Here is a 220,289-nt window from a genome sequence, read left to right as displayed (position 1 = left end):
TCGATTGAGCCTCCGGTTGAAGGTTTCGTAGGTTGGAAGCTTAGGAAACCAGTCCTTGTAGTGCGAATCAATGCAATGGTGAATTTCTTTGATCCCATGACGACGCTCGTAAGTGATCGCGAAAAGGTAGCAGGTAATCACCTCTTTATCAGTGAATTGAGGCTCAGCCTTGTTCTTTGTATGTCTTTGTACATGATGTTCAATTTGATTGTCGTATACTTCGCAGACGTAGAAGTACAGTTGGATGAGTTTAAGAAGTCGCATTCCTAAAGCTAGGAAAACTTGCTTCTACGTGTTTTAGCCCATGATTCGCATAATAAGAGCATAGTGTCTATCGATATGTACCGTTTTGTGCTTTCCTACTCTTTTTGTGTTTTGTGTGTTGAAAAGCCAGTTACCTCGTTCTACGCTACACGTGAGGTCAATTATTAAATCACCGAGTAAATGGGCTCAGCGTATTACGTAACTGACCTTACGCAACCGGATTATGCCACATAGCACGAAGTACTGCGCAGCAAAACACAAAAACACACAAGAATAAGTAAACGGTGCTTCGGCGTAGTCATACACCGATTTTTGTGCTTATGTGTTTATGTGGCGAAATAATCTGCGTAACATTAGTTACGTAAATATCAGTCACCACTATGACAGCCGTCACCGGCGGCGATCTTTATTCCCATTAATTTAATGGTAAATAAAATAGAATACCCATGTTTAATATAATTGTCCCGATCGATTTTTCCGATACTTCCGTAACAGCTTTACGCTACGGCTGTTACCTCGCCGACGTCACCGGCTACGACCTGGAAGCCATCCACGTGCACGATGGCTACGACGGAGATGCGGGCCTCGTGATCAAGAAAGGAAGCGCCAGAATCCGGTCACGCGTTCGGGAGCGTCTGGAAGTATTCGTCGCCCAGCACGCCGACCAAGCGACCTTTGCCGGATCGCACGACAACAGCGACGTCTTACCATTCATCAAATGCAGGGAAGTAGTCGGTATGGCGGTCGACCAGCTAGTGAAACTCAGTAAATACGAAGACACGGCGCTAATGGTAATGGGGGGCGTGGATTCGGGTATTTCAAGCCCGGTAACGCCTTACTTCGCCAGTGTTGCCAAAGAGGTAGTTACGTTGGCGGGTTGTCCGGTATTGCTCATTCCCCCGCATACGGGGGCACCGGACATTAAGCACGCAGCTATTGCTTTCGACGAAGTGAGTACGCTGGTAGGGTTAAGTGAGCAATCCGAGTTTCTCCGTGAAGCACTGACACCGACGATGCACTTTACCCACGTTTTGTACCGGGAGGAAGAAAGCGAGGAACTGATGGAACTCGGCCTCCTGCGTAAGATGCTCAACAATGACTTCCCCGACTACGAAGTTGAATTCGACCTGCTTCCCAGTGGGAACGTCACGAAAGCACTGGTGAAATACTCGCGGGAAGGGAATATCGATCTGTTGATCCTGGGCCGTCGCCAGTCGAAAGGGTTTTTGACGAAGCTTTTGGTTAAGTCCGAAACACCCGATATCGTCGAATTATGCAACATTCCCACGCTGGTTATACCGCTCGGGGAATAACGAATCGTCACTGATTAGCATAATGGAATTGTTGAGGGAAGTTTACTGAACCGGGTGCGGCGTGGGCACCACCGGTTCGGACCGCCTTACCCTAAAAGCGTGTCGATACCGACAATTAAAATCAATAACAATGGACAGGCGCAAATTTTTGGGCGTAGCTACGGGCTCCGTCTTAACCGTAGGCGGGGCAGGGTATTTGTATAGCGACAAGCATAATGTTGTCAGAGGCGATGCCGCAACTACCGGTCCCAAAGTTTCACCTCCCGACCCCGTCGAATGGGAAATTCTGTATCTCGCTTCTCTTGCACCGAGTGGGCACAATACGCAACCTTGGTTCGTAAAATATAGCGAACCACATCACTGGATTATTTGCAACGACAAAAGCAGGTGGCTCCCCGCGGTCGACCCAAACCAAAGAGAAACGATGTTATCGGTTGGTGCATTCCTACAAAATCTTGAGTATGCAGCCAGTAATGCCGGATATACTTGCCAGTTTGATCTATTAGCTGCTACTAACCAGGACGAGGATGTCGTAGCGGTAAAGTTGATCGAGTCAGAAAGTGCGCCCGCCTTCGATATTGGCAAAATCAAGCATCGGAGAACAGTTCGCTCGGACTACCTCAATAGGTTACTTAGCAAAGAAGATACCGCTTACCTGTTTGAAGAGGAAAAAGACTTTTTCAGCTTTATACCGAGCGGAGCAAAAGAATGGCGTTACCTGAACGAGCAAACTATCGAAGCGAACAGGCTTCAGTCTTACAGAAATTCCGCGGAGAAGGAGCTCTCGGAATGGATCCGGTTTTCGAGTGAGGACGCGGAGAAGCATCGGGACGGGCTCACCGCCGCAAGTATGGAAATAAATGGATTGCCTGGTTGGATCGTTCGGAATTTTTACGAGGAGAGTAGTGTGATGAAAAAAGGGTTTAGGGACAGAAATATCGAAAATGTGATTGAGCAAGTTTCGCAATCGGCGGGGTGGTTGTTGATCACCAGTAAGGACGACTCGGTTGCCGCCCTATTGGAGACGGGTAAACGGATGCAGCGGCTGTTTTTGAAGGTGAGGGAGCGAGGCATTGCCATCCACCCGATGACGCAGATACTGGAAGAATCATTGACTAATCGCCTAGTGAACCAAGCAACGGGCATCAGTGACCGCATCCAGTTTATTTTGCGGGTGGGGTACGTGGATAATTATCCTCCACCAGTTTCCCTGAGGCGACCGGTTGATTGGTTTATTAGTGCTGAGCATTATAGCTGAGCTTGCAGTACGGAGAAAACATGGCGCGTACTGTATCAACTTTGCTCTTCAGTATTGTCTCTGCATCCTGCGTCCGCGCCCAAGAGGTAGAAGGGCTCTGTTTATGGCTTGCTTACTAAATTTCTTAACCATGAAGTATGTTGTTGCAGCCATTCATCATTCCTCCACCCGGTAACGCTCAATAACCCGTAACTGAACCGACCCAATCCGCTCCGCCGTAGCTTTAGCCTTTGCCGCCCGCTCCCCGACGAATAGTTCGTCTACCGTCTTGCGCCACAACGCCAGCCAACGATCGAAGTGTAAGGTCCCGATCGCGTGGTTCATATCCCGATCGAGTTCCACGTGCTTCTGCGTGGGGTTGCCCTTGAAGCGAGCTACCCCGAATAGGTTCGTTTCCCAGAAGTCGGTAAGCTTTACCAGGTGGTCCGGCCACTTGTCGTTCGGTATGCGGTTATTGAAAATTGGCCCGAGAATGTCATCCGTTCTTATTTTGCGATAGAAGGCGTGAACGAGCGTGCTGACTTCCTCCCGGGTTTTAATTTCTTGCATTGGTCGGTTCTTTTACGGTTGAAGCAATAACTTTTTCGACTCTTTCCACGCGGTCCGCCTTAGCGAGCGTGAGGCGGAGCATACAGTCTTTACGGGCTTCAAGATCATGCGGCACCCCACCGGCTAGCGTGATCGCATCGCCTTCCTTCAGGACTACTATAGTGCCGTCCACCCCAAAATTGACTTCTCCTTGGTACACGTGGACGATGATCGGCAGTGGTGATTTATGTTCTTTGATCACGTGGCCCTTTTTCATACATATCCTTACTTCTTTGGAGAAACCCGTTTCCAGCATGACGGAGGTTAGGATGGTGCGGCCCTTGAAATCTGGCTGCTCGTTGAATGATTTGATTTTCATTGATGGATGATTTTATTGATGAATATTAGGTTATTTCGAAGTATAATTACGGATCAACCTTGAATAATTGATAAAATACGAATTTCACAAGTCCTTGCGATTAAACTTCCGATAGGCCAACGACAACGGTACGAGCGCCCAGGTTGCCAATACGCAGCCCGAAATGACCGTGCCCTTCATCGCCCCGAAGAAGTCCTGAAAAACCGCCCCCGACAGCCCCAACAGCGCGGACGCCTCCGTTTTACTAATAACAAAGATGCGCGCAACGTCCACCGGATTAAAAAACAGCAGCCCGAGTACCGGACGCTCAATGGGATAATCCGCCAGCTGGTACATAAAAAGCAGCAGTAATCCGTCGTACACGAAAGCAAAAAAGGCCCAAAGCAGCAGCGCAAAGCCTAACCCCCTGGCTTTATCAGCGAAATAGACACTCACGAGCAAGGCAAGCGCGGTGAAGATGAAAATGAGCAGCGCACCGGCGAACAGCAAGGAAAGCCCTTCCACGTTCGGTGAAAATAGCAGGACCGGAAGCCCAATACTGAGTAGGAAAATAAGGGTAAATACCGCAGTCAAGCCCGCAAACACACCGAAGAATAGCGTATTCCTCCTCACTGGCTGCGCAGCTAGCAACAGAATAAATTCCTGTGAATTATAATAATACATCCCCGCAAAAAGCAACGTAACCAGCGGCTGAACGAAAAGAATGATCCGCAGCAAACTCAAAACGGCTTTCTCGGGCTGGTCTTCGATGGCAAAAACGCCCCAACCAATGGTCAGCATTAGGATGCCGTAAGCGATGACCGCTTTGTTTTTCCAAAGATCCCAAATGATGATTTTACTGATATTGAGCACGGGCCGGCTTATTTTTGATTAATGACACGACCATACGGTTGAGCCTGGTCTCGCCGGTGCGTTCCTGAAGTTCGTCGATGGAGCCGGCGAAATGCACTTTACCCTCCAGCAGGTAGATGACGTGGTTGCAGATCTCCTCCAGGTCGTTCAGGATATGAGAAGTAGTGATGACGAGCCGTTGCTCGCGAACGCACTTACGGATTTTCGCTTTAAGCACTTCGTTGGCCAGCGGGTCGAGGCCCGCCGTGGGTTCGTCCAGGATCAGCACCCGAGGGTTAAAATAAAAGGCGAGGGCGGCGCTCACCCTTTGCCGCATACCACCGGAGAGCGCACCGAGCGCTTTGTTCTTCATTCCGTCAATCTCCAACTCTTCGTAGAGTTCCGTATCGTATTCACCTTCACCGACGTCAGGACGAAGCCGCCGCATCAATTTGAAAAGCTGGTGGGTTTTCATGCGCACGGGAAAACGACTTACCTGCGGCATGTAGCCCAGTTCCCGCCGGTAATCCGGCCCCCGGTTAATATCAATACCATTCACCTCCACCCGGCCGCTACTCGCAATAACCTGACCCAGAATGATCTTACTGAGCGTAGTTTTCCCGGCACCGTTCGGACCGATCAGCGCAATACTCTGCCCGGCTTCGCAGCGCAAATTCAGGCCGGATAATACTTCCTGCCTACTGTATACCTTAGAAAGTTGGAACGTCTCAATCATAAGCGTAGGGCCGGATACGCGGCATTGAGTCGATGAGGTCGAGCGGAATGAGGCGGGGGAAGTTTTTCTCGCCGATTTCTAGTAGGTCGATGATGTTACTATGCAGCAGCATCGTCGCGGCGGGGATTTCGTGCGTTATTTTGGCAAACAGATCGACCGGTCGGTAAGGGACGTCTCCAATACCGTTACGATCCAGGTCGTAGCCGAGGTAGCCGCTCCAGTAGTTCGCTGCAAATTCGTTGTTGTTATGTTTTGAATTGGTCACCACCTCGAAAGTATTGGCCAGAAAGTTATTAGCTAAAACCTGGTTATCGAGGCAATTCCCTTTAATATCAATGGCCGTGCCGTTACGGGTAAACTGATTTTCGCTGATGACGAGCCGATTAGCCCCTTCGGCCAGGATACCGATGGTATTACGGAAAAAGCGGTTGTGGCTGATCCGCCCATCACTGATCTCCTTGAGTAGCAAACCGTAAGACGCCCCGCCCCAGTTGTGGAGGAACTCATTTTCGATCATTTCTATATCGTGAGAAAACATGACGGCTACTCCTGCCGCGTTATCCCGAAAAATATTACCCCGGTAAGCATCGCGGTTGGAAAACATGAAGTGCAGACCGTAGCGAATGTTGCCGTAACTATCGTTGCATTCGATGGTGCTGTCGTCGACGAATTCGAAATAAATACCGTCGCGGTGGCCCGTAACTACGTTATCGTGAATACGGAGCGCCTCACTTTTCCAGGCGTGAATGGCGTTTCCGGCGTTTACTTCGCGGACAAATTTGTTCTGAATGTAATTATTAATTACGTCCGTACGTCCGGCTGTCTCTAGATAGATTCCGAAATAGCAATTGATTATTCGGTTGTCCAGTATTTTAGCATTATTGACTTCTCGAAGTCGAATAGCCGAACATTCGTAGCGGTAGCTTACCCCCACATTTTGCAGGGTAAAACCACTGATCTCCACGCTGTCCGCAGTGACCAGAAAAATATCTTCCGCCCGGTTTTCCGCATCGATGATCACTCCCGGTTCGGCGGTCAGTCGTAAAGGTTTGTCGATCAACAATTCACGCTCCCGGTAATGTCCGGCCAGGACAATAATGTGATCGTGGGCGGCGGCGGCGGCGATGGCCGGGGCAAGTGCGGAAAACTCCGCCCCCGGGCCAACGTACCATGTTGCGGAAAGCAGTTGACAAGGCAGTCCACAAGCCAAACCGGTAAGTAGTATAATTATGATACTTTTCATTTCGTCAGCATTTGCGCAACGGTCGCCCAGTCGAGTGGAATGACATCCTTGGGCAAAGCGCCCTCCGAACTAAATGCCGCCAGATTAGCGCCCATGGGGCTACGCACAGAAGCATCGATCACGAAAAAGAGAGAATCCACCGGCCTTAGAGTAGCCGGTTGATCGTAAGGAACGGCGTACAATTTTTGTACGGCTATTTCTTCCTGCGCGAGGTGGTTCACCATGCATTCGGCGGCGTCGTATTTCATCACCCGCCCCTTTTCGGTGATCAATTCGGCACCATAATTCACCTCAACGATGGCCATTCTGCAAAATTCACACTGATCCATTCCGTAAGCGATGGATACAGGATGGGCGCGGTCGCAGGTGCAAAGAAATATGGTGAGAAGTAACGACATAAACCCCGAAAGAACTTGATTTTTCATACCAGCTTATTTTTTCCGAACCAACCCGCCACGAATGACAATACCATGGATACCGCCACCAGAATAGTTCCCAATCGCGGATAAGACTTCACGTAGAAATTAAGCAGATCCTTCTCCCCGAAGAGCGGCGGCATGTACACCATGCCCTCGATTTTGATGGGCGCCATCGGATCCAGGTTATGCCCGTAATCGTATAACCAGAGGTAGAAATCATACACCCCGAGTAAACAAAGCACAATCATTATCCCACTCCAGGTGAAGTACGCCCAGCGCCGATCAATCACCATACTCACCACCCCCAGTCCGAACATCGCCCAAATGACGTAGGGAAAGTATTGGAGCTCGGGAATAGAGTCCGGTTCGATGTACTGCATTCCAATATAGTGATTAAGAATATTGATGTTCTTAATAATATCCCCACCACCCTCATCCCCGGAGAAGCGATTGATCCAGATGTTCAGCCGCAACCCTCCCGGGAACTGGGCCGCTTCCAGCGTTATTTGCCAGATCGGGAACAGGAACACGCCCAGTAAAAGGAGCAGGCCGAGGCCCATGATCCAGCGGGAACGGGTAATGGTAGTTGGCAATGCCATATTTGAATATTATCACTCGCCCACCAGCGTAGACGCGAGAAGTGAATGATCAACTGATATTACGTAGGATTTTATCACAAAAAACAGAATGCACGAAGTATTACAAAGCAAATCACAAAGTTGATCTCTTTAGCGTAGCAGAAGATTCGCTTTTCTTTTTTTGTGCTTTATGTGTTTCTGTGGCGAAATCCGGCCACGTAAAGCCAGCAATTAATTACTTACCTCAGTATTTACCGCGACGTCTGCGCGCTCTTATTCTCATCATTTAAACCCCATACCAACTCAACGTCCGACCCCTTGGGCGATACCCGCACGTACCCCGACATCTCCTGATGAAGCGCACTACAGAAATCCGTACAGTAAAAAGCAAAAACACCGGGCCGGAAGGGTTCCCACTTCAGCGTTTTAGTCTGCCCCGGCATCACGAGCAACTCGGCATTATTCGCCCCCTGCACGGCAAATCCGTGGGGAACGTCCCAATCTTGTTCGAGATTCGTTAAGTGGAAATACACCTCGTCGCCCATCTGAATCCCTTCGATGTTATCCGGCGCCAGGTGACTGCGGATAGCCGTCATGTAAACGTGTACCTGGTTACCTTCCCGCGTGACCTTCGCTTGGCCCTCACCCAGGGAAGCGTAGGGGTGGGTGTTTTCCTCGATGGCGTAAAATTTCTTAGAATTTGGTTGGATCATGCTGGCCGGGATTGCCTGTGCGTAGTGCGGCTCTCCCTTGGTGGGAAAGTCCAGGATCAGCTTCATCTTATCCCCCGTGATGTCGAAGAGCTGGGCGCTGTGCGCCAGTTCGGGGCCGGTGGGTAGGTACCTGTCTTTCGTGATCTTATTCATTGCCACGAGGTATTTTCCGAACGGCTTTTTGGTCTCCCCGCCAGGAATCGTCAGGTGGCCTGGTGAGTAAAAGGTCGACTGGCGATCGAGGATCTCTAGTTTCTCCACGTCCCACTTCACCACTTCGGAGGAGATGAAGAAAGTCGTGTAAGCATTGCCCTTCCCGTCAAATTCGGTGTGCAGCGGACCAAGACCCGGCTTTTTGAGAATACCGTGCAAACCGGATTCGTAATTAAGAATGGGAATCCCATTAATGTCCCCATCAAAGTCTTTCGCCTCGATGGTGGCCATCAGTTTGTCGAAAGAATAAATCGACATATCCGCCGAAAGCTTTCCGTTGCCCACGATGTATTCTCCGGTGGGGTCGATATCACAACCGTGTGGCGATTTTGGCACCGGGATAAAATACACCATATCGGGTAGTTCAGCGGGGTCCAAGATCGTCGTCGTCGTCATTTCCGTGGAGGCCGCGATCCCTGAACTTTCGTCCAGTTGGTTGTGGTAGTAAGAGGTGGTACGCTCTGTACCGCGTCCAGCTTTAAAGTATTCTTCCGCCTTTTTCCAATCAATAATGGCCAGTAGATCCTTGTCCTTCTGCGAAGCATTCACCTCCAGCAGCGTGTGGGCCTGCTCGGAATTATAAGTCGTCAAAAAGCTCCAACCGTGTGACTTCCCTTTGCCGTTACGGGCGAGGTCATAGTTGAAACCCGGCATTTCAATTTGGAAAGCAAGGCTCATCTCGCCACTCTCCTGATCGACGGCCACGTAATTAATTAGCCCCTTAAAGTTCTCTTTAAACGAAGTAATCGGTACGTCTGCCTGCGGGATCGGCACGCTAAATCGGGTACCACTCACCAGGTATTCACTATTCTCGGTAATGAACGGAGCGCAGTGCAGACCGGCCACGTCGGGGATCTCAAGAATTTCCACCGTCTCGAATGTCGTCAGGTCCACCCGAGCGATCCGCGGGGTATTATTGCCGTTCACGAACAGCCACCGACCGTCGAATTCCCCGTCGGTCTGTGACAGCTCGATGTGGTGGGAATCATCCCACGGAACGAAGCCGTAAGAGGTGTTGAACATCGGCTTTGATTCTTCGCTAAAACCGTAGCCATTTTCCGGGTACACGGAGAACACGGGGATCTCCTTAAGCAGCCGGCCGGAGGGAAGCCCGTAGGCCGTGATTTGCCCGCTGTAGCCGCCGGACATAAAGGCGTAGAACTCATCGTATTCCCCGGGGGCGACGTAGGTCAGCTCGGCGGCATTACCTTCCAGCACCGTGGTGGCATTTTGCTGGGAACAACTCGTGAGGGAGACGGCCAGCGCTAACAGCAGGACCGAATAAACATGAAAGGGTGCTTTCATCATGACAGTATGATTTATTACGTTGGAGAAATTTAAGATGTTAATCATGGTAGAGACACTAGCTAACGTTACACAGATTTTTTTTTGCCACAAAAGCACGAAAACACGAAAGAATAAGCAAATGGTGCCTCGGCGTTACCGACCACAGCTTTTCTGTGCTTATATGGCATAACACGACTACGTAAGGTCACTAACTAATGAACACTTTCGACGGTCGCCCTCACCGCTTTTTGCGTAGTTTCGTTAATGCCTTTTTGAGCTTTATGCCGTTAATGTGCGTAACAACAAATCTTCGAATAAACATATACTTCGTTTTGTAATTATTTACGTCGATCTGCTTATCCTTAAATAAGATTCTTACTTCGCCGTTGTATTGCTGATAACCCCAGCAGGGTTCACACAGGGCTTCCGACGTTATACCCGTTATCTGTTTTTCCGGGTGCGAAAATAAATACGCTAGGCTATTGGTAATTTTCATTTTAGATCGATTTGTAGGTAAGTAGATTAGAGCGACGTTCGGCAACCAGCTTTAGGGTGGCAAGACCGCATCAATATCTAACAATTATCGAATCAAAATAATGCGGCGTATCATCGTACCCACTGACATTAGTCACCTCAGATGAATAGCGGGCTGGGAATAATCAATAATTTGATTCGGGTGTAATTCACATTGTCGTTTTTTCGCTACGAGTGTTCGGACAAAAAACCAGCTGGCTACGCTGGCTGATTTATTTATCCGACCACCTGCGCATGAACCTTGTTAATCCTTAAAGGAGATGGTCGGACCTCGAAGAAGCAGCGTAGCTCACACTCGACTGAGCGACAATTTGAATTACACCCTTCGATTCTGTCCGGTCAAATTGCAGCCTCATCCTTACTGCCCACCTGTTCCATGTCATTTTTGCGCATGAACTCCAGCAGGGCGCGGGCGTCCCCGATCGACACCCGTTGGTTGGGCATGCGGGTCAGACATTCCTCCAGCAGTTTCCGGGCTTGCGGATCTTCGTCGAGCATTACGTCCACGTTGGTGACCATATTCATCACCCATTCCGGTCGCCGCCGGTTAGTCACTCCCGCCCAGCCCGGTCCCACGACGCGCTGGTCGGTTAGTTTATGACAGGCCGAGCATTTCATGTCGTAGATGGCTTTTCCGCTGGCGAGCATACTCTCCTCAAACGGGTCGGTAAGGGTCACATTTTTCACTTCGCCAATGCCTTTCGGACTAGCGGGAGGTGGTGGAGGGGGCGCGGCCGCGGGTGCAGCGGGAGTTTGGGAAGAAGCAGCGTCGTTACCGGAACAACTCACCGCCAGCCAGCAGACCAGGGCCAGCATCGTCAGCGTAAGTAGAAAGAATTTAATGCGCATAATCAGTGTATTTGATGGTTATTTATGTTGAGACGGCAGTGACGTGCCGCAACCGCCAGAAAGCAATTAGGATAGTGCCTATTGCTACCGGAAATAGCAGGGAGAACCCAAAAATCAATTCATAGTAGAGTGGTGAATAACCCCACCCCGCCCACAGCAGGCAGCCTTGCCCGAATAGCAAGATTTCAGTAGTGACGAAGGCTAGCAGGAAAATGAGATAGCCGGTGTGTGCCACTTTACTACTGGGAAATAACTTCGCTTGCAGTAGTAAAGCGATTACCACCAGACTGATCGACCCGATCATCGTGAGGTGAATAAACCCGATGACGAAGTTGTGCACCGTATAAGAGATGGCCGCCATCGCGGGCACCGCCACGGCGCTCTGTACGATGATCTTCGCCGCCAGAGAGCCCAGCCCAGCCCAGAGTAGCACGGTAACCCATCGGCTATTTTTTGCAGCCGTTCGGAGAGCTGGAGCGATTTGTCGCCAAATCAGGGCAAATACGATCAGTTGAATGATCACCCCGGCCGAGTTTAAGTAGAATACGACCGATAATGGCGTACTCCAGCTAACACTGAGTGCGTAGGTCAAAACAAGGGAAGCCTGTAGACCATAAAAGACCAGGGAAGGAAGCTTCACCGGCTTATCCTCACTACTCAACCAGCGAAATAGTAAAGCCAGCATGCCAAACGTAAGCCAGCCGTTAAACTGGAAGTGCAGGAAGAACTGGATGCTGGCGTAATATAAAGGATGGAGTTTCCCCAGCATCGCACTAACCGGTCCCACTGCTAACAAACCCAGCGTAGACGTGAGTAGCCAGTACACGGCCCAGCGGGCCAGACGCCGGTAGCTGGTGTCATCCGTAGTTTTTAGGTCTTTCAAATATTGGAATCCGAAAAGGTAAGCCGCCGCTAAATGCACGGCACAAAAACCAATACTGATCACACCATACCCCTGGTAGACGAACCCAAAGCCCATTCCGATACCGGCAACGACACTGAGGCTGAACACCCAGCGGTACCGCCCAGAGCTACGCGCCGCCACGGGTAGCAGTAAGAAGAGCAAACCGCCGCTGACCAGCATGAAAGCCCAGCCCAGTAGCGCAAGGTGAGAATGCGCGTGGAGTAGGTTTTTGTACGAGAACCCGGGCAATTCGACAATCCACGAAAACCGCATCAGACAACCCAGGAGGGAAGCCGCCAAAAAGAACCCCAGGCTGGAAGCGAACCAGCGCCGACCAGGTGTTGCGGTTCCGGTCGTGGGCCACGAAGTTTTCTTGACCTTCCGACGCTCACCACTAAGTATGATGGGATAGTTTATCACCCCCTAAAGTTGCTTGTTTGCACATCTTAGCGCGGTGATTTATATCACCTCGGAGCATGATATAGCGCAGTTTAGGTATGGGCTTTATGACAGTTTGAATAACATTGCTCCTCTTCCCTTCTGCTTTGCACCCGCGACAGCGCCCACGTAAATTAACCCATTATTCTGCGAAGGTATTCGGACAAACCGACCTAACGGCTACCGTATATTTGTTGATTATCAGATACGCTCAACTACCATAAAGTAAATATGATAACATTCATTCAAAAGAATGATTTACGTCACCCTCTTTGCAGCAAGGAGCTTGAATCTTTGTTAAGCCTAGCTAATTTAATTAATACTATTTTTAAGACAGACCAGCACTAAATGAAACACCTCCTAGTCGGTATTGATTTCAGCGAATCCGCGGACCGTGCCCTGGCCTACGCCGAGGAAATTGCCCTGATCTTCTCGTCTAAAATAAGCCTCCTACACGTTCAAAAACCGTCCGAAGATGGTAACCAGCGAAGCCTCATCGACCAAAAAGAGTACCAGAAAGCCCGCGAACGCCTTACAGCATTAGCTGATGACGTCAGTAGCCGTGGCCTGAATACGGTAGCGATTATCCAGCGGGGAGAGATTACTTCAACGCTAAAACAGATAGTCGACGAGGGCGACTGCGACCTGGTGATTTTAGGCTGCCAGGGCGAGCACCCGCGACCGGACGGCAGTTGGGGCAGCACGAGCGCCGGCCTGATGGAACACACCAGAATTCCGATCCTCGCCGTGCCCATTTCGGCACCGGTGAAATACCCGAGGCGGTACGTGCTGGCCACGGATGAAGAATGCCCGGAAAGCCTTCATAAATTATCTCCCTTATTACGATTACTCGAAACGGATCGGACGCAACTACTACTATTTCATTACCTACAAGCCACCGAAAGAGCAACGCCGGACTTGGCCTACGGGCGGTTACTAGAAGGAATCAAATACCGCTTTTATTACCAGGTAGACGACCACCAGCCCAATGGCCAGGCCGTCGTCGACTTTGCCGACCTGACGTCCGCGGATATTTTGGTTGTCTTGCACCGCACGGGCCATTCGTCCACCGCAAAAGCTCGGGAATCAATAGCCCGAGGAATTACTTGCGTAACCACTTCCGTGCCGGTACTTATTTTACAGGATAGTTTTTAGCTGACCTTACGCAACCGGATTATGCCACATAGCACGAAGTCCTACACAGCAAAACACACAAACACAAGCAAATGGTGATTCAGCGTAGCCATATACCTCCTTTTTGTGCTTTTGTGGCAAAAAAATCTGCACAACATCAATTTTCAATTACGCACCTTCTCGCTTTAATTTTCATACCGCAGCAGTCGTAAAGCATTCAAAACCACCAATACCGTAGACCCCTCGTGGCCCACCACCGCCGGCCCAATGGCCACTACCCCGAATAAAGTCATTGGCACCAAAAAGGCCACCATACCCAGGCTGATCACCAGGTTCTGCTTGATGATTTGCCGCGCTTTCCGGCTCAGTCCGATCGCGAACGGCAGGGTGTCGAGCGCGTCCGCCATTAATGCCACGTCGGCGGTTTCCAGGGCGACGTCCGAGCCGGCGGCGCCCATTGCGATGCCGACGGTGCTTTTTGCCATGGCCGGCGCGTCGTTTACGCCGTCCCCCACCATCGCTACGCTACCTAACTCCGCCCGGAGGCGGTCGATGGCGGCTACCTTATCTTCCGGTAACAAACTACCCAGCGGGTCCGTAATACCAATTTCCTTGGCGATGGCGTCGGCGACTTGCTGGTTATCCCCCGTCAGCATGACCATTCTTTTGATTCCCATCGCCTTCAGCGCGGCTAGTGTTGCCACTACTTCTTTCCTTGCTACGTCCATTACCGCTACGATCCCGAGGTACTTTTCCCCGTGGTGGATGATCATGGCGGTATGCCCCCCGGCCTCCAGCTCGCTCATACGCCGGTCGATCTCTTGCGGCACGTCCGCGCCGGTTAGTTCTTCAAAAAGGAGTCGATTACCAATGTGAACCGGCTTGCCCCCGATCGTTGCCCGCACGCCACGGCCTACGAGCGCAGTCAGGTTTTCCGCCGGTAGTATTGCTACTTCGCTGAGTTCCGCCTGGCCGCCGGTAACGATGGCCGCCGCTAGCGGGTGGTCGCTTAAAGTCTCCACGGCAATCGCAGCTTTGAGTAATTCTTCGCGTGTTGTGTCGCCGAAAGGGATTACGTCCGTCAATTTTGGCCGGCCTTCGGTAAGGGTTCCCGTTTTGTCGAAAGCGATGGCGTTGACCTTGCCTAAGTCCTCCAACGGTCGGCCGCCTTTAATTAGGACACCCTGGCGAGCCGCCCGCGCAATTCCGGCCAGAACGGCGCTCGGCGTGGAAATCGCCAAGGCGCAGGGAGACGCGGCGATTAACACGGACATCGCCCGGTAGAAACTTTCCGCAAAGGCTTCCTCGATGACCAGAAACGCGCCCATCAGCAGCACGACGAATACCAATACAATCGGTACGTAGTATTTTTCGAATTTATCGGCCAGATGCTGCGTTGGTGATTTTTGCGTCTCTGCTTCCCGGACGAGGGTGATCAAGCGCGCCAGTGTGCTGTCCGCTGCTTTGCGCATGACCTTTATTTCGAGTGCGCCGGCACCGTTGATCGTGCCTGCGTATACGCGGTGTTCCGATAATAATTTATCGATATTTTCCTGGGTTTCCCACCGTTCATCCGCACGTTTATCGACTGGCATGCTTTCGCCGGTAATCGGCGCTTGATTGACCGCTGAGGAGCCACTTATCACTACCCCGTCCGCCGCGATGGTAGAATTTGGTTTTACGACGATCGTGTCTCCGACATTCAGTTCCTCGATCGGGACTTCAACCGTCGCCCCACCCCGTTTTACAAATGCCGTCGGTGGCGCCAGGTCGGAAAGCGCCGCGATTGACTTTCTTGCCTTTTTCATGGCGTAGTGCTCCAGCGCGTGACCGAGACTGAATAGAAACAATAACAGCGCGCCTTCTCCCCAGCGGCCCAGGAATGCAGCACCGACGGCCGCGAATAGCATTAAAAAGTCTATTTCGAACTTCCCCCGCAGCAGATCCCCACCCGCCATGATCACCGTAAAGAAGCCGCCGATAACGCCCGCTATTATGTAGAGCACCGTGCTTACGTAGTCGGGCACTCCGGTAATGTATGAAAACACCAATCCACCCACCCAGAATAGTCCACTGGTGATGGCAAAATACAGCTCCGTCCGGTCACCCAGGAACTGAAGGTTGGGGGGTATGCCGTCAGCTTTATTCTCTTGTGGTTTGGATTCGTCCGTCGCGTCGGCTACTCGCAGACCCGCGTTACGTACGGCCATCATTATGGAGGGGCGGTCGGTCCGTTTTTCGTCCCATTCTACTCGTAGCGCGCCCGGTGATGCGGCGGATACGCAAGTAACCCCGGGTACCTTTGCGAGCCGTTGTTCAACCCTCCGGGCATCCCGCGAATGCCGAATTTTGGTAATTTGCAGTATAGTTTTTTCCATAAAATTCTTGCTCCTTTTCCCCACTACTTTGCTCCCGTCCCGACTTAGTCGGGACGCATACTACGCTATTCCTGTATTTCATTGACCTAACATTATATTATGAAGCGAGATACACGTGATCACCGCCCATCAACAACAGGCAAACGCCACGGCGGATACCGCGTAAAGAATGGAGCACGTCAATTGGTATTGTTAATTCGTCATATTGAAATAATGGCACCGATTTATCCGCGTCTCGATACATAACGCTACCACTGAGCACCAGTAATTTTGCCGGCACCCTGGAAACGTGGTCGCGCATCATTACGTCAGCATTCAGGCCGATTACAATGACCTTAGAATGGTCGGTTTTATGCATAATTTCCGTTACTAAACCCCGCGCCGTCTTCATTCTCAGCATTACGCTACTAATGGACGAAGGTTGAAGGGTTACAATATTATTCATCATTAGATATTTTGTTCCTGGTAAAATTCGGAACTTCTCTATCCGGGATAAGTGCTGTAAGTCATTAGGCTTAATGATTTATCTCAGCATACCATAGCCGTGGGCGCGGTCGCAGGTGCAGCGGAAGTGAGAAATGCAAGCGGATCCGACTACCGAATGGCACACCTAGTGCGCAATATTGAGACTGACCGGTCGATTACCTCACGCAACTGATAACAATCATTACCTAAACCGACTTTCGTCACCTTTAAAATCAACCTTATCCACTAATTTTAGTTTTACATTCCTAAATACTTACCAGTAGATGGTTCGATCCTTAAGAGATCGCACGGCTGGAACAGGAGGTTTCAATTAAATACTCGATACACATTACTATAAGTAAATAAACCAATTCGACATGAGCGGAAATAGCAGTGAGAATGCCGGCAAGAAAAATTCGCCCGCGCCCCAAATGCCAGCGAGTCGTGTTACACCAGACCCATCACGAAAAAATGTCGATGGCAAGACCATCCCAGAGCAATGGGATGATCATCGTTCGAACCTCGTTCCCGAAATACTCTTTTCGACTCCCGCTCAAAAGAAGAACTTACCTTCATGCCCTGATGCAACCCAGCAGCCAATGACCTGCCCGAAGTTGCGCGCTTACGGGTACGTCCCCGGCCCCCTTGATGTCGGGTTACACAAGTAGTTTGCACGGACTTTACTCCCCCCCTACAGCGGTGCTTTTTTGCGTGAAGCATAACTGGTGGGTAATCCCACCTTACAAAATATGTTTTCGGAGATTCTTCTTACCCTACTATTTACGAATTGTTCAAGCTAGAACTCATGAGAATACTTATCAAGCACATGGTCAGCTTACGCTGTAAGCTGACCGTGGCGGCGGAATTAAAAAAACTAAGGCTACCCTACATATCCATCGAACTCGGCTCGGTAGCGCTCCTGGACGAACCTACCCCCGAACAGCGGGAACGACTAAAAATTGCTTTACTAAATTCTGGGCTAGAATTAATGGATGACCCTAAAGTGATCCTGATTGAGAAAATAAAAAGCGTAATCATCAAAATGATCCACTACGATAAGGATTTACCCAAGGTCAACTACTCGGACTACATTAGCGAAAAGTTGGGATACGATTATAACTACCTGTCCAATATGTTTTCGGAGGTCAGGGGTAATACCATTCAACAATTCATCATTCAGCATAAGATCGAGCGGGCAAAGGAACTTTTGACGTACGACGAGCATAGTCTCACGCAAATCTCCTACCTGTTACACTACAGCAGTGTCGCGCACCTGTCTAACCAGTTCAAGAAGGTGACCGGTCTTTGTCCTTCTCAATTCAAGAAAGTGGAGAATAAGCAGTTGAGAAATCTGGAAGATCTGTAGCCTTCAATTACGCGCTTAACCCTTACTTCTTGGTGTTGTGATAAAGTCAAGCGGCGCCATCAACCCCTATCTTCTTCCAAGTCCTTATGGTTGTCTCCGCCTAAACTGTAGTAGTTGTTCTCTTCATCCTCACTTCCAATTATCTCCTGTTGATCGTCTAGTTCTGACCCGGGGACATCTAAGTCGTCGCCGGACATATCGTCTCTGAAGTTTTTCTCATTCCAGGAGGCCGCTCGGTTGTTCGGAAATTTTCTTTGTGTGATGTTTTCAGGGTCCACGTTTATTTCTTCCCTGTCTTGCCGATAAATATCTTCTGAAGGAGCATACGTTGGGTACTCCGAAAACAATAGCTTGTCTACGTTTCTCCTGGTTATGGTGCGTTTATGCGTGTCGGCATAGTTATCTGCAAACTCAACTAAGGAATAGTAGTATTCTTCCAGACTTTCAGTATTTATATCGTCACTTGCTGAATTATTTTCTGGCATCTCAAGAATGTATTTAGATAGCTCGGGAAAATCGGTTTTGATTTTGGTGGTAACGCGTATAATTTTTTGCTCTAATTCTGGTATGGTTCTCATGGGCGATTGAATTTAGGGGTTAAGAACGAGCAGTCGGTAAATCGCTGTCGTCCAAAAAAGCGGCACACCAATTGAAGGAGATAAAATGAGTCACCCCGAAACTATTCAAACCGCCGTTTGAAGAATACGTACAACCTTATGATGGTAGCACATTAGTTTAGGAATGACTCATCTAAGCTAGGCAGCCATAGCGTAGTAGTGATTGACGGCTAACTCATTATTCAAGTGCCAGATACCGGGAGTATTCCAGGCAATCCGTCCGGCTTCCACTTTTTGTGCCCAGGACGTCGTACTACCGGAAAGGGTTACCGTAGTTCCGGAAACCTTTACGCGGATGTCTCGGTCATCTAGCCAACTTCTCGAGATGGCATCCTCAACGTCCTTGCGTTCGATCGCGTCGTGCGTGTTCGGTTTGATCTCGATGTTGTTGGTCACCCCCTTTACGCCGGGAAGGTGGTGTACGGCGCTATTCGCGGCATCTTTTTGGTAGTTCCACGGGAGATCTCCGCCAATCGTAACCCAGCCCTTCTCTACTTTCACGGTTACTTTGTCCTTAGGGACGGACCAGTTCGTCTTCAACGAATCCAGTGCTTCGTTTGCAATTTCAGCATCGGATTTTTTCATCGAGCTGGTAAATTTCACCTCAATGTTTTCAACCAAAGCTTTCACCCCGAGCACTCTTTTCGCCGCATTTTCCGCTTCGACTTTCTTCGCGTAGCTGTTCACGTTTCCGGTCAGTGAGACGACACCGTCTTTTGCCGTGACCCCAATTTCCGCCGCGTGTAAAAGGGGTTCCCACCTGATGGCTTCTTGAACGTCCGACTGTAATTCTGCATTACTTTTCATATTAAATTATTTAGTGCTGCAACTGTATTGTGGCAGCACTTACAATATCAGTATATATTGCCCCGCACGCGTTACATAACTCCTTAGCATAGTTGCATAAGTCACGTATTTGTGCGTCGTGAGCAGATAAGATGGTGGTTTTGCGAATTATCGTCGTAACTTAAATTATAGGTCTTGCGCTATAACCCTTTTTCTCCCATACAAGACCAGTTAACTTTAAAGCGATACCCCACCGCACGTCCGTAAAACACACCCAAATAACCAATGAACATCCAATTACAACGGCTGGGAATAATTATGCAGCCCGAAGCAGGTAACGACCACGAAATAGAAGGAGTATTAAACCCAGCCGCCGTGCGGGGCCCCGATGGTGCACTCTATCTATTTCCACGGCTGGTAGCGAGCGGGAACTATTCCCGCATCGGAATCGCTAAGGTTATTTTTGATGAGGCAGGCGACCCGATGGGTGTCGAGCGTTTGGGCGTTGCACTGGAACCGGAAGCGGAATACGAAAAACATCCGGACGGCGGCGGTTGTGAAGATGCACGGGTTACCTACGTAGTCCCCTTACAGCGGTACATTATGACTTACACCGCTTTTTCCGCCGCAGGACCGAGAATTGCTTTGGCGCAATCAACCGACCTGTTGCACTGGAGACGTCTCGGTTTAGCACAATTCGCGCCATACAAGCTCATCGATTTTAATGGCATCAATAACAAAGATGCCTGCATGTTTCCTTTGCCGGTCAGCAGTCCGCACGACCACGCGCCAGCCATGGCGATGTTACACCGCCCCCTGTTCTACGGCACCAGCCCGGAAGAAACCAAGTATAAGCCGGCGGACCGCAGGATCGGCGACCACCACGAGTGCATCTGGATCTCCTACTGCCACATCAACAAAGAAATACCCAAGCCTTATCACCTGCCAAAGTTTGTTTCCAACCAGCCACTGGCGGTCCCCGTCGCCCCCTGGGAAAAGCTAAAGATCGGTGCCGGCACACCCCCGGTGCTGACCAAACACGGCTGGCTCATCGTTTACCACGGAGTGAGCAATCTACAGCCCTTATCGGAAGATCCGCATCAATTAAGTTATTCCGCGGGCATCATGATTCTAGACAAGGAGAACCCGCAAAAAATCCTTTACCGGTCCAGTCACCCGGTATTATCTCCCGATCTGCCGGAGGAGCGGGTGGGCATCATCGACAACGTTGTTTTCCCCACCGGAATCGACCGCAGGGACGACCTGGGACAGCCGGATCGCTTTGATGTCTATTACGGAATGGCCGATAACCGCATTGGCGTTGCCAGACTCGATTTGCCGGATGAATTACCAGAAGACACGTAGCCACTTTCAGTTCATTTCCACCGTTCCGTTTCTACTTCCCGGTGGAAATCACCAAGCCGGGCAGCAGCGGCAGCTTTGGTCTGCTCATACAGTAGCCGCTGCGCCTTTTTTATGTTCACCGTATTTCCTTTCCAGGCAGCTAAAGCCGGTTGCTGTAGTGCCCTCCCGAAAGAAAACGTGACGACCCACGGCAAATGCCCCTTCGATTGAGTGTGCATAGCATTTAGGTGAGCATCCGCATCCATCGGGGACTGCCCGCCGGATAAAAAGGCGATGGCCGGCACCGCGGCGGGGACTGAATTTAGCAAACAACGCACGGTCGCTTCAGCAATCTCCTCACTGGTGTTTTGCTCGCCACTTTCCGCCCCGGCCATCACCATATTGGGCTTCAAGATGATGCCTTCTAAATCAATTCTGGAACGATATAATTGATAAAACAGCCGTTTTAGGACCATTTCCGTAACCTCCTCACAACGCCGTAAGGAATGATTACCACTCATTAATATTTCAGGCTCAACAATTGGCACGATATCCGCTTCCTGGCATAATGCCGCATAACGCGCTAGTGCGTGCACGTTAGCTTCAATACCCATTGAAGTTGGAACATTGTCGCCAATGCTTATTACTGCTCGCCACTTAGCAAAACGAGCACCCATTATTTTGTATTCCGCCAGTCGCTCCCGCAGTCCATCTAATCCTTCGGTGATCATTTCGTTGGGAAAGCCCGCCAGTGGCTTCGTACCCAGATCGACTTTTATTCCCGGGATGATTCCAGCGTTCATTAACACTTCAGCCATCGGCACGCCCGCTTTCGTTTGTTGCCTGATGGTTTCATCGTACAAAATAGCCCCGCCGATGTATTCCTTTAATCTCGGCGTCGTGACGATCAGTTCGCGATAATCACGACGCATTAGAAGTGTCTGAGGAATACCGGCCGCGGCGAAACGTCTATTGCAGGTTCCCGTGCTTTCATCCATGGCCAGCAGCCCTTTGTTGTTAGCAAAGAGTTGCTGCACGGTATCCCGTAATATTTCCCTATTCATCTGCTTTCCATTTCCAATTTCGCACCTCCGGCATATCTTCCCCGTGCTCATTAATGTAAGCCCGGTGTTCAATTAATTTCTCCTCCAGCCTATTTTTGAGCGCGGTCGCGGGTGCAGTGATATTTGGCAAGCGATTGATCACGTCGATGACCAGGTGAAAACGATCCAGGTCGTTAAGTACCAGATTATCAAAGAAGGTCGTGATCGTACCTTCTTCTTTGTACCCCCGTACGTGGAGGTTCCGGTGGTTCGTACGCCGGTAAGTCAGTTGGTGAATGAGACTTGGGTAGCCGTGAAAGGCAAAAACGACATGTTTATCTTTCGTAAACAAAGCATCGAACTCCGCATCGGTTAGCCCGTGCGGATGCTCTGAGCTGGATTCGAGTTTCATGAGGTCCACCACGTTCACCACTCTGACTTTCAATTCGGGTAGATATTCCCGGAGGATAGAAACGGCGGCCAGCGATTCGAGGGTCGGCACGTCGCCGCAGCTTGCCATAACCACGTCCGGCTCTCCCCCACCGTCGTTACTCGCCCAGTGCCAGGTGCTTACTCCCCGGGTACAGTGAGCAACGGCATCTTTCATGTTTAGCCACTGCGGAGCCAGGTATTTACCGGCAATGATCACGTTGACGTAGTGGCGGCTCCTCAAACAGTGATCCGTTACGGACAACAAGCAGTTAGCGTCCGGCGGCAAGTATACCCGCACGATCGAAGCTTTCTTGTTAACGACGTGGTCGATAAATCCAGGGTCCTGGTGCGTATCACCGTTGTGTGCCTGTTGCCAGACGTGGGAGGCGAGCAGATAATTAAGGGAAGCAATCTTCTTCCGCCACGGTAATTTAGCACTCACCTTTAACCACTTTGCGTGCTGGTTAAACATCGAATCGACAATGTGGATGAATGCTTCGTAGCTGGTAAACAGTCCGTGCCTTCCGGTGAGTAAATACCCTTCGAGCCAGCCTTCGCACTGGTGTTCGCTCAGCATTTCCATGGCCCGGCCTTCGAGTGCGAGAAAATCATCGTTCTCACGGGTCTCGGCTTCCCACTGCCGGTCGGTAACCTCAAAAATGGCATTTAACCGATTAGAAAGGATCTCGTCCGGACCAAAGATTCGGAAGTTTCTTTGTTTCCGGTTAAGCTTAATCACATCCCTGAGCAGTACCCCCATCACGTGCGTGGGAGAAGCCTCGACGGAACCTGGCGACGGAACGGGAAACTCGTAGTCCCGGAAATCAGGCATGATCAAATCTTTCAGCAGCAAACCACCATTGGCGTGCGGGTTAGCCCCCATCCTCCGGTCACCCTTGGGCGCGAGCTCTGCTACCTCAGGTAGCAATTGCCCCCCTTCGGTGAACAGTTCTTCCGGCTTGTAGCTTCTCATCCACTTCTCCAGCAAATTCAGGTGGTGAGGGTGCGCGGAATTTACCAGCAATGGAATTTGGTGCGATCGATAGGTGCCTTCAACCTGGAGCCCATCGACTTCCCTGGGCCCGGTCCAACCCTTGGGTGAATTGAAAACGATCATCGGCCAAAGCGGTCTTTTGGTATCTCCGTTGATGCGCGCATCTTCCTGAATATCGTGAATGTCTTCTACTGCTTCCTCCAAAACACTGGCCATGAGCTGGTGCATGTCTTCCGGATCGTCACCTTCGACGAAGTAAGGCGTCCACCCGTAACCCCGGAGTAATTGATCTAGCTCCTCCCGTGAAATTCGGGCCAGGATGGTAGGATTAGCAATTTTGTAGCCATTTAAATGCAAAATGGGCAGGACCGCACCGTCGGAAACCGGATTTAGAAACTTGTTGGAATGCCAGGCAGTAGCTAGTGGACCAGTCTCCGCCTCGCCATCACCTATAATGCAGGCCACAATTAGCTCCGGGTTATCAAATGCCGCACCGAAAGCATGGCTCAGAGAATACCCCAATTCTCCACCTTCGTGAATAGATCCCGGGCAGTCGGGAGAGACGTGACTTGGAATTCCACCCGGAAAGGAGAACTGCTTGAACAGCCTTTTCAACCCAGCTTCGTCCTGGCTGATCTTCGGGTAAACCTCGCTGTAAGTACCTTCCAAATAAGTATTGCCCACGAGTGCCGGACCGCCGTGGCCAGGACCGGCGATATAAAACATATCGAGATCAAACTGCTTGATCACCCGGTTCAGGTGCACGTAAATAAAATTTTGCCCGGGAGTGGTGCCCCAGTGGCCCAGCAGCATCTTCTTTACGTGAGAAAGTTTCAGCGGCTCCCGCAGTAATGGATTATCCCTGAGATATAGTTGCCCTACGGATAAATAATTGGCAGCCCGCCAGTAAGCATTCATCTGGTGAAGTAGTTTGGGCGATAAAACCTCTGCTATTGTATCGGTATTATTTGCGATCATTAGGGGATAAATTTTCAACTATTTTTACAGATTATTCAGATTAGCGGCTTCGCACAAATCCAGCATGATCGTTAAGCCCGAAGCGGCCAAGGCGTCACGGGTAAGTGAATACTCCGCGTGGCAAATACTTTTTATCCCCATCTCTTCGGCAACATCCACGAATTGCTGGATGTCATCAATATATATTACTTCGTCCGGCGCTGCGGCGGTGAGGTCGAGTGCTAATTCGAAGATCCTGGCATCCGGCTTCCTGAGGTGAACGTAGCAAGAGGAGACAAAGAAATCAATGACGCCCGTGAGTTCAAACGTCCGTATCCGGTACGCATTCAGCTCTCTCGCTTCGTTACTTACGGCAACTACTTTCAACCCATACTGCCGCTTTAGGCTTTTTATGAGGTTAATCATACCTGCGTGCGGGGTCGTCAACGAAAACATGTAATCTCGAAATTCTCGGATCGTAAAATCTCGCTTTTGATAAAAAACGACCTTTTTTAGGTATTCCTCCAGCGTTAATTCTCCTCTTTCGTAAGGCATGAAGACCGTGCTGTGACGCTCGTCCATCGCTTGTTTGTCCAGGTTAAATTTTCCCGCGGCCCGGTGTCTGAATTCGTGTCCCCAGCCATTGGAGAGCAGCACGCCTCCGATGTCAACGAATAGTGTGGTGATCGTTTTTTCAGACATATTGGTAGGTGTGTTTTATCTGGTCGTAATGGGTCTTAACCCCAAAGCGTCGATCATAAAGATCACTGCATGATGGGTCAGAAATGTTACACTTTACGGTAAAAAGCTTACACAAAACCCACATTGCCAACCTTAATACCATTGCACCCGCGACCGCGCCACAAAATCTTAATCTTCATGCGCGGACGCGGGTGCAGGGTGATTACTAGCTATTTACTTTTTTAGCGCCTCAAAGCCCGAAATCACGTCAAACAACTCCTCATCGATCAGCCCCTGACGAAGTTGATGAAATTGATGATTTAAATCATCCAGCAACTCACTGATATTCTTCTCCGCCCGTTGCATGGAGATCAGCCGACTGGCATTCTCACTCGCCAGGGATTCCGCGCAGGCCTTGAACAGGGAGGCAAATAAATATTCGTGGACGAGGGCTAACAAGGTCAGTTTCGCATCACCGGCTATTTGAGGAAGCAGTTTCGTGGGCCATTGCTGTTTTAAAAACCCTTGTTTCCACTGCCTATCCAGCGGCAGCAATTGTTGAACTACCGGCGTGTACCCGACTCCGGAATTTGGCTTATTATGAAATACATGAATTCTATCAAAACTACCGTTCTCAATAAGCTCCTCCCCGTTTACTAATAGTTGACTTATTAACGATGCTATTGATTCCACCACACTCGGCAAAGGAAAGCTCTTTGTCACCTCATAATCTATATCGACTAAATGCGACTTCATACGTTCGCCTACCACCCACACTACTTTTTCACCTGGCAAATCAGTCAAATACCGAGACATAAAAGTAGCCAGCGTATCATTGAACGGCCCGACAAGACCTTGATCCGATCCAAAAATAACGGCACATTCTTTCGGACTTTTCCCCGCTCCCGGTAACGCCTTGAAATCAAGTTGGGTACCCGGTTTATCCCTGAAATAGACAAAAAGACCTAGCGAAATAGTATGGTGATACTTACTCAGCGATTCAACGGCCAATTCGTACTGTCCGATCTTGGAAGCGGCCATGGCTTTCATGGTACGAACGACTGATTTCAAGTCCTCCGCGCCGACTAATTTATGCTGAATATGCGCTAGGGTGTCCATTATGATCGGTCACTTTTAGGTTCATTCGCTGCGGTTTCGAAAGGCAATAAGGCTTTTTTCGCCAGAGACAGCAGCGCATTTTTATCGTCCTCACTAAGTGGTTTATCCGAAACTAATCGACTTTTAATATCATCGGGAAGTTCCTTACTCGCAACCAGCAAACCAGCTTCCGCTTCGTCGAAGATCGTAATGGGGATCGTGTCGAAATACCCCTCGGTCAGGGCCAATAGTACCACGATTTGCTCCGCTACGGATAATGGATTAAATTGATGCTGGATCAGCCAGCGGCGGATTCTTTTCCCGTGTTCGATGGTCTTTCGGGTAGCTTCGTCCAGTCGGGTTCCAAAGCGGGCATAATTTTCTAACTCTTCGAACTGGGCATAGTCCAACTTCAGGCTGCCCGTTACGGACCGGTACCCCGGCAACTGCGCCTTGCCGCCCACCCGGGAGACCGATTTACCTACGTCCACCGCCGGCAAAATCCCGAGCTCAAACAACTTGGGTGATAAATATATCTGCCCGTCGGTAATGGAAATCAGGTTGGTTGGAATATAAGCTGATATGTTTTGTGCCTCGGTTTCGATGATCGGTAAGGCCGTCAGTGACCCGCCGCCTAAGTCTTTACTCAAATGCGTGGACCGTTCTAGTAAACGGGAATGAATATAAAAAATATCACCCGGAAAAGCCTCCCGCCCCGGCGGCCTTCTGAGCAACAGTGATAATTCCCGATAGGCGCGGGCGTGGTGCGTGAGATCGTCGTACACGATGAGCACGTCGCGCCCCTGCTCCATAAAATATTCGGCGATGCTGGTGGCCGCATAGGGGGCAATGTATTTCAACCCCGGCGGGTCATTCCCTTCCGTGACGACAACCACCGTATAATCCATTGCCCCTTTCTCTCTCAAATTCGCGACGACCTTAGCGACGGTCGAGGCCCGTTGGCCGATCGCGCAGTACACGCAAAGCACGTTTTTATCGCTTTGGTTAATAATGGTATCAATCGCGATTGCCGTTTTACCCGTTTGTCGATCCCCCAGAATTAATTCACGTTGCCCCCGACCGATGGGAATCAGCGCATCAATAACTTTTATACCGGTTTGTAGCGGCACGGCGACCGGCGCCCGATCCATAATGGCGGCTGCCCGGCGCTCAACGGGGAGTCGTTGAGTGGCAGCGATGGCCGCTCCCCCGTCTTCCGGCTCCCCCAGCGGATTGATGATGCGTCCAATCAATAAATCACCGACGGGAATATCCATCACCCGGTGCGTCCGTTCCACTTGGTCGCCAACGTTGAGGTCCGCATCTTCCCCGAGCAGAATGACACCGATTTCCGCTTCGTCGATATTGTAAGCAATCCCAAACAAGGTTTCCGAAAACTTCACCATTTCTTCAAACCCTACCCCCGGCAAACCAGATACCTTTGCGATACCGGCGGAGACGCTGGTTACGTAGCCCGCCTCACAAAGCGCGAAGGGAAAGATATATTTCCCCCGGGCTGCCGCCAACTGGTGGAAAGCATCGGGGCCGTAAAGATTACTGGCAAGCTCAGACATGGTATTCTTTTAATTCCTGATTGGTAGGTTGTTGGCCATTCAAAGCAGGAACGACTTTCTCAAATCCCCGTAGGTAAGCGGAAATGTTCCAGGCTATTTTGTAATCCTGGGTGCTCAACTCCATCCCCCCAATCAGCGCGGGAACTACCTCGAATGATAAGGATGTTTCGATAGCGAGTAACTCATCAAGCGACTGTTTGAGTGCTTGTCGTTGCGCTTCAGAAAGTGCGACGGCACTTCGTACCACCAAGGGTCTGGAGGACCCCGTAAAGGCGGTCTTCAGTTGTTTTACCTCAGCTTTCGTCAAGGCATTCAAGCGCTTGATAAAAGATTGGGTCAGTTGCTCTTCCAAACTCACCGTGGCCAGATCGAAGAGAGCTTTACGCGCTATGCCATAAACTTCTTGCTGGATCTTCTGCCGATGTGTTTTCTGTTCGCTATGTCGTTGCTCTTCCGCAGCCGTCGCTAGCTTTTTCGATAACTGCGCTGCTTCTGTCCGGGCGTTGTCAAACAGTTCCTGACGGTGATCGGCAGCATCCGATGTAGCATTGGCTAATAGTTCCTTCTTTTGCTCGTCGAAGGAAGTATTCTTTTGCTGAAATTCCTCCCGCTCCGCTTTTGCTTCGACCTTTTTCGCCTCCGCGTCCTCCAACTGCGCCACTATTTTGTTTTCCCGATCCTCTATTGCTTTTAAGATCGGTTTATACAGAAAGCGTTTCAGCAACCATACTAAAATGATGAAGTTGATAACTTGTGCGACAACGGTGAACCAGTTAATTTCCATGGCTTATTGGGCTATGATATAATTCCAAAATGGGTTAGCGAAAATGAGGATCATCGACACCACGAAACAGTAGATCGCGGTGGATTCGATCATGGCCAGCCCGACGAATAAAGTCCGTGTAATTGTGTCCGAAGCATCCGGTTGCTGCGCTAGTGATTCCAGCGCCCTGGCTACTGCCTTGCCTTCACTGATTGCGGGAAACATACACCCTACCCCGGTAGTAATGCCCGCCGTAATGATGGAAACCATTGCTATGACTGTGATACTATCCATGCTGATTTTATTTAGGTTGTGTTATTGGCATTTCCCTTCGTTCGCTTTCCCGTACGGCCGCGGCAATGTAGACGGTTGCCAGAATGCTAAAAATGTAGGCTTGCACCATCCCCGTTAGTAACCCCAAACCAGTCATGATAACGGGGAATAGCAACGGGGCAATAGTCAGCAGGATGGCGATGATCAGTCCGCCGCTCATAATGTTACCGAACAGGCGGATCGTCAGGGCGAGGGTTCGGGATACCTTTCCGATGATATTAAACGGGAGCATGAAAGCCGCGGGCTCGACGTAAGTCTTTAAATACGCTACGAAGCCATTTTTCTGGATTCCGAAAAAAGGAACGGCAAAGAGTACGCAGATCGACAGGGCGGCAGTGGTGGATAGGGAGCCGGTCGGGGGTTCGTACCAGGGCAGAATGATTAATAGATTAGCCGTGGCGATGAATAAGAATAAAGTGCCGATGAAGCCAATGTAATGCGCCGGTTGTTTTAGTCCGACTTCTTCAATTTGCTTGTTAATACCGGTCACCAAAATCTCAAGAAAGCTTTGCCAGCCGGAGATTTGTACATCCGTCCTTAGTTGCCGAGTGATGATTACGGCGGAAATTATTAATAACAGCATAATCCCCCACGTCGTAACCAGGGTCAGGTTAATGGTGAAAAAGCCATATTCCCAGAAAATCGTTTCGTCCGGACTAAGCTTCATGGGTAGCTTCTTTAATTTTGATGGTTGAGAGTTTTGTGCTTGTTTCAGGAGTCTGGGTTAGGCGAAAAATAATCACCCGCGCGGCAACAAACCCTAGCAGACAAACCAGGCCATTCAACCAGTTTGCTCCCTGCATAACTATGTAAAAACCAATGACCACTATGCCCACACGAAGAATCAGGCTACCCAAAAGCCAGCGTGCGGGCGACGTTGAAGCCACGGCTTTACGTACGGTTAACCACAGCCCTCCGAAGAAGAACACGCCCAACAAACCGCCTTTTACCAGTGCCGCCATCATCAATAGTATTTCATTCATCTTGGTCCCGATTTATGTCCTTGTGTTCCTCCTCCAACCACTGCCAGGCAAGGACGCAGCCCGTGAATAGCCCGAGGATCAACAGGGTCAAGGTCCAGGAAAAAGACTGTGGATAGTGTCGATCCAACCAAACCCCCAATCCGGCTCCCGCCAGTGCGGGAACGACGACGGACCAGCCGACCAAGCCAAACATGCCTAAGCCCGCCCAGACACTGCGTTGCCCACCACGCCGGGCGTACAGTTTTCTGCTAGCCTTATCGCTTATTTCCCTCAGTGTCTCCTGGTTTTTTGAATTCATTTTATTGTTGGCGAAATTTTTCCAGACTCAAAAGAAATCCACCTTCCATTCTGGCCATCACGGACCGTATGTTCTTTTCATCTTCATCCAGCTGCTTAAACTGCTTCTCCACCGAGTCCTGTAGTTCGTCAAGACTTGCGCCCTGAATGGCATTGCGGACGGAAACCAATACTTCCTGGCCCGCTTTTACCATCACGCCTTCGTCAACGGCGATGAAATATTCCCGGTCCGTTTCGTACGTGAAAATTCCGGGAACTAGCGCCGCTACGCAATCCAACCGTTGTGGTAAGAGTCCGAAAGCGCCCTTTCTTGTCTCCACGACAATCCGTTTGACGTTTTGAATATCGCCGAACACCCGAAAGGGGAGCAAAAGCGTGAGGTGCATCATCATTACTCGTTAGTTTATGCTTCAACGGGAGAAGCGGTCTTCTTTTTCAACTTTTCTTTAGCAGCCTGCTTTTTGTCAGAATTTTTCTTTAGAGCTTCCTCAATATTTCCAATCATGTAAAAAGCACTTTCCGGGACATCTTCGAATTCATCGGAAAGAATTCGTTCACAACCATCCAAAGCATCTTGCAAACTCACCACTTTCCCTTTAAAATCACTAAATTTTTCAGTGGCGTAGAACGGCTGGGTGAGGAAGCGTTCCAGGCGTCTGGCGCGGTTGACGATGAGGTGATCTGCGGGCGATAGCTGCTCTAAGCCGAGCATGGCGATGATGTCCTTCAGTTCTTCGTAGTGCGCCAGGGTTTTTCGAATTTCCTGAGCCATTTCGTAGTGCCTGTTACCGATTATTCCCGGTGTCGCCATCTTTGAATTAGACGCCAATAAATCAATAGCTGGATAAAGCCCTTCGCTAGCCTTCTCCCGGGAAAGAACGATGGTCGCGGACAAGTGCGAGAAGGTGTGGACGGCGGCGGGGTCGGTCAGATCATCGGCGGGCACGTAGACGGCTTGGATGGACGTGATGGCGCCCGCCTCGGTATTCGCAATGCGCTCCTCCAGCTTTGACAATTCCGTCTCCAACGTGGGTTGATAGCCCAGACGGGACGGCATTTGCCCCATCAGGCCGGAAACTTCCATTCCCGCCTGGATAAACCGGAATATGTTGTCAATTAGTAGAAGGACGTCCCGGTGTTCTTCATCCCGGAAGTACTCCGCCATCGTCAGCGCCGCGTGCCCCACCCGGAAGCGCGCACCGGGGGGTTCGTTCATTTGTCCGAATATTAATACCATATCCTTCAGGACGTCCGCGTCCTTCATATCGTGGTATAATTCGTGCCCTTCCCGGCACCGTTCGCCGATGCCACAGAACATACTTATTCCTTTTTCGTGCCCGACCATATTGTGGATCATCTCGGTAAGCAACACCGTTTTCCCGACGCCCGCGCCACCAAATAATCCCGCTTTACCGCCGCGTTCCAACGGAATCAAGACGTCTATGGCTTTAATGCCAGTAAGGAACACCTCCGATTTGGTCGCCCGTTCGGAAAGGGAGGGCGGCGAACGATGAATGGATTTCCACGTCACGTCGGACAGCGGCCCCTGATGGTCGATGGTGTTTCCGAAGACGTCAAACATTCTTCCCAGAATATTTTTCCCTACCGGAACGGCCAGTTCTTTTCCCGTCGACGTTACGTTCATTCCACGGGCCAAACCCTGGGTGGGCGTCAACGAAATGCCCCGGACGTGGTGCGCATTTAATTGAGCATAAACCTCTATTTTTATTTCCTGCTCGTGGCCGGTAAGTAATAAGGTATTAATCGCGGGTAGCCGATCATCGAACCGCACATCCACCACACTTCCGCGTATGCTTGTCACTTTGCCGGTATTTGCAGAACCATTTAGGGTGGAAGAATTCATTCGGGGCGTTTTAACCGTTTAGTCGTATTTGACCCAGCTGCTATGCCAATGCAACTTTGCTCCTCTGAATAATTACTGCATCCCGCGTCCGCGCCAAATTTTGAGCAGTTTAGGGCGCGGACGCAGGTGCAAAGAGATTTACCGAGAAGCAGTTGAACTAAGAATATCGCCGTGTCCTGAAGGGGCAAGGAATCACTTGGGTAAACTTGGCACCATTTAAGTACTCGGACAATATTAAACGTACATCTTGTAACCCTCTCCCCCGGCCCCTCTCCGAAGGTAGAGGGGCGACGAGGCAGCTCGCTACGCTCGTCAAAATGTTATAATAATATTGTCCAACTACTTATTAATCAATTTAATGACTTTGCTGGGTTTCAGTCAGCAGCAACCTATCTATCTACCATCCAGGGTTCACCGACAAGTCACTACAAAGGTGGCAGAATTATCCGGCCCCGCCAATGACGGAGGTCACTAATAAACTTGATAATCATCAGCCTGATAGTCAGCTTGTTTGCCGAATTTACATTAATGGCGAATAACATTAAAATAGGCCTCGTTCTCTCCGGCGGAGGCTTCAGGGGGATCGTACACGCTGGCGTAATCCGTGGGCTGGAAGAAATGGACATCAAACCCACGCACGTCGCCGGGGCCAGTATTGGATCCGTAGTGGGTGGCCTCTACGCCGCCGGAGTGGATGCGAACCGTATCCGCGACGTCATTACTAACATCCACCTGTTTACCCGCCACAACCTAGCTTTTAGCTGGTCCGGGCTACTTGACGCCGACAAGATCGAAGAACCCCTCCTACCCTACTTCCCGGACGATCGATTTAGTGCGCTCAAAAAGAAACTGTACATAAGTCGTACGAACCTGGAAACCGGCCGCGCCGAGATCGTCTCCAGCGGCTCGGTCCTGGATGCCATCAAATGCTCCGCGGCTTTGCCAATGCTCTTCGCTCCGGTAAAGTGCAACGGTCAGGTCTACGTTGACGGAGGGCTTACGGACAACTTTCCCGTGCAAACCCTTCGCGCCGAATGCGACGTGGTGATCGGCGTCTCGGCAAATCCAGCCTTATTCTGTGACCGCAAAGAGTTACAATCCTTATTCGCGCTGATGAACCAAATACTAGAAATTGGCATCAGCCAGGCGACGGCCGTGAAGTACGATCAGTGCGACGTGATGATCGTACCCAAGGGCCTAGATGCCTACTCGCTACTTGACGTCGAACACGCAAAAGCATTATTTGACCTCGGCTATGAAACCATCATGGCGCAGCGGGAAGAACTAGACTTGGCTTTAGTAAAAAACAGCACGGTCAAAACACCAAGCCACTTCACTAATTCCGAGGCTGCGTTGCAATTATAGCCCGCGTCCGATTCTGCGCCGCAATCGTCATGATCGGCGTAATGCGGTTGAAAGGAACCCCCGTCTCGGCAACAATGGTGACGGTCGTATTCTCATCGTCGTCCGACTGCGCAATGGCATTATTGACGGCCTGAGCGATGGCACCACCCCGAACTTCCAGACTATTCACGCTGGTCGTGCCATCCCGTTCGAGTTGTACGATGATGTTGGTGGGGGCAACGGTCTGACTATCCGACTCCGGCAGGTCAAAAGGCTTGATCTGAACGAAGTTGGAGGTAAGCATGAAAAAGATCAGCAACAGGAAGATGATGTCCGTCAGGGAGGACATGTTGAACTGTGCGTTTACTTTATTTGACCTTTTGAAACCCATAATTAGTTTGGTAGTCGGTAGTCGGTAGTCGGTAGTCGGTAGTCGGTAGTTTGGTGACTTAGTAGAGAATGGCATGGTGACAAAACACTATCATACTATCATACTGCGCGAAGCGCTACTATCATACTCCTACCCTGGTTCCTGAAGAAGATCCATAAACTCAGTCGTAGACCGTTCCATTTTGTACACCACCCGCTCGACGGAAGCCACGAGGTAATTATAGCCCACGAAGGCAAAAATACCGATGAACAAACCGGCAGCAGTTGTTAATAACGCCGAGTAGATACCACCCGCCAAGACGTCCGGCGTAATGTTCTCGGCAACTGACATCTCGTAAAACGCCGCGATCATACCCGTTACCGTACCAAAAAAACCGATCATGGGGGCGGCACCGGCGATGGAGGCTAGCGTACTCAGTCCTTTCTCCAAACGAAAAACTTCCAGGTTACCTACGTTCTCGATGGCGGCGTCAATGTCGCGCAAGGGGCGACCGACACGGGTCAGGCCTTTCTCGACCATGCGGGCAACGGGGCTGTCGATCGTCGTGCAGAGCGCACGGGCGTTGGACATGTTACCGGCAGACATTTCGAGACGGATACGCTCCATGAAACCCGTGTCCTCCGCACCGGCAGCCTTGATGACGGCGAGACGCTCCAAAAAGATGTAGCAGGCGATAACGAATAAAACCAGTAGGATACCGACGATGATCATCGTCAGCCAGCCGGATTCCAGCAAAACGCTGAGGAGATTGGCGGATTCGGTAACGGGTTCCGCCGTCGGGTCAAGCAAAGGAGTCGATTGGAGCAGCAGGTTCAAAAAGCGTGGGAACATCTGGGTAGGTTTAGCGGGTGCAAAACGTCGGTTAGCTGCGTTTCGTATGTTAGCGGACCAAGCAAGTGGTTTGCGTGGGTCCCAAAGGTAATTCGCGCAGCCGGTTATTTGCCGGTGGGTGGGTTTTTACCTTTCGTAGGTTTTTAGTAGTTCTTGGTCGTTCTGATTTTCGGAGCTTAGCCTTACTCTATCACCAGTAGGTACCGGCGTTTTTTACCGTTTTCAATCAGGATAAATCGGTCGTGGAGTAGGTCGCCGGTGTTTACCTCGGCTTCTACGTCCGTCATTTTCACCTTGTTGATTGAGATAGCGTTATTCTCAATCGCCCGCCTGGCTTCGCTCTTACTGGAGGTGACGGTTGTGTCGGACAATAGATCAATCAGCGTAGGGGATGCTGCCAGGGCTGCTCTATCGACTACGAAATCAGGAATTTCGCCGCGCAATCCTTCAATGGTTTTGGCAGTCAGGCTTTGCAGATCTTCCGGGGTAGTTCCGCGCCCGTAAAAGATGTCCGTGACGCGCTTGGCGGTGGTGATGCCCTCCGCGCCGTGGATGCGTTCGGTAAGCTCGGCGGCCAGCGCGTGCTTGATGGCGTTGACTTGCTTGAAGAGGTTGTTGTCCGGGCCGTGCGCTTCGACGGTGGCTACGTCGGCCAGGATTTCTTCTTTGGTGCGGAGGGAGAAGGTCTTGAGGTAAGTAGGAATGTCCGCGTCGTTGGAACGGACCCAGAATTGGTAGAAATCGTAGGGGCCGGTCATTTCCGGGTCGAGCCAGATGTTGCCTTTTTCGGACTTGCCGAATTTTGTCCCGTCCGCTTTCGTGAGCAGTGGCGTGGTGACGGCGTAGGCTTTTCCCTCGGCGTTGCGGCGGACGAATTCCGTACCGGCCGTAATGTTGCCCCACTGGTCGGAGCCACCCATCTGGACGGTCACGCCGTAGTCTTCGTAGAGCTTTTGGAAGTCGTAGCCCTGAAGGAGTTGGTAGGAGAATTCGGTGAAAGACATACCGGTATCGAGGCGGCTCTGGACGCTGTCTTTCGACATCATGTAGCTGATCGTCAGGGTTTTGCCGACGTTACGGAGGAAGTCGAGCACGTTCATGTGCTCGTAGAACTCGTAGTTGTTGACGACGGAAAAACTGTGCTCTTCTCCAACTTCCCTTGCACCAGTCCCGTACTTTGTCGGGACGCCCCGCAGTCCTACACCAATCAGTTCCATCATCTGCGCCTTCTGACTTTCGAGATTCGCGTCGAGCTCTTCGTACGTCTTCAACTGCCGCTCTTTATCCTTGCCCGACGGGTCGCCGATCCGCCCCGTAGCTCCGCCAAAAAGGATGACGGGGTGGTGGCCGGCGCGGGCCCAGAGCGTGAGGATCATGACCTGGACGTAGTTGCCAATCGTCAGCGAATTCGCCGTGGGGTCGAAGCCGATGTAGGCTTTGCGGGGGGCTGCGTTGAGGTGCTCGCGGATTCCGGGCGTGAGTTGGTGCAGCATGCCGCGCCATTCTAGTTCGGCGATAAAGTCCATGGGGTCGTCTCTTTTGGGAGGGCGAAGATAGGTCTTACGGGCCGGTGTTATCACCTAGAAAACTGGTAGCAGACACAACTGTTTATTTCTAATTGCGTGGTGCGTTGAACTCTGCCCCCCATTGTTGTTTAGTGGGATAATAAGTTTCTGCCATGACCCGAACGCTGCTCTTTATTTGCCTGTTTTCCGTCCCCTTTTTGGCGCGGGCGCAGGTGCAAGCCATGGACCGGGAGCAGTGTGTTGCTTACGCCCTCGCCAATGCCCCGGACCTCCGTAACGCCCGCCTCGAAGACAGCATCGCCGAACTCAACAACCAGATTTTACTATCCGCCTGGAAGCCGATAGTGGCCCTGACCGGTGCGGTCACCAACAACTGGAAGCAACAAGTCACGCTCTTCCCCGACTTTAATAACCCGGGAGAAACGAGCGAGGTCGTCCTCGGCCAAAAGTGGTTATCCAACGCCGGCGTCACCGTTAACCAACTGATCTACAGTCCGGAGGTCATCCGCGACCGCAACCTCCAACGCGCCAACCTCGAAGCCGCCCGGCTGGTCATCGAAGAACAGGAACTACAACTTAAAGCCCGCGTAAGCACCGCCTTCTACCAAACCCTCCTGTTCACCGAACGCATCACCCTTGCGCGCGCCGACATCGAGCGCCTCGAACGCAACCTCCGGGATGCCCGCTTACTGTACGAAAACGGTATCAACGATAAGGTGGATTACAAACGCGCCACCATCGCCCTCAACCAAGCGAAAGCGAACTTAGCCACCGGTTTGTTAGGTTTGGATAGCCGAATGGCCGAGCTAAAGTCCTTAATGGGCTATCCGGAAAATCAGCCACTAGATTTGACGTACGACTACGAACGCTACAGTCTCGACGTCACATCCGATAGTCTGCTGGACCTGGAAATTCGCGAAAGACCGGAGATACGGGCCTTGCGCATCAGGCAACAACAGCAAGACCTCAATACCACTTATCTCCGCCGCTCCTGGCAACCTACGGTAAGCGCCCAGGGCGGATACTTGTACAACTATCTCGCGAGTAATCTTGGTGACCTCTACGGCCAAAAGTACCCCGCCGGTGTTGCTTCCCTCAACGTCAATGTTCCGCTGTTCAACGGCGGGCGCAGGTTCCACCAGGTAGAGTTGGCAACCGTCCTGCGTCTGGGACTGGATTACGAACTGGAAGCCCTACGACAAGAAATCCAGCGAGAATTTGCCGTAGCTGACAACGACTATCGTTCCGGTCGCCTCAACTTCCTGATCGCCGAAGAGAACGTAGAACTCGCCCGGGAGATCTACGAAGTCATCGACCTACAGTACCGGGAGGGTATCAAACCGTTTCTGGAAGTCGTCATCGCCGAAAGCGACCTGCGCACCAGCCAGAACCGGGCCCTCAACGCCCTGATCGACGCCCTCATCGCCCGCGTGGAACTACAACGGGTCACCGCCACCCTCTAAACACAGCCCCGAATGAAACTGATTTACTCCCTGAGCTTTTGCCTGGGTCTGCTGCTCACCTGCGCTTCTTGCGGCGGTGGCAAAGACGAGGAAGCCCCGCAACAACGGCCGGCCCCGACCGTCCGCGTAGCGGAATCCAAACAAGAAGCCGTCACGTTCTACGATGAATTTCCGGCGACGGTCGTTGCCCTGGATGAAGTAGAAGTCCGGCCCCAGACCACCGGCTACATCACCCAAGTATATTTCCGGGAAGGGGATCTCGTCCGGAAAGGGCAACGCCTCTACACGGTGGACGTCCGCCGCTACGCCGCCGACGTGGACCAGGCGACCAGCACGGTAGCCAGCGCCCAGGCCAACCTAGACCTTGCCGAGAAGAACGTGGAGCGTTACCGCCGCCTGGCCGAAGCCGAAGCCATCGCCCTCCAGACGTTGGACCAAGCCGAAGCCGAGGTAGAAGCCCGTCGCCAAGCCCTCGAAAGCGCTAACGCCGGCGTCCGCAGCGCGCGCACCCAACTGGATTATACGGTCATCCGCGCACCCCTCAGCGGGGTAACGAGCCTGAATTCCGCTAAGTCAGGTACGCAGGTTTCGCCCGGGCAACCGCTACTGACCACCATCAGCAAAGAAGCGCCGATCGGCGTAGATTTCGCTTTGCCCCAGACTCAAATTCCGCGCCTCAGCCGAATGGAGAAAACGGGTATCGACCCGAGGGATAGCGTCTTTCGACTACGCTTACCCGACGGATCGCTTTACGCTGGAAAAGGCAAAATATACGCTAGCGACCGGGTGGTCGACCCGCGAACGGGCTCGCTGAACGTGCGGTTAGAATTTACCAATCAGGACAAAGTACTACGCCCCGGCATGACCCTGGAGATCGAGATGCTCAACGACCAGTCCGGTCGTCAGGTACTGATCCCCACCCAGGCCCTTTCCGAGCAAATGGGAGAGTTCTACGTGATGGAGGTGCGGGACAGCGTGACCTACCGGCAAAAAGTAACGACTGGAAAACAACTCGGTCAGCAAGTCGTAGTTACGGAAGGCCTGGATGCCGGAAAGATAGTGGTGATCGAAGGCTTAAAGAGCGTGAAGGATAGTACCAAAGTGCAAATTGCCCCACCCCGCCAGGAGGAAAACAAGTCCGCAAACCAAGCCCAAAACCAAGGCGAATGAAAGACTTTTTTGTCGACCACCCGAAAGCGGCGATGGTCGTGTCCTTGCTCCTAGTCATCCTGGGTGGCGTAAGTTTGAGCACGTTACCCATCACGCAGTACCCGAACATTACGCCCCCGACGGTTTCGGTTAGTGGTGCTTATACCGGTGCGGACGCCCAGACGGTCGAGGAATCCGTTACCACCCCGATCGAGTCCCAGATCAACGGTACGCCGGGGATGGATTACATCACGAGTAACAGCACGAACAGCGGTGCGGTGTCGATCAACGTCACCTTTGAATTGGGTACCGACATCGATATTGCCGCCCTCGACGTGCAGAACCGCGTGGGGGTTGCCGAGCCCACCATTCCCGAGGCCGTGCGCCGGTTGGGCCTGACCGTCCGGAAGCGGAACCCGAGTTTGTTCATGCTCATCGCGCTCCAGTCGCCCGAGGGCACCCACGACCGGGGCTTCATTGACAACTACATGAACATCTTCGTGCGGGATGCCCTATTGCGGGTCGACGGCGTCGGTGATGCCTTTGCGATCACGAAGGACTTTAGTATGCGCCTGTGGCTCAATCCGGAAAAGATGGCGGCATTGGGCCTTACTCCCGCCGAAATCACCGAAGCCCTCCGGGTGCAGAACGTACAGGTGGCGGCTGGATCGGTCGGTGCGCCACCGCAGAACAGCGATCAGGTATTCGAATACACCGTTTTCGTGGATAGCCGGTTAGAATCCACCAAGGAATTTGAAGACGTGATCATTCGCAACGACCCCGCTACCGGGGCGCTGATCCGCTTAAGCGACGTCGGCCGGGTAGAGCTCGGCACCTTTAGCTACGGCCGGGAGTCTCTCACTAACGGAACGCCGGCTGCGGTCCTGATCATTTACCAAGCACCGGGGAGTAATGCCCTGGCTACGGCTGACGGCATCGTCGCGGCGATGGAAGAGCTGAAGGAAGATTTTCCGCCCGACCTGGATTACCTCATTCCGTTCGAGGGCGTGTCCGTTATTCGAGCGTCCATTGAAGAAGTACTGATTACGCTGGCGATCGCGCTGGCGATTGTGGCACTGATCGTGTTTATTTTCCTACAGAAAGCGCGGGCTACTTTGCTTCCTTTGCTGGCCATTCCGGCTTCCATCGTGGGAGCTTTTATCCTGTTTACCCCACTCGGCTTTACGATCAACACGCTGACGCTCTTCGGACTGGTGCTGGCGATCGGAATCGTGGTGGACGACTCGATCGTGATGGTCGAAGGCATTCAGACGAATATGGACGAGAAGGGGATGTCTCCGGCCGAAGCCTCGAAAGAGGCTTTGCGGGAACTGACCACGCCGGTCATTACGACTTCCCTCATTCTCGTAGCGGTATTCTTACCGGTAGCCGCCATTCCCGGACTGACGGGACAGTTATACCAGCAGTTCGCGGTCACCATCTCTATCTCCGTCTTATTATCCTCGCTCGTTGCCCTTACCCTGGCACCCGCGTTAGCGACAACCCTTTTTAAAAAGCGGGAGGAGAATGCGGCGCCGACCCGGATGGAGAAGATCTTCAAGCCTTTCAACAACGGCCTGAATTGGATGAAGGATAAGTACGGTCGGATCGTGCAGTGGACCCTCGGAAAAGTCTGGGTCGTGGCCCTGGCCCTGATCGCCATCTTCGCAGTTACCTGGCTGCTGTTCAGCGTGGAGCCGAGCGGTTTCATCCCGGAGGAAGACAACGGGCGGATTTTCATCACCTACGAACTACCCGAAGCAGCCGCCAATAACAGGAGCCTCGAAGTGCTAAAATCGGTGATGAATACGCTCGATAGCATGCCGGAAGTATTTGCTTACACGGGCGTCAACAACCTCAATGCGCTGACTTTCACGACCCGTTCGAATACGGGTACGGTGTTCGTTCAACTGAAGGGTTGGGACGAGCGGAAGGGGGACGAACAAAGCGTGAATGCGCTGGTGGGTCAGCTCAATCAGAAATTAGGTGGAATTATTGATGCGCGCGTCGTGGTGATTGCCCCGCCGTCCATTCCGGGCCTGGGTAGTAGTTCCGGCTTCAGTTTCGTGCTGCAGGATCGTTCCGGCAACAGCACCGTCGAAGAATTCGAACAGACGATGGACCAGTTCCTCGGGGCCGTAAACGGTCGTCCGGAGATCGCCCGCGCCTTCAGCTTCTTCACTGCCCAGACGCCCGGTTACGAAATGATCGTGGACCGGGAGCGGGCCATGCAGCTCGGCGTTCCGCTGGCTAATGTGTACAGCACCGTCCAAACTTTTCTGGGTAGCTCCTACATCAACGACTTTACGCTGTACGGCCGGACCTTCCGCGTCGTCGCCCAGGCGGATACTATGTTCCGGACGAATATTCAAGATATTAACGATTATTACGTGAGTAATACGGAAGGGACACTGGTCCCGCTCAGCAACCTCGTTCGGTACGAGTTGAAGAAGGAAGCACCGTTGATCTCCCACTATAACCTCTTCCGGTCGGCCGACATATCGGGCGCAGCCGCCCCGGGTTACAGTAGCGGTCAGGCAATCACGGCATTGCAAGAAGAAGCCGCCAAGTTGCCGACGGGCTTCGGGTACGAATTCAGCGGCCTGAGCCGGGAGCAAGCGAACTCCGGAAACGAGACGATCTATATTTTTGGTTTCTCGATCCTGATGGCGTTTCTAATCCTAGTTGCCCTTTACGAAAGCTGGACGGTGCCCTTCTCCGTGCTGGTCGCCGCGCCGATCGGTATTTTTGGCTCCATGCTGACGCTCTGGCTCTTTCCGGGGATCGACAACAACGTTTACGCCCAAATTGGCCTCATCACGGTAATCGGACTGGCGGCGAAAAACGCCATCCTGATCGTAGAATTCGCCAAAAACAAGGTAGAAATTGACGGGATGGACGTGAAGGAAGCTACCGTGGAAGCTTCGCGGGAACGTCTCCGCCCTATTCTCATGACGAGTGCGACCTTCATTTTCGGGATGATCCCGTTGGCGCTGGCCGGCGGTGCCGGGGCTGCTTCACGCCAGACGATTGGCTGGGTCGTGATCGGCGGGATGGTGGCGGTTACCTTTTTGGCCGTTTTATTTGTTCCTGCGGTTTATGCGACCATCACCGGTTGGGCTTACTCGGAAGAGGAGTTGGCTTCTTACAAAAAGAAAGAAGAGGGGGAGGAGGGGATTACGAAAGAGGAAGAATAAGCTGACAATTAGATTCCTATTCGGTTCGCGACCATTGTTCAGTATATTCTCTACGGCTACCGGTCAAAAGCAGCTCGTTTAAACGAGCGGAGTGAGCAGTCACGTGCGGCAGCAAATCGAATATCACATATCGTTTATCGCATATCGCATATCATCCGCTATGAATCGCACATCAAGACCCAACCGTTAAACCAAAATCTCAACCTACCCACCAACGTTACCTTTACCACATGAACCTACCCCTCTACCTGGCCCGGGGCGTCGCCAGGGGCGGCACGAAGTCCGTTAGCCGTACCATCATCGGTATCGCGGCCGCCGCCGTGGCGATATCCATGATCACGATGATCCTCGCTTCGGCACTCATCGCCGGATTTAAATCGGAAATCTCCGAAAAGATTTTCGGGTTCTGGGGCCACATTCACATCACGGCGGACGCGGCGAGCTACGGCATCTTCGACACCTATAACTACCCCATTTCCAACCACCAGGACTTCTACCCCAGTTTGCAGGAACTCGGCCCGGTAACGCTGCAGAGTTTCGGAACGGGGCTGGGCCTCAACGAAAGTGAGCCGCAAACCTCCGTCGGCGGCGTGCGTCACATCCAGCAATTCGTCGTGCTACCCGGCGTCGTTTCCGTGTACCCCGAGGGGGAACGCCTACCGACCCAGGAAGCCCTGATCCTGAAGGGAATCGCGGCGGACTACGACTGGCCAACCTTCGGAAAGTACCTCGTGGCGGGCGAAGAACTGATCGTCGGGCCCGACTCCCTCAACCGCGGCATCGTTATCAGTAGCATTACCGCCACCCGGCTCGAACTCGACCTGGGCGACCGGATGGATTTCGCCTTCATCGGTCAGAACGGCCAGGACCGGACGCGGGCCTTCGAAGTGACCGGCATCTACAAAACCGGGCTGGAGGAGTTCGACCGGCAGTTCGCGCTCGTCGACATGCGCCACCCGCAGTCGTTACTCGGCTGGGAGGAAGACCAGATCGGCGGCTTCGAGGTCGTGCTCGACGACATCGGTGACCTGGACATTTTCACCGACTACATACACTACAACACCCTGCCGCAGGATCTTTACGCCGACAGCATCCGCAATAAAATCAGTGAGTTATTCAACTGGTTGGACATTCAGGATTACAACTGGGCGATCATCCTGATTCTGATGATCATCGTGGCGATCATCAACATGGTGACGGCGCTACTGATCCTCATTTTGGAGCGGACGAACATGATCGGTACCCTCAAGGCGCTGGGTCAGAGCAACTGGGGCATCCGCAAAATCTTTCTGTACTACGCCGGCTTCATCGTCTTCGTCGGGTTGCTGATCGGCAACGTCGTCGGGCTCTTCCTTTGCTGGGTCCAGGCTACTTTTGGCGTGGTCCACCTCGACGAAGAAAGCTACTACCTCTCGGTGGCGCCCATCCAGATCGACTGGACGACGCTCGCCTGGCTGAACGTAGGCACGTTCGTGGTTACGCTGCTGTTCCTAATTGTGCCGTCGATTCTCGTCACGCAGGTCGATCCGGTGAAGGCGATTCGCTTTAAGTAAGCTAGTTGGAAGCCGCGACGATCTTGGCTTCCAGTACCCCTTCGGCCTCGAGCATTTTAAATTCTTCCAGTTCCTCACACCTTAACAAGGCGTCAATATTTTTGTCGTAAAAAGCCATTACGTCCTTTACCGCCGCATAGTTTACCGCACCTTCGTTACCGTCTTCGTTGAGGATAGTGTGCTTCGCGTGGGCTGCCATGAACATGACAAAGCATTCGGTGCAATTCCTGAAAGGAACGATGTCCCGACCGATGGGAGTATTCAGCGTGAAAGTACCGGTGAGCCATTCCAACACGAACACCTGGGCCCTTAGTCGTTTTGGGGGAATCTGGTCCATAGATGTTTCCAGTAGGTAGTTAACCGCGGCGACCACATTATCGTGCTGGGCGCTGTAATCAGAGTCTTGCTCGTAGATGACGCCTTGTGGTACCTCGTATTCCTGAGCGTGCAGGATAACGGAGATTAGTGCGAGCAGTAGGATTGTGAGGAGACGCATAAGAGTCTTTGGTTAAGTGTGTTTATGATAACGCGGGCGCGGTCGCAGGTGAAAATAGGTGGGTGAAGAGCAAAAATTCGTTAAGGATATAGTAAATACCGTTGCCGATCGGACCGGTAGTCCGCCAGGTCGTCCGCCCACGTCGCGCGGATTTGGGCGGGGGTGGCACCGGCGGAGATGGCTTTACGCAGTTCGTCCGTCCCGGCTAGAAGGTCGAAGAAGTCCGGCCGGGTAAAGAAGGTAATGCCCTGGTCGGTTAGGTCCCGGTGAGCATTGGTTAGGTATTCCAGGTTGAGCTGGGTCAGGTTTTGTAGCTGCCCGATGGATAGCTGGGTCAGGTCTTCGCCCCGGCAGAGTTGTCCCTCTAACTTTGGGCTGCTGCTACCCGGGCCGGGCGTGGGGGTGAAGCGAATGTTGCCGTACGAAAGACTGGGGTGGCCGTAGAGTTGGAACTGTTTCATCGTCCCCCGGCCAACGCTGAGGGCGGTGCCTTCGAAGAAACACAGGTGCGGGTACAGGTAGATACTGCGCTGGTTCGGTAGATTGGGGCTCGGTGGGGTGGGTAATTCGTACACTTGGTCGTGCGCGTAGCCGAGCATGGGGATCACGGTTAGCTCAGTCTTTAACCCGTCGGCCAACCAATCTTCTCCGTTGGCCATCCGGGCGAACTCGCCAACCGTCAGTCCGTGCGCGACGGGGATGGGCGCAACCCCTACGAAGGAGGTAAAGGCTGACTTCAGTACCGGCCCGTCGATCAACTTTCCGTTCGGGTTGGGCCGGTCGAGGACCAACACTTCCTTCCCGTAGCGGGCGGCGGACTCCATCACGTACAGGAGGGTGGAGATGTAGGTGTAGAAACGCGCGCCGACGTCCTGCACGTCGAAGACGATCACGTCCACCCCCGCCAGGTCGGCGGCGGAAGGCTTCTTGTTTTTACCGTAGAGCGATTTGATGGGAAGGCCGGTGGCCACGTCGGTTCCGTTACTGATGGTAGCTCCGGCGTCCGCTTCGCCCCGGAAACCGTGCTCGGGGGCGAAAATGATTTTGACGTTTATTTCTTGATCGAGCAGGGCGTCCACCAGGTGCCGGTCACTTACGGTGGAGGTTTGGTTGACGACGAGGCCGACGCGTTTGCCGCGTAGCCCGGGCAGGTACCGGTTGAAATCGTACGCTGCCGGATGGGCAACTACCCGCGGCGCGAACGAGAGTTCGGGATTGCCCCCTACCCCAACGTTATTTTCCCCCACCCGGGGCGCGGATGGGGTTTGCGGTTCCTTTGCTGCTCCCGTATCTCTACTTTGCACCGGCGGCCGCGCCCCTTGCTCGGTTTCCACGGGAATGACGTTATTACTACAATTTGCGGTAAGTGAGAAAATTAAACTAAGAATAATTGCTACCTTGCCCATTGGGTGAAATATTGACTGAATCCGCGGTAAGTTCTGAATACTAAAGCTGCGGAATTGGATTTGCCACAAAAACACACAAAGTGCACAGCATAAGGCCACCATTTTTGTGTTTACGTGTTTTTGCGGCCCGATGAGCCCGTTTCAGTGATTCAGAAGTGCCATAAATGAAAAATAAAGAATACGCCATCATCGACGTCGAGACGACCGGTGGCCGCGCTAGCCGCGACCGCGTTACGGAAGTCGGAATTGTTATCTACGACGGCGAAAAGATCATCGACAGCTACCAAACGCTGGTCAACCCCGAAACACGCATCCCCGCCGGCATCATCCAGTTAACCGGCATCACGATGGAAATGGTCGCCGACGCACCGAAGTTCTGTGAGGTCGCCCGTAAGATCGTCGAGATAACCGAAGGCCGCATCTTCGTAGCGCACAACAGCCGGTTCGATTACGACTTCATCCGTGAGGAGTTCCGCCGGCTGGGCTTCACCTTCATGCGCAAACAACTCTGCACGGTCCGGTTGACGCGTAAGACGTACCCCGGCCTGCGGAGCTACAGCCTGGGCAACCTGACCAAGCACTTCGGCATCAAGCTCGACAACCACCACCGCGCTTTTGCCGACGCCATGGCTACCACCGAGCTCCTGAAGATGAACCTGATCGGCCCGGAGTGCAAACAGGAGATCAAGTCGATGGTCAATCAGGGCATCTCCGCTACGAAATTGCCCGATAACATTAAAATCGAGCAACTGCAAAGCTTACCGGAAGAATGTGGGGTGTACTACTTTCACGACACAACCGGTCGGGTGATTTACGTCGGCAAGAGCAAGAATATTCGCAGCCGCGCCGCCCAGCACTTTAACGACCGGACGGCAAAGGGCAAGATGATCGCCTCCCAGGTAGCTGACATTACCTTCGAACTGACCGGTTCCGAACTCGTCGCGCTACTCCACGAGAGTGAGGAAATCAAGCGGCTCCAGCCGCCCATCAACCGTACCTCCCGCCGGACAAAGTTCGCCTACGCCATCATCTCCAAAATAAGCCCGGGTGGCTATCGCTGCTTCGACATCGTAAAGAACACCGCCCAGATCAGGAAGGAGGAAGATATGATTAGCGAGTTCCCCACCCTTTCCCGCGCGAAGGGCCGGCTCAACTTCGTCCGTAAACACCTCAGCCTCTGCGGCATCCACACCAAACTAAGCAACGGCACGTCCGCTTGTTTCTATTTCCACCTCAAGCAGTGCCACGGCGCCTGCGTGGGCCAGGAAGCGCCGGAAGCGTACAACGAGCGCGCGGAAGCCGCTCGCCTGCACCTCCGGAACGTGTTTGATTACGATTTCCTCCTCTTCGACCGGGGGCGATCGCACGACGAAGAAGCGGCGATTCTGGTACAGGACGGTAAGTACCAGGGGTTCACGTACGTCAGCAAGGACGAAGCTCACGACATCGAGTCCATCGTGGACAGCGTGAAGTGTTTTGCCACGCACCCGGATACGGCACGCATCATTCAGTACCACGTGTCGCGCAACGGGGGGCGAATGGTCGATCTCGCCAGTGGGCGGCGGAAGAGTTTGGTTTGAATGGGGAACGTCAAGGTTTAGGCGTACCAACTACCGGGTCAGTACTTGGCAACGGCTTACCGAAATCCAACGGAGACCGACCAACAAAAAAGCCGGCCTCCCGCGTGGGAGACCGGCTTTCTGTTTGGACTGCACTAATATCACTTAGCGTTAGTCAATGCTTAGTTTTTCAGGAAACGGCGCGTAAGCTTGGTACGCTCACCGATTACCGTTACTTGGTAAACGCCACTAGCGAGGCTACCGAGGTCGAGGGTGCCGACATTGGCAACGTTACGTTCGATGACGCGACGGCCCATCTGGTCGGTTACTACCGCCTGGAAGGTACCCTCCGCATCACCAATGCGCAGATTGAGACTTTCGTTGGCGGGGTTGGGGAATACCTGAAGGGCTTCACCGGATACGTAATCAATACGAACGATCGGGCTGTAAGCGAATTGACCGTCGAAGTCTAGCTGCTTAAAGCGGTAAAAAGCCGCTCCCGTGAGGGGGGCCTCATCCCGAAAACCGTAGGTAGCGCCGCTTTGCTCTTTCGCCGTAGCGTTAACAAAACCGAGATCGACCCATTCGCTGGCGTCGCCGCTGCGCTCTATTTGAAAGCCTTCGTTACCACTTTCTGAAGCCGTCTCCCACTGAAGGTTGACACCCTTCTTCGTGGGCTCGCCCGTAAAGGACAGTAGCTCCACGGGAAGCTGACGACCCGCGATGGTACCAGTGAAATCTGGACTATTTCTTCTGGAGGTGTAGGAAAACTCGAAAGGCTGGTCGGTTACGGGGGTTCCAAACTCGATCACGATGGAAAACGGGGTATTTTGATCTAAATCGACCGGGGCGGAGCGATCAGTAGTTACTACTTGGTAAATCTCATAACCAGTAGGTGTAAGTTCGTAGATCACGACTCGGGACAGCGATCCATCGTTGAAACCGGAAAACCCGATTAAATTGGAGAGTGATCCAGTCGAATTACCGCATATCTCAAGGGTCGAGCCGGGTTGGTAAACTGGATTGGTCGCCGCAATGCTTCGAATCCGGTCGGGGAGAGTGTTGGTGAAGTCTGCCGTCGAGCAGGTTTGAGCGCGTAGGCTCGGGCTGCCCAGGCAGAATGCCAGGCAGATAAACAAGTAGAATTTGTTCAAAATAAAGTTGTTGTGTAAAAAAAAGTTGTTGTTGAAATGGCCGCAAATAAGGCTTTGAGGGCCGTCCGTACGGTTACCCATTAGATGATCTTAAGTTATCGATTGTTTGGTTTAAACCACACAATAATGTGTTAAAACTTTTAACAACACGGAGGTAGGGGATGATTTTCGGTAGGATTTTACCCGCGCGGGCGCTATCGCCAACCCGAACACGACTTACCTTCGCGCCCACTCAAAGTAAGCGCCCCATGATCCACCGTCGAGAAATCAGACCCCTCCTCCAACACCCCCCCACCGGCGAAACCGTTACCGTAATGGGCTGGGTCCGTGCCTGGCGGGGTAACCGGTTTATGGTGCTGGGTGATGGCTCGGGTCCGGAAACCCTGCAGATCGTCGTGAACGGAGAGGATTTTGACGAGGACACCATCCGCGCGATCGGCTTCCACGCCTGCGTTGGCGTGACGGGCGAACTCGTAGCTAGCCAGGGCAGCGGACAGTCGGTTGAGGTAATTGCAAAAGAAATTACCGTCTTCGGCGGGACTGACTTGAGCACCTACCCCCTCCAGGCGAAGAGCCAGACGATGGAGTTTTTGCGGGACAACGCTCAGTTCCGCATGCGGACGAACACGATGGCCGCCGTCTTCCGCCTGCGCCACGCACTTGCCTTCGCGGTCAATAAATATTTCAACGACCGAAATTTTTACTACCTCCACACGCCCATCATCACCGGTAACGACGCCGAAGGGGCCGGGGAGATGTTCCGGGTAACGACGCTCGACCCCCACGACCCGCCCCGCACGGAGGAAGGCACGGTTGATTACGGCCAGGACTTTTTCGGGAAGGGAACCCACCTCACCGTCTCCGGCCAGTTACAAGCGGAGATCGGTGCGCTAGCGATGGGAAAGGTTTATACGTTCGGCCCCACCTTCCGGGCCGAAAACAGCCACACGACGCGTCACTTGTCCGAATTCTGGATGATCGAGCCCGAAATCGCCTTCGCCGACATCGACAACGACATGGACCTGGCCGAGGACTTTTTGAAGTACCTCATCAACCACTGCCTGGACAACTACCGAGCGGACTTAGAGTTCCTCGACGAGCGCATTCAGCAGTCCGAAAAGAACCTGAAAGCGGACCTGCGCCGCCCCATGGGCCTGATCGAAATGCTGGAATTTACCGTCAAGGATGACTTCGCCCGCATCACTTACACCGAGGCCATCGACCTGATCCAGCGCTCCAAGCCCTACAAAAAGAAGAAATTTGAATTCCCCGTCGAGTGGGGCACCGATCTCCAGGCCGAGCACGAACGCTGGTTGGTGGAAAAGCACTTTAAAAAGCCGGTCATCGTACGCGATTACCCAAAAGACTTCAAGGCCTTTTACATGCGGCTGAACGACGACAACAAGACCGTGGCCGCCATGGATATTCTCTTTCCCTTCATCGGTGAAATGGTGGGCGGCTCGCAGCGGGAAGAGCGGGAGGACGTTCTACGCCAGCGTATGCAGGAGATGGACGTCCACGAAGATGCCCTGGCTTGGTACTTACAGTTGCGTACGTTCGGCGGTTGCCCGCACGCTGGCTTCGGGTTGGGCTTCGAACGGATGGTCATGTTCGTGACCGGCATGGGGAATATTCGCGACGTGATTCCTTTCCCACGGGCGCCTAAGTCGGCGGACTTCTAGTTTTTGCTTAGGTTTACCGCATGGACAAGCAGCCCGTGTTAACAATCGTCGCCGGTGCGAACGGGAGTGGGAAGACTACTTTTGCCGTTCCGTACACGAAGCAGTATGGAATACAGTTCATCAATGCGGACGCGCTTACCAAGCAATTCGAAAGCCGGGGCGAGCCGAACGCTATGATGAAGGGTGGGCGAGCGTTTTTTCGCCTGCTGGATCAAGCCTTAACGAAGCTGGAGGACGTATGCATCGAGACGACGTTATCCGGTACGTATACTACCAAAGTGGTTACTAGGGCACAGAAATCAGGTTACGAAGTCCAAATGATCTACATATTTCTCGACAACGCGCAAATGTGTGTGGATCGAGTAACGCTACGGGTAAAAAAAGGCGGACACCACGTTCCCATCGACGATATCACCCGACGTTATTATCGGAGCATCGCTAATTTTCGCGACAACTTTATCAAAGTCGCCGACGTATGGTTTTTATACTATAACGGACTTGAAAGGCACACCTTAATTGCCCAGAAAGGAGCGAATGGCATCGACATAATCGACGCTGCTAAATACGATTACTTACAAAATATAGAAACGGATGTCTCAAATTGAAGTAACACAGCAGGCGATGGAAATGCAAAAGATAGCGAATGAAGCCGCCGCTAACGCACGGGATGAAAATCGTCGTTTAGGCCTCGCCAGTCCTCTTTTCTTGGGTGGTAAAATACAATTCGAGTTACCGGACGGAACCATCACTGACCAGCGGCCAGCGAACCTGATTCCGCAAGACGAACCGGCTCATTCGGTCTAATTTAACAGCAGATTACCATCAATGATAATAGGAACCCGCGGCTCCCGCCTAGCCCTCTGGCAAGCCCACTACGTACAGGCCCAACTCAAAGAAATCGGCATCACTTCCGAGCTCAACGTCATCAAGACGCAGGGCGATAAAATCCAACACTTGACCTTTGACAAACTCGAGGGCAAAGGATTTTTCACTAAGGAAATTGAAGACAAACTACTGGCCGGCGAGATCGACATCGCCGTGCACAGCCTCAAGGACATGCCAACCGACCAGGTAGAAGGGCTCACTTTCGCCGCCCTCTCCTACCGCGCCTCGGTCAACGACGTGATCCTGATCCATAAAGAAAGAGCCGTAGCCGGTAAGCCCTTCCAACTGGCGGACGGCGCGACGATCGGTACTAGCTCCAACCGCCGGAAGGCGCAGCTCGTCGATTTACACCCGGGGCTGGTGCCCGTCGATATTCGCGGCAACGTACCGACGCGGCTGAACAAGGCGCGGACCGGTGAGATGGACGCCGTCATGCTCGCCGCCGCCGGCCTGGAACGCCTCGAACTAGATTTATCCGACCTGGTCGTCGTTCGCCCCAGCCCACGGGAGTTCGTGCCCGCACCGGGCCAGGGCGTCATGGCCATCCAGACGCGCAAAGACGATCTGGAAACCCGTAAGAAGCTAGCGCCCCTCCACAACGTCACCGTCGGCGAGTGCACCAACGTCGAACGCACCGTGCTCAACATGATGGATGGCGGTTGCTCCCTGCCACTCGGTGTTTACTGCGAGCAGGACCAGTTGGGCAACTACCACGTTTGGGCGGCCTACGCCAGCGCGGCGGATGCGCCCGTCAAACGCGTACAAATTAGCCGGAGCACGCGCGCGGGGCTCCCCGAGGCGATCGTGGAATCGTTACTGGGGTAGTTTTATTCCAGTGAAGGGAAAAAGATTTCGGCCAGTTCCCCCATCCTGCTCCTTGCCCGTATTACTTGGCACCCGCGACTACGCCCGACTGCTAAAATATACGCGCATTTTGCGCGGCCGTAGATGCCGTGAAATACGGAAGTGCGCTCATCCCAACGTCGCTACCTTGGCCTTAAACATTCTGGCCGCCGTCGTATAGCCGCCCTCCGTTCCGTCCACGAAATGAATGTGCTTGTCCTTCCGATCCTGCACGTAACAGGACATGACCGAGGCGTGCGTCACGTGGATGCCGTAGTGGATGGCCCCGGTCGCCTCTAACTCGTCGAGAAAGGCCACGAGCCGCTCGTTTTCCGAGGCCGTCCCGGAAATAACGCAATTGAACGTCCCGTCCATCATCAGGGTCGAGGATAGCTGGCTAACCTGCCGCAGATAGCGCTGGCCGGATTCGAAGTACTTAAAATACGACATCCCGGCCGCCGTGATCAACCAGTTTTTGAGCAGGTAGCCGAGTTTGAATTTTCCGGTGCGGGCGTACATTTCTTTCCTGATTTTCTGGATCGTCGCGTCCAGTTTCAACCGACGTGTGCTGATCGGCTGGCGTTGCTCGTAGCTGCCGTAGAGCTCGTTGATTTTCGCGAGTACTTTTTGGTACGTCAAGGCCTGGATCGCTTCGTCGTCGCATTCGGCGACGAGGCAAACGATGCGCTCCTCGTCCTCCGGCGGGCTGATTTCCTGCCAGCGGCATTCCACCCCGGTGAGGTCCACCAGCGGGCCGTTCGGGCGGGCGGTCGTCTCGTCGATAAAAAACCCTTTGATGATCCGCTCGGCGTCCTTCAGCCCCGTACCGAGGACGACTGGAATCACCAAGTGGGCGTTCACCCCGAACTTCATAATCCGAATCTGTCGTCCTCCGGCGTACACCTCCGCGACCTTACGCCGCCCGACGCGCAGGGTCAGGAACATGGTTTCCCGGACGTGGTGGCGGTAGTTTTCGAGGACCTCGATCACCCGGTCGACGTAGGGACCCGGCACAAGAAAAGTGGTACCATCCCCGCCAAAAAAATAGGGTATGTTTATCTTCTCGTCAATCTCCGTGAGCTTGTTCATGACGGCGGCGATGCTTCCGGTGGCCGCTAGGTTTACTTCGTGGTGCAGACCGTTTTTGACGGCCTGGGTAGATTTTTCAATGTCGACCAGCACCACGTACCAACTGGCGGGCACCGGTTGGAAGAGCGAGTCGATCGTGATGAGGTGCTGGAGCACGCCCGTGCGGACGGACAAATATTTGTAAAACCCCACGTTACCGACGGTACTAGCTTCTGGAGGCGAGTTGGCCTGCTGGTTATTCACGTCCGCCGTGTCGCGTTTGAGGTTATACAGGCTTTCGGCGATGTTGGCGTTTGCGCGTTCCAGGGCTGCTTTGGCGTCTTCCAGCTCGTTCACCAGCGGTTCGATGCGGGCCCGCAGACCGGCGAGGCTAATGATGAGCAGGATTACGGCAAGAAGAAGCAGGCCGACCAACGCGAATTTTCCAATGTCGTAGGCGCGCTTGCGCGTTAGTAGAAGTTCGTCTTCGGCACGCAGCACCTTGGCGGAGACAACCCTGATTTCCTGCATCAGTCGGTTGCCTTTATTTTCTCGAAGAATGGACAAGGCACGACTGGTCTGACCGGATGCAATCAAGGCAATTTTCTCTTCGATTTCGGCAAACTTCAGTCTCGCCAAGCTATCGATGTGGTTTACGCGGGCTACTTGCTGGTCGTTATCCGCAACCATTTGTCGCAAATCGGAGATAGCGTCGTCGTAAGCCAATCTGCTCGTGCGGTAGGGTTGGAGGAAGGCTTCATCTTCCGTTAGCAAATATCCCCGCTGGCCGGTTTCGGCGTTTTGCAGGCAGCCCAGGACTTCCTGAGTATCCACCTTCACGGCCAGCGTATGCGTGAGCCAATTCACGGACTGATTAGTCTTTACGTAAGCAAAAACAGCCAGCAGGGAGATCACGACCACGGCGGCAATGGCGTACTCGATCTTGCGAATTTCCTGGCTTTTGGGCATAAGGTTAAGTAATGGATGACTTCCGAACGGAACGGCTGGCTGGCACTCGTTGTGCGGGAGGCACTAACTACCGAAGAAACAAAGATGGGCTAACTATACCTTCATTTCATGCAATGATGATATAGCATCATTATCACAAGATGGGCACGTACGTAAATACCTGTAAGTCAACATTTTAAATACGTGGCACAGTTGTTGTAAGGTTACCCGGTACTGACGCACGTTAAAATCACCACCATGCTCTTCTCTCCTTACTCCGCTACGACCTCTTCCGCTTTTGCGCTCTTAATTAACGACGTTCGTGAAGCATTTACGAGAAAGTCACGCGTGGCGGTTGAGGCGGCAGTCACGACGAAGCAGCCTTCCGCATTCGACCTGCTCGACGAACTGCCCCAAACGCAAAGGGCCGCCTACTTGCTCTACCTGCAGGGTTATGAAATCAGTGAGATTTCCGACCGCCTGCGTTGCTCCGAAAAAATTGCCAAGCGCAGCGTTCACACCGCTCGCTTCCAACTGATTAAGCACGGCCACCGCGCCGCCGCTTAGACCACGTTCACACTGGCTGGCGAACGTTTCGCTCCGCCACTTCACTTACCTATCTTAAACTATACACCATGTTACGTTACGCACTTATTTTCTTCGTTGTTGCCCTCATCGCTGGCGTTCTTGGGTTCGGCGGATTCGCCGGTGCCATGGCCGGTATCGCGGAGATCTTGTTCTACATCTTCCTCGTCCTGCTCGTCATTAGCCTCGTCTCGGGCCTGCTGAAGAAAGCCTAAGCGATCCAGCAAGAAATTTAGGCAGCGCCGCCGTCAGACTTTGGTCCGGCGGCGGCGCTTGTCTTTTGGGAGAAGGAGCGTGGTCGCTCTGACTAAGCGTGGGATGGGTGCGGAGTTTACGGTAAAGCGCAAGGGGTTTTCGGTATTGTCCGGGAGGCAGGAAATTAGCCGAGCCGTCCCACCCACCCGCCGTACCTTCGCCGGTCACCAACACCTTTGCCCCATTCCCATTTTTGCCACCACGACTTTAGCCGGCCTCGAAGAATACCTCGTCGCCGAAATCGAACAGCTCGGCGGCACCCGCGTCGAAGCCGGCCGCCGGGTCGTGTACTGCGAAGGGGACAAAACGTTTCGCTACAAAGCCAACCTCCACCTGCGCACGGGCATCCGTGTCCTGGAAGAAGTAGGTTACTTTCAAGCGAACGACGAGCGGGAACTTTACGCGGGCCTGAAAAAAATCGACTGGTCCCCCTGGATGGAACCGACCGGCAACCTCTGGATCACCGCCGTTACTCAGTCTGATCGCTTCCGCAATGGCGTGTACCTCACCCAGCTGTTTAAGGATGCCGTCGTCGATCAGTTCCGGGAGCGGACGGGCGAGCGACCCAACGTCAATAAGGACGATGCGGACCTGTACCTGCACCTCCACGTGGACCGGGAGAACTACGTGTCCGCCTCCCTCAACTCCTCCGGCGATGGACTCCACCGCCGGGGCTACCGTAGGCGCACGGGCGGGGCGCCGCTCAACGAAGTCCTGGCCGCCGGGCTACTGACCATTGCCGGGTTCGACGGTGAGCGCCCCTTCGTGGACCCCATGTGCGGCTCGGGCACCATCGTCGCCGAAGCCGCCATGATCGCCGCCCACCAGGCGCCGGGCCTGAACCGGGAGTTTGCTTTTCAGCGCTGGCCCGACTTTGACGCCGACCTCTGGTCGTCCCTCCGCCAGGCAGCGCTCGACGCCATCCGGACACCCCCCTACCCCATCATCGGCTCCGACGTGGACGAACTAACCGTCAACCTAGCCGAAGTCACGCTCAGCCGCACGGGCCTCCGGCCGGACGTAGAACTCTGCGCATACCCCTTCGCCCTGCTCCCCCCGATAGCCATCGGGGCCGCGCCCATTTCCGAAGAAAACGGTGGCGTGATGATCATGAATCCGCCCTACGAAGAGCGGCTCAAAACGGGCGACATCGAGACGTTCTACAGCGAGATCGGCGACACCCTCAAGCAAAACTGGAAGGGCTATACGGCCTGGATTATTTCCGGCAACATGGATGCCATCAAATCCGTCGGCCTGAGGACGACCGTCAAAATTCCACTGATGAACGGCCCGATCGAGGTGCGCTACTGCCGCTATGACCTGTATAAAGGAAGCAAAGGCTAAACCGTGGTTTTCTCGTCGATCATCTTCCTGTTTTACTTTCTGCCCGTTTTCCTGGTGGTGTACACGTTGGCGCCAGAGCGCTGGAAAAATGCGGTGATTCTAACGTTTTCCGTGTTTTTCTACGCCTGGGGCGCGCCGGTGTTCGTGTTCGTCCTGCTGGCTTCCACGATCATTGATTTTTACTTGGTGCGCAGCCTGCACCGGGCGGCAACCAATCGTGGCCGCAAGGTGCGATTGTTACTAAGCCTAAGCTTGAATCTGGGCTTACTCGCTTACTTCAAATACGCTAACTTCTTCGTCGAGAACCTGAACGCAGCCCTACTTTCAGCGGGGGTAGATGCGGTGGGCTGGACGGCCGTAGCCCTCCCGATCGGCATCAGTTTCTACACCTTCCAGACGCTGACGTATTCCATCGACGTTTACCGCCGGCAACTCGAGCCCCTGGACCGGTTGGCGGATTATCTGTTGTTCATCATGTCCTTCCCGCAGATGATTGCCGGGCCGATCGTCCGGTTCCGGGAAGTGGCGGCACAGTTGCGGGAGCGGCAATCGACTTACGAGGACAAGCTGCTCGGTTTCCACCGTTTCTGCCTCGGTTTGGCCAAAAAAGTCTTCATCGCCAACGTGCTGGGTGCGAAGGCGGACGAGATTTACGCCCTCGACTTCACCACGCTCGACGCACCGACGGCGTGGCTCGGTGCGGTTGCTTACGCCGGGCAGATCTACTTTGACTTTGCCGGTTATTCGGACATGGCGATCGGCCTGGGCCGGATGATGGGCTTCCGGTTCCCTGAGAATTTTAACAGCCCCTACGTCGCCACGAGCATTAGTGATTTCTGGCGGCGCTGGCACATCACGCTCGGGCGTTGGATGCGGGACTATCTCTACATCCCACTGGGTGGAAACCGGGTGGGCTCCCGCTTTCGGCTTTATTTCAATTTGTGGGTCGTGTTTCTGCTGTCCGGCTTGTGGCACGGCGCATCGTGGAACTTCGTGATCTGGGGCGCTTTTCACGGCTTCTTCCTGGTGCTCGACCGGCTCTTTTTGTTGCGTTGGCTCGGTAAGGTCGGCCGCCTTCCCGCCGTCATATTCACCTGTTTCGTGGTCATCATCGGCTGGGTATTTTTTCGGTTGGAGACGCTGGGGGAGGCCACTGAATATTTATCGGCCATGTTCCGGTGGGATTTTGCCCTCCCGGTAGCAAGCCCTAAGCTGTGGTTAACACTCGCGGTTAGTTTACTAGCTTCGTGGGGTGTGCTCTCCGCCCCCGGGCGGTGGGTTGAGGCGCGATTGTACCCCACGGCGGTGAGTTCGACGGGTACCGCGGTGGTGTACTTGACTTTGGGCTTACTGGTCTACTTACTGTCCGCCGCGGTCATCACGAGCCAGGGGTTCAATCCATTCATCTATTTCCGGTTCTAGTTGCTGAACGCTGCGTTCTTCCGGTCTATCTTCAGCATGTATTTAGCGACGTCATCCAGGACGTAGTCGATAGTCTGCGCCTGCTGCGCAGCCATGTCCTTAATCAGGTTAAACCACTCTTCGTCCCCACGGATCTCTTCAATTTTAGCTAAGATATCGGCTTGCGCAAACGGCCCCTGACTGTTTTCCAGCAGTGCTTCCGCCGTCGCCCCGAAAAACAGGGAACCCATGCCGTGGTAATGGCTGTCCGTTTCGAAAATGACGATCATATCGTAACTCAGCAGATCGTCCGGGAGGGAAATTTGGCTGATGTTGCCGATATCCTTTAATCCGCGGTGAACGCTTTTAAAATAGTAGTAAAAGTCGCCGCCGCCGAAGAACCGTTCGCTGAAGTACTCGCCGTAGTAAAGATCCCAGTAGAAACTGTCGCCGATGACGAGCACTTTCGGCTGTTCTCTTTCCGCGTGGCCGACGTGCCAGACGGGATAGGCCAGTGGGTACCCAGAGGGTTCGAACGGGAGATTCATGCCCCGGAAAAGATCCGCCTCGCGGCCCCGTTGCTCGGCGCTGACTTCGATTGAATCGATCACGATTTCCGGAAGTTTACGGTCGAGCGCACCCTCGACGTAGTGCAGCAAACTGTCCACGGCCAGCAATTGTCCGTAGGTCGTCCAGTGAATGCCTTGCCGGGAGAAGAGGGGGTACGGGGTGGTGTCCTTCATTTCCCGGAACCAGGCGCTGAAGTTTAGGTGGGGGATGTTGCGCTGTCGCAGGATGCCGAGTAAAGCGGTTTCGGAAGCCAGGTTGGTGGGGCGGCTCGCGTAGGGCTCCGGATGGAACTCCGGGAAGTACGCGCCCTTGCCCGGGGCCATCACGAACAGCAACTCGATGCCACGAGCGTTCAGGCTGTCGTGCACGAACGAGAACTCCCGCCCCATCCGATCCCAATCTTCCGCCGGGCGTGCGTCGCCCCCGGTGGCGGCTTCCAGGTAAGTGTCCTCGTAGAGGTAGCCGTCTTTACCCCGCACAACGGCGCGGGCGGTGATTTCACCAAAGATCGCATAGTTCTTCCCGTTATTAACCCGCACCAGGTCGTTGCGGAACCCGACGTGCTCGCGCAGCCACGCAGACGCGCCAGACTGGTACGAACCCTCGAACCAGTTACTAATCGACCATTCCGGTCCACCGACGGGCGTATGACCAACGAGCACACCACCTACGCTCCCGGTGAACACCAGGGGAAGCATCAGCAAAACCAGCAAGATTATCCAGGAAGCGCGCACCCCGTAAAGATGCCAATATTAAACGAATCTACCGCTTGCGGGCTCCGTTGCCGATAAGGCCGAAATCCAGCAGCGCCGCCACGACTAAACCGACCGTCTGCACCGACCCCGGGAAGTAAGTTTCCGAGATACCGTACCACAGCACCGTGAGGGGCATGAACAGAAAGCCTAATACGGGCCAGAGCACGCCGTCGAAAGCCGTTTTCCACCATCCCGTAAACAAGTACAGCACGACGATGATCAAGCGGGGAAAGAAGTAACCGAGTAGCAGAGCGAGGAGCGGCATAGGAATAATATTTTTCTTCGAACGCCGACGTCGATTGAATGTGCGAATTAGCCGCAGTGGGTTCCGTCACACCCTCATACGACCGTGACCACCACATCGTTTGGCATGCGACCGGCACCTCAGTTTATTTACGATGGCTGAGGCGGACCGTTAACAAACTTTATCTTGTAAAAGATAATCTCGCAAAACATTTGATATTCCAGTATATGGTGATACCTTGCCGGCACGGAGGTTGCAAACCTTCACATTTAGTACGCCTTTCTTAGAGACCTATCGCCCTTAGAGGCCATTCAAACCAACATCCATACATCCCTATACATAGTTGGCCCGCGCGGTTCGCGGAATTAATTCGTACCGACGTCAAATGACGTAGGCGCTGAATTAGTGGCTCAGACCGCGGGGAATTCCAACGCACAAACAATTATAGCTCGGGGCAAACCGTGCTTGCAAAGGTCGAAAGTCCGCGTGGATTTCCCATCCGTCGACGGCGCTGACGACAGACCTTTAACGGTCACGGTTATGCGCCATAACCATCACTTTTTTTTACAACAAATCAATTATGCAAACCAAGTTATTCACCGCCGCCGTTTGCGGCCTATTCGCCTTCAGCAGTTGTGTTGAGGATACCCAAACACTCGCACCACAGGCCGAAGACTTCTCCGTTTCCTTCATCGAAGACGTTGATGAGACGGGGCACACCGATCTTACCGCTACTCCATTCGACGACGCCCTGAGTCAGCACGCCGCAGCGGCTTCCGAGAACTACCATGACGCCGAGCGCGTCACCGTCGAACGACCCGACGGTACCGTAGAGACGCTTTACCGAGTGGGCGGCGACATCGACCTCACCAAATCCCAGCTGGAAGAACTCCGGGGGATGGACGACGCGCTCCTCAAGCAGTACCGCACGAACAACCTCGTCACCAAGCAGACCATCAACGTAGTGGGCTACACTGGTGGCACCTTCGCGCTGACCTCCAAGATGCAAACCGCCCTCCAGTGGACCGTTAACAACTACAACGCCCTGAACATCAACAAGACGTTCAACCTCCGGTTTGCCGCTAGCACCAACGGCGACATTGTCGTCTACCGCCAGCCCAACAACGACGGTGCGGGTGGCATAGCGGGCTTCCCCTCCGGTGGCCGCCCCTTTAAGTACGTTCAGATTTACACCGGCATGGACCAGTACGATACGAACACCAACGAACACGTAATCACGCACGAGATCGGTCACTGCATGGGTCTGCGTCACACGGACTACGCTACCCGCCAGTCCTGCAACCAGAGCGGCGAGGGTGCCGGTCGTGACGGTGCCGTTTACATTCCCGGCACGCCACGGGGTTTTGACGCTAACTCCGTCATGCTGGCCTGTTTCAGCGCCAACGAAGACGGTGAGTTCGGTCAGTTCGACCGGGTTGCGCTGGAGACCATCTACTAAGCTGCCTCAGTAGTTAACTGATTTAGCGAGACGCTTGCCTGAGCCCACTTTCGGATTATCCCGGGGGTGGGCTTTTGCTTGCGTGCTGGTTCCGGTTTCGCTCCGCCCCGATCAAGTCGGGGAGGAAGGAAGGGAGGGAGGGGGGATTCACAAGACAGAAGAAGAATGACGAGGCTACCAACCGTCACGTGCTGGTCGCTTTGAGTTACGGGAGTGCGCGTGCTTTGATCCACTGAATTACGAAGTGCACACTACGCAACATGCCTGGAACCGCGGGTGAGCACAGGATGGCAAATACTTTGCTAAGCTTCAATCAATTCCCGCGCGTTCGTCAGCGCCGAATCACTCGGTGGGTTCTGACTCAGCATGACGGCGATCGAACGGACGCGTTCCTCCTGATTCAGTTCCCGCACCCTGGTGATTGTCCGGTCGACGCCAGCCTTATCTTGCTTATAGACGAAGTAGTGCCGATCCGCGCGGCTGGCGACTTGGGGGCTGTGGGTAATGACGACGACCTGGTGGTGCTTAGCCAGTTCGGTAAGAATGAGCCCCATCTTTTGGGCCACGTCGCCGGAGACGCCGGAGTCGATTTCGTCAAAGATCAGCGTGGGTAAATTCATGGCCGAGGCCACGAGTGACTTGGTCACCAACGCCAAACGCGACATCTCGCCACCCGAGGCGGCATCCTTGATGGTTTGTAGGCGGCTACCCTTGTTGGCACTGAACATAAACTGTACCTCATCAAGGCCATAAGGACCGGGCTCCTTGAGCTCGGAAAATTCAACAACCAGACGGGCATTCTCCATACTCAGATCGGCGAGTTGTGACTTGATGCGTTTGCTGAACCCAGGAGCTACTTTTTGGCGGCCCTTGCGGAGCGCAGCCCCCAATTTTTGCAGATCGGCCGTAACCTTTACTTGCTCTTTTTCGAGGCGCTTAATGTCACCGTCCAGGTTAGCGAAGTGCCCGAGCTTGCCGGAAAGGTCTTCGTAGATTTCCAGTAGCTCCTCAACTGTCTTGACAGCGTGTTTGCCCTGCAGGCGGTAGAGCATGTTGAGCCGCTCATCGATTTCCTCCAGGCGGGCGGGGTTGGCTTCGGTGTCTTCGCCGAAGGCTTCCAGATCGGCGGCAATTTCGTCGAGCTCGAGGCGGAGGGATTCGAAACGATCGTTAAGGGCGGTCAGGTGCTTATCGCCCGCGGCGAGGGCGGACAGCTTAATGCCAATGGTACCGAGTTGGTCCGAGACGGCGTTCTCGCCTTCGTTAAGGTAGTGGAAAATACCGGTGGTGAGTTGCTTGATCTCGTCGGCGTTGGCCAGGCGGTGTTGCTCGCTTTCGAGCTCGTCCTGCTCGCCGGCGACGAGGGCGGCTTCTTCGAATTCATTCACCTGGAACTCGAGAAACTCCTGCTCGCGGCGCGCCGTGGCTTGCTCCTCGTGCAGTCGCTTGAGATCGCGGCGGGCACGTTGTAGCTTTTGGTAGAGGACGCCGTACTGCTCCACCGCTTCCCGCTGGTCGGCCAGTGCGTCGAGCAGCTCGAGTTGGAAGGTGGGGTTGTTGATGTATAAGGTATCGAACTGTTGGTGGAGATCGATCAGGGTGTTGCCGAGCTCTTGAAGCAACTTGAGGTTAGCGGGAGTGTCGTTGACGAAGGCGCGGCTTTTTCCGGAAGGGGTGATCTCGCGGCGGATAATCAGTTCGTCGTCGTAATCGAGGTCGTTTTCTTCGAAGAAACCCTGGAGGTGGTAGTTACCAATCGAAAAACGCCCCTCGATGATGCACTTTTGGGAGGAGTCGAAAAGTGTTTTCGAGTTCGTGCGGCCGCCCAGGATGAGGCTGAGCGCACCGAGGACGATCGACTTACCCGCCCCCGTCTCGCCGGTGATAATGCTGAGCCCCTGGGCAAAATCCAGCTGCAATTCTTCGATGATCGCGTAGTTCTGGATCTGTAGCCGCTGTATCATAAGTTGTTTTGTTGGAACCGCGCAAATTTACAAACGATCCGCACCAAAATTGCTTTTTCCCGTCAAAATCCCCATTTACGCGGCGCGGCTACCTAGCTTTGCGGAAGCGACCGCTCGTCGCACCAGCCCAGTACCCCCGTGGGCACTTGTTTACCCCAACCCTAAGTTCTTTATCGTCCGCCAATGCGTTACCTAATTCTCCTTGCCCTTCCCCTTTTTCTCTGCACCTGCGACAGCGCCGAATCCGACAACTGGCCCGCACTGAACCTGGGAAAATACAACGTCCCCGTCACCATCATGGCCCCCGACAGCGCCAAAGTGACCTCCAAAACGATGGCCGGCGTCATGCACGACGTGACGATCAAAAGCCTGGCGGACGGTTACAACATCCAGGTGCTCGCCAGCCGCGCGGAGACCAACGACATGGCCCGCCTGAAGTCCGCGGAACTCGAGAACGTCCGCGAACACCGCTACTTCAGCCGCGTCGTGCGCGAAGAGCCCAACGGCTTCGTGTTCGAGAATAAAATCGACACCAGCGCCCTGTACGGTTTCCGCTACATCATTTACCAGGGCGACCAGGAATTCGTGTTTCAGAACGGTCTGAGCGGCCGATTTTCCGAAGCACAGGTCGAGGCCATGTACGCGGCGGTAAAGCAAGAAAAATAATGCAGATTTCCCTAATTCTCAAAGGCATGGCCATGGGCTTCGCCGAGGCCATCCCCGGCGTTAGTGGCGGCACGATTGCCTTCATTACCGGCATCTACGCGCGGTTGCTGTCCGCCATCGGTAACATCCTCGGGCCCAGCGTGATTGCAGCCTTTCGCAAGGAAGGGATCTCCGGCGCCTGGCGGGCGGCGGACGGGGGGTTTATCCTGCAACTCGGCGGCGGCATGGTGATTGGTTTGGGGCTGGCGATCGTCACGATTACGAAATTAATTGAGGCCTATCCACCGGTCGTATGGGCCTTCTTTTTCGGGCTCATTATCAGTTCGGCCATCTACGTGGCCAAACAAATTGACCGTTGGAACGCGGTGAACGTAGGGCTGCTGGTGGCCGGTAGCGTGATTGCTTTCATCCTTACGACCATCAATCCGTTGGGCGGCAGCACGAATTTATTCCTGGTTTTCCTGTCGGGTGCCATCGCCATTTCGGCCTTAATTCTACCGGGTATTTCCGGCTCGTTTATTCTGCTGATCCTGGGCATGTACACGGTGGTGTTTAGCGCGGTGAAAGAAGCCGCGAAGCTCGACCCGGACGCACTGGCCATTATGGCGACGTTTGCGCTCGGTTGCCTGGTTGGGCTCGCGCTATTCAGCCGAGTGCTGAGCTATACTTTCAAAACTTATCCGAACCAGACCCTGGCGATCCTTACCGGTTTTATGCTGGGCTCACTCAATAAATTATGGCCGTGGCGGAACGCCGTTTCTTACCGCACGAATAGCGCTGGCGAGCGAGTTCCCCTGATGGAGGAAGGTGTATTGCCGATCAATTACCTGGAGGGAGACACCTTCGTCGCGGGCGTAATCATTGCCTTTCTGCTGGGCCTAGCCGTGGTTTTCGCACTGGATTACTTTACGCCCGCGGAGGACGAGATCGACGTGATCGAGGAAGTCTTGTGAGATTACCAATTTAGCTCCGCGGGTACGCGGTCGTCCCGAATGAGTACGGGATTAGTTGCCGCGGTCGCGGGTGCAAGGTTGCTGGGTGAAGAGCGAGGCGGTGAACACCTACCACCAAGCCGGCCTTTGGTAATTACCGGTGGCTGATGTACACCCACCGGCCCGGTAAAAGCTCCGAACATGACACACACCTACGGCCTGATCGGCTACCCCCTTTCCAACACTTTTTCCCGCAAGTTCTTTAACGACTACTTCGCCGAGGAAAAATTAGATGCCACGCACCAGTACCTCAACTTCGAGATGAAGTCGGTCACCGAATACAACGACCTGAAAGACCGCTACCCCAATCTACGGGGCTGCAACGTGACCATCCCCCACAAACAAACGATCATGCCGTTGTTGACGCGCCTCGACGGAGCCGCCAAACGCATCGGCGCGGTGAACTGCGTTAAAATCGAAGCGGATGGCACGAGCACCGGCTACAACACGGATTACATCGGATTCCGGAACGACCTGCTGGAAAAGCTCGAAGCTGCCGACTGGACGCAAAAAGCCTTCGGCCTGGAAAGCAACGGAGCCAACTTGCTGGTCGCGCTCAAAAAGGCCAATGCCCTGGTGCTCGGTACCGGCGGTGCCTCCCTGGGCGTTGTCGAGGCATTGCGTAGCCTCGGCGTTCACGTCAGCCTGGCCAGCCGGACGGCGGGTGAGGGCAAGATGGCCTATTCGGAATTGATGGAACCGCACGTCCGCAAGAACCTACTGATCATCAACACGACGCCACTCGGGATGGCACCGCGGATCGAAACCCTGCCGGACATCCCCTACGACGGCATTACCGGACAGCACTTTTGCTACGACGTCGTGTACAACCCAGCCGAAACGGCTTTTCTACGGACGGCAAAGTCACGCGGCGCCGGCGTGGCTAACGGTATCGGAATGCTCCACAAACAGGCTATGGTGGGGTGGGAGATCTGGAACAGCGAAACACCGGCGGAGCAGTAACCGGCCGCCGTTAATTTCAGCCGGACAACTTCTTGTTTCCACTTACCGAAGGTGCAACAAATAGTTTGCCGCCGTGTATATTTGTCTAGCCATTTTACCCAGCACAGCAGCACACCAATGACCATCCGTAACGCCCGTAGCGCCGACTTCAACCACCTCGAAACTTTCGTCTGGCAAGCCATTTTCCCCGCCTTCGACGTAGATGGCTTGGCGGACGAGCAGCGTACCGAAAACGACCAGATGGTGGAAACGGCCCGCACCGAAGTCATCAGTGCTCTCGACCGGGAACAATTCGGAGTGTTCGTGGCCATCGACCCCAAATCACGGAGCCTGGTGGGTTACGTAATTGCGGACGGGCGAGCCCGTTCCTACGCCGAGATCACTACGCTGATCGTTAAGCGGACGTACTGGGGAAAGGGCGTCGCCGGAAAATTAGTCGACGCGGCCCTGGATCATATCGGGCGCCACCGCCCCGTCTCGATCGCGGTGCGTCACTACAACGAGCGGGCGAAAGCTTTTTTTGCCAAGTATGATTTCTTTGACACCGGAGAAATGGCCGGCGAATTTGCCATCCCACGCACGCTAATGTTACGGGAGGCGGAGGACGTCCCGGTGGTGCCCACGAAGGCCGCGGATACCGGAGCGACTTCATCCGCTACCGAGCCACTTTCTTCCGGAGAAGACAACTTCCCCACCGCCGCCGACGAGCCCGTCTACGAAGCACTGCCCAACTACAACCTTGCGGCGGAAGAAACAGCGTTTAGCTCCCTACCCGACTACAACCTCACCACCGACGAAGCCCCGCTCTTTTCGTCCGGCGACAACGCCCTGACCACCGCCGAGCCAGGCACGCCGCTGTTTGAAGAAACCAATCTGGATACCGATACGCTCAACGAGCTAGAAGCTTTCATCGCGCGGGCAAAAGCTCGTAAGGAAGGTAAACCGGTGGGTCCGCCACCGGTGGTGAAACTGAAACCCGCCCGCCCCGTCTCCAGCGTTCCCGTAGCCTCCGCCCGCGCGGCGGTGGATGCGCTGGCGGAGAAAATGGTTACGGAGGGTCAACGGCCAGCTCTTCCGCAAGAGGACAATCCCGCACCCACGGTAGGCGCTGAGGCAGCGCCCGAAAAGCCTGCCGGCGAGCCGAGTTTTGAGTTTGGTTTCGAAGACGTGCGGCGTGAAAATTCCAAGACTGACAAAAAGCAAGGCGGAGACCCCGTAAAGGCGGGTAGTGAAATCGAATTTGAAATAGTCGACACGACGGCGCCGAAAGCGGGAGCACCGAACCCCGCCGCCCAACCGACGCCGGTGACGGAAAAAGTACGAGACACGAAGGAACCCGATGGCGCCAAGGCAATGGATACGAGCCCCTGCCCGAATTGCAATACTTCCCTTCCCCGCTCCGCGCGTTTTTGCTTCAATTGCGGTACCCCGCAGCAAACCGAAGCCGAAACCAACGCCATCATCATTACCCATCCGGACCCTACTGACCTGAATACTGACGACCCGACCCCGTTGCGACTAACCGACCTACCGAAAGCGGACATGTCCGACGGACCAGCCGGTGAACAAGAACCGACGGATAAGAAGACTGAGAAAACACCCCCACCACGGTTCACGACCGCTGGCCTGAAGCAGGACTTTCGCAACCTTTTGACCAGGAAGGTGACTAATTACTTCGGCGTCAAGGCCGTGCCGCGTTACGTCAGCAAGCTCGAAATGGATGCGGAATTTCAGCAGGTTCGCGACAGTAGTCTGGCGAGTCTCAACAAGTGGTTACAAACTAGTCCGGAGACCCCGTTAGTCGCCGACCGCATCACCAACGTACAGGCCGACCTGGTGGAGTTTTTCCTGGTGGAGGCGGCCCGCGATCTGCACCGGGGCGTTTTCCCGCAAAAGCTACTTCGCTACCAGTCCGCCGACTGGGACAAAGTCGACATCTTTCGCATGACGATGGACTACCTTGACTTTGAAAATGAATCCGACCTCGTTTATACGGACTTCGTCACGATGCCCGCCCGGGCGCTGAAGAACGCGACCGAAACCTTCCTCACCGCCGCCAGGGACGAACGCATCCTGTTCATCTGCGACCAGAGCCTGGTCAGCCAGGCCAAGAACGGGTTTTCGATGACCGACTCGGCGATTTACTGGAAGAACATTTTCCAGCCGCCCGGCCAGGTCGTTTACAAGCTCATGAAGGAGCCTTCCGTTGACGGAGGCCACCTCATTCTGGATAAGCAGTATTTCGATGCGGGGGCTACGCTTAATTTGAAGATTGCGCTGTTGCTGGATAAGTTGCGGCGGCGGGGGTAGGTGGCTCGGTTAGCTACGAGACGAGAGTTCGGACCAAAAAATAGAAGGCTGCGCTGTCTATTTTGTTGTTCCGACCTCCTCCATTCATTTAGTTAGCGTGGTGAGGTGGTCGGATCAATAATTAGCTGAGTTCAGCGAAGCAGAAGTCAGCTAATTTTTGGTCCGATTACTCGTAGTGCCCCCCAGTCTCAACTACCTTCTCTACCTTAGCCCCCGCAATGCCCGCCCAACAGATCATCCACAACGCCGCCCGCTTCGCGCTCACCATCGAGCGCTTGTGCCGCCACCTCATCGAAGAGCACGGCGACTTTAGTGATACGTGCATTATTGGTATCCAGACGGGCGGGGTCCAATTGGCGGCACGCATTCGCCAGCGGCTGTTGGAAATGGGCATAAACTCCTTCCCCTACGGCAAACTGGATACCACCTTTTACCGGGATGATTTCCGTACCGCAAAGGGTCCGTTGACGCCCCATCAGACGGAAATCGACTTTTTAGTGGAAGACAAACGGGTCATCCTGGTGGACGACGTGCTCTACAGCGGCCGCACCACCCTGAGCGCACTCACCGCCCTTAACCACTACGGCCGCCCCGCCCAGGTCGAACTTTTGGTGATGGTCGACCGCCGTTTCCGTCGGACGCTACCCATCCGGGCGGATTACCGGGGTATTTCCGTGGATACCCTGCACGACGAATACGTCGACGTCCAGTGGGCCGAGCAGCAGGGCACCGACCAGATTCTCCTCACCAGCTCCGAAACCTAAGCGATGGCCGCCGATCAGCAATTGTCCGTTCAACACGTACTCGGGATCAAGTATCTCCTGGCCAGTGACGTTGAGCTTATTCTCGACACGGCGCTCCAGTTTAAAGAGGTGATCAACCGGCCGATCAAAAAAGTCCCTAGTCTGCGGGACACCACCGTTGCCAATCTATTCTTCGAAAACTCTACCCGGACGCGCATCAGTTTTGAGCTGGCGGAGAAACGGCTGAGCGCGGATACGGTTAATTTCAGCGCCGCCAGTTCTTCCGTCAAGAAGGGAGAAACCTTGCTCGATACCGTAAATAACATTCTGGCGATGAAAGTCGATATGGTCGTCATGCGCCACCCCGCGCCGGGGGCTCATCACTTTTTAGCTTCTAAAATCAACGCTAGCATCATCAATGCCGGTGACGGAACGCACGAACACCCAACGCAGGCATTACTCGATGCTTACTCGATGCGGGATGCACTCGGGGGTGATTTACGGGGTAAAAAAGTCTGTATTTTCGGTGACGTGACGCACTCCCGCGTGGCGCTATCCAACATTTTTTGCTTACAAAAACTTGGTGCGCACGTCCGGGTCTGTGGTCCGCCGACGCTGATCCCCAAACACATTTCCAGCCTGGGCGTAGAAGTCAGCTACGACGTGGACGATAGTCTCGCCTGGTGTGACGTGGCCAACGTGTTGCGCATCCAACTGGAGCGGCAGGACACAAAATTTATCCCTTCCCTGCGCGAGTACAATCGCTATTTCGGCATTACTCGCGAGCGCGTCGATCGACTGGACAAGCCGGTCATCATCATGCACCCGGGGCCGATCAACCGGGGGGTGGAGATCGACACGTCAGTGGCGGATTCGGAGCACAGTATTATTTTGGAGCAGGTGGAAAATGGCGTTGCGGTCCGGATGGCGGTGCTGTATTTACTTGCGGCACGGCGGAAAACGGAGTCCGGCGGGCTCGTCTAACGTTTATGCTTTATTTCATCGTCCGGCCGGTTGTGCGTTACGTCTTCAAGTATTATTTCCGGGATATTCAGCTTTCGGGCCTGGAGAATATTCCTAAGAATGGTGCCGTGATTCTGGCGGCTAATCACCCGACCGGTTTCCTAGAGCCGTGCATCATGGCTTGTTTTCAATCGCGGAATCTGCACTTTTTGGCGCGAGGAGATTTGTACAAAAATGCCCTGGCTACGGCAACCCTCCGGGCGTTGAATATCCTGCCGGTGTACCGGCTCAAGGATGGTGGCTTCGGGAAGTTGCGGAACAACTTCTCTACTTTCGACGATTGCTTTCGGGTGCTTAGCGATCGTAAGGCCGTCATGATCATGGCCGAGGGGTCGTGCATCCACGAGAAGGCACTGCGCCCGCTGGTCAAGGGAACGGCACGGATTGCGTTGGGTGCTTTGGAGGCGGATGCTACTCTGCCGGAGGTGTACGTCTTGCCGGTCGGAGTCAACTTTACGCGGGCGGAACGGGTCCGTTCGGACGTGATGATTCGGTGTGGGGAACCAATTTTAGCTTCTGACTACCTGCGTGGTTACCGGGCCTCCCCCAACGCCGCGCTCAGCGAATTTACCCGGCACCTGCGACAGCGCCTCCAACCCCTAATCGTGCAATTTCCCAGCCGGGGAGTGAGTGCGGCAGGGGAGATTTTGCTGGACGCGCACCGGCCTGCAACACTCGACCGAGAAATCGAGCTTGCGGCGAAGACGGACCAGCACGTGGAAACGGCAGGAAAATTAGCAACATTACTACAGCAAACAGGCGTAGAGATGGGCGCGGTCGCGGGTGCCACGGAAGGGGTAAAGAGCAAAGATATTTTGGCACGACCGATTTGGGAGCTGGCACTTTCGCTAGTTGCCGTACTTATCCAACTACCCATTTTTCCAATTTGGCTACTGGCTCAGTACATCGCCACCGCTAAAGTGAATACGATCGAATTTTATAACCCGGTCCGGTTCACCGTGGTGGCCGTTAGTACGCTCGTGCTTTTCCCAATCGGCCTGTTGGTACTTCCGTGGTTATTTAAGATTTGGATCGTGCTCGCCGTGCTGACGGTGAAGCCAGCTATTCGTCAGTGGGAAAAAATATATGAGTGGCACCAGCAGCGGAAATTCGAGCAGTTGGAGCCGCTGGACAAGTCCCAATTAATTAAGCATTACCAAGCCATCCAGATGAGCTCGGTGGAAGAGTCTCAAGTGCGAACCAGCACCTAGTAAGGCATCACGGTAGTGAAACCGTCGTCAGCGCGTGGCTAGTTTTATCCACTTTGCGCACGCTTTCGATGGATTCGACAATATGCTCACCAATGATCTGCTGTAATCCCTCACCTTTCCCACCACTAGGTCGAGGCCGCTCGGCTAATAGTAATACCAGCGTGCCACCAATGAAAAGCAGGAGCGGCGCAAAGCGGCGTAATTGTCCATAAATACTATTAATGCGGGTCATTTCCAGGGTTTCAGGTACTGGAAAGACGGTCGTTCCAACGGAAACGTTAGGGCGGGTGGACATATATTATTAACTGATATTACGCAGATCATTTCGCCACATAAACACAAAAGCACAAAAATCGGTATACGGCTACGCCGAAGCACCGTTTACTTATTCCTGTGTGTTTTTTGTGTTTTGCTGCGCAGTACTTCGTGCTATGTGGCATAATCCGGTTGTGTAAGATCAATTATCAATCACTTCAAACATCACTCCCGACAATTCGGCCACAGAATTTATCCACCAAACAAAAAAAGCCCGCCCTCCAGAGGAGAGCGGGCTAATTTATTGAGGAATAAAATCCAGGAATCTTCAGGAATTACTTCCCTTCAACTTCCTCGAACTCGACGTCCTGCACGTCTTCGGCACCTTTGGTGTCGTCACCTTCTCCGGCTCCTGCGTCAGCGCCTTCGGGTCCACCGGCACCGTCCTGCTGAGCGGCGTAGATGTCCTGGCTGGCGTCGTTCCAAGCGGCGGTCAGGGCTTCCGTAGCGGAAGTGATCTTGTCCAGATTTTCTGACTTGTGAGCGTCCTTCAGGTCGTTCAGCGTGGTGTCGATCACGGTACGCTTTTCAGCGGGGATCTTCTCACCGAATTCCTTGAGCTGCTTGTCCGTCTGGAAGATCAGCTGGTCGGCACCGTTGATCTTCTCAACGCGGTCTTTTGACTTCGCGTCCTCGTCGGCGTTGGCTTCGGCTTCGGCTTTCATCCGTTGGATGTCCGCGTCGCTCAAACCGGTACCGGCTTCGATCTTAATGGACTGTTCCTTACCGGTGCCCTTATCCTTAGCGGATACTTCGAGCATACCGTCGGCATTCAGGTTGAAGGTTACTTCTACCTGAGGTACACCGCGGGGTGCGGGTGGAATATCGCTGAGGACGAAACGGCCGATGGGGCGGTTATCCTTACTCATCGAACGCTCACCCTGAAGGACGTGGATTTCCACGCTCGGCTGATTGTCCGTTGCGGTCGAGTAGACTTTGGACTTCTTAGAAGGAATGGTCGTGTTGGCGTCGATGATCTTGTCGAACATACCACCCATTACTTCGATACCGAGGCTCAGCGGGGTTACGTCGAGGAGGAGAACATCCTTAACGTCACCGGAAAGTACACCACCCTGGATGGCGGCACCTACGGCTACTACTTCGTCGGGGTTCACACCTTTATTAGGCTTCTTGCCGAAGAACTTCTCGACGGCTTCCTGGATGGCTGGAATCCGGGTAGAACCACCTACGAGAATTACCTCGTCGATCTCTTCTTTGTCCAAACCAGCATCTTTCAGTGCTTCCTGGCAAGGCTTCAGCGTCCGCTGAACGAGTTCGTCAGCTAATTGCTCGAATTTCGCGCGGCTGATCTTTACGACCAGGTGCTTGGGCACGCCGTCGACGGCGGTGATGTAGGGAAGGTTTACTTCCGTTTCGGTGGAAGAACTCAGTTCGATCTTAGCTTTCTCCGCCGCTTCTTTGAGGCGCTGGAGGGCCATGGGGTCTTTCGTGAGGTCGATATTTTCCTGGCTCTTGAATTCTCCGGCGAGGAAGTCGATCAGGACGCGGTCGAAGTCGTCACCACCGAGGTGGGTGTCACCATTGGTGGACTTCACTTCGAAAACACCGTCACCGAGGTCGAGGACGGAAACGTCGAACGTACCACCACCGAGGTCATACACGGCGATCGTCATGTCTTTGCTCCGCTTATCCATACCGTAAGCGAGGGCGGCGGCGGTTGGCTCGTTGATGATCCGGCGAACTTTCAATCCGGCAATCTCACCGGCTTCCTTGGTTGCCTGGCGCTGACTATCGTTGAAGTAAGCGGGAACGGTAATAACCGCTTCAGTCACTTCGCTACCAATGAAATCTTCGGCGGTCTTCTTCATTTTCTGAAGAACCATCGCGCTAATTTCCTGCGGCGTGTAGAGGCGTCCGTCGATATCGACGCGGGCAACGCCGTTGTCGCCCTTGACGACCTTATAGGCTACGCGGCCAACGTCATTCGAGCTTTCGTCGAAGCGCATGCCCATGAATCGCTTGATGGAAGCGACCGTCCGGGTTGGGTTCGTGATGGCCTGGCGCTTGGCGGGTTCGCCGATCTTGCGCTCGCCACCGTCGAGAAAAGCGACGATGGAAGGGGTTGTGTTGCGGCCTTCTTCATTATAGATGACGGTCGGCTCGCTGCCTTCCATTACCGCTACACACGAGTTTGTTGTACCTAAGTCGATACCGATTATCTTGCTCATACTTATATATTTTAGGGTTGATTTTTATGCTTGTCGGTCCCTATTAAGCAAGGGTTGTGCCATGCCGCCGTGAAGAGCGTTGGGTGTCGAAAGGTCAGTAGCCGTCCCCGATTTAACTGGTCGTGTCATTCCCGTACACAAGCGTTTGCCAAAATGACAGATGGGAAACAAAGTGGGTAGGCAACGCGTGATAGAAGCGCGAAGCAACGATTAAGGCATCGGCATTTGTCTACCGTTCGAAATTGTACCTTCGCCCCGCCTAACAAAAAAGAAAGTATCATGTCCAACGCCATATTTAATATCGACATACCGGCCAACGAGCCCGTATTTAACTACGCCCCGGAAAGCGCGGAAACCAAAGAACTCAAGGAAGCGCTGCGTCAGGCCAAGTCAGAAACACGCGAGTTGCCCGCTTTCATTAACGGAAAGCGTATTCTCGAAGGAGAAAAAGTGAGCGTCCACCCGCCGCACGAGCGGTCACACACCCTCGGTCATTTTTACCGGGGCACCACGGAGCACGTCCACCAGGCCATTGAAGCGGCCGCGAACGCCAAGCAAGCCTGGGCGGATACGCCGTGGCACGAGCGGGCCGCCGTTTTCCTGCGCGCCGCCGACTTGCTATCCGGACCGTTCCGCGCGCGGATGAATGCCGCCACGATGCTGGGGCAATCCAAGAACGCTTACCAGGCTGATATCGACGCCGTCGCCGAATTGTGTGACTTCTTCCGTTTCAACGCCTACTTCTACCAGGAGATCATTAAGGATCAGCCCTTACATTCACCGAAGCCGACCTGGAACAAATTGGAGTACCGGCCACTGGAAGGTTTCGTTCTGGCCATTACGCCGTTCAACTTCACCTCCATTGCCGCTAACCTACCGGCAGCACCCGCGCTTTGCGGCAACACCGTCATCTGGAAGCCGGCCGAGACGCAGATTTACTCCGCCGTCGTGATCATGGAGCTGTTCGAAGCCGCCGGTCTGCCACCGGGGGTTATTAACTTGATTTACACGGACGGCCCGGAAGTAGGGAACATCGTGTTCAAGCACCGTGACTTCGCCGGCCTCCACTTTACCGGTTCGACGGGTGTTTTCCAGAATCTCTGGAAAGAGATCGGTAACAACATTACCAGCTACCGCAGCTACCCGCGCATCGTGGGCGAGACGGGCGGTAAAGACTTCATCGTCGCTCACCCTTCTTCGGACGCCGAACAGGTGGCCGTCGCTTGTTTGCGAGGCTCGTTTGAGTTCCAGGGGCAGAAGTGTTCCGCCGCCAGTCGCGCTTATTTGCCGGCTTCCTTATGGCCTTCGATAAAGGAGCGCTTGGTAGCTGACATGGATACCCTCAAGATGGGTACGGTTGAGGAGTTCGGTAATTTTGTCAACGCCGTCATCGACGAGCGGTCTTTCGACAAGATTGCTAAATACATCGATGGAGAGAAGGCTAAGTCTACCAGCGAGATCATCGCTGGTGGTGGCTACGATAAGTCAAAAGGCTTCTTCATCGAGCCGACGGTGATCGTGACAACTGATCCCCACTCCACGACGATGGAGGAGGAAATCTTCGGCCCCGTCCTGACGATCTACGTTTACGAAGACGACCAGTGGGAGGAGACGCTCAAACTCGTCGACACTACTTCACCCTACGCGCTGACCGGTGCCGTTTTCGCGCAGGACCGCCAGGTGATCAACCACGCCACGCGGGCGCTGGAGAACTCGGCCGGCAACTTTTACGTGAACGATAAGCCTACGGGTGCCGTCGTCGGGCAGCAACCCTTCGGTGGGGCGCGGGGCTCGGGCACGAACGACAAGGCTGGTTCGCCCTTGAATCTGCACCGCTGGATTTCCATGCGTTTGATCAAGGAGAACTTTGCCGCGCCGCGGGATTACCGGTACCCATTTTTGGGCGAGTAGTTTTAGCGTCGCTACTGTTGCCATTTGGCGCGGTCGCGGGTGCTGGGTTACGCTGAAATAAGCAAGGTTAGTGGGTCGGTCCGTTTAAATACGGGCTGGCCCACCGTTTTTGGTAGTTTAGGCATCTGTGCGAGAAACCTCAATCACTTGCGCCACTTTACCCTGCTCCTATCACTGGCCTTTCTTTGCACCTGCAACCGTGCCCAACCAACCGATGAAGTCCCCTGGAAGGGAGCTAGTTTCCTGCAACCGGTAACTACTAGTTTGACCGTCGTTAATGCTTCCGCTGATACGCTAGAATTAGACATATCAACCCGCGACGTGCCGGATTTCGTGGAGGGAGATTACCCCGGCAAGTTGCTACCGGGGGATTCAGCGACCGTATCGCTAGACATCTTCGTGGCGGCGGATTGCTTTGTTGGTCTGGGATTCAACCATTCTTTACGGCCACTTCTGCCGGGGCTGGACCGCAAACTCGTTCTCACCGATTCAATGCGCAACGCCGGACCGTGGGAAGCTCACTATACTTATCTCGACGGAAATTTACTGCCGATTCGCCCGGCAGGTCGTCAACCCGAAATGACGGATACTTTAGATCACCTACGCACCGAACTCACTGCCAGGTACGCAGCCTCCTGGTCGCAAACTAAGGCGGATGCTCCCGCAGTCTGGCTCGACAGTTTCGTCCGTCACGAGGTTGACTTGGCGGTACTGTCCGACGTATTTGACAAGAAGGGGTATATGCAGTTTTTCTACGGAGACACCTTGACTATTTCACCGCAGCTACTAAGCCGTGCGGATTTGATACTAAACAACCCAGATTACTACGATAACGTGCTGTACAATCGCTTGATCGGTAGCGTAGCGATGTATACTCACCAGGGGCCCGCCGATGCTTCGTCGTCAGCGGGCGCGCGTAACTACGGAAGGATTTCGGATTACCTAATTACTAAATTTCCACTGCCGCAGCAACGCTCAGAATCCTTGAGTGCCTTTGCTTTCAATCAGCAAGCCGACCAACGCATGTACGAGGGCAAGGATGAAAATCTCGCCCGCATCCGCAAGGAGTTATCACCTGCGTATCTGCGGCGACTCGACGAACAACAAGGCCGACTCATCGCCGCCCGTAGCAACGCGTCTGGAATTAAAATCTTACTCAATTCCGAATTGCTGACTACCACTGGCGACGTGGCGAAACCCAGCGACAAACGGACCAAACCGCTAACTCTCTACAAATTTTGGTTCGAGGGTTGTTACCCTTGTATCGTGCAGCAACCCGCAGAAGCAAAACTACTGGAGCGCTATCCGGAACTTGAACTGGTCTACGTAGCTTTTGAAACCGCCCGGAAAAACTGGCTTCCCTACATAGAGAAGCACCAACCGCCACCCGCCAAGCATTTCTACCTGAGCAAACAACAAAAACCAATCCTGATCGATGCGCTGGGTTCCGTAGGTGCGCCAACCTACGTACTGGTACATGAGGAGGAGGTTGTTTGCCGCCAGTGTCCCAAACCGGATGATCCCTTGCTCGAAAAAATGATTGTCGGTTTGCTCAATTGACCGACGATCATTGTAATGTCGGACCGGTGTGTCACCGAAAGCCCGTAACGTTAGGCGTTATTGACACAAATCACCCTACCCAGCAGCATCAGCCGCCACCTTCCAAATAATCCCCGCATCGTCATCACAAACGAGCAGGTAACCATCCGGATGCAGCGTTATGCCGACGGGCCGGCCGTAGACCTGGCTGCCGTCACCGTCCACAATAAACCCGGTAAGGAAATCTTCGGGTGCCTGTGGTTTCCCCTGCGCGTCGAAGGGTACGAATACTACTTTATACCCACTAAAATTCGACCGGTTCCAGGAGCCGTGCTGACCGATGAAGGCGCCGTTGCGGTAGCGGGCGGGGAATTGGTCGCCGGTGTAGAAAGCTAAACCGAGCGAAGCGGTGTGCGCGCCCAAAGGCACGTCGGGCATGATGGCCTCATCAACCATTTTTTGGTGCGGGTCCTCCGACCAGCGGGGGTCTTTAACCTGTCCGTAGTAGCTGTACGGCCAGCCGTAGAAACCACCTTTTTGTACGCTCGTCAAGTAATCGGGCACCAGTTCGTCGCCCAACTTATCCCGTTCGTTGACGGCCGTCCAGAGTTCACCCGTGACGGGGTTCCAGTCCATCCCGACCGGGTTGCGCAGGCCGGTGGCGTACAACTGTTTACCGGAGCCGTCGGGGTTAATCTCGATGATGGTAGCCCGGTCCTCTTCTACGTCCATCCCATTCTCACCGACGTTACTGCCGGAGCCGACCGAGACGTAGATTTTATCGTCGCCGGCCAGTAGGTTACGCGTCCAGTGATTGTTGTAACCCCGGGGTGGTGTCCGCAGAATGACTTCGCCAGTGCCGGTTAGCTTCTCCTGACCGGTTTGGTACGGGTAGCGCAGCGTTGCGTCCGTATTAGCTACGTAGAAGTAACCGTCCTTGATGAGCATGCCGAAAGGTTGGTTGAGGTTCTCGGCGAATACTTTACGCTGCGTTACGTTTCCCTCCGTGACGCCAAGCAGCGTGATTTGGTTAGCACTGGACTTGGTGTTACTCTCCACTATAAATACGTTCCCATCCGGTCCGACGTACGTAGACCGTGGGTGCTCCAGGTTGTCCGCAAAACGCGTAACGGTGAAACCCTCGGGGGCCTTCGGCGTCGCGCCTTCCGGCCAGTCCACCATTTTGCTGATTTTGACGGCGGACTTGGTGGTGTATGGGCTGGGAAGTTCCAACGGACCGATAGCGGTCTGTACGACGTCGGGGCCCTGCTCGCTCAGAGCCTGTTTGCGCTCGGCGGAAATTTTTGGATTACAAGCACTGAATAGCAGGGCGAGTGGAAGGGTGACATAGACAATAGCTTTCATCCCTGAAAAACACCGCCCGGGGTTTGGAGGTTCGGGGTGCGTAGCGTGCACCTTGCTCACGAAATATACCGAACACCGTAGGAAACCCTCGAGTTAAGAAGACAACGAAACCACGAGCTATGCCCCTCACGCGCGAGCTGACCGTTTCGAACTTTTCAGTGCATCCAGAATGGGTATTTACCCATTCGTAATACAATACATATTATGAGAATTTTTTCTTCCTGCCTCAGTCTCACGCTGCTCTTTATCTTTAGTTCTTGCAGCCCCCGGGTCACTACGTCCCGCCCCACGAGCGCCGACCTGAGTGCCTATCAAACATTCGCTTATTTACCCAACGCCGACGTAGAAACGAAACGGGCGGAAGACGCCGAGCGCGTTGGTGGTTTCGTGGTGGATAAAGTAAATAAAGAAATGGAAATGCAGGGTTATACGCTCGACCGCGACAACCCCGATCTACTCGTGCTGATCAGCCAGCGCAAAGAAACCGAAACCCGTTCCGACGTGGACCGGGTGTACACGCGCAATTACAACGCAGCGGGTACGGTGGGCACCGTTGGAACTTCAGCATACGGTGGTTATTACAACAATTATTCATACAATGGCTATAATAGCTACCGCGACTTTGTGGGCTACGACCGCGACTATTACAACGTGAAGGTGGGCACCGTAGTCGTCAGTCTAATCGACCGCGAAAATGGTAACACCGTATGGCGGGGCATGACCTCCGACCGCGTCTACGACCAGAGCACGGACGATATGCGAGCGATGGTGGACGATATTTTCCAGGCTTATCCGCTGGAGAACAAGTCTCGGTAATCAGTCTTTAAATCATTCTACTCAAGCCGGTACGTCAGCGACGTGCCGGCTTTTTTTTGCGACGGACGTACCCTTTATAGTTTGACAACCCGTAGCGGAAGTTCGCCGGCGTACTACGCGCCCCAAACCCGCCGTACCTTCTGGCCAATGAAAGACGAAGGAAAATACACCACCATCCACTACCAGAATTACCTGGAGATCGATGCGCTACTCTCGTTGCAGAAGAACCGGAGCGCGGCGCTCGGGGAAAATGCCCACGACGAAACGCTGTTCATCATCATGCACCAGGCGTATGAGTTGTGGTTCAAGCAAATACTGACCGAGCTTGCGTCCGTTTGCAAGCTGTTTCGGGAGGAGCGGGTGCACGAGGACAACATGAACACCGTCCTCCTCCGCCTCAAACGGGTGAGCACGATCATTGAACTGATGATCGAGCAGATCAAAGTGATGGAAACCATGACGCCGCTGGATTTTCTGGATTTCCGCGACTACCTCTTCCCGGCTTCCGGTTTCCAGAGCATGCAGTTTAGGATGATTGAAGCCCTGCTCGGCCTCCGGGAAGACGACCGCATGACCTACCACGGCAAGTCTTACAAGATTGCTTTTACCGAACAGCAACAGCAGCAACTGGATGAGATAGAGAAGGGCGGCAGCTTATTCGAGTTGGTGGAGGGTTGGCTGGAACGGACCCCTTTCCTTCAGTTCGAGGGCTTCGACTTCCTTTCCGCTTACCGCGCCGCCGTTGACCGGATGGTAGCCCGCGAGAAGGAAGCGATCAATAAAAGCGATTACCTCACGGACCGCATGAAAACCATGCGCACCAAGATGCTTGGTGACAGCAGCACCTACTTCAAGCACGTCCTTTCCCGGGAGTCACACGACGAGTTAGTGGGCAGCGGCCAGGGTCGCCTGAGTTACGACGCCACGGTTGCCGCCCTCCTCATCAACCTGTACCGCGATAAGCCAATTCTGAACATCCCCTTCAATTTACTGGCGGAACTCACCACCATCGACGCGCTCCTTACCACCTGGCGCTACCGCCACGCGCAGATGGTGATGCGCATGATCGGTAATAAGATCGGGACGGGGGGCTCCAGCGGCCACGAGTACCTTTCGCAAACGGCGGAAAAGCACAAGATTTTTCGGGATCTTCACAACATCAGTTCGCTGCTGATTCCCCGGTCGGAGTTGCCGGAATTACCGGAGGGGGTAGCTCGGAGCCTTGGGTTTTACTACTCTTCCGGGCGGGCATGAGCCCCCAGCGACGTTAGGAACGCAAGCGCATCCACGCCGTCGGCGTAATCACTGAGACCGGGACGCTGTGCTTCACCGAAGGCAAATGTTTTTAATTCCAGCAAACCGGGTTGGGCGACAACTAATTGAATTTCTTCCTCGTGCGTACGGAGTTCACTGGTTAGTGCCTCAATATCTTCGTAATAAGAAAAATGTAGGGTAGCAATCCGGGAGACGATCGCCTTCTCCTCGAATAACATGAGCGGGCCCGTCAGGTGAAAGGATACTTTATTTAAAGTCGTCAGCGCATAGTTGTAATCAAAATTATTCTTCCACTTGACGTGGTTTTGTAATTGTTTCCATTCATGCATGACCTCCAGGAGGGGTTGGAAATCGTAGCCGGCGGGGACGTACAGTTTACTTACGTTGCGGCAGCCGAGGCCGAAGTACTGGAATACATCATTGCATAGGTCACGCATTTGCTCCACGGATTCTTTCCCGGAGAGCACCGCCACGGCGTTGCGGTTTTTGCGGATGATGTGGGGGTATTTACTGAAATACTGTTCGAAGTACCGGGCGGAGTTGTTAGAGCCAGTGGCGATGACGGCGTCAATGTTTTTTAATTGGCCACTCAATTCGAAATAATCCGCGGCGCGGGCGTCGAACTTGGCGAGTAATTTCAATAAATAGGGTAGGACGAATTCATCTTTACTACTCAACTTGATCTGGGCCGTGTGCCCGGCTACGTACACGCAGAGGATATCGTGAAAGCCAACGAGTGGGATATTACCGGCGAGGACGAGCCCGACCGTCAGTTGTTTGTGGGGCGCGGACGCGGTATGCAGGGTTGGGTACTGAGTGAGCCAAGTCGCTAGGTTATCCTTGTCCAAAAACTGGTCGCGGATGGCGTCAATGGAAGCCCGTTGATTCTCCTGAGTGAACCAGCCGTTGTTGAACTCAGTGCGCTTTTGCAGCGCGGTGAGAAATTCATCCTCCGGTCCGGCGAGGTGGTTGGCTAGCTGGTGCAGGGTTTTAAGGCGGTCTTGGAGAGTCATGGGCGCGAAGGTAGGTCCTTGCGTCATCATCCGGCGTAGGGTACGGACGGCTAACCGCCGCCAAGGGGATTCAACCGTACCGATGGAGACGTCGCAAGACTTACCGATTAGCCGCGTTGGCGTGCGTCAGCGAGTCCACTGAAGTCGTAAACTTGATCTATCTCTCCCAAACCAGCCGCCGCGTGAAGTTAAAGTCGTTACCACTGATGCAGTCCGTTCCCGACCGCATACCGGTGAAACCAACGGTCGTACAAACTGTATCGCAGACGGAGTTTAGGGTAAAACCGCCGAAATCGCAGCATGCGTCCGTGCCAAACTCGTAATAACGCTCGTCGGCTACGCGCACTTCGTGGACTTGGGTCACTGCTGGATCCTGGCTCCCTCGGATGGCGGACTGTACGCATTCGGGGATGTCATCCGTAAGTAGGTTGAGATCGTCATCGTCATCACACGCGGCGCAGAAAAACACGAGCAGAAACAGCAGGAACAGCAATTTCATGGAATAAAGTTTATTTGCCTGACGGTGTTGGAGTATTAGACGTTGGTTGAATACGTACTTATTTTCTAAATAATTTTCGCAGGGTGCGGATATTGCGTTCGGGGATTTGCGCCACGTCCGGAAATTCAGCTACGGCGGAGGCGACGGTTGCTACCCGCAGCAACTGCACCACGGGGTGAGGCGCCTGATTAGTCAGGTTACCAGCATCATCCGCCGGTACGTCAGCAAATTGGTAGCCCGGATGGAAATGGGCTAGCTGCACTAACTCATTCGCGCCGGCTTCCGCCAGGACCTCTTCAAACGTTTCTACGAAATCTAGGAACTCACCAAAATCCGCCAGGGCATTCGGAAAAATTAAAAGGCTAGTTTCCACTTCCCCTGGCTCTTTTTCTAATAAACCTCGCACCCGCGACAGCGCCCAGTTAAAACACGTTTCTATGTCATCACTCGGCTGCTGCTCGAAGGTGACCCTACCCTCCCGAAACGGGCGGGCGGCGAAGGGACAAAGACCGTGTTTGATGACGAATTCCTCGACCCAGCGGCTGGTTTCTTCCACAGGATTCACGAGAGTGTGTCGTTCTGACGCTTGGATGTCGCGTAGTTCCGCCAGCGATCGAGCATGGTTTGCATGTCGTCGGGGAGGTCGCTGACGAAGGTCATGCGCTCGCCGGTTTCGGGGTGGGTGAAAGCGATGCTTTTGGCGTGGAGGGCTTGGCGCGGGCAGGCTTCGAAACAGCGCTCAGCGAAGATGCGGTACTTGCTGTAGATGGTGCCTTTGACGATCCGGTCGCCGCCGTAGCGCGAATCGCTGAACAGTGGGTGGCCGATGGACTGCATGTGGACGCGAATCTGATGCGTGCGGCCGGTCTCGAGTTTAAGTTGAAGAAGGCTGACGTAGTACAAACCTTCGAGCGTTTGGTAGTGCGTGATGGCGTGCTTGTGGTTGTCTTCCGGCTCTTCGAAGACGCGGTATTTCTGGCGGTTGTTCTGGTCGCGGCCGAGGTGGGCGTCGATGGTACCGGCCGGCGGATCGGGCTCGCCCCAGCAGACGGCTTGGTAGATACGGTCAATGGAGTGGTCGAAAAACTGCTTGGCCAGGTGGGTCATCGTGTTCTCCGTTTTGGCGACGAGCATGAGGCCGGAGGTATCCTTGTCGATGCGGTGCACGAGGCCGACGCGGTTCTCGTCGTTACCGGGTAGGGTGGGAATATCCTCGCGGTCGAGGTAGAATTTGAGGGCGTTGACGAGCGTGCCGTCGCGGTGGCCGGGCGCGGGGTGGACGACCATGCCGGCGGGCTTGTGGATGACCATGAGGTAGTCGTCCTCATAGCGGATGTCGAGGGGGATATCCTGCGGGATGACGTATTCTTCGCCTTCGGGGCGGTAGCGGGGGACCTCGATGGAGATCACCTCGCCGGGGTTGATGAGGTGGTTCACTTTTACCTGCTCGCCATCAACCAAGATCGTTCCCTTCTTGATACCATTCTGGAGGCGGTTGCGGGAGATCTTTCCTAGCCGGATGGACAAAAATTTGTCGATGCGGATGGGTTGTTGACCGGGGTCGACGGTGATGGTTTGGGTTTCTATGTGGTCTATTTGGGGCTTTGGCTTTAGCATTTGGCGAAGGTACGGCGGGGGATGACGGAAACGTGGGAATTGCGGAAATGTGAGGATGACGAAAATGTGGGAATCATTCAACTATGAAAATAATGTGATCGCAGGAATATTGTGAACGGGGGGACGTGGGAACAACGGAAACGAGAGGAATGGTGGAGACGTGGGAATAACAAAAACATAATAATAACGCAAACGTGGGGAAAACGAAAACCTGGGGAATGGCGGAGACGTGGGAATAACGAAAACGTGGGGAATGGCGGAAACGTGGGGATAACGAAAACGTGGGGATAATGGAGACGTGGGGATAACGGAAACGTGGGGATAACGAAAACGTGGGGAAATGGCAGGAACGTGGAAATGGCGGAAACGTGGGGATAACAGAAACGTGGGGAAATGGCGGAAAACATGGGATAACGAAAACGTGGGGAAATGGCAGAAACATGGGAATAACGAAAACGTGGGGAAATGGCGGAAACATGGGAATAACGAAAACGTGGGGAAATGGCGGAAACATGGGAATAACGAAAACGTGGGGAAATGGCAGAAACATGGGAATAACGAAAACGTGGGGAAATGGCAGAAACATGGAATAACGAAAACGTGGGGAAGCATCCCCACGCTACGATAGACGACCCTACCGGGCCTAAGAAAGATGAAAGAGTATTTAAGAAGCTCAACCGTCACTCCTTCACGAAGCGGTAAACGGCCGTAATGCCGACCCCCGCGGTGCTGATACCCGCTTGCAATCTCGCGGCAGCTATATCTCCAACAGTCAAAGCAAAATTGACGCTGGGAATAGCTTCTACCGCCACGTAAAAATTATCAGAAATGTTATACTGAAAGCCGAGCAGGTAACCAATCCCGGGCGTGACGCTGACGCAGGTAACCGATTCCGAAGCGGTAAGTCCAAGACCGATGGAAGGTTGCCAGCCAGTCACGAACTGAATGTCATTACCGATGTCCCGCCGCCGCTCCTTACCGATCGAAGCACTCACTTCGAACTGCGCGGCGCGGACGTCGTTTTCACCAACCAACAAATTCACATTAGCCAAAAGTAAGCCGTAACGTCGGTAGGTATTTTCGTCAATCTGCTTCTTGAGCAGCAAGTTGAAGTTGTCGAAGTTATTAAAACGCACGCCTACCTCCCGAATGTCGGACTGGGCGGTTAGGGGCGTGAGCATAAACAGGAGGGCAAAAGCGAAGTAGGTGCGCATATGTGGGGGTGGGTCTTTAAGTTTAGACCAACAATATTGCCCTTTCGCCGTCGACTTGCAAGCCCCTTAACACCCATTTAACCTGGCCCCCTGGTGTCGTAGTCTTCAGCAATCAGAATTGCTTGACAAAGAAAACCAGAAAGAATAACCAGCTACAAACTACCGCCTACCAGCCTACCGTCTAATCTTCCTACCGCCTAAAATCTAATACCCCCCAAAATACCGCCGCATAAACCACTCCGCCGCATAAAGCGTCAACAGTACAAAAAAGATCCACTTCAAGTGAATCACCGAGCGCGTATTCACCGTATCCAGCAAAATAGGTTTGACCGTTCCAGCTGCTTCTAGTCGCGCGGGTAGGTCGACCAACTGGGCCGGAAAGATCAATTCACCACCGTACCGCTCACTCAACTGCCGCAATAAGCCGTGATCCGCTTCCAGAGCATAACGCTCGACTTCCACCGCCTGCACGCTGAAGCGCCCGTCGTACGTCAGGTCCTCATTACCCGTGTTCGTCCGCGCGCGGAAGCGGTAATTACCAACTGGCAAGATGCCGGCGTCGAGCGTGTAGGCATTGGACGTGCGGGTGAAGGCAAATTCAAACTCCCGGCCGTCATCGCCCGTGATTGTTACCGTGGCTTCGGCGTCGTTGATGAGTTCGTAATTACTGTTGTACAGCTCGGCGTCGAGCCGGACCGGTTCGTTCTCGTCGAAGATATTTTCGGCAAGGTTGACGCGGAAGCGCCGCTTGTCTTCCTGCACGGTGAGGTACTGGCTGAGTTGGCTGATCAACTCGTCGAACCGTTCGTGGGTGCCGTTTTCGAGGAAGTCGAACAAGCGCCACTGCCAGAGTCCGCTGGCCGCAATTACGCCGGTCCGGACGCCCCGGCTTTCCCCGATCGTTACGAGGGGAAACTCGGTGTCGACGCGCCCGATCCGTTGCTGTAGTAGCTGCGTCGCGCCCGGGCCCGGGGTAAACTCACCGAACGGTGCGGTGAGCGGCGGGTAGCTGTTGATAGACTGTTTCAGTTCGTCGGAAAGCGTAAACAAGTTAAACCCAGCTACGAGCCGTCCACCCACCTCATTTCCGGATGCGCCGGCCGTTCCCCGGTAGGTGATCAAGTCCTGCGCGGCGTTGAAGGCGGCGGCGGGCGCACGCTCCCCCATCACGAATAGCGTGGGCGTCTTGTTCGTTCCGAGTTGCATCAATAATCCGGCAACGGGGTTTTTGGCGGAAGGCAATTGGTGCAGGATGACGAGGTCGTAATCACCTACTTTCCCGGAAAACTTTCCGGCGTACGCCACTTCGACTTCATTATTTTTACCCGTCGCCAGCGCTTGTTTGAAGGCACTCAAATCCGGATGCGGCGCATCGGCCAGGACGAGGATCTTTTGCCGCGCATCCAGCACGTCTACGAAAATATCCCGCCGGTTATTCGCCGTACTTACTTCGTCCGCAATCCCCGTCAGGGCGATCCGGTAGCGTTGCACGCCGGGGCGGTCGGCGGTGAGGACTACTTCTTTTGTGGTGAAAAAGTCGTCTCCCTGAATCGAAATATTTTCGGAGAACAGCACTTTACCACCCTCCCCCACCCTGCTTACCGTGAGGCGAGTGCTGGAGCCCGTGGCACCTCGCGCGGAAACGTCCACTTGAATCGAAAAACGGTCGTCGAGGTAAGCGATCTTGTTGTGGAAGACACGGCGGACGAGCAGGTCGCGCCGCTGGCTCGTATCGCCCAGCCCGACGGTATAAATCGGCGCTTTAATTTGTAAATCCCGGTAGGCGGGGTTGGTGCCTTCGTTGTAGATGCCGTCGGTGGCCAGCACGACCGCGCCGAGGTTTTGCGTCCCGTAAACATCGCTAATTTCGGTCAGGACGGCGTCCAGGTTGGTCCGCTTATCGGTAAACTGTAAGTCACCATCCGTCCGGAAGCTTTGCCCGAAGGTGTACTCAACGACTTGGTATTTTTCCGCAAGGGCATCCCGCAGCGCCGTCCACTGCGCGCGGTATTCCGTCGTATCGATTTCCATACCGACCGATTCGGATACGTCCTGCGCGAGCACGACTACCGGCTCCTGCTGGTCCCGATCGACGTAACGCAGCAACGGCGATAACAACAGCGCGGCCAGCAAACTGTACCCCAACCAACGTAAAATGCCCATCCCCCAGATCAGTCCGCGTGGCTGCTCCCGAAATTGCTGCTCGCGGAAGTACAGTACGAAGGCTACGACGAAACCCGCCGTGGCGCAAAGGATTAAGAACCAGGCGGGGTACTCGAAGGAGAGGTTATTCATTTAGGCGGTAGTGGGTAGGCGGTAGGCACGTAGGTGGTAGACCTCGGTTCAGTTGACCGCTTGCAAAGAGACAAACTTACGGTAGCGTTAGCCGGGTGGTGAGCTAATTGGCTTAAATAATAACGCTTCCAAGTATTTCATTCGGAGCGACCCTACCGCCTACCGCCTGAAAGCCTACCGCCTATTTATCAGCTAACAAACTTATAGCCAACGCCCCGCACGCTAAGAAAGTGCGTGGGCACCTTCGGTTCCGTCTCGAAATACTTCCGGAAGGAAAGGATAAAATTATCGATCGTGCGCGTGCTCGGGTAGACGTCGTAACCCCAGACGGACTGCAGGATTTGCTGGCGGCTAACGACTTCTCCCTGCCGGTCGGTAAGGAGTTTGAGGAGCATGGCTTCTTTTTTGGTCAGCGTAAAGTTACCCTGGTTACCGGTCGCTTCGTAAGTGGCGAAGTTGACTTGGTTCTTGCCAAAAACGTAGAGATCGGGCTTGACCTCCGGGTTCTTGCTGGTTCTTTCGATGAGGCGGCGAACGCGCAGCAGAAGTTCTTCGAAGACGAACGGTTTGGTGAGATAGTCATCGGCTCCTTTTTTGAGGCCCTGAATGCGGTCCTGCGCCTGGTCCTTGGCGGTCAGGAAAATGATCGGCGTTTCCCGGTCGCTCAGGCGAATCTGCTCCACCACCTGAAAACCGTTCACCTCGGGCAGCATCACGTCGACGATCATGATGTCGAAATGCTGCTCGGCGGCGTGCTTGAGGGCCTTGCGCCCGTCGGCGGCGGTGACGACCTCGTAGTCTTCCATTTCAAAATTGAGCTTGACCGTCTCGCGGATGTTTTCTTCGTCTTCGACCAGGAGGATTCGTAGCATGGGGCTTGCGTGGTTTTAAGAGCTTGTCGGGGGAATTAATTTTCTGGCCGAGAACAGCTTAATTTTAGTCTGATCAAGGTTAGAAAATCATCTCATAACGGGTTATTAGTTGATTTTCTAGACGACGAGCAGGCTAAAAGGAAGCGTTCGCAGGTCGAACATTAATTCCCCGACAAGTTCTCGGTTATCTGAACTACGTCTAAAGGCGGGGCGGGGTTGTTTGTTGCGAGGCTTTTGCGTCAGGTGCACCACATCTTTAGCTGAAGACCGGGGCGGCGGCGATAATTAATCCGTAGGGTCAGAAATCCTTTCCTGCCGGCTTGCGTTTAAGGTTGGGCGTGGTCGCAGGTGCAGAGATAATGGGACGAAGGAGCAATGTTAAGTGGCAAAACATCCATTCTCATTTAAACCGTACCTTGACGCCCGGATTTAACGACAACCAACAAACTATCCACTACCCCTCCCCCATGCCGCAAAGCTGGTCCTTCTTCCGCACGGCGGTCAAAAACTTCCGGTCCACCGGCGCGATCGCCAGCTCCAGCAAGGCCCTCGTCAAGAAGCTCATCGAGCCCCTCCCCGCCGACCGCCCCCTGCGCATCGTCGAGCTCGGCCCCGGTGACGGCTGCGTTACCCGCGCCATTCTCGACCGGGTTAATGCCGAGAGTCACGTGACCGCCTTTGAAATCAACACGACCTTTATCGATGTCCTCCACCAGATCGAAGACGAGCGACTTTCCGTCCTCCCCGTCGGCGCGGAACAGCTCCGGGAGTATTTTGAGGAGAATAGTGTTGACTACGTCGTTTCCAGCTTGCCCCTTTCCATGATTCCGAAGGAAGTGAAACTCGAAATTTTACGTCAAGCCCAGTGGGTTTTGAAACCTGGCGGGCAGTTCTTTCAGTACCAGTACGCACTTCAGGATTATAGCCTGCTGAAAGATTACTTCGGGCGGGTATCCGTCAGCTTTACCATGGCCAATCTACCGCCGGCGTTTATTTACTCCTGCATTGGATAAAACTTTGCTAATCGAAAGCAAGTTGAGTCTGCGCGTACTGCTACGGGCCGGATAAATTCGGTGATTTTGGTGACGTCTCTCGCTAAATAGAGTGAGCGAGAAAAACGCTGCTAATCGACTACTACGTAACCACTAAAGAGGCTTCAAAACAGTTTAGTAGTTCTGGCGAATATCGGGATGCCCTAACCGGTTTGCCCTCCGTACCGATACCCCGCACCCGCGACGCGATAGTTAGTCCCGTACTTAGTCGGGGCGTCCGCGCCATATCTTACAATACTAAAATAAGCGATCAATGAAGAACCTAACCAACCCACAAAATCTAGAATCCTGCCCCTTCCGCGGCACCCGCGTCAACGGCGCAATTGGCACCGCCCCCCAAATCGATGACTGGTGGCCCAACCGCCTGCAAGTGGAACTGCTGCACCAGGACCAACCCGCCGCCAACCCACTGAGTGGCGAGAGCTACGCGGAAGCTTTCAAAAGTATCGACTACGAACAGCTCAAGCAAGACACGCGCGAACTGCTCGTCGACAGCAAAGACTGGTGGCCGGCCGACTACGGCAATTACGGACCACAAATGATCCGCATGGCCTGGCACTCCGCCGGCACTTATCGGATCGCCGACGGACGGGGTGGCGCGGGGCAAGCCATGCAACGCTTCGCACCGGTCAGTTCGTGGTGGGACAACGGAAATACCGATAAATCCCGCCGCCTCCTCTGGCCCATCAAGCAGAAATACGGCGCGAAACTCAGCTGGGCCGACCTCATCGTCCTGGCCGGCACCGTCGCCCTCGAAATCATGAACTTCCCCACGCAAGGCTTTGCCGGCGGCCGCATCGACGCCTGGGAAGCCGACAAGAGCACCTACTGGGGGCCCGAATTCTGGAACGGCAAACCCTTCTCCGAATCTCCCGCAACCGGCGATTACCTCGGTCACCCCGACGAAATGGTCAGCCCGGACCTCCGCTGGGTCGGTGGCCTCAAGGAGGAATACCGCGATCTCGAAAATCCCCTCGCGGCTACCCACTCCAACCTCATTTACGTCAACCCCGAAGGACCCGGTGGCAACGGCGACCCCATGGATTCCGCCCGTAACATCCGCGAATCATTCGCGCGGATGGCCATGAAGGACGAGGAGACTGTCGCCCTCATCGCTGGCGGTCACGCCTTCGGCAAGAGCCACGGCGCCGTCCCCGCCGCCAAGATCGGCGCGGCGCCCGAGATCGCAAAGATTCAGGAACAAGGCTTCGGCTGGCACAATCCCGTCGGCACCGGAAACGCGGAATTCACTAGCACGAACGGTATCGAAGGCTCCTGGACGCCCGACCCGACGACCTGGGATAACGACTACCTCATTAACCTGTTCAAGTTCGAATGGGAAAAGACGAAGAGCCCCGCCGGTGCCCTGCAGTGGACACCCGTCGACAAGAGCGCACCAACAACGCCCGACGCCCACCGGCCCGGCATGGACCACGCGTTGATGATGATGACTTCCGATATTGCATTAAAAGTCGACCCGGCTTACCGGAAGATCTGTGAGAAGTTTCTCGGTGATTTCGACTACTTCACCGAAGCTTTTTCTAAGGCCTGGTACAAGCTTACTCACCGTGATATGGGCCCGAAGGATCGTTACGTTGGACCAGAAGTACCCGCCGAAGATTTTATCTGGCAAGATCCCATCCCCACACTCGATCACGAGGTCATTAACGCTGATGATATCGCCGATCTGAAACGCCGCATCCTCGGAACCGGGCTCACGGTTTCGGCCCTCGTTTCCGCCGCCTGGTCCGCCGCTTCGGTGTACCGCGACACGGATAAGCGCGGAGGAGCTAATGGTGCCCGCATTGCGCTGGACCCTCAGAATACCTGGGAAATCAATCGCCCGGAAGAGTTGACAAATGTTCTAACCGTACTGGGTGGGATGCGCGGTGACTTTAATCGCACGCAGGCGGACGGTAAGAAAGTCTCCCTGGCGGACCTTATCGTCCTCGGTGGTTGCGCTGCCGTCGAGCACGCCGCTAAGGCCGGTGGTGTCGAGATCGAAGTCCCCTTCACGCCCGGTCGGATGGACGCCAACGCCGAGCAGACCGACGCGGAAAGCTTCGACTGGCTCAAGCCCGTTGCGGACGGTTTTAAGAACTACTACAACGACAAAGTCGGCATCCAGATTCAACCGGAGCGCATCTTCCTCGACCGCGCTCAGCTACTGACGCTGAACGCTCCGGAGTGGGCCGTATTGGTTGGTGGTCTACGGGTTTTGGATCAGAACTGGGACTACTCCAAGCACGGTGTCTTTACCGACCGGCCCGGTCAGTTGACGAATGACTTCTTCCGCGTGCTCACGAGCATGGATTACGAGTGGTCGCCTACCGACGGCACCGAAATGTATTTCGACGTGAAGGACCGTAGTACCGGCGAGACTAAGTACACCGCTACCCGCTGTGACTTGATCTTTGGTTCCAATGCCCAGTTGCGTAATGTCGCCGAGGTTTACGGCGCGAACGACGGTCACGAGCGGTTAGTCAAGGACTTTGTTGCTGCCTGGGATAAGGTGATGATGCTAGATCGGTATGACGTGAAGGATAACTAGTTCTATCCGTGGAGTTAGCAATTTTCATCGGATGTACCTTTTGAGAACCGCAGCGAGGCGAGTATTCTCAAAAGTTCATCAGATGTATAATTGCGCTAACGCAGGTGCAACGCACGTAAGAAGGGGAGCAATATCACGTTGCTCCCCTTCCTAATTCACTGCACCCCCGATAGCTATCGGGGGTCCACTCCCAGTTGTTTAAAGCACCTTAAACAACCTCCAACTCCTTACCCACTTTCACGAACGCCGCAATCGCTTCGTCCAACTGCTCCCGGCTGTGAGCCGCGGACATTTGTACGCGAATCCGCGCCTTGCCTTTCGGTACGACCGGGTAAAAGAAGCCGATGACGTATATCCCTTCCTCCAGCAGGCGACTTGCGTAGGCCTGGGCCAGGGGTGCATCGTAGAGCATAACGGGGACGATGGGGTGATCACCGGGAAGGATATCGAAACCGGCGGCGGTCATTTTCTCGCGGAAATACTGGGTATTGTCCGCTAATTTGTCACGCAGCTCGGTGGATTCCGTCAGCATGTCGATCGCCTTGATCGAAGCGCCGACGATGCTCGGGGCGAGGGTGTTGGAAAACAAGTAGGGGCGGGAGCGCTGCCGGAGGATATCGACGATCTCCCTGCGGGAGGCCGTGAAACCGCCGCTGGCTCCGCCGAGTGCTTTTCCGTAGGTGCCGGTAATGATGTCTACCCGGTCCATCACGCCGCAGTATTCGTGCACGCCGCGCCCGGTCTTGCCGATGAAACCGGTGGAGTGGCATTCGTCGACCATTACCATCGCATCGTATTTGTCGGCGAGGTCGCAGATCTTATCGAGTTGGGCGATGGTGCCGTCCATCGAGAACGAGCCATCAGTGACAATGAGGCGGCGGCGAGCGCCGGAAGCCTTCTTGAGTTCTTCTTCCAGGGCGGCCATGTCGTTATGGTCGTACCGGTGGCGCTGGGCCTTACAGAGCCGGATGCCGTCGATGATGGAAGCGTGGTTGAGGGCGTCGGAAATGATGGCATCCTCAGCCGTCAGTAGGGGCTCGAAAAGACCACCGTTGGCGTCGAAAGCCGCGGCGTAGAGAATGCAGTCTTCGGTGCCGAGAAACTCGGCCGTTTTGCGTTCCAGTTCTTTGTGAATATCCTGGGTACCACAGATAAAACGTACGGAACTCAGGCCGAACCCGTGGCTGTCGATCGTGGCTTTTGCCGCTTTGAGGAGTTCGGGGTGAGAGGAAAGGCCGAGGTAATTATTGGCGCAAAAATTTAGCACGTCCGGCGTAGTGGCGGTGTCGATCTCAGCGCCCTGGGGCGTGGTGATGATACGTTCCTTTTTGTAAAGGCCGGCGGCTTTGATCTCTTCTATTTCGGTTTGGAGGCTATCCTGAATGCTGTACATACTATTGATTTAATTGTGGCGCGGGCGTTCCGACTAAGTACGGGACTCGCTTTGGCTTCGCGGGTGCGGGGTTTAGGGCATAAGTAGTCGCGTAGTTAAGCCGCGATCTGCCCCGATTGTTTAATTTTCAGTGCGCTCAACATCTCCTCCGTCATCCGTTCCAGGTTGAACTCCGGCTCCCAGCCCCAGTCGGTGCGGGCGGCGGAGTCGTCGATGCTGTCGGGCCAGCCGGCGGCAATGGCCTGGCGGTGGTCGGGGTTGTAATCGACGGTGAAGCCGGGGGCCTGCCGCTGAATCGAAGCAGCGACATCGGCGGGGCAAAAACTCAGCCCGGCCAGGTTGTAAGAAGTACGGATACGAATGGCGACCTTCGGTGCATCCATAATTTTGAGGGTGGCACGGATGGCGTCGTCCATGAAGATCATCGGGAGTTGTTCGTCCTTATCCAGGAAGCAACTAAAGGGCACGTTCTTGACGGCGGCGTGATAGATATCGACTGCGTAATCGGTCGTCCCGCCACCGGGCTGACTCTGATGGCCGATCACGCCGGGGTAGCGTAGGGAGCGCACGTCGAGCCCGTAACGGTTGAAGTAGTACTGCGCCCAGTTCTCACCTGCGGCCTTGCTGATGCCGTAGACGGTCACCGGATCGAGATGACAGTCGTTCGGCACGTCAGCCGCCGGGGCCGAGGGGCCGAACACGGCGATGGAGCTAGGGTAAAATACTTTATCGACGCCCTCCAGCCGCGCCGCTTCCAGCACGTTCAGCAGGGCGGTCATGTTGATTTCCCAGGTGCGCAGGGGCGCCGCTTCCCCGGTGGCCGAGAGGATGGCCGCCAGGTGGTAGATCTGCGTGACTTTGTTCTCCCGGACCATTTGTGTTAAGCCTTCGGCATCGGTTACGTCCAGTTGCTCGAACCGGCCAGAAAATTCTCTTTGCGGCGGGCGGATGTCGGTAACGATCACCCGCTCTCTGCCGAAGCGTTCCTGCAGGGCGGAGGTCAGTACCGTACCGAGCTGGCCATTGGCTCCGGTGATCAGAATGGTCTCGTTCATGATTATTGGTTTACTGTACAGGCATACTTACCTGGTAAATTTAAGCCTGTCGGTAATCTTTTGCTATCATTCTCACTTAATCAGTGATTATTCCCGCCAGACTGAATTTAGCCGGTATTTTTGTTTCTATGCCTTTCTCATAAGCCCCTTAACAGCAATTATTCGGCCCGTATGCAAGACCTCCTCGACGATACAGATTTGACCATCCTCCGCATCCTTCAGCAGGACTCGAAAAAAACCGCCAAAGAAATCGCGGCCCATCTCGATCTCACGCCCTCCCCCATCTACGAGCGCATCCGCCGCCTGGAGCGCGCGGGCTACATCGCTGCCTACGTCGCGCTGCTGGACAAAAAACTGTTCCCCCAACTCGCCGTCACCGCCTTTTGCCAGGTTTCGATGCGGTACCACGACAGCAACTACATTGAGAAATTCGAGGCGCAAGTCCGGGAGCTCGAAGAAGTCCAGGAATGCTTCCACATGGCCGGTAAGGTGGACTTCATCCTCAAAGTCAACAGCGCCAGCCTCGACGATTACCACGACTTCATCCGCTACAAACTCTCGGCGATCGAGAACATCGGGGAGCTGAACAGCTCGTTCGTTCTGAAGGAGATTAAGCGGACGACGGCGCTTAATGTGTAACTACGCGGGGTCAAGCATATCTGGTCGGCAAAGACATTAAAGCAGGGTTCCTTCTACTTTGCTTTTCCCAAAGCGAGTCCCGACTTAGTCGGGACGACCGCGCCTATTGTACGTATAATCACACGGGCGCGGTCACGGGTGCCGGGTGAAGTGGATAGCGAGGATTGACTCATCTCTTGCGTACTCGATAAACCTCAAATTCAGACACCGCATCGCTCGCCAGACTGATGGGCGTACCGATCAACGTCCCGACATAATTTGTCCACTCCCATACTGAACAATTCGTACGTATCAAATTATTTTAACGCTCATCAAAAGATCAATTAGCTTGGTGGACTAAACCGTAAGTTTCGTTACATTAAGTCGTCGGCGTTTTGTGCTTGGTCAAGGCGCTAAAACCGGAGTGCAGCCGTAGCTGCATGAGGATTTTGGCAACGCGGACCAGGTTCAAAAGGACTAGACTTGGGTGTAATAGAACTTGCGGGTTGGTCCACTAGTAAGTTGACACAAAAAAGGGGAGCAACACAACGTTGCTCCCCTCCCCTATTCCTGGCACCCGCGACCGCGCCAAAGAATACACTGCATTAGCAAAACCCTAGCCGCGTGCCTCATTCACCAACTCGATACACTTGCTAGCCAGCGCTTCCATACCTTTAAAATCACTATTGGCCAGTAAATCCTTACGCAATAAACCGGAGCCCATACCGACGGCAACGGCACCTTCGTCAAACCAACGTTTAAGGTTATCCGCATCCGGCGAAACGCCACCCGTGACCATCACGTTCGTGCGCGGTGACGGGGCGAGAAGGGAGCTAATGAAACCCTTGGCGACAGCGTTTCCGGGGAAAATCTTGACAATCTCCGCACCCAAGCTTTCCGCCCGGCCGATCTCGGAAGGTGTGAAACAACCCGGCATCCAGGCTATTTTGCGACGGTTACACAAAGGCGCAAGCTCTTCCACCAACATCGGGCTGACGATGAAATCCGCCCCTAACTGAATGTACAGAGCCGCCGTCGGCGCGTCCACCACCGAACCGATACCCAGCGCGAGGTCCGGATAGTTCGCTCGGCAATGCTCGGCCACTACGTCAAAAACCTTGTGCGCGCCAATGCCACGGTTGGTAAATTCAAAACTGCGCATGCCACCCGCGTAAACGGCGTCGATGACTTTTTTCGCCTTGTCAACGTCCGCTACGTAAGCGAGGGGGACGATGCCCTGGTTCATTACGGTGCTGTATACTTCTAATCTGGTCATTTTGTTGGTCTTTGGTTTGTAGTCTGTGGTCTAGAGTCTGTGGTCTGAAGTCTGTGATCTAGAGTCTATGGTATTCAAACCACAGACCCTAGACCACAGACCTTAGACTTCTTTCTACCGGCTGACCCGGCCAGATCCATCCCCTTCCATCAAGCTCATTACCTCATCCACGGTAGCCAAATTAGCATCACCGAAAATAGAGTGCTTGAGCGCGGAAGCGGCAACGGCGAAGCGGAGGGCTTTATCGTCGTCGTCGGGCCAGGTCTGGAGGCTGTAGATCAGGCCACCCATGAAACTGTCACCGCCACCTACGCGGTCGACGATGTGGCTGAGTTGGTAGGTGGGAGCGGTGTACATCTTCTCGCCGTCCCACATGACGCCGGACCACGTATTGTGGCTGGCGGAGATGGACCCACGGAGCGTGGTGATGACTTTTTTAGCCTTCGGGAACCGCTTCATCAGCGCTTTACAGACGGGGAGGTAAGCCTCCGGGTCCATCGTGTCCCCTTTAGTCACGTCGACGGAGTCGGGGTGGATGTCGAAGTGCTTTTCGGCGTCTTCTTCGTTACCGAGAATGATGTCGCAGTGCTCGACGAGGGCGGGCATGATCTCCTGGGGAGATTTGCCGTAGTTCCAGAGCTTTTTGCGGTAGTTGAGGTCGGTGGAGATAGTGATGCCCTTCGAAGCGGCAACTTTACAAGCTTCCAGGCAAGCGTCGGCGGCGGATTGGCTCAGGGCCGGCGTGATGCCCGTCCAGTGGAACCAGTCGACGTCCGTGAAGACAGCATCCCAGTCGATCTCACCGGGCTCGATGGTGGCCATGCCGGAGTGATCGCGATCGTAGACCACTTTCGAGCCACGCTGCATGGCACCGGTTTCGAGGAAGTAAATACCGAGGCGTTCCCCACCGCGGACGACGTGGCTAGTATCCACGTTTCGGCTACGCAGCGCGTTCATGGCGCAATCACCGATGTCGTTCTTGGGGATGCGCGTTACAAAACGGGCGTCCATGCCGTAGTTGGCTAGCGTGACGGCTACGTTACTTTCGCCGCCTCCGTAGATGACTTCGAAGGTGTCCGCTTGAGAAAAACGTTTCCAGCCAGGAGGGCTGAGGCGAAGCATAATCTCGCCAAAGGTTACGATGCGTGGCATAGTGTGGGTTGTATTAAGTTAATTAAATTTTGTGTTGCTGGTTACACATCTGATGAACTTTTTAAAATATTCGCTTCGCTTCAATTTTAAAAAGATGCATCCGATGAGAACCATCATAAATTATCGTTTTTAAGGACATGATAACCTATCTGCGCATTGATTCTTGCAATTATCATGTTCGCTCAGTTCCAGTCGTACGTATTATATATATATATATGGAATGTTCACCTACTTTTGGGCAGTCCTCATCGGATGCATCTTCCAAATATTATTGTTGCACAACAATATTTGGAAGTTCATCAGATGTGTGACTGCCCTCAAGACATATGCTCCTCCAATTTCACGTCGTCAACCCGGTAAAGCTCCGGACCACCCTTGACACCGGGCTTTTTCTCGGCCGTATTGATTAAAAAATCGTAGGAAAGTATTTTACGCCGGAAATTACGCCGGTCGAGTTCTTCTCCGAGGATAGCTTCGTAAACTTCCTGCGCTTCTTTCAGCGTGAAGCTTTCCGGAAGCAAGTGAAAAGCCAAGGGTTGGGAACGAAGTTCTTGTTTTAGTGCTTCGTAGGCGTCATCCAGAATAATGCGATGATCGAAGCCTAACTCGGGCAGTTCATTTAGTGCGCACCATCTTGCCTGGTCTAGGTGCTCGCGAGCGATGGGGTCGTGATCTTCCGGGCTGACGAGGGCAAAATAGGAAGAGGTGATCACTCGCCGTACGGGGTGGCGGTTTACCGCGCTGTAAGTAGCTACTTGGTGCATCGGAATGTCCTCAACGTTCACCAAGTCCCGAAGAACCCTGATCGCGGCATCTTCCAAAGTCTCATTCTGATACATCGCGCCGCCGGGCAGAACCCAGTCGCCACGGTAAGGCTCCACGGCCCGTCGGACGAGTAAGACCCGCAGCGAATCGTCCGCAAAACCAAAGATGGCGCAATCTACCGTCAGCGTTACTGCGTGGCTGTCCGTCGTTACCCTCGGTGAATACTCGGTTTTCATGGTTGTAGTCGCTTGAGCTGACGGTTGGTTGGCCAGGAGGTGAATTGATGGTTATTTATTAAAATGGAACATAGAGGTAAGATTAAAGACAATAGACATCAGACTAAAGACCTCAGACCCTAGACTACAGACCATTACCGTCCCATCCAACCGCCATCAACCAGCATCACGGCGCCGGTCACGTAATCGGAAGCGGCACTCGCCAAGAAAACGATCGGCCCTTTGAAATCTTGCGGCTGCCCCCAGCGCCCGGCCGGGATGCGACCGAGGATGGATTTACTTCGCTCTTCGTTGTCCTGTAGTGCCTGGGTATTGTCGGTCGCGATGTAGCCCGGCGCGATGGCGTTTACCTGCACGCCTTTGCTGGCCCATTCGTTGGATAGCGCCATGGTTAACTGACCAATCGCTCCCTTAGAGGCTGCGTAACCCGGAACGGTGATCCCACCCTGGAACGTGAGCAGCGAAGCGGTAAAGATGATCTTCCCTTTTCCGCGCTCGATCATGTCCCGTCCGAACTCACGAGCGAGAATAAACTGCGCCGTTTGGTTAACCTCAATTACTTTATCCCAGTATTCATCGGAGTGCGTAGCGGCCGGCTCCCGCAGGATTGTCCCGGCGTTATTCACCAGAATATCCGGCGTCCCGTGATCCGACTTTACTTGCTTGATGAAAGCGTGGAGTGCTTCCCGATTACTAAAATCACACTGATAGGCCGTGAATTTCCGACCTAAATTTTCAACGGCTTTACCGATGTCTGACCCGGCTGATTTTAGGCTTGCCGAGACACCGATGATGTCAGCCCCAGCTTCCGCCAGGCCGACGGCCATGGCGAAACCAATGCCGCGCTTACACCCGGTTACCAATGCGGTCTTGCCCGCTAAATTGAATTGCTCTAAGATCATGGTCGATATGATTGATTGGGTTGATTCGCTTTCGCAATGCAGCGTATTGTATCTATCTCAATTAAAGTACGGCTTCAACCGGTGATTCGAGGTGGCACATTAGCTACTTACCACCCCGAATCACGATTTAGCGCTTGAGTTAAGCAATTTACCGTACCGTAGATAAAGGCGCAGCGTCCATATCCGTGAATGCTTGGTTCTCACCGGCCATGCCCCAAACAAAACGGTAAGCGCTCGTGCCGGCACCGCTGTGAATACTCCACGGTGGGGAGATTACGGCTTCAAAGTTCCGGACCGCAATGTGCTTCGTTTCCGTGGGCTTACCCATGAAGTGCATCACCAGTTCCTCGCCAGGAATGTCGAAGTAGAGGTAGACTTCCATCCGCCGTTCGTGCGTGTGGGGCGGGAAGGTGTTCCAGATGTTTCCGGGGAGGAGTTCCGTCCAACCCATGACGAGCTGGCAACTCTGGACGCCGTTCTCGTGGATGTACTGATAAAGGACGCGGTTGTTAGCGTGCTCATCGTCGCCGAGCTCCAGCCGGTTGGCTTCGGCCTGGGTTGCCTTCGTCGTCGGGTATTCTTTGTGGGCGGGGGCGGAGTTGAGGTAGAATTTCGCCGGTTTGCCGCCGTCGTTGCTGGAAAAGGTGACGGATTTACTGCCGCGGCCGACGTAGAGGCAGTCGAAGCGGGCAAGTTGGTACGTCGTCCCGTCCACGTTTACGCTACCTGCGTCGCCGAGGTTTAAGACGCCGAGTTCGCGGCGTTCGAGGAAGTACTCCGCCTTCAGATCATCGTCGTTAGGTAGTTCGAGCGGGCCGGAAGTGGGCATCGCGCCGCCAAAAATAAAGCGGTCGTAATGAGAGTAGACGAGTTCGATCTTACCGGCCACCATCATATTTTGGGCGAGGAATTCGTCGCGCGTCTGGTCGGTGGTAAAGGTTCTGAAGTGTTCGGGGTGGACGCCGTAGCGGGTTTGCATGGTTGTATATTTTTTATTGTGTCAAATGTACACAGAAAAGAGGAAACTTTCTAAGTGGGGGGCAATTTACCTGGTTTACGGCACTTCATCACCTGATAAATTATGCGATTGGCCGATTAGCGATGCCTAGTGGCCCAAAACTACTTCTCCCCACCAAGCGTCACGAACCGTGAGCGCGCAGTGAGGAGAAACAATCAGTTGGGGTGTACTGATACGACGCTTACTTCATCTTCCGAACTTCCGACCCAGCCATCAAAAAAGCGCCGGTACCGAAGTTCTGCCAGCTATCGGCCGAGGCTGGCCTGGGGTCGTAACCGATGTTTTGTACCCAGCCGATCTTACCGTCGGAGAGCTGCACCGTTTCCAGCGCCGCCCAGGCTTTCTTGACGGCCGGTCCGTACTCTTTCTTATCGAGAACGCCATTGTTTATACCCCAAGCCAGTGCAAAAGTATAGAAACCGGAGCCGCTCGTTTCGCCGTGGTCGAACGCACCGGGGTCGAGCAAGCTTACGCGCCACAAGCCGTCTGCTGGCTGGATACTTTTGACCTTCGCCGCCATCTCCTTATAAAGGTCGAGGTACCAACCGTAGTGTTCCCAGTCCTTCGGCATTTCTTCGAGCATCATCGCCAAACCGCCCATCACCCAGCCATTACCACGGCTCCAAAATATTTTCTTACCGTTGGCACCCTTGCGGTCATCATCCGAGCCCGTCCAGAGAAAGCGGTTATCGCGGGCGAAAAGGTGCTCTTCCTGGTCGTAGAGCAGGTCGTAGGTTTCCGTGTAATACTTATGCATATCGTCGAGGTACTTCCGGTCGTTCTTCAGGTTCGACCAGCGTACGATAACGGGCGGGGCCATGAACAGGGCGTCGCACCACCACCACAGAATGGGCTCCATTTCTTCGGTGTTGCCCTCTTTCCATTTGTGGTCTTTGTACAGGTGGTCCTGCAGCCACTGGCCGGTGGGCTCCAGGTTGACAACCGCGGGGTTTTCCTCGTTGACCGTCAGGTAAGAGTAAGCAATGGCGACGTCATCCGCGTGAAAGTAGCGGTTGTAGGTTTTCCAGTCGGTGCGTCCTCCCATGTCCTCGAGGGCCTTGAGAAAAACGGGGTTGCCGGTCGATTCGTAGGAACGCGCGACACCAGTGTAGTAGGCGCCGTTCGTCCAGTCCGTCGGATCCTTACCGATGGGGTTGGCTTCCTGCCACTTCATGGCGTCGACCATCTTAGCTTCGATGACGGCCGGGCTGCTCAGTTTAGCCGTGGAAGATTTAGGGGCGCTGCCGCAGGATGCCAGGAAAAGACAAAGGAGCAGGGGAATGGTGGTTCGGATAAGCGTCATGATTTACTTTTAGTGTTTGATCGAATGCGAAAAGCACGGTACGCACTTTCCGGGTGCTAAGATAAACTGTGTTTGTTTAACATAGTTTGCCAACGTTCAACTATTTGAGGGCAGTCGACCAAGCAGGTATGCGTCCTGGTTTGATTTAGCCAGTCCATATGTCATTACGAAGGAACAATACTTCAGGCGTCCGCATCCCGTGACCCAAGGGGGATAGATCCAACTTCTTTCGTTAGCTTAGATGAGGTAGAAGGATCAATAAATTACCAACGGAAGCGAAGCTGAACTCGGTACGAGGTGATCGGATCAATAAATTACTAGCGGAAGCAAAGCTAATACCAGTTATTTTCGGTCCGAGAGCTCGAAGAACCAACACCACCCCGTAAATCATCAAAAAGAATTCACGTTAATCTCCAACAAGTTCTTCCCCGGCAAGAGCCGCACCGATCCGAAAGCCAGGTTAACTTTCTTTCCGTTCAAGCTCAGTGCCTGCCCGTCGTCAAGCGGCAGGGTAAATTCCCCCACCATGTTAGCGGGCAGCTCGATGGTATAAACTTGCTTCCGGTCGCTCACCCACTTAAAGTCCGCATTAATCGGCCCGCGCAGCGTAGGTACTTTAATACTGGACTCTTTTAAATTACCCAAACTCGGCCGGATCGTCGCCACCCCGTAACCCGGCGTCTTCGGCTGGATGCCCCAGAGTTGGCGGGGAATGATATTAGCCGGCGCGGCACCCCAGGCGTGGTTCCAGTCCAGGTTGGGTTTGTACTTGAACCCCCAGGCTTCCATCGAGACCGTAGAGCCCTCCCGAATCATATTGTACCAGTTGCGGTCACCGGTCGTATCGGCCAGCATTTCGAGTGCGTACTGGTCCATATCCGCTTCGTACAGGGCTTCCATCAGGTACTGAGAACCGTAGACGGAAGCCGCCATACCACGCGACTTGATGTATTCGCCAACCGACTTCTTATAATTATCCGGCACCATCCCGAAGGCCAGCGGGAACATGTTGGCGTGGACAGAACTGTGATCCGTCCCCTCACCATCCACGTAATAACCTTTCCCTCGGTCCAGCATCGTAGCGTTCACGGCCTGCTTCACTTTCAACGCGCGGAGCTCAAAGTCGAGCGCCTCGTCCGGCTTATCGAGCACGCGGGCGAACTCAGCCATGATGAGCATATTCTTATAAAACAGGGCATTAATGACCGTATTATTGGGCATAAACACGAAGCCGTCCCGCTCACCAGTCACCTCGGGGTTTCCCTGCCAGCCGGCGGGTGGCCAGTCGACGATGTCTTTCAGCACGTCCTTACGCTCCCCGAAGCCGAGCTTTTTCATGAACGCCGGCGTCACGCGGGTGGAGCTGACCATATTGTCTTCCCCCTGCAACTCGACCAGGGTCTTGTGCTTCAACTGGTCGTAGTATTTTTCGATTAGCTCGGTATTCCCCGTATACATGTAGTCGGCGTGAAACATCAGGGCAACGTGCTGCTGCCACTCCGTCGGCCAGGTCGGGTATTCCATGAAGTACTCGATGGTACGGCGGGCGATGGCGTATTCCCGGTCGGTGGTGTAGTGGCTCAACTGCTGTAAATAAGCGTCGGCTTCGTAGGGGATTCTTTCCCGGTCGCCGTCCACGTACAAGCCGGCGAAGGTGGTCATTTTGATGCTGTAGCGGCAGAAGTCCCAAATTTGGTTCAGAATGTCGTTGTCGGAGGTAAAAGAGCTGGCGTCATCATCCCAGTAGTTGGCATACATAAGTTGGGTGAAATCACTGCTTTTCATTCCGCTTACACCACTTGCGCCCAGTACTTCCGCATACCGAAAGGGCAGCAACACCGGAATACTATCCGGCAGGTGAATGGCCAGTGGCTTGGTATTCCGCTCGTCCGGCACGATGGGTAGTTGGTAGGTGTGGGTTCCCTTCATCACCGGCAGGGTGATTTCCTGGTAGCGGATGTGGCCACCCGGCACGGGATCGATGCGGCCGTTTTTAACGGACTCGCCGATCCGGATGGTCAGCGCGCCCTTTCGTTTTGCCGTGTGCTCAATTTCCATGTTGGCGTAAGCAGCTTTACCGAAATCGACGAAGAGCGCGTCCCCGCGCTGCTCCACCAAAACGGGTTTTATCCGCTCTAATTCGGTGATGTTTGTCGTCGTCAAGTAGTTTCCACCCGCATCACCTTTCGTTCCCGCGCCGTCGCTGGATAATGCGATGGAATTATTTGTCGTGGCATCCACCCCCCGAAATTGCTGTGATTCGGAATACCGGCTCAGACGGTTTACATCGTCCCATATTCTGACTTTCCAGAAATAGCTTTTATTCGGATCGAGCGCGAGGCCATCATACTCTATTCCAAAATTTTCCGGGTCCGCTACTTTTTTACTGTTCCAAACATCACCGTAATTAGCGTCGATATTAGTCCGGGACGAAGCCACCAACACCTGGTAAGCCGCCTGGAATTCAGCGCCCGACGGAACGACCCAGCCAAACTCCGGCGTCGGGTCGCGCAGCACGATCGTGGCCGGTTCGCGAATGTACTCGATAGATAGTTCCGCCGGCGCATCGGAGTAATTATCGCTGTATTCGGCGATTAATTGATTGCATTTCTTGCGCAGCGCCAGTAAGTTAGCGCGGTAATCCGGGTTTGAAGCCAGGTTGTTGATTTCCAGTGGGTCGTCATTTAAGTTGTACAATTCCTCCGCCCGCTGATCGTCGACGTAGCGGAAGTACTTCCAGTCTTTCGTGCGGACGCCCTCGCTGGGCGGGATTTTATCGAAATCCCAAATATGTTCGATGAGGACGGTATCGCGAACGGTGAGTTGTTTGGTCTGACCGTTGACGATGGGCAGCAAACTTTGTCCCTGGTAAGTAGCGGGTTGCCTAGCGCCGGCTAAATCGAGAATCGTAGCGGGCACGTCGATGTTGAGGGCCATAACGTCACTGTCGACGTGCCGCGGGCCGCGGGGGTCATACACGATCAGCGGAACGCGCACGGAGTTGTCGTACATCAGCCACTTGCCGGCCAGTTGTCGCTCGCCGAGGAAGTAGCCATTGTCGCCCATCACGATGATGACGGTATTATCGGCGATGCCTTTGCGTTCGAGTTCGGCGCGCAGTTTGCCAATTTCCAGGTCGATGCCGGAGAGCATACGGTAGTACCCTTTAACGCTGTGTTGGTATTTCTCCGGCGTGTCGTAGCGCCACGTCCAGCGGAGGCGATTGAAGCCGGCTTTGACGGGGCCGGGCAGGGCATCGAAGTATTTTTGGGCGCCAAGCGCGGGTGCCGGGATGGTAGTAGAAGCAAGAAGGTTGTCGGTTTCGGCCTGCCAGAAATACTGGTCTTCGGCGTTGTCGTGGGCGTGGGGGGCGGAGAAGTTGAGGGCTAAGCAGAAGGGCTCATCGGTACCGGCGTTCTTATCGAGAAAATCCAAGCCCTGCTGGCCCGTGTAGCGCGTTAGGTGGACGGTGTCGCCGTCGATGGTTTTGTAAAAGTAGCCCCGGCGGTCGGGGTAAGCACCGTTGCGGTCATAGGTTTCGTATTCGTCAAACATTTCGGCTTCGCCCTGATAACGGATGCCGTATTTTCCGTAGAAACCAGTGTGGTAACCGTTGCCCCGAAGCACCGTTGGGTAGGCGTTTTCCATGTATTCCTCGCGAATATCACCCGTCTGGAAATTAAACCGGTGCGTCCGTTCGTACACGCCCGAAAGGATGCTCGCCCGGCTGGCCGCGCAGATCGGCGTGGTGACCATGGCGTGATTAAAGTAACTCCCTTCCGCCGCCAGCTTGTCCATCTCCGGCGTGCTGATCAGTTCGTTGCCCGCGTAGCCGATGGCGTCGAAGCGCTGGTCATCGGTGAGGATAAAGATGATGTTGGGTCGGTCGGTCGTGGGTGTTTGAGCACGCAAGATCGGAGAAATAAGCCCGCACAGTAGACACAGAAGAAGGGCATTAGCACTGTTCATCGGGTAGCTAAGTTGTTGCATGGATCAAAATTGCTGCTTTCGCAGATGAAACTTGGATTGTTAAATCCGACATTTCCGACGGAAGGGTATCCTGTAGCGTCCTGACCGTAGTCTAACAACTTAGGATTTGTGAATTTATAGCGATGTTATTTTTTCTGTTGGCAAGGCGAAAAACGTAGGAGACGCCGTAGCGTCGGCGAGGCTTTTCAACGCAGCCAACAGGAAAAAGGACAAGCTAGGAATCACAAATCCTGGGTTGTTAGACTATAAAGGTTGAATCTCGAATTAAGAAGTGTTCCTTCGTAACCTTGCGTTACCAATTTACCCGGCACCCGCGACCGCGCCCCCATTGTCACTCCCTTAGTGGGTAGTAATCGCTCCTTCCAGCCAAAAAACCATCCTTAATTAACTGATGTTACGCAGGTTTTTTCAGCCACGCAGCACGAAGTACTGCGAATCACAACACAATGACACAGAAAAGCTCTTCTCGGCTACGCCAGAGCACTTTCTACCACGCTTTTGTGGTTCCGTGTTTTTGTGGCAAAATCCGGCTGTGTAAGGTCCATTAGTTGAGCACCACCCGCTTGCTCTTGCGCACGCCACCGGCCAGCATCAGGTGCACGAAATAAGCCCCCTTTGGCAAGCCCCCGAGGTTCGCCGACAACCGGTGTTCTCCGGCTAAGAATTGCCGGTCGGCAATCACCCGAACCTGCCGCCCGTAGGCATCGAACACGCTCAGGCGGACCCGCTCGTTCCCGGAGATAAAAGTCAGCGTTACCGCATCATTCGTCGGGTTGGGCACCACGCCGAGATCGATGCGGCGCAAGCCCGGCCGGCCATCACTCGTGGAAGTCACCCGACAATTATTTATAAGGGGAATGTGCGTGAACTCATCCATCAACAGATCTTTGACGGACTCCTTGCCCACGCCGAACCAATCCATCAGAATGGAGCCGTAGACGTTGCGAAAGTCGTACTGCATCGGCACGCCTTCTCCCCGCTCGATGCCGCCGGACAGCTCGACGTTATCACCCACTACCCCGCCACTGACACAACTCCCGAAGACAAACATCGGCGCGGCATCCCCGTGGTCAGTTCCCGAGCTACCGTTCGACTTGATCTGGCGGCCGAACTCGGAATAGGTCATGCCGATCACCCGATCTTCCAGGCCGAGCGCAGCCAGGTCCGACTGGAACGCGGCAATGGCATCGGAAAGCGTTTTGAGCAAGTTGGCGTGCGTGCCACGCGTGTTGTCGCCGACGACCTGGTCGGCGTGGGTATCGAACCCTCCTAAATCAACTACGTATATCTTGGTGTTTAACCCACCGGAAATGAGGCGCGCGACGTCCCTCAGATTGGCGGCAAGTTTATTACCGTTCGGGTATTCCGCCTCGGAATTTCCTTTCGCCGCGGCCGCCCCCACGACGGTGGCGTATTCGTTCGTCTGGGAAATGGTCGTGCGCAACCAAGCGAGCTCCCGGCCGTAGGGCGTATCGAGCGAAGCACCGCCCGCGAAGACGGGGAGCTGACCCACCCGGTTAATGTCCGTCAGTGCGATGCTGAAGTTGCCGCCCGCCCCCTGGCACGTTTCGGAGACCGAATCCCCCAGGACGATGGCGAAGGGGTCGGGATTATCCACGTTCGGGTAGGCGGTGGGGTAATTGGGAAATTCCTCGTCCAGAGCCCGGCCCAACCAACCGCGGTTGAGCACTTCGGTGCTCGCCGAACCGGTGTTCATGATGTCAGTCGACCGAAAATGAGACCGGTTTTGCTCCGGATAGCCAACCCCCTGGAGAATGGTCATTTTCCCCGCGTCGTACACCTCCCGAACGCCAGTGAGCGCGGGGTGTAGCCCAACGGCATCCTCAATCTTTAGCACTTTCTGATCGGGGACGACCACGTTGCTGCGCAGGGAGGTGAGCGCGGCGTACTGGTCCAGCGGCAGCACCGTATTGAGGCCGTCGTTACCACCGATCAACTGGATCAAGACGAGAACCTTGTCATTATCCGCCATTTCGCCCGCCAACCAGGGCTGGGTGAGCGCGGAGAGCTTTACCTGGTTGAACAGCAAGGGCAGCGGGAGAATGGAGGCGCGGCGGAGGAAGGAACGGCGTTTCATTTTTAGGTCTTTAGTCTAGGGTCTTTTGGTCTAAGGTCTTTGGTCTAGAGTCTGTGGTCTAGGGTCTTTGGTCTGTGGTCTTTGGTCTTCTAACTGAGTTGGAATTCGGGCATTTCGAGCATCGCTTTGACCATACGGCGTAGGTTGACTTCGAGGGCCGCGCTGAGGTTCGTGTCGTTTGGGTTAGCGCGGTGTTCGCTGTATTCTACGGCCCACTGGGTGTCGGGCAGGCCGGGGAGGAGGATGTTTTTTAGGAAGGTGATCTGGGTTTCCGGGAGTGGCCGGGGGAAGAGTAGACTGACCCACTCACCGATCATGGGCAAGAGTTCGGCTGGCTGCGGGAACTGACGGACCTGATCGAGCAGGCTGTACGTGACGGGGCCGAAATCTTCCAGTTTCGAGGTGGACGAAAACAAGTTGTCGACAATTTTTTGCCGCAGCGGTAGGGTCGTAGCGCTGATCCACTGGCGGTAGAAAAGGGGCTCTTGGTAGTAGGCCTTCCAACCGGCTACGGTGGGTGGGTTGAAGTCGGACATGCCGAGTTGCTCGGTTCGTTTCCAGGTAGCGAAATAGAAATCTTCGGCTTTCCCGCCGGCCACCGGTTGTACTTCCAGTTGGCGGAGGGTCCCGACTACGGATCGGATCGGGTTTTTGATCATCGGCCCCTGGCTGGCGACGTCGAAAAAGTGCTCGCTCGCAAACAAGGCCCGCAGGACGGGCTTCATCTCGTAATCCGCGGCGCGCAAGATCGCGGCTAACGGCTCGATCACGTTGGCCTCCACCTCGTCGGTGATCTCGTGGTAGACGAACCACCGGTAAAGCTTGCGGGTGATGTAGCGGGATACTTCGTCTTGCTCGAAAATCAGTTTGACCAGTGCTTTGTAGGTATTCCTTCCCGAGCTGGCCAGCTGCTGGTTACCGAAGCGTTCGCTGAGTTGGACGGTTCCGGAATCGTGGCGGGCCGGGATAAACAGGGGGGTGATGCTGTCATTACTCGACGAGCGGACGGCGCGGGTCCGCCACCCCGTGAGGGAGCGGGCGATGGCCCGGATGTCGTCTTCGGTGTAATTCGTGTAGTCGCCGGGGCCGACCTGCGGTCCCTTCCCGATCGTAAAGAGCTCCAGCAACTCCCGGGCGTAATTCTCGTTTGGAAATTCTTCCGTGCTGCGGTTTCCGTTCAGAAACACCAGCATCACGGCGTCGACCGTCATTACTTTGACCAGCTCCCGGAAGTTACCCGTGGCGTTTTCGCGCAGGCTGTTCATGTGTACGTAGTTCCAGCGAATGTCGTTGTAGAAACTGGTAGAAAAGTGGTTGTGCCAGAAGAGCACCATCGTCTCGCGGGTGCTGAGGCCTTCTTCGACCCGTAGTTGATTGAGCCAGCCCCGCAGGCTGTTGCGGCGGGCCCGGATGCTGCGCCCGTTGTCGTCGGCTTGGTACGGTCGGTCGACCCAGGTTTGGCCGTCCGGGGCAAAAATGTTCGGGTGGGAACTGACGGGCGGTGGTGGGAGGGGCAGGTCTTCCAGCAGCCGGTCGATCGTTCCGTCGAGGCCGAGGCTGGTCGCTTCCCGTTGCGTAGCGAACGTGGCTCCGAAAGTAGCGCGGCTGAGGAGATGGCCGGCTTCCTGGCTCGTCCACGGGCCAGCGTAGGGAGTGAGGCCGTTGCTTAAAGATTGAGAGGGCGCGGCCGCCCCGACTAAATGCGGGGCTAGCTGACGCGTCGCCGGTGCCAGGTTTGGACGTAAGAAAGCACGGCGGCTGAGGGTGGTCGATTTCGACATGATCGTTCGGAATTACAATAGGGGCACGATGGACTTCGGCAAACAAAATGCTACCGCCGTCGAATTTAGGTGGCTCTAAAATAGTGGTTTTAACGGCGATCCCGATTGCTAATTTTTTGATGTTAGTGTAAGGTACCGTCGAGACCAGCATTAGTAATGATCATTGTTTTCCGTTGACCGTGACCGGTATCCGCTACTGGGCTCTGCCTTTATTTAAAGTGCTACGCTTCACTTACCGTAGTTATTTAACCGTTCCTAGCGTACTGACTCGTCGTAACCCCAGCTCCTAATTGAGATCACATCGCACCCGCGACAGCGCCAAATAATTCTCCTCGAAAATTGGGCACCAGCCGAGCAACCGCGCCACGCGGAAAAGGTGCAAATCAGGGCAAATGAGTCAGCGCATTATGAACTTTACCGACCGGCACACCGACCGACGCGACAATCCCCTTCGATAATATGTGCGAATGACACAGTTCTAGCCTTATATTTGACAACAACTTAATCGCGCCCTTATGCACATCAGATTACTGCTAGTCCTCCAGCTATTTATGTTCGGCGTGGCCGACCTCGTTGGGCAATTTACCTTTGTTGAGGCGGATGGGATCGTCCGGGTCGACGCCGAATCGACTGGGGAACTGGGGGAGTGGGAGAAGCGCAGCGGGATCGAAGGATTCATCGGCGACGGCTACCTCGAATACACTGGAGGCAATAAGTTTAACAACCCGGGTACGTCACTCCTTTCTTACAAAGTCCGCATTACCACCACCGGCACCTACCGCATTCGCTGGAGAAGCCGGATTACGGCGCCCGGCGAGCGGACCGAATTCAACGATTCTTGGTTACGCGTACCCGACGCTACCCTCTTTTACGCCGAGAAAGCCGACGGCAGCCGGGTCTTCCCCAAAGGGAGTGGTCTGATGCCCGTTCCGGAGGGCTCCGGTAGCGGTGGCTGGTTCAAAGTGTACCAGAACCGGGCCGACCAGTGGACCTGGCAGACCTCCACGAACGATAACGACCCTTTCGATATTTACGCCACGTTCGACGCGCCGGGTGATTACACCGTAGAAATTTCCGGGCGGTCGAAGGGTCACGCGATCGACCGGTTTGTCTTGGCACGTTCCGGGGTCGCCAGCTCCCTGGCGGAAGATCTGACCCAACCGGAATCCGCACGGGCGACAACGTCGGTCATCAGCCGGGAAGCCCAGCCACTGCGCGTAGCCCCCAACCCCGCAACCGATCACCTCACTATTTCATTGCCGGATGACCTGACTGCGGGCAGTTACCAAATAGTGATCCACGACTTTTCCGGCCAGCAAGTTCACGCGGACACCCTCACCCTGCGGGCGGGAATGACCCACCGGATTAGGACCGAGCACCTGCCCCCGGGCGCTTACGCATTATCCGTGAGTAGCGCGGGAACGTTGTACCGTACTAAGTTTACGCGTTAAGTTGGGAGAAGTTGCCGCCCGGGATGACTTGCCACGGCATCCGCGCCGGGTGGAGTTGCCGCCAATCCGAATGCGTCCGGTGCCGGTACGTCCGTAGCCGGACCGATCGCCCGGTTTGTCGTATTTTATGAACCAACCAGGTTTGGTTCACCGGCTACGGGGCTTACTTTACTGACCTTACGCCAAATTAGTTAGCCACGTAGAACACGGGGGTCAACTGTGGCAGCTTTTCTTTGTGTTCGCCGAGTCCTTCGTGACGGGAAAATAGATGCTACCCAAGGACAGTTACGTTACTCGAACTTACCTCCGGTCGTCTACCAAATTTCATTCGACGATTCCACGTCCAGACCAGGGGCCACCCCGGAAAATTACCTTCTTTGAAGCTACCTTACTCCATTTGGTTGTTGTGCATTTACCTCGCGCTGTTGCCGCTCGCGCTCACGGGCCAGCAACCGGGTGAAGTTAATTTTCAGCACCTGGGGCGGAAGGACGGCCTCGCGCAATCGTCGGTATTCGCCATCGCGCAGGACAGCGTTGGTTACTTGTGGTTCGGCACGCGGGGCGGCATCAGCCGGTACGATGGCTACCGCTTTAGTAATTACCACGAAGGGTCAGCCGCAAAGAATGACGTGCGCACACTCTACGTGGACCCATTAACCCAGGACGTCTGGGCCGGCTCCATCGGTGGCCTCAGTCAGTACGACCCCGTCAAGGATAAATTTATTACCTACGAGCGCCAAGAAGGAGATGCGACCGGCCTGAGTAACCGCGTCGTGCGGTCGATTTTTCGGGACCGGGCCGGGCGTTTGTGGATCGGGACTTCCGCGGGCCTGAACCTGCTCGACGAAACGACTGGCTCGTTTCGACACTTCTACGTCAATCCCCGAGTCACCGATACGTTCGAAAACCACATCAACTTCGTTACCGCGGACGCCGACGATAACCTTTTACTCGGAACCCAGCGGGGGCTTCACCGCGTACATCTGGACAACTTCAGTGCGGGTAAGGTAAGAATGGAGAAAGTCACGGACCTCGGTGATCGGAGCCTGACTACCTATGCGTGGGACCGGGAAGAACTCTGGCTGGGCACCGCGACGGGAATCTTACGGTGGTCCCCCACGGCGGGCATTACCGGGATGTTTTACCACCGGGAGGACGACCCGACTTCCTTGCTCAACAACACGGTTCGAACCCTGAACATCAACGACGCCGGTGATCTTTGGGTGGGTACCTTCAAAGGTCTTGACCTCCTGCGGGCCGGGCAAAGTGCTTTCGAGCACCACGTGCAGTCCGATAAAGCGCGCGCCGGGCTGGAGGATAATTCCGTCATGTCGACCATGATCGACAAGGCGGGGGCACTGTGGGTGGGCACTTATTACGGCGGGGTACATCACCTTGACGAGCGGTACAACTCCTTCACTAATTACCGGCACCAGGACTTTAGTAATTCCCTGAGCAGCGACCGCGTCAGTTCTTTCGCCGAAGAAAGTGACGGCGACATCTGGATCGGTACCGAGGGCGGTGGCCTTAATTTTCTGGACGGGGCCACGGGTCGCTTCCGCCACTACACCCACGATCCGGAGAACCCCGGTAGCCTCAGTGGGAATAACGTCAAGAAAATTCTGCGGGACGGGAAAGACTTATGGATCGGTACGTACCTGAACGGGCTGAACCACTTCGATCCGCAGACTGAACGTTTTGTCCACTACAAGAACCGGCCCGGAGAGGCTAACTCACTAGCCAACGACAACGTCTACGGCCTGCTTCGGGAAGGTGACTTTCTCTGGATTTGCACTTTCGGCGGCGGGCTGGATTTACTGGACCTTACGTCCGGGCGGTTTCACCACTACACGCACGACCCGGCGGATAGCCACTCGCTGGTTGACAACTCCGTGCGAACCATCATCAAAGATCACGCCGGAGCCTTCTGGCTCGGGACGGAGGCGGGTATAAGCCGGGTTCAGACCAGCACCGATGGGCTACCGACCACTTTTGAAACTTACCTCCCAACCGAGCACGTGCTTTCCCTGCACGAAAGCACCGATCGACGGCTGTACGTGGGCTGCTTCAGTAGCGGGCTGTACCGCTACAACCCCGGCCGCGACGAAGTCGAGCATTTTACGACCGCGGACGGGTTGCCGGGCAACACGATCGTCGGGATGCTGGAAACCGACAACGGGATCCTCTGGCTCAGTACGGACAACGGCCTTTCCCGTTTCGACCCCGTATCCGCCACCTTCACCAATTACAATTACTCCAATGGGCTAGAGAACAGCGAATTTAGTTTCAACGCTTACTACCGGACGCGGGCGGGGGAGCTGCTCTTCGGCGGTTTCAACGGATTCACGCTCTTCGACCCCGCTACGCTTACGCCGAACACGTTCGTCCCGCCGGTCGTAATCACGAGTTTGTTGCAGAACGGAGAAGAAGTAGCCGTCAAGGGGGCGGATGGTTTGCTGACGCGCGACATCAACCGGACGGCGACCCTGATTTTCCCCTACAACGAGGCGTCGTTTACCCTTCGCTTTGCCGCCCTCGATTATTTCAGCCCAGAGAGTAACCACTATGCGTACAAGCTCGAAGGTCTTGATCGGGATTGGATTTACACGACCGGCAAGTCGGAGGCAACGTACACCATCCAGCGGGAGGGAGACTATACTTTTCTGCTGAAGGGCGGCAACAGCAATGGGGTTTGGAACGAACGAGTACGTCGGATCGAGATTCAAGTTCTGCCTCCGTTTTACCGCAGTTGGTGGGCCTACTTACTGTACGCCGGCCTAACTGCCCTGGCTTTTTACGCAATGGCCCGGCTCCTGCGCCTGCGCCACCAGGTTCAACTACAGACCATCGCCAAACAACAGCAGGCGGAACTGACGGAAGCGAAACTGCGATTTTTCACCAACATCACCCACGAATTACGCACGCCTTTGACGCTTATTCTTGGGCCTCTGCGGGACCTCGCCCGGGCAAAAGACCACGGGGAGGATACCAACCGGAAGCTGAGCCTGATCGAGCGCAATGCCCAGCGTTTACTCGATTTAGTGAATCAAGTGCTCTCTTTCCGCCGCCTAATGTCGGACCACCAACCGCTAGCCATCCGGGCGGCTTCCGTCCGGGAACTTTTCGGCGGTGTTTTTGAGTCGTTTACGGAATCGGCTAGGCTGCGCGGCATCGAATTTACGCGAAAGAGTAACGCGGACAATCAAGAATTGTGGGTGGACCGGGACAAAATGGAGTTGGTGTTTTACAACCTGCTCTCCAACGCCTTCAAGTTCACGCCCGACGGCGGGGCCATCCATTTTTCCATCGAGGATGGCGCGGAGGCGGTGACCTTTCGCATTCGGGACAGCGGAAAAGGTATTGCGGAAGATTTGGGAGAAAAGATATTCGACCGCTTCTACGAAAGGTCCGTCGGTCGGGAATCCGCCACCAAAAACTCGGGCATCGGCTTGGCGGTTTCCCGTCAGATGGTCGATCTCCACGGGGGCAAGATTTACGTAGGTAAAAAAGTTGGCGAGGACGCAGGTGCGGAGTTGGTGGTGGAGCTACGCAAGGGCAAGGGGCATTTTAGCGGCACGGACTTCAATACCGAGCTATTTCCTTTTGCCAGGCCCGAAGCGCAAGCGAGCAAGGTGAACGCGGTCAACTCACCCGAAGGACCGCCGTTGAAACGGACCCCGGCCGGAGAACGATTCAAAGTGCTCATCGTAGAAGACAATCCCGACATCCGCCGGTACGTAGCCGGAATTTTTGAGGGCGACTACGACGTGTGCACCGCCCAGAACGGAAAACTGGGACTTACCGAAGCGCGGAAAAACTACCCCGACGTGATCATCAGTGACGTAATGATGCCGGAGATGGACGGCCTGGAATTCTGCCACCGCATCAAAACGGACCTCGCGCTCAGCCACATCCCCGTGATCCTCCTGACGGCGCGCGCCGCCGAGCCCTTGCGCATCGAGGGCCTCCGCACGGGCGCCGACGATTACCTCACCAAGCCTTTCATCCCCGAGGAACTCCGGCTGCGCGTGCGTAACATCATTCAGGCCCGCAAACAAGCACGCGAAAAATTTGCCCGGGTGCTCTCCCTCGACCCCCAGGAAATCACCATCACGAACACCGACGAGGCCTTTCTCGAGGCGGCACTAACGGCAGTCGAGACCCACATCGGCGACCACCGTTTTAAACTGGAAGACTTGGCTAGCGAACTAGCCGTTAGTCGGTCCCTGCTTTTCACCAAGGTCAAAGCCCTGACCGGGCAGACGCCCAATAACTTTGTCAAGACCGTCCGCCTCAAGCGCGCCGCGCAGTTGCTGGAAAGTGGGCAATTGAACGTATCCGAAGTAGCCGACCGCGTAGGCTACCGGGACCCTAAGTACTTCCGCAAGGTCTTCAAAGCTCACTTCAACAGAGTACCTTCTGAGTATAAAAGTCCGACATAACTACTTGACGATGCGGCAATTGGACTTTTGCCCCCCCCGTCGTGGACGATCGTCACGAACGTTCTGCCTATGTTTGTGGGCCAACTACTTCTAGTATAGTTGGCGCTTCCGTTCTACTCATTAGTCGATTTTGAAATATGCATATTAAGCTTCCCGGGTATTCCCTTCTCATCTGTTGTGTACTCTTCTGTACGCTGGGTTCGCTGCAGGCCCAAGTTGGTATCCTCAAGGGGACAATCAGTGACGGAGAAGGAAGCGGTACACTTCCCGGCACGACCATCTATCTGCAAGCCAACTCGGGCAAGGGGGTGGTGAGCGACATCGATGGCAACTACACGATGACCGGCGTCCCGGTCGGTCGCCAAACCATTGTTTACTCCTTCCTGGGTTTCGAGGAGCAGACGATCGAGGTCGTGATTACCGAGAACGACGTCACCACGCAGGACGTGGCACTTTCCTTCGCTTCGGTTATGGGGCAAGAAGTGCTAGTCACCGCCCAGGCGTTGGGCCAGGCAAAGGCCATTAACCAACAGCTTAACTCCGAATCGATCGCCAACATCGTCAGCGCCGATCGGATTCAGGAGCTGCCCGACGTAAACGCGGCGGAAGCCGTGGCGCGCCTACCGGGCGTAAGCATCAACCGAAACGGCGGGGAAGGCCAGAAAGTGGTCATCCGTGGGTTGGAACCGAAGTTCAACGCTATCACGGTTAATGGCGTCCGGTTACCGGCTAACTCCGGTACGGATCGCTCCGTCGACCTTTCGCTGGTTTCTCCGGAATTGCTGGATGGCATCGAAGTTTACAAGTCGCCCCTTCCGGACATGGATGCGGAGGCCGTGGGCGGAACGGTCAATCTGCGGTTAAGAAAAGCGCCAAAAGAAGAGACGACGCTTTTGCGCGGTCTCGTCGGTGCCAATAATAATAATGACTACATCGGAGATTACAAAGGGGTTGTCCAGCACAGTCGCCGCATCCTGAACGACAAGGTCGGCGTCGTGGCGCAGGCCAACGTCGAGCGTTTCAATCGGGGTGGCGACATTCTGGGCTACGGCTGGTCACAGGGAAGCACCGACCCCGGGACCGGGGTTACGTCCATCCTCGGTACTAATTTGCGGTTGGAAGACCGATCAGAGCAGCGACGGCGCAACAACGCGAGCGTCAACTTGGATTATGGAACGGGGAAGTCCGAGTTCGGTTTCTTCGGGCTGCTCAGTAACACCAGCAGAAGTCAGTTCACCGTTGAAAACCGGTACGCACCCAACGGCGACGGCATTACGTACAACGCTACCGGCATTGATTCCGACCTGACCCTGTACATGGGCGCGCTGACCGGTACCCACACCCTTTCTAAGTACACCATCGACTGGGTAGCTTCTCTCTCCCGATCCAAAGCCGATAACCCCTACAACTTTAATCTAAACATCCTTGACGGACAGCGGCCCTTCGATGCCGGCCTGGATCGGAACAGTAACCCGGCTAATTTCTTGGCGGCGGCCAACCCCGACCTGTCGACTGCCTTCCTACGCAGTAGCGCTAACCGCATGAGTGAGACGACGGAGGACAACTCCGAATTTGGCATTAACGTGCAGCGTTCCTTTAATCTTCTGGAAGGCCTGAGTGGGTACGTTAAAACGGGCGTTCGTTACCGCACCATCGAGCGGGAACGTTCGGTATCGGGAAGGGGAGAAAATTTCTACTTCCTCGGCGGTCGCTACACCCAGACCGCCCGTGATGCCTTCAACGGTAATTTGATCGCGCTGGAGGCCAACCCAGAACTTATCAGCCTAGCAAACTTTGTCGAGCCGGGTGACGGCGTCGACTTCGAGGACCGCGACGGCGAAGCCGTAAATTTTGACGTCGCCCTTAACGAAGACTTGGTCCGCAACTGGTACGATCAGCAGCGCGACGTGCTACGCATAGACCGTAACACGGCGGTCGACAATTTTGGCGTGAGTGAAAGTGTTGCGGCGGCCTACCTAATGGCCAAGTTCGACATCGGCAAAAAACTATCCGTCACGCCGGGCTTTCGGTACGAGTATTCGGACAACAGCTACCGGGCCGGTATCTCGTCCTTTACGGACCCCTTCATCGGTCTGGCTGGATCTTTCCGGGATACGGCAACCGCCCAGACGTACGGAGAATTTATGCCGCACCTACACATTAAATATGAGCCAAAAGATTGGTTGGACGTTCGTTTAAGCTACGCCACCACGTTGGCCCGGCCGGACTACTCGTTCGTTTCACCCAGGACGCAAATTGACGACAATGCGCTCGTCATTGACGCGGGAAATCCTAACCTTCGCCACATGCGCGTCGTGAATTACGACCTTTCGATTAGTGCTTACAAGGGTGGTTTGGGTTTATTCTCCGTCGGCGCTTTTTACAAAGATATCGAGGACATCTTCGTGCCTCAATCTTTACAACTAGTGGATGGCCTAGCGGAAGAGCGTGGCTTTCCGCAGTACAATCAATACCTGCTCAACACTTTCTCGAACTTTCCGACCTCGAAGGTTTATGGCTTTGAGTTCGACGTTCAGACTAACCTCAGCTTTTTACCCGCCCCTTTCAATGGACTGGTCATCAACGCCAACTACGCACGACTTTTTTCGGAAACAACCACGTTCTTCTTAACCCGCAAGAATTTCTTTGTTCCCTTTCCACGCACGGAGTTCACGTCGAACTCCCGGACGGTTACCATGCCCAGTCAGGTACCTAATATAATCAACCTGTCAATTGGCTACGATTACAAAAGCTTTGCGGCCCGCATCTCGGGGGTTTATCAAGGAACCAAGGCAACTGAGTACGGTCAGAACAAGGACTTTGACCGATTCGTGCTGAGCTACTGGCGCTGGGATGCTTCGGTCAAGCAAAAGGTAGGCGATCACCTCAGCTTCTTCCTGAACGTCAACAACTTTACTAACCAAAAAGACATAACGTTCATTCGGGAAGAGCAATTCGTCTCCCGCGTAGAAACTTACGGTATGACTGGCACCATCGGTGCGCAGTACAAACTGTAACGGTGGTAAATCATCCAAACAATTTGGCGAAAGCGGGTAATTCATCATCTTCCGCCAACTAAGAATAAGGCTTCATTTGAGAGGCAGCCTATTAACAATGCTTCTCCAATTTTTCAATCATTTCAATACCTATTCACATGCAATTATTTTACCGCTTTTCATTAACCCTTCTTTGTCTGGCCTTTTTGGTTCCGGCTACGGGCCAGACCATTGTCCCCATCGCCGGTGGCTCCGACCCCAACGATCCAACCGACATCTTCCCGATCATCCAGGGCGACACCCTCGCTAATGGTGACCGTAAGGACAACAATACTATTTACACGCTTGAGAATGGCAAAACGTACATCATCAGCCAGGAGATCGTGAATAAGTTGGATTGGCCGCTACAGATTCAGGCTGCTGATCTATCGAACACCGAGATGAAGCCAAAGATCCGTCGAATTCCTAATGCAGCTGGCGATTACAGAAGAGTGTTCTGGCCGGAAGGCGATATGACTTTGCGTAATATATGGGTCGTTTCGGGCGAAAAAGACGGGGGTGCCCAGCACGACTGGGGTCTCATCCGCCTGTTCGGTGAAAACTCCCGTGTTGTCGTCGACAACTGTATCATCGAGAAAGACCGTGGCGGTTTCTTACAGGTCCGTGCTAACGGCATCCGCTGTTTCGTCACGAATTCTATTCTCCGCAACGGAGGTAACCGTAGAATCTTGCAGGGTAATGGTCGCGGCATTGACGCCCGTGATTTCTTCTTTGATTCTCTTGTCGTCAAGCAAACCATCATTCACAACATCCAGGATCGTGTTTTCAGAAGCCAGGGTGCCGTTTTTCCGCATAACTACATCGAGTTCGATCACAACACCGTATTCAACCAAGTCGGTCGCCACGGTACATTCCAATTCGGTCGCGCCAAAGAGGTCAAGGTAACCAACAATATGTTGAGCAACCCGCTGATGCTGGGCACCTCTCCTATCTATACGGACGAGCAGAGCCAGCCCGATGGCGACGAGCACAAGATCTTTACGATCGATACGCTATTTGCCGACTCGGAGCTCGAGTTTGCTGGCAACAATATCTTCTATACGCAAGATGTACTTGATTACTGGGCGTCCAATGATTCCGTTAGCCAACCTGATGTCTACAGCAAATTGATTCTTGACCGGCTCGGCGAAAGTGCTGATACCACTTATTCGCAGGAAGTTGTCGAGTTTGAAGCCGTACCAATGTCGATTCTACAGTACGTAAAGGACCTCTACGCAGATCCGACGTCGACTACCATGTTCGATTTCATCGTGGAGGACGTCTCACTAGCGGGTACGCCGTTCGACCGAGGTAATATCTTTGACTTTTCCACTTTCTCCCCGTGCTACGCCAACACGGCAGCTTCCGCTACGGGGGCGACCGACGGAGGTGCCATCGGTGCGACAAATTTCTGTGACAACTTGTCTACGGATACGTACGCGCCACAAATTGCGCTAGAGCTCGGTTTGAAAGCTACGCCCAACCCAACTAATGCCTCCACAATTATCTCTTACGAATTGATTAAGGGTGGCCGGGTAGCCATCGCTATCTACGACTTGAGTGGCAAGCTCGTCAGCACGCCTTTCGACGGCGTTCAGCAGGCGGGTATTCAGCAAGTTGAGTTTACCCAACTAGCTAATTTGCCTTCCGGTATGTACTTCGCCAACCTCCTCACGGAGGAAGGTCGGATGGTAACGCGCATCGTGAAAAACTAAATAGTCTCACGGTTTGGGGAGTAACGCAAGCGCGCGTTACTCCCTTTTTTATGCCCAACACCCTGGTTCTACCTATTTCCCCGGCACCCGCGAAGCCATGGCAAGCCCCGCACTCAGTCGGGACGACCGCGCCCTTATTCAAAATAATACCTAATGAAATTATTCGCCACGCTCGGTTTAGTCGTTACTTGCTTAGTGCTGCAGGCCGGAGAAAACAATTATGACCCCGCCCCGGGAACAATAGCTTCCCGCACCCTCATTAATTTGAATGATGGCTGGAAGTACTCAGAAAATAACACTGATAACTTAGTTGATTTAGACGGCACCACGGACTGGACCGAAATCGACCTCCCCCACACCTGGAACCAGTGGGACGCCATGGACCCCGTGCCCGGTTACCGCCGCGACGCGAGCTGGTACCAAAAAGAACTTACGATCGACGAGCAGGCAGACGCTCGCTATCACCTCTACTTTGAAGGCTCCAACATCACCACCGACGTCTACGTCAACGGCACGCGCGCCGGCGGCCACGTGGGTGGCTACGTGGGCTTCGAAGTGGACATTACCGACCAGGTCAAACCAGGTCAAAAGAATAGTATTAGCATTCGGGTCGACAATAGTTACAACCCGCACGTGATCCCCTCCCAGAAGGCGGATTTTTTCATCTACGGCGGCATTACGCGCGACCTCTGGCTGAAGGTTCTCCCCGCCACCTTCATCGCCAACGTTACGGTGAGTACCTCTTCGGTTAATAAGGATTTGGCGCGGACGCAGGTGAAAGTTAGTTTGAACCGCAAAGATTTGCTCGGTCGGAACCATACCGTGCGCTGTCAACTAAAAGATACCAACGGCCGCGTCGTTGGCGAGCTCGAGATCGATACCCGCGATTTGGATGACCAGGGGCTGATTGATTTACCGGAGCTGCAAAGCCCGGCGCTCTGGTCTCCCGAATCCCCCAATCTATATACCGTCGTCACCCAACTACTCGACGGCGACGAACTACTTGACAAGCAAACCAGCACCATCGGCTACCGCTGGTACCGCTTCGACCCCTACGGTGCTTTTTATCTGAACGACGAGCGCTTACTCCTCCGCGGCACCCACCGCCACGAGGAACACGCGGGCTACGGCGCCGCCATGCCCAACGAACTGCACGTGCGGGACGTGAGCATGATGAAGGAAATGGGCGTGAACTTCCTCCGCCTTGGCCACTATCCGCAGGACCCGGAGGTGTACCGCACTTGCGACGAACTAGGCATCATTGTTTGGGACGAACTACCCTGGTGCCGTGGTGGCCTCGGCGACGAAGAATGGCAAGCCAATACGCAACGCCTGTTGCGCGAGCAAATCACCCAGAATTACAACCACCCGAGTATCTTCTTCTGGTCGCTGGGTAATGAAATCTACTGGATGCCGGAATTCGAAGACGGTGGCAACGAACAGCGCATGAATACTTTTCTGACCAAACTTAATAACATCGCCCACGACCTGGACCCAGGGCGCCAGACGGCCATTCGGAAATACTACGCGGGGGCCGAGCTCGTGGATGTTTTCTCCCCTTCCATCTGGTCGGGCTGGTACGCCGGCGTCTACACGAATTACCGGAACACCCTCCAGGAAAATCAAAAAAAGTACAAGCAATTCCTCCACATGGAATACGGTGGTTCCAGCCACGTTGGCCGCCACACCGAAACACCGATTACGGGCACCGGCTCGGTTAGCGAGAATGACTGGGCGGAAGTGTCCAACCAGGTCAACGTGAAGAACATCGCTAAGGGTGGCGACTGGACGGAGAGCTACATTGTCGATCTCTTCGACTACCACCTCAGCGTGAGCGAAACCCTCCCCGGTTTTGCGGGCAATGCACAGTGGGCGTTCAAGGACTTCGGTACGCCGCTCCGGCCACAGAATGCAATTCCCTACATGAACCAGAAGGGCTTGGTCGACCGGGCCGGCAAGCCGAAGGACGCTTACTACGTTTATAAAAGCTACTGGGGCAAGGAGCCCTTTGCGTACATCGAGTCGCACACCTGGACGCACCGCCGTGGACCGGAAGGGAAGTTGCGCAATGTCCCCGTCTTTAGCAATTGCGACGAGGTAGAACTGGTCTATAACGGCCAGGCACTCGGTCGTAAGACCCGGGACATCGAGCAAGCACCGGCTTGCGGCCTCAACTGGGATATCGACTTCAAAGAAGGACCGAACAAGCTACTGGCCAACGCCTACGAAGACGGTCAACTCGTTTCCACCGACACCCTGACGGTATTTTACGATTACCAGCAACCGGCCGACCCCGAACGCGTCCACCTTGCGTACACCACCCTGGATAACGGCAATATGCTCGTCGAAGCTACCATGGTCGACGAGGCCGGTGTCCGCGTCTACGACTACCAGGAGGAGATGTACTTCTCCCTGGACGGCCACGGAGAATTAATGAAAAACTACGGCACCCCGACCGGGAGTCAAATCATTCAGATGGCTAATGGACGGGCGGCGATTGAGTTGATCCCGGCCACAGAAGGCCGTGCGATCATCGAAGCGCGCAACCAGGATTTCAAGGGTAGTTACCTCGTCATTGATTTTGCTAACGCGCGTAAGTAGTGCGTAGCGCTGTATTCGAAAAAGCCCCTACCGTTTCGTACTTCGACTTACAGCAATGCAAGTTACCGGACTAGCAGTCAGTGGGTAGCCGGCAAATGCAATCAGTTTTTTTTAATCTGGTCGGTGGCCGTGGCCGCCGCCAAATAACTTATCTACCGTATGCGGCTATTTCCGCTGGTTATCTTTCTTTGTTTAATGTGCGCCTGTGGCGACTCCCCCGACAAGAATGTCGACCGGCAACCGGTGGAAAGTGCCCTTGATCTGGACCGGGAAGCCATCGTAGCCGAAGCCGAAACAGCCTTGAACGAGGACATCGTAACGGTAACGGACTTTGTTGCCGAACGCAGCGCGGGTGGTCTACACGACTATTACTCCGAAGGCCGCTACTGGTGGCCGGATGATACGGACCCCGACGGACCGTACGTCCGCCGCGACGGTATCTCGAACCCGGAGAATTTTTCCGGCCACAAACAGGGCCTGGCTCGTTTCTCCGAAATAGTCACCACGCTGACGGCCGCCTACCAGATCACCGGTGACGATAAGTACGCTCACCGTGCCGTCGAGCACATCAAGGCCTGGTTCGTCGACACCGCTACCCTGATGAATCCAAACTTGCTTTACGGGCAGGCGATCAAAGGCATTAGCACCGGGCGGGGCATTGGCATCATCGACGCCATCCGCCTAATCGATGTCGCACTTAGCGTTGAGCTACTACGGGAAGTCGACTTGTTAACGGGTACTGATTTGACCGCCACGGAAAAGTGGTTCGGCGACTTCGGCGACTGGCTCACCACCCACCCCTACGGCGACGACGAGAAGAACAATAACAACAACCATAGCACTTGGTGGGGGGCGCAGGTGGCCGCTTACGCCCGTGTTGCGCAGCGGCCGGATTTGACGGAGATTGCCGAGGAACAATTCTACGCGCAGCTTCCCATCCAGGTGGCTACGGACGGTGGCCTGCCGGATGAGCTCGGCCGCACCAAGCCGTTCCATTACCTCAATTACACCCTCCGCGCCTGGGCAACCTACGCTGAGCTATTGACGACCGACGAGAAAGACTTTTGGCGCCATTCCTTCGAGGCTAATCTATCGCCATATACACTAGAGGGCGCGGACGTAGATGCAGAGATTGAACGGGAAGAGCAGCGTGAGTCTGGCGCAAGCAAAACCATGAGTCTGGTGGACGTAATGAACTACTCGCTACCCTACGTAGAAAACCCCACCGACTGGCCCTACCCTACCAAGCTAGAACCGAGTATCGACCCTCACCAAGATGACTTCCTGGTGCTCGCTTACTGGGGCCTAGAAGACGACCGCTACCTGAACATCTGGAAGGACATGAGCAAAGAAGCAGATGATAACCACGCCAACCTGATCGTATGGCAACAACTCAAGAAATAATGACCAAGCAACTCCACGCCATCTTTCTGTTCGGGCTGCTACTGCTATCGGCGTCCTGCAACTCCGACAAACCGAGCGCCACCACGTCCGAGCCGGATCCTTTTACAGTAACGGATGAAGAACTGGCCACGGACCAGCTTATCAGCCGCGCGGACGAATACCTCAACCAAGCCCCCTTCCCCCTTACCAGCGCGACGAGTGAACGCAGTGAAGGCGGCATACACGATTTCTATTCCGAGGGAGATTACTGGTGGCCCGACCCCGAGAATCCCGACGGACCCTACGCCCGCCGCGACGGTAAAACCAACCCGGATAACTTCGTAGACCACCGCCAGGCGATGCGCAAGCTCAACCAGTGGGTTTCTACGCTGGTGGCCGCTTACAAACTGACGGGAGAGGAAAAATACGCCGCGCACGCCCTGACGCACCTCAACGCTTTTTTCCTCGACCCGGCGACGTTGATGAACCCCAATCTCCTCTACGCCCAGGCGATTAAGGGGAAAGTTTCCGGCCGGGGCATCGGTATCATCGATACCATCCACCTCATCGAAGTAGCGCGCGCCATTGAAATTTTGGCCGAACAAGGTTACTTGGCGGGCGACCAACTAGTCGGCCTAAAAGATTGGTTCGACCACTACGCTACCTGGATGAACACCCACGAGTACGGCCTCGACGAAAAAGACCACGGTAATAACCACAGCACCTGGTGGGCCGCCCAGATGGCCGCCTTCGCTCACCTAACCAAAAACGAAGAATTGCTGGAGGTATCCCGTAGCCAGTTCAAAAAATTACTCTCCGCCCAAATGGATGATGCCGGTGGTTTCCCCGAAGAACTCGAACGGACCAAACCCTACAATTACACGCTGTTCAACCTGGAAGGCTACGCCGTCCTGGCACACCTTGCATCTACGCCCGCGCAAAATTTGTGGACTTACGAAGGGGAGCACGGAAGCCTGCGCAAAGCATGGGACTTCATGGTGCCTTTCATGGCCGATAAATCTAGTTGGAACCGCCCGCCGGATATTCAGTATTATGACCAGATACCGATTCAGACTACCGGGCTCCTCCTGGCGGCACGTGCTTACGATAGCCCCGAAATGATGGCCGTTTGGCGCGATCTGGATCCCGAACGAAAAGCCGAAGAGGTAGATCGAAACTTCCCGGTTCGGGAGCCGATCCTTTGGCTTCCTTAGACCCAGCGCGTTATGTTTCTTACTTCAATTGTATTAATCGCCATTTTATGAAATTCTGCTACCTACTCATCGGCTACCTGTGCTGCTTGGCTTCCCTGAACGCACAAGTGACTTCTACGGCTTCATCCGGCAGCGGAAGCGGTTACCCGGCCTTGCTGGCTAGTGGATTTCAGATCGAAGACCCGGATTGCGTGCATCAAGACTTTGGCCCTCACGTCACCCAAACCTTCGACGCGGAGCTGGATCGAAACGTATTTGTTTTTCACAGTCACATCGCAGAGGACAATGACCGTTGTCTGGTGTTCGACCGCGTGCGGATGGAGATCAAAGGGAGCGCGACGACCATTCCCGAATTACGCCACGCCGAAGGTGTCACTTCTTGGTACCGCTGGAAATTCCGGCTTGACGAGAATTTCGTCGGCGCTTCTTCTTTCAACCATTTATATCAGAACAAAGCCGTTGGTGGAGACGACACCAGTTTCCCCATTCTAACCATCACCGCGCGGGCCAACCGGGTAGAGTTGAAGCACGATGGCGGCGACACGGGTAGCGATCTCGGAACGCTCGCACAAGCGCCGATCGGGGAATTTCGCGGCCGGTGGGTAGAAGGCTACATCCGACAGGTGCATGCCGAAAACGGCGAGCTGGAAGTGACGATCAAGGACATGGCTACCGGGCAAACGATCCTGGAGTACACGAATACCGACATCGATCTCTGGCGCGCCGGGGCCACCCTAAACCGGCCGAAGTGGGGCGTCTACCGCAGCAAAAACAGCGTTTTACGTGACGAACAAGTTCGTTTCGCCAACTTCTGCGTATCCGAATCAGCCGAGTCTTTCTGCCCCGGGGAAGCAGTAGTCCAGGCCGACACAACGGCACCGACGGCACCCGCAAATTTGGTCGTTACGAACACTACTTTCACCACGATAAGCCTGTCCTGGGATGCCGCTACGGATGACTTTGGCGTAGTAAATTACCAGGTCTTTCGGGACGATGTCTTGACCGCTACGGTCGTCGTAACGGATACGGTGGTTACCGGCCTGGCTCCCTCCACGTCTTATGGCTTCTACGTCCGCGCCACCGATGCCGCCGGTAATGTTTCCGAAGTAAGTGAGTCCGTCGATGCCATGACGGACGATGGCAACGCCGTGCCCGACGTAGCTTCTGACCCGAGCCCCGCTGACGAAGCGGTGGACGTTAACCCTCAGTCAGATTTGGGCTGGACGGGCGGCGACAACACCGTCGATTATGAGATCTTTTTCGGCACCTCCACTACCCCACCTTCCGTCGCGACACAAACTGCTACTAATTACCAGCCAGAACTTGCTGAAAACACCACTTACTATTGGCGCATCGAATCTCGCAACCAAAACGGTAGCGTGTCGACGCCGACCTGGCGTTTTACGACGGGTTCATCGAATAATGACTTCCCGTGGCAAGTCTTCCGGGGCAATGCCCGGCTGGAGACGGAGACTAATTTCTGGTCATTAAACACCGCGCCCGATGATCCGCTAGTGGATGAGGTGGTAGCCGACCCGGTTGTTCCCGGCAATAATTTCTACGGCTTTCGCAGTACGGAAGAAGATAATTTCAAGTGGCGTTACGCGCTTAACGCTCAGGATTCAACGCTCACGATCGTGGCCCGGATCAAGGGCGTGCGGCCGGACGTGAATAGTATGACGCACATCGACGTACGGGCATTCGGGTACCGGCAGAAGGTGCGGATCAACAAAAATAGCATCAAACTCGAACGCTCTTCTCCCACGATTGAAGCGGACCTGCCCTTCAACTGGAATGTGGATTTTCACGTAATCCGCATTGTGGTCAATAAACAGGATATGGAGATTTACCTCGACGAGGCGGAGGCACCTTTTCTTACCGGCCGGACTGAAGAAGCAACCGGTAACACCTACGTCGAGTTCGGAAAATCAGGGGGTGCGGATTACGGCACGACGGTCGACTGGTTAGCGATCAATCCGACGGATGATCTGAAGCCCGGTGAAGGAGCGTCACTTCCGACCGACTTAATTATCAGTAGCGATGCTAGTTTGCTGTCAATTTCGGTGGACGGTAAGGAGATTGAATCTTTCTCGCCCGACAGCACGCAGTACGTGGTAAATGTCTCCGGCCCGGCCATTCCTACGCTCACTTTTAGTACTGGATCAACCCTGGCGACGGCGGAAGTTATCCTTCCCACTTCGCTTCCAGACACCGCCTTCGTTGTAGTAACCGCGCAGGATGGGTTCACAAGCCGAACCTATGCTGTATATTTCGGCGAAACGGTGAGAACGTTCAACGTGGAACTCCAGGCGGCGCTGGAATTGTACCCTAATCCGGCACAAGATTTAGTGACGCTTAAAACACCCGGGTTTGGCAGTTTTTCTACCCGGATTTATAGTTTGGATGGAAGAGCAATGACCGACAACATTCAGGTCGTGAGCGAGCGGAACTTGGACGTGAGTAAACTACCTAAAGGTATTTACTTCCTGGTCGTACAGTCGGAATCCGGCCGATCGGCGAGAATGAAATTAATGATTGACTAATCACTTCGGTTTCGGCTGAGTCTGATATTGAAATAATTACCTATGAAAAACAAAGTAGCCGTCATTACCGGCGGAAACGGAACATTGGGCCACGCCTTCGTACAGGCATTAGCTGGTGCGGGCGCGCGCGTATTTATTCTCGGTCGTAATGCGGAGAAATCTGCTAGAGTCGTCGAGGAATTTGCCAAGAAAAATCTGACTATTGAAGCCATTCAGTGCGACGTATTGGACGAGGGCGCGGTCGCGGGTGCAGTGGAAGAAGTGCTGAGCAAAGCGGGCCGGGTGGACATCCTGGTTAATGGCGCGGGCGGTAATCGCCCCGGCGCTACGGTCGGACCCGAGGGTAGTATTTTCGACCTGGGCATCGACGATTTTCGTCAGGTAAATGATTTGAACTTGCTGGGTACCGTGATTCCTTCGATCGCGTTCGCCAAGCCGATGGTGGAGCAGGGAAGCGGCTGTATCGTGAATATTTCCTCAATGGCTGCGCTCTTACCCATCACAAGAGTAGTCGGCTATTCCGCCGCAAAGGCTGCGGTGGACAACTTCACCCGTTGGCTGGCCGTCGAGTTAGCGCATAAATACGGCGAAGGCATCCGGGTTAATGCTATTGCACCGGGCTTTTTCATCGCCGAGCAGAACCGGAGTTTGCTACTTAATGAAGATGGAAGTTTAACTAAGCGGGGGGAAACGATCATCAGTCAGACGCCGGTGAAGCGGTTTGGCGAAGCGGAGGAATTAATGAGTACCCTACTCTGGCTGTGTGATGATGGGTCGAAGTTCGTGAACGGCATCGTGGTGCCGGTCGATGGTGGGTTTAGTGCTTTCTGTGGGGTTTAAGCACTTAAGAGCTCGTTAAGCCTTTAGCTTCCGGCCTTATTTTGACCACTTTTGCGTTGGTCTTCGTTAACAAAATCCTCATTTAGCTACGGCTAAACTCCGGTTTTGCTGCCTCAACCACCACAAAATTGTTTCAAAAATGACCAGGAACCCAAAGTCTCAGCAAGCTCTAAGGTTTTTTTGCCACATAAGCACAAAAACACCAAGCCGGCTGGAGAAGAAGAAAAGATTAAAATCTATTCTCCTAATGTACACTTTTTGTGGCTTTTCCTTTAAAAGAGTAAGAACAGTATGAAGAATTTAGAACAGACCTGGCGGTGGTACGGCCCCGATGACCCGGTTAGCTTAGCGGACGTCCGCCAGGCGGGGGCAACGGGCGTGGTGACTGCTCTGCACCAGATTCCTAACGGAGAAGTCTGGCCGGTAGCAGACATTCGGGAACGGATTGAGTTGATCGAAGCGGCGGGGCTCACCTGGTCCGTCGTAGAAAGTGTGCCGGTGCACGAGGACATCAAGCGTCAATCCGGTGAATACCAGAAATACATCAAAAATTACAAGACCTGCATTCGTAACCTAGCGGAGTGCGGCGTGAAGATCGTGACCTACAATTTCATGCCCGTCATGGACTGGACGCGAACCGAACTCGAACATAAATTACCGGACGGATCGGAGTCTCTATACTTCGAGGCAGCAGCCTTTGCGGCGTTCGACCTTCTTATCCTCAAGCGCCCGGGTGCCGAGAAGGATTACAGCAACGCCGAGCGCCAGGCAGCCGCTGATCGCTTTGCGGAAATGAGTGGTAAGGAGAAGAGACGGCTAACCGATTTTGTCATCGCGGGACTTCCCGGTGGGACGACGGAAGGAAAAGCCAGTTTGGTATCTTTTCAAGAGACGCTGGACACTTACCAGGGTATCGACGCTGCGCAACTCCGCGCGAACCTCGTGTCTTTCCTGCGGGAAATCGCCCCCGTCGCCGAAGAAGTCAGCGTTAAATTAGCCATCCATCCGGATGATCCGCCCTTCCCGCTGCTGGGCTTACCCCGGATTCTGAGTACGGAAGCGGATGCCCAGCACGTGCTCGACCAAGTTGACATTCCGGCAAACGGTTTGTGCTTCTGCACGGGCTCCTTCGGCGCGCGGCCGGATAACGACCTGCCGGCGATGGCGGAGAAGTTTGGTGAGCGGGTTCACTTCATCCACCTGCGCTCCACGAAGCGGGACGAGCACGGTAACTTCTTCGAAGCCGATCATTTGGATGGCGACGTGGATATGTACGCCGTCATGAAAAAGCTGCTGATCGCAGGTGGTAAGCAAGGGGTAAGTATCCCCGTGCGGCCCGACCACGGTCACCGGATGTTGGATGACCTGATCAAGCGTACGAACCCCGGTTACTCCGCGATTGGAAGATTGCGGGGATTGGCTGAACTGCGGGGGCTTGAGTTGGGTATCTTGCGGTCTCACGCTGATATCAGCTAGTTGAATATTACCATTTCTATTCAGTAGTTCACCGTGTTCGGCCATACCGAATCACCAACCGCTTATCTCTTGCGGGTTTTTGTGCTTATGTGGCAAAGCCGATTGTGCAAGGCCATTGAGTAAGCAGCGAACTAACTTTATTCCCAGGACCCATGAAGCCCTTCCTCGATCATAATTTTATCCTACAAACCCCCACCGCCGAACGGCTCTACCACGACTACGCGGCGGACCTGCCCATCATCGATTACCACAATCACCTCTCACCGGTAGAAGTAGCAACGAACCACCAGTTCGCTAACATTACCGAGGCTTGGTTAAAGGGTGATCACTACAAATGGCGGGCGATGCGGGCGGCCGGGATTGACGAGCGCTACATAACGGGCGATGCTTCCGATGAGGAGAAGTTCCGGATGTGGGGAAGGACGGTCCCCAAAACGCTACGCAACCCGCTCTATCACTGGACGCATCTGGAATTGCAGCGGTATTTTGGGGTCGATGAGTTGCTTTGTGAGGAGAACGCAGACGAGATTTTTAAGGTGACCTCCGCGCAGCTTGCGCAGCCCAGCCACTCCGCTCAGGGTTTACTGGCCCAGATGAAAGTCGAGGTAATTTGCACGACGGATAATCCTACGGACTCTCTGCTTCACCACAAGAAACATCGCACCGGCGACGCGCCAGCTAGTCCCGTAGTTAGTCAGGACGACAACGCCCTAAAAATGCTCCCGACCTTCCGACCCGACAAATTCCTGATGATTGGCGGCGGAGACTACCTGGAATTCCTAACCAGCCTCGAACAGCTCGTCGACCGCGAAATCCACACCTTCGAAGAACTAGTCACCGCCCTGGAGGAGCGCATTGATTTCTTCGATTCCCTCGGCTGCAAACTTTCCGACCATGGCCTGAACCGCCTCTACCCCACCGACTACACCCGGGCGGACCTGGACGGCATGATGAGCCGCCGGAGGAATCTCGGCCAACTCTCGAATACCGAGCAGGAGCAATTTCAGATGGCACTACTCCACGAACTGGGCCAGATGTACCACGCGCGCGACTGGACGATGCAGCTGCACCTGGGGCCGATCCGCAACAACAATTCCCGCCTGCTGAAGCTCGTAGGTGCCGACGTCGGCTGTGACAGCATTGGCGACTACGCCCAGGCCGAGGGACTTTCCGCCTTTTTCGATCGCCTGGACCTAGCCGGTAAACTACCCAAGACAATCCTCTACAACCTCAATCCACGCGACAACGAGCTATTCGCCACGATGGCCGGCAACTTCAACGACGGTAGCCTGGCCGGTAAGATCCAGTGGGGCTCGGCGTGGTGGTTCCTCGACCAGAAAGACGGGATGGAGAAACAGATCAACGCTTTGTCCAACATGGGCTTGTTGAGTCAATTCGTGGGTATGCTGACGGACAGCCGCAGTTTCTGCTCCTTCCCCCGCCACGAGTACTTCCGGCGCATTCTCTGTAACCAGATCGGTAAGGACGTCCACGAAGGGCTGCTACCGAACGACCTGAATTTACTGGGTGGATTGGTTAGCGACGTGTGCTACAACAATGCCCGTAATTACTTTAAATTTCACGAGCAAAAAGCCGCTACCGTATGATCGATTTGCAACAAGATTCCCCAACTACGGGCGGACAACCTCTGGTGGCTAGAGTATTGGTAATGGCAACGACGTGCCTACTCTTACTGCTCTTCACCTCCTGCCAAGACCTCGCCGGCAAAAAGGTGATTTACCTCGCCCACACGCTACCAACTTCCCACCCGGTTCACCAGGGGATGGAGGTTTTTGCCGAGTCCGTCCGTGCAAGCTCGCAGGGACAGCTCGACGTAAAGATTTTCCCCGACGGACAACTCGGTTCGGAGCGGGAAGTACTCGAGTTGCTCCAGATCGGCAGCATCGCGATGACGAAAGTGAGCGCGGCGACGATGGCCAACTTCGCACCCGAATACCAGGTGCTCGGCGTGCCTTATCTCTTCCGGGACAAGGACCACATGTTCGACGTCCTCGAAGGACCGACCGGGAAGGAGATTCTGGAAGCGGGGAGTGATTACCTCCTGAAAGGACTCTGTTTCTACGACGCCGGCAGCCGCAGTTTTTATACCGTCGACAAACCGATCAAAACGCCGGAAGACCTCAGTGGGATGAAAATCCGGGTAATGAGTGCGCAGATGTCGGTGGACATGGTCAACGCCATGGGCGGTTCGGCGACGCCGATGTCTTACGGAGAATTGTACTCCGCACTCGAACAGGGCGTCGTGGATGGCGCGGAGAATAATCCACCGAGTTTCGTGACTTCCCGACATTACGAAATTGCCAAATATTACACGCTGGACGAGCACAGTTCCGTCCCGGACGTCCTCGTAATGGGCACGGAATACTGGGGTACGCTGGACGACCAACAGCAGGCGTGGGTGATGACCGCAGCACGCGAATCCGCCGAGGCGCAAAAGCAATTTTGGAGCGACAACGTGGAGGCAAGTATGAAAATACTGGCTGAGGCAGGCGTGGAAGTATTTCGCCCGGAGAAATCGCTTTTTGCGGAAAGCTCAAAATCGGTCCTGATCGAATTTGGCAAAGACGAACGAATGAGAAAATTAGTAGAAAGTATCCAAGCGCAGTAAGAAGTCTGTAGTCTGTAGTCTGTAGTCTATGGTCTATGGTCTTGAGTACTAAAGACCACAGACCACAGACTTTCACTCCCCCCCGAAAATGAAAAAATGAAAAATCTCTACAAATCAATCAACCGGATCATCGAGATCTTCTTGATTGTCATCTTCGCCCTGCTGGTGGTGGACGTGCTCGGCCAGGTGCTGAGTCGGAAGGTCTTCGGGCAATCCTTTACGTTTACCGAAGAGCTGGCGCGCTATGCTTTGATCTGGTTGACGATCCTCGGGGCGGCTTACCTGAATGGCCAGCGCGAGCACTTGGCAATGGATTTCTGGCTGAATAAGCTTTCTCCGGAGAAGAAGATTCAACGCCTGCGCGTCATTGAACTGATCATGGCGGGTTTTGCGCTCGTCGTGATGGTGATCGGTGGGGGCAACCTTGTTTATACGACTTTGCGACTGGGCCAGTTATCGGCGGCGATGAGTATTCCGCTCGGCTTTATCTACGCCATCGTTCCGTTCAGCGGCTTGTTGATCATATTTTATAGCTTCTACAATTATTCGCGACATGAGTATTGAGATGATTAGCATTCTTATGCTCTTCGCGAGCTTTTTTGGCTTGTTGTGGTACGGCGTTCCGGTGGCTTACAGCATCGGTATTTCTACTACGGTGACGATTCTTTTGAATATCGCCCTGCTGCCCGGTATCACGACCGTTGCGCAGCGGATGACGACGGGTATCGACAGTTTTCCGCTGTTGGCCATCCCCTTCTTCGTGCTGGCGGGTGAGTTGATGAACCGGGGTGGCGTGGCGAATCGACTAATTAATCTGGCAAAATCGCTCGTCGGGAGTTTGCCGGGTGGACTGGCTTACGTGAATACGCTGGCAGCGATGCTTTTCGGAGCGATCTCCGGGTCGGCGGTGGCAGCGGCTTCGGCCATCGGTAGCGTAATGACGGACCGGATGGAGTCGGAGGGTTATCCCCGGCCATTCAGTGCGGCTTTGAACATTACGGCTTCGACTACGGGCTTGTTGATCCCGCCGAGTAACGTGCTTATTATTTACGCGCTGGCGAGTGGTGGGGCGGCTTCGGTGGAGGCACTGTTTATTGCCGGTTACGTGCCGGGTATTCTGGTTGGTTTGGCACTAATGGGCGTTGCGGCGGTAATCGCCTACAAGCGAAAATTCCAACGTGGGGAGCGAACCTCACTGGGGCAGATCTGGCTTGATTTCCGGCGGGCATTCTTTAGTCTCCTGATGCTGGTAGTCGTCGTGGGCGGTATCGTCCTGGGCTTCTTTACGGCCACGGAGGCGGCGGCGGTCGCGGTAGCTTACGCGCTCGTTTTGGGGGCGGCTTACCGGACGATCTCCTTCAAGGACTTGCCATCAATCATTCTCAATAGCGGCAAGACAACGGCGGTGGTAATGTTCCTGATCTGTACGAGCATGGCCATGTCGTGGTTGTTCTCCTTCGAGGGCATCCCGCAGTTGATGACGGACTTCTTGTTGAATACGGTCAGCAATCCGATCCTGATCTTTTTGCTGATCAACCTGACGCTGCTGGTCGTCGGTACGTTCATGGACATGACGCCGGCCGTGCTAATCTTCACGCCGATCTTTTTACCGGTGGTGGTTAGTCTGGGCATGGATCCGGTCCACTTCGGTATCGTGATGGTACTCAACCTTTGTATCGGACTCTGTACGCCGCCGGTGGGGACGATCTTGTTCGTCGGGGCGGGGATTGCGAAGATTTCCGTGGCGGAGGTCATCAAGCCACTGTTGCCTTTCTTAGCGGCGATGATTGCGGTTTTGATGTTGATTACTTTTTTCGAGGACATTACGCTTTGGCTGCCGCGGGTGTTTGGATTATAGGTCTTGCGGAATTCCTTTGATATTAGGGATTAACAAAGACCCGGGGTACGAATGGATGGTGTCCCGTTCGTACCCCGGGCTAGCTAGTGTAGCCTTTCAGGGCACGGAATTTTGCTTATTCTCTTGGTTCCTACCATGTTAACTATGCACCTGCGGCCGCGCCATTCAATTTTTAAAGTGACTTAAAAGATTTTGATCGTCTCAGCCATGACTATTGGTTGAAAGTAAAAGTCAGTCAGGGATAAATATATTGCTGATAAACGCTTTGGAGGCTGGATACCGAGGCTTAAGTGAAATAGCAAAAAAGGTGCTTAGCACGTACTCGTATTGCATTCATCCCGAAATGTGACGCATGGTGCATCAAAATATCTTCACTTAGCTACCGGATTTACTTGACATTATTAATAAGAAGCAATCTTCGCTCATATCAATACAATCATTTATACATAGAAAAAAGACCACTAACGAATTACGCCGCTACTGACACCACTTGGCAGTGGTAGTAATTGCTAGTATTCGTGCCGTCACTTCATATATCTCGTCGGAGCTAATAAGTGCTTCATCCGCATTGACCTACCTTCGCCGCTACTTCAATTAAATTATACAACCGTACTACAGCCTACCGGCTCGCGGCACACCTTCTAATTCCTCTCATGAACAGAATTCTACTCACTACCGTAGTCCTCCTTTTTCTCACTTTATTCAACACCCCCGCATCCGCTCAGCAGGTGCTCAGTCAGTTTAGTTGGGACAATTCAACCAACCCTCTGCAAGCCGACGTAGGACCAAATGGGGTAGAGATCAACCAGTTCGCTTCCGTGAAACCGCGGCAGGACGGTAAAGGCAACGGACTAGCCGCGGGGGCAGACCCAACGAAGGCCGATATTGACCTCCGGCTTGCCGACAGTTCGATCTGGGACGTGCCGGGCATCGAGGTCACTTTCGATTTCTTACGCAATGAAGATGTAGGTAACATTATGCGCCGAGGTCTATTCAGCTTCGGGCGAGCTGCCGGTGCTTTCGTCTCCTACGCCGTCAGAGACGGGGCGGGTGGTTTTACCCAGGTGAGTTCTGAAGTATATGAAATAACCCGGGGCGACAGTATTTACCACAATTATCTCTTTAGGTATGATTCAGAAACCGGCGATGGTCGTTTGTTTCTGGACGGGGCCCAAGTTTGGGAGAACCCCGTAAAAACACCCGGGCAAGTCCTATACTGGCAAGGGGCTGGTGATATCGTGATCGGTAACCAGATTGATGACAGCGGACTGGGCGATGCCGTGATCGACAACTTTAGCTTCACGCAGGTCGGGGCGACCAGCTTGCCAGTCGAGCTTACCTCTTTCGAAGCTAGGCCCGACAAAAACCAGGTAAATCTCGTCTGGCAAACCGCCTCCGAGACGGATAACGATTACTTTACCGTCGAGCGATCCGGGACAAATACGGAGTGGAAGGAGCTTACCCGCCTAAACGGCTACGGCAGTTCCGATGGCACTAAAGATTATCAGGCCACCGATGCCAACCCGCTACCGGGCGTCAATTATTACCGCCTCAAGCAGGTCGATTACGACGGCCAGTACGAATATTCGACCATTGAGTCCGTCCTTTTTGCAAACGAAACTAATGGCGAGCTAGTAATTTATCCGAACCCTACCGCTGGCGTAGTAAACATCGAGTTAGGACGCGCCGGTGATGCTGCCCAATTATTCGATAATTACGGACGGGAAGTGACTGCGCTGGCGGTACCAGTCATCACCTCCGACCGGCAATTACAATTAGACCTGACCACCCTCCCCGTGGGCGTTTACCACCTGCGCAGCGGCGACCGAATGGAACGCATCGTTAAGCACTAACTTATTTAGGCACTGGTTGCCATGCAAATTTTTGGGATTGTTAGCCCGGGTTACGAACTGGCTTTGCCCGGCTTCGTAACCCGGGCTTTTTGTTTTGGAGCGTACCTTATCGCACCTAATAAAAACCCACCACGCATGCGTTACCCACTTTTCCTCTCTTTAACCGTATGCTTCGCCTGCTCCTCCGACCCGGCACCCGGCACTGGCGATCCCGATAGCTATCGGGACAACAGCACAACCAGCGGCCTCGCCCCCACGGAAACCTCCCAACCCGCCCCCGGCGTCACGCCCGAATCCCCCATATCGGGCGACGCTAACGTGGAGTTCACCGGACTAACCGGCTACCCCAGCACCGATGTCATCAGAGATTGCGCGTGTGCGCTATCCATTGATGGCGCGTACGACGAGGCGGACGAAACGGCTTATTTGTTCGTGTATAATTTTGACGAAGGACCCGGGGTGCTGGGTATCAATGGGGAGGAAGTCGTTTTGGAATGGAATAAAAATCAGGGAACCACCGATTCAGCTGATGGGCTGGATATTTATATCCACGAAAATGACCAGTACCGAGTAACCTCTAAATTAGTGGACGAAGGCCCGGCGGGTGACGAAGGGCGCATGTATTCCGGGACGGTGCGCGTGGAGGACAAAGAAACCGGTAAATGGCGGGAAGCCCGCATCATGGGCGACTGCTCCTGTTAATAGGTTGAGGGCATCCTGCCCGAACGGCCATGCGGTAGCGCTGCCGCCGTGACGTTCGGGCAGGATGCCCTCAACCTTTAGCGACCATACTTTTCGATGAACTCCGCCTTTAATTTAATATATACCGGATCGAGCTTAGCCTCATCCCACTTAACCTTAAAAATTCGCGCCGCCTCCGCCTTCACCGGGTCTTCCGGCTGCCGGGGCAACTCTTTGCGGCCGTGCGCACCACTCACTCCTTTCTTGTCGTCCGGGACGGGGCCGTCATATTTCTTACCACCTTTGTGGTTGGCGTAGCGCCGTGCACGTGTATACCCCATCTGGATAAATTTCCGCGCCATATCGGCACCGACGAAATCACCCTGCTTCAGGTATTCCTGAAATTGCGCCCAGATCTTTTCCGAAGATTCCGTCGCAGTTTCCGGGTCCTTAAATCGCCAGTTTGGTAGTATCTCGGACTTGTAGGGTTCGACGGAAAGAACGCCCTGCTCTCCGCGGCCGATGGCGTAGAGATCAGGGCGTTCCCGAAAGTCGGTGGTTTTAAAATCGATATCGTAGTCGAAGGCACGCATCAGTTCACGGCAGATTTGGCGAATACTTCAATCATCTTCTCGTTGAAGGCGGGAATGTCATCCGGGTTGCGGCTGCTTATCAGGTTACCATCCACCACGACGGCTTCATCGACGACGTTCGCACCGGCGTTCATCAGGTCGGTCCGGATGGCCTTAAAGGCGGTCATTTTCTTACCCTTCACGAGGCCGGCCGTGATCATCGTCTGGCTACCGTGGCAGATGACGGCGATGGGCTTGTCCTCACGGGCGAAGTGGTCGACAAAAGCGAGGGCGCTGCCGTTGATGCGCAGTGCATCGGGGCTCATCAGTCCGCCGGGGAGGAGGAGGGCGTCGTAGTTGCCGCCGTCGGTTTCTTCGTCGAGCACGACGTCTACTTTGTATTCATCGCCCCACTTATCGGTGGCCCAGGCTTTGATTTTACCGGATTTAGGGCTTACTATGTGGACGGTCGCGCCGGCGTCCTGCAGGGCTTTACGAGGTTTGGTGAGTTCTACTTCTTCGAATCCGTCGGTGGCTAAAATGGCTACTTTTAAATTTGATAGTTTCATACTGATGGTATTTTAAAGTTGCTAATCACCCTACGCAACTGGGTTATGCCACAAAAGCACACAATCACAAAAGAATAAGTAAACGATGCTTCGGCATAGCGGTAAGCCGCTTTTTTTGCTTTTGTGTTTTTGTGGCCAAATAATTCGCGTTACACCAATTACTGATGCTGCTTCTGCAACGGGGTTTCGCGCGTTTGGGTTCAGTAAAAAGTGGCGTGGCCGCAGGTGCTAGGAAGTTTGAAATGAGCAAAGTAGCCGGGGCCGCGTTCTAGAGTAAACCCCAAATCTTGGAAATCTGGACCTGCCCCAAATGCCAACGCGAATTCTTCCGCAAGAACCAGCAACATTACTGTAGCGAGCACACCATCGAAGATATCTTCGAAGGCAAAGCCGCCGATGTCGTCCTGGCCTTCGACGCTTTACTGCTAGCCGTAGCTGAATGGGAGCCCCAGGTAATCGGCGCCGGCAAAGCGGCCATCATTTTTAATAATGGCAAAGCCTGGATGGTCGTCCGCGCCCTCAAGACCGAGCTGGATGTTTCTTTCTTTTACGAATCCATCCTCAAAAGCCCCGTCATCAAAACCGCGCGGCTGGATAACATGGGGAAGAACAAATACGTCCACCAAATTCGCTTGCGCGACGAGACGGACGTTACGCCGGAAGTTGTGGACCTGCTGCGAAAGGGGTTTGACTTTATGCTTTCTAAAAAGCCGATGAAGCGGAAGAAGGCGGTGGCTAAGAAAAAGAAAAAGCCTTCCAAAAAGAGTAGCTGAATTCTATCACCTAAGCCTTGTATCCTTACGCATCACTTGTAGAAAGATCGGAACACATAAAAACACAAAATAAAATATAAGCACATAGTGGTGGGAGGACGCTGATTTCACTAGCTTATGCTTTGTGCTTTTTCCATACTACTGGACATTTTCCCCGGACGCTTGGAGGACCTCAACAATTGCGCCTTCGGCTTCACGGCAGAGGACGCTCCAAGGTCCTCAAATAGGATTTTGGAACCTTGGAGCGTCTCGAAACTAAAGCGTAGCGAAGGGTTTCGAGTCCTCCAAGCGTCCGATTTGAAAATGTCCAGTAGCGTGGTTTTTTTCTTCCTTTTGTGCTTTATGTGTTAAAAACCAATCGTTCGTGCTTGGTAGTGATACCAAATACGCAAGTTCAATTATACAATCAAAGATTTCAAATAAGCTAAATCCTCTTTCTCAAGCAAAGGACTTAACTCATCAAAAACCCGGCTATTATAGTCCCCCAACCACTGCACCTGCGGCCGCGTCATCATATCTTCCACAACCAAGCTGCGGTCGATCGGATACAAAGTAATCGTTTCAAACTCCAACCAGCCGGCGCGATCAGCTTCCCGCACGACAACCAAGTTTTCCGTCCGAATACCGTACGTCCCTTCTTTGTAATACCCCGGCTCATTACTCAAAATCATCCCGGCCGCCAGGGGGACGCGACCGTTCGGGGCGTCCACGCGCGAATGAATCCCCATCGGCCCCTCGTGGACGTTGAGGAAGTAACCAACCCCGTGACCCGTGCCGTGGCCGTAATCCAACTGGGCTTGCCAGAGCGGCATCCGGGCCAGCACGTCGAGCTGAATACCGGTCGTCCCCACCGGAAACTTGGCCATGGCCAGGTCGATGTGCCCCTGGAGGACGCGGGTAAAGTTTTCCTTCATTTCCTGGCTTACTTCACCGAGCGCAACCGTGCGGGTAATATCGGTCGTCCCGGAAGTGTACTGTCCACCGGAATCCAATAACAATAAACCCTCCTTCTTAATCCGTGCCGAGCCCTCTTCCGGCGCGCGGTAGTGGATGATCGCGCCGTTCCCGGCGTAGCCGACGATGGCGGGGAAGCTGTCGGTCACGTAACCGGGCTGCTGGCTGCGTAATTCGGTCAATTTGTGGGCTACTTCAGCTTCGGTGACGTTATTTTTTTGTAGCCAGCTGAATAATTTTAATAGCGCAACGCCGTCCTGTTTCATTGTGCGACGGAGGTGACCGAGCGCGGCGTCGTTTTTGATGGCTTTCCACGCGGGGATGGGGCTGGCAAAGTGACTGCTACGTTCGTTTCCGGCGTAAGTGGCCAGCCGGGTGGAAATAGTGGCCCGATCGAAGCCGATGTCGGCGTCGGTGGCGTTGATGCGGCGGAGGAAAGAGCTAATCTTCTTATAGTCGTGTACTTCGAGGGTTTGACCATCCCCAACTTTATCGGTCCAGGCATCGAAATCTTTACGGGCGGCGGCGAAAAGCGTGTGATCGCCCTGCGTACCGACAATTAAATACGCGACGCAGAGCGGATTAAAATCAATATCGCTCCCCCGCATATTCAGCAGCCAGGCGACTTCGTCTAAAGCGGAAACGACGTAATAATCGAGGTCGTGCGCACCCTGCCAGGCCATCATTTTTTCGATACGGTCCTGCCAAGTTTCGCCGGCTAGATCGGCGTCGTGCTCGAACACGGGTTTGCTCGGCACGTCCGGGCGGTCGGGCCAGATGCCGCGGATCAAGTCTTCTTCAACGATCAAATTTAGTTCCTGTTCCTCCAGTTTTTTGCGCAGCCGACGGGCGATCGCCTCGCTAACTACGCGGCCGTCAACGCCAACGTTTTGGCCGGACATCAGCGTGCTACCGAGCCACGCTTCGATGCCGGGCGTCTCCGGTAATCGATCCTTCATGAGCCCGATTTCGGTATCCGCAAGTTGAGCATTCGCCTGAGAAAAATAGCGGCCGTCCGTCCACAATTTACTTTCGTGAAGGGTGACGACGAGCGTCCCGGCGCTGCCCGTGAAGCCACTGAGCCACTCGCGGGCCGCCCAGCGGGGGGCGGGGTATTCGGACTGGTGTGGGTCGGTGGAGGGGACGATGTAGGCGTCGATCTGGTGTTCCAGCATGGCGCGGCGGAGGGTGGAAAGTTTTTTGGCGGTGGTCATTTCTTGAGTTCTTGGCTGCATGATACGAAGTTGGCGCCTTTATTCCCATCCCCCTCGCTCAAATCCCCCTTACATGGCACCCGCGACCGCGCATGATAATCTGGCGCGGTCGCGGGTGCAATGAAATACGGTAGGAGCAAAAACGTACACGGCCCACCGAAAGCGAACGCCGTACCTTCACCGCATGAAGGCTCCCAGAACATTCCAGCGCTCCCAGGCACGTAACTCCCGTACTCCACCAGGTCTCGACCGACCAAAGGACGACATCATCGGAATGCGATTAAATAAATACCTCGCGCACAGTGGCGTGGCTAGCCGGCGGCAGGCGGCGGAGATCGTGAAATCCGGAAAAGTAAGTGTGAACGGGGAGGTACAAAAGAGCCCCGGCTACCAAATCGAAGCCGGCGATAAAGTTACCGTCGGCGGCAAAGAAGTGTCGGTGGACGACCAGTTTGTCTATATCCTTTTAAATAAACCGAAAAACGTCATCACGACCACCTCGGATGAATTAGACCGGACGACCGTCATGGACCTTCTCGGTGACCCTAACCTAGATAATTACCGCCTCTTCCCCGTCGGCCGCCTCGACAAGGACACCACCGGCTTATTAATAATCACCAACGACGGCGACACCGCCAAGCGCCTCACCCACCCCAGCCACGAAGTCGTCAAAACCTACCACGCTACCCTCGACCAGGAATTCAGCAAAATGGACCTCGCCAAATTAGAAATCGGCTACGACCTCGAAGACGGCCCCTTCAAAGTAGACTGGGCGCGCTTAGCCAACGAAGACGACCCGACGACGGTCGCCCTGCAAATACACATTGGCCGTAACCGGATCGTCCGCCGTGCTTTTGAGGAACTGGGGTATACCGTACAGAAACTCGACCGGGTTTATTTTGGGGGCTTGACCAAAAAAGATTTACCGCGGGGGTTTTGGCGGTTTTTGGGGGAGGAGGAGGTGCGGATGGTGCGGCACTTTAGTTAAGAGCGTGTCTAAAAATTGCAGGTTGTGATTTTGTCTAACGACGAAATTATCATCTGTAGAGCGATTGAAGTAATAGAGTACCGTTCGGTAAGGGGAAACTGATCTGGCAAATTCCTCCACTAATCCCCCGTACGAACTAGCCAAAGGATGGCATCGAAAACGTCCCGAAGGTCATACTTACGTTTGCGTTCAGTTGGTAGATATTGTTTGATTTTGTCCCACTGGCTGTCAGTTAACTGAGTCTACTGCTTGATCATATCTTATCTTTAATTTAGCGACTCACAAGATATGGCTGACAGCCTTTTGGCTTCCGTCTGAAAAAGTGTTCGCAAATTTAGACATGCCCTGAGAAATACTGATTAAACAGTCTCACGTTTTATGTGCTCTAGTAATTGATCATTTGATTCATAATCTCTTCTATAAAATACCCGAATAATCTCGCCGTTATGCAGTTGGTAAAATATATCACATAATTTTAAACAAATATCTAAATGGTGTGATGCTATAAGAAGTGAGCACTCAGATAAATATTTGGAAATGATTAATTCTAATGAAGTTACGGTAGTGGAGTCTAAATTAGCAAAAGGTTCATCCAAAAGTAGTACCTCAGGCTTACCCATCATGGACACTAAGAGGGCAACTTTTTTCTTATTCCCCGTGGAAAGACCTGAGATACGCTTATTTAAAAATTGATCAAGGGAGAGTGCGTCGGTCATAAAACCTAGAAATTCTTCATCTGCCACCAAATTCTTGATATCCCCAACTAACCGCAGATAATCTTGTACAGTATAGTTTTCCATGAATGAATATGGATTATTTAAATAACCCATTCGAAATCTATGTACTATTTGGTTGTAACGTATTTTTTTACCAAAAACAAAGATATCCCCTGTATCTGGCGACGCACTGTTATTAATAACGTTCAGGATCGTACTTTTCCCTGAACCATTAGCGCCAAATAATGCAACTTTTTCCCCTGAAGCAATTTTTAGATTCACTTTGTCTAGGGCCCTGACGTCAGAATAATGTTTACTTACATTAAGTAGAGAGATTACTTCCTTTTTTCTGCTGTATAGGTTAGCTGATTTCATTATCCGTATTGTTAAAATAAGTGAAGCTAGACTCACTAAGAGGTAGGCCTCTATGCTTGGAGGGATTAAGTAAAATGCATACGACGTAATCCAAAACGATACAACCATTCTAATAAGATTGTTATTCGCAGGAATAATTGATATTGACACGATTGAGCACAGTAATAACAAACACAAAAAATGAATGGTGCGAGCCATGTACTGTAACGCAGAAAAAGCGTAAAGTGTAACGAAGGAAAATAGCACCAAAAAAAGAAATGGTATGATTATTATTAATAATGACGATAATTTATCATCTATTCCAAAGTGTGTCAAAAACGCTTTGAAAATCAAATTCCGCTTATACAACTCCCTGATGAATATTACCGAAAACGATAGCGTGAACAAATCTACATAAAAATTAGATATGAATAAACTATTAATTACGGAAATAAGGAGCAACAATGGAATCGCCCAGAATGAGAACTCCTTAGTAGAATTATAACAGGTCCAATAAAGCATTCTTAGTATCATATCCTGTTGCTGAATAGTGAAAAACCAAGTAAAGAATACAACGCGCAACTCAGAATCAACTTTAACCATAAATAAGGACCAAGTGAATAAGCAAACAGCCCACTCCAGGGGCTCCACGTCACTACTGATAAGTTATCGTCATTTGCATTCAAATAATATAAAGAAATAAGCGATATTAAATTAAATATCTGCAGGTACAATGGTAGATCCATAGCAGAAACCGATTCACTTATACGATTTACCAACACCGTTTGAAAATATATAAAAATAGTTAAACCAAGTATTCCGACTAACAAAATTAAAATATCAAATAACGATTCTTTATACAAAGATAAAATTCCAATACTAAAAGTTATTACCATTAAATTGATGATTGGATTAGTTGCTATTCTTTTCACGTTAGCGATCATAATGTCTCTTCTCGTGACGGGTAACGTCTCGTAACTTGCCATTAAAAACTCTTGGCTGCGCTCTCCCGTTAGAAATATAGTGATCAAAACTGATAACAGAACGGCATAGAAAATCATTAACTTTACTACGTCAATCAATAAAAAGCTTACGTTATTAAAATGTAAAACACTGAATACTATTATCTGCACCAGAATAATAGTATAACCGAGTATTGGTAGTTTTAAAATTTTCATTAAAAATTTTTACTTTAAAAAATGTAGTCAGAAAATATAGAGCGTGTTTAAATCACCAAATCCTCTTTTTTGGGGCCACAAAAACACAAAAGCACGAAGCCGTTATTTCACATTACTGCCGTGACGCTCTTTTGTGTTTCTGTGTTTTTGTGGCAGAAAACCTTTTGCGCTGAGCTATTTTTCTACTCAAACCAAGCAGCATATTCCAAATAAGCCCCCGCAATCCGCTCAATAGTATCCTTCCGCTGCGCCGGGTCCAGATCTTTTATCTTCTTAGCCGGAATCCCCGCATAAATCGAATTCGCCTCACAAACCATCCCCGCCGGAACGACCGCCCCGGCACCGATGATGACGTTCGACTCCACTACGGCATTATCCATCACGATCGCCCCCATTCCGATCAGTACCGAATCGTGAATCGTACACCCGTGCACGCAAGCCCGGTGGCCGATGCTGACGTCGTTGCCAATCGTCGTCCCCGCCCGCTCGTAAGTACCGTGGATGATGGCGCCGTCCTGAATATTAACCCGGTCACCGCAGGTAATGTGATTAACGTCCCCACGCACGACGGCCGTAAACCAAACGGAGCAATTATTCCCCATAGTCACTTCACCGATCAAGGTAGCGTTCTCCGCCAGGAAAGTACCGGACCCATATTTGGGGCTAAAACCACGCACAGAAATTATTAAAGCCATATAAATTTTAATTTCTAGTCACCAATCCAATCTCTATCCTCTTTATTCTTTCCTCTATACTCCAAACACCCCAGACTAAAGACCAAAGACCCTAGACCAGCCTAAGCCACCTCCGCCCCCCGCGCCGCCTCCAAAATAACGAACCAGTCCTGCCGGTCCAAGTCAACCCCCAGCGCAGCCCTAGCCTCGACCAATCGTTCCGCCTTGGTGGTGCCAACGACGGGCAACATACCGGAAGGATGTTTAAGTAACCACGCCAACAAGATGACGTTCTCCGTAGTATCGTGCTTTTTGGCAATCATCCTCACGGCATCACGCAGGCGGAGCACGATCGTGCTCTCGCCATTAAAGTAGCGCTTGCCCCCCAGGGGGCTCCAGATCATCGGTTTGAGTTGGCGGCGGAGCAGCTGGTCGAAGGTGCCGTCGAAGAGGAGATCGGAGTGTAATGGATTGCACTCCACCTGGTTGGTAACGAGGGGGAAGTGATCATTAAGTAGCTCGAACTGGCTCGGCGTAAAGTTGGACACGCCGAAGTGTAGGACTTTACCACTGTCTTTAAGTTCCTGAAAGGCTTCGGCGACTTCGACCGGGTCCATGAGCGTATCGGGGCGGTGGATCAGGAAGACGTCGAGGTAGTCGGTGCGTAGGTTGCTCAAAGACCGTTCGGCGCTCTTGATAATGTATTCCTTACTGGTATCGTAGCTCTTCACGCGGTTTTCCGGGCGCCGGGCGGTGACCAAGCGGATACCACATTTACTGACCAGTTGGAGCGAGCCACGCACGGACGAGCCGAGGGCGGCGAGGGCTTCACCAAAGTCGGATTCGGTGGAATAGTGACCGTAGATGTCGGCGTGGTCGAAAGTGGTAATGCCGTTATCGAGGCAGGTGCCGATGAGTTCGGCCATCTCGTTGGTGGACAGCTTAGCACCCCATTCGCCCCAGGTCATCGTGCCGGCTACGATGCGGGAAAGGCTGGGGCCGTTGGGGGCGAGTTGTATTTGGTCTGGGAGCATGGGGGCAAAGATATGTGATGGGTGGTTTGTGGTAAGGAGTGGACATAAAAACCACAAAAAGAGAAAACCAAGCACAAAAAAATAGGCGGCTGTTCTTCCGTCTCGTAACACCTTTCCGTGCTTTTCTTTTGCTTCTGTGTTTTCTGTGTTAAAAACAATCCCGTGCCCCGGTAATAAACGGGACAAGCCACCGGTAGACGCTCCGATCCTATCATTCCGCCAAGAGTTCTTATTATAGCACTTGCTTTAAGCCCCTTTCAACCGGTATATGAACAACCCCCTCTCCCAAAAAGACCTGGACTGGAATGATTACCTCCGGGAAGCCTACGTGCGCGGCTGCGCGTTCGTGCCCGGCCCGGTGGACGAGCCGACGCCGCTGCTGATCGGCCGGGACGCGATTTACGCCCAGACGCAGATCATGCACCACTTTTTGCGCTCGTCGAAACAAGCGCCGCTGGACAGGATTACTAAACTGGTCCGGGGCCTGGACTGGCGCGGATTCTTGATTCCCGCGGATTGGTTAGCGGAAGACCTTACGTCGTTAACACCACGGTTGCGGAGGCTGGAGGACTGGGTACTGCATTTCCGGCTGGGTCATTATCTCGAAATGATTCACGAGAAACGTTTTTCGCCGGCTACAGAAGGTATTCCCCCGGAGTTGGTGGCAATTTTCAACTTCTTGCCAAATTACACGCACCTACTCCGCAATTCGTATAATCATTCGGTACTCGTGCCAACACTGAGCGGCCCGGCGATGAAGGAGCGACTGCGGGTGGAGCAATTACTCGAAATCATTTTCGCGGCGGCGCGGACGGTAACCGGGCGGCACGAGAGCCCGGAAGATTTGAATCGGTTGGTGGCCAGCGCCGACGATGCCGTCCAGGCTTATTTCCGGCTGCACCTCAAGCTGGTGATCGTGCCGGGGTTTCAAAAGGAGCACGATGCGGCCGACGGCACGGAGTTCCACAACGAGACCGCGCGGCTGGAGAAAGACTTTTATCAGTATTGCGGCGCGGACGCGGGTGCCATGCAGATTCGGGAAATGATTGCGGGCGACTACGCGAATAAGCTTCCTGACTGGACCACTCGAATCATCGAGTCAACCAGGCAAGCTACCGGAACGAAATCTATCTTCGACCGCATTGCTAATTATGTCATTAACCCTGCACCTGCCCCGATAGCTATCGGGGCGCAAAAGGTTAAGCAATCCGACCTCGATGCTAGAGTTAGTCGTCTAAACCCCAGGCAGTACAAGCGCTTACTGAATAAAACGGGCGTGCCCGAGATTGCAAACGCCGCCCACCGGGCTCACCAACGGCGCCTGGTCGGCATCCTCAACACCCTCACCGCGCCGGCCCTGCGCTGGAAGCTAACTAAGGGTGCGGCCGTCCCCGACTTCAACTACCGCTCGAAAATCAACCACGCCGACCGCTACCGGGAATTTGCCGGGCTCCGCGAGCAGGAAATCAAGGAAGGGGAACACCTCGCGCGCCTCCTCCCCCGCCTGCGGGACGCCCGTTCGACCACTACCCTCGCAAAGATGACGGAGGAGGCCAAATTCCGGAACCGTTACGTCCACGCCCACTGGCAAAAGGCCCACGACGAACGCCACGCGCAGTTGGAAGAAGTCGAGCGATTCCGCGACGCGAAAGCCGCGGAGTACGGCCTGGTCGACTTCCAGGGCAGAGACTTCGCCCGGGAGCTTTACCTCGACGAAATCGTCCGCATCGAGCAAGAAATTACGCCCTTCGTACCCTACGTTCGCCAGGCTTTCAAGGCCGCCCTGCCCGTACGGCGCACCGTCGAGTTTACGACCAACCGCCACGCAATCGACGGCCCGGAATTCGATCCCGAAATCCTCGTCCAGCCCGAGAAATACCTGCGCGGCGAGGTGATGAAAACTTTCCGCGAAAAACGCCGCGAAATTCCCATCGCCCAGGTCAATGCTTTCTGCCTCGACTATTCCAAGTCGATGACCCACGAGCCGATGCGCAACCTCTTTAAACTCGTCTTCCTACTCATCCTGGGTCTCGAAGACCGGAAGACGTTCGACGCGATCTATTTTTTCGGTAGCGACTTCATCAACGTGGTCGATTTTGGAAAAGGCTACACCGACCGCCAGCTCCTTTTTCCCATTCTGCGGTTCTTATCGACCGTTCAGGGCTACCAGGTCTATTACGCCGGCAAGGGCTACACCAACATCAGCGCCGGCATCGACGAGAGCCAGGGCCGGGTGGTCGACTTCGCCGCTTCCCTCGCCGGAGAAGACCCCGATCTCCGCCTGGTCCGCTCCGTATTTATGCTCACCGACGGGGAGCCAACCGGCGGGATTTTCGACCCCGATAAACTCCGCGATTTTATCGAGGAAAAGCGGGAGGGCGGCACCATCGCCATCAAGGGCATCTACCTCAACACCGGCGACAACGTCGGCAGCACCGTCACGCATATTTTCGGCGCGGAGCACACCGTGGAGACGGACAGTTTCGAGCACGCCGTGACGACTTTCGTGAACCTCATGACGGCCACTTACAAGGAGCAGCGAAGAGCCTACCGCCGGGCGTTGCGGAACGCCGATTTGCCCCCCGTACTAACCCCTGATACCGAAATCGTATGAACTTGCAGCAACTACAAAACATGGATGCCTCCGTGTGGGCCGACCACTTCGTCGAGCCGCACACCGAAGCGCTTTTTCGCCGCGACCTGCGGGGCAACTGGTACGACGTGGAGGGCGTCCGGCTCACCATCCCGATTTTCCTGCGCGGCGACGTGCTGGTCAACTTACCGGGTAAGGTCGCGCGGCGGTCCTACGGATTTCGGGGGCAGGAACTGCTGGTGAGCCCCGGCTACACGCTCATTCAGATCGGCCGGCAGGTGCTGAATGGTCAGTTGGAAGCCGTGCGGTACTTCGGTGAACGACTGGCGGGTCTGGGGCCGGGGTACGTTAAGTTTTCCGGGGGCGAAGCGTGGCAGGAAGTGCTGCTGGGGCTGAGCCGGCGAGCATTCATCAACGAAACCGATTACCGCCCGCTACTGATCAACGGGGAGGAAATCGTGCGCCACGCCGGTACGGAACTGCACGGGGGGCACCGGTACGAGGTTTTCCAGTCCGCCACCCGTTTCTACGTGCTGCGGGGCGGGAGTGACGAACTCGTCACGGTAAACGGTGCACCGGCGGACATCGGCTTCAATACTTACCTGCGCTTCGGCGAATACGAACTGGCCCGGGCGTTCCAACAACGCACAAGAACGGACGGTAAGTCCGTGGGCGACGAGCGGGACGAGCCCGTACCGAGTAACCAGGGCTTCTACGTCAACCTCCTCACCGGCGAACCCTTCCGGGTGGCCGCCCTCGGTGACGTCCCGATCCTCGGCCTCGCCGAGCTGGACGTGCCGGGGAAATCGTTGTACCAGATTCAGACGGCGGAAGGCGCCTTTGTCTTCGACGCCAAGACGGACGACCTGCTCACGATCGACAACGGGTTGCTACAACCCGAATCCCTGCACGTCCACCCCACTTTCCCCCACCTATTTTACACCATTACCGTTGCGGGCCAGGAAGTGATCTGTGACCAGCGGACGGGTACGTCGCTCGCCCTCGGGGAGGAAGGCTTACGGGTTAGTAAAATCACCGGCCAGCCCGAAGACCGGCTACTCAACGCGCGCACGAGCCGCGGGGCCGCCCTCGTTCTCGACACCATCGACGGGCTGGATGAATTACGCCCGGCCACCACCGACGGCCGCCGAATCGTCGAAACGCTCGGTAACCCACACCGCATCAGTGGCCTGACGCTGCAGCCCGCCCTCGTGCAACGGCTGGGTGGGCCCGTCCCCCGCGTGCTGGTGATCAGCGATTCAGAGCTACCGATCTTCACCCTTCCTACGGATTTACTGGCGTACGACGATCAAACTAAAGCATCCGCCCACGCGGGCGCGGAGATTGTTTCCGTAGACTTCACGACGAAGGTACTTGCCGGTAAGGAGGCTTATTACCGGGCCAAATTCCTGACTTACCAAGGTGCCGAAGAATCCGTGCTGCTGGACGCCAGCAACGGCCGGCCGCTCCACCTGGAAGGCGCCGGCCACCGCAACGAACTCGTCACCGGCCTCGTTGAAAGTAGCCTCACTAACGCGCACTTTCTCGGCGAACACCAGATGATCGGGGCCCATACCCTGACGGAAGACCAGAAGGAAAGTGAAGTGCTCTTCAGCCTCCGTAACAACCGCAGTTGGCTACCTTTCTACGACGGCTTCCTCCCGATCTTCCGCCGCACCGTCCAGCCAACCAACGCGGAGCAGGACTGGCACTACGACCTCTTCGAGCTACGTGAATCCTCCGGCTCGGGGGAATACGTGGCCGTGGAGAAAAAAGCGCCGCACCGGTTGCTGGCGCAGCGGGTTGACGGCAAGCTCGTGCCTAAGATTATTACCACCAAGGACCGCTCTTTAATTAACCCGGAAGAGGTTAGTCAGTGGCGGAAGATTTTTGCGGATGCGGGGGTTTTGGTGGAGGTTATTTGATTTGTCAGTTACACATCTGATGAACTCCTTAAAGTATACGCTCCGCGCACACTTTAAGGAGATGCATCCGATGACCGCCGTTGGCAGCAGCGCAGCTAGAACTGACTTCAAGCTATCCAGCATTACTCAAGTTTAGATTCTAATAATAAATGAAACAGGAGGTCAAATTTTAAAAAGCTCAATGAGCCTCATGACAGTTCTCATCGGATGCATCTTTTACAAATTGTTGCGCAGCAATAACTTGTAAAAGTTCATCAGATGCGTAACTGGCGCCCTAATCAAAACCCAAAAAATGAAACCAAACACCACCCTAAACCTATGCCCCCTCCCCAACCACTTCACCCCCGACACCCACACCAGCGTCGCCGGCGCCACCCCGGAAAGCATCCACGTGCTGCACGGTGAGACGGAACTGGAGGACATCACGGTCATTACTTACCACGGCATACCCGCGCTGAGTTTCTACGACGTTTACGGCCGGTTAATTGACGTGGATCACTACCTGCCGGACGACTACGTGCGCCACGACCGGGCGGGCAGGGACGCTTTTCTGGCTTCACTGAACTTAAAAAAACACGCGGGTTTGGACAAGGCCCACGCCTTTCCGGAAATCCTTACTACCGTAATGAACGCGGGGGCGGGTAGCCTGGCCGCCGGGTTGCAAAAGGAGTTTCATCTAGTGACGGATGAAGCAACGGAACGCGCTTTTTACGTGAAAAATGGCCTTCCCGAACGACCGACGGAAGCCGAACTGCTGCGCGGCCACGACAACTTCAAGGATTTTCTGCTCGATTACCTGGGCGTTCAAGTGGAGCAAATTAACCGCCACGTCTACTTTACCCCGGTCGGCAACATCGTCATCACGCCGCTGGAAAAACAGGTCGGCGTGGCCGTCATGATCGAGACGAAGGACGAGCGGGGGCGGCCATTGCGGGTGCGTGATTGGCGCATCACCCGCACCCACACGAAGCCGCAACTGGACAAAGCATTGGTCTTTCGCCCGGACGACATTCAGAAGTACTTCGACCTCGCCGCCGGGGCGCCTTCCGTCAAAACGACGCGGTACGAAATGCGCGTGCGGGGTAGCCAATTAATGTTCGACAGCCTGCTCGACGAAACGGATAACCTGCTGAGCATCACGGCCCACGGCGGCTGCTACCAGACCCTGGCCTCCGACCCCGAGGTCGTCGTCATCCTGAGCGGCCCGCGGGAGGTGACGATCGTGAACGCCCGCAAATCCATCGTGCCGCAGCGGTGGGTCGACACGGTCACGCTCCCCCAGCCGGCAACCTGGGTGCGGGCGGGGGAAAATTTGTCCGTCCTGTTCTGTTTGCTGGAATCCGGCAACGTCGTGGCCTACGACATTACCGGCGCGAAAACGACGGAGCTAGCTAGTCTGGCCGGGAATTACCGGCCGGGCTTCTGCATCGATCAGACGGGGGCGCTGTCGCTGGTGCAGGGTTCGGGGGGCGGGAGCGAGGGAAGTGAGGCGGGCGGCCAGCTCGTCCGGGTAGCCACCAATTTGACCGACCTGGAACTCCCCGGCCAGGAAGCCACCTTTACCGCCGTATTCGATAACCTGAGCCACCTCTTCCGGGGCGAAAGCCTTTTCACCAAGGCCGTCTACGCTAAACCGGCCGCTGAGGTAGCGCCCGTAGACGAAAAGGTCCTCCCCTCCGCCATTGAGATCGCCCGGTTCGACTTCGAAACCAACGTCGACCACCTGCTCGCCACCGCCGGTGAAGACTACGATAAACTACTGGAGACACGCGAGAAGATCGCCATCGCCCGCCGCAACATCACCGAAGAATTTACTTCCCTGGCCGAGAAAAACGGCATCCGGCTCGTCGGCCAGCGCCTGCAGCAGACCATCAACAACATCGTCCGGCCCGCCGAGCGGCGCGTTACCGGACTGGTAGAATCCATCCGTGCCCAACAACTCCTGACGGAGGCGCGGGATTTTAAAACCGATCTCCGGGATAACCCCGCCCCCGGTGCCTACCGCGACGTACTCAACGCCATCCGCGCCGCCGACGACGAACTGCGCCACATGGCCCCGGAAAGCACGAGCGGACTCATGACCGAGTTTCGCGCCATCCAGACCGAGCTGAACGAGCTGTTTAGCCGCCAGATCGCAGAAGACGGTAACGCGCTCCAAACCTTCATTACTAAAGAAATCGAGACGCTCGAATCCGCCATCGAGCACACCCACGATCCGAAGCAACTCGAAAGTCTGCTGGCCACCCACCCGGCCGCCCTGGAGCTGATGAGCCTGCTTAAGCAACCCTTCGTCCTCCAGAGCATCGCCCAGGAGCGTAGCTTCAGCCCGGCCGGCATCCAGACCCGTCTGTACACGGCCGTCGACGAGCGCCTGACCGTACTCAAAGAAGAGGAAAACCGCAAGAAGGCCAAGCGCAACGCCGCTAAACTCCAGCTCGCCGGCATGGTGCGGGAGGCGATCGACTTTTTCATCACCCACCACCGCGGCGGATTTAGTGACCTGGAACTCTCCAAGACGGCCAGCTACCAGACCATCCTTCAGGACATTACCAAGCTCGAACGGCAGTACGGTGATACCCGCCTGGGCAGCGAACTTCGCCTGCGACTTGAACGGGTCATCCTCGACAAGAACCGGAAGAACCTCGAACGAACCATCGCCCACGAGGGTAAGTACGCCTTCGTCCAGAACGATGCCAACCTGTTCGTGGATTTGGAAAGCACGGTGCGTACGTTCCCCAAATGGAGCCTGGAATTAATCGAGAAATCCGGACAGGCCAATCGCTACCTAGCTACTTTCATTCGGGATTCCGACCGGGAGGTATTCCGCCCCACCACGACCGAAAATTTACGGAGCGGCCGCTCCTTCGAGGTCGACGGGGAGGACGCCGGAGAATATCTGCGCCAGTACCAACACTACGAGACGGCGGAGTACGAACTACCCGTACTGGAGGCCGTCTGGTCGATCAGCCAGGGGAAGAACAAAGCGGGTGACTTTCCTCAGTTTACCGGCGAAACACTGAAGGGGCTCCTTCCGTCCGACGAAACCGCCCGCCGCGCCCTCGGCGCCGCCCGCGAAAAGAAACGCCGCGACCGGCTCGAACGGACACGCGACCGCAATGTACCCGAGATCAGTCCGGAATTTATCGACGAGACACCTTACTTTCAGGCGAAGCTGCGCGAGTTTTTCATTAAGGCCAAACTACAATTGGGCACGGGTTCGGGCGTGCTACTGCTATCCGGCCCGCCGAGCACGGGTAAATCCGCCTTCCTCAAGTTCGCCGCCGCGCTGATGAACCGGGAGTACTTCGAGCACGCCGCGGATAAATGGCAGACCAAGAATAGCCTCGTGACGGCGGTACGTTTCGGTGAAAACGGTCCCTACACTACTCCGGCCGGCTTTACCCGGGCGATCACTACGGCGCACAGCCTGATCAACATTGAAGAGATCAAGGAATGGCCGGAGGCACTGCGTAAATCGCTTAACCCGTTCTTCGCCGGCAGTAAAGACTTTACCGCGCCGGACGGGACGGTCTACAAAATCGGCGACAACATCTTGCTGTGCGCCGCGGCGAACCTCGGGGCCATGTACCGGCAGGAAGATGAAGCGTTTACGGCGGATTTCTGGTCACGCATCGAGGTGGTGGAATATGATTACGCGCCCCACCACATCGACCAAGCTTACTTCGCAGAACTTCACCAGCCCCTCAAGCACGAACACTTGACGATGGGGGACCTTGTCCGCGCGGAATTTAGCCTAGCGGAAACGACCGGCGAGGCCGACCAGCGCGCCCGGCAGATCGCGCGTCGGTTACTCACGTTCCTTCTACTTCCGAAAGCCGACGACCAGGTCAAGCGGGATCGGCTGCGGCAGGAGATGAATAATTTCTTTGAGCGGCCGACTAGTAATACCGGTGTTTACGGGCCGGAAGAAGCCGCAAAGGTGGCTTTACGCCGCATCAAGGACCTTCAGCAATTCAGCCCGGGTCAGTTTTTCGATCTGTACGATCACTACGTGAACGGCGCGGCGCTGCGTGACCCGGCTTTCGCCCGGTGGCAGACGACCGACCTTACGCGGTACAAGCACGTGCGGGTAATTTTCCTGACGCTCTGGTATCTGGAGGGTTGTTTGCGCCACGTCCGGGAGTTGTTCGTGCGGAGTGGTGGGCAGTCGGAGATCGAAGGGACGAATCGGGAGTTCATCAGCTCGGTTTATTTGTTGGGTTTAATGGGGCAGCTTGCGGACTGACCTATTTTTTAACCACACAGTTCACAAAGAACACAAAGCCGGTCATACTTCCCTTCGGCACATTCTCTACTGACATCTCTTTGTGACCTCTGTCCCCTTTGTGGTAAAATTCTTTTTGCACCGATATCTTGCCAGCAATTTCTGCTCCTTCCCGATTTTCATTGCACCCGCGACCTCGCCCGGAGCTCTACTAAACGATGAGGAAAACAAAACTACCTTAGCCACATGAAATACCTAAACCTACTGGTCGCCATCCTCTTCGCGCTCGCCGCCTACTGGCAACTGAACGACCCCGACCCGACCCAGTGGATCGCCATTTACGCCATGGTGGCCTACGTAGCCGTGCGTCATTTCTTTGGTGGTTTGCGGCCGATCGTGGCGCTGCTGCCGGCCGTGGCGATTTTTGTTTTTTGGTGCACTTACGTGCCCGCTTTCGCGAATTGGGTGAGCCTGGGGATGCCGAGCATTACCGGTTCCATGGCGGCGGAAAATGAGTACGTTGAACTAACGCGGGAGTTTTTGGGGCTTCTGCTGGCGTGGGTTACGCTGGGGGTTTACGCTTATCTCAGTAGTGGGGCAACCCGACGAAGTGCGGAGCTTACGCAGTAAAACAATTTGGTTGGCGCGCGAGCCCCGCTCGCACTATTTCACAGTAGCCTTGCACCCCACCAAACCCTTAAATAAATACCACTTACGAACACGAACGGTGGTTTACGGTCCTATTACCACACCTAAGACATTCTTATTTTGAAAACCACTTTCTTTCGGTTACTCCTCCTCTCCTTACTGTTCATCCCCACGCTAACTTTTGCCCAGGGCGAGGGTGAAGAACTGATTAAAGTAGGCGTGATGGACTCGCCCCCGTACTGCATCAAAGGCGCCGAAGGCAACTGGAGTGGTCTCAGCGTCGAACTCTGGCGCCACTTGGCCGACAAAGAGCATTTGAACTTCGAATGGGTAGAATTCGACGACTTGAAAGCGCTGAAGAAGGGCATAACTGACGGAAAGGTCAGCGTTTCCATCGCTAGTAATCTGGATGGCGAGCTCGTCGATAACGCCCGTTTTTTGCAACATCACTACATGACTACCCTGGGCGTGGGCCGGCCGATCTACAATAAGATGTGGAATACATTTCGCAACGTGTTCAGCATGCAGTTACTCTGGATTGTTCTCTCCCTGAGCGGACTGCTGTTAATTATTGGCACCGCCATCTACTTCATCGAACGGGGCGAGAACGAGGACCAATTCGGGGGGGACCGAAGCCTGTGGGAAGGCATCGGCAGTGGCTTCTGGTGGGCGGGCGTGACGATGACCACCATCGGCTACGGCGACAAAGCGCCGATGACGCTTGGCGGCCGGATCTTGGCTATGCTCTGGATGCTCGTCGCCCTCGGAGTTTCGGCTAGCCTTACGGCATCGATCGTGAGCGCCATCGGTGAGAACAACGTGATCAGTTTTCCGGATGATTTGACGGATATGCGCGTCGCCGTCCCGGAGAACTCTCCCGCGGCGGACTTCCTCACCGACGAGGATTATGAGTTTACTGAATTCAAGGGAATCAAAAAGTCGCTGAGATCTCTCAAAGAGCAGGACTTTGACATCGTAGTCGGCGATGCTACGGCACTCCGTTACGTCATCAACAATAACTCGAACATCAGCGCCTCCGTGACGGCCACGAACACCTCCCCGATCTCTTACGCGATCATGGTGCGGGAAGATAGTGGACTGTACGACCGGCTTGACCAGCACCTCGTAAAGTTTATCCTTAGCCCGACGTACCGGCGGATGATGCAGGAATACGGCAACGGAATCCATTAATCTCGTCGTAACCAGATTCAAGTGCAACTGGCGGTGTCGCATTACTTTAGCTTATCCTTCAGTACCCATATTAGATAACCATGACCGACCCGATTGAAGAGCTCAAACCCTTCCTGCGCACCGACGACCGGATGTTACTCCGGGTAATTTTGGGCCTGGCCATTCTTTACGCGCTGATTTCCGTATTCGTGCTAACCGTTGCTAACACTGACTTCGACCAGGGCATCACCTTGTTCCTGCAACGCGCGCAATCACCCGGGCTAGATGCGCTGATGGAGTTCGTCAGTTGGTGGGCTTCGGTGCCGGGGGCGTGCATCGTGATTCTGGGGATGAGCCTGATCTTTGCGCTGCGCAAGCGGTACGTCGAGGTGGCTTTTATGTTTGCGCCGCTGCTATCCATCCCGGTTATTTCGTTGATCAAGCGGGTCGTGGGGCGGTCGCGCCCGACGGCGGAACTAGTGCGGGTAGCGCGTGATTTTCACAACGAATCTTTTCCGAGCGGGCACGTCGTTTTTTACGCCGTGCTGTTCGGCTTCGTTACCTATTTAATGTACCGCCACTGGACGATCCCCAACTGGCTGCGCGTGCCCATCGCCGGGCTGAGCGTCTTTTTGATCGTTACGGTTCCCTTCAGCCGGATGTACCTCGGGGCGCACTGGTTTACGGACGTGACGGCGGGGCTTGCGCTGGGTTGTATGCTGTTGATTGGGTTGGTGATGTGGTATAACCGGGTGATTCGGGGGAAACGCAATAGCGGACGGGCCGCTGTTTAACTCAGAGCGCGATCGTCTTGGTTAAGTGCGGAATTCGCTTTGGCTTCGCGGGTATCCGGGAAATGACGTAAAAAGCAGGGATTAGACCATATCCAGATGCGCCCGGCGGAAAGTTAGTAAGATTGCGGAGGTGTCACCGGGCCGAATGCCCCAAAAGCTGTTCGCTACGGCCGTCGTGCTAGCCAATTCCCAGTCATCCTGGGCAGCTCCGTTGATGGTTTTATCTAGCCTGATCAGATCCGAATCACTTTTAAAATTGCCTTTTATTCGGACCGTTTTGTATTCGTAGTTGTGCATACTATTTCGTTTGGCCCGCAAGATCGCTTAGCGACGGGAAGTAGCGGGTAGCTTTCGACGTACTGGCGTCAGAAACCGACCAGTTTATCAATTCCTAAACCCCACATTGTAAATAGGTCATTGCAGCGCAGTACACATCGGCTACGATGGCGATTTTGCTAACTGCACTTTGAAGAGCTTGGGAACTCGTTTTCTCATCAGATGCATCTTTCTGTACGAACCGCGGAGCCGGTTCTTACTGAAAGTTCATCGGATGCGTAAAGCGAGCTTACTCCGCTCCTCCCCAAACAAACCCCGCATTCCACGACCGCGCCCCCTTTGTTACCTTTGCGGACTTTATCAGCCGGGTCACCCCCGCAGCCCGCCGTACCGGCAGTGACGTCATGACCGAACCAGCGAACTACGGGACCACCGAACCACTAGACCATGAAAACTTCCGCCCAAATACGCCAGGATTTCCTGGACTTTTTCCGCAGTAAAGAACACAAGATCGTCGCCTCCGCACCGATCGTGAACAAGGATGACCCGAGCCTGATGTTCACCAACGCGGGCATGAACCAGTTCAAAGACTACTTCCTCGGCAACAAGACGCCCGACCGCCGCCGGATCGCCGACACGCAGAAATGCATGCGCGTCTCCGGCAAGCACAACGACCTGGAAGACGTGGGCCGCGACGGTACCCACCACACCATGTTCGAGATGCTCGGTAACTGGTCGATCGGTGATTATTTTAAGCCGGAAGCGATTGCCTGGAGTTTTGAGTTTCTCACGGATAAGATGGGCATCGACCCCGACCGGCTTTACGCAACCGTCTTCGAAGGCGCACCGGACGAAGGCGTCCCCACCGACGAAGAATCCCGCACCGAATGGCTCAAAGTCCTGCCCGCCGAACGCATCCTCGAAGGCAACAAAAAGGATAATTTCTGGGAGATGGGCGAGACTGGTCCCTGCGGCCCCTGCACCGAAATTCATTACGACATGCGGCCGCAAGAAGAACGGCTGAAAGTGAGCGGCCGCGATCTGGTCAATATCGACGACTCCGGCGTCGTCGAGATTTGGAACAACGTCTTCATTCAGTTTAACCGCAAGGCGGATGGTAGTCTGGAGAATCTGCCCGAACGGCACGTCGATACCGGCATGGGTTTCGAACGCCTCTGCATGGTGATGCAGGACAAGGAAGCGACTTACGACACCGACGTTTTCACGCCGCTTATCGCTGAGATTGAACGATTGACGGGGCACAAATACGGCGGCTCCTACCGACCCGAAGCCAAAGCGGACATGGCTACGCGCGTGATCGCCGATCACGTCCGCGCCGTTGCCTTTACCATTGCCGACGGCCAGCTTCCCGGTTCGGGTGGTGCTGGCTACGTAGTGCGTCGGATTCTACGCCGTGCGGTGCGGTATGCTTATTCTTTTCTCGATCAGAAAGACCCGTTCATCAATAAGCTCATGCCGGTGCTGGTACGGGAGATGGGAGCGGCTTTCCCTGAATTGAAGCAGCAGGAAGGGCAGATTACCAAGATCATTGAATCGGAGGAGAAGTCGTTTTTGAATACGCTCGAAAACGGCCTGACCCGCTTCGCCAACCTGGACGCTCAGAGCGGTACGATCTCCGGTAAAGACGCTTTCGAACTCTACGACACGTTCGGCTTCCCCATCGACCTGACCGAGCTACTCGCTGCCGAGCAAGATTTAAAGGTAGACATTGAAGGCTTCGCCGCCGGACTCGCCGCTCAGAGGGCTCGGGGGCGCGCCGATGCAACCAAAGTAGTCGGCGACTGGACGGTTATCTCGAGCGAAGACTCTACTTTTATTGGTTTCGATTATTTGTCCGACGCAGGTGCCCAGATCACCAAATACCGCACGGTGGAAGTGAAAGGCAAACCACAATACCAAGTCGTCCTCGACCGCACTCCTTTTTACGGCGAAAGCGGTGGTCAGGCCGGTGACACCGGTAGTCTGCGGGTCGGCGAAGAGACCATTTACGTAGTCGATACCCAGAAAGAAAATGACCTGACCGTCCATACGGTCAATAAGCTACCCGAAGACCCTTCCGCCGACGTGATCTCCCAAGTTGACGAGCGCAAGCGCCAGGCAACTAGCAGCAACCACACCGCCGCTCACCTAATCCACGCCGCCCTCCACGAAATACTCGGCGACCACGCCATTCAAAAAGGACAAGACGTCCAAGCTAAGCGGATGCGCTTCGACTTCTCGCACTACGAAGCGATGACGGACGAGCAGGTAGCCCAGGTAGAAAAACTCGTCAACGAAAAGATTCGTCAAAACATCGCCCTCGACGAGCGCCGCGACGTACCGATTGCCGAGGCACGGACTTCCGGGGCGCTGATGCTTTTCGGGGAAAAATATGGAGACGCCGTACGCATCATCACTTTCGACCCGGAGTTCAGTTCAGAGCTCTGCGGTGGTACCCACGTCAAATATACCGGAGAATTAGGCCTGTGTAAGATCACCGGAGAATCCGGCGTGGCGGCGGGCGTCCGACGTATCGAGGCCGTGACGGGAGAAGGAGCCATGAATTACGTAAACGAACGCCTTGCTTCCTTGGAAGAGATTCGCGAACTGGTTAAAGGCTCCAGCAATCCGGTTAAATCCGTAGCGACTTTGCAGGATGACAACCGGGCGCTAAAGCGAGACATCGACAAGATGCAGGCCGCCGCCGCCGGTAACGTGAAGGGTGACCTTGAAAAAGCCTTCGAAGACATCAACGGGGTCAATTTCCTCGCGGCAAAAGTTCCGTTGACGGACGCCGCGGCAATTAAGACGCTGGCTTTTCAACTGACCGGAGAAAATGAGAATGCTTTCGTACTTCTTGGTAGTGAGAGCGACGGCAAAGCATTACTTACCCTAGCTATCTCTAAAGGTTTGGCGAGCGGAGAGATGAATGCGGGGTCAATGATTCGTGGACTGGCGAAGCACATCCGCGGCGGCGGTGGTGGGCAGCCGTTTTTTGCTACTGCCGGGGGGAAAGATCCTAACGGAATCGAGGCGGCGCTAGCAGAGGCTCGAGGACTGATTACCAAATGGTGATCAGATGTCAGTTCTAGCTGCGCTGCTGCCAACGGCGGTCATCGGATGCATCTTTCCTGGGCCGCCGCGTAGCGCCGGTCCGGGAAAGTTAGCTTCGCTGCTGCCAATGGCGGTCATCAGATGTGTAACTGCCCCCCCCCATCAGCGAATTTTCGCAAGCCCCCAGTGAACCAAACCACCGGCCCAGCCGCTACCATAAAAAACAATCCACCATGACTTTCGAAGAATTCAAAGAAGGCGTCACCAAAGCCGGCGCAAAAGCACCTAACCTCGGTAAATCACTCAAGCTTTCCCTCGACGAAGGCACTATCTTCATCGACATGACGAACGATGGCGGCGCCGTCGTGACCGAAGACGACAAAGAAGCCGACACCGTTGTCACCACCGACGTCGATACCCTCGACCAACTCCGCACCGGTAAACTAAACCCCATGATGGCGATGATGGGTGGTAAGGTGAAGATTAAGGGCGATATGGGCTTGGCGATGAAGTTGCAGAGCTTGCTTTCGTAGGTATGTAGCCTGGCAGACTGGTAGACTGGTAGGCGGTAGATATCAAGTCTACCGCCTACCGCCTAGTATCCTACCGCCTAAATCTTCCTACCGACTAAACCCGCTCAAACCGCGCCCGCACGAACATAAATAGGCCATAAGCCAGTAGTCCGAGACCGATTATAGCTAAGGCGACGTTCCCCCAGCCCTGGTTCAGGTACTCCAGTGATTCTTCAATACCCCGAAATTCACTGGCGTCTTCCGACTGCGCCGCTCGGTAGAGAAAATAGGCGATGATGGTGAACACGACGGCACGCGCGACGAGCCCCACGCGGCCCATAATACGGAACGTGTTTTCCTGGGTCTGGGAAAGTCCCTGACTCTTCACGTCCTTCATGTGCTTATCCTTGACGGCTCGGTAGACTTGGTAAGCGGCTACGCCCAGCACGATCAGGCCGATGAGCCCTACGGCCAGGTGGCCCCAGTTCTGCTCCAGAATGGTAGCGATCATGGTTTGTTTGCCGCCCTTGCTTCCACCGCCGGCGAACGCTTCTTTGAATGCAAATACACTCAGTATTCCGTAGGAAGTGCCGCTGACCGCCCAGCCGATGCGTTTGACCAGGGCGGTAGCATCTTCTCCTTCATTTTTGGTATCCATAATGGCCATGTACAAGCGGTAGCCGCAATAGCAGAGCAAGCCCAGGCCAATAGCAACCAGGGCAAAGTGCCCTAATGAACTGTTACCCAACCACTCGATGATTTCTTTGGGCCCGGTCGCTCCCCGTGATATACCAATCAGCGACCCCAGGGCAAAAAAGCCAATTAATGCATAGACAATACCTTTCGCCGTGTACCCGATTTGAAACAGCATTTGTTGCGTCTCCTTACTCAATCCCATATTCTTTTTAGTTTATGAGTATAGCGTAGTGGAAGTGATCAAGTTCGAGTTAGGGCGCGGTCGCCGGTGCCGGGTTTTTTGGGAAAGGCAAGTAATCATTGGGCAGTTACCCAAAGTGGGCCGGGGCGGCTGTTAAATTATCTGCCAGATACAAAAAACTTGTCCGCTCTGACGTGGCAAATCCTGACAAACTGCAACGGAATAGGTTAACGGAAAGAACAAAATGTAGCCGCAACTAATCCCATTTAGCTTACGTATAAATGACATGACTGCTACCCAGATTTTGTCCACCAGCGCGCCTTCCCGTACTTGCCAAATTAGCGCAAGCCTGGCAACCGCGTACGATTTGAGCAATGTAATGCGGGAACTAGCGGCGGCAACCTACGCCGATGGCGGTTTCCCCCACCGCGAGATGGATTTACTGCAGGAGGCCGGCTTCTTCGCCATTACCCTGCCCGGGGAAGCCCTGGACATGACTGGCCCGAATACCGCGACTCTGCTGCAATTACTGAAGTTAGTCGGCCGGGGGAACCTCTCGGTGGGGAGAATTTACGAGGGCCACGTCAATGCCCTGCTCCTCCTCCACCTCTACGGCACCCCGCGTCAGCGCCAAACCTACTACGCGGATGCGCGGGCGGGCCACCTGTTCGGCGTGTGGAATACGGAAATGCGCGATGGCGTTCATTTGCACCAGGATGAGGCGGGCGACGGCGCGCGGGTGCAGGGTTCAAAGAGCTTCTGCAGCGGATCGACGCAAGTGACGCGGCCCATCGTACCGGGGGTTCTGCACGGACCGGACGGGGAATCACGGGGCTGGCAAATGAGCATAGTTCACCTCGACGAGCACGAACTACCGGTCGACGAGAGCTTCTGGAGCCCCCTTGGCATGCGCAACAGCGTGAGCCACAAAATCGACTTTAGTGGTCAGCAACTCACCGGTCACCAGCTACTCGGCAAGCCGGACGAGTACGAGATTCAACCCCACTTCAGCGGTGGTGCCATCCGCTTCGCCGCCGTCCACCTGGGTGCCGCCGAAGCGCTGCTGGACGAAACAAGAAACTTCCTTCGCAAAGTCGGTCGCGAGGATGATCCCTACCAGCGTACCCGCGTTGGCCAGATGGCGATCGCCTGCGAGACCGGTAACCTCTGGCTGGACCGCTCCGGCCAGCTCAACGACAACTCCAAAGACAGCGACGCCATCGTTGCCTCCGCTAATATGACCAGAACGGCCATTGCCGAAATCTGTCTCGACTGTTTACAGTTGGCCGAACGCTCCGTGGGCGCGCGCGGCTTGCTGCACCCTTCGCCTTTTGCGAGACTACACACTGACCTGAGCATGTACCTCCGCCAGCCCGCCCCCGACGCGACGCTGGAGATGGTCGGCCAATATTACTTAAACCAACATGACGATTTCCACCAGCTCCGAACTCACGAAGCGTAAGCGCGCGCTTGCCTCCGAGCCCCCGTTGCACCCCCATTCCGACCTCCATTTTTGGAAGTCTACCTTACTTTTTGCGCCCCACCCCGACGATGAATCACTGGGTTGTGGGGGCCTCGTTGCCCTGCTGCGGGAGCGCGACCAGCACGTCCACGTCGTGTTCGTCAGTGACGGTGCGATGTCTCACCCCAACTCCCGGCGCTACGACCGGGCCGCGCGCGTGAGTTTGCGGGAGTCCGAAGCCCTGGCGGCTTGTCAGGAACTTGGCGTGGACGAGGCGAACGTTTCTTTCCTCCGTTACCCCGATACTGAAGTCCCCCGGCAACATTCCCCGGGTTTCGACGGGGCGGTGGACCACATCAGGCAACTAATCGACCGGCAAAAACCCAGTCACGTCCTCGTTCCCTGGCGGCGCGACCCCCACTGCGATCACCGCGGCACCTGGGAGATCTGCCGTGAAGCCGTTAGCCAACTCGCGGAAAAGCCCCGCTGGGTGGAGTATCCGATCTGGATGTGGAACAGCAGCCAGGAAGCGGAACTCCCCTACCCCGACGAAGTCATCGCCTGGCGGCTGGACATCACCGAACAGCAGCCCCACAAACAGCGTGCCATCGCCCACCACGTCTCACAGACAACCCGGCTGATCGATGACGATGCCGATGGGTTTATGCTCAGCCCAGAGATGCTCGCCAACTTCCGCCACGATACCGAACTGTATTTCGAAGACGCGGAAAAGCAACACCGCTCCCTGTCCGAAGCCTATTTCAACCAGGTTTACGACAACAACAACGACCCATGGTCCTTCGAAACTAGTCAGTACGAACAGGATAAGTACCGGCACACCGTAGCGGCGCTGCCGAAACAGCGGTACGCAAACGGTCTGGAGATTGGCTGCTCGATCGGCATTTTAACGAGCATGCTGGCGGACCGCTGCGATCATTTACTTGCGCTCGACACGTCGGCCAAGCCACTGGCGCGCGCACGGGCGCGACTCGGAGAAAACGGTTCTGTTGTATTCCGCCAAATGGACTTCCCGCACGAGCGACCCGAAGAATTATTCGACCTGATAATACTTTCCGAAGTCGGTTACTATTGGAGCCAGGAAGATTTGGGCGTGGCCGTTGCGGCCATCACGAAGCAACTACGGCCCGGTGGCGACCTGATGCTCGTCCATTACACTCCTTACGTGCCGGACTATCCACTGACCGGCGACGAGGTGCACGAAGCCTTCGCCACTAAGCTGCGGCGAAATTATGCTCATCTGCACGAAGATCGGCGGCAGCGTTACCGGATGGATGTTTACCGAAAGCCCGGTGGCGCATCGAATGCGTAAAGCTGCGGAGTTGCGCAATCGCCTCGGTGATGGGTTGGTCGCTGAAGGTAGGGTCGGCGTGTAGCTGACCGCCAACGTGCTGATAGAGTGCACCAAAACTCGCTGCCTGACGGATGAGTTGGTGCAGTTCCGCGACCGACCACTTCATTCTGGCCGCCAGTTTTTCCAGCTGCGGGCAGCCGAAACCGGAACGGCGTAGGTAGGCCCGGCGCAGGGCCACTTTCCATTTGAACAGTTGCACGCAGTTGCTAAAAGAAACCACCCGCTGTTCCCGGTTTTCCCGCTCCATGGTCGCCCATGCATCCAGTTGGTGGCTGAAGGCCGTGCCGACAACCCGGTCGCTCACGCGGGTGGAAGTTCTTACCCAAACTTGAGGATCGTGAGTAACGAACACGTCCGCACGCTCGAGGGCGAAGACGAAGTAGACATCTTCCAGACTATTCAGGGGCGGGATGCCACCGCATTTTTCGTAAGCTTCGGCGGTGACGGCCATGCTGGGGCCAAAGTGCTGAAAGTGGCGTGGCCAGGGGTCGGCTTCGGAGGGGTCGATAATGGATTCTAAACAGTAAAACAAGCTGCGGTAGGTGACGTCCAGCAGATGTTGCTTGCGGTAGTGGGTATCCCGGTCTTCTTCCTGGGGGACCAGAATACGACCGCCGATGGCGCGCGCACCCTGGCGGACGTTACGCAAGATGTGGTACGCCCAGTTTGGCCCGACCAGGGTGTCGGCGTCGGTGCTGCAAATGGCACCATCGAGCCGGCCCACCGCCCGGAACCTTTCGTAAGCGGTGTCCATCATCAGCCGGCGGGCGGTACCGACGCAGGCAATGCTGGCGGGTAGGCGGCGCTCACAGACGTACAGCCTGAATTCGGGGTACTGGCGTTGGTATGCTTCAATAATGGTGACCGTAGCGTCCTCACAGTTGTTAGCCAGCACCAAGACTTCGTACTGGTTGGCCGGCAGGGGTATTCCGTCTTCGTCGGTCTGTAGGCGAAGCGCATCGAGGGAAGGGATGATGAACTCCGCTTCATCCTTGGCGGGGATGGTCGCGCACAGGCGGCAGTCAGGGTGCTGCGGGGGTAGCGCGAGGGTTCCGAAAAGGAATTGGAATGGCATGCGGAGGATAGCTGTTTTCCTTACAACCGGTAATTACTTTCCTGCGTTGTGGGCGCACCTTGTTACTTTTTGCGATTTTTGCTGAACTGCTTCACCTGACCCGCTCTAGTTGTGCGGAGGATATTCACCGGACACTGCGATAGCCGCCGTGAGGCCGAGGTAGGGGCTTTGAAGGCTGAATGGTTGACCGCCGCCCGCCGTATCCATCGTAACGCTACCGCTCGCCCCGAGTACTTCTTGGCCGGCCTCCGGTCGGTAGACGCCCGGCAGGGACGACCCGTCCAAATAGTTGTCGTCCGCCGTAGGTAAAACATTCCTACCCCCACCGAGTAGCATCGTTCCCGCGTGAGAGTGGGCGGGGAGGTGATCCGCCGTCATGGTAAAGGTGGGTTGCCCTTCGCGGGAAGCCAACGGCCGACCTTTTGCCGCTTCCGTTCCGGAAGCTCCGAGCGGATAGCAGCCGCGGAGATCGGGCAGCGCGAAAGTATTCGGCCCGTCACTTCCGTAAAGCGTACCGATCAGTTGGAACAGCGTTTGGTAGTTACTGACGGCGAGCAATTGACCCGCGCAAGGTAAATAACCGCGCGGGACGAAATTATTCGCAAAGAACTGCACCGTACCAATGTAAGTAGTTACGTCGTCGAGCTTAATTTCACTGGTCTCCACGTCGGGCTCGGGTTCTGTTGTAGGGTGGGTCCCGGACAGTGCAATACAGTAATTCAGCGCTAGTGAAGGTTCCTGGCTACTGAATTGAAAGGGTTGCAAGTTCTCGACCCCGGTCCTGTCGGACCTGACGCTCGTGGCGTTGAGCCCCGCCCCTACGGTACTTTTGGTGTATAACTCACCCGCTGGTTTTGTGGACAGGTACGCATCTTTACCGCTACTGAGGTTAGCGGCCGGGCTACCGAGCACGACTTCACCTCCGTGGGTATGTTGGGGTAGCTGGCCATTCAGGCTGGCCGTGCCGGTACCGTAAGCATCACCTAGTTCGGTGGTCCGCCCCCCAAAGTTGCCGCCCCGGCTGACCGGCCCCCGTCCGCTCAGGTCCGGGAGTGCAAAAGTCGTTCTTCCGTCGCCCCCAAAAGTGGTGCCCAGGAGAGAAAAAAGTTGCGTGTTGCCGGAGATTGAAAGTAGCTGGCCCTGGCAAAGCGCGAAATCACGTGGAGCATAATTGAATGCGACGAGGAGGATCTCTCCGGTAGTAATGCTCATGTTTATGGGGGTTTTGAAGGTTAGCGGCGACTGGGAAAAATACCGGAGACGCAAATGGTGGCGACGAGCGTGAGGACGGGCGATTGAATATTAACGGGGTCGGTGTTGCCGACGATCTCTACCCGAAGCGCATCGGCGGCCAGCGTCGCGTCCGGAGCCGCCGTACCGCTAAACAAGAATGTACCGGGGGTCTGGCTTGCGATGAATCCGTTCTTCCCGACCTTGGTTTCCGGAGTACCCGACGACAACACCAGGGCGGGGTTCGTATGCGTGTGGGGCGGCAGGTTGCTTACTTCCAGAACCGCTTCGGACAACCCGCCCCGCTGCCCGAGCGCCACCGTGGTTCGCCCCGCTACGCTACCCGCCCCTACGGGTAAACGGCCGCGCAGATCGGGTAGGGCGAAGGTTTCGCGGCCATCACCGCCGTAGGTGGTGCCCAGCAAACTGAACAGGGAACTATTGTCCTTGACCCGCAGGAGCGAGCCGTCGCAAACTCGGTAATTACTGGGAATTCTTGAAAGGGGCCAAAAATCAATCTGGCCGAGGATACTGGTGGGCATAGTTCAGGGGAGAGTTAAAGGGTGAGAAAGGCGTAGTTATTTCTTGACGAAGCGCGTAAACTGACGACCATCGGTGAGCACGTAGAAGCCCGCTGGTAAGTCACCCGTCCGTATCTCAATTACGCGCTGACCGGCGGGCAGGTCGATTTGGCGCAAGGTCCGCCCCCGGGCATCCGTTAAGCGGAAACGCTCCGTTTTGTCGTTCGCCAGGGTGGTAACCGTGAGAAACGCATCGACTGGATTAGGAAATATCCGGAAGGTTTCCGCCGGTGTATCTCTCTGCACAAAAACGGACGGCCCCAGCTGCTCGTGGCCATCGTAATCGTAGCTGTGCAAGCGATAATAAGCCGATGGGACGGGTTTGGTGTCGTAAACGACGTATTCGTGGCCTCCGGAAGCATTAGCGGTGGCGCGGTCGCGGATGATTGTTGTCCAGTTGCCGGAGCCGTTCGGGCTACGTTCCACGTCGTGCCACTGCACATCGACCTCATTGGCGGTAGTCCAGCGTATAACATTGGTTTTAGCCGCTGCGAAAGCGTCGAAACTCACGAGCGCGTGGGGAAGTGCGCGGTCGAATACAAAGGCATCGTCAGTATCCTGGCAGTCTCCTTGCGGAAAACGATCGTCTCTAACCAGTACGACGTAATCACCCCCGGGCAGCCCGGCGAAGTCTCCGCTAGTGTTGGTACGCTGTACGGGGCCATCGATACTGAAGCGGTCGGAAGCACGCGGACTATCCGACCTGAGTGTAATCGTTCCGTCGCCGCCGTTACCGTTGCTAACGTCGGTGACCATTACCGATGCCAGACCTACCGAACAGCCGAGGTTGCCCTGCGCTTCCGACCCGCTTACGAGCGGCACGAAGGAGCATGAATTGCGGGATCCGATCTGCCACCCCCGTGCCGTGGAGGTAGGGGCGTTGGGTAGGCTGGCAAAATCATTGAAGTAGTACACAAACCCGGGTTCCAGCACGCTACGAATCTCCCAGCGCTCGGTCGCCGTATTGTAAAGGAGTTCGGCATCGCGGCGCGAGGTATTTGCGTTGCGGTAGGTTTTGCGGCCGGTAGCGTCGAGGCCATTGTCCACGAATAACAAGTCTTCCCCGGCGGTGGACGTGAGACAAGTTCCGTCATCGACCACGACCCCGTCGAAAACGGTCGGGTTGGGGTCGCAGCCGTCGGGCAAGTCGTCGCCGTCCTGGTTTTGGTTATCATCGGAACCCGGGCAGCTATCGCTGTCGTCGCAGACGCCGTCACCGTCGCTATCGCCACCGGACGCGTCGCAGGGGTCGCCGCCCAGTTCGGATTGCGTACCGGAGCCGGCCACGGTAATGTCGGCGGGGCAGCCGTCATCTATACCAGCCTGGGTAGTGACCCAATTAACTACGGAGCTATTCGGCGGGTTGGGGGTAGAGTTATAATCGGCGAAGTTGAAAATGAGTTCCTTACTCGGGTCGGGGTCGTCGTAGCCCAGTCGCCATTGACCATTCCGGTTATAGATTTCCAGGGTGCCGCTATTGGTACCGGATTGATACACGTTGTAGCCCGCCGTGTTGGTACCCGTTAGTAGAAAATCTATGCCATTACCGAAGCAGTTCGGGTCTCCGTCGGATACCGTGACGACTTGCGCACTAAGTGGACTGTGGTTGACGATCAACAAAATCATGACCAGGAGAAGAAGTGGTAGTTTGTATTTCAGCATAGTGGGAAAGGCAATTAGGTTATCGAAAGACTAAGACTTCCTTACTGAGTCGCTACGCACCGGTTGCGATAGGCTCGCAACCGGTCCCGGGCGTAGCCGTAGTGATGGACGGCCGGACCAGTGGAAAATAATTTTTCAGGTGCTTGCGAAGAATGTTACGCGGTAGAGGCGTAAGAATGACTCCAATTTATGTCGGCTTTAATCTGGCACCTCATTTTATCAGCCAATCGCCAATAATACCTATTTAACGGTTCGGTTTTATCAGTTAAGCAAATCGCGACCCGGCGGTCGCTACCTTACCCGGCGTGCGCGGATATCACTACGTGCTACCGGGCAGGCCGGATGGAACGGAAACCTCACTAGTTATCTACTCGTTCGTTCGCGTCTACTCGGTTTTGCCTCCCGAAACTTCCCCGGCACCCGCGGCCGCGCACCCTCCCAAATAAGCCTTCGGCAACAGTAAATCAACAAAATCACCGCCGGGCGACAACCACGGCAAAAGCAAAACCGTACTTTAGGCGTTAGTACGTCGAACGGTAGCGCTACACCAAGCCGTTCGCTCAACCGATGCGGCCCATGCGTAACTTTATCCTGCTATTTTCCCTATTGTTTTTACCCCTGCTCCTGCAGGCCACCCACAACCGTGCGGGTGAAATTATTGTGCGGTCGGCGGCGGACTGCAGTTTTGCCAACCAGAATACCGCCTGCGCCACCATTATCACCTACACGGAAATCGCGCAGGCGGAAGTCGACCGGGATAGCCTGAAGCTTTCCTGGGGAGACGGCGCGCCCCCCGAGTACATTACGCGGACCAACAAATTTTCCATCGGCAACGGCATCCAGCGGAACGAATACCGAATGTGCCACGTCTACCCCGGCGCGGGGAGCTACTTCATCAGCTTCCAGGACCAGAACCGGGTGGCCAACGTGCTGAACATAATCAATAGTCCATCGGTCGGCATCTCCTTCAGCGTCTACACGGTTTATACGGTGACTTCCCCCCTACAGGGCCCGTGTAACAATAGCCCGGAGCTCACCCAGATCCCCATCGAAAATGCCTGCGTCGGCTCCGTTTGGACGCACAACCCCGGCGCTTTCGACGTGGACGGTGACTCCCTAGCTTATGAGTTTACCAGCGCGCAGAGCGGACCCAACGTACCGATCCCCGACTACGTGCTGCCCAATGAATATCGCGGCCCGACGGGTAGCCTCATCATCAACGAGCGCACCGGCCAGATCACCTGGAACGCGCCGGCCGTGTCGGGCGAATACAACCTAGCCTTCCTCATAAAATCTTTCCGCAACGGCCAACCGCTCGACACGGTCGTGCGGGACATGCAGATCTTTGTCTCCGAATGCAACAACGACCCGCCGACGTTGGACATTCCGTTCGAAGAAATCTGTGTCGTCGCCGGAGATATACTCGAGTTCGACGTGATCGCGGGTGCGCCCGTTACGGACGTGGAGCAGCTCGTCCGCCTGGAAGCCAGTGGCCGACCGTTCGATTTGCTGGATAACCCGGCCGCTTTTCAACCCAATGACGCTACCTACAACGAGGACCCCTTCGTGCGCACGTTCCGTTGGCGGCCGGACTGCTCGCAAATCAGCGACCAGCCGTACATCGTCGTGTTCCGGGCGGAAGATGACTTTTTCCAGCGATTTTCGGTCGGTGATCAACTGGGCGGCCTGGCAACTCTGAAGGCGGTATCCATCAAGGTCGTCGCGCCGCCACCGCTCGGTCTGACCACCCTCGTGGAGGACGAGAGTATTACGCTGAGCTGGGACAAACCTTATTTCTGCGAGGGTCAGCCCGATCCGGAATTCGAAGGCTTCAACGTTTACCGCCGCATCGGTAGCAACCCTTTCGTAGTTGATACTTGCGTCACCGGTCTGGCCGGCGAGGGCTACACCCGCCTGACGGACCCGGTCACGATGGAAATGGTCGACGGCCGTTACGTGTTCCTGGACCAGGACATTCAACCGGGGCGCACCTATTGTTACCGCGTCGTGGCCCAGTTCGGCAAGGTCATTGCCAACACGAACTTCTTTTCGGGCCGGCTGGAGTCGCTTGCCTCCGAGGAAATTTGTGTGCAATTGGCCCGCAATATTCCGCTGCTCACTAAAGTCGACGTCATCACCACCGACCCGGGTAGTGGGGAAATCGACGTGTGCTGGATCCTACCCGACGCCAACGCCCTCGACACCCTGGTGAACGGAGGCCCTTACCGCTACGTGCTGAGCCGCGCGGAAGGACAAACCAACGATCTTTCCGCCTTCAGTGAAGTCATTACGTTCACCCGCGAGTTCTTTGCCCAGGAGGTTGACACTTGTTTTACGGACACCGGCTTGAATACGGATGGGGTTGCCTATTCCTACTTGATCGAGTTGTTCGTAGAGGATCGGGACACGCCCTTCGGGGAAGGCCAACCCGGCAGTAGCGTTCGCCTGGGTGGAGCACCAACCGACGATGCCAACGACCTGAACTGGACGGCGCTCGTCCCCTGGACGAACGTCAGTTATTTTGTGCTGCGCCGGGCACCGGGGGAAACGGACTTCACCGTGATCGACTCGACCGACCAGCAGAATTACCGGGATGATGGCCTACAGAACGGCGAGGAGTACTGTTACTTGATCGAGGCCGTCGGTACGTACAACGTGGACGGCCTACCCTCCCCGCTGCTCAACACCAGCCAGGAGATTTGCCTCACGCCGATAGATAACGTGCCGCCCTGCCCGCCAGTGCTGAGTATCATTAGCCCCTGCGAGCGGGGTGCGGACTGTACGGATCAGGGCAGTCTTTTCAATACCCTGACCTGGATGCCCGGTAGCGGATCGTGCGGTACGGATGACGTGGCTGGTTACCGGATTTACTTCAGCAAAACGCCGGATGGGTCGTTCGTGGAGATTGCGGAGGTCCAGCAGGCAGACCTACTCACCTACGATGACTTCCCCACGGATGGTATTACGGGATGCTACCGCATCACGGCCTTCGACCTTAATGGTAATGAAAGCGCGCCGAGCGAGGTAATTTGTGTTACCAACTGTCCCATCTACGAATTGCCAAACGCCTTCACGCCGAACGGTGACGGTCAGAACGAGGCGTTCGTGCCAATCAGCCGTTGCTTCATCGAGCGGGTAGAGTTTCAAATATTCAACCGCTGGGGTCAATTAGTTTTCGAAACGGAAGACCCAGCGCTGAACTGGGACGGTACTAACCCGGGTGGTGACGTGCTGGCTTCCGGGACTTACTACTACGTCGGTATCGTCTTCGAACAGCGTCTGGAAGGGGTTATGCCTTCCGCGGAACCGGTTTCGGGGTACATTGAGCTGGTGCGGGGGGAATAGACTTGGCAAGATTTTTGCGCGGTCGCAGGTGCGGAGTTTTTGGGAAACGCAAATCTCCCGGCAGCTCTGAACTGAATAGATCCCGGTCGATTCGTACCGCAACCGGGTTCGAACCTAAGGGCTCAACGTAAGCTAAGTACCGAGATGCTGCGTTGGGGGCTACACTGAGCTGATGGTGAACCCTCGCTGATTCTGATCGTTTGGCTTGGTACCGCCCGCCTGGTTGATGACGGTTCCGTGGTTATGCTATATTTTTCTCACATGAAGTCGTACTTGCTCTCTTTACTACTCCTTCCCATCCTTTTTGGTGGTGTAGTGCGTGCGCAAGTCGTTCTTTCCGGCCCTACGATCCAGCTTCCTAAAGTCAGGATCGTCCCCCACAATGAGTACCCGACTTACGGTGAGTACGTATCGCTCATGGAGCGCTTTGCCGATCTGTACCCGGACGTATGCGAACTGGAAGACTGGGGCACGCTGCCTTCCGGCCGCAGAATTCTTACCCTCCGCATCACCAAAGACATCGCTACCACGGCCGGAAAACCTAAGGTCCTGTGCACCGCCGCCATGCACGGCGATGAACTAGCCGGCTACTGGCTGATGCTCCAACTCGCCGAAGACTTGCTCCGCCACGACCGCACCCGCCTGCTGGACGATTTGGAAATCTACATCAACCCCCTCGCCAACCCCGACGGCGCCTACCACCACAACGACCGCAGCCTCGCCCGCTCCCGCCGCGGCAACGCCAACGGAGTCGACCTCAACCGCAACTATCCCGATCCGGACGACGGTGCCCACCCGGACGGGCAAACCTACCAGCCCGAAACCCAAATCTTTATGCGGGCCGCCCGCAGCCACGGTTTCGACCTGGCCCTGAACGTGCACGGTGGCGCCGAAGTCTTCAATTACCCCTGGGATACTTACCGTAACCGCCACCCGGACAACGTCTGGTGGCGGCGCGTCAGCCGCGAGTTCGCCCAGCGCGCGCAGATTGCCAGCGGCCGCGCGAACTACTTCGACGACCGGCAAAACGGCGTTACGAACGGCCACGACTGGTACCCCATCGCCGGCTCCCGCCAGGACTACATGAACTACTACCACCGCTGCCGCGAAGCGACCCTGGAAGTCAGCGACGTCAAACGCTTCCCCGCCGGTGGGCTTGCGGAGCTCTGGACCTTTGTTCGCACGCCGATCTACGGTTATTTAAACGAAGCCCGCAACGGCCTGCACGGCTTCGTCATCGACGACCTCACCGGGCAGCCCATTGCCGCCAACGTAATCATCCCGGACCACGACCACCAAAATTCCGACGTCATCGCTGACCGGGAGACGGGCGATTTCCACCGCTACCTCACCGCCGGTACTTACGAAGTCAAGTTCTCGGCCGCCGGCTACTTACCCCAGTTGCGTACCGTAGTGATCCACGACGATCGGCGGGTAGATATGAACGTGCGGTTGCGGCGGGCTAGCCCCGGGGGAATCGAGGCCCGACGGAAGTAGCGCGTAAGCTTGTTGGGTAGCCAGACATTTAAGCTGTGCATTCTACGGATTCTTACTTGAAATGATACGTCCGGTCGATAAGCCTTCCCGGTGCAAGCAACTAATCCGCGCGTTCTAGAGGTTCGTTCCCGAATATTAAGTCCGGTCGATGGGCCGTCCCGGCGCGAGTAGATTCTTCACAAGCATCCGGGACCTCCCGCGCGCCGAGACGGCGCACTGACCAAAGTATCACCTTTACTTCTCGCGCGCTACGGGACGGCGAATCGTCCAGATACACACAATCCTACCTACCGAATACAATGGCCAAATCCCGCCCGACCGAATAATCACGGGCGTAAAAGACGTTCAGGTGACGTAGCGTTTCCTCGTCCGTCACTAGCTGGTTAATCGCTGGATTCAGCACCCCGGGCTTGATCTTTGGTAAGTTGAGCTGTGGCTGCCCTACCGGGGCGTAGCCTACCCAACTTTTCTTACCCGTTAGCACGCCTAAAATATTTTTGAAACTGAGTTTTCCTCGCCAGGTAAAGAGTGCGTGAAGCGGCCAGGTTAGGAGTAGGAGAAGAGCCAGCCCCCGGTCCAGCAGCCATTTACCCCGCCGATTAACTGGCTCGTCGATTCGCCAACGAACGTCGATGGTGTACAGGGTACCAGTGCGGTTTTTTCCCTGGCTACCAATAATGGTGTGGCTATCCTCGGGCAGAATGCGGTAGCTGATGGCGGGCCCCAAGGCGCTCATCCAAGTTTGGATTTGGTGGTTACTAATGTCTTTTGAGCAAAAAAGGAGTTCTTCCGCGCGGTAGACTTCCGTAAAGTCAGCCAGTCGCTCCGCCCTACCGACCGCTTCGGAATCGTTGATTGCGGCGGGAACGGAGATGCGCCCGAGGTAATTGCGGCGGGCACCGACACGCTGGAGCAAACTCAAGGCTCGGTTCCCCTCGTCCACCGTACCGACGATGAGCATCTTCGGTAATTCATCGGTGGCGAAATTCAGGTGACCGAACGTGGCCAGGTGGGCTACGCCGCGCACGATCAGCATCCAGCTCGCCGCCCACGCCGCACCGAGCAGTAGCAGCGCCCGGCTCGGTCGGTACAGTTCCGGCAGCAATCCGTAAATCGAAAACAGCACGAGCGTACCGATGCCCAGGCTCTTAAACAGCCGCCCCAGGTCAAAAGGCTTCTCGTAGCCACCCCCCAGAAAAACACACGTAATCCAGAGCAGTGTGTAGGCCGGGAAATGAACGTAATTAATGGTTTCATTGAAGTAGCCGACATCGCCAAAGTGGTAACCCGCCCACAGCAACTTGATCACCAGCAATCCCAAATAAATGCCCGTAGCATCAAGTAACGGGAAACGGAAAGCGCGCCAGACGTTGGCGACGACCGTCATTAGGGCGCGCACGTAGATCGCCACCTGCATGAGCAGCACGAACAGATTACCTTGCCGCCCGGTAAAGTGCTTGCGCGCGAAAATGATCATCGCCTGGTAGAAAACGCGCACGTAGTTCAGGCTACCCCGCTTCGTGCTTTCTCCCTTGTAGTGAATGATGGTCGTCTCCGGGAAGTAGTAGTTTTTGTAGCCGCCCAACGTCATGCGGTACGACCAGTCGATGTCTTCGCCGTACATGAAAAATGCTTCGTCCAGCAGGCCGATCTTTTCTAAAGCACTGCTCCTCATCCACATGTAGGCTCCCGCGAGCGCGCCCACTTCGTGTGTTTCGTGCTCGTCTAGGTAACCGAGGTGGTAGCCGTTGAAGCGCGGCGATTTGGAGAACAGCCGCGCCAATCCGAAAGCCTTCGTAAAGGCTACCCACGGCGTTGGCAAACCCCGCTTACTTTCCGGCAAAAATTGGCCCGTTCCGTCGATCATTCTTACCCCCACGGCACCGGCCACCGGGTTAGCTTCCATGAAGGCGAAGCACTTTCGAAAAGTGTCTTCTTCAACGACCGTATCGGGGTTCAGGATCAGGACGTACTTGCCGCTACTCCGCACGATCGCCTGGTTGTTCGCCACCGCAAAACCCGGGTTGTGCTCGTTGGCGATCACCTCCACCCAAGGAAAACGCTCGCGGACCATCGTGACGGAGTTGTCGACCGAGTTATTGTCCACCACAAACACCTCCGCCTCCATCCCCCGCACGGCGCGCTCGACGCTCAGCAGCGCCTGCTCCAGAAAATACCGGACGTTGTAGTTAACGATGACAACGGATAGCTGCATGGCGCGAAGGTAAGGCGGGCGGGCGGTCTTAACGGGGCCGGGGGTGGGTACGAAAATATGGGTCTATTTTACGCCCCAGAATTCTTTATGTATGATACCCCTTACGCACTCCCCGCGGTCCGCCACCCGGGTTTTCCTGGCCACTTTGGCCGCCTTGTTGGTTATGTTCATCGTCGGTCAACTCATTCTGTTCGGCCTCGTGCAGTCGGGCGGGCTCGACCTCAGTGATCTCGGCAGCTTAGACCTCGACCAGGGCTTGCGGCAGCGGCTGCGCCTCGGCTTATTCCTGAACAATACGCTGATGTTTGCCGGCTCCGCCGCCGCCGGCCTCTGGTTCGTGTACCGCAACAACTGGCTGGCGTCCGTTTATCTCGACCGGGGGCCGCGCGACTATAGCCTCAGCTACGCGATCGGTTTCTTCGTGATCACCCTACCCATCGTGGCGTACTCCGCCTACCTGAATTTGCAAATCTCCCTCCCGGAATGGGCGGTGAATAGCGAGGAGAGTACGGACGCACTGCTCGCGCAAATCCTGCGCATGGAGTCGGTACCGGAATTCGTGCTGGCGTTTCTGACCATTGCGGTTTCCGCCGGACTGGGCGAAGAATTGTTGCTGCGCGGTGTGCTACAAAACCGCATTCTCGGTGGCTGGCTCGGCGGCAATCACCACGTCCGCATCTGGGTGGCGGCGGCGCTGTTCAGCGCGATGCACATCGAGTTCGCGGGCTTTCTACCACGGCTCCTGCTCGGTGCCTCGTTGGGGTACGCTTACTACTGGACACGCTCGTTGTGGGTACCGATTTTGCTGCACCTGGCGTTCAACGGCATTCAGGTCGTGATCGCTTACGTCACCGGCGAGTTCGACCCGACGGGGGTTGAGGCGGACGTCCCGGCGTGGTGGCTGGTGCTGATTTGTGTACCGCTGGCGGGGTACATTGCTTACGCGGCGGAACGGAAGTTCGCGGGGGCAGGGGAAGTTATGGGCGCGGACGCGGGTGCAAAGGTTTAGGGGCAAAAAGAGCGTTTCGTGGGCTCACCCCGGTAATTTTGCCCGTCGCGGACTTTGTTAGAGACCGCTGTTTATCACCCCAAAGCTTCACGCTGACGGATAGTTCCGGTGCTTACTTGCCAGCGTTTTCCCACTTTCGCCACTTACTGGTTTGCTCGAAAAGGGTGGTGAACAAGGCTCGGTCTGCTTCCGTCAATTCTTGGTGGCGGCGCGCCACGACCCGCTCGGCGGTCGCGATGGCCTTGTCCAGCCGGTAGGTGACCATACCGCCCGCCCCGCCCCACACGAAGCTGGGGATGAACGCCCGGGGAAAGCCCTCGCCGTACACGTTCGCGGAAAAGCCGATTACCGTACCGGTATTGAGCATGGTGTTGATGGCGAGTTTGGCGTGGTCCGCCATGATGAGGCCGTGGAATTGTAAGCCGGTGTCGGCAAATTTCTCCTCCACGTAGCTCCACACGCGCACTTCTCCGTAGTCGTTTTTCAGATTGCTGGCGTTCGTATCCGCACCGATGTTACACCACTGGCCGATGACGGCGTTGCCCAGGTAACCGTCGTGGCCCTTATTACTGTTACCGTGGAAGACTACGTTACTGACCTCGCCGCCCACCTTACAGTCCGGGCCGATGGTCGTCCCTCCGTAGATCTTCGCGCCCATCTTGATGGTGGATCGCTCCCCGAGGGCAATGGGCCCGCGCAGTAAAGCTCCTTCCAGTAAAGTACTGTTCTTACCGAGGTAGATCGGCCCCTCGGTCACGTTTAGGACGCAGGCTTCCATCGTTACGCCTTCCTCCAGAAATAAGTTTTCCGCCGGCCCAATGATTGTGTTGGTGGCAGACGGCGTACCGGAAGTTTTGTCTTTCGTCAATAAGTCGTAATCCGCCCGAATCTGCGCGGCGTTCTGGCCAAAAATATCGGCCGGGCGGAGAATTGTCTGCGGTGTGTAGTCGCTCAGTTCGAATGCCTTGATGTCGTTAAAAACGTCGTCGTTGACCAGTGCTTCCACCGCGGCTTTGTCCAGGCACGTAGCAATCAGCCGCCCGTCCTTGCGGTACGCCTGGCCAGGGTCCAGATCGAGCACCAGCGCGGCCAACTCCTCGTCCGGCAACACGCACCCGTTCACCAAGATGTTCCGGTCGCCGTAGCTCACGGGAAAGAGCGCCCGCAAACTATCGTCCGTCAAGAAACTCCCGGATAACCGTAAATGCTGTTCCCACTTTTCCCGGATGGTAAGGATGCCGATCCGTAAATCCCCCACGGGGCGGCTGTAGGTCAGGGGCAGTAGGTGGTTGCGGACGTCGGAGTCGAATAGGATTAGCTTGGTCATGAGGTCTGATTAAAATGCGGCGCCCGGTCGTGCAGCACGGCGGGCAAAAGTACAAACGGCAAAGCCCGAAGCAAACCAAGGTTCACTTCGGGCTTTACGGCGGAGTTGGACAACCCACGAACGGAGCGCTTTACTCAGCGGCCGGGGTCGCTTCCGTAGTGGAAGTAACCTCTTCCTTCTTGGCGGGAGTAGCTTCCGCGGTTACCTCAGCGGTAGCCGGGGTCGCCTCATCGGTAGCTTCCGTGCCTTCGTCTTCGCCTAATTTCTTGGCGAAACGCGACTTGCCGAACTTCTTGTTGAACTTGTCGATACGACCGGCGGTGTCCACGAACTGCATCTTACCCGTAAAGAAGGGGTGGGAAGCGCTGGAGATTTCCAACTTGATCAGTGGGTACTCCTCACCTTCAAAGGTGTCCGTTTCACGCGACTTGGCCGCGCTCCGGCTGAGCCAGCTTTCGTTGGCGTTGATGTCACGGAAGATGACGGTGCGGTAGTTCTCGGGGTGAAGATCTTTTTTCATTACCTTTTTATTTTCGGAGCGCGAAGGTACGGACTTCCGGTTGGTCGCGCAAATTTAGGGATTTATTTGTTTCTCTTCCGAGTTGAGGGCTTCCGGCCCGAATGACGGTACGGTAACGTCACCCGCTCCAATACTAAGCTAGGCTGAGTGCCTCCGGATCAAATATCAGTGCGGTAGCGTCTCCCGCCCTAAAGCTGGGTTAGGTTGAGGGCCTCCGGCCCGAACGTCAGTGCGGTAACGTCACCCGCCCCAACAATAGGTTAGGTTGAGGGCCTCTGGCCCGAATGTAATAGCGGTAGCTCTACCGAACTCCCGCTAGCTATCGGGGTCGTGGTGGACCAAAGAAGTCAGTAGCGTAACCAACCCCTCGACCTAATGAATTGTGATAGTATTAGACAGTGTTGCCGTACGTGCATTCGGGCCAGAGGCCCTCGACCTAATGAATCGCGATAGTATTAGACAGTGTTGCCGTACGTGCATTCGGGTCGGAGGCCCTCACCCTATAATAAACCCCGCACCCGCGGCGGCGACGGGTAAGTTAGTCCCGTACTTTATCGGGGCACCCGCAACTTCAACTCCACGTATGCCCCCTCCTCCCGGCCACAACTAATCCCGCGTTCACCAAGTTCTAGCAGGGCTAATCGGCCCCGGCCCCAACTATTAACTATGCGTTCTTTAGTACTTACTTTTTTCTCCTTTGTTTTCATCGTCAGCTGCTCCCCTAAAACGGGCACGGCGGTCAATGCGCAAGGAAGCGACGCCGCGGTGGCAGCCAAGACCGGAGCGCCGGGCGTGAACGATACCACCCTACTCTGGAAAATTACCACGCAGGGTATGCAGGAGCCGAGTTACCTTTTCGGCACGATCCACCTCATCCCCGAAGAAGATTATTTTATGCCCGACCGGGTCCTGAAAGCCCTAAAAAACAGCCAGGCCGTCGTCTTTGAGATCGACCCGCGCGACATGCAGGACCCCGGTAAGATGATGGGAATGCTCGGTAAGATCAACATGAATGATGGTAGTTCTCTCAAAGACCACCTCGACGCAGCGCAGTACGAAACCGTCAAGGGCTACTTTGACGATAGCGGCTTGCCGTTCATGTTTCTCGAACGCATGAAACCGATGTTTCTCTCCGCCATGGTTGGCCAGGATGCTAACCCAATGGGCGGCGGCATCCCCGGAATGGGGGGCATGGGCGGACTTACCGGCATCAAGAGTTACGAGATGGAACTGACGGAAATTGCGGAAACCGAAAACAAGTCAATTTCCGGTCTGGAATCCATGGATTTCCAGCTCTCCCTTTTCGATTCAATCCCCTACGACGAGCAGGCGACGATGCTTTACGATGCCGTCGTGGACGATGCGAAGGGTGAGGAATCGGACGAGCCTAACCAAATGGACCAGATGGTTGACATGTACAAACGGCAAGCCGTGGCGGAGATGGCCAACATTATGAAGGAAGAGGGTAAGGAGATGGCTCGATTCGAAGAACTGCTGCTTACCAAGCGCAACGAGAACTGGGCACCCACCATCAAAGCGGCCGTAGCGACTACCCCGACTTTCTACGCCGTCGGCGCCGGACACCTCGGGGGCGCTAAGGGCGTGATCGCTTTGCTGCGTGAAGCGGGCGTTACCGTTGAGCCCGTCTACTAGTCAGCCCGCCGGCTTTTGAGCCGGATCGCATTACCGATCACCACCACGTCGGAAAAGGCCATGAAAAGCGCCGCCCACATGGGGTTGAGGTACCCCAATGCAGCTAAGGGAATCGCCACAATGTTGTAGCTAAAGGCCCAGAAAAGGCTCTCCTTGATCGTGCGCAGCGTGAGCGCGGCGACTTTGCGGCCACTCGTCAATAAGCTCAAATCGTCGCGCATCAGTACGACTTGAGCCGCGTCGAGCGCGGCGGCGGAAGCGCCGCCGAGAGAGATGCCGACGTCCGCGCGGGAAAGAGCGGCCGAGTCGTTGATGCCGTCGCCCACCATCGCGGTTGGTTTTTCCAGGCTGAGGCGGCTGATCACGGCTAGTTTTTCCGCGGGTAGTTGCTCGGCGTAGACATCTACGATGCCAAGTTCGTCGGCTACGCGGTGAGCTTTCGTTGCGCTATCTCCGGTCAGTAATGCGGGCTCGATGTTGACGGATTTTAGGTCGTCGATCACTGCTTTCGCGCCGGGTCGGAGGTCGTCGGACAGGCTTAGCCAAGCCACTAATTTCTCGTCGCGCGTGAGTACGATGTCGGTTCCGGTGGGAGGTACGGATGTCGTGAGGTGCCGAGCTGCGCCCAGAAAGTAGGCGGTATTGTCACTACTCATCACCAAACCCTTACCGGGGACTTCAGTAATACTTTGCGCGGGCGCGGGCTGGCCATCAATTGGTCCCGTACTTTGTCGGGATGCAAAGTTGGTGGGTAGCAGACCTTTAGTGTAATCCCGAATGCTCTTAGCGATCGGGTGGCTAGACGCTTGTTCCATTCGGTAGATCAGGGAGAGCAAAGTTTGTGGGTCTTCGCCTTCCGCTACGCCGAAATTACCTACCCGCAACTCGCCGGTCGTCAACGTTCCGGTCTTGTCGAAGACCATCCGCTCGACGCCAGCGAACCGTTCCAGCGTGCTGCCGCCCCGGATCAGGACGCCCATGCGTGCCAACCGCCCTACCCCGACCATGACGGCCGTTGGCGTGGCCAGGCCCATCGCGCAGGGGCAGGAAATTAGCAGCACGGCGATGGCGTTCATAATCGCCTGGGTCAGGGTAGCGTAGCCGGTTAGCCACCCGAGCAGGAACGTCAGGACGGAGATGCCGATGACTACCGGGACGAAAACCGCGCTCACCCGATCGGCCAGTCGTTGGAGGGAAGGTTTGTCGGCCTGGGCGGTTTTAACTAATTCGATAATTTGCGCGAGGGTTCCGTCACGGTAGCCCGCCGTAACGGTGTAGGTCGCCTGGCCGGAAACGATGAGGGAACCGCCCAGGATAGCTTCGCCCGTTCGCTTGTCAACGGGTAAGCTTTCGCCGGTCAGCATGGCTTCGTTCACGCTTATGTTTCCGGTGGTGATGGTTCCATCGAGGGGGATTTTATCGCCGGTGTTGATCTGGAGTAAGTCACCTACTTCAACCTCTTCCACGGGCAAACTCACTAAAGTTCCACTTGCTGTTAGTCGGTTGGCTTTGGTTTCCTGGAGGTCGGACAGGGCACCGATGGCGGTGGTTGTCTTTTCGACCGCACGCGCTTCCAGCCAGTTACCGACCAGGACGAGCGTGATGATGGTCGCGGCCGTTTCGAAGAAATAATACTGCGGGTCGTTCCACACGAATCCGACAATCGAGTACACAAACGCCGCGGTGGCACCAAGGAAAATTAGCACATCCATGTTCAGCATCCGCTCCCGCAAGCCGGCAAAGGCGGAGCGACCGAAATAGAGCCCACCGACGGCGTAGACGGGGCCGGCCAGGGCCAATTGTAACCATTTATTATGCATTAAGCCTACTTCGACGCCAAAGGCCATCAGCAGGTGAGCGATGAGCAGCGGGGCGGTGAGTATTGCGCAGAAGAGCAGGCGGCGGCGGGCGGTCGTGGCGTGGTCGTGCACGTGACCTTCGTGGCCCGGGGGCGCTTCTTCGACGACGGTGAAACCGAGCTTCTTAATGCCGGCCTTAACGGCGGGTTCGTCGAGGCTCAGGTCGTCGCGGCGGTAGCGGACTTCACGGGTCTGGAAGTTAACGAGGACGTCCTGCAGCCCCTTGCGTTCCAGAAAGCGCTGGATGGAGGTGGCGCAGTTGTTGCAGTCCATGCCATCGACGCGGAGTTCGACGATATCTTTGGTGGGGGACATACGGGGCATGTTTGGTTTGGGGCGGTAGAAAAGGTTCGCTTGTACTCAACACCTGGGTGGTGCTTAGGTTATGTAGGTGTTGCTGGGTGGTGGGTTTTTTTGACGACTATGTTTCAAATAACGAAAACGTGGGGAAGCATCCCCACGCTACAATAGACGACCCTCCGGGCCTTAGCTGAGACAAGTATTGTCGCTGCTTTGTATTAGAAAGTTATCCGTACTAAAGTACTCGAAAACTTTATTCTTCCATAGCTTCTTCCCCATCCTGCTGGCACCCGCGGCCGCGCCCCGAGACATAAATTCTAATCCAACACACAACTATGAAAATTACCAATTTACTCTTCCTAGCGCTGTTTACCCTCGCTATTTCCGCCTGCGGCAACCGCACGAGCCCGATGGACAACGTAGCCGAAAACGAAGCCAAACTCAACGAAAACGACGAGCTCGGAGCCAGCAACAGCGGCACCATCCAACTCACGCCGATGCCGCCCACCGAAGAATTTCAGGATGCGGCCATCACCGAATGGACGTACACGAAGGGCAACTTCGACTACAATACCACCGGCTACACGTTCGGTAAGCAGACCGACGACGCCGAGCAGATTATGTGCGCCAACTCCGACAAGGGCCAGCACGCCCACCTCATTCTCAACAATGAGCCCTACATCGCCAAGTACACGCCCGAATTCGAGCAAGAAATTCCCGACGGCAACCACTACATCCTGACCTTCCTGAGCCGCTCCTACCACGAGTCGATCAAGACGCCCGCCGCCCACCGCGCCGTGCGCACCGACGTCAGCGCCGGCAGCTTCTCCGGCACCACCGACATTACCGAGCCGATGCTTTTCTACAGCCGCCCGAAGGGGACCTACACCGGCGAAAAAGAGACCGAGAACGTGATGCTGGATTTCTACCCCGTCAACGCAGAGCTCAGTGAGGATGGCTACCACGTCAAGGCCGTCGTGAACGGCACCGAAGAATTCGACGTCACCGAATGGCGTCCTTACTTCCTAACCGGTCTGCCGATGGGTGAGAACGAAGTCACCCTCACGCTGGTGAAGGACGGCGAGGTAGTGGACGCGCCCCTCAACCCAGTTACCCGCACGTTTACGTTGCGGGCAAACCCCACGGAAGAAGGTAAATAGTTAAATCTCCCGGACTAAGAAATCCCCCGCGCTGCGTCAGGCAGGCGGGGGATTTTTTTATTCAGGGCGTCACCGATTCTTCCGGCATGGCCACCACCAGCGTCTTGGCCAGCTTGTCGTGTAGCGTCTGCCGCAGTGGGTCAGAGATCATCCAGACGCTGGAGAAAATGGGCAAGCTCGAGACGTTCCGAACGAAAAAGTTCTCACTCAGCGAGCTCTTTTGCATGGCTTCGACGTACTGGAAAATATCCTTGACCTCGTCAAAGTCTGGCTGTTCAAAAACCCGTATCGTGACCAAAATGCCGGTTAAAACTCCGATCGCCCAGGGTAAATAGCGAAGCAGGCTCTGGTTGAGGTCGGGTTTGACCCCGGTTACTACGTCAACAATCTGAATGCGCTGACTTAGTTTACCAAGCGTCCACCCGTAGCGGGCTTCCATTAAGGGTTTGTAAGCACCACCGACCACGATGATCGCAATGCCGGCGTACAAACTCCCTTCGTAGATGAGGAAATAGTAGGCCGGCGCAGTCGCGAGACCGATCAGGATGGAATCGATAAAGTAGGCTAAGGCCCGGCGAAAAAAGCTGGCCGGAGCGTAGGTAGTTGGGTTAGGCTGCACGGACGCGAAGGTAAAAGTTTTGTCCCGAAGGATGCTTACATCAGCGACCCGGGTGCCGGGTCTTTGTACACGACGTAGGTTTCGGCGAGTAAATCGTGGGCGGCTTGCTTACGCTTATTTCCCAGCATCACCAAAGCGGAAACTAGGGGTAACCAAGCGATCGACTGTTGCAGAATAGTATTCAGCGAGGTGCCCTGCTCGGCCTGGTGTTCGGCTACGATCAGCCCGTACTCCATGAAGCCATCGGCGTTTTCAATGCCAGGAATCTGAAAAATGAGGTAGTTGAAATAAAGGCCGACGATGCCCGCCACCAGCCAGGGAGCGGCGCGCAGAAAAGACTGACTCAGCGTGATCGGTTCGTTCTCCTTGGCGACAACCTTGATTTTGGTCGCCATCTTCCCCACGGTCGCCCCGTAAATCCCTTCCATCACCGGCTTGTACAGTAGGGAAAGAATACTCGTTAGCGCCAGCATACTGAAATTGGGGCTGAACATCGTAAAGTAGGTGACGGCTCCAATGAACGGGAGGAGCACCAGGTAATCGATAACGGTAGCGCCGAGGCGTACGCCGAAGCCGGCAAATCGCACGGAAGCATCGGTGCGGGTAGCGTCGAAATCAAGGGTATCGGTAGTCATAAAATAGGGTGAGTTTAATACGGACTACCAAAATAAGGTTTTGCGCGGTCGCGGGTGCCGGGGGATGGACGAAGGGGCGGGGAAATTCGACGAATGGGTAGGCGGTAGGCGGTAGGCGGTAGGCGGTAGGCGGTAGGCGGTAGGCGGTAGGCGGTAGGCGGTAGGCGGTAGGCGGTAGGCGGTAGGCGGTAGGCAAATTAAAAATTTACGACGGGGGCTCGTATCTCTGGTTCGAAGCACAATTATGGTCTAGCTGGCGTAGAAGAGCCCCGCTACGCAACCCGTCATTAGGCAGGCGACCGTGCCACCGAGGAGGGCGGTCAAGCCCAGGTCGGTCAAGTTTTTCCGTTGGCCAGGAGCGATGGCACCGATGCCCCCGACCTGAATACCGATGCTGGCAAAGTTAGCAAAGCCGCACAGCGCGTAGGCGGCGATCAACGTGGATTTTGGCGTCAAAGTGATGTTGGCGTCCGCCTGGATACCCCGGAAAACATCGTAGGCAACGAACTCGTTGATGACCGTCTTCAGCCCGAGCAGCTGCCCGACCAACGTAATGTCCTCCCCGGAAACACCGATGACCCAGGCGACGGGGGCGAAGCACAGGGCGAGCAGGTAAGTAAAGCTGAAGCCTTCGAAGCGCCCCGCCGTGCTGGCCTCGATCACCTTGTTCCAGGTATCCCCGGCGGCCTGGGCGGCTTGCCAGGTAGTGTCGTTGAAGCCCATAAAGGCCCAGTTGACGATGTCCGTCGCCCCCACGAAAATCACGTTGAGCATGTAGATCAGCGCCGTAAAGACGAGCAGCATCGCGCCGACGTTGACGGCCAACTTCAGCCCGTCCGTCGTGCCCTTGCTAATGGCGTCGAGGAGGTTATTGCTATCGTCGGCGGCCATTTCCAGGCGGTTATCCTTGGCGGGCGTCGCGACCACGTTATCGCCCGGGATGACGGAACCCGTCACGGCGGCCAGCTCCGAACTGTTTTCGGGTAAAAGCATCTTCGCACACACGATCGCGGCCGGGGCGGAGATGATGCTCGCGGTTAGTAGATGCTTGGCGAAAAAGCGCTCGGTTTCCAGGTCCCCCTGCCCCAAAAAAGCGATGTAGGTGACGTACACCGAGCCGGCAATCGTCGCCATCCCCCCGACCATCATGCACAACAGCTCCGACCGCGTCATCCTTTCTAGGTAAGGCTTCACGACCAGCGGCGCTTCCGTCTGGCCGATGAACACGTTGGCGGCGGCGGCCAGGCTCTCCGGCCCGCTCAGGTTCATCGCACGGGACAGCAACCACGCCATGCCAAACACTACTTTCTGTAGAATACCGAGATAATAAAGAATGGCGGAAAGCGCGGAGAAAAACACGATCGTCGGCAGTACCTGAAAGGCGAAAATGAAGCCGAACGTATCGAAGTCCGTTACCATCCCGGCAAACAGAAACTGCGCGCCAGCTCCGGAAAACTCCAACGTTTTACGAAACCCATCCGAAATCGTATCGAACAGCCCGTTGATGAAGGGCACTTTGAGGATCAACACCGCCAGCACGAACTGCAGCGCCACCCCAATTCCCACGACTTTCCAGTCAATCGCGCGCCGGTCTTTACTGAACAGAAAACAGATGCCGAGCATAACGGCTAGGCCGAGGATGCAGCGGAAGAGGTCGTAGGCGAAGATCATGGGTGGGGTTGAGGGGCGGCAAGTTACGTCGCTTTCGCAGGAAGTATAGTAGGCGGTTAGGAAGAGAGGCAGTAGGCAGTAGGCGGTAGGCGGTTAGGAAGAGAGGCGGTAGGCAGTAGGCGGTAGGCGGTTAGGAAGAGAGGCAGTAGGCAGTAGGCGGTAGGCGGTAGGATTGCGTGGTAAGTGCTATAGTAGCTCGGCAACTCGCTTGTCAACCTACGGCCTACCAGCCTACCGCCTACGTGCCTACCAGCCTACAGGCCTACCGCCTAATCTTCCTACCGCCTATAAGCCTACCACCTACCGCCTTCTTTCTTACCTTCGCCCCCATGGCAAAACCCTTCCTCATCGGCATCACCGGCGGCTCCGGTTCCGGCAAGACAACTTTTATCCGCCAGTTGCGGGACGGGCTGGACGATGAACAAGTTTGCTATTTGAGCATGGACGACTACTACGTCCCCCGGGAGAAGCAAAAAAAGGACGAAAACGGCGTGGAGAATTTTGACCGCCCCAGTTCGATTTGCCGCAAAGAATTTATCCGGGACGTGAATTTGTTGCTAAACGGCAAGACCGTCACGCGCAAGGAATACGTCTTCAACAACGAGAAAGCGACGCCGCGTATCCTGACCTTCCGGTCGGCTCCGGTCATCATCATCGAAGGCTTATTCGTGTTTCACTACCGGAAACTCCGCAAGATGCTCGACCTACGGATCTTCCTGCACGCCAAGGATAATCTGAAGCTCGTTCGCCGCATCAAGCGCGACCAGATCGAGCGGAATTATCCACTCGACGACGTGCTCTACCGCTACGAACACCACGTGCTGCCCTCCTACGAAAAGTATCTGGAGCCCTACAAGGAGGACGCGGACATCATCGTCAACAACAATACCGACTTCAACATGGGGCTGCGCGTCGTGCGGGTTTTTGTGGAGAGCTTGATTTGAGGGTAGTTTTTTGCGCGGTCCCGATAGCTATCGGGAGTGCCAGGTTTCTTAGAACACAAAGCAAGGTCTCGGGCGCACCTACCTTGCCATTGGCACCAATCCGCCAGGCTCCTCTCCCGACATCTTTGCACCCGCTCGGATAGCTAGCGGGGCGCCCGCTACTTTATAATACCGGTAAGCGTTTGTAATACTTACCGCCAAAGCGTACCTTCGCGCTCCATTTTAAAACTTGGTGCCATGCCTAAGATGAAAACGCACAGTAGTGCAAAGAAGCGTTTCAAGATTACCGGATCCGGTAAAGTGAAGCGTTTTCAGGCTTACACGTCGCACATGATGCGCAACAAGTCCAAGAAAGCTAAACTCCGTCTGCGTGACGGTACTTTGGTTTCCGTCGCGGACGAGAAGCGAATCAAGCGGTTACTCTGTAAGTAAACCCTGGTTATTCTAGCTGGTCAGCCATTCATTTGTCTGCGTCAGCGAAAAGATAACGAGTCGTTTCTTTGTCGTCAGTCTTTGCACTGACCAAATGAATGGCTGACCAGCGTTACCATTCAAAGATTCCCCGCGAGAGGGAACTCTATTTTCCACGAGAGTACGGACCAAAAGAACCAATCGGTCTCCGTGCTGCACAAAAAAAGAGCTTTATGCCACGTTCAGTTAATGCGGTCGCCAGCCGCGCGCGCCGCAAGCGCATCCTAAAAGCCGCCAAGGGTTACTTTGGCGCCCGTTCCAAGGTCTACACCGTAGCCAAGAACGCCGTCGACAAAGCGATGAGCTATTCCTACCGGGATCGTCGCAACAAAAAACGCGTATTCCGCCGCTTATGGATCGCCCGTATCAACGCCGCCGCGCGCCAGAACGGTACGACCTACAGCCGCCTCATGCACGGTCTTGCCCAGAACGGCAATACCCTCAACCGCAAGGTCCTCGCTGATTTAGCGATGAACCACCCGGAGGCTTTCTTGGCTATCGTGAATACGGTGAATACCGCTAAGTAAAGTTTTCCCGAACGCTAGTTTAGCGTTTCCACAAATAGCTAAGCCCCGTCGATCAGCTGATCGGCGGGGCTTTTTTTGGTGCTCAAGGCCCCACTACTAGCTAGTCGTACCTATCTACTGTCTTCCCCGACCAGCCCCCGAAAAGTAGTAATTGATTCGATCCGCCACCTGATTCAAATAAACGGAGTCGGGGTAAGCCGCGACCTTTTCCTCGACGAGGCTTCTTAGGTAGGTTCCGAACTGCGTGGCGTTCGTCCGGTAGAACAGGCGGCAGAGTGCCTTGCTCCCGGGCGCACCGAAGAAGTAAGCGGGCGGGACTTTTTCCGCTAACTGCCGCGCCTCTTTGGCTAGGTAGCCAGTCATCATGGCGTCCAGGATGATGCCGTAGTAGAAATCTTCGTACCCGGGTTCGTCTTCCAGGTACCGAATGCTCAGCAAGATCGTGTGGGCGGGGTACTCCATTTTTTGGTAAGAGAGTAGCGTCTCCTGAATGGATAACTGACGGAAGCCGTGAAGATTTACCGGAGGAGTTGGCTCTTGGTAAGTCGTATCGAATTCGAGCTTTGCCAGCCGCAGCGCCAGGTCCGGGTGACTACTCAGACTATCCTGGTTCCAAGCTGCGGCGTTGGCTTGTTTTGCGTCGGTAGCCTCAGGTTTGTCTTTGCGGGCTCTCAGCCAGTTTTCTTTTAACGGCTGCTTAGCGGTACTGAGGTGACGGGTCAATTCATCGATTTCTACGTCGAAGGGGGGTGTCTCATCAAAGTAGCTCAGGCCACGGATGCCGCCCTGCAAATCGTAATCGGTTTTTGCCAGGTAGAGGAGCGCGAGTGAATCGGCTTCCAGTTCCTTTTGCCGACTGAACGCCCCCTTGCGGTAGGCTGCCTGCTTGTATTCGTTCATGATGCGCTCCCTGCCTTCGGAGCGGAGCCGTTTACGGAATGCCTTTCGTTGTTGCTTGTAGTGCTTACGGTAGTCGTCAATTTGAACGACTTCCGTGGGTATTTTGGCGACCGTACGTTGGTAGTGTTCCAGTTGGTCGTGCGCCAGCTCGTGAGCGAGGACAAAGGCCAGGTGATCGTTCGTCTTTACGCCGCGCAGCAGGCCGTTGTAGATATTGAACATTCCGTTGCCCAAGCTATAGGCGTTAATTACCGGCGATCGACTGACCAGAATGGTGGGCGTTAAGTCGATGCCGTTCGAATCGATCAGCGTCGTCATGATGGTCGTGAGGTGGGTGGTCAGCGTACTGTCGAAAAGAAAACCGTCCGCTTCAACTCCGCGGATGATGTGGTCGGTGCGACTGAAGTAGGCATCGCGGTGTGGCGCGGGCAGATCGGCGCCAGCCGTTTCCAATGCTTGCTTACGTATTTGGCGGAGGCTTGTGTAGAATGCCGCCGTGTCCCGGGGCTGGTACTTGCTCGGTTTTACGGAAGTGTTTTGACCGGAGACGAGGGGACTGCAAAGGAGACTGAGACCAACTAAAAGGCCGAGGCGGAAGATGTGACGGATCAAAATTTCAACGTTGAGGCCGGTCCTTGACCGACTGTTACTGGAGCTAAATAGATTAGTACTTAAGACGTACAGAAGAAGGGAAATGGTGTAAACCTCACACCTGCTTTTACGCCAACGAGGTTGCATTTCCCGTATTTCTATGACTGGTGGTTAAGCTTGAAAATCAAGTCATCGATCCTTATGCATACCTACGAAGCACTCGCGGTGCCACCCGTCCACATAACTTTGCACCCGCGACCGCGCCCCTCTACCCTATCGTTGAGCTGGTGTAGTACTGCGCGTGGTGAGGTAAACGTCACTGAATCTGAATCCATCGGTTAACCGCCTTTCTACCTAAGGGGTCGAGTATCCGAATTAAATAGCTACCGGAAGAATAATTGGCCAGGTTCAATACATACTCACCCGAAAATTCCGCCCGTATCACCTCCACACCCGTTGCGGAATACACGGATAACAAAAGCGGTAAATTTTCGGAATACTTGACTAGCACGGGCCCCCGGGAAGGGTTCGGAAATACTTCGAGCGTTCCTGGTAAAGGATTGATCGTGTTCACCGCCCGGATGGATCCATCGCAATTCTCGTCTACGTCATTACCAACAATTTCTTCCGCGGCAGGAGAGATAGCTGAATTGAGGTCGTCACAATCTTCGTAAAAGTTGTAGCCATCCGAATCTGCGTCCAATTTTTCCACCAGTGTGGACGTGACGGTATTTGTTACAATGGGGCGGTTAAAATCAAAATAAATTTCGGCAGTATTGTCGACGGCGGTGAAGTCGCCTGAATTGGCATTGGCCATTACGTCGAAGGCAACGAAGCCTTGACTTTCAACCGGGTTAGTAGTACTGTCGGGCAGCTGAATATCTTCGAAGAGAAAATTCACCAGGCCGGTTTCACTAACCGTAGTCGTGAATGAATGACTGGCGGAACGGGGTTTGAAGGTTTCCCAATTGAGGTTCTCGGCCAATTGGTCCGCAATCCGAACGGTTAGAGCGGTGTCATTACCCGTATTTTGGAAACGGATGGTGTAGCGAAGGGGTTCGTCGAATTGGGTGTAGTTGCTATTGGTTGGTTCGGGGCGGCGGGGGTGGACTTGTTTGTCGTTGGGGTCGTAAGCACAGCGTATTATTTCGCTGTAGTTCATAGTGTCCGTCAACAGACTACCATCGGGTAGATCGACCGTTGCCGTAGTGGGAATGTTAATAACTTGCCCGGCATCATCTTCATTTGGCATTTGAATAACCAACCTGATACTAGTCCGCTCACTAGCCTGCAGAGAGTCGAGAGAAAAAACGAGGATAGATTCACCAACACTACTATACGGAACCGTCGAACTTACGACCGCTAAATTAGCGGGTAAAGTTATTTGAACACGCCCATCAATTGAATTGCAACCTGAATTAATTACATTCAGCCAGAATGGAACTTCACTATTGCACCTGGTTGGGCCGGAAGCGAGGTTAACCAGCAATTTAGATGGTCCCTCAACTCGCTTAAACCCGAAAGCGAAGTCATAATATTGTGTGGGGTCAAAAGACAGTGAATAAGAGGTAGGGGTAGAATTCAGCTCGTAACATTCGGGGTTTAAAGCAGTGAGCCGATAGCTCCCATCAGTAATTGCGCTAAACGCAAAATTTCCAGCTGCGCCAGAGATAGCTAGTTGACCTTGTCCGTTGTTTATCGTTACTCCCGCTAAACCTGGCTCACCCTCGTCTCGTGTTCCGTTCTTATTTTCATCAACGTAAGCCACGCCACGTAAATAATTCAGTTGGGCGACGGAAAGTACGTGGACCTCAGCGCCGTAATCCGGGTGCCGCCTGACGTAAAATAATTTATCACCGGCGAAAGCTACTTGCGAATAGGAAAGTGAGCGTGAATAACCTGCGGACCGAGGCACGACTGTTTGCACATTGGTTACCGGATTGTAAAGGATGACGTTACCATTGTTCGTGACTAATGCAAAGAAATCACCAATCTGCCCAAAGGTCAGAATATTATCACCAGTATTTATGCTTAGATCTGTCTCGATGGAGCTTCCTTGCTGAGTTCCGTCGGTGTAAAATACGCGCTTAAGCGTATCATTATTTTCATTGTTTAAAAGTGCCACGAAACGATCCTCGCCGTTTCTCATACGCTGAATAAAAAAGGCTTCCGGTCCGTCTTCCAAAAGTAAGGTAGCTTTGGTGAGGTCCGTTGCGGGTGCACCAAATATCCTACCTGCTGAATCGAAAAGCAGGGTACGCCCAGTAAGTGCTTTAATATCGTAGACATCAGTTGTGTGGTCCCACTCCGGACCAAGGTTTCCATTTGCAATTGATTGAAAAGTATATTGTAGCCCTAGGTCGCTAATCGTTCCAACTACGACTTGGTTATCGTCTGCGTACAGGTTGATCCGGTTAGGGTTATCCGTATAAGACTTGAGTAATTTCCCCTCTCCCCCCTCAATAGTATAGCTTCTTAATTGTGTTTCCGCTCTCGAATAAGCTACGTAGTAGAGTGTTTTACCGTCAGAAACCAAGCTGATTGGCCCATTTGACGGTATTCCGAATTTATCGCCAGCGGTAATTTTCTCCACGCGATCTAGTACTGAGAACGCGGACAACTGGACGGGGGCGTACCTGAAGTTTCCGGTACGTGCACGTCGCACGCGGTAGAGCGTGTCCGCAATTAGCACTGGATTGCTGTAGGTGTATTGAGTTGATGGTTGCGTGATCGGTCGGGATTCTAGATCACCCTTATCGAATTCATAGGTAGTCGATTCGAAGCGGTCGCTAAAATAAAAACGATCCTCAAAGCTACCTATGAGTTCCTCAAAACCACTGCGCCCGAATGCCTGGGAGAAAGTATCAATATCCCCAACCACACCACTGGTTAGATAAGATACGGCGGGACTGGAACGATTACTTACGCCAATTACTACCTCCGCACCCAATGGAAGTATGTTGATGTTATCACTTCCGTTGGTGTAGTTAAAAAAGTCCGCCACGAGTGTAGTGCCTAATTCCGCTGAAATCGAGTAGACGCTTTCCCCAACTTCGGGGTCGAAAGCGTAGGAGTATAGTTGATCTCCAATGCTGAACACAGTACCATCAACGCCGCCACTTGCCCAACTTTCCGCAACCTGTAATTTAGTTAGGTCTCCCTCGTTCCCACTAGTTGCTACTATTACTTGTTCGGTTGTTCTGCTATCTAAATAGAACAGAAAGTCCTCATTTTCGTAGAGAAAGGTTAAATCAACATTCTCTCCGACTGTAAACACGTCATTGGGTGTAGTTCCTATGGACAACAAATCCCCACCAAAGAAATCGGTACTTACAATCAAACGGTTGTTGACGGAACTAAGCTTTCGCTGGCCTATATTAAAAGGAAGTGTTGTAATGAGCTTAGCCAGTGCTCCCCTATTGGATGGATCGATGCTGTATACCTTGGAGCTGCTTTGGACTGCCCCCCCTGCGGACGATGCAATTATTATATTACCATTAGTAAGACCGACTGAAGATAATTTTTTATCTGTAAATTCACTGACCGCTACATTGAGTACGGGATAAGTACCGGATTGAGAACCGTCGGTCAAGTAAAGGTTTACTGACCCATCCACTGGCTCGCCATATATGAGCAACTTTCCGTTTTCACTAATGCCTTGTGCCGAAATACCGTTAGCTGGCCCCTCTGCCGCTTCCAACAGGAGTTGAGTTCCGGCTTTAGTACCATTCGTTACGAATAGCTCCCTGCCAGTATCTTCGTGATTAGCGGTAAAAACTAATCCGTTCGTCGTCATCGCAGCGGTTGCGGTAGCCGTAGGTGATAACGTGCCTGGCATTGCAACCACATCATTCGTTAAATCGGTTTCTATACCCGTAAGGGGATCATAAGATCTCAAATATCTATTCCCTAAAGCTATAATCAGACCATTGTACTCAAATAGTTCATCAACTTCATTGATGAACGTTGACTGAAAAACTGTCTTGGTACTGTTTGCGGTGCCATCTGTGACACCGTAGCTTAGCTCTTCTCGATAATACAAGAAATCACCTACCTGAAGAAACCGACGGGTACCTACTCCACAACTGCACCCCCCGTAAGAAGCATCTATGGTTACTGCTACGCCCTCGTCTGAAAACAGTTGGATGGCATCCTCAAATACATAGATTTTGTCCCCAAAGGGCACTGTCCTAGCGTTACTCAGCGGAGTGTTAGAAAGTGTATCGGTCTTGCCCGTAGTAAAATTGGTGAATAATAAGTTGCGACCAAACACGGCATCTTTGATATCCTCGAAGAAATATATTCCCCGCTCATTGGCCGATAGTAATCTTACCGGCTCGGTAACTTTGTATATTTCTTTAACCAAACTACCATCAAAGTAAAGTAGAGTAGTGAGGGCACTACCGCTGGGGCCCGATATTTTGTGGTTGAAATACGTACCCTTCGGCCCCTCTACAACCTGGTCCATCGCACCAGGGCGGGCCGGTGTAGTATTTAGGTCGAGGACCTCGAGCACGTACGGTAAATCTTGACCACTCAGAGTTATTGTAAATCCAAATAGTAAAATAAGTAGCGATAGTAGTTGATGCATTGTGGTTAGGGCAAGGTTCAAAAAATAGCAGCGCAAAAGAAGAACCTACTTCCCAAAGGAGAGACTTAGGCCAGAATAAACTTAGAGTATGTTGGGACTTTGGGTTCCTGGTCGGTTTTGAGACAGTTTTGTGATGATTAAGGCAGCAAAACCGGAGTTTAGCCGTAGCTAAATGAAGATTTTGCTGACGAAAATCAGCGCAAAAGTGGCCAAAACGAGACCGGAAGGCAAAGCCCCAACATGCTCTTACTGAAAGTAGCAATCCTTCTATCCTCAAATCTAGCTAAAAGTTATATTAGAAAGAAAAATCATGTAATATTTATCAGTCTTGATGTGGCTAGGTATCCCGAGGTAATACTTAAAATACGGATATCCCAACTATACCTTTCCGTTAAAATCCGCGAAAATTAATCTATAATCACTCCCCGAAAAGCTAAATCACTTACTAACGCTATTCTCCAAGAGATTTCTCACTTACGAGCATCCCCCTCCCCCACCGGAACCGCAATGACCTGCACGCCCTCCGCCAGAATCATGCGATTATAAGCCGGCACCCGGTCTAACACCACGGCCCGATATTTGTCCAGCTCCGCGTCGATTGCCGCCGTCATTTCCGCCTTGACCGCGTACGAAGAAGCCGTGGGCTTGAACGTGCCGATTCCCGCCAGGCTATTCAGGTGCGCTAGCTTGTTCGTTAGGCGAATCGGGTAGTTCAGTGGGTCCTGTCCGGACTGGTTCTTAGTCTGGTAGAGCGTTTCTTCCACGCCGGTCAGGGACTTGATGATGGAATCACCGTACATCTTCAGTTCCGGAGAAGCATTTTCCGGCAAACGATCCTGGAACGACTTGATTTGTTCCCGCACCTTGCGTAGATCGAGGATCGTCTGGTGGGCTTCACTGACCTTGTCCTGCACGTCCTTCATGAAGTTGAACTGAGCCAACTGATCGTCTTCGCTGGCCGTCACGCGCGGATCGGCCTTCACGACAAACTTCCGGCTCTGCTGGTCACCTTCCGTACCGAAATAAACGGTGTAAATACTCGGCATTGCCAGTGGACCACCCGTCCCGGCCCACCACAAAATCATGCCCGGGACCTTGGTGCCGAGCGGATATTGCAAATCCCAGTTGATCGTCTGCCCACCGGGCTCGAGCTCCAGCTTATTATCGTCATCCTTCGTGGTCCACTCCCGGATCACTTCTGCGTCCTTTTCGATGCGAAGAAAATACTCGTTCGTATCCTGCGCAACTTCCTCACTCAGCCAGAGATGAAAGTTTACGCCCCCCGGGTGATTCTGACCTTCCGTCCGACTTTCGCGCGTGGAGCCGTCCATTCGCCAGGCTGACGCCGGGGCGAAGAGGTGGTACGTCTGATCGTCGGCCACGTCCTTCAGCTGGGTCAACACGGTCAGGTCGTCCAGGATCCAGAAACTCCGACCCTGGGTGGCAATGATGAGATTATCGTCCTTGATCGTCAAATCGGTGATCGGCACGATCGGTAGGTTTTGCTGAAAGCTTTCCCAGCTCCTCCCAGTATCGTAACTCACGTAAAGCCCTTTTTCGGTACCGGCAAACAGGATATTAGGCGATTTGCGGTACTGGCGCACAACGCGGGTGAATTCATCGCGGGGGATGCCGGCGTCGATGCGCGACCAGGATTTGCCGTAGTCAGCCGTCCGGAAAAGGTAGGGGGTGTAATCGCCGGACTTGTAGGACGTTCCCGCAAGGAAGGCCCCACCATCCTGGCTGTCATCTACGTCGATCGAGTTCCACATGATGTATTTCGGGGCGTTCGGGGGCGTTACGTCGTCCCAGTCGTCCTGCCCGTCAGCTTTTACGTGTACCAGGCCATCATCACTCGCCGCCCACATCAGCCCCGCCTCGCGGTGGCTTTCAGTAGCAGCGAAGATGGTTGCGTAGTATTCTACGGAAGTATTGTCTTTAGTGATCGGCCCGCCGGAGGGGCCAAGTTTTTCCGCCTCGTTGCGCGTCAGGTCGGGACTGATGATTTCCCAGGTTTCGCCGTCGTCGGTGCTGCGGTGAACGTGCTGGCTAGTGGTGTATAGGGTTTCGCCGTCCGTACCGAAGAAGATCGGGAAGTTCCACTGGAAGCGGTACTTCATGCCCTCCGCGCCGTGGCCCATCGGATTGTCGGGCCAGACGTTGATGGCACGCACTTGGCCAGTTTCGTGGTCGTAGCGGGTAAAGAAACCGTCGTAGCTACCGCCGTAAACGATGTCGGCGTTGTTGGGGTCGGGCGCGATGTGGGCACTCTCGCCACCGGCGGTGCTTTCCCAGTCGGATTCACCAATCGTGCCGCCATCCGTGCGGTGGGGTATGCGGACGGTAGAATTATCCTGCTGCGCGCCGTAGATGCGGTACGGGAAGTGATTGTCGGTCGTCACCCGGTAGAACTGGGCGGTCGGCTGATTTTCGTAGGTCGACCAGTTGTCGCCCCGGTCGAATGATACTTGCGCGCCGCCGTCGTCGCCGATGATCATCCGCTCCGGGTCCTCAGGGGCGATCCAGAGATCGTGGTGGTCGCCGTGGGGGGCGCGGCTGGATTCAAAAGTCTTGCCACCATCGAGACTGTGATGGTAATTGACGTTCATCACGTACACGCCGTCGACGTCAACGGGGTCGGCGTAAATGCGGGTGTAGTACCAGGCGCGCTGGCGCAGGGAGCGTTCCTCGCTCCGCTTCTCCCAAGTTTTGCCGCCGTCGTTACTGACGAACACGCCACCGTTTTCGTTTTCGATCAGGGCGTAAATACGCTCTCCGTCGACGGGGCTGATGGCCACGGCGTTGATACCCCAGATACCTTTTGGCAATCCTTTATTGGTCGAAATATCCTTCCAGGTATCACCGCCGTCAACGCTCTTCCAGAGGCCGCTGCCTTCGCCTCCGGATTCAAGGCTGTAGGGCGTCCGACGAATTTTCCAGGTGCTGGCGAACATGACCCGGGGGTTGGCGGCGTCGATCGAAAGATCTACGGCACCCGCGGCCGCGCTTGGAAACAACACGCGTTCCCAGTTTTTACCACCGTCTTTGCTGCGGTACACGCCCCGTTCTTCTGAGTCCTTGTACAGATCACCCATCACGGCGGCGTAAACCAGGTTCGGATCATTTTTATCCACGCGGATACGCCCGATGTGCCGGCTATTTTCGAGGCCCACTTGTTGCCAGGTCTTGCCGGCGTCGATGGATTTCCACACGCCGTAGCCGTAGCTGACGTTACCCCGCACGGTTTTTTCACCACCGCCGACGTAGAGCACGTTCGGATTACTTTCGGCTACCGCAATTGCACCGATGGAGCCGCCGAAGAAGCCGTCGGAAACGTTGACCCAGGTCTGGCCGCCGTCCTTGGTCTTCCAGACGCCGCCGCCCGCCGCACCAAAGTAGTACAGGTTCGGTTGGCCCGCCACGCCCGTCACGGCGCAGGAGCGGCCACCGCGGAAGGGGCCGATGTTGCGGAATTCGAGGGAGGAAGTGAGGCTTAGGTCCGCATCGCTTTCCTGGGCGCGGACGCCGGTACACAGCAAACTCGTGAAAGCAAGGAAAATTAGTAGGTGGCGCATGGTTAACTGGTTGGAATGGGACCAAGATAAGCAGGCTGACGTACAGTTCACCAAGTCATCAAGTATGTATTTGCCCAACAAGCTCTGATTTCTTACCGAGTTCTCTGCACCCGCTCCGCTAGCTATCGTGGCGCATCCTTCATCTACGCTCCTACCCTACCCCACCAAAATCCCGTCCAACATCTCCAACCGCCGGTCACTAATCCCCGCCAACTCCTCGTTGTGCGTAACGATGATGAACGACTGCCCGAAGTCGTCCCGCAACTGGAACAACAGCGCGTGCAACTCCTGCGAACTCACCGAATCCAGGTTCCCGCTCGGCTCGTCCGCGTAGACGATGGCCGGTGAGTTGATGAGGGCGCGGGCGACGGCGACGCGTTGCTGCTCGCCACCACTCAACTGGTTGGGTTTGTGGTCCATCCGTTCGGTAAGGCCCAGGTAGCTGAGTAGTTCTTTGGCGCGTTTTTGGGCGGCGGCCTCGTCCGTCCCGGCGATGTAAGCGGGAAGGCAGATGTTCTCCAGCGCCGTGAATTCGGGTAGCAAATGATGAAACTGAAAGACGAACCCGATTTGCTTGTTCCGGAAGGCGGACAAAGCTTTTTCCGATAATTTGAACACGTCCTGCCCCCCGATCTCCAGTATCCCGCTGTCCGGTCGGTCGAGCGTACCGAGGATGTGGAGCAAGGTAGATTTCCCCGCGCCGGATTTACCCACGATACTCACGATTTCCCCTTTACCAACCGTCAGGTCGACGCCCTTTAAAACTTGGAGGGTACCGTATCTTTTCTGTACGCGGGTGGCCTGTAGCATAAGTTGGTAATAATTAAGGTTGAGGGCCTGTAGCCCGACCCCAATAACTATCGGGGAACAGCTGCGGCGCTACCGCATGGCCGTTCGGGCAGGATGCCCTCAACCTTTGGGTCCAGATCAATTAAAGATAATAGTTCGATTTCCGAACGGTAAAATGCGGTGTTGTAGTTGAAAATAGATGGCTTTACTCAGGACGCGCTTTTCCACGTCGCGGCCAATCCGCTTGAGGTCGTTCACCCCGTCGCGGTGGCTCACGTGGGCTACGTCCTGGGCAATAATCGGCCCCTCGTCGAGATCAGCCGTAACGTAGTGGCTCGTCGCGCCGATGATCTTAACGCCGCGGTTGAACGCATTATGGTAGGGGCGGGCACCCTTAAAGGCGGGCAAAAAGGAATGATGGATGTTGATGATGCGGTTCTCGTAGCGGCGGCAAAAATCGTCGGAAAGGATTTGCATGTAGCGAGCCAGGACGATCACGTCGACCCTCAGTTCTTCGAAAAACATGGCCGTTTTCTCCTCCTGAACGACTTTATTCTCCTTCGTGATCGGACAGTAATGAAACGGAATATCGAAACGCTGGGCTACGCCGCGCAGGCTTTCGTGATTACTCACGATGGCGGGGATCTCACAGTCGAATTCTCCAATCGCGTAGCGCTGCAAAATATCGTAGAGGCAGTGACTGGCTTTGCTCACGAAGATCGCCATCCGTGGCTTCGTTTCGCTGAATTCGAGTTGCCAGTGCATCCCGTACGCATCACCGATCAGGGTTGCGAAATACTCGCTGATCTTACCGCGCGGGATGGTAAACTCGCCGAGCTCCCACTCGATCCGCATGAAGAAGTGCCCCAGGTCGTTGTCGACGTGCTGATCCAGGTTGAGGATATTCCCCCGGTTTTTGTGGACGAACTCGGTGACGAGCGCCACCAGGCCAGGCTGGTCAGGACAATGAATGAGGAGGATGGCACAGTCTGGCACGTAACGTAAAATGATTTGAGTGTGCGAAGATACACTAGACCAGGAAGTCAATATCGGATGGACGTAACTGAATAATCTCCGTATGTACGCAAAAACAGAAAAGCCTCCCGCCAAATGAATGGCGAAAGGCTTTTCGTAAGGGATCTTATGTGATCGAAGGCAGCTTAGGCTACTTTCTTCATCTTGCGCATCTCGTTCAGTGCGGTTTGAATCTTATCGCGCTGTGCGGTGATCGTCGTGCGGGCGGCGGCGGGAAGATCGTTGTGGGCCAGTACTTCGGAGTAGCTTTCGAGGGCACTTTCTTCACCACGAACTACTTCGGCAAGAACGGCGGCGTCATCGTTTCCGACAACGGCGGTTTTCAGGTCGATCCAGATGCGATGCGCACCGGCGGCCAGGCTAGAACCTTTGTCCACTTTACCTCCGAGCACGTCAAAAAAGGGCTTGAGTTCGTGACCGAAGTCGTAACGCTGCTGCGCGAGGCTACGGAAGCGGGTTTTAAGGGCTACATTTTCCACGTCGGTGGCGGCTTCTTTGTAGCCTTCCTCTCCGTCGTAAAGGGTAGTAATTAGTTTGTTTAGAGCGTCTACTTGCTTGCTGTTGGTACTCATAATATTGTTGTTGTGGGTTTGATAGTTAACTTCGAAAGAAAAATCTCTCGACAAAATGACTCATTCATCCTGTGCTAATAGAGCGCAGAAACACGCGGAATTGTTCGTCAAAAGTCAATGTTTCCCGTCCATTAGCTCACTAAAAGAGTAAGAATAACTTTCGGAATCGTTTTTTGCCTGCTTCGATTACCCCCGTGTGCCAGGGCGCGGACGCGGGTGCAGGGAAAATTCGCAGGCCGGGGTTCTGCGTCGCGTTAGCCCTGACTACCGGCAATGTTGTATTATCGCATTCAGATAACGCAAGCAAAAAGATTATGTCCAGAAAAATAAGAATGGGAATGGTGGGCGGAGGCCGGGGCGCTTTCATTGGCGGCGTTCACCGCATTGCCGCCGCCATCGACCAGCAAATTGAGTTGGTTTGCGGCGCTTTCAGCTCCAACCCGGAAAAGAGCCGGCTCTCGGGAAAAGACTTTTTTCTGCCCAGCGACCGCGTGTACGGTAGCTACGAGGAGATGATGACCAAGGAAAAAGCACTCCCGGAAGGCGAGCGGATGGATTTCGTGTCCATCGTTACCCCCAACCACGTACATTTCGGCCCCGCCAAGTTGGCCCTCGAGAACGGTTTTCACGTCGTCTGTGATAAGCCCGTCACCTTCAGCGTCGACGAAGCTCGCATCCTCAAGAAGTTGGTCGACGAAACCGGCCTAATCTTCGCCCTGACCCACAATTACACCGGCTACCCCATGGTCAAGCAAGCCCGCGCCATGATCGCCGGGGGTGAGATTGGTAAAATCCGGAAAGTCGCCGTGGAGTACTCACAGGGATGGCTGGCTACCAAAGTCGAGGACAGTGACCAGAAGCAAGCTTCCTGGCGGACCGACCCCGCCAAGTCCGGCATGGGCGGTGCGATGGGCGACATCGGCACCCACGCCGAAAACCTAGCCGAATACGTCACCGGCCTCAAAATCACCGAAGTCTGCGCGGAACTAACTTCCTTCGTACCGGGCCGCCGGCTGGACGACGACGCCAACATTCTACTTCGTTTCGAAAAAGGCGCGCGGGGCGTCCTGCACTGTAGCCAGATTGCCGTCGGTGAGGAAAACAGCCTTAACATCCGCATCTGGGGCGAGACGGGTGGCCTGGAATGGCACCAGATGGAACCCAATACGCTACTCGTCAAATCTCTGGAAGACCCTACCGTTCGCTACCGCACCGGCGTCGGCCAACTCTCCCCCGTCGCCCAGGCGGCTCAGCGCATCCCCGCCGGCCACCCCGAGGGTTACCTGGAAGCCTTTGCTAACATCTACAAAAACTTTGCCTCCTGCGTCCGCGCCAGATTGGAAGAAACGGAACCCGACGAACTCAGGAGAGATTTTCCCTCCATCGACGATGGCTTGCGGGGGATGATCTTCGTAGAGAAAGTAGTGGAAAACTCTAAAGGTGAGGTGAAGTGGACTAAACTGTAGCAGGTGTCTGACGAGGCACGGTGGCCTGGCCCCTACTTCGCGCCCTGCTCAAGCAAAAAAGTCACGACCGCCTTGTGATTCCCCATCCGCGCAAAGCTCAGCGCCGACCCGCCCTGAGCGTTGGTGGCGTTCACCTTTGCCCCCGCTTTAATCAGATACTGGATTACGGGAAGGTGACCTTTGAAGGCAGCGCCCATCAGGGCCGTCCCCCCACCGGTATCGGCGTTCGGGTCCGCGCCGGCGGCCACGAGGGCTTGCGTAACGGCTAAGTCATCGACGTACGTAGCCAGCACGACCGGGAGGAAACCCCGCCCGTCCGGCTGGTTGGCGAGCGCGGGATTAGCGGCGATGATGCGAGCGACGAGAGCGGAATCACCGGCGCGAATGGCCGCGAATAATTGATCGGTAGTTGGGAGGGACATACGCTTATTTTCGAGGATTTTCAACACCGCGACGGGCCGTTTAGATGTCAATGTCGATCGTTTCCCCCGGTGCGTATCGCTTGCTCGTCCATGCGCCCCGCACCATTTCCGGACGCCCGGAGAGTTGTTGGTAAGGTTTAGGGCTTTGCTGGCGGCGGGTGTGAACCATCGGCTCGGAGCCGGTGTAGTCAATCACTTCCTCGAATAACTCGAGCGCGGAATTACTGAATTCAAAGTGGCGAGCCCGTAGCGTGTCGCCCTTGGCGTTCATCAGCACGTGGTCGGTGAAAAGACCGTATTCCCCTTCGGCGCTCGTGACGGTCATTACCTGTCCGTCGCCCCGGTACGTGGTGGTGGAGCGTTCGTAATCCCCGCCGTCTTCCCCCACGGCTTCCGCCGCTTCCCAGCGGCTGAGGTTGAATTGTCCGAGGTAAGGATAATTGAAATCAGTCGCGGTAAAGTTGCGATTGCCCTTCGACTCGCCTTCGGCTTTAATGGCACCACCGAAGACCCACCCGGTTTGGCCCGCTTCCGTTTTGATCTCGTACCAAGGCTCCCGGTAGAGTACGCCACGCAACACGACGGCGTCCGACTCCGCTGATTTCTGACCGGTGAGGGTCAGCTCGTCCGTGGTGCTGAGTTGGGTGAGGATTTCCGAACCCGTACGGGGTTCTTTGCGCAGGTTCAGGCCGTCGACCCAGGCGCGGCGGTCGTTTCCGTAAGTGGGCTTGGGCGCGGTCGCGGGTGCCGGGGTGGTGGGTGAGACGGAGGCAGCTACTTCGTCCGGGGATTCAGCATTATCGGCATCGCCGCAAGCAGCAATAAGTAACGAAAAGATAAATAGGGGAAGTAGTCGGTTCATGTACGGAGCAGGCTTGCAAGAAGAAGTAGCGGCCAATAAACGAAGAAACCGCAAATAAAATGGTTCGGTAATTTAAAAAGCCCCGAGCCTTTACGGACCGGGGCTTCAGTATTTTTGTCGCTAAGCAAAAATCAATCGTCCTCCAGCGCGGCGGCACCACCGACAATCTCGAGAATCTCCTTCGTAATTGCTTCTTGGCGCGCTTTATTGTAGGTGATCTTGAGGTCCTTCAGGAGTTCCTGAGCGTTCTCCGTGGCCTTATCCATTGCCGTCATCCGGGCACCGTGCTCGGAAGCGTTGGTGTCCAGCAAAAAGGATTGGAACCGCGTCTTGAGGATCGTGGGAACCAGTTCCGCAAGCAGCACTTCTTTGGTGGGCTCAAAAATGTAGTCGGCGTTACTGGTTGGCCCCGCTTCGTTGGCAATCGAAGTCACCGGTAGAAACTGAACGGCGTTTGCGAACTGAACCGCCGCGTTCTTGAACTGTGCGTAGGCTACGTGGACGCTATCGTATGCTTCCCCCTTGAAGCGGTTCATGATCAATTCGGGAACGTCCTTTGTATTGTCGAAAGAAAGGTCCTGAAAGAGCTCCTGAAACTGGCGATCAATCGTAAAGCGGCTGTTCTTACCGTAGTTCCGACCGAAAAACTCCCGGCCCTTCTTACCGATGCAAATTACGTCGATGTGGCTGGCTTCGGCTAATTCGTCTTCGATGACCCGCACGGCCGCCTTCACTACGTTTGTATTGAATGCGCCGGCCAAACCACGGCTCGAAGTCACAACAACTACGCAGGCGTTCGTGATGGGCCGGACAACGTTGAAGCTCGTCGACGCATCACCTTCTAAATTGGAGAGAATATTCGTCAACATCTCGTTCAGCTTCTCCGCGTAGGGCCGCATTTCGTTGATGCGCTGCGCGGCCCGGCTCATCTTCGCCGCCGACACCATCTTCATCGCGGAAGTGATCTGCTGCGTGTTCTTTACCGATCCGATCCGTTCGCGGACTTCCTTTAAGTTAGCCATTTCTTTTAATTTTGGACGCTTCGCTTTTGGGTCAACTTCACTCTTTTGGGCACCATGCTTTAATTTAAAGCATTAGCACGAAGGGCGGAAGCCATCTAAAAGTGCAGCCTCTAATCTACGCGAATTGTGGTACTAACTGCTCCGCAAGTTGATCCAGCTTAGCGAGGTCGGCCTTGTCGAACTTCTTGTTCCGGAAGTTTTCCAGTACGTCGGGGAGTTGGCGCTCGGTTTCGCTCAGGAACAGTGCTTCGAACTCTTTGATCTTGTTGACGGGTACGTCCTTCATCCGGTTGTTCGTGCCGAGGTGAATGATGGCGACCTGCTTCTCCACCGCGACGGGTGAGTACTGGGGCTGCTTCAACATCTCCACGTTACGCTTACCTTTTTCGAGGATGTTCTGTGTGGAAGCATCGAGGTCGGAACCGAACTTAGCGAAGGCCTCCAGCTCTCGGTAGGAAGCCTGGTCGAGCTTCAGGGTACCGGATACTTTCTTCATCGGCTTGATCTGCGCCGAACCACCCACGCGGGAAACGGAGATACCTACGTCGATCGCGGGGCGGATACCGTTGTTGAACAGGGTCGAAGTCAGGAATATCTGACCGTCGGTGATGGAGATCACGTTGGTCGGGATGTAGGCGGATACGTCACCGGCCTGGGTCTCGATGATCGGCAGGGCCGTCAGGGAACCACCACCCTTTACGATGCCGGCATTTTTGAGGCTGGGGGGAAGGTCGTTCATTTCCCGGGCCAGCTTATCATCGTTGATCACCTTGGCGGCGCGTTCGAGGAGGCGGCTGTGGAGGTAGAATACGTCACCGGGGTAAGCTTCACGTCCTGGAGGGCGGCGGAGTAGGAGGGATACTTCGCGGTAAGCGACGGCCTGCTTAGAAAGATCATCGTAAATGATCAATGCTGGACGGCCCGTATCGCGGAAGAACTCACCGATGGCGGCACCGGCGAAGGGGGCGTAGAATTGGAGTGGAGCGGGGTCGGCGGCGGAAGAAGCGACGATGGTAGAATAGGCCATGGCACCATTCTCTTCCAGCGTCTTGGCGATCTGCGCTACGGTAGAGTTCTTCTGGCCACAAGCGACGTAGATACAGTAAACCGGCTCACCGCGGTCGTAGAATTCCCGCTGGTTCAGGATCGTATCGATGGCGATGGCGGACTTGCCCGTCTGGCGGTCACCAATGATCAATTCCCGCTGACCACGGCCGATGGGGATCATCGCGTCGATGGCTTTGATGCCGGTCTGAAGTGGCTCGGTTACCGGCTGGCGGTAGATAACACCGGGGGCTTTACGCTCCAGCGGCATTTCGTAGGTCGTCCCGGTAATAGGGCCTTTACCGTCGAGCGGTTGACCGAGGGCATCGACTACGCGGCCGATCATGCCTTCACCGACGTTAATGCTGGCGATTCGCCCGGTCCGTGAAACACGGCTACCTTCTTGGATACCGACGGATGTTCCCATCAGTACGACACCGACGTTGTCTTCTTCGAGGTTCAGTACGATCGCTTCCGTGCCGTTGCCGAACGTAACGAGCTCACCCGCCTGGGCGTTCTCGAGGCCGTAAACGCGGGCAATACCGTCACCCACTTGGAGGACGGTACCGTATTCTTCCAACTCAGCCGCCGTGTTGGCGCCGCTGAGTTGTGCTTTGATGATACCGCTAATTTCGTCGGGCTTAATTCCAGCCATGGTTGCTATGCTTTAAAATACTTGCGATTTATTGAGAGTGGTAATTGACCCGCTGGCCATTTACGCACTTAAGCGATCTCCTTGCGAAGTTCGCTCAGTTTGTGTGCGACGCTGGCGTCGTACACCTGTCCGCCGAACTCCAGAATGAACCCACCGATGATGGAGGGGTCGATGCTGGTTTCGATGTCGACGGTAGTTTCCGTCTTACCACCGGCAATCAGTTGTTTCTTGATGTCATCCAGTTCCGTAGCGGAAAGTGCAATGGCACTCGTTACTTTGACGGTACTGATGTTATTGAGCTTCTTATACTGCTTAATAAAAGCTTTGAGGATACCGATCAGGTCAGGCTCCCGGCCTTTAGTAATCAGGACATCTACGAAAACTTTTGTCAGTGGTGTGACGCCAACCTTATCCAGCAACTCGCTGAAGATAGCCTTCTTCTTACTCGGGTTGATGATGGGGCTAGCCAGCAAGTTCGCGACGTCGCGGTTACCGGTTAGGGACAACAGATCATCGACGTCACCCTTGATGACATCGAGTTGCGCTCGCTCCACGGCGAGGTCCAGCAAGGACTTGGCGTACCGGTCGGCTACTCTTTGATTGGTCATGGGGTGGTCTAGTTAAGGTTTTTCACCAATTCGTTGACGAGGGTCGTCTGGCTGATGTCGCTCTTGAGGTCTTTACGCAAGACTTTCTCCGCAACGTCGATGGCCATGTTACCGACTTCCCGCTTGAGGTCGACCATGGCTTGGTCGCGCATGTTGGCGATGTCGCGCTGGGCGTCGGCGCTCACTTTTTGGGCGGCGGCCTTGGCTTCGTCGATGGCTTCGGCGCGGCGCTGCTTGGCGTAGGCTTCTGCATCAGAAACGATGCGGATGCTCTCTTCACGCGCCTCAGCTAGCAGTTTGGTATTGTCCTCCTTCAGCTGGGCCATCTGCGCCTGAACGCGCTTGGCTTCGTCGATGCTATTTTGGATGCCGGTCTCCCGTACGCTCAGCGCGTTTTGAATGGGCTTGAAGGCGGTAGCACCGAGGATACCCCAAACGAGCAGAAAGATTACGACCGTCCAGAAGAGGAGGCCGATTTCTGGCCGAATAACGCTAAAGTCGACGAGGAAAAAATTAATCATTGTTGATACTTGTGGGTGTACGATTCACCTGGGTAAAATTGAAATAAGCCGGGGCCGCCGCCAATCGCGGTTCGGCCACCGGCTATCTTTCGATTGCAGTGCAGTCGGCCTTGTCTTAGCTGCTAGCCAAAAGACCTACTACAATGGCGAAGAGGGCGGCGCCCTCAATCAGTGCGGCCGTAATAATCATGGCCGTACGAATGTCGCCTGATGCTTCTGGCTGACGGGCGATAGACTCAGTAGCCTTGCTACCAATCATACCGACTCCAATACCTGCACCGAGTGCTGCAATACCTGCTCCTATAGCTCCCATAGTTATGGAATTTAAAAGGTGAAAAGAAAATTCTTAGTTGTGGGCTACCGCTTCCGCGTAAGCACCACCGTGTTTGTGTTCTACCGCGTGGTCTTCATCGTGGTGATCGTGCTCTTCCACCGCCGCGCCGATGTAGCTGGCGGCTAGCATGGCAAAAATAAAAGCCTGGAGGAAGGCAACTAACAGTTCAATGAGGTTCATGAATGCCGTAAACGCCCCGCCAACGATTGCACCAACCGTAGCGCCGCCAATGCTCTCGCCACTGTCACCAAAGACAAAAATTAAGCCGATGAGCGAGAGAATGATGATGTGGCCCGCCGTAATATTAGCGAACAAGCGAATCATCAGGGAGAAAGGCTTAATAAATAAACCAAGTATCTCCACTACCGCCAAAATTGGCTTGATGAAAACAGGTACGCCGGGCATCCAGAAGACATGCTGCCAGTAATCTTTTTTACCATTCAGGTTGGTAACGATAAAAACCACGACTGCTAAGCCCATGGTTACTGCTAGGTTTCCAGTTATGTTTGCGCTACCAGGAAAAATGGGAATCAAGCCAAGCAAATTACAAAACAGAATGAAGAAGAAAATCGTCATAATGAATGGCAAAAACCGTGCATAGTGCTGTTCCCCAATCATCGGCCGTGCGACTTCATCGCGGATGAAAAGGAAGACGGGCTCCATAAAGCCTTGGAAACCTGTTGGGGCCTGCCCATCTCTCTTCTTGTATGCACCCGCCACGATGGTAAAGACAATGATTAGCAATAGTGCCGCTAACATCATCGCAAAGACATTCTTCGTGATACTGAAATCGTAGAAGCTAGTAATGCCTCCGCCCAACAAACCACCATCGGCCGCCGAAGCGCGGTCCAGCTGGTAGTACTTCCCATCGTGGAGCAAAAAATCTGCTTCGTTTAGTTCTTCTTTGGAAATTTCGTCAGTCTCTTCGCCGACAATCGGGCCACCGTCAACTTTGTACTTATAAGTATCGATCGCGTGGGCATCTTTGATGATGACGTGGCCTTGGGGAAAGGACTCGTCCGCAACCCGGTTGATACGGCCGTGATTCATCAAGTAGCCTTTGACGGCGTGGTGGCCGTGGTCGAACATGCTACTCATGCCGAACGTCCAGCCGTGGCCGGGGGCAAAAAGGATAACTGGAAGGGGAATGTTGACGCCGTGCACGATCTCGAACTCGTTACCATCGGCAATGTGGTGCATGATGGTTTCGACGGGATCGTACTTCTCAACCTCCGCACCCTCGCCGCCACTGGCGAAGAGCGTACCGAAAGACAGCGTAAAGACCAGCAAAAGGAACAGGCGCGAAGTCAGCTTCATAGAGGTTGGCGTTATGGGGCTTTCCCAATTCAGCCGCAAAAGTACGGCGAGCCTACACATTATACTAACTACGTTGCCGCTTTTTACTTTCTACCGGAACTTAAAATCCACGTGGTAATGATCGTCGTGAAGATTATCTACCAGCGGCGGCAGCGCGCGAGCGAAGTAGACCCCCGCGTTTCTTTAGCTTGCGGCCGGAAGGGGTGGCGAATAATTCGTCCTTCAGGGCGATCTTCAAAATTACCTTCTGTACGGCCAGCCCGTTCGCCCGGGCCGCATCGTCGAGGGCCAGGAGGTGGCGGACCGTGATTTCGAAGTCGATCGCGACTTTTTCTGACCACTTACCCTGCTCGTCGAAGGTCAGTAGGTAGTGCCACACGCCGAGACGGTCTAGCCAGCGGTGTTGAGGGTTGGCCTAATTAACTCTGCTTTTCCCCTTTCCTTGCACCCGCGTCCGCGCCACTTAATTCAAATGGTTTTAAAAATTGGTGCCGCCATATACGTAGCTTTCAAAAACCTCCGCAACCGAAATGCCGAACAGGACGGGGACCAGCATCGATAGTAAGAAAATCAGCAGCCCTATACCGCCAGCTAAAATCCACCGCACCAAAATCGGTTGGTATAGCGCTGGGAGTAAGAATCTATCTAACGCAGATTTAGCCGGGATCGGACGCGAATGGCTGCCCTTAACGCCAATGTAATCCAACACCTCGGTCTCGGCAAATTCGTTACGGCCTTTCGAGTCAGCCAGAACCAAAGAGATTTGGCGGTTGCGCTTTGCTATGCCCAAAATGAAGAGCAGCGCGATGGGACCGTTCACCACGATCAATAAATCTTCGCTCTTCCATACGATACCCATTAGTGCATTTAATATGACGCCAACCGCCATCGCACCCATTAGTAAAATTTCGGTGGAAACATTGCCGGGCTTCGTCAGGCTCGTGGAATAAAAATAAGCGAAGACAACCAGTATTACAGTTACCGACCAACTAATAACTACCGCGGTAGGAATTCCTTGCGATACGCTTTCCGCGAAAAAGGAATAGCCAACAAGTGGGATGAATACCAGAGTACAGATGTCCGCAACAACGAGCAGGCTGGCCAGGCAACCATCGGGCTTATTTTTAGCACCTACTCTGAACGTATGGAATAGGAGTTGAATTGGTGGAAAAATGATACCGACAATTAACGGTATAATAAGTAGCATGAAACCCATCGGTGGCCTAGTTTCCTCAAAGATAGACCCTTTACTTTGAATTTCAAAGTAATTACGCGCGGTCGCGGGTGCCAAGTTGTACTACCGGAAGCAGGAGTTGAGAATGTGGGCCACAAACTCCCTGCTCCGTACCCTCCTATTTCTCCGTAACTTCGCCGCCCCGAAAATCCCCCCCGCCCCGTGATCGACCAGCTAGCCGCCATCTACATCCGTTTCAAGAACCTCGAAGAACAACTCGGCAACCCCGAGATCATCACCGACACCAACCGCTTCACGAAGGTGAACAAGGAATACGGCAAGCTGAAGCCCATCGCGGATACGTACCTGGTGTATAAGGACTTGCTCGACAACATCGAGATGTCGGAAGAAATGCGCAAGGACCCCGACCCGGAGATGCGGGAGATGGCGCAGATGGAGTACGATGACTTGCGGGAGAAGAAAGAGACGATGGACGAGGACATTAAGGTGATGCTCATCCCCAAAGACCCCGAAGACGAGCGGGACATCATCATGGAAATCCGTTCTGGCGCGGGCGGCGACGAGGCGGCGATCTTTGCCGGCGACCTGTTCGACATGTACAAACGCTACTGCGAGGGGCGGGGCTGGAAGATTGAGATGGTCGACGAAAACGAAGGCACCTCGGGCGGCTACTCTAAGCTCGTTTTTGAAGTACAGGGCGACGACGTGTACTCCAGCCTGAAGTTTGAATCGGGCGTGCACCGCGTCCAGCGCGTGCCCCGCACGGAAAGCCAGGGCCGCGTCCACACTTCCGCCGCGACGGTTGCCGTATTGGCCAAGATGGAAGAGGAAGACATCAACATCAACAAGTCGGAAATCAAGATCGACACCTTCCGGGCCTCCGGTGCCGGTGGCCAGCACGTCAACAAGACGGAATCCGCCATCCGCATCACCCACCTGCCGACCGGCATCGTTTCCGAGAGTCAGGACGGACGGAGCCAGCACAAAAATAAGGAGATCGCCATGGCACAACTCTACCGCCGGATCAAAGACGCCGCCGACAGCGCCGCCGCCGCCGAGCAATCAGCCAACCGGAAGTCGCTCGTCGGCTCCGGCGACCGCTCCGAAAAGATTCGCACCTATAATTATCCGCAGAACCGAGTGACGGACCACCGGATTAACCTGACGCTGCACAGCTTGGACAAGATCGTCGCGGGGGGCTTGGACCCGGTTATCGAAGGATTACAGGTGGCGGAGAATGCTACTAAGTTGCAGGAGGGGGCGGGGGTTTAGGGGGATTAGGCGGTAGTTTTTTAGGCGGTAGGCGGTAGGCGGTAGGCGGTAGGCGGTAGGCGGTAGGCGGTAGGCGGTAGGCGGTAGGCGGTAGGCGGTAGAAATTATTAGTTTTAGATTTAATGTGGGTACTAGATATTTGCTGGTTGTAATACTTACTAATCTCTAGCGATGCAAATTTCGCGTAATCTTAATTCGCCGTAACCTACCGCCTACCGCCTAATTCTTCCTACCGCCTACCCTCCTAAAACTTCCACATGCAACTCAACACTCTCGACTGGAGCATCATCGCCGCCTTTTTCATCGTCTCGCTCGGTATTGGCTTGTACGCAAGTCGGAATTCCGGAGATTCGACGAAGGAGTTCTTCCTCTCCGGCCGGAACATGCCCTGGTGGCTGCTCGGCGTCTCGATGGTGGCCACGACTTTTTCGGCCGACACGCCCAACCTGGTAACGGACATCGTGCGCAACAACGGCGTGGCGGGCAACTGGGCCTGGTGGGCTTTTTTGTTGACGGGTATGCTGACGGTGTTCGTCTACGCGCGGCTCTGGCGGCGGTCGGGGGTGCTGACGGATCTTGAGTTTTACGAATTGCGGTACTCGGGGAAGCCCGCGCGGTTCTTGCGGCAATTTCGGGCGATCTACCTGGGGGTTTTCTTCAACGTGATGATCATGGCGACGGTGTGCCTGGCGGGGATCAAAATTGCGGGCGTATTGCTGGGGTTGAACGCGGTGACGACGGTGCTGATGGTGTCGGTCGTGACGGTCATCTACTCCGCCCTGGGTGGGTTTAAAGGCGTGGTGATTACGGATTTCGTCCAATTCACCTTCGCGATGATCGGCGCGGTTTGGGCGGCGGTCTACATCGTCGCGATGCCCGAGATCGGGGGGCTGGACGCACTCTTTGCGCATCCGGTCGTGAGCGGCAAGTTAGACATCATTCCAAAATTCGACGACCCGGCGGTGTACGTTCCCCTGCTCGTCGTGCCGCTGGCCGTGCAGTGGTGGAGTGTTTGGTACCCCGGCGCGGAGCCGGGTGGTGGCGGTTACGTAGCGCAGCGGATGCTGGCGGCGAAAAACGAGCGGCACGCGGTCGGGGCGACGTTACTGTTCAACGCTTTTCACTACGCGCTGCGCCCGTGGCCGTGGATCTTGATTGCGCTGGCTTCGATCGTGGTTTTCCCGGACATTGCTAGCTTACAAGCAGCTTTTCCGGATATCGACCCCGGTACGGTAAAGGACGACCTCGCCTACCCCGCGATGCTGAGCTACCTGCCGTCGGGTCTGCTGGGCCTGGTCATCGCTTCCCTGATCGCGGCGCTGATGTCGACGCTCTCGACGCACCTAAACTGGGGGTCCAGCTACATCGTCAATGACTGGTACCAGCGGTTCATTAAGCCGGAAGCGTCGGAAAAAGAACTGGTCAACGTAGGTCGTATTTCTACCGTCGTGCTGATGGTGTTGTCCGCCATTCTCGCGCTGGCCCTGTCGAACGCGCTGCAAGCCTTTAACATCCTGTTACAAATCGGTGCCGGGACGGGGTTGATCTTCATCCTGCGCTGGTTCTGGTGGCGGATCAACGCCTGGACGGAAGTTGCCGGTATGGCCGCTTCCTTCGTTATCGCACTCAGTTTCCTGTTCTACAAGATTTTTGCGCAACTGCCCACCCCGGATACCGACCCGAAAACGTTCTTCGCCGGTTGGGAACTAAGCCTCAGAAATAAGTTCGTCACCTCCCCCACCCTGCCCCACCTGGAGGGCTGGGAACAGCTACTGATTGGCGTTGGGCTGACAACGGTCATCTGGATCGCCGTCACTTTCCTCACCCGGCCGACGGACGCGGCTACGCTGCAAGAGTTCTACTTGAAAATTCACCCGGGCGGACCGGGCTGGGGGCCGGTAGCGGCCAGCATTCCGGCGGAGCGGACGGTTCCACTCAGTGAGCCACTGAGCTTACGGATTGCCGCGGTTTTTATCGGAGCGATTGCCATTTACTCGGTACTGTTTGCGACCGGATTTTACCTGTACGGCAACTTAACCGCGACCCTGATTTCGAGTATTTTCGCGGTGGGGGGAATTTTGTTCTTGTGGTATAATCGAGCGAAGCTTTGAGTGTCACTTGTCCGAAAAGACCATTTGAGCGCACCGTTGAATCCGTTATTAATTACGCAACCAATGGCACCCACCATAAAAAAGAATAGTGCCCCCAAACTGGGAGGCACTATTTGAAAGACACTTGAACAACACTTATTTCTGGTACGCACGTGGAGCTGCGGGAATTCATACTGATGCATTCTCCTAGCGCAATTGATACAAAGGTATGTATTTTGGATATACCCCGCTGCGTAGGAAATCATTTATTTGTAAAGTTCCGACATTACACGTGATGTCGCGTGTACTTTTAACCGATTGCGAATAGCATCACCGCGCCTCGTCCGCCATCTTCAGGTAAACGCCATTACTCCAACCAAAGCCATCCTGTACGGGATACTCACCGCCACCGGCTTCCAGCGTGATGTCTTCAACGTTGTATTTCTCGACTAACTTATTCACGTTTTCGTACACCCGCTCGTTATTTGCCATCCAACGGAGTCGAATCTGCTCGGCCGTGGTGTCCTCCCCGTAGTTCTTGAGACCCCGGTAGGTCATCCACTGCAGCGGTGCCCAGCCGTTCGGTGCGTCCCACTGCTGGTCGGTATCGACGAGGCTCGTCCGAACGCCCCCCGGGGCGAGAAACCGGTCGGCGATCAGTTCGCCTACGGAAGCCGCCGCCGCCTCCTCAGCCAGGCCGACAAAGAGCGGATACACACCCGCCAGGGTCAGGTAGCCCGTGAATTTGCTAGCGTCGTCCTCCTTGTTTATACCCTCCCCGGTGATGGCTGGCCAGTAGACATCCTGGTAAAACCCAGTCGTTTCATCGTACAGGTGCTCGTTGATCGCGCGCCGCCTTTGCTCGGCCTTCCCCGCGTACTCCGCATCCACATCCGTGCCCCGCTCCTCCAGTACTAATTCCAATTTATAGAGCAGGGAGTTCAGATCCGGTGGCAGGATATCCGTCGTCCGAATGGTACCGATCGTCTCGCCGTCGGCGAACCAGCGGGCGGAATAATCCCAGCCCGATTCGGCGCCGGAGCGCAGGTGGCGGGCCACCGTTTGGCTATCGCGACCACTTTCGCGGATCGTCAATACGTCTTCCCGGTAAGATTCGGCGCGGGGGCGGTCGCCGGCGGCGTAGTAGCGGTTGAGAATGCTCCCGTCGGGCAGGCGCACGACGTGGTTGTTTGCCGGGTTCACCTCCGTTAATTCCTCCAGGCCGTCCATCCAGTAAGCGTACTCCGCTGCTAGCTGGGGATAGAACTCGCGGTAGACTTGCGCTCCTTCAATTTCGGCGAGCACTTCCACCATGAAGACGAAAAAGGGCGGCTGGCTCCGCGTCAGGTAGTAAGTTCGATTACCGTTCGGCACGTGACCGACTTCATCGATCAGGTAAGCGAAATTCTCCACCATGGCCCGCACGAGCTCGTTTTTGCCCGCCGCCTGTAGCCCAAGGAGCGTGAAGTAGCTGTCCCAGTAGTAGATCTCCCGGAAGCGCCCGCCGGGGACGATGTAATCTTCCGGCAACGGAATCAAACTACCCGCGGCCCCCTCATCCGTACCGGCCCTGCGCGTCAGCACGGGCCAGAGCGTATTAATGTGCTCGGTAATGGTCCGGTTGCCGTCGCTGGCAAACCCACTTTCCGGCTGCACCGGGGGGGCGAAGTGCTGCTCCGTAAAGGCTTTCAAGTTGAAGCCGGGCTTGACTTTCTCCGTGGCGTAAGCGTCCATAATTTCCGCCGCATTCGCCTGCGGTGCCATGTCCACGAACGTTTTCCCGTCCGGGTAAACCTGTTCCATTTGTACGCGGCGGAAAAGCTCGCCAAACAGCTCGTCGGGGGCTTGGCGTTCGCGGGTTGAGGTGGGCGCGGTCCCGATAGCTATCGGGAGCGCAAGGGCGGGGGAAGTAGGAGCGGGGTCCGTCCGGCAACTCGCTAAACTTAGGACAAAGAGCAGTATAAATAAGGAAATCTTTGGCATGCGGCAAGTGCGTTTATCCGGCAATGTAACGCAAGTAGTCGGTTCGGGTACCATCTAGCGGCGTGGTGGATGGCCAATTAGGGCAATCGTAATTATCTCTAAATGTCCACGGGCCACTAAGTAATAACTTAGCGGCCCGTGGACAAGAGTAGATAAATAAGGTCGGTTTACTGCCGCACGAACCGGCGGGTCTCTACTTCCCCCCCAGCGGTGATGATCTGCAGGAAGTAAGCTCCGCGCGCTAAATCACCTACCTCCAGATCGGTACTGTTTTCGGAAATTCTACCGCTACTCAACTCCCGACCGGTCAGGCTCATGATCCGGTAATCGGCCTGGGTGCCGGAAAGACCCCGCACCTGAAGTACATCCGCGGTGGGGTTCGGAAACACCTTAATTGTACGTGCGTTTCGCTCCCCGATGGCGACCGTGTTACTGAAACTAAAGCGTCCGTCGTAGTCCGTCTGCCGCACCCGGTAGTACGTCGTACCCTCCGCAAAACTGAAATCTTCGTACGTCAGTTTGCGCTCGCCAGCCAGGTTACCATCGGCTGCAATCTTGTCCAGCTCCAAGTAATTGCTTCCGTCACGACTCGTTTCAACGGTAAAAAAATCACTGCTTACCTGATTGCTCACGGCCCATTCGAGCAAACGCCCCTTGGTGGTAGGCCGAACCGTTAAGGGGGTGGACCAGACGAGGGGGAATGCGGCACCTTCCAAGTCGGACGGTAGCGCGGTTCCTTCGCTCGGTGCGAAGGCTCCGGTCGGGTCGACGGCAATGAAGTCGTAAGTCGCGGCATACTCGGCGCTGCTACTGCGGCCGATGTCGACGTAGCGGCTCCCGGTCGCCCCGTCACTAGCGGCACTGGCAAAGACCGCGGTTGCTTCGTTCAGGTAGACGGTCGTGACCATCGGCGTTCCCCCGTCGCCGTTAGCAAAGTTCAGCCGAATGGTCTGGAACTCCTCACCGGCGAAGAAGTCGGTGGGAAAGTCGACCTCGGGGTCGCTGGCCGCCGTTTCGAACTTGAGCGAGTTGCGGTTGATCCGCACCTTCTGCCGCCAGCCGAGGCCGCGAAACTCTACGAACGTGATGTTATTCTCTCCGCTTACCGGGGCGACCCGTAGCACTACCGTTACTTCCTCGTCCGCCGACTGGCGGTAGCGCCACCGGTAATTGTTATCCCCATCGGTGCTGGGTCCGGATCGGTACTGGTAGGCATTATTCCCCTGGCCATCGACGGATACGACCCGGTTGACGGTCGCCTCGTCGTTAGATTGATCCTCGTAGAAACCACCGTTATCGGCATTGCTCTCCACGTTCGGCCGCGCGTGGCCCCGGGCGACTTCCCAGTTGCCATCATCAAAGCTGGCGAGGGTAGTAAATTGCTTGGTCGCGCCGCGCGGGCCGGCGCCGGCATCGTTCACGGCCGTTACCCGGTAGTAGTAGGTAGTCGCCTCGTTGAGGGTGGTAGGGTAGAAAAAACTATCGGTCACCGTAGTTACGTTACTATTTACCTGAGATAGCGAAGCACTAAACCCGACTTCATAACTCGTAGCGCCTTCCACCGCGGACCACGTAACGGGCATGGTTGCGGGGACGTTCTGCGAACCGTTCACGGGCAAAGTATTCTCAACGGCACCGGGTGCTTCTTCGTTGGGCGCTTCCACGACGATCGAGGGGCACAAGCCTTCCGGCGTTTCCGACGAGCAGAAACTGGCGAACTGGACGACTTCGTCCCGCAGGCTTGCGTCGCGCATCCGGTTGGGGACGGTGCCGGAAAGCCGCTTGCTCCGGTAGATACCCCATTTGGGCCGGTTGATTAATGTTGGATCTGTCGTACTGACCTCGCGCCAGAGATCTATGTTGGACCGGGAAAAATTTACGATGTTGACGCCGGAGGCTACGTCCGTAATCGTCAGTTCCAGGCTCCCGGTGTTGGAGTGGACCTGCATTAGGTAGACCTCTACCCATTTACCCCTAAAATTGCTCAGGGGAACGTCGTCGACAATTTTCATGTCCTCGCCACTGACATTGTTTGCATTGTAAACGAGCTCCATGTCGTTCGTCCGGGCGGTCAGGGTAAGGATGGGTAAGCTGGTTTCGTTACCACCCTCGGCCTTGTTCTGGAAGAGGTGCGTGAAGCTGCCCGTTCCGACGAAACCCGCGTCCAGTTTAAACTGCCAGCGGTAGTAGCTCGTCTCGCCGAAGGTATGCTCCAGCACAGGATCGGACTGGCCTTCGGGGCCACCTTTGATCTCGACGCGGACTCGGTCGATCTCGTTATTGCCGTTACGCAGGCAGCGGTCACTGTCCTCGTCGATGTGGCTGTAGAATTCGAACACGTCCGTGCCGGCGGGACCGAGGTCGGCGGCAAAGGTTTGCAAAATGTGGGGCCCAAAATCTTTGTGGTTACCCGCATCGGTGTCGGGGTTGTCGGCGCAGGCGGAACTACTATTATCCGGCCCTTCGATGCCTACGCCGGCCGCCGAGATGGTGGGGTAAGCACTCCCGGTAGAACCGGACGGGGTAAGGGTAACTTGGGCCAATAGGCCCGTAGCGGCTGCCATTCCCATAAAGAGAACATGCATCGTTTTCAAGTAATAATGCATCATAAAATACGGTTGGTTTGCAGATCGGTTTAATGACTGCTCCCAATATGCTTACGCCCGGTATGAATGCACGGCTACTTTTGGCGGGGGAAAGGTATGCTGGACTTTTCTACCCCTAATTCTGTACTTCTACGGCTGACCGGCACTTTTTATGATCGCCATTCAAAGCGCGGCACTACCCCTTCCGCAGTTCCTTCTTAAGTATTTTGCCCGTAGCCGACTGGGGCAGCGCCGCCAGAAACTCAACGGAACGCGGGTATTTATAAGCGGCGATCCGTTCTTTCGTCCAGGAAATAAGGTCATCCGCGGCGGGGTCGTGACCTTCCTTCAGCACGACGCACGCCCTGATCTCTTCCCCGTATTCCTCATCCGGCACCCCGATCACGGCCACCATCGATACGGCCTCGTGCCGCAGCATCACGTCTTCCACCTCGCGGGGGTAGACGTTGAGGCCGCCCCGGATGATCATGTCCTTGGTGCGGTCCACTACGTAGAAAAACCCGTCCTCATCCATTCGGCCGACGTCGCCGGAATGCAACCAACCGTCCACGATCGACTCGGCCGTCGCGTCCGGCTTGTTGTAGTAGCCCTTCATTACGTTGTGACCCTTATACACGATCTCTCCCTTTTCCCCAACCGGGACTTCCCGCCCGGCCTCGTCCACCACCTTAACCGATACCCCCCAAACCGGCGTCCCGATCGAACCGGCCTTGCGGCCAACGTCCGCCTGGTTGAACGTAACTACGGGCGAGCCTTCGGACATGCCGTAGCCTTCCAAAATATCAATACCGAAGCGAGCTTTGAACTCGTTGATGACCGTAACCGGCAGCGACGCACCACCCGACAAACAGCTTTTCAGGTTGGCGGCAATGGCTTTCAGGTCAAATTGTTCTCCCTTGTAGTTCAGCAGCCCCCAGTACATCGTCGGTACCCCGGCAAAAATGGTAACCCGGTGCCGTTCCATCAGTCCGAACACGTCTTCGGCATCGAAGCGGGCGAGCAGCACGTTGGTCATCCCCCGGTAGAGGCTGGCGTTCAGCTGGAGGGTCAACGCGAAAATGTGAAACATGGGCAGTACCGTCAGCGTGACGTCCTGGGTCGTGGCACCGGTTAGGTCCGCGGACAGTATGGCGTTCAGGAAAAGATTACTGTGAGAAAGCTCCGCCCCCTTGGGCCGGCCGGTCGTGCCCGAGGTATAGACGATCACCGCCGTGTCGTCAGCCCCCGTCGCGGCGGTGTCGGTTGTCACAACTTGGCCTTCCATCAGCGCACCCATGGTTGACGTTCCTTCGATGGGAGAAGGGTCGCTTGTTTTGGCGGTAATAACGACGAAGTCCTCGCATCCGTCGACCTCCCCAAAAGCCGCAAACCCTTCCTCAAGCATCGGCAGTCCCGGTGCGCCGAGGAAGCAGCAGTACGCTTTGGCGTCGGAGTCGGCGAGGTGGTAGACAACCTCCTCCCGCTTGAGCAAAACGCTGAGGGGCACTACCACTCCGCCAGCCTTCAGGATGCCGTAAAATGCGATGGGGAAGTAGGGGACGTTAAGGCAACTCAGGGCGACTTTATCCCCGGGTTTTATCCCGGTAGCCTTCAGTCCGTTAGCAAACTGGTTGGCCGCCCCGTTGACCTGTGCGTACGTAAGGTGGGTATCTCCGTAAATAAAAGCGTCTTTCGTCGGGTATTTCCGGGCGCTGTCTTCGAGCAGGACGGACAGGTTGAGCATGGTCGATTTTTTGTGTGACGTAACGTCAGTAAGGTAGCCAAAAGGCCCGTTATCGGTTGGGCGCGGTCGCGGGTGCCAGGTCAAGTTGGGTAGAAGCAGGGTTCTAACGACAAGCGAAGAAATTTACGGCAAGCAGAACGAATGGTAGTTCGTGCATGGCGAAGGCTAAAGTTGTTCCGATTAGATTCAAGTTACTATTACCAGCGAGGAGAAGCCCGGGCCGTAGGTGCCGCACCATACTTTAGCTTAGCACCAGGAAATCTAAATGGGTACGGCCTAATCCTCTGCGACCAAGCTCATTTCACCGAAGCCGAGTCGTAGGGGCCGCGTCAAGTTTTGAGTTCGGTAGGCCCGGAGTAGCGGTCGTGTCGTACCCCGCGTACTAACCAGCTCAGCTATCTCGGAGAGAAGCGTCGCCGGCGTGTCCTTATCAGCGTACATCATGATTGGTTCGGCGCTGCGATCGTCTTCCGGAAGTTTAATTAATCCACGTTCCAGTTCGGTTAGCAGATTCGCCACGTCGTCCAGCGGCTGGCCGTTTACCAGAATAATGTGGTTGTCGCTCCGGGCATTATACCCGACGTAAAAACTCAGTAACCCAGAATCCCACGGCCCCTTTTCCACTCGCTCACGGACGATCGATTCATCAATAGGCAAATCAACCTTCAAGTCCGTTAGCGAGAAGAAATCTTGCTGTGCGTTGCAACAAGATTCATTACAGCGGTAAGCGGTAGCGCTCGCCTCCAGCTTACCGTAATCGTGGCCCGTCTCAGTAAAAAGTAGTGTTTCCCCCTGCCACTCGTAGGTCATGTTGAAACTCAGACAAGTAGGGAACAGGATGATATGGTTTCTTAGGCGATCAATTGGTCCACCTATGAATGTGCCCTCCTCCAGAACATCATTGATGAGTACTACGTCATCGGCACCAATGTCAATGGTAGCGACTTGGTTGAAAAAACCGGAAGCAGTAGCCTGGTCGACGTGCCAGTGCCCGTTCAGGGCCGGTTGGCGGACGACGTTGTACAGCGCGAGCCCCGCAACGGTTACCGCGGCGATGGCGTAGCAGATCAAGGTTACGGTTCGGTTCATTTGCTGAAATTGGAAGCTTCCGTAGTTTGGTACGGCGAGAGCGAGTAAGTTAAGGTACCCGCGGCTGACGTCCTAAAGTTTACGCCGTCCGGTTACCTTCGCGCCATGATCACCTACCACACCGCCGATTACCTCTACCCAATCACGTCCGCCCCGATCAAAAACGGCGTTATCGGCCTCGACGAATCTGGCAAAATTACGGCGGTGCTGGACCCTGCCTCCCCAACTTACGCTGCACCTGCGACCGCGCCCATTCGTCACGAAGGCGTCCTGATACCCGGCTTCATCAACACCCACTGCCATTTAGAACTCAGCCACCTTGTCGGCAAGTCGCAAACCGGCAAGACTTTGCTCCCTTTCCTAGTCGACGTCATCACGATGCGTGC

The 220,289-nt window shown here is 54.6% G+C and carries 172 protein-coding genes and 2 pseudogenes (1 of these 174 cut by a window edge); 75 read left to right on the top strand and 99 right to left on the bottom strand.

Features of this window, described 5'->3' with window-relative positions:
- The 3 genes from GGR27_RS19830 to GGR27_RS12220 form a co-directional block, all read left to right on the top strand.
- The coding region (locus GGR27_RS19830) for a hypothetical protein (protein ID WP_209037929.1) at positions 1–270 on the top strand (270 nt) is incomplete at its 5' end.
- A gap of 440 nt (positions 271–710) precedes the next feature.
- Complete coding sequence (locus tag GGR27_RS12225; RefSeq protein WP_168037728.1) at positions 711–1,577, top strand: universal stress protein; 867 nt, start codon at positions 711–713, stop codon at positions 1,575–1,577.
- A gap of 130 nt (positions 1,578–1,707) precedes the next feature.
- Complete coding sequence (locus tag GGR27_RS12220) at positions 1,708–2,835, top strand: Acg family FMN-binding oxidoreductase (RefSeq protein ID WP_168037727.1); 1,128 nt, start codon at positions 1,708–1,710, stop codon at positions 2,833–2,835.
- 156 nt (positions 2,836–2,991) lie between these two features.
- On the opposite strand, the gene GGR27_RS12215 is transcribed toward GGR27_RS12220, so the two are convergent.
- The 10 genes from GGR27_RS12215 to GGR27_RS12170 form a co-directional block, all read right to left on the bottom strand.
- Positions 2,992–3,384 carry a group III truncated hemoglobin gene (locus GGR27_RS12215; RefSeq protein WP_168037726.1) on the bottom strand — a complete coding sequence of 131 codons (393 nt, stop codon included), beginning with the start codon at positions 3,382–3,384 and terminating at the stop codon, positions 2,992–2,994.
- Complete coding sequence (locus tag GGR27_RS12210) at positions 3,371–3,742, bottom strand: cupin domain-containing protein (RefSeq protein ID WP_168037725.1); 372 nt, start codon at positions 3,740–3,742, stop codon at positions 3,371–3,373. Before GGR27_RS12210 ends, GGR27_RS12215 begins: the two co-directional genes overlap by 14 nt.
- 84 nt (positions 3,743–3,826) lie before the next feature.
- Complete coding sequence (locus tag GGR27_RS12205; RefSeq protein WP_168037724.1) at positions 3,827–4,594, bottom strand: ABC transporter permease subunit; 768 nt, start codon at positions 4,592–4,594, stop codon at positions 3,827–3,829.
- On the bottom strand, positions 4,578–5,309 hold the full coding sequence (locus tag GGR27_RS12200; protein ID WP_168037723.1) for an ABC transporter ATP-binding protein: 732 nt from the start codon (positions 5,307–5,309) through the stop codon (positions 4,578–4,580). Before GGR27_RS12200 ends, GGR27_RS12205 begins: the two co-directional genes overlap by 17 nt.
- Positions 5,302–6,552 carry a nitrous oxide reductase family maturation protein NosD gene (gene nosD / locus GGR27_RS12195; protein ID WP_168037722.1) on the bottom strand — a complete coding sequence of 417 codons (1,251 nt, stop codon included), beginning with the start codon at positions 6,550–6,552 and terminating at the stop codon, positions 5,302–5,304. The genes GGR27_RS12200 and nosD overlap by 8 nt, the downstream gene beginning before the upstream one ends.
- Positions 6,549–6,977, bottom strand: a complete 429-nt coding sequence (locus tag GGR27_RS12190; RefSeq protein WP_168037721.1) for a nitrous oxide reductase accessory protein NosL — start codon at positions 6,975–6,977, stop codon at positions 6,549–6,551. The genes nosD and GGR27_RS12190 overlap by 4 nt, the downstream gene beginning before the upstream one ends.
- Positions 6,974–7,570, bottom strand: a complete 597-nt coding sequence (locus GGR27_RS12185; protein ID WP_245184632.1) for a hypothetical protein — start codon at positions 7,568–7,570, stop codon at positions 6,974–6,976. The genes GGR27_RS12190 and GGR27_RS12185 overlap by 4 nt, the downstream gene beginning before the upstream one ends.
- Positions 7,571–7,800: 230 nt before the next feature.
- On the bottom strand, positions 7,801–9,780 hold the full coding sequence (gene nosZ / locus GGR27_RS12180; protein ID WP_168037749.1) for a Sec-dependent nitrous-oxide reductase: 1,980 nt from the start codon (positions 9,778–9,780) through the stop codon (positions 7,801–7,803).
- Between the two features lie 855 nt (positions 9,781–10,635).
- Positions 10,636–11,145, bottom strand: a complete 510-nt coding sequence (locus tag GGR27_RS12175) for a c-type cytochrome (RefSeq protein WP_168037720.1) — start codon at positions 11,143–11,145, stop codon at positions 10,636–10,638.
- 22 nt (positions 11,146–11,167) lie between these two features.
- Positions 11,168–12,469, bottom strand: a complete 1,302-nt coding sequence (locus tag GGR27_RS12170; RefSeq protein WP_168037719.1) for a hypothetical protein — start codon at positions 12,467–12,469, stop codon at positions 11,168–11,170.
- A gap of 366 nt (positions 12,470–12,835) precedes the next feature.
- Between GGR27_RS12170 and GGR27_RS12165 the strand changes: the two genes are divergently transcribed.
- A complete protein-coding gene (locus GGR27_RS12165) occupies positions 12,836–13,642 on the top strand; it encodes a universal stress protein (protein WP_168037718.1) in 807 nt (268 codons plus the stop codon).
- 164 nt (positions 13,643–13,806) lie between these two features.
- Here GGR27_RS12165 and GGR27_RS12160 read toward each other — a convergent pair whose 3' ends face one another.
- Positions 13,807–15,999, bottom strand: a complete 2,193-nt coding sequence (locus GGR27_RS12160; RefSeq protein ID WP_168037717.1) for a heavy metal translocating P-type ATPase — start codon at positions 15,997–15,999, stop codon at positions 13,807–13,809.
- A 97-nt stretch (positions 16,000–16,096) separates the two neighbouring features.
- Positions 16,097–16,447, bottom strand: coding sequence for a cupin domain-containing protein (locus tag GGR27_RS12155; protein WP_168037716.1), 351 nt, complete (start codon positions 16,445–16,447; stop codon positions 16,097–16,099).
- An 822-nt stretch (positions 16,448–17,269) separates the two neighbouring features.
- On the opposite strand from GGR27_RS12155, the gene GGR27_RS12150 reads away from it, so the two are divergent.
- Positions 17,270–17,830, top strand: a complete 561-nt coding sequence (locus tag GGR27_RS12150; protein WP_168037715.1) for a helix-turn-helix domain-containing protein — start codon at positions 17,270–17,272, stop codon at positions 17,828–17,830.
- A gap of 59 nt (positions 17,831–17,889) precedes the next feature.
- Here GGR27_RS12150 and GGR27_RS19825 read toward each other — a convergent pair whose 3' ends face one another.
- Positions 17,890–18,408 (bottom strand): hypothetical protein, encoded by a 519-nt coding sequence (locus tag GGR27_RS19825; protein ID WP_209037928.1) that lies wholly within the window; start codon positions 18,406–18,408, stop codon positions 17,890–17,892.
- A gap of 177 nt (positions 18,409–18,585) precedes the next feature.
- A complete protein-coding gene (locus GGR27_RS12140) occupies positions 18,586–19,254 on the bottom strand; it encodes a BON domain-containing protein (RefSeq protein ID WP_168037714.1) in 669 nt (222 codons plus the stop codon).
- A gap of 264 nt (positions 19,255–19,518) precedes the next feature.
- Here GGR27_RS12140 and GGR27_RS12135 point away from each other — a divergent pair, with 264 nt between their 5' ends.
- Complete coding sequence (locus GGR27_RS12135) at positions 19,519–20,598, top strand: glycoside hydrolase family 130 protein (protein ID WP_168037713.1); 1,080 nt, start codon at positions 19,519–19,521, stop codon at positions 20,596–20,598.
- Between the two features lie 11 nt (positions 20,599–20,609).
- Here GGR27_RS12135 and GGR27_RS12130 read toward each other — a convergent pair whose 3' ends face one another.
- The 12 genes from GGR27_RS12130 to atpD all read right to left on the bottom strand — a co-directional run bounded on the left by GGR27_RS12130 (position 20,610) and on the right by atpD (position 31,596).
- The gene (locus tag GGR27_RS12130; protein ID WP_168037712.1) at positions 20,610–21,641 is read right to left on the bottom strand and encodes a class I fructose-bisphosphate aldolase; all 1,032 of its coding nucleotides are present in this window, start codon (positions 21,639–21,641) and stop codon (positions 20,610–20,612) included.
- On the bottom strand, positions 21,634–24,024 hold the full coding sequence (locus tag GGR27_RS12125) for a phosphoketolase family protein (RefSeq protein ID WP_168037711.1): 2,391 nt from the start codon (positions 24,022–24,024) through the stop codon (positions 21,634–21,636). The genes GGR27_RS12130 and GGR27_RS12125 overlap by 8 nt, the downstream gene beginning before the upstream one ends.
- A 24-nt stretch (positions 24,025–24,048) precedes the next feature.
- A complete protein-coding gene (locus GGR27_RS12120; protein ID WP_168037710.1) occupies positions 24,049–24,705 on the bottom strand; it encodes an HAD family hydrolase in 657 nt (218 codons plus the stop codon).
- A gap of 213 nt (positions 24,706–24,918) precedes the next feature.
- Positions 24,919–25,803 (bottom strand): F0F1 ATP synthase subunit gamma, encoded by an 885-nt coding sequence (locus tag GGR27_RS12115; RefSeq protein ID WP_209037926.1) that lies wholly within the window; start codon positions 25,801–25,803, stop codon positions 24,919–24,921.
- The gene (locus GGR27_RS12110) at positions 25,803–27,356 is read right to left on the bottom strand and encodes an alternate F1F0 ATPase, F1 subunit alpha (protein ID WP_168037709.1); all 1,554 of its coding nucleotides are present in this window, start codon (positions 27,354–27,356) and stop codon (positions 25,803–25,805) included. The genes GGR27_RS12115 and GGR27_RS12110 overlap by 1 nt, the downstream gene beginning before the upstream one ends.
- Entirely contained in the window at positions 27,349–28,140 is a 792-nt protein-coding gene (locus GGR27_RS12105; RefSeq protein ID WP_168037708.1) for a F0F1 ATP synthase subunit delta, read from the bottom strand. Before GGR27_RS12105 ends, GGR27_RS12110 begins: the two co-directional genes overlap by 8 nt.
- 3 nt (positions 28,141–28,143) lie before the next feature.
- On the bottom strand, positions 28,144–28,413 hold the full coding sequence (locus GGR27_RS12100; protein WP_168037707.1) for a F0F1 ATP synthase subunit C: 270 nt from the start codon (positions 28,411–28,413) through the stop codon (positions 28,144–28,146).
- Positions 28,414–28,420: 7 nt separating this feature from the next.
- Complete coding sequence (locus GGR27_RS12095) at positions 28,421–29,119, bottom strand: F0F1 ATP synthase subunit A (protein WP_168037706.1); 699 nt, start codon at positions 29,117–29,119, stop codon at positions 28,421–28,423.
- Complete coding sequence (locus tag GGR27_RS12090; protein ID WP_168037705.1) at positions 29,109–29,435, bottom strand: ATP synthase subunit I; 327 nt, start codon at positions 29,433–29,435, stop codon at positions 29,109–29,111. The genes GGR27_RS12095 and GGR27_RS12090 overlap by 11 nt, the downstream gene beginning before the upstream one ends.
- Complete coding sequence (locus GGR27_RS12085; RefSeq protein ID WP_168037704.1) at positions 29,428–29,733, bottom strand: AtpZ/AtpI family protein; 306 nt, start codon at positions 29,731–29,733, stop codon at positions 29,428–29,430. The genes GGR27_RS12090 and GGR27_RS12085 overlap by 8 nt, the downstream gene beginning before the upstream one ends.
- A 1-nt stretch (position 29,734) precedes the next feature.
- Positions 29,735–30,124: a F0F1 ATP synthase subunit epsilon gene (locus GGR27_RS12080; protein ID WP_209037925.1), complete on the bottom strand. Its 390-nt coding sequence runs from the start codon at positions 30,122–30,124 to the stop codon at positions 29,735–29,737.
- 11 nt (positions 30,125–30,135) lie between these two features.
- Positions 30,136–31,596: a F0F1 ATP synthase subunit beta gene (gene atpD / locus GGR27_RS12075; RefSeq protein ID WP_168037703.1), complete on the bottom strand. Its 1,461-nt coding sequence runs from the start codon at positions 31,594–31,596 to the stop codon at positions 30,136–30,138.
- A 528-nt stretch (positions 31,597–32,124) separates the two neighbouring features.
- On the opposite strand from atpD, the gene GGR27_RS12070 reads away from it, so the two are divergent.
- Positions 32,125–32,961 carry a patatin-like phospholipase family protein gene (locus GGR27_RS12070; protein ID WP_168037702.1) on the top strand — a complete coding sequence of 279 codons (837 nt, stop codon included), beginning with the start codon at positions 32,125–32,127 and terminating at the stop codon, positions 32,959–32,961.
- On the opposite strand, the gene GGR27_RS12065 is transcribed toward GGR27_RS12070, so the two are convergent.
- From GGR27_RS12065 to tyrS, 3 genes are all read right to left on the bottom strand, one after another.
- The gene (locus GGR27_RS12065; protein ID WP_245184626.1) at positions 32,933–33,406 is read right to left on the bottom strand and encodes an ExbD/TolR family protein; all 474 of its coding nucleotides are present in this window, start codon (positions 33,404–33,406) and stop codon (positions 32,933–32,935) included. The two genes, GGR27_RS12070 and GGR27_RS12065, sit on opposite strands and share 29 nt — an antisense overlap.
- Positions 33,407–33,460: 54 nt before the next feature.
- Entirely contained in the window at positions 33,461–34,162 is a 702-nt protein-coding gene (locus tag GGR27_RS12060) for a MotA/TolQ/ExbB proton channel family protein (RefSeq protein ID WP_168037701.1), read from the bottom strand.
- Positions 34,163–34,344: 182 nt separating this feature from the next.
- On the bottom strand, positions 34,345–35,688 hold the full coding sequence (gene tyrS / locus GGR27_RS12055; RefSeq protein WP_168037700.1) for a tyrosine--tRNA ligase: 1,344 nt from the start codon (positions 35,686–35,688) through the stop codon (positions 34,345–34,347).
- Between the two features lie 152 nt (positions 35,689–35,840).
- On the opposite strand from tyrS, the gene GGR27_RS12050 reads away from it, so the two are divergent.
- The 4 genes from GGR27_RS12050 (at position 35,841) to GGR27_RS12035 (ending at position 43,050) form a co-directional block, all read left to right on the top strand.
- Positions 35,841–37,151, top strand: a complete 1,311-nt coding sequence (locus GGR27_RS12050; protein ID WP_168037699.1) for a TolC family protein — start codon at positions 35,841–35,843, stop codon at positions 37,149–37,151.
- Positions 37,152–37,163: 12 nt separating this feature from the next.
- Complete coding sequence (locus tag GGR27_RS12045) at positions 37,164–38,321, top strand: efflux RND transporter periplasmic adaptor subunit (protein ID WP_168037698.1); 1,158 nt, start codon at positions 37,164–37,166, stop codon at positions 38,319–38,321.
- Positions 38,318–41,497 carry an efflux RND transporter permease subunit gene (locus GGR27_RS12040; RefSeq protein ID WP_168037697.1) on the top strand — a complete coding sequence of 1,060 codons (3,180 nt, stop codon included), beginning with the start codon at positions 38,318–38,320 and terminating at the stop codon, positions 41,495–41,497. Before GGR27_RS12045 ends, GGR27_RS12040 begins: the two co-directional genes overlap by 4 nt.
- A gap of 230 nt (positions 41,498–41,727) precedes the next feature.
- Positions 41,728–43,050 carry an ABC transporter permease gene (locus GGR27_RS12035; protein WP_168037696.1) on the top strand — a complete coding sequence of 441 codons (1,323 nt, stop codon included), beginning with the start codon at positions 41,728–41,730 and terminating at the stop codon, positions 43,048–43,050.
- Between the two features lies 1 nt (position 43,051).
- On the opposite strand, the gene GGR27_RS12030 is transcribed toward GGR27_RS12035, so the two are convergent.
- Both GGR27_RS12030 and GGR27_RS12025 read right to left on the bottom strand, forming a co-directional pair.
- A complete protein-coding gene (locus tag GGR27_RS12030; RefSeq protein WP_168037695.1) occupies positions 43,052–43,546 on the bottom strand; it encodes a hypothetical protein in 495 nt (164 codons plus the stop codon).
- A gap of 80 nt (positions 43,547–43,626) precedes the next feature.
- Positions 43,627–44,880, bottom strand: coding sequence for an exo-beta-N-acetylmuramidase NamZ family protein (locus tag GGR27_RS12025; protein ID WP_320060354.1), 1,254 nt, complete (start codon positions 44,878–44,880; stop codon positions 43,627–43,629).
- A 236-nt stretch (positions 44,881–45,116) separates the two neighbouring features.
- On the opposite strand from GGR27_RS12025, the gene GGR27_RS12020 reads away from it, so the two are divergent.
- Complete coding sequence (locus tag GGR27_RS12020) at positions 45,117–46,532, top strand: exonuclease domain-containing protein (RefSeq protein WP_168037693.1); 1,416 nt, start codon at positions 45,117–45,119, stop codon at positions 46,530–46,532.
- A 161-nt stretch (positions 46,533–46,693) separates the two neighbouring features.
- On the opposite strand, the gene GGR27_RS12015 is transcribed toward GGR27_RS12020, so the two are convergent.
- The gene (locus GGR27_RS12015; RefSeq protein ID WP_168037692.1) at positions 46,694–47,665 is read right to left on the bottom strand and encodes a T9SS type A sorting domain-containing protein; all 972 of its coding nucleotides are present in this window, start codon (positions 47,663–47,665) and stop codon (positions 46,694–46,696) included.
- Between the two features lie 248 nt (positions 47,666–47,913).
- Between GGR27_RS12015 and asnS the strand changes: the two genes are divergently transcribed.
- Genes asnS through hemC form a run of 4 tightly spaced genes read left to right on the top strand, consistent with a single transcriptional unit; the run spans position 47,914 to position 51,057 of the window.
- Positions 47,914–49,347, top strand: a complete 1,434-nt coding sequence (asnS, locus tag GGR27_RS12010) for an asparagine--tRNA ligase (RefSeq protein ID WP_168037691.1) — start codon at positions 47,914–47,916, stop codon at positions 49,345–49,347.
- A 20-nt stretch (positions 49,348–49,367) separates the two neighbouring features.
- On the top strand, positions 49,368–49,952 hold the full coding sequence (locus tag GGR27_RS12005; RefSeq protein WP_168037690.1) for a zeta toxin family protein: 585 nt from the start codon (positions 49,368–49,370) through the stop codon (positions 49,950–49,952).
- Positions 49,939–50,151 carry a hypothetical protein gene (locus GGR27_RS12000; RefSeq protein ID WP_168037689.1) on the top strand — a complete coding sequence of 71 codons (213 nt, stop codon included), beginning with the start codon at positions 49,939–49,941 and terminating at the stop codon, positions 50,149–50,151. The genes GGR27_RS12005 and GGR27_RS12000 overlap by 14 nt, the downstream gene beginning before the upstream one ends.
- A 21-nt stretch (positions 50,152–50,172) precedes the next feature.
- Positions 50,173–51,057 carry a hydroxymethylbilane synthase gene (gene hemC, locus GGR27_RS11995; protein WP_168037688.1) on the top strand — a complete coding sequence of 295 codons (885 nt, stop codon included), beginning with the start codon at positions 50,173–50,175 and terminating at the stop codon, positions 51,055–51,057.
- A gap of 147 nt (positions 51,058–51,204) precedes the next feature.
- On the opposite strand, the gene GGR27_RS11990 is transcribed toward hemC, so the two are convergent.
- Positions 51,205–53,112 carry a DUF3095 family protein gene (locus GGR27_RS11990; RefSeq protein WP_245184624.1) on the bottom strand — a complete coding sequence of 636 codons (1,908 nt, stop codon included), beginning with the start codon at positions 53,110–53,112 and terminating at the stop codon, positions 51,205–51,207.
- A 237-nt stretch (positions 53,113–53,349) separates the two neighbouring features.
- On the opposite strand from GGR27_RS11990, the gene GGR27_RS11985 reads away from it, so the two are divergent.
- From GGR27_RS11985 to GGR27_RS11970, 4 genes are all read left to right on the top strand, one after another.
- Positions 53,350–53,658, top strand: coding sequence for a sigma factor-like helix-turn-helix DNA-binding protein (locus tag GGR27_RS11985; RefSeq protein ID WP_168037687.1), 309 nt, complete (start codon positions 53,350–53,352; stop codon positions 53,656–53,658).
- A 68-nt stretch (positions 53,659–53,726) separates the two neighbouring features.
- Positions 53,727–53,891, top strand: coding sequence for a DUF1328 domain-containing protein (locus GGR27_RS11980; protein ID WP_168037686.1), 165 nt, complete (start codon positions 53,727–53,729; stop codon positions 53,889–53,891).
- A 79-nt stretch (positions 53,892–53,970) separates the two neighbouring features.
- Positions 53,971–55,275, top strand: a complete 1,305-nt coding sequence (locus GGR27_RS11975; RefSeq protein ID WP_168037685.1) for a THUMP domain-containing class I SAM-dependent RNA methyltransferase — start codon at positions 53,971–53,973, stop codon at positions 55,273–55,275.
- Between the two features lie 3 nt (positions 55,276–55,278).
- Positions 55,279–56,697: an MBOAT family O-acyltransferase gene (locus GGR27_RS11970; protein ID WP_168037684.1), complete on the top strand. Its 1,419-nt coding sequence runs from the start codon at positions 55,279–55,281 to the stop codon at positions 56,695–56,697.
- Here the strand turns inward: GGR27_RS11970 and GGR27_RS11965 are convergent.
- Both GGR27_RS11965 and GGR27_RS11960 read right to left on the bottom strand, forming a co-directional pair.
- Positions 56,694–57,944, bottom strand: a complete 1,251-nt coding sequence (locus GGR27_RS11965; protein WP_245184651.1) for an alginate O-acetyltransferase AlgX-related protein — start codon at positions 57,942–57,944, stop codon at positions 56,694–56,696. The genes GGR27_RS11970 and GGR27_RS11965 overlap by 4 nt on opposite strands.
- A 64-nt stretch (positions 57,945–58,008) precedes the next feature.
- A complete protein-coding gene (locus GGR27_RS11960) occupies positions 58,009–58,266 on the bottom strand; it encodes a hypothetical protein (protein WP_168037682.1) in 258 nt (85 codons plus the stop codon).
- A 559-nt stretch (positions 58,267–58,825) separates the two neighbouring features.
- Here GGR27_RS11960 and GGR27_RS11955 point away from each other — a divergent pair.
- Positions 58,826–59,704, top strand: a complete 879-nt coding sequence (locus GGR27_RS11955; RefSeq protein WP_168037681.1) for a M57 family metalloprotease — start codon at positions 58,826–58,828, stop codon at positions 59,702–59,704.
- Positions 59,705–60,006: 302 nt separating this feature from the next.
- On the opposite strand, the gene recN is transcribed toward GGR27_RS11955, so the two are convergent.
- Entirely contained in the window at positions 60,007–61,668 is a 1,662-nt protein-coding gene (recN, locus tag GGR27_RS11950) for a DNA repair protein RecN (RefSeq protein WP_168037680.1), read from the bottom strand.
- 183 nt (positions 61,669–61,851) lie between these two features.
- Here recN and GGR27_RS11945 point away from each other — a divergent pair, with 183 nt between their 5' ends.
- From GGR27_RS11945 to GGR27_RS11915, 7 genes are all read left to right on the top strand, one after another.
- Positions 61,852–62,334, top strand: a complete 483-nt coding sequence (locus GGR27_RS11945) for a hypothetical protein (RefSeq protein ID WP_168037679.1) — start codon at positions 61,852–61,854, stop codon at positions 62,332–62,334.
- Positions 62,334–63,287 (top strand): DUF368 domain-containing protein, encoded by a 954-nt coding sequence (locus GGR27_RS11940; RefSeq protein WP_209037924.1) that lies wholly within the window; start codon positions 62,334–62,336, stop codon positions 63,285–63,287. Before GGR27_RS11945 ends, GGR27_RS11940 begins: the two co-directional genes overlap by 1 nt.
- Positions 63,288–63,467: 180 nt before the next feature.
- Positions 63,468–64,289, top strand: a complete 822-nt coding sequence (locus tag GGR27_RS11935) for a shikimate dehydrogenase family protein (protein ID WP_168037678.1) — start codon at positions 63,468–63,470, stop codon at positions 64,287–64,289.
- Positions 64,290–64,406: 117 nt separating this feature from the next.
- Entirely contained in the window at positions 64,407–66,599 is a 2,193-nt protein-coding gene (locus GGR27_RS11930) for a GNAT family N-acetyltransferase (protein WP_168037677.1), read from the top strand.
- A gap of 218 nt (positions 66,600–66,817) precedes the next feature.
- Entirely contained in the window at positions 66,818–67,363 is a 546-nt protein-coding gene (gene pyrR / locus GGR27_RS11925; protein WP_168037676.1) for a bifunctional pyr operon transcriptional regulator/uracil phosphoribosyltransferase PyrR, read from the top strand.
- A 3-nt stretch (positions 67,364–67,366) separates the two neighbouring features.
- Positions 67,367–68,326: an aspartate carbamoyltransferase catalytic subunit gene (locus tag GGR27_RS11920; protein WP_168037675.1), complete on the top strand. Its 960-nt coding sequence runs from the start codon at positions 67,367–67,369 to the stop codon at positions 68,324–68,326.
- A gap of 5 nt (positions 68,327–68,331) precedes the next feature.
- Positions 68,332–69,576 carry a 1-acyl-sn-glycerol-3-phosphate acyltransferase gene (locus tag GGR27_RS11915; protein ID WP_168037674.1) on the top strand — a complete coding sequence of 415 codons (1,245 nt, stop codon included), beginning with the start codon at positions 68,332–68,334 and terminating at the stop codon, positions 69,574–69,576.
- Positions 69,577–69,583: 7 nt separating this feature from the next.
- Here the strand turns inward: GGR27_RS11915 and GGR27_RS11910 are convergent, their stop codons facing one another.
- Together GGR27_RS11910 and dnaK are read right to left on the bottom strand one after the other, a co-directional pair.
- On the bottom strand, positions 69,584–69,871 hold the full coding sequence (locus GGR27_RS11910; protein WP_168037673.1) for a hypothetical protein: 288 nt from the start codon (positions 69,869–69,871) through the stop codon (positions 69,584–69,586).
- Between the two features lie 295 nt (positions 69,872–70,166).
- On the bottom strand, positions 70,167–72,080 hold the full coding sequence (gene dnaK / locus GGR27_RS11905) for a molecular chaperone DnaK (RefSeq protein WP_168037672.1): 1,914 nt from the start codon (positions 72,078–72,080) through the stop codon (positions 70,167–70,169).
- Between the two features lie 279 nt (positions 72,081–72,359).
- Here dnaK and pruA point away from each other — a divergent pair, with 279 nt between their 5' ends.
- Positions 72,360–73,991 (top strand): L-glutamate gamma-semialdehyde dehydrogenase, encoded by a 1,632-nt coding sequence (gene pruA, locus GGR27_RS11900; protein WP_168037671.1) that lies wholly within the window; start codon positions 72,360–72,362, stop codon positions 73,989–73,991.
- Positions 73,992–74,138: 147 nt separating this feature from the next.
- Positions 74,139–75,551, top strand: coding sequence for a TlpA family protein disulfide reductase (locus GGR27_RS11895; RefSeq protein ID WP_168037670.1), 1,413 nt, complete (start codon positions 74,139–74,141; stop codon positions 75,549–75,551).
- A 75-nt stretch (positions 75,552–75,626) separates the two neighbouring features.
- Here the strand turns inward: GGR27_RS11895 and GGR27_RS11890 are convergent, their stop codons facing one another.
- The gene (locus GGR27_RS11890; RefSeq protein WP_168037669.1) at positions 75,627–76,895 is read right to left on the bottom strand and encodes a PQQ-dependent sugar dehydrogenase; all 1,269 of its coding nucleotides are present in this window, start codon (positions 76,893–76,895) and stop codon (positions 75,627–75,629) included.
- Between the two features lie 204 nt (positions 76,896–77,099).
- Here GGR27_RS11890 and GGR27_RS11885 point away from each other — a divergent pair, with 204 nt between their 5' ends.
- Positions 77,100–77,711: a DUF4136 domain-containing protein gene (locus tag GGR27_RS11885; RefSeq protein ID WP_168037668.1), complete on the top strand. Its 612-nt coding sequence runs from the start codon at positions 77,100–77,102 to the stop codon at positions 77,709–77,711.
- 147 nt (positions 77,712–77,858) lie between these two features.
- Entirely contained in the window at positions 77,859–78,965 is a 1,107-nt protein-coding gene (locus GGR27_RS11880; protein ID WP_168037667.1) for a tryptophan 2,3-dioxygenase family protein, read from the top strand.
- Here GGR27_RS11880 and GGR27_RS11875 read toward each other — a convergent pair.
- The 7 genes from GGR27_RS11875 to GGR27_RS11845 form a co-directional block, all read right to left on the bottom strand.
- Positions 78,944–79,999 (bottom strand): acyl-CoA reductase, encoded by a 1,056-nt coding sequence (locus GGR27_RS11875; protein ID WP_168037666.1) that lies wholly within the window; start codon positions 79,997–79,999, stop codon positions 78,944–78,946. The genes GGR27_RS11880 and GGR27_RS11875 overlap by 22 nt on opposite strands.
- A gap of 157 nt (positions 80,000–80,156) precedes the next feature.
- On the bottom strand, positions 80,157–80,498 hold the full coding sequence (locus GGR27_RS11870) for a hypothetical protein (RefSeq protein ID WP_168037665.1): 342 nt from the start codon (positions 80,496–80,498) through the stop codon (positions 80,157–80,159).
- Positions 80,499–80,556: 58 nt separating this feature from the next.
- Positions 80,557–81,054: a DUF1415 family protein gene (locus GGR27_RS11865; RefSeq protein ID WP_168037664.1), complete on the bottom strand. Its 498-nt coding sequence runs from the start codon at positions 81,052–81,054 to the stop codon at positions 80,557–80,559.
- Between the two features lie 5 nt (positions 81,055–81,059).
- Positions 81,060–82,115: an RluA family pseudouridine synthase gene (locus GGR27_RS11860; RefSeq protein WP_168037663.1), complete on the bottom strand. Its 1,056-nt coding sequence runs from the start codon at positions 82,113–82,115 to the stop codon at positions 81,060–81,062.
- A 680-nt stretch (positions 82,116–82,795) separates the two neighbouring features.
- Entirely contained in the window at positions 82,796–83,329 is a 534-nt protein-coding gene (locus tag GGR27_RS11855) for a hypothetical protein (protein WP_168037662.1), read from the bottom strand.
- 204 nt (positions 83,330–83,533) lie between these two features.
- Positions 83,534–85,624 carry a hypothetical protein gene (locus tag GGR27_RS11850; RefSeq protein ID WP_168037661.1) on the bottom strand — a complete coding sequence of 697 codons (2,091 nt, stop codon included), beginning with the start codon at positions 85,622–85,624 and terminating at the stop codon, positions 83,534–83,536.
- Between the two features lie 188 nt (positions 85,625–85,812).
- Positions 85,813–86,496: a response regulator transcription factor gene (locus GGR27_RS11845; protein ID WP_168037660.1), complete on the bottom strand. Its 684-nt coding sequence runs from the start codon at positions 86,494–86,496 to the stop codon at positions 85,813–85,815.
- 416 nt (positions 86,497–86,912) lie between these two features.
- Here GGR27_RS11845 and GGR27_RS11840 point away from each other — a divergent pair, with 416 nt between their 5' ends.
- Positions 86,913–87,509, top strand: a complete 597-nt coding sequence (locus GGR27_RS11840) for a class I SAM-dependent methyltransferase (RefSeq protein ID WP_168037659.1) — start codon at positions 86,913–86,915, stop codon at positions 87,507–87,509.
- Between the two features lie 292 nt (positions 87,510–87,801).
- Positions 87,802–90,099 (top strand): catalase/peroxidase HPI, encoded by a 2,298-nt coding sequence (gene katG / locus GGR27_RS11835; protein ID WP_168037658.1) that lies wholly within the window; start codon positions 87,802–87,804, stop codon positions 90,097–90,099.
- Positions 90,100–90,307: 208 nt separating this feature from the next.
- Here katG and kbl read toward each other — a convergent pair whose 3' ends face one another.
- Positions 90,308–91,492 carry a glycine C-acetyltransferase gene (gene kbl, locus GGR27_RS11830; RefSeq protein WP_168037657.1) on the bottom strand — a complete coding sequence of 395 codons (1,185 nt, stop codon included), beginning with the start codon at positions 91,490–91,492 and terminating at the stop codon, positions 90,308–90,310.
- Between the two features lie 95 nt (positions 91,493–91,587).
- Positions 91,588–92,547 (bottom strand): NAD-dependent epimerase/dehydratase family protein, encoded by a 960-nt coding sequence (locus tag GGR27_RS11825; protein ID WP_168037656.1) that lies wholly within the window; start codon positions 92,545–92,547, stop codon positions 91,588–91,590.
- A gap of 171 nt (positions 92,548–92,718) precedes the next feature.
- Between GGR27_RS11825 and GGR27_RS11820 the strand changes: the two genes are divergently transcribed.
- The gene (locus tag GGR27_RS11820; RefSeq protein ID WP_168037655.1) at positions 92,719–93,186 is read left to right on the top strand and encodes an Lrp/AsnC family transcriptional regulator; all 468 of its coding nucleotides are present in this window, start codon (positions 92,719–92,721) and stop codon (positions 93,184–93,186) included.
- A gap of 595 nt (positions 93,187–93,781) precedes the next feature.
- On the opposite strand, the gene GGR27_RS11815 is transcribed toward GGR27_RS11820, so the two are convergent.
- The 9 genes from GGR27_RS11815 to GGR27_RS11775 all read right to left on the bottom strand — a co-directional run bounded on the left by GGR27_RS11815 (position 93,782) and on the right by GGR27_RS11775 (position 107,686).
- Entirely contained in the window at positions 93,782–94,441 is a 660-nt protein-coding gene (locus GGR27_RS11815; RefSeq protein WP_168037654.1) for a bifunctional 4-hydroxy-2-oxoglutarate aldolase/2-dehydro-3-deoxy-phosphogluconate aldolase, read from the bottom strand.
- Between the two features lie 114 nt (positions 94,442–94,555).
- Entirely contained in the window at positions 94,556–95,593 is a 1,038-nt protein-coding gene (locus tag GGR27_RS11810; protein ID WP_168037653.1) for a sugar kinase, read from the bottom strand.
- A gap of 317 nt (positions 95,594–95,910) precedes the next feature.
- A complete protein-coding gene (locus GGR27_RS11805; protein ID WP_168037652.1) occupies positions 95,911–96,594 on the bottom strand; it encodes an NUDIX hydrolase in 684 nt (227 codons plus the stop codon).
- A 134-nt stretch (positions 96,595–96,728) separates the two neighbouring features.
- Positions 96,729–97,493: an SDR family oxidoreductase gene (locus GGR27_RS11800; protein WP_320060355.1), complete on the bottom strand. Its 765-nt coding sequence runs from the start codon at positions 97,491–97,493 to the stop codon at positions 96,729–96,731.
- 151 nt (positions 97,494–97,644) lie between these two features.
- Entirely contained in the window at positions 97,645–98,475 is an 831-nt protein-coding gene (gene kduI, locus GGR27_RS11795) for a 5-dehydro-4-deoxy-D-glucuronate isomerase (protein ID WP_168037650.1), read from the bottom strand.
- Between the two features lie 220 nt (positions 98,476–98,695).
- Positions 98,696–99,817, bottom strand: coding sequence for a glycoside hydrolase family 88/105 protein (locus GGR27_RS11790; RefSeq protein ID WP_168037649.1), 1,122 nt, complete (start codon positions 99,815–99,817; stop codon positions 98,696–98,698).
- A gap of 390 nt (positions 99,818–100,207) precedes the next feature.
- Positions 100,208–103,807 carry a sulfatase-like hydrolase/transferase gene (locus GGR27_RS11785; protein ID WP_245184623.1) on the bottom strand — a complete coding sequence of 1,200 codons (3,600 nt, stop codon included), beginning with the start codon at positions 103,805–103,807 and terminating at the stop codon, positions 100,208–100,210.
- A gap of 544 nt (positions 103,808–104,351) precedes the next feature.
- Positions 104,352–105,905, bottom strand: a complete 1,554-nt coding sequence (locus tag GGR27_RS11780) for a DUF1501 domain-containing protein (RefSeq protein WP_168037648.1) — start codon at positions 105,903–105,905, stop codon at positions 104,352–104,354.
- An 89-nt stretch (positions 105,906–105,994) separates the two neighbouring features.
- The gene (locus GGR27_RS11775; RefSeq protein ID WP_168037647.1) at positions 105,995–107,686 is read right to left on the bottom strand and encodes a DUF1800 domain-containing protein; all 1,692 of its coding nucleotides are present in this window, start codon (positions 107,684–107,686) and stop codon (positions 105,995–105,997) included.
- Positions 107,687–108,201: 515 nt separating this feature from the next.
- Between GGR27_RS11775 and GGR27_RS11770 the strand changes: the two genes are divergently transcribed.
- From GGR27_RS11770 to GGR27_RS11695, 16 genes are all read left to right on the top strand, one after another.
- A complete protein-coding gene (locus tag GGR27_RS11770) occupies positions 108,202–109,137 on the top strand; it encodes a T9SS type A sorting domain-containing protein (RefSeq protein WP_168037646.1) in 936 nt (311 codons plus the stop codon).
- A 377-nt stretch (positions 109,138–109,514) separates the two neighbouring features.
- On the top strand, positions 109,515–113,579 hold the full coding sequence (locus tag GGR27_RS11765) for a two-component regulator propeller domain-containing protein (RefSeq protein ID WP_168037645.1): 4,065 nt from the start codon (positions 109,515–109,517) through the stop codon (positions 113,577–113,579).
- 137 nt (positions 113,580–113,716) lie between these two features.
- Positions 113,717–116,596: a TonB-dependent receptor gene (locus GGR27_RS11760; RefSeq protein WP_168037644.1), complete on the top strand. Its 2,880-nt coding sequence runs from the start codon at positions 113,717–113,719 to the stop codon at positions 116,594–116,596.
- Positions 116,597–116,733: 137 nt separating this feature from the next.
- Entirely contained in the window at positions 116,734–118,329 is a 1,596-nt protein-coding gene (locus tag GGR27_RS11755; RefSeq protein WP_168037643.1) for a T9SS type A sorting domain-containing protein, read from the top strand.
- Positions 118,330–118,482: 153 nt separating this feature from the next.
- Entirely contained in the window at positions 118,483–120,930 is a 2,448-nt protein-coding gene (locus GGR27_RS11750) for a glycoside hydrolase family 2 protein (RefSeq protein WP_168037642.1), read from the top strand.
- Positions 120,931–121,089: 159 nt separating this feature from the next.
- Positions 121,090–122,334: an alginate lyase family protein gene (locus GGR27_RS11745; RefSeq protein WP_168037641.1), complete on the top strand. Its 1,245-nt coding sequence runs from the start codon at positions 121,090–121,092 to the stop codon at positions 122,332–122,334.
- Positions 122,313–123,527 (top strand): alginate lyase family protein, encoded by a 1,215-nt coding sequence (locus GGR27_RS11740; protein WP_245184622.1) that lies wholly within the window; start codon positions 122,313–122,315, stop codon positions 123,525–123,527. The genes GGR27_RS11745 and GGR27_RS11740 overlap by 22 nt, the downstream gene beginning before the upstream one ends.
- A gap of 47 nt (positions 123,528–123,574) precedes the next feature.
- Positions 123,575–126,070, top strand: coding sequence for a T9SS type A sorting domain-containing protein (locus tag GGR27_RS11735; RefSeq protein WP_168037640.1), 2,496 nt, complete (start codon positions 123,575–123,577; stop codon positions 126,068–126,070).
- 42 nt (positions 126,071–126,112) lie between these two features.
- Positions 126,113–126,910, top strand: coding sequence for an SDR family oxidoreductase (locus tag GGR27_RS11730; protein ID WP_168037639.1), 798 nt, complete (start codon positions 126,113–126,115; stop codon positions 126,908–126,910).
- 291 nt (positions 126,911–127,201) lie between these two features.
- Positions 127,202–128,386, top strand: a complete 1,185-nt coding sequence (gene uxuA / locus GGR27_RS11725; protein WP_168037638.1) for a mannonate dehydratase — start codon at positions 127,202–127,204, stop codon at positions 128,384–128,386.
- 152 nt (positions 128,387–128,538) lie between these two features.
- Positions 128,539–129,993 (top strand): glucuronate isomerase, encoded by a 1,455-nt coding sequence (uxaC, locus tag GGR27_RS11720; RefSeq protein WP_168037637.1) that lies wholly within the window; start codon positions 128,539–128,541, stop codon positions 129,991–129,993.
- A gap of 62 nt (positions 129,994–130,055) precedes the next feature.
- Positions 130,056–131,015: a TRAP transporter substrate-binding protein gene (locus GGR27_RS11715; protein WP_168037636.1), complete on the top strand. Its 960-nt coding sequence runs from the start codon at positions 130,056–130,058 to the stop codon at positions 131,013–131,015.
- 96 nt (positions 131,016–131,111) lie between these two features.
- Complete coding sequence (locus tag GGR27_RS11710) at positions 131,112–131,579, top strand: TRAP transporter small permease (protein ID WP_168037635.1); 468 nt, start codon at positions 131,112–131,114, stop codon at positions 131,577–131,579.
- A complete protein-coding gene (locus GGR27_RS11705) occupies positions 131,575–132,873 on the top strand; it encodes a TRAP transporter large permease (protein WP_168037740.1) in 1,299 nt (432 codons plus the stop codon). Before GGR27_RS11710 ends, GGR27_RS11705 begins: the two co-directional genes overlap by 5 nt.
- A 653-nt stretch (positions 132,874–133,526) precedes the next feature.
- Entirely contained in the window at positions 133,527–134,726 is a 1,200-nt protein-coding gene (locus GGR27_RS11700; RefSeq protein ID WP_168037634.1) for a T9SS type A sorting domain-containing protein, read from the top strand.
- Positions 134,727–134,861: 135 nt separating this feature from the next.
- Positions 134,862–135,428 (top strand): hypothetical protein, encoded by a 567-nt coding sequence (locus GGR27_RS11695; protein WP_168037633.1) that lies wholly within the window; start codon positions 134,862–134,864, stop codon positions 135,426–135,428.
- A 77-nt stretch (positions 135,429–135,505) separates the two neighbouring features.
- Here GGR27_RS11695 and GGR27_RS11690 read toward each other — a convergent pair whose 3' ends face one another.
- Together GGR27_RS11690 and GGR27_RS11685 are read right to left on the bottom strand one after the other, a co-directional pair.
- Positions 135,506–136,000, bottom strand: a complete 495-nt coding sequence (locus GGR27_RS11690; RefSeq protein ID WP_168037632.1) for a DUF4385 domain-containing protein — start codon at positions 135,998–136,000, stop codon at positions 135,506–135,508.
- Entirely contained in the window at positions 136,000–136,548 is a 549-nt protein-coding gene (locus GGR27_RS11685; protein ID WP_168037631.1) for a type 1 glutamine amidotransferase domain-containing protein, read from the bottom strand. Before GGR27_RS11685 ends, GGR27_RS11690 begins: the two co-directional genes overlap by 1 nt.
- A 287-nt stretch (positions 136,549–136,835) precedes the next feature.
- Here GGR27_RS11685 and GGR27_RS11680 point away from each other — a divergent pair, with 287 nt between their 5' ends.
- Positions 136,836–137,321, top strand: coding sequence for a DUF5655 domain-containing protein (locus GGR27_RS11680; RefSeq protein WP_168037630.1), 486 nt, complete (start codon positions 136,836–136,838; stop codon positions 137,319–137,321).
- A 398-nt stretch (positions 137,322–137,719) separates the two neighbouring features.
- Here the strand turns inward: GGR27_RS11680 and GGR27_RS11675 are convergent, their stop codons facing one another.
- On the bottom strand, positions 137,720–139,510 hold the full coding sequence (locus tag GGR27_RS11675; protein ID WP_168037629.1) for an aminopeptidase P family protein: 1,791 nt from the start codon (positions 139,508–139,510) through the stop codon (positions 137,720–137,722).
- A gap of 163 nt (positions 139,511–139,673) precedes the next feature.
- Here GGR27_RS11675 and GGR27_RS11670 point away from each other — a divergent pair, with 163 nt between their 5' ends.
- Positions 139,674–140,477, top strand: a complete 804-nt coding sequence (locus tag GGR27_RS11670; protein WP_168037628.1) for a pseudouridine synthase — start codon at positions 139,674–139,676, stop codon at positions 140,475–140,477.
- A gap of 119 nt (positions 140,478–140,596) precedes the next feature.
- On the opposite strand, the pseudogene GGR27_RS20590 reads toward GGR27_RS11670, so the two are convergent.
- From GGR27_RS20590 to GGR27_RS11645, 5 genes and pseudogenes are all read right to left on the bottom strand, one after another.
- A pseudogene (locus GGR27_RS20590) lies at positions 140,597–140,701 on the bottom strand (transposase); the annotation flags it as partial.
- A 135-nt stretch (positions 140,702–140,836) separates the two neighbouring features.
- The gene (locus GGR27_RS11660; RefSeq protein ID WP_168037627.1) at positions 140,837–141,568 is read right to left on the bottom strand and encodes an ATP-binding cassette domain-containing protein; all 732 of its coding nucleotides are present in this window, start codon (positions 141,566–141,568) and stop codon (positions 140,837–140,839) included.
- A 509-nt stretch (positions 141,569–142,077) separates the two neighbouring features.
- Positions 142,078–142,725, bottom strand: coding sequence for a hypothetical protein (locus GGR27_RS11655; protein ID WP_168037626.1), 648 nt, complete (start codon positions 142,723–142,725; stop codon positions 142,078–142,080).
- Between the two features lie 182 nt (positions 142,726–142,907).
- Positions 142,908–143,420 (bottom strand): gamma carbonic anhydrase family protein, encoded by a 513-nt coding sequence (locus GGR27_RS11650; RefSeq protein ID WP_168037625.1) that lies wholly within the window; start codon positions 143,418–143,420, stop codon positions 142,908–142,910.
- Between the two features lie 101 nt (positions 143,421–143,521).
- Positions 143,522–144,433 carry an aldo/keto reductase gene (locus tag GGR27_RS11645; protein ID WP_168037624.1) on the bottom strand — a complete coding sequence of 304 codons (912 nt, stop codon included), beginning with the start codon at positions 144,431–144,433 and terminating at the stop codon, positions 143,522–143,524.
- A gap of 268 nt (positions 144,434–144,701) precedes the next feature.
- Between GGR27_RS11645 and GGR27_RS11640 the strand changes: the two genes are divergently transcribed.
- The 6 genes from GGR27_RS11640 to GGR27_RS11615 all read left to right on the top strand — a co-directional run bounded on the left by GGR27_RS11640 (position 144,702) and on the right by GGR27_RS11615 (position 155,788).
- Positions 144,702–147,047 carry a vWA domain-containing protein gene (locus GGR27_RS11640; protein ID WP_168037623.1) on the top strand — a complete coding sequence of 782 codons (2,346 nt, stop codon included), beginning with the start codon at positions 144,702–144,704 and terminating at the stop codon, positions 147,045–147,047.
- Positions 147,044–148,951 (top strand): hypothetical protein, encoded by a 1,908-nt coding sequence (locus GGR27_RS11635; RefSeq protein ID WP_168037622.1) that lies wholly within the window; start codon positions 147,044–147,046, stop codon positions 148,949–148,951. The genes GGR27_RS11640 and GGR27_RS11635 overlap by 4 nt, the downstream gene beginning before the upstream one ends.
- Positions 148,952–149,243: 292 nt before the next feature.
- Positions 149,244–153,197, top strand: coding sequence for an AAA family ATPase (locus GGR27_RS11630; RefSeq protein ID WP_168037621.1), 3,954 nt, complete (start codon positions 149,244–149,246; stop codon positions 153,195–153,197).
- A 225-nt stretch (positions 153,198–153,422) separates the two neighbouring features.
- Entirely contained in the window at positions 153,423–153,806 is a 384-nt protein-coding gene (locus tag GGR27_RS11625; protein ID WP_168037620.1) for a transmembrane 220 family protein, read from the top strand.
- 138 nt (positions 153,807–153,944) lie between these two features.
- A complete protein-coding gene (locus GGR27_RS11620; protein WP_168037619.1) occupies positions 153,945–155,015 on the top strand; it encodes an ion channel in 1,071 nt (356 codons plus the stop codon).
- Between the two features lie 80 nt (positions 155,016–155,095).
- A complete protein-coding gene (locus GGR27_RS11615; RefSeq protein ID WP_168037618.1) occupies positions 155,096–155,788 on the top strand; it encodes a phosphatase PAP2 family protein in 693 nt (230 codons plus the stop codon).
- Between the two features lie 81 nt (positions 155,789–155,869).
- Here GGR27_RS11615 and GGR27_RS11610 read toward each other — a convergent pair whose 3' ends face one another.
- A complete protein-coding gene (locus GGR27_RS11610; protein WP_168037617.1) occupies positions 155,870–156,085 on the bottom strand; it encodes a DUF4177 domain-containing protein in 216 nt (71 codons plus the stop codon).
- Between the two features lie 426 nt (positions 156,086–156,511).
- Between GGR27_RS11610 and alaS the strand changes: the two genes are divergently transcribed.
- Entirely contained in the window at positions 156,512–159,139 is a 2,628-nt protein-coding gene (alaS, locus tag GGR27_RS11605; RefSeq protein ID WP_168037616.1) for an alanine--tRNA ligase, read from the top strand.
- 212 nt (positions 159,140–159,351) lie between these two features.
- Entirely contained in the window at positions 159,352–159,651 is a 300-nt protein-coding gene (locus GGR27_RS11600; RefSeq protein WP_168037615.1) for an SCP2 sterol-binding domain-containing protein, read from the top strand.
- Positions 159,652–159,745: 94 nt separating this feature from the next.
- On the opposite strand, the gene GGR27_RS11595 is transcribed toward GGR27_RS11600, so the two are convergent.
- Positions 159,746–160,528 (bottom strand): DUF1206 domain-containing protein, encoded by a 783-nt coding sequence (locus GGR27_RS11595; protein ID WP_168037614.1) that lies wholly within the window; start codon positions 160,526–160,528, stop codon positions 159,746–159,748.
- 265 nt (positions 160,529–160,793) lie between these two features.
- Here GGR27_RS11595 and GGR27_RS11590 point away from each other — a divergent pair, with 265 nt between their 5' ends.
- Positions 160,794–161,969: an acyl-CoA dehydrogenase family protein gene (locus tag GGR27_RS11590; protein WP_168037613.1), complete on the top strand. Its 1,176-nt coding sequence runs from the start codon at positions 160,794–160,796 to the stop codon at positions 161,967–161,969.
- Positions 161,932–163,299 (top strand): bifunctional PIG-L family deacetylase/class I SAM-dependent methyltransferase, encoded by a 1,368-nt coding sequence (locus tag GGR27_RS11585; RefSeq protein WP_168037612.1) that lies wholly within the window; start codon positions 161,932–161,934, stop codon positions 163,297–163,299. Before GGR27_RS11590 ends, GGR27_RS11585 begins: the two co-directional genes overlap by 38 nt.
- Here GGR27_RS11585 and GGR27_RS11580 read toward each other — a convergent pair.
- From GGR27_RS11580 to GGR27_RS11565, 4 genes are all read right to left on the bottom strand, one after another.
- Positions 163,202–164,416, bottom strand: coding sequence for a glycosyltransferase (locus GGR27_RS11580; RefSeq protein WP_168037611.1), 1,215 nt, complete (start codon positions 164,414–164,416; stop codon positions 163,202–163,204). The two genes, GGR27_RS11585 and GGR27_RS11580, sit on opposite strands and share 98 nt — an antisense overlap.
- A 105-nt stretch (positions 164,417–164,521) precedes the next feature.
- Complete coding sequence (locus GGR27_RS11575) at positions 164,522–165,628, bottom strand: phage tail protein (protein ID WP_168037610.1); 1,107 nt, start codon at positions 165,626–165,628, stop codon at positions 164,522–164,524.
- Positions 165,629–165,648: 20 nt separating this feature from the next.
- On the bottom strand, positions 165,649–166,188 hold the full coding sequence (locus GGR27_RS11570; protein WP_168037609.1) for a phage tail protein: 540 nt from the start codon (positions 166,186–166,188) through the stop codon (positions 165,649–165,651).
- 36 nt (positions 166,189–166,224) lie between these two features.
- Positions 166,225–167,889 (bottom strand): T9SS type A sorting domain-containing protein, encoded by a 1,665-nt coding sequence (locus tag GGR27_RS11565; RefSeq protein WP_168037608.1) that lies wholly within the window; start codon positions 167,887–167,889, stop codon positions 166,225–166,227.
- 576 nt (positions 167,890–168,465) lie between these two features.
- On the opposite strand from GGR27_RS11565, the gene GGR27_RS11560 reads away from it, so the two are divergent.
- Together GGR27_RS11560 and GGR27_RS11555 are read left to right on the top strand one after the other, a co-directional pair.
- On the top strand, positions 168,466–171,234 hold the full coding sequence (locus GGR27_RS11560) for a T9SS type B sorting domain-containing protein (RefSeq protein WP_168037607.1): 2,769 nt from the start codon (positions 168,466–168,468) through the stop codon (positions 171,232–171,234).
- Positions 171,235–171,495: 261 nt separating this feature from the next.
- Positions 171,496–172,731, top strand: a complete 1,236-nt coding sequence (locus tag GGR27_RS11555; protein ID WP_168037606.1) for a M14 family zinc carboxypeptidase — start codon at positions 171,496–171,498, stop codon at positions 172,729–172,731.
- A 283-nt stretch (positions 172,732–173,014) separates the two neighbouring features.
- Here GGR27_RS11555 and GGR27_RS11550 read toward each other — a convergent pair whose 3' ends face one another.
- Entirely contained in the window at positions 173,015–174,946 is a 1,932-nt protein-coding gene (locus tag GGR27_RS11550; protein ID WP_168037605.1) for a glycosyltransferase family 2 protein, read from the bottom strand.
- A 91-nt stretch (positions 174,947–175,037) separates the two neighbouring features.
- Here GGR27_RS11550 and GGR27_RS11545 point away from each other — a divergent pair, with 91 nt between their 5' ends.
- Positions 175,038–175,955 carry a CPBP family intramembrane glutamic endopeptidase gene (locus GGR27_RS11545; protein WP_168037604.1) on the top strand — a complete coding sequence of 306 codons (918 nt, stop codon included), beginning with the start codon at positions 175,038–175,040 and terminating at the stop codon, positions 175,953–175,955.
- 112 nt (positions 175,956–176,067) lie between these two features.
- Here GGR27_RS11545 and GGR27_RS11540 read toward each other — a convergent pair whose 3' ends face one another.
- Both GGR27_RS11540 and GGR27_RS20090 read right to left on the bottom strand, forming a co-directional pair.
- Positions 176,068–177,282, bottom strand: coding sequence for a putative sugar nucleotidyl transferase (locus tag GGR27_RS11540; RefSeq protein ID WP_168037603.1), 1,215 nt, complete (start codon positions 177,280–177,282; stop codon positions 176,068–176,070).
- A 274-nt stretch (positions 177,283–177,556) separates the two neighbouring features.
- A pseudogene (locus tag GGR27_RS20090) lies at positions 177,557–177,802 on the bottom strand (type B 50S ribosomal protein L31); the annotation flags it as partial.
- 666 nt (positions 177,803–178,468) lie between these two features.
- Between GGR27_RS20090 and GGR27_RS11530 the strand changes: the two are divergent.
- Positions 178,469–179,455 (top strand): TraB/GumN family protein, encoded by a 987-nt coding sequence (locus tag GGR27_RS11530; RefSeq protein WP_168037601.1) that lies wholly within the window; start codon positions 178,469–178,471, stop codon positions 179,453–179,455.
- Here the strand turns inward: GGR27_RS11530 and GGR27_RS11525 are convergent.
- Positions 179,452–181,629, bottom strand: a complete 2,178-nt coding sequence (locus tag GGR27_RS11525) for a heavy metal translocating P-type ATPase (RefSeq protein ID WP_168037600.1) — start codon at positions 181,627–181,629, stop codon at positions 179,452–179,454. The two genes, GGR27_RS11530 and GGR27_RS11525, sit on opposite strands and share 4 nt — an antisense overlap.
- A gap of 320 nt (positions 181,630–181,949) precedes the next feature.
- On the opposite strand from GGR27_RS11525, the gene GGR27_RS11520 reads away from it, so the two are divergent.
- A complete protein-coding gene (locus tag GGR27_RS11520; RefSeq protein WP_168037599.1) occupies positions 181,950–182,774 on the top strand; it encodes a phosphopeptide-binding protein in 825 nt (274 codons plus the stop codon).
- A 61-nt stretch (positions 182,775–182,835) separates the two neighbouring features.
- Here GGR27_RS11520 and GGR27_RS11515 read toward each other — a convergent pair whose 3' ends face one another.
- Genes GGR27_RS11515 through GGR27_RS11500 form a run of 4 tightly spaced genes read right to left on the bottom strand, consistent with a single transcriptional unit; the run spans position 182,836 to position 185,699 of the window.
- Complete coding sequence (locus GGR27_RS11515) at positions 182,836–183,393, bottom strand: RDD family protein (protein WP_168037598.1); 558 nt, start codon at positions 183,391–183,393, stop codon at positions 182,836–182,838.
- Between the two features lie 35 nt (positions 183,394–183,428).
- Complete coding sequence (locus tag GGR27_RS11510; RefSeq protein ID WP_168037597.1) at positions 183,429–184,028, bottom strand: RDD family protein; 600 nt, start codon at positions 184,026–184,028, stop codon at positions 183,429–183,431.
- Positions 184,009–184,224 carry a hypothetical protein gene (locus GGR27_RS11505; protein WP_168037596.1) on the bottom strand — a complete coding sequence of 72 codons (216 nt, stop codon included), beginning with the start codon at positions 184,222–184,224 and terminating at the stop codon, positions 184,009–184,011. The genes GGR27_RS11510 and GGR27_RS11505 overlap by 20 nt, the downstream gene beginning before the upstream one ends.
- Positions 184,225–184,277: 53 nt before the next feature.
- Positions 184,278–185,699, bottom strand: coding sequence for a NupC/NupG family nucleoside CNT transporter (locus GGR27_RS11500; protein ID WP_168037595.1), 1,422 nt, complete (start codon positions 185,697–185,699; stop codon positions 184,278–184,280).
- Positions 185,700–186,028: 329 nt separating this feature from the next.
- On the opposite strand from GGR27_RS11500, the gene GGR27_RS11495 reads away from it, so the two are divergent.
- The 3 genes from GGR27_RS11495 (at position 186,029) to rplT (ending at position 187,641) form a co-directional block, all read left to right on the top strand.
- Positions 186,029–186,643 (top strand): uridine kinase family protein, encoded by a 615-nt coding sequence (locus tag GGR27_RS11495; RefSeq protein ID WP_168037594.1) that lies wholly within the window; start codon positions 186,029–186,031, stop codon positions 186,641–186,643.
- A gap of 237 nt (positions 186,644–186,880) precedes the next feature.
- A complete protein-coding gene (gene rpmI, locus GGR27_RS11490; protein ID WP_168037593.1) occupies positions 186,881–187,075 on the top strand; it encodes a 50S ribosomal protein L35 in 195 nt (64 codons plus the stop codon).
- A 212-nt stretch (positions 187,076–187,287) separates the two neighbouring features.
- Positions 187,288–187,641 (top strand): 50S ribosomal protein L20, encoded by a 354-nt coding sequence (rplT, locus tag GGR27_RS11485; RefSeq protein WP_168037592.1) that lies wholly within the window; start codon positions 187,288–187,290, stop codon positions 187,639–187,641.
- Positions 187,642–187,755: 114 nt separating this feature from the next.
- On the opposite strand, the gene GGR27_RS11480 is transcribed toward rplT, so the two are convergent.
- The 6 genes from GGR27_RS11480 to GGR27_RS11455 form a co-directional block, all read right to left on the bottom strand.
- A complete protein-coding gene (locus GGR27_RS11480) occupies positions 187,756–189,153 on the bottom strand; it encodes a M48 family metalloprotease (protein WP_168037591.1) in 1,398 nt (465 codons plus the stop codon).
- Positions 189,154–189,448: 295 nt separating this feature from the next.
- Positions 189,449–193,723 (bottom strand): DUF7619 domain-containing protein, encoded by a 4,275-nt coding sequence (locus GGR27_RS11475; RefSeq protein ID WP_168037590.1) that lies wholly within the window; start codon positions 193,721–193,723, stop codon positions 189,449–189,451.
- A gap of 470 nt (positions 193,724–194,193) precedes the next feature.
- Positions 194,194–197,298, bottom strand: coding sequence for a WD40/YVTN/BNR-like repeat-containing protein (locus GGR27_RS11470; protein WP_168037589.1), 3,105 nt, complete (start codon positions 197,296–197,298; stop codon positions 194,194–194,196).
- 156 nt (positions 197,299–197,454) lie between these two features.
- A complete protein-coding gene (locus tag GGR27_RS11465; RefSeq protein WP_168037588.1) occupies positions 197,455–198,108 on the bottom strand; it encodes an ABC transporter ATP-binding protein in 654 nt (217 codons plus the stop codon).
- 117 nt (positions 198,109–198,225) lie between these two features.
- Positions 198,226–199,083: a formyltetrahydrofolate deformylase gene (gene purU, locus GGR27_RS11460; protein WP_168037587.1), complete on the bottom strand. Its 858-nt coding sequence runs from the start codon at positions 199,081–199,083 to the stop codon at positions 198,226–198,228.
- A gap of 164 nt (positions 199,084–199,247) precedes the next feature.
- On the bottom strand, positions 199,248–199,694 hold the full coding sequence (locus tag GGR27_RS11455) for a ferritin-like domain-containing protein (protein ID WP_168037586.1): 447 nt from the start codon (positions 199,692–199,694) through the stop codon (positions 199,248–199,250).
- Positions 199,695–200,008: 314 nt separating this feature from the next.
- On the opposite strand from GGR27_RS11455, the gene GGR27_RS11450 reads away from it, so the two are divergent.
- On the top strand, positions 200,009–201,160 hold the full coding sequence (locus GGR27_RS11450) for a Gfo/Idh/MocA family protein (protein WP_245184617.1): 1,152 nt from the start codon (positions 200,009–200,011) through the stop codon (positions 201,158–201,160).
- Between the two features lie 32 nt (positions 201,161–201,192).
- Here the strand turns inward: GGR27_RS11450 and GGR27_RS11445 are convergent, their stop codons facing one another.
- From GGR27_RS11445 to GGR27_RS11400, 10 genes are all read right to left on the bottom strand, one after another.
- The gene (locus GGR27_RS11445) at positions 201,193–201,582 is read right to left on the bottom strand and encodes an ankyrin repeat domain-containing protein (protein ID WP_168037585.1); all 390 of its coding nucleotides are present in this window, start codon (positions 201,580–201,582) and stop codon (positions 201,193–201,195) included.
- A 40-nt stretch (positions 201,583–201,622) separates the two neighbouring features.
- On the bottom strand, positions 201,623–202,444 hold the full coding sequence (locus GGR27_RS11440) for an SH3 domain-containing protein (protein WP_168037584.1): 822 nt from the start codon (positions 202,442–202,444) through the stop codon (positions 201,623–201,625).
- A gap of 131 nt (positions 202,445–202,575) precedes the next feature.
- Positions 202,576–203,466 (bottom strand): ATP synthase F1 subunit gamma, encoded by an 891-nt coding sequence (gene atpG, locus GGR27_RS11435; protein ID WP_168037583.1) that lies wholly within the window; start codon positions 203,464–203,466, stop codon positions 202,576–202,578.
- A 115-nt stretch (positions 203,467–203,581) separates the two neighbouring features.
- A complete protein-coding gene (atpA, locus tag GGR27_RS11430; RefSeq protein WP_168037582.1) occupies positions 203,582–205,165 on the bottom strand; it encodes a F0F1 ATP synthase subunit alpha in 1,584 nt (527 codons plus the stop codon).
- A gap of 68 nt (positions 205,166–205,233) precedes the next feature.
- Positions 205,234–205,773, bottom strand: a complete 540-nt coding sequence (gene atpH / locus GGR27_RS11425; RefSeq protein ID WP_168037581.1) for an ATP synthase F1 subunit delta — start codon at positions 205,771–205,773, stop codon at positions 205,234–205,236.
- Positions 205,774–205,781: 8 nt separating this feature from the next.
- Positions 205,782–206,294: a F0F1 ATP synthase subunit B gene (gene atpF / locus GGR27_RS11420; RefSeq protein WP_168037580.1), complete on the bottom strand. Its 513-nt coding sequence runs from the start codon at positions 206,292–206,294 to the stop codon at positions 205,782–205,784.
- 115 nt (positions 206,295–206,409) lie between these two features.
- Positions 206,410–206,607: an ATP synthase F0 subunit C gene (gene atpE, locus GGR27_RS11415; protein WP_168037579.1), complete on the bottom strand. Its 198-nt coding sequence runs from the start codon at positions 206,605–206,607 to the stop codon at positions 206,410–206,412.
- A 33-nt stretch (positions 206,608–206,640) separates the two neighbouring features.
- Positions 206,641–207,945, bottom strand: coding sequence for a F0F1 ATP synthase subunit A (gene atpB / locus GGR27_RS11410; protein ID WP_168037578.1), 1,305 nt, complete (start codon positions 207,943–207,945; stop codon positions 206,641–206,643).
- A gap of 133 nt (positions 207,946–208,078) precedes the next feature.
- Positions 208,079–208,324 carry a hypothetical protein gene (locus tag GGR27_RS11405; protein ID WP_168037577.1) on the bottom strand — a complete coding sequence of 82 codons (246 nt, stop codon included), beginning with the start codon at positions 208,322–208,324 and terminating at the stop codon, positions 208,079–208,081.
- 99 nt (positions 208,325–208,423) lie between these two features.
- Positions 208,424–209,161 (bottom strand): hypothetical protein, encoded by a 738-nt coding sequence (locus GGR27_RS11400; protein WP_168037576.1) that lies wholly within the window; start codon positions 209,159–209,161, stop codon positions 208,424–208,426.
- Between the two features lie 180 nt (positions 209,162–209,341).
- Between GGR27_RS11400 and prfA the strand changes: the two genes are divergently transcribed.
- Together prfA and GGR27_RS11390 are read left to right on the top strand one after the other, a co-directional pair.
- On the top strand, positions 209,342–210,412 hold the full coding sequence (prfA, locus tag GGR27_RS11395; RefSeq protein WP_168037575.1) for a peptide chain release factor 1: 1,071 nt from the start codon (positions 209,342–209,344) through the stop codon (positions 210,410–210,412).
- Between the two features lie 257 nt (positions 210,413–210,669).
- Complete coding sequence (locus GGR27_RS11390; protein ID WP_168037574.1) at positions 210,670–212,523, top strand: sodium:solute symporter family protein; 1,854 nt, start codon at positions 210,670–210,672, stop codon at positions 212,521–212,523.
- Positions 212,524–212,832: 309 nt separating this feature from the next.
- Here GGR27_RS11390 and treF read toward each other — a convergent pair whose 3' ends face one another.
- The 4 genes from treF to GGR27_RS11370 all read right to left on the bottom strand — a co-directional run bounded on the left by treF (position 212,833) and on the right by GGR27_RS11370 (position 219,903).
- Positions 212,833–214,485 carry an alpha,alpha-trehalase TreF gene (treF, locus tag GGR27_RS11385; protein WP_168037573.1) on the bottom strand — a complete coding sequence of 551 codons (1,653 nt, stop codon included), beginning with the start codon at positions 214,483–214,485 and terminating at the stop codon, positions 212,833–212,835.
- A gap of 167 nt (positions 214,486–214,652) precedes the next feature.
- On the bottom strand, positions 214,653–217,049 hold the full coding sequence (locus GGR27_RS11380; RefSeq protein WP_168037572.1) for a T9SS type A sorting domain-containing protein: 2,397 nt from the start codon (positions 217,047–217,049) through the stop codon (positions 214,653–214,655).
- Between the two features lie 217 nt (positions 217,050–217,266).
- Positions 217,267–218,814 (bottom strand): long-chain-fatty-acid--CoA ligase, encoded by a 1,548-nt coding sequence (locus tag GGR27_RS11375; protein ID WP_168037571.1) that lies wholly within the window; start codon positions 218,812–218,814, stop codon positions 217,267–217,269.
- Positions 218,815–219,090: 276 nt separating this feature from the next.
- Positions 219,091–219,903 carry a hypothetical protein gene (locus GGR27_RS11370; RefSeq protein ID WP_168037570.1) on the bottom strand — a complete coding sequence of 271 codons (813 nt, stop codon included), beginning with the start codon at positions 219,901–219,903 and terminating at the stop codon, positions 219,091–219,093.
- Between the two features lie 105 nt (positions 219,904–220,008).
- Between GGR27_RS11370 and GGR27_RS11365 the strand changes: the two genes are divergently transcribed.
- A protein-coding gene (locus GGR27_RS11365) for an amidohydrolase family protein (RefSeq protein WP_168037569.1) crosses the window boundary here: on the top strand, positions 220,009–220,289 show its beginning. Its footprint extends 943 nt past the window's final position; only the first 281 of its 1,224 coding nucleotides appear in the window; the start codon lies at positions 220,009–220,011; the stop codon falls past the right edge of the window.

Origin of the sequence: Neolewinella antarctica (assembly GCF_011927835.1) — a bacterium.
Classification (GTDB): domain Bacteria; phylum Bacteroidota; class Bacteroidia; order Chitinophagales; family Saprospiraceae; genus Neolewinella; species Neolewinella antarctica.
Note: the sequence above shows the minus strand (reverse complement) of the source record. Positions and strands in the feature narration are given on the sequence as shown.

Coding starts and splice junctions, on each gene's coding strand:
- GGR27_RS12225 (WP_168037728.1), top strand. CDS start 711: ATGTTTAATATAATTGTCCCGATCGATTTTTCCGATACTTCCGTAACA.
- GGR27_RS12220 (WP_168037727.1), top strand. CDS start 1,708: ATGGACAGGCGCAAATTTTTGGGCGTAGCTACGGGCTCCGTCTTAACC.
- GGR27_RS12215 (WP_168037726.1), bottom strand. CDS start 3,384: ATGCAAGAAATTAAAACCCGGGAGGAAGTCAGCACGCTCGTTCACGCC.
- GGR27_RS12210 (WP_168037725.1), bottom strand. CDS start 3,742: ATGAAAATCAAATCATTCAACGAGCAGCCAGATTTCAAGGGCCGCACC.
- GGR27_RS12200 (WP_168037723.1), bottom strand. CDS start 5,309: ATGATTGAGACGTTCCAACTTTCTAAGGTATACAGTAGGCAGGAAGTA.
- nosD (WP_168037722.1), bottom strand. CDS start 6,552: ATGAAAAGTATCATAATTATACTACTTACCGGTTTGGCTTGTGGACTG.
- GGR27_RS12190 (WP_168037721.1), bottom strand. CDS start 6,977: ATGAAAAATCAAGTTCTTTCGGGGTTTATGTCGTTACTTCTCACCATA.
- GGR27_RS12185 (WP_245184632.1), bottom strand. CDS start 7,570: ATGGCATTGCCAACTACCATTACCCGTTCCCGCTGGATCATGGGCCTC.
- nosZ (WP_168037749.1), bottom strand. CDS start 9,780: ATGAAAGCACCCTTTCATGTTTATTCGGTCCTGCTGTTAGCGCTGGCC.
- GGR27_RS12175 (WP_168037720.1), bottom strand. CDS start 11,145: ATGCGCATTAAATTCTTTCTACTTACGCTGACGATGCTGGCCCTGGTC.
- GGR27_RS12165 (WP_168037718.1), top strand. CDS start 12,836: ATGAAACACCTCCTAGTCGGTATTGATTTCAGCGAATCCGCGGACCGT.
- GGR27_RS12160 (WP_168037717.1), bottom strand. CDS start 15,999: ATGGAAAAAACTATACTGCAAATTACCAAAATTCGGCATTCGCGGGAT.
- GGR27_RS12155 (WP_168037716.1), bottom strand. CDS start 16,447: ATGATGAATAATATTGTAACCCTTCAACCTTCGTCCATTAGTAGCGTA.
- GGR27_RS12150 (WP_168037715.1), top strand. CDS start 17,270: ATGAGAATACTTATCAAGCACATGGTCAGCTTACGCTGTAAGCTGACC.
- GGR27_RS19825 (WP_209037928.1), bottom strand. CDS start 18,408: ATGAGAACCATACCAGAATTAGAGCAAAAAATTATACGCGTTACCACC.
- GGR27_RS12140 (WP_168037714.1), bottom strand. CDS start 19,254: ATGAAAAGTAATGCAGAATTACAGTCGGACGTTCAAGAAGCCATCAGG.
- GGR27_RS12135 (WP_168037713.1), top strand. CDS start 19,519: ATGAACATCCAATTACAACGGCTGGGAATAATTATGCAGCCCGAAGCA.
- GGR27_RS12130 (WP_168037712.1), bottom strand. CDS start 21,641: ATGAATAGGGAAATATTACGGGATACCGTGCAGCAACTCTTTGCTAAC.
- GGR27_RS12125 (WP_168037711.1), bottom strand. CDS start 24,024: ATGATCGCAAATAATACCGATACAATAGCAGAGGTTTTATCGCCCAAA.
- GGR27_RS12120 (WP_168037710.1), bottom strand. CDS start 24,705: ATGTCTGAAAAAACGATCACCACACTATTCGTTGACATCGGAGGCGTG.
- GGR27_RS12115 (WP_209037926.1), bottom strand. CDS start 25,803: ATGGACACCCTAGCGCATATTCAGCATAAATTAGTCGGCGCGGAGGAC.
- GGR27_RS12110 (WP_168037709.1), bottom strand. CDS start 27,356: ATGTCTGAGCTTGCCAGTAATCTTTACGGCCCCGATGCTTTCCACCAG.
- GGR27_RS12105 (WP_168037708.1), bottom strand. CDS start 28,140: ATGGAAATTAACTGGTTCACCGTTGTCGCACAAGTTATCAACTTCATC.
- GGR27_RS12100 (WP_168037707.1), bottom strand. CDS start 28,413: ATGGATAGTATCACAGTCATAGCAATGGTTTCCATCATTACGGCGGGC.
- GGR27_RS12095 (WP_168037706.1), bottom strand. CDS start 29,119: ATGAAGCTTAGTCCGGACGAAACGATTTTCTGGGAATATGGCTTTTTC.
- GGR27_RS12090 (WP_168037705.1), bottom strand. CDS start 29,435: ATGAATGAAATACTATTGATGATGGCGGCACTGGTAAAAGGCGGTTTG.
- GGR27_RS12085 (WP_168037704.1), bottom strand. CDS start 29,733: ATGAATTCAAAAAACCAGGAGACACTGAGGGAAATAAGCGATAAGGCT.
- GGR27_RS12080 (WP_209037925.1), bottom strand. CDS start 30,124: ATGATGATGCACCTCACGCTTTTGCTCCCCTTTCGGGTGTTCGGCGAT.
- atpD (WP_168037703.1), bottom strand. CDS start 31,596: ATGAATTCTTCCACCCTAAATGGTTCTGCAAATACCGGCAAAGTGACA.
- GGR27_RS12070 (WP_168037702.1), top strand. CDS start 32,125: ATGGCGAATAACATTAAAATAGGCCTCGTTCTCTCCGGCGGAGGCTTC.
- GGR27_RS12065 (WP_245184626.1), bottom strand. CDS start 33,406: ATGCCATTCTCTACTAAGTCACCAAACTACCGACTACCGACTACCGAC.
- GGR27_RS12060 (WP_168037701.1), bottom strand. CDS start 34,162: ATGTTCCCACGCTTTTTGAACCTGCTGCTCCAATCGACTCCTTTGCTT.
- tyrS (WP_168037700.1), bottom strand. CDS start 35,688: ATGGACTTTATCGCCGAACTAGAATGGCGCGGCATGCTGCACCAACTC.
- GGR27_RS12050 (WP_168037699.1), top strand. CDS start 35,841: ATGACCCGAACGCTGCTCTTTATTTGCCTGTTTTCCGTCCCCTTTTTG.
- GGR27_RS12045 (WP_168037698.1), top strand. CDS start 37,164: ATGAAACTGATTTACTCCCTGAGCTTTTGCCTGGGTCTGCTGCTCACC.
- GGR27_RS12040 (WP_168037697.1), top strand. CDS start 38,318: ATGAAAGACTTTTTTGTCGACCACCCGAAAGCGGCGATGGTCGTGTCC.
- GGR27_RS12035 (WP_168037696.1), top strand. CDS start 41,728: ATGAACCTACCCCTCTACCTGGCCCGGGGCGTCGCCAGGGGCGGCACG.
- GGR27_RS12030 (WP_168037695.1), bottom strand. CDS start 43,546: ATGCGTCTCCTCACAATCCTACTGCTCGCACTAATCTCCGTTATCCTG.
- GGR27_RS12020 (WP_168037693.1), top strand. CDS start 45,117: ATGAAAAATAAAGAATACGCCATCATCGACGTCGAGACGACCGGTGGC.
- asnS (WP_168037691.1), top strand. CDS start 47,914: ATGATCCACCGTCGAGAAATCAGACCCCTCCTCCAACACCCCCCCACC.
- GGR27_RS12005 (WP_168037690.1), top strand. CDS start 49,368: ATGGACAAGCAGCCCGTGTTAACAATCGTCGCCGGTGCGAACGGGAGT.
- GGR27_RS12000 (WP_168037689.1), top strand. CDS start 49,939: ATGTCTCAAATTGAAGTAACACAGCAGGCGATGGAAATGCAAAAGATA.
- hemC (WP_168037688.1), top strand. CDS start 50,173: ATGATAATAGGAACCCGCGGCTCCCGCCTAGCCCTCTGGCAAGCCCAC.
- GGR27_RS11990 (WP_245184624.1), bottom strand. CDS start 53,112: ATGCCCAAAAGCCAGGAAATTCGCAAGATCGAGTACGCCATTGCCGCC.
- GGR27_RS11985 (WP_168037687.1), top strand. CDS start 53,350: ATGCTCTTCTCTCCTTACTCCGCTACGACCTCTTCCGCTTTTGCGCTC.
- GGR27_RS11980 (WP_168037686.1), top strand. CDS start 53,727: ATGTTACGTTACGCACTTATTTTCTTCGTTGTTGCCCTCATCGCTGGC.
- GGR27_RS11965 (WP_245184651.1), bottom strand. CDS start 57,944: ATGCTTCCCCTGGTGTTCACCGGGAGCGTAGGTGGTGTGCTCGTTGGT.
- GGR27_RS11960 (WP_168037682.1), bottom strand. CDS start 58,266: ATGCCGCTCCTCGCTCTGCTACTCGGTTACTTCTTTCCCCGCTTGATC.
- GGR27_RS11955 (WP_168037681.1), top strand. CDS start 58,826: ATGCAAACCAAGTTATTCACCGCCGCCGTTTGCGGCCTATTCGCCTTC.
- recN (WP_168037680.1), bottom strand. CDS start 61,668: ATGATACAGCGGCTACAGATCCAGAACTACGCGATCATCGAAGAATTG.
- GGR27_RS11945 (WP_168037679.1), top strand. CDS start 61,852: ATGCGTTACCTAATTCTCCTTGCCCTTCCCCTTTTTCTCTGCACCTGC.
- GGR27_RS11940 (WP_209037924.1), top strand. CDS start 62,334: ATGCAGATTTCCCTAATTCTCAAAGGCATGGCCATGGGCTTCGCCGAG.
- GGR27_RS11935 (WP_168037678.1), top strand. CDS start 63,468: ATGACACACACCTACGGCCTGATCGGCTACCCCCTTTCCAACACTTTT.
- GGR27_RS11930 (WP_168037677.1), top strand. CDS start 64,407: ATGACCATCCGTAACGCCCGTAGCGCCGACTTCAACCACCTCGAAACT.
- pyrR (WP_168037676.1), top strand. CDS start 66,818: ATGCCCGCCCAACAGATCATCCACAACGCCGCCCGCTTCGCGCTCACC.
- GGR27_RS11920 (WP_168037675.1), top strand. CDS start 67,367: ATGGCCGCCGATCAGCAATTGTCCGTTCAACACGTACTCGGGATCAAG.
- GGR27_RS11915 (WP_168037674.1), top strand. CDS start 68,332: ATGCTTTATTTCATCGTCCGGCCGGTTGTGCGTTACGTCTTCAAGTAT.
- GGR27_RS11910 (WP_168037673.1), bottom strand. CDS start 69,871: ATGTCCACCCGCCCTAACGTTTCCGTTGGAACGACCGTCTTTCCAGTA.
- dnaK (WP_168037672.1), bottom strand. CDS start 72,080: ATGAGCAAGATAATCGGTATCGACTTAGGTACAACAAACTCGTGTGTA.
- pruA (WP_168037671.1), top strand. CDS start 72,360: ATGTCCAACGCCATATTTAATATCGACATACCGGCCAACGAGCCCGTA.
- GGR27_RS11890 (WP_168037669.1), bottom strand. CDS start 76,895: ATGAAAGCTATTGTCTATGTCACCCTTCCACTCGCCCTGCTATTCAGT.
- GGR27_RS11885 (WP_168037668.1), top strand. CDS start 77,100: ATGAGAATTTTTTCTTCCTGCCTCAGTCTCACGCTGCTCTTTATCTTT.
- GGR27_RS11880 (WP_168037667.1), top strand. CDS start 77,859: ATGAAAGACGAAGGAAAATACACCACCATCCACTACCAGAATTACCTG.
- GGR27_RS11875 (WP_168037666.1), bottom strand. CDS start 79,999: ATGACTCTCCAAGACCGCCTTAAAACCCTGCACCAGCTAGCCAACCAC.
- GGR27_RS11870 (WP_168037665.1), bottom strand. CDS start 80,498: ATGAAATTGCTGTTCCTGCTGTTTCTGCTCGTGTTTTTCTGCGCCGCG.
- GGR27_RS11860 (WP_168037663.1), bottom strand. CDS start 82,115: ATGCTAAAGCCAAAGCCCCAAATAGACCACATAGAAACCCAAACCATC.
- GGR27_RS11855 (WP_168037662.1), bottom strand. CDS start 83,329: ATGCGCACCTACTTCGCTTTTGCCCTCCTGTTTATGCTCACGCCCCTA.
- GGR27_RS11850 (WP_168037661.1), bottom strand. CDS start 85,624: ATGAATAACCTCTCCTTCGAGTACCCCGCCTGGTTCTTAATCCTTTGC.
- GGR27_RS11845 (WP_168037660.1), bottom strand. CDS start 86,496: ATGCTACGAATCCTCCTGGTCGAAGACGAAGAAAACATCCGCGAGACG.
- katG (WP_168037658.1), top strand. CDS start 87,802: ATGAAGAACCTAACCAACCCACAAAATCTAGAATCCTGCCCCTTCCGC.
- kbl (WP_168037657.1), bottom strand. CDS start 91,492: ATGTACAGCATTCAGGATAGCCTCCAAACCGAAATAGAAGAGATCAAA.
- GGR27_RS11825 (WP_168037656.1), bottom strand. CDS start 92,547: ATGAACGAGACCATTCTGATCACCGGAGCCAATGGCCAGCTCGGTACG.
- GGR27_RS11820 (WP_168037655.1), top strand. CDS start 92,719: ATGCAAGACCTCCTCGACGATACAGATTTGACCATCCTCCGCATCCTT.
- GGR27_RS11815 (WP_168037654.1), bottom strand. CDS start 94,441: ATGACCAGATTAGAAGTATACAGCACCGTAATGAACCAGGGCATCGTC.
- GGR27_RS11810 (WP_168037653.1), bottom strand. CDS start 95,593: ATGCCACGCATCGTAACCTTTGGCGAGATTATGCTTCGCCTCAGCCCT.
- GGR27_RS11805 (WP_168037652.1), bottom strand. CDS start 96,594: ATGAAAACCGAGTATTCACCGAGGGTAACGACGGACAGCCACGCAGTA.
- kduI (WP_168037650.1), bottom strand. CDS start 98,475: ATGCAAACCCGCTACGGCGTCCACCCCGAACACTTCAGAACCTTTACC.
- GGR27_RS11790 (WP_168037649.1), bottom strand. CDS start 99,817: ATGACGCTTATCCGAACCACCATTCCCCTGCTCCTTTGTCTTTTCCTG.
- GGR27_RS11785 (WP_245184623.1), bottom strand. CDS start 103,807: ATGCAACAACTTAGCTACCCGATGAACAGTGCTAATGCCCTTCTTCTG.
- GGR27_RS11780 (WP_168037648.1), bottom strand. CDS start 105,905: ATGAAACGCCGTTCCTTCCTCCGCCGCGCCTCCATTCTCCCGCTGCCC.
- GGR27_RS11775 (WP_168037647.1), bottom strand. CDS start 107,686: ATGTCGAAATCGACCACCCTCAGCCGCCGTGCTTTCTTACGTCCAAAC.
- GGR27_RS11770 (WP_168037646.1), top strand. CDS start 108,202: ATGCACATCAGATTACTGCTAGTCCTCCAGCTATTTATGTTCGGCGTG.
- GGR27_RS11760 (WP_168037644.1), top strand. CDS start 113,717: ATGCATATTAAGCTTCCCGGGTATTCCCTTCTCATCTGTTGTGTACTC.
- GGR27_RS11755 (WP_168037643.1), top strand. CDS start 116,734: ATGCAATTATTTTACCGCTTTTCATTAACCCTTCTTTGTCTGGCCTTT.
- GGR27_RS11750 (WP_168037642.1), top strand. CDS start 118,483: ATGAAATTATTCGCCACGCTCGGTTTAGTCGTTACTTGCTTAGTGCTG.
- GGR27_RS11745 (WP_168037641.1), top strand. CDS start 121,090: ATGCGGCTATTTCCGCTGGTTATCTTTCTTTGTTTAATGTGCGCCTGT.
- GGR27_RS11740 (WP_245184622.1), top strand. CDS start 122,313: ATGGCAACAACTCAAGAAATAATGACCAAGCAACTCCACGCCATCTTT.
- GGR27_RS11735 (WP_168037640.1), top strand. CDS start 123,575: ATGAAATTCTGCTACCTACTCATCGGCTACCTGTGCTGCTTGGCTTCC.
- GGR27_RS11730 (WP_168037639.1), top strand. CDS start 126,113: ATGAAAAACAAAGTAGCCGTCATTACCGGCGGAAACGGAACATTGGGC.
- uxuA (WP_168037638.1), top strand. CDS start 127,202: ATGAAGAATTTAGAACAGACCTGGCGGTGGTACGGCCCCGATGACCCG.
- uxaC (WP_168037637.1), top strand. CDS start 128,539: ATGAAGCCCTTCCTCGATCATAATTTTATCCTACAAACCCCCACCGCC.
- GGR27_RS11715 (WP_168037636.1), top strand. CDS start 130,056: ATGGCAACGACGTGCCTACTCTTACTGCTCTTCACCTCCTGCCAAGAC.
- GGR27_RS11710 (WP_168037635.1), top strand. CDS start 131,112: ATGAAAAATCTCTACAAATCAATCAACCGGATCATCGAGATCTTCTTG.
- GGR27_RS11700 (WP_168037634.1), top strand. CDS start 133,527: ATGAACAGAATTCTACTCACTACCGTAGTCCTCCTTTTTCTCACTTTA.
- GGR27_RS11695 (WP_168037633.1), top strand. CDS start 134,862: ATGCGTTACCCACTTTTCCTCTCTTTAACCGTATGCTTCGCCTGCTCC.
- GGR27_RS11690 (WP_168037632.1), bottom strand. CDS start 136,000: ATGCGTGCCTTCGACTACGATATCGATTTTAAAACCACCGACTTTCGG.
- GGR27_RS11685 (WP_168037631.1), bottom strand. CDS start 136,548: ATGAAACTATCAAATTTAAAAGTAGCCATTTTAGCCACCGACGGATTC.
- GGR27_RS11675 (WP_168037629.1), bottom strand. CDS start 139,510: ATGCAGCCAAGAACTCAAGAAATGACCACCGCCAAAAAACTTTCCACC.
- GGR27_RS11670 (WP_168037628.1), top strand. CDS start 139,674: ATGAAGGCTCCCAGAACATTCCAGCGCTCCCAGGCACGTAACTCCCGT.
- GGR27_RS11660 (WP_168037627.1), bottom strand. CDS start 141,568: ATGAAATCAGCTAACCTATACAGCAGAAAAAAGGAAGTAATCTCTCTA.
- GGR27_RS11655 (WP_168037626.1), bottom strand. CDS start 142,725: ATGAAAATTTTAAAACTACCAATACTCGGTTATACTATTATTCTGGTG.
- GGR27_RS11650 (WP_168037625.1), bottom strand. CDS start 143,420: ATGGCTTTAATAATTTCTGTGCGTGGTTTTAGCCCCAAATATGGGTCC.
- GGR27_RS11645 (WP_168037624.1), bottom strand. CDS start 144,433: ATGCTCCCAGACCAAATACAACTCGCCCCCAACGGCCCCAGCCTTTCC.
- GGR27_RS11640 (WP_168037623.1), top strand. CDS start 144,702: ATGAACAACCCCCTCTCCCAAAAAGACCTGGACTGGAATGATTACCTC.
- GGR27_RS11635 (WP_168037622.1), top strand. CDS start 147,044: ATGAACTTGCAGCAACTACAAAACATGGATGCCTCCGTGTGGGCCGAC.
- GGR27_RS11630 (WP_168037621.1), top strand. CDS start 149,244: ATGAAACCAAACACCACCCTAAACCTATGCCCCCTCCCCAACCACTTC.
- GGR27_RS11625 (WP_168037620.1), top strand. CDS start 153,423: ATGAAATACCTAAACCTACTGGTCGCCATCCTCTTCGCGCTCGCCGCC.
- GGR27_RS11615 (WP_168037618.1), top strand. CDS start 155,096: ATGACCGACCCGATTGAAGAGCTCAAACCCTTCCTGCGCACCGACGAC.
- GGR27_RS11610 (WP_168037617.1), bottom strand. CDS start 156,085: ATGCACAACTACGAATACAAAACGGTCCGAATAAAAGGCAATTTTAAA.
- alaS (WP_168037616.1), top strand. CDS start 156,512: ATGAAAACTTCCGCCCAAATACGCCAGGATTTCCTGGACTTTTTCCGC.
- GGR27_RS11600 (WP_168037615.1), top strand. CDS start 159,352: ATGACTTTCGAAGAATTCAAAGAAGGCGTCACCAAAGCCGGCGCAAAA.
- GGR27_RS11595 (WP_168037614.1), bottom strand. CDS start 160,528: ATGGGATTGAGTAAGGAGACGCAACAAATGCTGTTTCAAATCGGGTAC.
- GGR27_RS11590 (WP_168037613.1), top strand. CDS start 160,794: ATGACTGCTACCCAGATTTTGTCCACCAGCGCGCCTTCCCGTACTTGC.
- GGR27_RS11585 (WP_168037612.1), top strand. CDS start 161,932: ATGACGATTTCCACCAGCTCCGAACTCACGAAGCGTAAGCGCGCGCTT.
- GGR27_RS11580 (WP_168037611.1), bottom strand. CDS start 164,416: ATGCCATTCCAATTCCTTTTCGGAACCCTCGCGCTACCCCCGCAGCAC.
- GGR27_RS11575 (WP_168037610.1), bottom strand. CDS start 165,628: ATGAGCATTACTACCGGAGAGATCCTCCTCGTCGCATTCAATTATGCT.
- GGR27_RS11570 (WP_168037609.1), bottom strand. CDS start 166,188: ATGCCCACCAGTATCCTCGGCCAGATTGATTTTTGGCCCCTTTCAAGA.
- GGR27_RS11565 (WP_168037608.1), bottom strand. CDS start 167,889: ATGCTGAAATACAAACTACCACTTCTTCTCCTGGTCATGATTTTGTTG.
- GGR27_RS11560 (WP_168037607.1), top strand. CDS start 168,466: ATGCGTAACTTTATCCTGCTATTTTCCCTATTGTTTTTACCCCTGCTC.
- GGR27_RS11555 (WP_168037606.1), top strand. CDS start 171,496: ATGAAGTCGTACTTGCTCTCTTTACTACTCCTTCCCATCCTTTTTGGT.
- GGR27_RS11550 (WP_168037605.1), bottom strand. CDS start 174,946: ATGCAGCTATCCGTTGTCATCGTTAACTACAACGTCCGGTATTTTCTG.
- GGR27_RS11545 (WP_168037604.1), top strand. CDS start 175,038: ATGATACCCCTTACGCACTCCCCGCGGTCCGCCACCCGGGTTTTCCTG.
- GGR27_RS11540 (WP_168037603.1), bottom strand. CDS start 177,282: ATGACCAAGCTAATCCTATTCGACTCCGACGTCCGCAACCACCTACTG.
- GGR27_RS11530 (WP_168037601.1), top strand. CDS start 178,469: ATGCGTTCTTTAGTACTTACTTTTTTCTCCTTTGTTTTCATCGTCAGC.
- GGR27_RS11525 (WP_168037600.1), bottom strand. CDS start 181,629: ATGTCCCCCACCAAAGATATCGTCGAACTCCGCGTCGATGGCATGGAC.
- GGR27_RS11520 (WP_168037599.1), top strand. CDS start 181,950: ATGAAAATTACCAATTTACTCTTCCTAGCGCTGTTTACCCTCGCTATT.
- GGR27_RS11510 (WP_168037597.1), bottom strand. CDS start 184,028: ATGACTACCGATACCCTTGATTTCGACGCTACCCGCACCGATGCTTCC.
- GGR27_RS11500 (WP_168037595.1), bottom strand. CDS start 185,699: ATGATCTTCGCCTACGACCTCTTCCGCTGCATCCTCGGCCTAGCCGTT.
- GGR27_RS11495 (WP_168037594.1), top strand. CDS start 186,029: ATGGCAAAACCCTTCCTCATCGGCATCACCGGCGGCTCCGGTTCCGGC.
- rpmI (WP_168037593.1), top strand. CDS start 186,881: ATGCCTAAGATGAAAACGCACAGTAGTGCAAAGAAGCGTTTCAAGATT.
- rplT (WP_168037592.1), top strand. CDS start 187,288: ATGCCACGTTCAGTTAATGCGGTCGCCAGCCGCGCGCGCCGCAAGCGC.
- GGR27_RS11475 (WP_168037590.1), bottom strand. CDS start 193,723: ATGCATCAACTACTATCGCTACTTATTTTACTATTTGGATTTACAATA.
- GGR27_RS11470 (WP_168037589.1), bottom strand. CDS start 197,298: ATGCGCCACCTACTAATTTTCCTTGCTTTCACGAGTTTGCTGTGTACC.
- GGR27_RS11465 (WP_168037588.1), bottom strand. CDS start 198,108: ATGCTACAGGCCACCCGCGTACAGAAAAGATACGGTACCCTCCAAGTT.
- GGR27_RS11455 (WP_168037586.1), bottom strand. CDS start 199,694: ATGAGTACCAACAGCAAGCAAGTAGACGCTCTAAACAAACTAATTACT.
- GGR27_RS11450 (WP_245184617.1), top strand. CDS start 200,009: ATGTCCAGAAAAATAAGAATGGGAATGGTGGGCGGAGGCCGGGGCGCT.
- GGR27_RS11445 (WP_168037585.1), bottom strand. CDS start 201,582: ATGTCCCTCCCAACTACCGATCAATTATTCGCGGCCATTCGCGCCGGT.
- GGR27_RS11440 (WP_168037584.1), bottom strand. CDS start 202,444: ATGAACCGACTACTTCCCCTATTTATCTTTTCGTTACTTATTGCTGCT.
- atpG (WP_168037583.1), bottom strand. CDS start 203,466: ATGGCTAACTTAAAGGAAGTCCGCGAACGGATCGGATCGGTAAAGAAC.
- atpA (WP_168037582.1), bottom strand. CDS start 205,165: ATGGCTGGAATTAAGCCCGACGAAATTAGCGGTATCATCAAAGCACAA.
- atpH (WP_168037581.1), bottom strand. CDS start 205,773: ATGACCAATCAAAGAGTAGCCGACCGGTACGCCAAGTCCTTGCTGGAC.
- atpF (WP_168037580.1), bottom strand. CDS start 206,294: ATGATTAATTTTTTCCTCGTCGACTTTAGCGTTATTCGGCCAGAAATC.
- atpE (WP_168037579.1), bottom strand. CDS start 206,607: ATGGGAGCTATAGGAGCAGGTATTGCAGCACTCGGTGCAGGTATTGGA.
- atpB (WP_168037578.1), bottom strand. CDS start 207,945: ATGAAGCTGACTTCGCGCCTGTTCCTTTTGCTGGTCTTTACGCTGTCT.
- GGR27_RS11400 (WP_168037576.1), bottom strand. CDS start 209,161: ATGGGTTTCATGCTACTTATTATACCGTTAATTGTCGGTATCATTTTT.
- GGR27_RS11390 (WP_168037574.1), top strand. CDS start 210,670: ATGCAACTCAACACTCTCGACTGGAGCATCATCGCCGCCTTTTTCATC.
- treF (WP_168037573.1), bottom strand. CDS start 214,485: ATGCCAAAGATTTCCTTATTTATACTGCTCTTTGTCCTAAGTTTAGCG.
- GGR27_RS11380 (WP_168037572.1), bottom strand. CDS start 217,049: ATGGCAGCCGCTACGGGCCTATTGGCCCAAGTTACCCTTACCCCGTCC.
- GGR27_RS11375 (WP_168037571.1), bottom strand. CDS start 218,814: ATGCTCAACCTGTCCGTCCTGCTCGAAGACAGCGCCCGGAAATACCCG.
- GGR27_RS11370 (WP_168037570.1), bottom strand. CDS start 219,903: ATGAACCGAACCGTAACCTTGATCTGCTACGCCATCGCCGCGGTAACC.